This window comes from Nonomuraea sp. GTA35 (genome assembly GCF_041950525.1).
GTDB lineage: Bacteria > Actinomycetota > Actinomycetes > Streptosporangiales > Streptosporangiaceae > Nonomuraea.
The window spans coordinates 1-222550 of sequence record NZ_JBGNUV010000002.1; the positions used below are offsets into that span (position 1 = coordinate 1).

The following is a 222550-nucleotide window of genomic DNA, read 5'->3' on the forward strand; positions in this document are numbered from 1 at the left end:
CAGCAGATTCTCACCCTCATAACCAGCACCGGCCAGCCCACACGAGCGCGCGACCTCTGCCTGGCCCTGGACCTGCCTCTGGAACGTAAGAACATCGAGAACACCCGCGCCAAGCTCAAACGCCTGGTCACCCTCGGCATTCTCGTGGAGACCGAGCCGGGATTGTTCGCCCAGTCGCGTCCGTAGCCCGGCAACAAGCCCGTGACCAGCCCCCCTCATGCAGTGCAAGCGATCAAAGGGACATCAGCTCGCGAACCGCCCTCTCAGGGCCATCACGGTGTGGGCCCGCACCGACCTGCGGCCCTCCCCCGTCATGGTGTGGACACCGGCCCAGCTCGGCGCGTTCCTCGACCATGCCGTCACCGATCGGCTGTATGCACTGTTCCATCTGATCGCCTTTCGCGGGCTGCGCCGCGGCGAGGCGTGCGGCGCGCGCTGGACCGACCTCGACGCCGACGAAGGCACGCTGGCGGTGGCCACACAGCTCACGGTCGTCAACGGCCAGGTCGAGGAGGGCGACCCGAAGACCGCATCCTCCAACGACATGGTCGCCCTCGACACGACCACCCTCGACGTGCTGCGCATCCACCACGCACGACAGTTCGCCGACAAGCTGCACTGGGGCCCGGCCTGGCAGGACAGCGGGCGCATCTTCACCAAGGAAGACGGCTCGCGACTGCACCCCGACGTGATCAGTAAGCACTTCGAACGGCTCTGCTTCGGCGCCGGGCTGCCCTCGATCCGGCTGCACGACCTGCGCCACGGCGCGGCGACGCTGTCGCTCGCCGCGGGCAACGACATGAAGATCACCTCAGCGATGCTGCGGCACTCCAGCCTCGCCATGACCTCCGACCTCTACACCGCCGTGCTGCCCGAGGTGGCGCACACCGCAGCGGAGGCCAGCGCCGCCCTCGTGCCCCGGGCGGCCGGCCTGCGGGACCTGTCCGTGAACCGCGGTCTCCCTTCGGTCTCCCCCGTCCACCCCCGCATCCCCACCACCCCACCCGCCCCAGACACCAGAGGAAAAACAGGAGGTCAGCGACGTGGCCGGCACATGGTCAGCAGAACGCAGCCGCGGTATCGGGGGATCGGCGATCCCCCGATAACCGCTCTCTGCAACAGCACCGGCGGACACGCCAAGCTCGAAGCATGAACATCTCCGGAAACACCGTCTTCATCCCCGGCGCCACCAGCGGCATCGGTCTCGCGCTCGCCCTCGCCCTCCAGTCCAGGGGCAACACCGTCATCGTCGGTGGCCGGCGCACCGAGCTGCTCGAGCGGATCGCCGCCGAGAACCCCGGCATCGACACCGTACAGATCGACACGACGGACGCGGCGAGCATCGACGCCGCCGCAAAGCAGGTGCTGGCCCGGCACCCCGACCTGAACGTGCTGGTCACCATGGCCGGCATCATGCGCGTCGAGGACTGGCACCGGCCTGAGTCGTTCCTGGCCTCCGCCGAGGCCGTGGTGACGACGAACGTGCTCGGCCCGATCCGGCTCATCGCCGCTTTCGTCGAGCACCTGCAGGAACAGCCGGACGCCACGATCGTCACCGTCTCCTCGGGGCTGGCGTTCACGCCGCTCAAGGTCACGCCGAGTTACAACGCCTCCAAGGCGGCGATCCACATGCTCAGCGAGTCGATCCGGCTGCAGCTCGCCGACACCAGCGTGAAGGTCGTGGAGCTGGAGCCGCCGTCCGTCCGGACCTCGCTGCTGCCCGGGCAGGAGTCGAGCGAGTTCGCGATGCCGCTGGAGGAGTTCGTGGCGGAGGTCGTCGCGCTGCTGGAGTCCCGGCCGGACGCGAAGGAGATCCAGGTCGAGCGGGTGAAGTTCCTGCGGTACGGCGAGGCGCGCGGCGACTACGACCAGGTCGTCGCGACGCTCAACGCTGCCGACCCGCACGGGAAGCAGTAGCCGGGCCCGCGTCAAGCGGCGGGGTGAGCGTCATGCACGGAGCACGCCGACCTGCGGACGAACGCCACAATCCGAGCATACCGACCTGCGGACAGGCGCCCACGACCCGAACACGCACGCCTGCGGACGGGCGTCATGATCCGAACCACGTCGAGCTGGGGAGCGGGCACCGCGTGCGGGAGCACGGCAAGCGGGCGGCCGGGCGTAGCAAGCGGCCCTCCGAGAAGGGTGGCCGGCGCGACGACCCCTACGGATTGACGTCCGACCAAACTGTAACTAGCCTCGTTACAGTTCAGGAAGCGAGAGGTGTCGAAGTGAGTCTCAGCAGCAGGACCGCGGTCGCGATCCACGCCCTCACCCTGCTGGGGCGCTGGGCCGAGAAGACGCTGACGTCGGCGGAGATCGCCGACAGCCTGGAGAGCAACCCGGTCCTGGTCCGGCGCATCCTCGGCAGCCTGCGCGACGCCGGCCTCGTGTGGTCGACCGAGGGTCGGGGCGGCGGCTGGTCGCTGGCCCGCGCCCCGCGCGAGATCACCCTGTACGACGCGTTCGCCGCCGTCGAGCCGGGCCCGATCCTGTCGCGCCACCCGCACCCGCCGAGCGCGAGCTGCGAGGTGGGCCGCAACATCCAGGCCCTGCTGGAGGTGGAGTTCCGGGACGCGGAGCGGGCCATGGAGGAGCGGCTCGCCCGCACCACCATCGCCCACCTGCTCCGGCAGGTCACCGACATCGAACGCGAGCTCGGGCTGACGAATCGCTAGCCGAGCGACGGCGGAGGCACCCCCTCCGCCTTTCTTTTCCCCAAACTGTAACTACAACGGTGGCAGTAAGCCACTCCCGAGGACGTGCCTCATGACTTCCACCACCGAAGGAACCCGCTCAGCTCCGGCCCTGCTGGCCGTGCTCATGCCGGCGATGCTGGCCACGGTCATCGCCAGCGACATGGTCAACCTCGTGCTCCCGGCGATCGGCGCGGAGTTCGGGGCGTCCGAGGCGGAGCTGGCGTGGGTCGTCACCGGCTTCCTGCTGATGTTCTCGGTCGGCATCCCCTTCTACGGCCGCGTCTCCGATCGGGTGAGCCTGCGCCGCCTGTTCGTCTTCGCCCTGCTGACGTACGCCGCGGGAAGCCTGGTCTGCGCCCTCGCCCCGGACCTCCTCGCCCTCGTGGCCGGGCGGATCGTGATGGGGGTGGGCGCGGCCGCCATCCCCGTGCTGTCGATCATCGCCGTCACCAGGCTGATGCCGGAGAACAGGCGCGGAACGGGCATCGGCGTGCTCTCCGCGGCCTCCGGCGTCGGCACCGCCGCCGGGCCGGCCGTCGGCGGCGGGATCGGCCAGTTCCTCGGCTGGCCCGCGCTGTTCTGGCTCATGTTCGCGGTCGCGCTGGCGCTGCTTCCCGCGGCGCTGCGCGTGCTGCCGGGCGAGCCGCCTGCGGGCGAGGCGCGGTTCGACCTGCCCGGCGGCGTGCTGCTGGGGCTCGGGGCCGGGCTGGCGCTGTTCGGCATCACGCAGGCGCAGGTCGCCGGCCTGGCGGCGCCCTCGTCCTGGGGCAGCCTGGTGGTGGCGGTCGTGGCCGCCGCGCTGTTCGGGTGGCGCACGGTACGCGTCGCGCACCCGTTCGTGCCGCCCGCGCTGTTCGCCAACCCGGTCTACCGGAACGCCGTCGCCGTCGCGTTCCTGGCCATGGTCGTCAACCTCGGCGGCCTGGTGTTCGTGCCGCTGCTGGTGGTGGACGTCAACGGCCTCACCCCGGGGGCGGGCGCCCTGGTCATGATCCCGGCCGGGATCGCCGTCGCCGTCGTCTCGCCGCTGATCGGCCGGCTGGCCGACCGCATCGGCACCCGGCCCCTGGTGCTCGCGGGCCTGGCGGTCATCGGGCTGTTCTCGCTGTTCCTGTCCACCTTCACGGGTGGCGCGTCGGTGGTCCCGGCGGGGGTGGGAATCTTCGGATTGAGCGTGGGCTTCATCTTCGTCCTGACCCCGCTGATCAGTGCCGCGGCGGGAGCGCTGCCGGCCGGCCAGGTCGGTGCCGGGCTCGGGATCCTTCAGGGAGCGCAGTTCCTCGGCGCCGGCACCGGGCCCGCCCTGTTCGGCGTGCTGGTGACCGCGCGGCAGCAGGGCGGCAACGGCGCCGTGAATCCCCTGTACGGCGGCAGCGAAGGCGCCGCCTACTCGGACGTCTTCCTGACCATGGCCGTGGTCGTCGTGCTGGCGCTGGCCGTCGCGTACCGGATGCGACCCCGCGAGGCAGGCCACGCGAGGCCCACCCCGCGAGTGTAGGATCGCGGGATCGGGTCGCGACCGCGCCGGCGGGGGCTTGGCGCGCCCGCCGGTGTCAGAGGGCCAGGGCGGCCATGAACGCCATGGTGGCCGCCATTCCGGCCGAGCACGCGTCCCGGCCGAGCGTCCCGCGATCCCCGCCCCGCCCTGGCAGGACGCTGATGAGCCGGGCGCAGGTCCAGCCCAGCCCGATGATCAGGGCCACCGTGGCCAGCGACCCGCCTCCGTGCGAGTGCCCGGCGGGAGCGCCGCCGAGCGCCACGAGCACCGCCGGAGTGCCGCCGAGCGCCGCCAGCACCAGGAGGATGGACATGATCACGAAGTCCTGGAGGTGATGACCGATCTCCGCCCGGCGGGCGGGCGAGCCGCAGAGCCAGCCGGCGGCCAGCAGCGTGGGCACCGCGACGGCGAGGAACGCGCCGCCCAGATGCCCGGCCGCCATGCCGAACGCCATGACGACGTACGGCCACCTCTGGCCGGCCCGCCCGGAGGGCAGCAGGGCGGGGGCGAGCGCCAGCGCGCAGCCGGCCCCCGCCGCCACCGCATGCAGGAGGGCCTGCATGCGGCGGCCGGGCCGCGACCGGGGTCGCGGCCTGCTCCGCGAGCGTTCACGATGCGCTCCTTGCCGTCACCGGTGTCACACCCATGGGACAGGACAGCACGGCGCGCCGTGACAGGGAACGAAGGTGACGTCCGCCGCTGGATCCTACTGGCGATCCGGGACGCCGTTCCCATGATGCTCGCGCATCGCGTCGGCGGCGTGCTGCGCGTCGGGATGGATGTGCAGGGCCAGCCACACCCCCGTGATCTGCAGCACGCGCGCGGGCACGTCGTGCACGGCGGCCAGGCGCAGGAGGCCGCCCTGCTCGCGTACGGCGGCGTTCAGCCGCAGCAGCACGTGCAGGCCGCGGCTGTCCATGAAGGTCAGCCCGGTGAGGTCGAGGACCATGCCGGGGCCGGGCCGGCGGTGCCGCTCGGCGTAGGACTCCAGCTGGTCGGCGTTGGTGGAGTCGAGCTCGCCCGCCACGGCGATCAGCACTCCGCCGGGCAGGTGCCGGCAGCTCAGGCTCAGGGGCGACATGGCGCCTTGCCGGCTCGCGGTCGCCGTGCGGGGACCCCCAGCCTGGGCGCGGTCGCGTACTTCTCTTCCAGAGTGGACCCCATCCTGCCGATCGTTTCGGCCTTCACTCTTGGTCCTGCGGCCGTGCCCGGTCAGCACGCCGGGCGAAGGATTCTTCCCGCTGCTGTCCAGGGAGCGAAACCGGCCCTGCGGAGGCCTGCAAGGTGTCGCTGGGCGGGCGCCCGTAGGCGGCCTTGTAGGCCAGGGCGAACCGCCCGGGGTGGAAGAACCCCCAGCGGGCCGCGATCGCGGCCACCGTGGTCGCGGCCGGATCGCCGGCCTCCAGCTCGGCGTGCGCGCGGGCCAGGCGGGCCTGGCGCAGGTAGCTCAGCGGGGTGGTGTCCAGGTGCCGGCGGAAGGCGTACTGCAGGGCGCGGGGGGTGACCCTGGCCGCGGTGGCGATGTCGTCGACGCCGATGGGGGTGCCGGCGTGCTCGTCGATGTAGGCGAGGGCGCGGCGCACCGTACGGGGATGGGCGTCGTGGCGGTCCGGGCCGGTGGCGTCGGCTGCGGCGGTGGCGGCGTTGCTGGGCAGGGCCGTCAGGACGCTGGCGGCCAGGAGCTGCCCGGCGGTGGAGACCACGAGGGGTTCGCCGGCCAGGTCCGGGTCGGCCAGGACGTCGTCGCGCAGGTAGGCGATCGTGCGCCGGAGGTGCCGGCCGGCGGCGGCGGAGACGGGCCGGTGGCCCAGCAGCCGTACCGGCCCCGGCCCGCGGCCCGGGCAGGTGCCGGCCACCTCCTGCAGCAGCGCGTCGCCGAACATGACGATGGTGTACCTCGCATGGCTGACCTCGCCGGAGTAGGGCCGGTCGGGCGGCGCCAGCGACACCGCGTCCCCCGGCCCGAACACCTCCTCCTCGTAGCCGGCGACCTGCTGGGCGATGCGCCCGGACTCCACCACGCACAGGCACACCTTGCCGAGCGGATGCACCTCGTAGCTCAGGCCGAACTCCAGCCGCAGCCGATCGACGCTGACCGGCCCCATGACCTGGCGCGAGATCCTGGTCCGCGGGCTGTCCGCCTCGGCCCGGATGCTCATCCTGGCGTAGGCCTTGCTGAGGAACTCCTCGGTCTGCCCGAGGTCGCGGCTGTCGAAGGTCAGCGGCTCCATGGCACGCTCCACCCCTGGTATGCGCGATCCTCGCCCGCGGGCGCCGGGGCGAGGTCGGTCGGACAACCGGCCACACCGTGATGGTAGTCCGCCGCCCCGTCAGGCGAGCCAGGAAAGCTCGATCCGGCCGGCGCGGGGTGCCGCCGCTCATCCCGTCGAGCGGCGTTCGAGGTGTCCGCCCTGCTGTGCCTGCTCTCGGCGGCCGGCACCCGGTTCATCGGGGAACCCGCCCGCCCGCGCCGTCCCTCACGGGGGACGGGTGAGGCGTCACCGCTTTGACAGGTGACGGAAGCCCGTGCGAGGATCATCACCTGTTGAACCGGTGACTCCTTGAAGGAACTCCCATGACAGTCGTGCGCTTCGATCTGCTCTCCTCCCTCACCCCCGCGGCGGCCATGCGGGTGCTGACCGACTTCGGCCCCGCACGCGCGCGGAGCTGGCCGAGCATCGACGCCGGGCACTTCACCGTCCACCAGCTCGGCGACACCTGGGCCGAGGTGACCGAAGGAACCGCCGCGGCCTGGGAACGCGCCCGCTACGAGTGGGACGCGGAGAAGGGGCGGGTGCTCATCACCACCCTCGACTCCAAGCTCTTCGGCCCGGGCGGCGGCTGGGACATCCGGCTCACCCCCGAAGGCGACGGCACGCGGGTCACCGTCGAGCTCACCCGGCAGCCCCGCACGCTCAAGGGCAAGATCCTCGCCGCCCTCCTTCCCCTGGCCGCCCCCTCCTCGCTCCGCAAGTCCTTCGGCGAGCCGCTGAAAGCGAGGTGAACCCGCCGGCGCCGGCCCCCGCCGAGCGACGAGATGAAAGTTTCATGGTTCGTTGACACGGGGAAAGCGCTTTCCTACGGTGACGCTGTCCGCCCGCACGGATGTGCCCGCTCGCGTACGCCGAGAAAGATCCGGAGCGCAGGAGGGTCGTGGTGGCGCGGCCGTGCGGAGCAGAACGCCATCGTTGTTCGAAGGAGCAGGTGAACCAGGGATGAGACGAGCAGTCGCGTCGCGACTCCACGCGGTGCTGGCGGCGGTGGCGACCGCGGCCGCGGTCGGCGCGGTCGCCGTGGCCTTGCCGCTGACGCAGGCGTCGGCGGCGGCCGGCGGCGCCACCGGCTACGCGACCGCCAACGGCGGGACGACCGGCGGTGCGGGCGGGCAGACGGTGCGGGCCACCACGGGGACCGCGATCCACGCGGCCCTGTGCGGCCGGGCCAGCAGCAGCACCCCGATCACCATCGAGGTCGAGGGGACCATCAACCACGGCAACACCACCAAGGTGTCAGGTGAGAGCTGCAACACCGCAGCCGGCGTGATCGAGCTCAAGCAGATCAGCAACGTCACGATCATCGGGGTCGGCAGCGGGGCCGTCTTCGACCAGCTGGGCATCCACATCCGCGAGGCCAGCAACATCATCATCCGCAACGTGACCGTCCGCAACGTCAAGAAGTCGGGCTCGCCCACGTCCAACGGCGGCGACGCCATCGGCATGGAGAGCGGCGTGCGCAACGTGTGGGTCGACCACGTCACCCTGGAGGCCTCGGGCGGGGAGTCGGAGGGCTTCGACGGCCTCTTCGACATGAAGGACGACACCCAGTACGTGACCCTGTCCTACAGCATTCTGCGCAACTCCGGCCGGGGCGGGCTCATCGGGTCCAGCGAGAGCGACCGCTCCAACGGTTACGTCACCTTCCACCACAACCTGTACGAGAACATCGACTCCCGCACGCCCCTGCTGCGCGGCGGCATCGCGCACATCTACAACAACTCCTACGTGAGCCTCCACGAATCGGGCATCAACTCCCGGGCCGGGGGCCGCGCCAAGGTGGAGAACAACTACTTCAAGGACTCCAAGGACGTCCTGGGCACCTTCTACACCAGCGAGGCCGGCTACTGGCAGGTCGCCGGCAACATCTTCGACAACGTGACGTGGTCCGCCCCGGGCAGCGACAACAACCCCGCCGGCCCCGACCCGCAGTCCAACACCTCCGTCAGCGTCCCGTACTCCTACACCCTCGACGGGGCGAGCTGCGTGCCGGCCATCGTCCGCCAGACGGCCGGCGCCAACAAGGGGCTGCAGGAGTCGAACGGCAACTGCACGCCGCAGACGCCGACGGTCACCCCCACAGTCACGCCCACGGTCACGCCCACGGTCACGCCGACGGTGACGCCGACCGTCACCCCCACGCCCGGCGGGCCCAACCTCAGCATCGGAGCCGGCTCCGACGGCTCCAGCAAGGCCGACGGGACGAGCTACGGCAACGTGCGGGACGGCAACCTGAGCACCTACTGGTCACCGTCGGGCTCGACCGGTGACATCTCGATCAAGTGGGGCTCCGCCACGACGGTCTCCAGGGTCGTCATCCGCGAGGCGGCGGGCTCCGAGGGCGGCATCGGCGCCTGGCAGCTCCTCAACGCCGGCACCGGCGCCGTGCTGAAGTCGGGCAGCGGGGCGGGCGCCATCACCTTCACCCCGACCTCGCTCAGCAAGATCACTTTCAGGATCACCGGCTCGGCGGGCACGCCGAGGGTCGCCGAGTTCGAGACCTACGCCGGATAGCGGGCACCGGGGCGGGGGTGGTCACGCCGACGACCCCCGCCCCGGCTCCTCGCCCAGACGCAGGCCGAGCGGCCTCCGGCGCAGGAGGTCTCCGCGGGCCGCCGTCACGCGTCGCTCCCGGAGGAGGTCAGGAAGTCCTGGAGCTCACGGTGGCGGAACTGGTACGTGGCGCCGCTGACCCGCAGCAGCCGGGCCTCGCACGCCCAGTCGAGAAAGCTCCACAGCCGTAGCGGGAGCAGCCCGCGCGTGGCCGCCACGATCAGGCCGATCATGGTGCGGGTCCAGGCGACGGCGCCGAAGGCCAGGCCGAAGGTGACGCCGCCGATGAGCGCGCACACCAGCGACTCGACGAGACCCTGGCTCATCAGGAACACCAGGAAGGCCGCCACACCGCCGGTGAGGCCGAAGGCCAGCCCGATCGTCGGGTTGCGGTGCAGGGCCTCGCGCGGATGGGCGAGCTCGGCGTCCATGCTCCACCCCCCGGTGGTGATCCTGAAAACGACCCCGAGCGCGAACGCCAGGACGAAGGCGCCGCTCACGCCCGTGACCAGCGCCACGGGGCCCGCCTGGGCCAGCCGCAGCGGCGCCAGCCCGGTGAGCGCGCCGCACAGCCCGAAGCCCGCCAGCGTGACGGGCTCGGCGCGGATCGCCTCGGAGACGGTCATCCGCTCGGCCCCGCGCCGGCCGGCGGCGGTCAGCCCGATGACCGTGCCGAGCGTCAGCCCTCCGGTGCCGCCCGCGACGACGGCGAAGGCGGCGCCGAAGATCTTCCCGCCGGTCAGGAGGAGCCCGGCCAAGCCGCCGAGCACGCCGACGGGCAGGCCCGCCAGGGCGCCGAGCAGGGCGCCCATCACGCGCCGCCGCCGGGGGACGTCGCTCCGCCCGCCCGCCGCGGCCGGCCACGACGACAGCGACAGGCCGGTCACGATGCCCACCCACGACGTCATGAGCGCCAGCGTGAGTGCCTGCTCCGCGCCCGTGCCCAGGTCGCCGGCCGCGGAGCCCGTCCAGAAGGCGAGCATGGCGATGATCGCGAGGAGCACGGCGCACAGGCAGTGCAGCGCCCGGACCAGCCGCCAGCCGCCGATCGGCCACAGCAGGTGGGGGACGAGGTCGATCGCCGTCAGGCCGGGTGGCGGCCGATCCGCCCCGGCGGTGCGGGCGGCCTGCCACCGCAGGTGGGCCGCCAGGTTCACCAGCCATGATCGCACCTGGTCCGGCTGGTACGCGGTGCCGTGCGCGGTCCTGGGCGTGAGGCGGGTCGCGGCCGGGACGTAGGCCGCCAGCAGCCGCCGGGCGATCACCTCCGCGCCCTCACGGGGGCCGGCGTGCGGGTCGGCGCGCAGCAGTTCGTGCGGGTCGGCGCCGGACTCCACGGCGGTGACGGTCAGCAGGAGCCGCCACGGTGTGGCGAGAGCGGCGTGGACGGCCCCGGCCACCGGCCCTGACAGGGCCGCCTGGATGCCGTCGCGATGGCGGGCGCAGGGATGGCCGTCCGGCCAGCGAGCCGCCAGGTACACGGCGATCTGCTCGACGCCGAGGTCGTGGAGCCGGATCAGGACCGCGTTGTCCAGCCACACCCCGGCGGCGCGCAGTTCGGCGTGGCGGTCGGCGCGGCAGGTCACGACCACCGCGCCGGGGCGCCGTCCGGACAGGTCGCTGTAGCGGTTGAGCTCGGCCAGCAGGCCCATCGCCCGGCGGGGCGTTCCGGTCGGCGGGTCGGGGTCCAGCTCGTCCAGGCCGTCCACCACGGGCAGCACCCTGCGGTCCCGCACCAGCCGGTGCGCGTCGCCGGTCGCGAGCCCGAAGTCCTGCACGAGTTGCTCGGCCAGCCAGGTCTCGAACGGCCTGCCCAGGGTCCAGCGGGCCGCGTTCAGGCGGACCGGGACCGTGCCCGGGGGGTCGCCGGTGGTCACCACGGACTCCAGCAGTTGCAGCACCAGCTCGATGGCGAGCACCGTCTTGCCCGCTCCCGACTCGCCCACGACCAGCAGGCGCTGGGGGTGCAAGGCGGTGAAGAAGCGGCCGATCGTGTGCAGGTCGTCCGGTCCCTCACCGGAAGCATCGTGGGCGTCGCTGTGGGGGAAGCCGGTGCGGGGGCCGAAGGAGACGGGCGCGATGTCGTAGCCGCCGAGCAGCCCCTTGCGTGCCCGGTCCTCCTCGCGGAGCACGCGCCGGACCAGCAGCTCGACCGCTCGGTCCCTGTTCCCCGCCCGGGGCGGCACCTCGACGGTCTCCCCGGCGGCGGGTGGTGGCGGCTGTGGAGGGGCGGCCTCCTCCTCGACGACGGGCGGAGGCGGCGACGGGGCGGCCGGTTCGGTCAGCGCCGCTCTGGCCGCCCGCCAGCGTTCGAGCTCCCCGGCGATCAGCTCGTCCGGATAGTCGCAGGACCGGAAGCAGGCGGTGACGAACGCCCGGACGAACTCCCACCGCGGCAACCGGTCACTCTGCCGCAGCACGTGCGAGGTCGTGCTCTTCGGCAGCGCGTCCACCATGGCGCCGTCCGAGGCCGCCGTGCGGCCGCCGAGCGAGCGCAGCCTGCTCAGCGACGGTTCGCCCGCCCACTGCCTGAGCCGGGCCAGCGCCCCGACGAACTCCGCCACGCTGGCGGCCCGCGCCGGATCGGGCGGACGGGGACGATCCGCGCTCATCAGCCCTCCGCCCTCACCAGCGCCCACGCGAACCTCGCCCGGCCGCGCCGGGGCCACCGCCCCGGCACGCACACCCCTTCCAGCGTCTGGACGTGGCGCGACTCCATCAGGAAGTTGCGCGCCTCGTCGGCCTCCACCAGCTCCCGGCCCACCGCGATGGGCACGAACCCGTGCCGGGGGATGTAGACCCAGCGCCCCCGGTCCCAGTCGTAGGGGTCGAACCAGCGGTGGCGCACCGTGCCCGACACCCGCACCTCCTGCCCCTGCCTGGTCAGGACGAACGAGCCCTGCGAGCGCAGCAGGCTCATCCTGCTCACGTAGAACAGCTCGGTGCCGATGAAGGCGTTGATCCGCGCGTCCCAGTGGTCGTGCAGCCAGGCCGAGGCGTGCTCGTCCAGCAGCCCGGCCTGCCGGAGGAGCTGGCGTTCGAACCGGCGCTGGTTCTTGCGCTCGGCCTTCTTGATCACCTTGAACGAGCGCAGCCAGCGCGGTGACATCGCCCTGGACGCGCCCGCGCCGTCCATGAAGTGTTGCAGGAAGTCCGAGGCGATCGGATGGAAGTCGCGGCCACCGTCGATGATCGACCGGAACAGCCCGACCAGCTCGGGAACCGGTCTGCCCGTCCGCCGCCGCAGCCCTCGCAGGAACATGCCGGCCTTCTCCCTGGTGCGATCGAGGATCACGAACACGTCGGGCGGTACTCCTCCTGCGAGATGAGAGTCTTCCATTCCCCGCGGCCCAGGGCGCGCCCCGCGTTGGCGCAGGCCGCGGCCACCAGGTCGGCGGGCGTTCCGGTGTGCCACAGCCGCGCGGTGCCGTCACCGGCCACGCTGGCCACGGCCGTCCCGCCGGGGGCGTAGTCGAGCGCGACCACGCCCCTGGTGTGGCCGGTCATCGGGTTGCCGAGCGGCCGGTGGGTCCGCAGGTCCCACAGCAGCACGGCGCCGCTCCGGAGGCCGGTGGCCAGGGCCTCGCCGTCCGGGCTGAACGCGAGCGTGTTGGGCGGGTCGTCCTCGGGGATCAGCGCGACGCCGGTCGTGCGGCGGAGCTGGAGGTCCCACAGCCGCACGGCGTCGTCGGCCGCCGTGAACGCCAGCGTCCGGCCGTCCGGGCTGAAGGCCAGGTCGTTGACCAGCCCGCCGGCGACCGCGGGGGGCGTGCCCTCGAGCTGGCGGCGGGTGGCCACGTCGAAGAGCCGCACCCGCGAGTCGAAGCCGGCGCTGGCGAGGGTCCTGCCGTCGGGGCTGATGGCCATCCCCGTGATCACGTCGGTGTGGTCGGGGACGCGGATGCGCGGCCCGAGCTCGCGGCGGCTCGCGACGTCCCAGATCGCGATGGCGCTCTCGTGCTGGACGGCGGCGAACCTGCCGTCGGGGCTGAACTCGGCCAGGCCGTCGAACGTGGCGTCATGGACGATCAGGCGGCGGCCCGCGAGGTCCCACAGCCGCAGGCCGTCCATGGCGGACGTCAGGAGCGTGCGCCCGTCGGGGCTGAAAGCGATCTCGGTCACGGAGCCGCGGGCGCCTCGGGAACGCAACGGGGGGCCGAGGGAGCGCTGGGTGGCGGCGTCCCACAAGTGGACGTCGGGGCTCTTGATGCCGGGGTCACCGGTGGCCACGGTGCGTCCGTCGGGGCTCAGCGCGACGGCTCCCCCCGCGGGCATCGGCCTGCCGATCTGCAGGTGGACCTGCGGGTCCGCGAGCCGCACCAGGCCGTCGCCGCTCGCGGCGGCCAGCAGCTTCCCGTCCGGGCTGAAGGCGACCCGCTCGACGCTCATGTTGTTGTCCTGCAGCGCGACCAGTCGCTGCCGGCTGGCCGTGTCCCACAGCACGGTCCGGCCCGTGCGCCCGCCGGTGGCGATGCGGGTGCCGTCGGGGCTGAAGGCGATCGAGTCGAAGCCGGCGGTGCGATCCATGATCACGGCTGTCTGCCTGCCCGACGCCACGTTCCACAGCCGGGCGGCGTTGTCGTAGCTCACGGTCGCGAGCGCCTTCGCGTCCGGGCTGAACGCGAGGTCGAGGATGGGCTCGCGCTGCCTGGCGATCGCGCCGCCCAGCGGCCGGGACGTGGCGGTGTCCCAGAGCCGTACGGCCTTGCCGGCCGCGACGGCCAGGCGTGCGCCGTCCCTGGTGAACGCCACCCTGCGCACGATGTTCGCCCGCTCCTGCCCGTGGTCGGGGCGGCCGAGGTCAGGGCCGCGCGGGCGGTGCGTGGCCGCGTCCCACTGCCGCACGACGCCGGTGAAGTCACCGGTCACGAGGGTCTTGCCGTCCGGGCTGTACGCGAGCGCCGACACGACGTCGTCGTGCTTCAGCGGCGGGCCCAGCTCGCGGCGGGTGGCCACGTCGTAGAACCGGACGGTGGAGATGCACGCGGTGGCCAGCGTCCGGCCGTCGGGGCTCAAGGCCAGCTCGACGCCGGAGCAGTCGAACCTCGCGCGGGTGATCGGGGCGCCGAGCTGCCGCCGCGTCGCGGTGTCCCAGAGCCGCGCGGTGCCGTCGTCGCTGCCCGTCGCGACGACGGCACCGCTGGCGCTGAACGCCAGGGACGTGATGCCTTTCGTGTGCCCGGTGAGCTTCCCCCTGCCGGTGCCGATCGCCGCGGACAGCAGGCGGTTGCGGGCCTCGTCGGTCTGGGCGATGTCCCACGCCGCCACGGCCAGCAGCGAGGACAGGGCGACGTCGCCGGTGACCTCGCTCTGCGCGGCGAGCTGGCGGGAGAGCGCCACCCTGCGCTGCCGGTCGGCCTCGCCCGCCGCAGTGACGGCGGTGGCGGCGGCGATGAGGGCGAGCACCGACAGCACGGCGAGAGCGGCCACGGCGAGCCGGCGGCGGCGGCTCGCCCGCCGCTCCTCCCGCGTGGACGCCGCGACGAAGCCCTCCACGACGGGGCCAGGCGGTGGGTAGCTGTCGGGGTCGCGATCCCAGCGGGGCCGGCTGTCCTGCACGGCCAGCAGCCGGGCGCCCCGGTAGAGGAACGCGGGATCGCGGTGGTTGCCGGCCCACAGGGCGGCGGCCTCCAGCAGCCGGTCGTAGACGCCCTGCGCGGCGAGGTCGGGTTCGAGCCACTGCCGCAGGGTGGGCCAGGCCGTCAGGAGGGCGTCGTGGGAGATCTCGACGGTGTCCTCGTGCAAGGTGAGCAGGCGCCGGTCGGCGAACGCTGACAGCAGCGCCCCGACCTGCTCCCGCCGCTGCGCCGTGTGCGCGGCGGCGGCGGCGTGCAGCTCGGCCAGCCGCGCGCTGCGCCGCGCCACCTGGCCGCCCGCCGTGATCAGGGTCAGCCGGCGGAAGATCCGCAGCGCGGCCTTGCGATCCTCCGGCGGCAGCCGCCCGAGCACCTCGTCGGCGGTGCGGCGCACGGAGTCGCGGACCCGGCCGGACTCCTCGTACCCGTGCAGGGTCAGGGTGCCGTTCGTCCGCCGTTCCCAGGTGTTGCGCAGCGCCTGGGACAGCAGGGGCAGCGCGCCGGGCAGGGGACGGTCGCCCGCGGCCAGGCCGGCCCGCAGCTCGGCCAGGATGGTCTCCACCAGGCCGGGCTCGAGGTCGAGGCCGGCGGTGGCCGCGGGGCCGGTGATGGCCAGCCGCAGGTCCGCCTCCGTCATCGGCTCGACGATGACCTGGCCGTCCTGGATGGCCTCGGCGAACTGCGGGTAGGCGGCGCAGCGGTCCCAGTGGTCCGCGCGCACCCCTATGATCACTCCGGCTCCGTGCGGGACGCCAGCCAGGGCCTGCAGGACCGCCACGAACGCCTGGCGCTCGTGCTCGTCCGTCACGAGGGTGAACAGCTCCTCGAACTGGTCGACCACCAGCAGGAGGCGGCCGTCCCCTTCGGGCAGGAGCCGCAGGGGGTCGTGGCGCAGCCGCTCGGCCACCGTTCCCGCGTCCCCGCCGAACGTCCTGGCCCAGGCTTCGGCGAGCGCGCGCAACGGGGCCGCGGTGGGCGTGGTGAGCAGGCACCGCCACCGCCCTACCCCGGCGACCGGCAGCTCGCCCTTCGCCACCGCCGGGATCAGGCCCGCCCGTAACAGCGACGACTTGCCGACACCCGAGGCGCCCGAGACCAGCAGGATGGAGCCGCGGCCGGTCAGCCTCCGCCCCAGGCGTCGCAGGAGATCGCGGGTGGCTCGCCTGCGGCCGAAGAACAGCTCGGCCTCGCCCGCCTCGAACGGGGCAAGACCCTGGTAGGGGCAGACCTCGTTGCGATGATCAACCCGCTCGCCCATGGCGGTCATTCTGACAAACCGCGGCCACGGGCATCAAACGCTGTCGTCCGATTTCGTCCAATGTCGTCCCATCAGTGGCTTGAACGGCTCGAACGCGGTTCTGATGGACGCGCTGCCAGTTGATCGAGAGGCCCGGCTCTTGCCGAGGCCCTCCATGGGGGATGGCGGGAGACACCTTGTACTCGGCACGATGGCCTCTGCCCGACATCGCGCGGGAACCCGGCGGCGGGCATTCCGCGGGAAGGCTGCTGCGGGGATGGCGCAAGCGGGCGTTGATGACCCAGGAGCAACTCGCCGAGCAGGCGGGGCTCAATGTCAGGACCGTGCGCCGGCTGGAGAACGGCGAGCTGTGGCAGCCGCGCAGCAGATCCGTGCTGCTGCTGGCGCAGGCGCTGGAGCTGGACGGGGCGGAGCGGGCGCTGCTGTCGGCCGTCACCCGGGGCTCGCCGGACGCCGAGCGCGACGAGCCCGCCGGGAACGGCCCGCCGGCCGCGGCGGCGATCGTCCCCCGGCAGTTGCCCGCCGACATCGCGGCGCTGATCGGCCGGGAACGCGAGCTCGCGACCCTGACCGGCTCGGAACCCGAGCTCGCGGCCCTGGAGGGCTGGGGGCGCGAGGCGGCAGCCTTCGAGGGCCGGGGGCGCGAGCTCGCGGCTTTGAAGGGCTGGGGGCTTGAGGCGGCGGCTTTCGAGAGCCGGGGGCGCGAGCTCGCGACCCTGACCGGCTCGGGACCCGAGCTCGCGGCCTTCGAGGGCCGGGGGCGCGAGGCCGTGGCCTTGGAGAGCCGGGGGCGCGAGCTCGCGCTTCTGGAGGGCGGCCGGCGCGCGGGCGCGATGCCGGTCGTCTCCCTCGACGGCATGGCGGGAACGGGCAAGACGGCGCTGGCGGTGCATGCCGCCCACCGGCTCGCGTCCGGCTTCCCCGACGGGCAGCTCTTCGTGGACCTGCACGGGCACGCCCGCGACGCGGCCCCGGTCGAGCCCGGCGAGGCGCTGGCCCGCATGCTTCGCGCGCTCGGCGTACCGGGCGAGGGCATCCCCGGGCACCTCGACGACCGCGCCGCGCTGTACCGCAGCGTGCTGGCGGATCGCAGGGTCCTGGTCGTGCTCGACGACGCCGCCGACGAGCACCAGATCCATCCGCTGCTGCCCGCCGGCGCGGGCTGCCGCGTGATCGTCACCGGCCGCCGGCGCCTGAGCGGGCTGGGGGACGCCCTCTCCCTGGACGTCCTGTCCCAGGCGGAGGCGGTCGCGTTGTTCGTCGCGGTGGCCGGGCCGGAGCGGGTCGCGGGCGTGCCCCGCGACGACCTGCACGTGGTCGTCGCGCGCTGCGGGCTGCTCCCGCTGGCCGTCCGCATCGCCGCCGACCGGCTCCGGGCGCATCCCACGTGGAGCGTGCGGCACCTGCTCGACCGGCTCGCCGGCGACCGGCTGACCGAGCTGCGGGCGGGACGGCACGACGTCGCCGCGGCCCTGGACGTGTCCTACGACAGGCTCCCTCCCGACCAGCGGCGCGCATACCGGCTGCTCGGGTCGCACGCCGGCACGGACTCCAGAAACGGCACGGACGCCATCCCCGGCACGGACTCGGGAAGCGGCACGAACCCCGGAAACGGCACAAACGCCATCTCCGGCACGGATGTCGGCGCCGGCACGGATGCCGGAAACGGCGCGGGCTTCGGTGCCGGCACGGCCGCCGCCCTGCTGGAGACGACCGCGGCCGAGGCGGAACGGCTGCTGGAGCGGCTGCTGGACGTGCACCTCCTGCGGGAGGCCTCGCCCGGCCGCTACCAGCTCAACGACCTGGTCCGCGATCACGCCGCCCGGACGCGACCGTGCTCCGGCGACTGACCCGCCACCGGGCCGCACTCACAACGCCGTGTCCACCGGGCTCCAGCCCGAGCCACGCCGGACGCGGCCTGGAACGGTCCGGAGCTCGGCGTGAACGATCCGTCCGGCTCGCCGAGCCGAGCTGCACGGCAGAGCGAGCGGCGCGACAGGGACAGCCGCGCGGTGGCCAGGGTGGCACGGTAGTCAGGACGGCGCGACAGGCAGAGCTGCACGGCGGCCGGGGCAGCGCGGCACGACGGGCAGCGCGGCACGGGGCTGCACGAGGCGGGGCGGCACGGCGGGACGGCGCAGGGCACGGGGCGCAGCACGGCGCAGGGCACAGGGCGCGGCGCAGGGCACGGGACGGGGCGCGGGGCGGGGCGCGGGGCGGCGCGGCGGGGCGCGTGGGCCCGCTCGCGCCGGCCAGCCGGCCGTGGCCCGTCAGCGGGCCGGTACCGGCGTCCGCTTCCTGGAGGCGTAGATGTCGTCGATCAGCCGGTAGGTTCGCGCCTGCTCGGCCGTGAGGATGCGATCCCGCTCGATGTCCTTCCTGATCTCCAGCAGTCCCCTGCCGGTGTGCCGGGACAGGATCTCCTCCTGCTGGTCGCGCATCCGCAGGATCTCCCTCGCGTGGATCTCCAGGTCGCTGCCCTGGCCGCGCCCGCCCTCGGTGTGCGGCTGGTGCAGGAGCACCCGCGCGTGCGGCAGGGCGGCGCGCTTGCCGGGCGCGCCGGCCGCCAGCAGGACCGCCGCCGCCGAGGCCGCCTCACCGATGCAGACCGTGTGGATCTCCGGGCGGACGAACTGCATCGTGTCGTAGATGGCCGTCATCGCGGTGAACGACCCGCCCGGCGAGTTGATGTAGAGGTTGATGTCCTGCTCGGTATCGAGCGACTCCAGCGTCAGGAGCTGCGCCATCACGTCGTTGGCGACGGTGTCGTCGATCGGCGCCGCCAGGAACACCACGCGGTCCTCGAACAGCTTGTTGTAGGGGTTCATCTCCCTCACGCCGTACGAGGTGCGTTCGGTGAAGGAGGGCAGCACGTAACGGCCGCTCATGTCAGTTCATCCCCTCTGCGATGTGGTCGACGATCCCGTACTCGAGGGCCTCCTGCGCCGTGAACCAGCGGTCACGGTCGGAGTCGGCCTGGATACGCTCCAGCGGCTGGCCCGTGTGGGCGGCGATGATCTCGGCCATCCGCCGCTTGGTGTAGAGCATGTTCTCTGCCTGGATCTGGATGTCGGTGGCCGAGCCTCCGATGCCGCCCAGCGGCTGGTGCATCACGATGCGGGCGTTGGGCAGGGCGTAACGCTTGCCCTTCGTCCCGGCCGTCAGCAGCACCTGGCCCATCGACGCGGCGAAGCCCATCGCCACCGTCTGCACGTCGCACGGAATGAACTGCATCATGTCGTAGAGCGCCATCCCGGCCTGCACGGAACCGCCCGGTGAATTGATGTAAAGCGTTATGTCGCGCTGCGGATCCTCGGCCGCCAGCAAAAGCAGCTCCCCGCAGAGCCGGTTGCAAATCTCGTCGTCGACCTCCTGGCCGAGAACGACGATCCGCTCCTTGAGCAGGCGCTGGCTGAGCTGGTCGGACCAGGCTGCGCGCTGGGTCTCCGTCATGACAGGCGCTCCTTTCCATTCGTGCCTTTCTGCGAAAACGCTAGACCGGAACGCGCGGCAACCCCGAAAGTTTTCGCTGGCGGCACATTTCTCTTGAAGCGCATTACTCCGGCAGCGAATTTTTGTCGACATACAATCACGGATGTGAGAAGGACCCTCCCCCGTCGCTGGGCGTGCCTCGTCCTGGGCGGGGCGCTGCTGATGCCGTACATGATGGTCGGCGTGCTGGTCGCCGGGCTGGTGCGCGGCGAGTCGGCCAACCTGCTGCTGCCCGCCCAGGTCGGGGTGTTCGCCGCGGTGCTGCCCGTGGTGGCCGTGACCGGGCTGTTCCTGCCGGTGCGCGGGCTGTCGGTGAACGCGGCGCAGGGCCTGCTCGGAGCGCGGGTGGAGACGCCGCCGCGGCAGGCCGGGCGGTCCTGGCAGGAGCGGCGGCGCACGGCCGCCTGGTTCACGCTGCACCTGGCCGTCGGCGGCGTCGTCAGCGGGTGCACGCTGGCGATCGTGCCGTTCACGCTGTTCACGCTCGCGCTGCCGATCGTCGGGCATTCCACGCCGGTGCTCGGCTTCCTCGCCACCCCCGGATGGAACGCCGTGGGGTGGGCGGCGGCCGGGCTCGCGCTGCTGGCGGCGCTGGTCGCCATGGCCGCCGGCGCGGGCGAGCTGCTGGCACGGCTGGCCCCCGTCCTGCTCGGCCCCACCCCCGCCGAACGGCTGGCCGCCGCCGAGGAGCACGCCCGTACGCTGGCCGAACGCAACCGGCTGGCCCGCGAGCTGCACGACTCGGTCGGCCACGCGCTCAGCGTCGTCACCCTGCAGGCCGCCGCGGCCGGCCGGGTCCTCGACCGCGACCCCGCCACGGCCAGGACCGCACTGGCCGCGATCGAGCAGTCGGCCCGCACCGCCCTGGAGGACCTCGACCACGTCCTGGGCATCCTTCGCGAGGGCCGCCAGGGTCGCGAGACCAGTAGCAGCGCCAGTGGCCGCGCCGACGGTGGCAGTGGCGGTGGCGACGGCGACGGCGGCCGCGGTGGGCGTAGCGGTCACGGCCACGCCTGCCCCGATGACGACGACCGCACCGCCCTCGCCCCGCAGGCGACGCTGGCCGACCTCGATCAGCTGGTCGCCACCTCCGGCGCGCGGGTACGGCAGGAGGTGGGCGACCTGTCCCGGGTGCCCGCCCTGGTCTCCCGCGAGGCGTACCGCCTCCTGCAGGAGGCCCTCACCAACGCGATCAAGCACGGCGAGGGCCCCGTCCACCTGACCGCCGCCGTCAAGGGGGGCGACCTGCGCCTGGAGGTCACCAACGGGCGCACGGCCGGAACCCGCGACCGCACGAGGGACGGCGGCGGGGCGCGAGCACGCGGACGAGAGCGCGCCCGCACGGGCGGCAGGGGTGTGGCCGGGATGCACGAGCGCGTCCGGCTGCTGCGCGGCGATCTGGAGGCCGGCCCCACCGAGACCGGATGGCGGGTCTCGGCCCGCCTGCCGCTACGGTCGTCCCCATGACACTCAAGGTCGTGATCGCCGACGACGAGGACCTCATCCGCACCGGCCTGCGCATCATCCTCGACAGCGAGCCGGACCTGGAAGTGGTCGGCGAGGCGGCCGACGGCGCCGCCGTGCTGCCGGTCGTGCGCCGGGAGCGGCCCGACGTGGTGCTCATGGACGTCCGCATGCCCGCCCTCGACGGCATCCGCGCCACCGAGCGCCTGCTCGCCCTGGACGACCCGCCCAAGGTCCTGGTGGTGACCACGTTCGAGAACGACGACCACGTCTACGACGCCCTGCGGGCAGGCGCGAGCGGCTTCCTGCTCAAGCGCACCAGGCCGGACGACCTGGTGAAGGCCGTCCGGCTGGTCGCAACGGGAGAGTCGCTGCTGTTCCCCGCCGCGATCCGCGCCCTGGCGGGCCGCCGGAGCCCCTCCCCCGCGCACGTGCCCGGCATCGACCGGCTGACCGGCCGCGAGGGCGACGTGCTGCGGCTGATGACCAGGGGCCTGTCCAACCACGAGATCGCCGCCGAGCTGGTCGTCAGCCCCGAGACGGTCAAGACGCACGTGGGCAACGTGCTGGCCAAGCTGGGCGCGCGCGACCGCACCCAGGCCGTGATCGCCGCCTACGAGTCGGGCTTCGTCTCCCCCGCAGGCTAGATGCGCACGCCTCCTCTCCGCAGCAGCTCGGCGGCGGGCAGCAGGGTCGCCTCGGCGGCGGTCAGCCCCGCCCCGGCCAGGGCGCGGTCGACCAGGTCCAGCCCCACCGCGTATCCCGCCATGTCGGGAATGCCGCGCGGCTCCTGGCCGAACCTCTTCATGGCGGTGTCCCCCAGCACGTACGCGGACGTGTGCTGCATCCCCTCCAGCCAGAAGTCGGCCGTGATCGCCGCGTAGGCCCGCTCGTACGCCTCACCGGTCGCCATCTTCGACCACGGCCCCATGGCCTCCGGCCCGGACAGCTCCCGTACGAACGCCTCGGCCAGCCCTTCGGCGATCACGTGCTCGCCCACGGTCACGGTCACCGGGTTCCACTCGACGTTGGTGAAGCGGATCTTGTGGTGGAACTCGTGCACCGCGAGGTGCCCGATCCGCCCGATCACCTCATCCGTCGGCCAGGCCAGCAGGTACAGCCACTCGGAGCCGCCCCCCATGCCGTAGTAGCCGCCGGCCGTCGTCATCAGGTGCTCGTTGTCGGGGTTGCCCATCGCGAACATGACCTTCAGCAGGTCCGGCTGCGCGGCTCCCACCTCGGCCAGCCGCTCCGAGGCCCGCTCCAGCTCGCGCCGCACCTGCCCGAGCACGTCCTGCTCGATCATGCGGCGCACGGCGGGCAGGTAACGCGGGTCCTCGGCGTCCACGCGGAAGCCGCCGCCGCCGTGGTGGATGTCGACGATGTCGCCCGGCATCGGGATGATCTCGCGCGTCGGCGCCATCATCTCCCGCAGCGCGTCGGGCCGCTTCTCCAGAGGCCCCTCAAGCAGGTCGGCCATCTCGGCAAGGGTGTCGTGAATGATGAATTCCATGCCGAGGACGCTAAAGCCTCACGCTACGTCAGGCTCAAGCGGTTAACGGCTCACAGCGGCGACTCGTCGCCGGGATCCTCCCCGGGCGAGCGCCCCGGCGTGCTCTGCCCGCTCTCCGACGGCGACGGCGACTGCGAGGGCGACGGCTGCGGCACCGGCGTCTCCGGCGTCGGCGGCGGCGTCGGCACGAACACCGTCGGCGGCAACTGCCGCGGCTGCTGCTCGCTGTCCTGCCGCCCGAGCAGCAGCAACAGCAGGATCGCCGTCACCAGCACCAGCAGCAGCACCAGCGCCAGCGCCGCCAGCAGCACCCGCTTGCGCGTCTCGGTCGGCGGCAGCCGCTTCCGGGTCGGCCCCGGCAGCGCCGGCGCCCGATCGGTCAGCCAGTACGGCACGAAGTCCGGCCCGTGCGCCTCCCCGATGAACGTCCCGCCCACCATGACGGGCTCCAGGAACCGCTCAGCCCCCGGCCGCCCCGGCGCGTACGGCACCGCCACCCACGGCGCCCGCCCCCCGTCGAAGGCCAGCACCTCGGGCATACCCTCCAGCACCGCACCCCGGGGCCGCCCGGAACGCCCCAGCCACCCCCGCCTGCCGGCCCGCTCCCGGCCGCCCGCCTCCCGCACCGCCGTGACGAACCGGTCCCGCGCCGCGGCGTCGTAGGCCGCGCCCCGGGTGAGCACCGCCAGCGACACGGCACGCCCGTCGGGCGCCTGGCCCAGGTACACGAACCCGGCCGGCGCCGTGTGCAGGCGCGCCTGCACCACGTAGGGCCCCAGCCGGGGAGGATCACCGTACTGCAGGGGACTTGCCACGTTTGCCATGAAAGCACAGACGTGGCGTCGTGCACGTTTGCGGCGCGTTTGGTGGAATGGCGTCATGAGCGTCGCCGAAGAGTTGCCAGGCGGAACCGACGCGGCACTGCTGCGTCAGAGTCTCGACGAGGTCCGGCGTGTCATCGTCGGGCAGGACCACATGGTCGAAAGACTGCTCGTGGCCCTGCTGGCGCGCGGGCACTGCCTGCTCGAAGGGGTCCCAGGCGTCGCCAAGACCCTCGCCGCCTCCACCCTGGCCACCGTCGTGGGCGGCACGTTCGCCCGGATCCAGTTCACCCCCGACCTCGTGCCGAGCGACATCGTCGGCACCCGCGTCTACCACCCCTCCAACGAGAAGTTCGACGTCGAGCTCGGCCCCGTCTTCGTCAACTTCCTGCTGGCCGACGAGATCAACCGCGCCCCCGCCAAGGTCCAGTCCGCGCTGCTGGAGGTGATGGCCGAGCGCCAGGTCACCCTCGCCGGCGTCACCCACCCCCTGCCCAGGCCGTTCATCGTGCTGGCCACCCAGAACCCCATCGAGTCCGAAGGCGTCTACCCCCTGCCCGAGGTGCAGCGCGACCGCTTCCTGTTCCGGGTGCGGGTGCCGCACCCCAGCGCCCACGAGGAACTGGAGATCCTGCACCGCATGAGCGTCAAGCCGCCCGTCCCCGAGCGGGTGCTCGACCCCGACAAGCTGCTGGCCCTGCAGGAGGCGGCCGAACAGGTCTCGGTGCACCAGCTCGTCGCCGACTACGTCGTACGGCTCGTCATGTCCACCCGCGCCCCCGCCGAGTACGGCCTGACCGACCTCACCGAGACCATCGAGATCGGCGTCAGCCCCCGCGCCACCCTCGGCCTCGTCTCCGCGGGCCGGGCCCTGGCCCTGCTGCGCGGCCGCGACTACCTGCTGCCCGACGACGTACGCGACGTCGCCGTGGACGTCATGGCCCACCGCCTGATGCTCACCTTCGACGCCCTGGCCGACGGCGTCGACCCCGAGAGCGTCGTCAAGCAGATCCTCCAAGCCGTGCCTCCGCCCCTCGTCGTCTGGAACCAGAACCGTTGAGCCCCACCACAGCAGAGCAGGCCCTGCGCCGCCTGGAGCTGACCGTCACCCGCCGCCTCGACGGCCTGCTGCACGGCGCCCACCGGGGACTGCTGCCCGGCACCGGCAGCGAGGCCGGCGACAGCCGCGTCTACGTGCCCGGCGAGGACGACGTGCGCCGCATGGACTGGAACGTCACCGCCCGCACGACCATCCCGCACGTGCGCGACCTCATCGCCGACCGCGAGCTGGAGACCTGGGCCCTGGCCGACCTGTCGCCCAGCATGGATTTCGGCACCGCCGACAGCGACAAGCGCGACCTGGTCGTGGCCGCCGTCGGCGCGATCGGGTTCCTGTCCAGCCGGATGGGCGACCGGTTCGGCGCGCTGGTCATCCACGACGAGTTCGTGCACCGCATGCCCGCCCGCACCGGCCGCCCCGCCCTCTACGGCCTGCTGCACTCCCTCATGGACGCCCCGCGCGGCAGCGTCGTGCCCGACCCGCCTGACCTCGCGGAGGGCATCGACATCCTCGCGGCCACCCGCAGGCGGCGCGGCATGCGGCTGGTCGTCTCCGACTTCCTCGACGCACACCCCGACCTCGACCCCGACGCCGAACGCCCCTGGGAGCGCCCCATCAGGCGGCTGGCGGCCCGCCACCAGGTGCTGGCCGTCGAGGTCATCGACCCCCGCGAGCTCGAACTCCCCGACGTGGGCCGCGTCGCGTTCGCCGACCCCGAGACCGGGAACGTACGCGAAGTGCACCTTTCGCCCAAGATTCGGCGCGCCTACGCGGAGGCAGCCGCCCTGCAGCGCGAGGGCACCCGCCTGGCCCTGCGCCGCGCCGGCATCGCCCACCTCGTGCTGCGCACCGACCGCGACTGGGTCTTCGACGTCGCGCAGTTCGTCCTGCGCCAGCGCCGCATGAGCCACCTCGCCCACCGGAGGCCGACCCCATGACGTTCCTCGCCCCCGGCTGGTTGTGGCTGTTCGTGCTGGTGCTGCTGCTCGTGGCCGGCTACATCCTGGCGATGTTCGCCCGCCGCCGCTACACCGTGCGCTTCACCAACCTGGCCCTGCTCAACCTCGTCGCCCCCGCCGGCCCCGGCTGGCGCCGCCACGTCGCCCCCGCGCTCTTCCTCGTCATGATGTCCCTCCTCGTCATCGGCGCCGCCAAACCCGCCGACCAGGTACGCGTGCCCCGCGACCGCGCCACCATCATGATCGCCCTGGACGTCTCCCTCTCCATGGACGCCGACGACGTCCAGCCCAACCGCATCAGCGCCGCCAAGGCCGCCGCCCAGGCCTTCGCCAGGGAGCTGCCCGACCGCTTCAACGTCGGCGTCGTCTCCTTCGCCCGCTCGGCCAACGTCGTCATCTCCCCCACCACCGACCACCAGGCCGTCGTCACCGCCATCGGCAACCTCACCACCCGCCCCGGCACCGCCATCGGCGAGGCCGTCTTCAACGCCCTGGAGTCGGTGCGCTCCTTCGACCAGCAGGCCGCCACCGACCCGCCCCCGGCCGCCATCGTGCTGCTCTCCGACGGCGACAACACCTCCGGCCGCTCGGTGAACGAGGCCATCGAGGCCGCCCAGCAGGCCCGCGTACCGGTCTCCACCATCGCGTACGGCACCCAGGAAGGCACGGTCAGCATCGACGGGCGGCCCGTGAACGTCCCGGTCAACAAGCAGACCCTGCAGTCGCTGTCCGACGGCACCAGCGGCCGCGCCTACGCCGCCGAGTCCGGCAGCGAGCTGCGCGAGGTCTACGAGCAGATCGGCACCTCGCTCGGCTACAAGCTGGTCAACCAGGAGATCACCCAGTGGTTCATCGTGGCCGCCATCCTGGCCGGGCTGCTGGTGGCGGGCGCCGCGGTCCTGTTCGGCTCGCGGATCCCGTAACGTTTGGCGACGTGGCCCACTATTTCTCCGAGCAGCCGAGCACCGCGAGCAGGCCGGGCTCCGTCGATCTCGTCCTGCCCGATCTGCACCTGCGGCTGGAGACCGACAGCGGCGTGTTCTCCCCCGAGCGGGTGGACGTCGGCACGCGCGTGCTGCTGGAGAGCGTCCCGCCGCCGCCGCAGGAGGGCGACCTGCTCGACCTGGGCTGCGGCTACGGGCCGATCGCGCTGACCATGGCCAAGCGGGCGCCGGCCGCGACCGTGTGGGCCGTCGATGTCAACCGGCGCAGCCTGGAGCTCACCGAGCGGAACGCCCGAGCCGCCGCCCTTGACAAAGTAAGGTCAGTACATATCGATGAAGTGCCAGATGAAGTGAAATTTCGGGCCATCTGGTCTAATCCTGCGATCCGAATTGGGAAGCAGGCGTTGCACGAGATGCTCACCAGGTGGCTCACCCGGCTGACGCCCGACGGCGTGGCCTACCTGGTCGTCCAGAAACACCTCGGCTCGGACTCCCTGCAGCGCTGGCTCGGCGAGCAGGGCTGGCAGGCCTCCCGCGAGGCCAGCCGGGCCGCCTACCGCATCCTGAAGGTGACCCGATGAGAAGGCAGCTGCGCCCCACCGACGTCAAGCGGCTCAACCGCACCTGGCGCAGGAACACTCAGAAACGTCTCGGCCTGATCATCGAGTCGGTCACCGGCCCGTTCAACATCGGCTCGATCTTCCGCAGCGCCGCCGCGTTCGGCGTGGACGAGATCTGGCTGGCCGGCAACGCCACCCCGCCCACCAACCCCAAGGCGGGCAAGACCGCGCTGGGCACCGAGCGCCTGGTCACCTGGCACGAGGCGGTGCCGGCCGTCGAGGCGGTCAAGGCGGCCAGGGAGAGCGGCTACGCGGTGCTGGCCATCGAGCTGACCGCCGAGGCGAGGCCGCTGCACAGGGCCGACCTGGCCCGCGACGTGTGCCTGGTGGTCGGCAGCGAGGACCACGGCTGCTCCCCCGCCCTGCTCGACGCGGTCGACGGGGCCTGCTACATCCCGCAGGTGGGGCGGGTCGGCTCGTTCAACGTGGCGGTGGCCGCGGCCATCGCGCTTTCCGAGGCGCGCCGCCAGGAGTGGCAGAATCTCCCTGATTCGTAACCGAACCGTTCACTCGAAAAGGGCATACTTCTGGACGTGCTGAGCCGTCGATTCCCCTTCCTCGACCATCCGGGCCCGCTGGCCTTCGCCCACCGCGGAGGAGCGGCAGAGGGCGCGGAGAACTCCGCGGCCGCGTTCGAACGGGCGGTCGCGCTCGGCTACACCTACCTGGAGACCGACGCGCACGCCACCTCCGACGGCGTGCTGCTGGCCTTCCACGACCACACGCTCGACCGCGTGACCGACCGGCGCGGCCGCATCTCGGAGCTGCCCTACCGGGCGGTCAAGCGGGCCCGCATCGGCGGCGTGCACGAGATCCCGCTGCTGGAGGACCTGCTCGGCACCTGGCCGGAGATCCGCTTCAACATCGACGTCAAGGAGGCGGCCGCCATCGCCCCGCTGGCCGAGGCGATCAGGCGCACCAACGCCTACGACCGGATCTGCCTGACCTCGTTCTCCGACGAGCGGCTGGTGCTGGCCAGGGCCGCGCTCGGCAGGGAGGTGTGCTCGGCGCTCGGGCCGCGCGCCGTGGCCGCGCTGCGGGCCGCGGCGACCACCTCGGGCTACGGCCGCCTGCTGGCCCGGCTGTCGCGCGCCGGGGTGCCGTGCGCGCAGGTGCCGGTCGGTTTCCGCGGCCTGCGGGTCACCACCCGCCGCCTCGTCCGTACGGCGCACGCGATCGGCATGCAGGTGCACGTGTGGACGATCAACGACCCCGCCCGCATGGAGCACCTGCTCGACCTGGGCGTGGACGGCATCATGACCGACAACGTCACCGGCCTGCGTGACGTGCTGGAGCGCCGGGGGCTGTGGCACCCCGGCCGGCTGGCCGCCTGACAGCAGCATCCCCCCGTACGCCGCAAGAGGAGCGACCCGACACCATGCCCGTACCCGCACCCCCCGCGGCACTCGACGACTCCCCAGGCGCGCGCCGGCGCGAGCAGCGCGGCTGGTACTTCTACGACTGGGCCAACTCCGCCTTCTACACGGTGGTCATCTCGGTCTTCCTCGGCCCGTACCTCATCCCCGTCGCCAAGACCGCGGCCTGCGCCAAGGACTTCCCGTCCGTGGAGCCCGGCAGGTGCGTCGACACCTTCGACCAGCTCGCCGCCGCCGGCCCCGGGCTCGGGTACGTGGACGTGCTGGGCGCCGACATCAGGCCGGCCGCGTACTTCGGGCTGGTCACCACGGTGGCGGTGTTCCTGCAGATCGTGATCCTGCCGGTCGTGGGCGCGCTGGCCGACCACACCGGCCGCAAGAAGGAGATGCTCGGCATCTTCGCCTACGCCGGGGCGCTGGCCGCGATGGGCCTGTTCTTCGTCGAGGGCGACCGCTACCTGCTGGGCGGCGTGCTGTTCATCCTGGCGAACCTGGCCTACGGCGCCTCCATCGTGGTCTACGACTCGTTCCTGCCGCAGATCTCCACGCCCGAGGAGCGCGACGGGGTGTCCTCGCGCGGCTGGGCCATCGGTTACCTCGGCGGCGGCCTGCTGCTGGCCCTCAACCTGGTGCTGTACCTGCAGTACGAGAGCCTGGGGCTGACCCAGGGCATGGCGGTGCGCATCTGCATGATGTCGGCGGGCCTGTGGTGGGCCACGTTCACGATCGTCCCGCTGCTGCGGCTGCGCAACCGGCCCGTGCCGGCGCACGAGACGACGGCGCTGCGCTCGGTCCGCGGCAGCTTCCGCCAGCTCGGCCGCACCCTGTCCGAGCTGCGCCGCTACCCGCTGACGCTGCTGTTCCTGGTGGCCTACCTGGTCTACAACGACGGCGTGCAGACGGTCATCGGCAACAGCGCGGCCTTCGCCTCGGAGGCGCTCAAGCTGCCCCAGGAGGTGCAGATCACGGCGATCCTGATGGTGCAGTTCGTGGCGTTCTTCGGGGCGCTGCTGCTCGGGTGGCTGGCACGCGGTTTCGGCACGAAGCGTACGGTGCTGGCGAGCCTGGTGCTGTGGACGGCGATCGTGGCGATGGCCATGTTCGTGGCCGAGGGGCAGGCGCTGCAGTTCTACCTGATGGCGTTCGCGATCGCGATCGTGCTGGGCGGCACGCAGGCGCTGTCGCGCTCGCTGTTCTCGCAGGTGATCCCGAAGGGGCGGGAGGCCGAGTACTTCAGCCTGCTGCAGATCAGCGACAAGGGCTCGGCGTTCATCGGCTCGCTGACGATCACGCTCGCCCTGCAGTTCACCAACAGCTACCGCATCGCGATCCTGTCGATGGTCGTCTTCTTCGTGATCGGCTTCATCCTGCTGGCCATGACGAACCTGCCCAAGGCCATCCGCGCGGCCGGCAACGAGGTGCCCGCCCGCGTCTGACCCCCGCGCCTGACCCCGGCGGCGTGCCTAGACCCCCGCCGCCAGCACCATCGTGCCGGGCCCCTGGGCCGCTCCGGGCCCGGCCACGGCCGTCACCGTGTCCGCCGTGGCCTCGCCGCCGCAGTGCGGGCACGTGACGACGGGCGTGAACCGCTCGCCGCACGAGTGCACCAGCAGCGCGGGCGGCCCCCCGGGCGGCGTGGCCCAGCGGTCGCCCCAGGCCATCAGCGTCATCAGGGCGGGCACGATGTCGCGCCCCGCCTGCGTCAGCACGTACTCGTGGCGCGGCGGCCGCTCCTGGTAGCGCCGCTTCTCCACCACCCCGGCCGCGACCAGGTGCTCCAGCCTGCGGGTCAGCAGGTTGCGCGAGATTCCCAGGTCCTGCGCCAGGTCGTCGAACCTGCGCAGGCCCAGGAACAGGTCCCGCAGGATCAGCGGCGTCCAGGGCTCGCCGATGACGCCCACAGCCTGGGCGATGGAGCAGTGCATCTCACCGAACCTGTTCATGGACCCAGGATAGTGGGTTGATAAAGTGAACCCATGACAGTTCACATTCAGGACTCACCCGCGGCCGCGTACCGCCGGGCCGGCGAGGCGCACGACCTCGACGCGCTCGCCGCCACCCTGTCCGAGGACGTCGTCTTCCACTCGCCGCTGTCCGCCACGGCCGAGTTCCGCGGCAAGGAGCAGGCGCTCGAACTGTTCTCCGTCGTCTTCGGCGTCCTGTCGGACCTGCGTTACCACACCGACGTGGGCGACGACCGGACGCGCGCGCTCACCTCGACCGCGCGGCTGGGCGGCAGGGAGATCCACGAGGCCGCCGTCGCCGAGTTCGGCGAGGACGGGCTCATCAGGGACCTCACCCTGTGGATCCGGCCCCTGCCGGCGCTGACCGCGATGATGGCCGCGCTCGGCCCCGGGCTGGCCAGGGCCGCGGGCAGGCCGGCCGTGTCCCTGCTGGTCGCGGCGGCGGTCAAGCCGCTGGCCGCGATGACCGCGCTGGGCGACAGGACCCTCGTCCCGCTCGTGACCCGCTCCCGCCGGGAGGGCGCCCGGCCGAAGAGGGGGCACCGCTCCTGACACCGGGCTCCCGCGCCGGCCGGCCACCGTCAGTGCGCCGTGTCACCGGCTCCTGAGGGCTCCCGTGCGGGCCGGCGCCACACGCGCCGGGCCGCCACGGCCAGCATGGCCGCTCCTGCCAGGGCGAGCAGGGTGGTGAACAGCCACTCCCCCGAGCCGTCCGGACCGTAGACGCGGCTCGCCCGCCCCGTGTCCACGGCGTGGATGCTCCGCCCGGCGGCGAGCGTGCCGCGGTCGCTGCCGTACAGCTCGACGTCGCGCCGCAGCACCCGCCCGTCGTCGGAGGTGAAGTCCCCCGCCCAGACGCAGGACTCGTGCCCGGGATGCCGGATGCACCGCAGCTCCCCGGCGGTGAACACGCCGCTCACCCCGTCGGCCCGCGCGGCCTTGATGGTGGGGCCCAGCTCCGGGACCGACCAGAACAGCAGCAGCAGCCCCAGCGCGGCCAGCGCCACCGTGAACGCGCTCAAGCGCCGCTCGACCCGCATGGCCTAGTGCGCGACCGCGCAGGTGCAGGTGGCCCCGGCGTGCGACCCGGCGCGGCGGTGCAGCAGCATCGCCACCACCATCGGCGCGAAGACGATCGCGTTGTAGAACAGGTGCAGCTCCATCCTGGGCCAGATCAGCTGCAGGACGCTCGTCGGCACCGGACGGCCCATCAGGTACAGGCCGCTGAGCTTCTGCAGGAGCAGCAGCAGATGCTCCATGTGGTGCCACACCTGGATGCCGAGGGAGATGTTCCACCACGTGCGCGAGCTGCCGGTGAAGCCCTTGCGCAGCAGGACGAGGCCGATGAGCATGAGCAGCGCGTAGCCGTAGTGCATCCACTCGGAGGTCACCAGCCACGGGAACGGCATGCCGAGCACGCCCCGGGCCTCGGCCAGCGGCCACCCCCACGCGTAGACCTGCACGGCCTGGACCAGGTGCTCCGCCCAGTGCGCCACCACGATGATCATGAAGATCGTGAGCGCGGCCCTGTGGTGGCGCCCGTTGAGCGTGGAAACGCTGATCGCCGTCGTCGTCGCCATTCGTCACCTCCTGTTTCTCGTCGCGATGACGCTGCCGTCCGGGGCCATCGTGACTCCGGTGCACATCGCGGGCAAATGATCTCCATTCGCACTGGGAACCCGCTTGCAAACGGCTTAACGGCGGCACCGGCACGGACTCCGGGGAACAGGTCGCCGCCCACGAAGTTGATCGTTACGCTGCTGACTCCGGCGACGAAGAGGGGCAGCCCGCATGGGTCTGGAGATCAGATACCTCGGTCCGTGGGAGATCGCGACGGACGATCACGCGATCAAGCTGGCGGGGCAGCGGCGGATCGGGGTCCTGGCCAGGCTCGCCGTGGACGCGGGCAAGGCCGTGCACACCGACCGCATCCTCGCCGACGTGTGGGCGCACAGCTCGGCGGCGACCGCGGCCAAGCAGCTGCACATCGTGATCTCCAAGCTGCGCGAGGCGCTGGCCGCCCACTGCGGCGAGGACCTCATCGAGACCCTGCCCGGCGCCTACCGTCTCGCGCTCGACCGCGACCGCGTCGACGCGCACCTGTTCACCGGGCTGGCCCTGCGGGCGCGCGCCGCCCGCGCGCAGGACGCGGCTGCGACCGCCGACGCGCTGTTCCGCCAGGCGCTCGCGCTGTGGCGGGGGCCTGTGCTGGCAGAGGTGGACGCGCCGTGGGCCAGGATCGAGGCCGGCAGGCTGGCGGAGGAGCGGCTGTCCGTCCTGGAGGAGCACATCGACCTGCGGCTCGCCGCCGGGGATCATCACGCCGTGGCCCGCGAGCTCGCCGCGCACGTCAAGGCGCACCCGCTGCGCGAGCGGCCCGCCATCCAGCTCATGCTCGCCCTGCACCGCGACGCGCGATCCGCCGAGGCGCTGGCCGTCTACCAGGACACCCGCCGCGCCATGGTGACGGAGCTGGGCATCGAGCCCGGCAACGAGCTGCGCCGCCTCCACCAGGCCATCCTCGCCCGCGACCCGGCGCTCGACCTCGGCACCCCCGCCCAGCGCGGCACGCTGGCCGAGCCGGTCGTGCCCGCCGAGCTGCCCGCCGGCACGCAGGCGTTCACCGCCAGGGCCGCCGAGGTCGAGCGGCTGGGGGCCGCCCTCGTCACCGGCGACGGTCCCACGATCACGGTCATCGACGGCCCCGGCGGCATCGGCAAGTCGACGCTCGCCGTCCACGTCGCGCACGCGGTCAGCGGCCGCTTCGCCGACGGCGTCGTCTACGTCAACCTGCACGGGGCCACCGCCGGGCTCGCCCCGCTGACGCCCGCCGAAGCGCTGCGCCACCTGCTGCGCTCGCTGGGCCTCGACGGCACCGCCGTGCCCGCCGACCCGGGTGAGGCCGCCGCCCGCTACCGCTCGCTCACCGCGGCCGGCAACCTCCTGGTGATCCTCGACAACGCCCGCGACGTGCGCCAGGTCCGCCCGCTCATCCCGGGCGGGGCGGGCTGCCGGGTCCTCATCACCAGCCGCGACCCGCTCTCCGTCCTGGACAACGCCCACCACCTGCACCTGGGCACGCTCGCCGACGAGGACGCGACGGCGCTGCTCACCCGCGTCGTCGGCGCCGGCCGGGTAGCCGCGGAGCCGGAGGCGACGGCGGAGATCGTCCGGCTCTGCGGCGGCTTCCCGCTCGCGCTCCGGATCGCGGGCGCCCGGCTGGCGGCCCACCCCGGCCGGGCGATCTGCGACCTGGCCGTCCGGCTCGCCGACGCCACCCGCCGCCTGGACCTGCTGGAGTACGCCGACCTGGCCGTACGCGCCGGCATCGCCGTCAGCCACCAGCACCTGCGCGAGGAGCCGGCCGGGCGGGACGCCGCGCGCCTGCTGGCCCTGCTCGGCCTGCTCGAACTGCCCACGCACACCCCCGCCGCCACCGCCGCCCTGGCGGGCTGGCCGGAACACCGCGCCGAGGCCGCGCTGGAACGCCTCCTGGACGCCCGGCTCCTCGAACCCGCCGGGTCCCACGGGTACCAGCTCCACGACCTGGTCCGCCTCTACGCCCGGGAACAGGAACTCGCCGCGCCGGAGCGGGCGGCCGCGATCCGGCGTGCGCTGCACCACTACCTGGCCACGGCCGTGCAGGCCGAAGAGCTGGTGGGCAGCACCAAGGGAAGCTTCGACCGCTACCTCGCCGAGCAGCCCGGGGAGGAGCTCACCACCGTGGCGGCCGCCAACGAGTGGGTCGAGCGTGAACGGGACAACCTGCTGGCGGCGGTCCGCCAGGCGGCCGGCGACTCCGCCGACGGCACGGCGGCCGTGCTCGCGAACGTCACCCAGTGGCTGTTCGACCGGCGGGGCTGGTTCTCCGAGCTGATCGAGGTGAGCGAGCTGGCCTTGCGCGGCGCCGAGAAGATGGCGGACTGGCAGGGCAAGGCCTACCTGCACCAGGGGCTCGCCTCCGTCCACGCTCAGCTCGGCCGCTTCCCGGAGGCCCTGCGCGAGCTGGAGGCGGGGCTGGCCTGCTGGGACCTGGCCGGACAGCCGGACCGCAAGGCGGGGATGCTCAACGACCTCGGGACCGTCCACACCATGATGGGCTGCCACGACGACGCCCTGGCCGCGCTGGAGCGCGCGCTCGCGATCACCTTTCGCACCGGCCGCAGGGCCCACGAGTCCTTCGTCCGCAACAACCTGGTCCACGTCTACTACCGTCAGGCGAGATTCGAGGAAGCCGTCGAGGAGGCCCGGCACGTCCTGGCCATGACGGAGGAGCTGGACGACGCCGGGAGCCTCGGCATCGCCCACGACACCCTGGGCGACGCCTACCGGGCCGGCGGCATGCTCGAGGAGGCCGTGGAGCACTACCGCCACGCCGTCAGGCTCCAGCGGGAGACGGGCTACACGCTCTACACCGCCGTCTCCTCCTGGTGGCTCGGCCGCGCCCTGCACGACCTCGGGCGGCCGGAGGAGGCCCGGGCCTCCTGGCGGGAGTCGCTCGGCCTGCTCCGCGAGGCCCGCCTGCTGACCCCCGCCGAGGTGGCGGCCTACCTCGCGCAGCCCGTCCCGGACACGCCGGAGCCCATCAGGAACCAGCTCTGAGCCCTCACCGGTAGGCGGAGGCCTGCAGATCGTACAGGTGGGCGTAACGGCCGCCGAGGGCGACGAGCTCGGCGTGCGTGCCGCACTCGATGATCCGGCCGCCGTCCAGGACGACGATCAGGTCGGCCATCCTGATGGTGGCGAACCGGTGCGAGACCAGCAGCGTGATCCCGCCGGTGGCCTCCTGCCACTCCCGGGCCGCCTGCGCGTACCGCTGGTAGATCTCGTACTCACTGGCGGCGTCCAGCGCGGCGGTCGGCTCGTCGAGCACGGCGAGCAGCGGCGTGGCCCGCATGAACGCCCGCGACAGGGCGATCTTCTGCCACTGCCCGCCGGACAGCTCGACGCCGTCGCCGAGCGCCTTGCCGAGGCGGGTCTCGCCGCCCTCCGGCAGGCGGGCGAAGACCTGGGCGGCGCCGCCCTTCTCGGCGGCCCGCTCGATCTCGCCGATCCTGGGCAGGTCCCCCACGCCGACGGCCTCGCGGGCCAGGAACGGAAACCGGCTGAAGTCCTGGAACGCCGAGGTCACGCGTTCCCGCCAGGCCTCGGGGTCGAGCTCGCCGAGAGGTGTGCCGTCCACGGTGAGGGTGCCGGCGGCCGGCCGGTGGAACCCGCACAGCAGCTTGACCAGCGTCGTCTTCCCGCTGCCGTGGTCGCCGACGAGCGCCACCGTGGACCCGGCAGGCAGGCGCAGGTCGATGCCGCGCAGCACGGGCGGGCCGCCGTAGGAGAAGTCCACGCCGGCCAGGGTGATGCCGTCGCTCAGCCGGTCGGGCGGGCGGAGCGTGCCGCCGCCGCTCGCGGCGTGCAGGTCGCGCAGCCACAGGTAGTGGCCGGTCATCGCCAGGCCGCGGCCGGCGCGGGTGAGCGCGTGGGTGAGCAGGTCGAGCTGGCCCCTGATCTGGCCGCCGAGCGTGGCCACCAGCAGCAGCGCGCCGGGGCTGACCGTGCCGGCCAGCGCCAGCCGGGAGGTGAGCAGCAGCGCGCCGAGGAAGGCGGCCACGAAGACGAGCGAGCCGACCAGGGTGAGGCCGCCGACGGCGAGCGTGGCGCGCCCGAGGATCGCGGCGCGCTCCTCGCGCAGGCGGCGCGCGATGCCGGCGGCGTACCCGCCGGAGGTGCCCAGCCGCAGCTCCTTGGCCGAGTTCGCCTCGGTGATCAGCGTGAACAGGTGCTGCTCGGCCCGGTTGTGCTCGGTGGTCCGCGCCCTGGCCGCCTCGATCCTGCGCGAGGTGGTACGGGTGAGCAGGATCGACGGCACGGCGAACAGCGGCAGCGCGAGCAGCACCGGATGCACCCCGGCCAGCAGGACCGTGGTGATGACCAGCCAGAGCCCGCTCTGCACCACGCTCAGGCAGGCCAGCCCGAAGCTGACGGTGCGCGGGCCGAGGCCGCGGATCTGCTCGATGCGCCGCAGCGACTCGGTGTGCTCCAGGTGCGCGGTGGTCGGCAGGGTCGCGCACCATCGCGTGGTCCGCCGGCTCAGCACCGTGCCGACCTCGTTCGCCACCAGGCCGGTCTGCACCTGGATGACGCGGCTGCCCGCCAGGACGAACGCGCCCGCCGTCGCCGCGCAGATCGCCCCGCCGACGATGGCCGGCCGGTCCCCGGCGAGCACGCCGTCCACGATCCACTGCAGGCCGAGCGCGGTCAGCCCGGGCGTGATCGCGCCCAGCGGGGTCAGGACGAGCAGCAGCCAGGTGCGGCCTCGCTGGTGGCGCAGGCACTCGCCCAGCAGGGTACGGATCTCGGCGAACCTCATGTGCTCTCCTTGAACTGCCGGGCCTGCAGGTCGAACATCCGCGCGTACTCGCCACCGGCGGCGAGCAGGTCGTCGTGCGTGCCCTCCTCGGTGATCCGGCCGCCGGACAGCACGACGATCCGGTCCGCCTGGCGCACGGTGGAGAACCGGTGGGAGATCAGGACGACGGCCGCCCGGCCGCGCACCTGGCGGATGCGGGTGAAGGCGTCCAGCTCGGCCTCGATGTCGAGGTTGGCGGTCGGCTCGTCCAGGACGAGCAGCCGCGCCCCGCACGCGGCCGCCAGCGCCGCCCTGGCCAGCGCGATCTTCTGCCACTGGCCGCCGGACAGGTCGCCGCCGCCGTCGTACCTGGGCGAGAGCACCGTCTCCCAGCCCCTGGGCAGCCGCTCGATCAGCCCGGTCGCGTCCACCGCGGCGGCGGCCGCCTCGACCTGCTCCCGCGTCGCCTCCGGCGCGGCGATCCTGACGTTGTCGTAGGCGCTCAGCTCGTACCGGTTGAAGTCCTGGTAGACCGCGTACGCCGTGGGCTCGGTGACGACGGTGCCGCTGTCCGGGCGGTACTGGCCGGTGAGGAGCTTGGCCAGGGTCGTCTTGCCCGCGCCGTTCACGCCCACGACCGCGATCACCTCGCCTGGCCGGAGGTCCAGCGTGACGCCCTTCAGCACGGGCGCCTCCCCGTACCCGAAGCGCACGTCCCGCAGAGCGATCTCTCCCGTGCCGTCAGGTGCGGGCGGCGGTTCCAGGTCCGGGGCGAGCGCGCGGATCCTGGTGACCGCCTCCACGGCGGGCGCCGCGACCTCGACCATGTCCTCGTCCTGGGTCGACATGGAGATGACGAACATGGCCGAGACCGCGCCGATCGTGGCGGCGATCCGGCCGACCGACACCTCTCCGGAGGCGGCGACCGCCACGTACACCACCGACGCGGTCACCGCCCAGCCGAGGAAGACCGACAGCTCCCGCCGGAGCAGGGCCACTCGCGCCTCGGTGACCCGGCGGACGGCGCCGGCGATGTTCTCCTCCGCGTGCCGCTCCAGCCAGCCGGTCAGCCCGAAGATGCGGACCTCCTTGGCGTCCCGGCTGTCGGACAGCATCTCCGACCACACGCGCCCGCGCAGGGCGGCCGGCATGGTGCCCGACACCACGGCGAAGAACCCCCGCCACCTGCGGGCCCGGAAGCGGCCCAGCAGCAGCGCCGCCGCGGCCGTCGCCGGGCCCCACCACCACACGACGGAGGAGAGCACCAGCATCGCCGTCACCAGCCCCACCATGGTCAGCCCGGCCCTGAACCGGCCCACCGCCGCCGCGCCGATGCCCTCGTCGGTCCAGGTCAGCAGCGGCGAGCGCATGGTGGTCAGCTCGTCCTGGAGCGCGGCGTCCTCCACCCGGTCCAGGGTCGGCAGCGCGAGCACGCGGGCGGTCAGCTCCTCGCGGACCGCCGCGTCGATCCGCCGCCCCGCCCGCTCGGCGAGCGGCCGGCTCGTCGCCCGCAGCACGTTGCCGGTGACCAGCAGCGCGCCGAGCAGCGCCAGCATGGGGCCGACGCCACCCAGCCCGCCACCCAGCCCGCCACCCAGCCCGCCACCCAGCCCGCCGCCCGGCCCGCCGTCCTGCCGGGCCGGGCCCGCGGTGACGCCGTGCGCCAGGCGGCCCACCAGCTCGCCGGTCACCAGGGCCACCGCGGTGGGCTCGATCAGGAGGAACAGTTCGAGCAGCGACAGGGCCGCCAGCCACGGCCCGCCGGCCAGCAAAAGGAAGCCCAGGAAGCGTCGTCGGGAGGGTGAGCGCACGGGAACGCACCCTACCGGGCAAGATCATGCCGCCTAGCCGTAGACGCCGAACTCCCAGAGCGAGTAGCCGTAGGCGGTGCCGCGCTGGGTGAGGTTCAGGCGGACGTAGCGGGCGGAGGTGTCCAGGGCGATCTCGTCGAAGCCGCCGTCACCCGTGGTGGTGGTGTGGGCGGAGGTCCAGTCCGTGCCGTTCAGCGACGTCTGCACCTGGTACGCCCTGGCGTACGCGGCCTCCCACCCGAGCTGCACGTGCCTGATCGCGGTGGCCTGGCCGAGATCGACCTGCAGCCACTGCGGGTCGGCCCACTCGCTGGCCCAGCGGGAGGTGAAGCTGCCGTCGGTGGCGCGGCCGGGGGTGAACGGGCCGCCGTCGCCGGTCGCCTGGTGGGTGGAGGCGGTGGTCGGCCTGCCGCGCGCCACGTTCGTGCCCGCGACGACCGGCGGCACCACGCGGAACGAGCGCTGCTCGATGCCGACGTTGCCGTGGCCGTCGTAGGCGTAGACGTACACCTTCCACACGCCCAGCCGCTGCGGCGCCGTCACCGAGAACGTGCCCGGCCCCGTCCGGGTGAAGGTGGCGTGGGACAGGCCGCGGTTGCCGGTGACGTGCTTGTCGCTGTACATCAGGTTGTAGCGGACCAGGTCCCCGTCCCGGTCGGCGGCGGCCACCGCGACGCCGAACGCCGAGCCCGCCGGTACGGCGGTGCGCGAGTCCACCGTCATGGAGGTGATCTCCGGGGGCGTGTTCGGGGAGTCCTGCCCGGTGTAGGCCTTCCTCAGCGCGTGGTAGCCGTGCCGCCGCCAGCCTCCCGGCGTGGTGTTGAGCCAGACGCCGCCGAAGTCGTTCTCCAGCCCGTAGTGGAACTCGGTGGCGCCGAGCGCCACGCCCGCGTGGCCGCGCACGGCGTTCCAGCTCGCGGTGTACATGTCCCTCTTGGCCAGGTCGCCCGGCTCGTCGGGGACGCCGTTGACGTCGTCCGGCACCTCCCACTCGCCGTCCGGGCCCGCCTCGGTGACGATGTACGGCCTGGTGTGGCCGCCCCTGATCCAGTCGTCCCTGACGGTGTCGATGGCGCCGTAGGAGTTGACGGCCAGCAGGTCGAGCGCCGGAGAGTGGGCCTGGTAGTAGGTCCAGGCGTGGGTGTAGGCGTCGGTGGAGGTGACCGGGTGGTTCGGGTCGGCGGCGTGGACGGCCCGCGCCACCTCCTCGACGAACCTCGCGTACGCCACCCGCCGCTGCTCCACCACGCCGGCGGGCAGCCCGTGGTCCTGCATGGTGAGGATGACCTCGTTGCCGATGTCCCACAGGAGCACGCCCTGCCGGTTCTTGAGCGCGTTGACGCGGGCCACGATCTCGTTCTTCACGCCGGCCTTGTACGCGGTGTCGTTCACGTAGTCCGCGCCCTGGTTGAGCCAGTGGCCCACGATGACCTTGATGCCGTGCCTGGCGGCGGTGTCGAGCAGGGCCGGCGTGTGCGTGTCGTCCACGCCCCAGATGCGGATGGTGTTGACGCCCATGGCCGCCAGGTCGCGCATGTAGCCGTCGGCCGCGTTCTGCGGCGGCCCGTACGTCACGCCCCTGACCTCGTACGGCGCGCCGTTGACCGCCAGCCGCCAGTCACCCTGCGTGCCGGCCACGCGCACGACGCTCGGCCCGGCGGGGACGGACGGGTCGGTCATGGCGGCGGGGACGGTGCCGGCCTGCCGGGAGACCTTCACCCAGTCCACGCTGAGCACGCCGCCCGACGTGGTGCCGGGGACGGGGGTGGCGAATCCGGCGACGGCGTCGGACAGCGAGCCGCCGATGGCCAGGTCGAGCCGGAGGTAGAAGCCGTGGTGCACGGCGGCCTTCCAGGCGGCCACGCCGACCTGGCTCTGGCGCACCACCCAGGTCTGCCTGCCGTCGAGGTAGAAGCGGATCTCCTCGTCGGTCCTGGTGCGGTCGATGATCTGCGTGTACTCGTGGTACCCGCTCTGGCAGCCGGCGCAGGTGGCCAGGCCGCTGCCGCGGCCGTCGTACTCGTTGCACACGCCGCCGGGGGCGGTGCCGCAGTGCAGGGTGGCGGAGTACTGGTCGCGGCCGTTGACGGCGGTCATGATGTCGGTCTCGCCGACGCCCGGCCAGTTGGTGTGGTCGCCGCGGTAGGCGGCGCCGGTGGCACGGAAGCCGGGCCAGTAGCCGAGGGGGCCCGGGACGTCGGGCTGCTTGAGCCGGGCGCTGAACCTGAGCAGCTCCCCGGGGCGGGGCTCGAAGTCGGTGCGCCGGGTCTCGATGCGGGCGGAGGTCCAGTTGCCCGCGCCGTCCTTGATCGCCTTGATGGCGAGGTGGCCCGCGCCGTCCAGGGAGAGGTTGGCGGTGGCGGCGGTCATGGTCTCGACCTCGCCGGTGCCCCAGCTGGCGGGGCCGCCCAGGTAGGAGGTGCCGGTGCGCGGGACCCAGTTCGCGGAGGACGGGGAGGTGCCGGCAGGGCCGGTGAAGTCGTCGGACCACACCTCGGTCCAGGAGTCGCCGGCGTGTCCGTACACCTGGAACTCCCACAGGGAGTAGCCGTAGCCGGTGGCGCGGGCGGTGGACCCCATCGTCTACCCCGGCCTGCCCGGCGCCTCACACCTGCACACCTTCATCGGCAACCGCACCACGAACGCGCACAGCACGACCGCCTCGCTGCTCGCCGGCGGCACCTCGTGCACGAACCCGCACGACAGGTCCGCCTACTGGTTCCCGAGCTTCCACAAGGGTGACCGGCTCGTCGAGCCGACCGGCGACCAGGTCGTCTACTACAAGTCCGGCATCCTGGAGTACTGGCGGGTGCAGCCGTTCCCGCAGGGCCTGCGCTTCGTCGCCGGCAGCCCGGGCGCGACCCTGGAGCAGTTCCGCGACTCCCCCGGCGCCGTCGAGGGCTTCGAGTGCGGCGACCTGTCCCGGAGCTGGGACATCCCGGCCTCGTGCGCGGCTGGCACCCAGGTGAACGTCCGCTACCAGGCGCCGAGCTGCTGGGACGGCGTCCGCCTCGACAGCGCCGACCACAGGAGCCACATGTCCTACCCCACCGGCGGCTACTGCCCCGCCAGCCACCCGGTGGCGGTGCCGATGCTCGAGTTCAAGATCGCCTTCCCCGCGGACGGCGACCTGTCGCAGGCGCGACTGTCCAGCGGCCGGGGCTACTCCTGGCACTACGACTTCTTCAACGCCTGGGACGATCCCGCGATCCTGGACGCGCTGGTGACCCACTGCATCAACGGCGGCCTCCAGTGCGACCCCCGCGGCTACGACCAGTACAAACCGCATCGCGGTGCCGCGCTCACCCCCGACTTCGAGCTCCCCTCCGGATCCTGAGGGACGGAGAGCGCTCTCCGAGCGGTGTGCCATAAAGGCGCCATGAGGCAAGATCCCCCGCCGCCGTCCCCCACGCTGGAGGACGTCGCCAGGGCGGCGGGGGTCTCCCGGGCCACCGTCTCCCGGGTGATCAACGGCATCCGCAACGTCGACTCCGCGATCCAGGAGGCGGTCAGGCAGGCCATCGCCGCCACCGAATACGTGCCCAACCGGGCGGCCCGCTCTCTCGTCACCCGCCGTACGGGCAGCGTCGCCCTGGTCGTCTCCGGTGCGGGCGGCCAGAGCGACTCCTTTCCCGTCCAGGTGTTCACCGACCCGTTCTTCGGCCGGGTCGCCGGCGGCATCGTCGGCTTCCTGCGGCCACGGGGCATCCATCCGGTCCTGATGTTCGCCGAGACCGCCGAGGCCCGCGCGCAGGTGCTCGCCTCCCTGCGGCAGGGCGACGCCGACGGGGCCGTCCTCGTCTCCACCCACGCCGAGGACCCGCTGCCGCGCCTGCTGGCCGAGGCGAGGCTGACCGCCGTGCTCTTCGCCAGGCCCGCCGAGCCCGTGCCGATCAGCTACGTCGACGTCGACCACCGGGGCGGGGCGAAACTCGCCGCCGACCACCTGGTCGCCCGCGGCAGGAAGCGGATCGTGACGGTCTCGGGGCCGCTGGACGTGCCGGCGAGCCAGGCCCGCCTGGCCGGCTTCCGCGACGCGATGGCCGCCCACGGCCACCCGTTCGTGCCCTGCGCCGAAGGCGGCTTCACCTACCACAGCGGCGAGCAGGCCATGGAACGCCTGCTGGCCGACCACCCCGGCCTCGACGGCGTCTTCGTGGCCAACGACCTGATGGCGCAGGGGGCCCTGCTGGTGCTGCGGCAACACGGCCGCGCGGTGCCGGACGACGTGGCGGTGGTCGGCTTCGACGACAGCAGCGCGGCTACCGCGTGCCGGCCCGCGCTGACGACCGTACGCCATCCGGTGGAGGACATGGCGGCGGAGCTGGCCCGGCTGCTGCTGGAGCACATCGGGCAGCCGGAGCACCGCCCCACCTCGATCATCTTCGAGCCGTCCCTGGTGATCCGCGACTCCTCATGACGGCTCGGCCGCGGGCGCCGAACGCCGAACCGCCACACTCCTCCACCCGAACGCCGAACCGCCGCGCGCTCTCCACCCGAGCGCCGGATCACCGCGCTCCCCTTACCCGGACGCCGCCGACCTTGCGTTCTCCTCCCGAGGGTGCCCGGCCGGAGGCGTGATCAGGGGCGGGTGCGATCAGGGGCGGGGCGATGGTGCGGTGACGCGGCGGCGCAGCCGGGCCAGGGCCAGCCCGCCGACGGCCACGGCGCCCAGCCCCACCACCAGGGCGAGGTAGCCGCCGACGATGCCGTACCCGGTGCCGGGACCACCTTCGGCGGCGGCCACGACCCACCCGCCGATGACCGCACCGACCGCGCCCGTCACCAGGGCCGTGACGGCCCCCTTGCGCGCGGCGCCACCGCCCGCACGACCCGCGCCGGAACGGACCAGGGCGAACCCACCGGCGACCACGCCGACGAGCCCCACCAGCGCGGCCACCACGGACCACAGGCGCCCGGTGGTCAGGCTGTAGGCGCTGACGGGATCCGGCTGGGCCAGGACATGCGCGGCGAGCAGATGTCGAACTGACATGGGGTGTTCCTCCTCCGACTGGACGTGACCCCGATCATGTCCGCTGGACCGGCCGCCGGTCGTCCGGCCCAGGAAGGCATTCCGCGCTGCCATGGGAGCAGCAGTGGCCTACCACGAACGCGGCAGAACCGGCCCCGGTACCCCGGCCGCGGTAGCGAGCCGCTCGTCATCACACAGGAACAACACCCTCACCACGGCCGCGAAGGCGAGCCGGCCACCTTCGTGCAGGAGCGACACCGATACCGCGGTCGCGAAGGCGAGCCGGCCACCTTCGTGCAGGAGCGACACCGATACCGCGGTCGCGGTAGCGGGCCGATCGTCCCCTCGCAGGATTCGTCCCGCGCGGGTATCCCGCTAGGGTGCGCGCATGAGTGCAGGACGGTCCGGGGTGCGGGCCGATGTCTTCGACTGGGCGATCGCCGCCTGCGTGGCGGCGGCGCTGCTGGTCACCGGGCTGTCCGGGCCGCCTTCCACGACGGGCCTCGGCCTGCTCGGGTACGCGTTGCTGGCCGGCGGCGGCCTGGCGCTCGCCGTGCGGCGGCGGGCTCCGGTGGTCGTCCTGGCCGTCACCGGGCTGTGCGCGGTGGGTTACCAGGCGGCCGGTTTCGACGTGCCCGCGGTGGCGTACCTGTTCGCGGTGTACGCCGCCGTACGGGCGGGACACCGCGCGGCCACGGTGGCGGCGAGCGTGATCGTGCTGGCCGCTCTCCCCCTGGCGGCCATGGCCGCCGGCCTGCACGACACGGGAGAGGCCTTCGCGCAGGCCAGGGGTGCCCTGGAGCTGGCCTGGCTGGTGGCGGCCGGCGCCGCGGGAGAGGCGCTGCGGCAGGCGGAGCGGCGGGCGGAGGAGGCCGAGCGCACGAAGGAGGAGACGGCCCGGCGCCGCGCGGACGAGGAGCGGCTGCGCATCGCGCGGGAGCTGCACGACTCGCTCACCCACCAGATCTCGATCATCAAGGTGCAGGCCGAGGTCGCCGTGCACGTGGCCCGCAGGCGCGGCGAACAGGTTCCGGAGGCCCTGCTGGCGATCCAGGAGGCGGGACGGGAGGCGACCCGGGAGCTGCGCGCCACCCTGGAGGCCCTGCGCGAGGACGACACGAGCCCGCCACGCGGGCTGGACCACGTCGCGGAGCTGGTGGAACGCGCCCGCACGACCGGCCTGGACGCGACGCTGACGTTCGAAGGGCAACGGCAGCCGGTGCCGTCCGCGGTGAGCCGCACCGTCTACCGGATCGTCCAGGAGTCGCTCACCAACGTCGCCCGGCATGCCGCCGCCGCGACCGTGTCGGTGCGGATCGACTGCCGCCCGGACGTGCTGGCGATCCGCATCGACGACGACGGCCAGGCCACCCCGGACACCGTCCCTGCGCCGGGCGTCGGGCTGACCGGGATGCGCGAGCGCGTCACCGCGCTCGGCGGCCGGCTGCGCGCGGAGCCGCGGGGCGAGGGCGGCTTCACCGTCCAGGCCGAGCTGCCGATGAACCAGGCGTCATGATCCGTGTCCTGCTGGTGGACGACCAGCCGCTCCTGCGCAGCGGGTTCCGCGCGCTGCTCGACCTCGAGGACGACATCGAGGTGGTGGCCGAGGCCGGCGACGGGCTGGAGGGCCTGGCCCTGGCCAGGCTGCACCTGCCCGACATCGCGCTCATCGACATCCAGATGCCGGTGGTCGACGGCATCGAGGCGACCCGGCGTATCGCCGCGGACCCGGCCCTGGCCGGGGTGCACGTCGTCATCCTGACCAACTACGGCTTCGACGAGTACGTCTTCGACGCGCTGCGCGCCGGCGCGGCGGGGTTCCTCGTCAAGGACATCGTGCCCGAGGATTTCCTGCACGCGGTGCGCGTCGCCGCCCGCGGGGACGCGCTGCTCGCCCCGTCGATCACCCGCAGGCTCATCGACAGGTACGTCACCCAGCCGCGCCGGACCGCCACCGGGCCGGGCCTGGAGGAGCTGACCAACCGTGAGAGAGAGGCCGTGGTCCTCGTGGCGCGCGGCCTGTCCAACGACGAGATCGCCGACCACATGGTGATCAGCCCGCTGACCGCGAAGACCCACGTCAACCGGGCCATGGCCAAGCTCCACGCCCGGGACCGCGCTCAGCTCGTCATCCTGGCCTACGAGTCCGGCCTCGTATCCCCCGGCGGCTCCTGACCCTGATACATCAAATCCGTTTGATGTATCATCGGGCTCATGGTGAGCTCACCTCCAGCCACCCCGGCCTTCCTCCAGCTGGCCGCCCACCCCCTGCGGTGGCGGCTGCTGAGCGAGCTGGCCTCGAGCGACTACCGGGTCCGGGAGCTCGTCGAGCTGGTCGGCCAGCCGCAGAACCTGGTCTCCTATCACCTGCGGCTGCTGCGCGACGGCGGGCTGGTCACCGCCCGGCGCAGCACCTACGACGCCCGCGACAGCTACTACCACCTCGACCTGGAACGCTGCGCCCACGCCCTGGCCACCACCGGCACCGCCCTCCACCCCGCGCTGCGCCTTCCCCCGGCCCCGCCCCCGCCCGCGCACGCACCGCACCCCGTCCCGGCCTCACCACCGTCCGTGCGCCGTCCCCGCGTGCTGTTCGCCTGTACGGGCAACAGCGCCCGCTCACCGATCGCCGAAGCCCTGCTGCGCCACCGCACCGGCGGCAACGTGGAGGCGATCAGCGCCGGCAGCCATCCCAGGCAGCGGCTGCACCCCGACGCCGTCGCCGTCCTGCAGGAGCACTACGGCATCGACGTGCCGGACCAGCGCCCCCGGCACCTGGACACCGTGTCCGGCTGCCGGTTCGACTACGTGATCAGCCTCTGCGACAGGGTCCGCGAGGTCATCCCCGACTTCCCCGGCAGCCCTCGCCACGTCCACTGGAGCATCCCCGACCCCGCCACGGCCGGCACCGCCGCACACTCCGGCTCCGGCGGCACCGCCGGTCTCGCCGGTACCGCCGCGGAGATCGACACCCGCGTCCACTACCTGCTGCCCGTCCTGATGCCACAGGAGGCCCAGTCATGACCGCACCCGACCAGTTCGCCAGCGTGCGTTACCTCGTCGACGACGTGGCCGCCGCCGTCGACTTCTACACCACCCACCTCGGCTTCACCCTGCGCCTGGACGCCGCGCCCGCCTTCGCCGACGTCGTACGCGGCCCGCTGCGGCTGCTGCTGTCAGGCCCGGCCAGCTCCGGCGCCCGCGCCACGCCCGACGGCACCGCCGCCGGCCGCAACCGTATCCATCTCGTCGTCGACGACCTCGACGCCGAGATCGACCGGCTCCGCGGCGCCGGGCTGTCCTTCCTCGGCGACGCGATCTCCGGCCCCGGTGGCCGTCAGATCCTGCTCACCGACCCGGCCGGCAATCTCGTCGAGCTGTTCCAACCCGCCCGAACCCCCGCCACGACCTGACAACGCATACGACAATTTGCCCGAAATCTGGGTCCAGGGATGCGCGCCGACGCCAGAACCAGCGCATCACCGCAGGCTGAGCGCCTGAACGCCGATCTTGTGAATACCCGAGGCCTCAAGCGCGATTGGATCACCCCGAGGGTGGGAATCCCATCACGGTACCAAGCGTTAGACACCGTGGGAGACAGACCCCCCACGCAAGGGGGCCCTGTAGGAGGCATTTAAACATGGGCGAGCGCGCGCTTCGTGGCACCCGGCTCGGGGCAACCAGCTACGAGAACGACCGTAACACGGATCTGGCCCCACGCCAGGAGGTGTCTTACACCTGTCCTAAGGGCCATCGCTTCGAGGTTCCGCTTGCCGCCGAGGCTGAGATCCCCGCGACTTGGGAGTGCCGCATGTGCGGCGCGACCGCGGTGCGGGTGGACGGCGAGCAGCCGGAGTCCAAGAAGACCAAGCCCCCACGGACACACTGGGACATGCTTCTGGAGCGGCGGTCCATCGAAGATCTTGAGGAGGTGCTCAACGAGCGGCTCGCGGTATTGCGGGCACAGCGTCGTAAGAGCGCCTGACCTTCTCTCACGGTGAAACCCCCGGGCCCGGCCCGGGGGTTTTTCTTTCCGCCGGCTCTCTGACCAAGGGCTGGGCGGCCTCTGACCAGAGACCGGGTGACCGCTCCAGGCAGCCGCGCGTCAGCCCGGCGGAGCCGGCTCTCAACGTCAGGGCATCAGGGGCCGGGCGGAGCCGGCGCAACGTCAGGAGCGGGCTGCGCAGCACAGCGCAAGCACATCCCCCCGACGCGCAGGGCGAGCGCGGTCGAGTCCACGCGCCTGGCGGTCTGAGCGGCCCGTACAGTGTGCGTGTCCCTTACCGGCTCGGCGACCCCGCCCACGTGCGGCGTATTGCCACGTACGTCCCATTAGGGCCGTCAGACCGGGCCGCCCGGAGGGCCAGGGGTGTGCGCGTTCCTGGCGCTACCGGCCGCGCGGGCCCCGGCCGGGATCAGGGACGCGTGCCCCAGGGCGCCGGGCCCATCCGTCCCGTCGCGCGGGAGAGGGCTACGAGTCGCGGTCCTCGCGGATGACCTCGCCGTGCACCACCCGGCCACTGCCCTGCGACGCGTCCGCGCCGGGGAAGCCGGAGGACGGCGGGAAGAGGTTCGCGTACGGCGACGCGGCGGCCATCTTCTTGATCCGGCGCTCGAAGAACCACGAGCCCAGCCGGCGCATCATCGGCCGGGTGAACGGGATCAGGCACAGGAACCCGAAGACGTCGGTGAAGAAACCCGGCGTCAGCAGCAGCGTGCCACCCACCAGGATGATGCCGCCGTCGGCCAGCTCCTTGTCGGGCATGCGGCCCGATTCCAGCGCCGTCTGCAGCGCCCGCCAGGCCCGGCGGCCCTCGCGGCGTACCAGCCAGGCGCCCAGGAGGCTGTCGGCGATGAGCAGGGCGACGGTCGCGGGCGCGCCGATCACCGACCCGACCTGGATCAGCAGCCAGATCTCCAGGACGGGCACGACCAGGAAGGCCAGGAAGAGCAGGAACCGCATCGTTTCCTCGATTCGCACGCGCGTTACAGCAGGGACAACGCTGGGAGGCCGCCGGGCGTTCCAGCGCCGGCGGCAAATCAGGGATCCCCCGGATGGGACCCTGGCCGCACGGCCGCGGCGGCCACTCCAGACCCAGCAGAACCCCTGGACCGCGAGCGGAGACGACCGCTCCAGATCCAACAGAAGCCCTGGGCCGCGGGCGGAGACGGCCGCTCCAGTCCCGACAGGACCCCTGACGGAGGGCCGGATGGCCGCTCTAGTCGCGGCCCGGGCCCTTGAGCCGCTTGGGCAGCCCGGCGACGCCCCACATGCCGATCCGCCACAGCGCCTCGGACATGACCTTGCCGCTCATCTTGCTCTTGCCGACCGTACGCTCCACGAACGTGATCGGCACCTCCACCACCCGCAGCCCGTGCCGGGACGTGCGCAGCGTCAGGTCGACCTGGAAGCAGTAACCCTGCGACTCCACCCCGGACAGGCCGACCTTCTCCAGCGTGGCCGCCCGGTAGGCGCGGAAGCCGGCGGTCGCGTCGCGTACGGGGAGGCCGAGCATCACCCGGGTGTAGATGTTGGCGCCCTTCGACAGCAGCTCGCGCCGCTGGGGCCAGTTGACGACCTTGCCGCCCGGCACGTACCGCGAGCCGATCGCCAGGTCGGCGCCGTCGGCCAGCGCCGCCAGCAGCTTCGGCAGTTCCTCGGGCTGGTGGGAGCCGTCGGCGTCCATCTCGACCAGGACGTCGTACCCCTCCTCCAGGCCCCAGCGGAACCCGGCGATGTACGCGGCGCCGAGCCCCTGCTTGCCGGGCCGGTGCAGGACGTGCACATGGTCGTCCTCGGCGGCGAGCCCGTCGGCGACCTTCCCGGTGCCGTCGGGGCTGTTGTCGTCGGCCACCAGCACGTGGGCGTCGGGGACGGCGGCCCGCACGCGATCGACGATCGCCGGCAGGTTGTCGCGCTCGTTGTAGGTGGGCACGACGACGAGCACCCTGCCGAGAGTCTCCATCATCCGTCGTTCCTCATCCGATCGCCCATCCGATCGCCTCGCCGCCTGCCACGCCACGCGGCGGCTGCGGCCGCCGCGGCTCCCATCACCATCAATGCCCACTCGGGAAGCGCGCCCACCCTGGTGGCAAGCGTTTGCTCCGTGCGTACGGGCACTTGGACCACGTTCATGTCAGCGACACGCTCGCGGGTCTGCCAGGAGACCTTACCGTCAGGTGTGACATATGCCGAGATCCCGGTGGTCGCGGCGGTCACGACGGCACGGTTGTGCTCGACGGCGCGTAGCTGGGACATGGCGAGCTGCTGGGGCGGCAGGTTGGACAGGGCGTAGGAGGCGTTGTTGGTCTGCACGACGAGCGGCGTGCCCCCGGCCCGTACGGTCTCGCGCACCGTGTCGTCGTAGGCGACCTCGTAGCAGTTGACCGCGCCGACGGTGACCGGGCCGAGCTTGAGGTCGCCCGGCTTGTCGCCGGGGACCGACTGCCTGCCGACGAGACCGGCCCGCTCCCACAGCGCCAGCACGATGTCCTTGAACGGGGTGTACTCCCCGAACGGCACCAGCCGCTGCTTGTCGTAGTAGTCGCCGGGCCCGGTCACCGGGTCCCACACGAGGCTGCGGGTGGCGCGGTGCTCGGTGCCGATCGCCACGACGGCCCCGACGAGCGTGGGCACGCCGACGTCCCGGACCGAGTCGTGGATGGTCCGGCGGGCGTACTCGTCGCGGTAGGGGTCGATGTCGGTGGAGTTCTCCGGCAGGACGACCAGGTCGGGCTTGGGGAGCTTGCCCTCGCGTACGGCCTGGGCCAGGCGTTTGGTCTCGTTGGCGTGGTTGCGCAGCACGACGGCGGGCTCGTCGCCGAGCGCGTACATGCCCTGGCCGGGGACGTTGCCCTGCACGATGCCGATGTTGACGGTGCGGCCCTCGTCGCCGGGCCTGGGCACGGCGAGGCCCAGCAACGGCACGGCCAGCGCCAGCGCGAGAGGCGCCGCCCTGCGCACGAGCGCGGCGCGCCCGCCGGGCGCCGTACGCCTGCCGAGGACCGCCTGGGCCAGCAGCGCGCCGGACAGCGCGACGGCGAACGACACCAGCGGGACGCCGCCGAGCGCCGCGTACGGGGTGAACAGCGACTCACCCTGGCTGAAGGCGGCCCGCGCCCACGGGAACCCGCCGATCGGCACGAGGCTGCGGGCCCATTCCATGAGCACCCACAACCCGCCGAACCACAACGGCCATGCGGGCAGCCTGAACACCAGCGCGGCCATCGCGGCCATCGCCGCGTAGAACAGGCTTTCCGTGCCGACCAGCATGAACCAGACGTCGTCGCCGATGCTGCGTACCCAGGCGAGCGCCGGCAGCAGGAACACCAGGGCGGCCAGGTAGCCGATCCAGGCGGCCCGTCTGGGCCGGGAGCCGTGGAGCGAGCCGGCGATGAGCCCGATGCCGAGCGGGGCGCACAGCCACCAGCCGAGCGGCGGGAACGCGGCGAACAGCGCCAGCCCACCGGCGACGGCCGCCACGACCCTGCCCAGCAGCGTCCACCGCGACTCCGGCTTCGCCACCGCCCCGGCCACCCGCCCCTTGACCTTCCCGCCCTGCCCGGCCCCTCCCTCGGCCGTCCGCGCGGCCTCGGCTACGCCCTCCGAGCCACGCCTGGCCTGCAGGTCACCCTCCGCCTCGGGCTGCTCGTCAGCACGCCCGGCCACCGGCACGGACCCCTCACCGATGCGCCCGGCCTCGGACGCAGGCTCGGGCTCGGGCTCCACCGCAGGTTGATCGGCCGTTGCGGGTGCGACGCTGGACGGGGACGCATCCGCCGCCTCCACGCCTGTCGCCCCCTCCGGAGCGCCTTCGCCAACAGGCGTCTGACCGGTCAGCGGGGTGGCGACCACCGTGGTGCCGGCCTCCGGCACGCTGACAGCGGACGACGTCCCGGCTTCCGGTGCGCTGGCGACAGACGACGTGCCAGTTTCCGGCGCGCTGGCAGCAGACAACGTCCCGGTTTCCGACGCCCCGGCGGAAGACGACGTCCCGGTTTCCGGCGTGCCGTCGCCAGGCGACGCCGGCACACCCGCACGGCCGGGTTCGTGTCCGGCCGCGGGCGGTAGGCCCGTTCTGTCCTGAACCACTCCGGGGTCTCCTCGCCACCTCACAAACGGCTTGCTTGCGAAAACGCTACCGCTCCCAGGCCGCGCTCAGACCGGCGAGGCGCGCGGAAGATCGGAACATCGCCGGGAAAAAGGAGGGGCGGCAGGGTGATCCCGCGGCTGAACGGGACCACCCCGGCGCGATGGCGGTCCGATGGCACGAGAGCGGGAAGAGGGCCCGGAAACCCTTCGGACCGGACCCGTCTCGTCGGCGGCGAGCTCGGAATTCCGTTGTCTACTGGGCTCCCGGACCCGTCCCGGGTCCAACCCCCCGCCCGGTTGGGGTGCCCCGACTCGACGGACCGACGGCCCTGCACCTGGCTGTGTGGACGGAGTCACGCTCCGTCACGGACGCAGGATCCGACGATGTCAGAGACGGCCAACCGGCCAAGTCCCGTGCTGGACTGCGCAGCAAACTACCGACTCCACCTCAGATGTCAACCGTGTCCCGATCAGCAGAAACATCAAGTTTCCGCAGGTGGGACATGTTCGGCCGGTGGTCGCATAGCCGGTCAAAGCCCATTTGCGGGTGCCGGAGAGCGGCTTGGCAAGTCCCGCAGCGCCTGCGACAGCGGCCGCTCGTGGACGACCCCGAGCCGCTGTGTCGCACGCGTGAGAGCAACATACAGGTCGCTGGGCCCTCGTGGCGACTGGGCGGCGATGAGGTCGGGCTCGGCGACGATGACGGAGTCGAACTCGAGCCCCTTGGCGTCCGTCACCCCCATCACGGCGACGGGCGCGTCCAGGGCCTCCGCCCCGCGGGCACGGCCGGCGCCCGGCGTGACGACGACGGTGCCCGGCACGTAGGCGGCGATGTCCGTACCGAGCCCGGACAGCAGCGAGTCGGGCACCACCACGGCGACCTTGCCGCCCTCGCCCGCCTCCTCCTTGGCCAGCTCCGGCAGGGCCGACAGCGGCGCCGCCCACGGGCGCGCGCCGGCCTCGCGCACGGAGGTGGGCGCCTCCAGGGCCGGGTCGATGGTGGCCAGGACGCGGGCGGCCACCTCCATCAGCTCGACGGGGGTGCGGTAGTTGACGGTCAGCCGCTCCTGGCGCCAGCGCCCGGCCACGTACGGGTCGAGCACCTCCTCCCACGAGCGGGCCCCGGCCGCCGAACCGGTCTGGGCGATGTCGCCGACGATGGTCATCGACCGGGTCGGGCACCGCCGCATGACGGCCCGCCAGGCCATCGGCGACAGCTCCTGCGCCTCGTCCACGATCACGTGCCCGTAGGCCCAGGTACGGTCGGCGGCGGCGCGTTCCGCGGTGGTGAGGTAGGGGCCCTCGCCGCGCTGGCGCTCGGCCAGCCGCTCGGCCTCCATGACGTCCGACAGCCCGGTCAGCTCCAGCACCTCGCGGGCGTAGGCCAGCTCGGCCTCGCGCTGGCTCTCCTCGGCCTGCCGGGCGGCGGCCAGCTCCTCCTCCGCCTGCAGCGCGCTGGCGCGCAGCACCTGCTCGTCGATGTCGCCGAGCAGCTCGGCGGCCTCGTCGAGCAGCGGCACGTCGGACTCGGTCCACTCGCCGCCGGAGCGGCGCAGCAGCGCCTGTTCCTGCGGGGTCAGGGCGGAGGCGGCGTAGCCGAGGCGCTCGGGGGAGCCGTACAGGCCGAGCAGCAGCCGCTGCGGCGTCAGGTACGGCCACAGCCGGTTCAGCGCGGACTTGACCACCGGCTCGGTACGCAGCTCCTCCCGCAGGTCGGCCAGGTCCTCCTCGTCGATGAGCCCCTTGCCGATCTTGCGTGCCTGCTGCCTGGCCAGGGCGGTGAGCAGCGACCGGACGAACACGGCGCGGGCCTGGTTGTGCGGGCGGCGGGAGCGGGTGGCCTTGTTCCTGGCGGCCTCCAGCATGTTGCGGTCGATGGTGAGCGTGATGCGGCCGATGGTCAGCTCGATGGGCTGGCGCGGCACCCGCTGCCGGTCGCGTACGGCCTTGGCGATCACCTCGGCCATCCGCAGGTCGCCCTTGAGTGCGGCCACCTCGGGCCGCTCCCGCGCGGCGGCGTTCACGCCGGGGTAGAGCTCGCCGACCGTGGACAGCAGCACGTCGGTCTCGCCGAGCGAGGGCAGCACCTGCTCGATGTAGCGCAGGAACGTGAGGTTGGGCCCGAGGATGAGCACGCCGCGGCGCTCCAGCCGCTCGCGGTGGGTGTAGAGCAGGTACGCGGCCCGGTGCAGGGCCACGACGGTCTTGCCGGTGCCGGGGCCGCCCTGCACCACGAGCACGCCGTTGAGGTCGCTGCGGATGACGCGGTCCTGCTCGGACTGGATGGTGGCGACGATGTCGCGCATGCGCCCCGTGCGCCGCTCGTCGAGCGCGGCCAGCAGCGCGGCCTCGCCGTTGAGCGTGGCGCGGTCGTCGTCGGTGAGCGAGTCGAGGTCGAGCAGGTCGTCGTCCACGCCGATCACGGCGCGGCCCTTGGTCTGCAGGTGGCGGCGCCTGGTGACCCCCATGGGGGCGGCCGGGGTCGCGCGGTAGAACGGCTGTGCCACCGGCGCGCGCCAGTCGATGAGCAGGCGTTGCTGCTCGTCGTCGGTCAGGCCGAGCTTGCCGATGTACAGCCGGCCTTCGTCGAGGTGATCCAGCCGTCCGAAAACCAGGCCGCGTTCGACCGCCCAGAGCCGCGCGAGGCGGGTGGCGTACATCTCGGCGAACGTGTCACGCTCGGACCTGTTCTGCATCGTGCCGACGGCGCCCGCGGCCAGTACCTCCTTGAGCTGCCGCTGGGTGCGCTCGCGCAGCGTGTCGAGGCGGTCGTACAGGCGCGTGACGTACGCCTGCTCCTTCGCGAGCTCGGTTTGACGAGTTGCCGCCTGACCATTAATGTGGTTAATGGGACACTCCGGGCCATTCTGCTTGTTGTTACGACAAACGACGACATTAGCATGCCTGTAGAGGCACTCTCATCACTTTCCCGCTTCCCTCGCCGGGTCACGTCTCGGTGTCACCTCTTGACCGTCACCTTCAGACGTCATATAAGTTAGTAAACTTTACTAACTCTGGCTGGCGGGAGGCTGCGGTGAGCGATCCGGTTCCTGGGACCCCCAGTCTGCTACGCGCCATCAATGATCGCGCCGCCCTGCGCGTCCTGCTAGAGCGGGGCCCGCTGACGCGCCCCCAGATCGGCACGCTCACCGGGCTGTCCAAGCCCACGGCCTCGCAGCTGCTGTCGCGGCTGCAGCAGGCCGGCCTGGTGGTGCTGGACGGCATCAGGGAGGGCCTGCCCGGCCGCACCGCGGAGGTCTACCGGATCAACCCGGCCGCGGCGTACGTGGGCGCGCTCGACGTCACCCCGCACCGCATCGAGGCCAGGGTGGCCGACATCACCGGCACCATCGTGGGCGAGCACACCCTGCCCACCCCGCGCCGCCCCCACGGCGAGCTCGCCGACCGGCTCAACACCGCCCTGCTAGGCGCGCGGCCGCCCGGCAAGCTGCGCCGCGTCGTCATCGGCGTGCAGGCCGCGATCGACCCGTCCACCGGCAGGCTCGGGTACGCCGCCGCGAAGGACGTGCCCGGCTGGCACATCCCCGACCTGGTCCCGACGCTCAGCGCCGCGCTCGGCGTGCCCGTGGACGTGGAGAACAACGTCAACCTGGTCGCCGTCGCCGAGCAGGCGCACGGCGCGGCCCGCGGCCACCGCGACTTCGTGCTGCTGTGGGCCGACGCGGGCATCGGCTCGGCCATCGTGCTGGGCGGGCGCGTGCACCGCGGCGCCACCGGCGGGGCCGGCGAGGTGGGCTACATGCCCGCGCCCGGCGCGCCGACGGCCCGCGAGTCCGGCCGCTACGCCGACCACGGCTACCAGGCGCTGACGGGCGGGCAGGCGGTGCTGAAGCTGCTGCGCTCGTACGGCGTGCGCGGCACCGACTTCCGCCACGCCGTCGCGGCCGCCGTGCGCGCGGCGGCGGGCACCGGCCAGAAGGCCGAGGACGCCAGGGCAGGCCTGCGGGACGTCGCCGCCCGCCTGGCCGTGGGGATGGCCGCCATCACGGCGGTCGTCGATCCGGAGCTCATCGTGCTGACCGGCGGCGCCGTGCTGCCGGGCGGCGAGATGCTGCGCGAGCTGGTCGAGCACGAGCTGCACGCGCTGACCATCCCCCGGCCGCCCGTCCGGCTGTCCACCGTCGAGGGCAACCCGGTCCTGGCCGGCGCCCTCGATCTCGCCCTCGCCACCGCGCGCGAGGAGGTGTTCGGCTCGACCGTTCCGTCATGACCGGGGGCGGTGCTCTCTTGCAGCAGCCCCCTCACATGACGGATTCGCCGGGGTAAAGTGCCGCGAATGACCTGGCTTGATGAGCGCCGAGGACGCGCGGCGGGACTGGAAGATGCTCTGCGACATCCTCCTGGACGAGGCGGAGCTGGCGCCGGACTGGTGGGACGGGCACCTGATCCCGTTCGCGGCGGCCAACGACGGCGGCAACCTGTTCATCGACACCCGCACCGGCAGGACCGGCGAGTACTACAACGAGACCGGCCTGGACCGCCGCCCCGAGGTGGTGTGGCCGTCGTATCTCGCGCTGCTGGAGGACACCGCCCGCGCCCTGGAGACCGGCAGGCCGATCAGGGGCTGGCGGCCCGCGGTCAGGCAGGGCCGCCTGGACTGGCGAACGACTCGCTGACCGCGGTCAGGCGGGGCCGCCTGGACCGGCGGTCAGGCAGGGGCGTCCGGGCTGGTGGCGGGCTCGCCGGCCGCGTCGGGCTCGACGTCGGGGGCGCGGTGCTCGTACGGGGTGCTCAGCACGACCGTGGTACGGGTCGAGACGTTGGCCGAGGCCCTGATCTGCTGCAGGAGGTCCTCCAGCGCGGCCGGTGAGGCCACCCGCACCTTGAGGATGTAGCTCTCGTCGCCGGCCACGCTGTGGCAGGCCTCGATGGCGGCCAGGTGAGCCAGCCGCTCGGGCGCGTCGTCGGGCGCCGCGGGGTCGATCGGCTTGATCGACACGAACGCGGTCAGCGGCAGCCCCACCGCGTCGTGGTCGATGATCGCGGCGTAGCCGCGTACCACGCCGCGCTTCTCCAGGCGGCGTACGCGCTGGTGCACCGCCGAGACGGAGAGCCCCGTCTCCCTGGCCAGGTCGGTGAAGCTCATGCGCCCGTCGCGGGCCAGCAGCGTGACGATTCGGCGGTCGATCTCCTCCATCGCATCAAAGGTAGCCGGTCATGGTCACGACATGGTCCCGACCGGGGAGGCTCCCCTGCGCATCGCGTGCTCGACCAGGGTGATGAGCACCTCCCTGCCGGAGTCGCGGCGGCGGGCGTCGCAGCGCACGATGGGGATGTCCGGCTCCAGGCCGATCGCCGAGCGCACCTCGCCGACGGTGAAGGGCGAGACGCCGTCGAAGCAGTTCAGCGCCACGATGAACGGCTGGCCGCGCTTCTCGAAGTAGTCGACGGACGGGAAGCAGTCGTCCAGGCGGCGGGTGTCGGCCAGCACGACGGCGCCCAGCGCGCCCATGGCAAGCTCGTCCCACACGAAGAAGAACCGCTCCTGGCCCGGGGTGCCGAACAGGTAGAGCATGTAGTCGTTGCGGATCGTGATGCGCCCGAAGTCCATGGCGACGGTCGTGGTGAGCTTGCGCTCGACGCCCGACAGGTCGTCGATGTGGGTGCCCGCCTGGGTGAGCGCCTCCTCGGTGCGAAGAGGCCTGGTCTCGGACACGGCGCCGACCATCGTGGTCTTGCCCGCGCCGAATCCTCCGGCGACCAAGATCTTGATCGCCGTCGGCAGCCGCCAACGGTCTGAGCGACCGAATTCCATCCAGCACCGCCCGTACATATCCCGCGCATGCGCGACCCCGCCCCTGAGGTGCCGGTCAGTGGTACCTGTCAAGGTTCGCCTGAGAGGGTCGATCCACATGCCTGGCATCGAGACACCCTAGCAACGCCACATTTTCCACTCAAGCCGCAATAATTTACAAGAAACAAAATGTCACGGTTTGTCGTCCCAAGCCACGTTTTTCGCGAATCTAACAGGGTTGGTGTCAAGTTTGTCTGTCATGGAATCAGACGCGTCCTTTACACGGCCCGCTGATAGTCCGTAATCCCGGTGACGCCGGCCTGGAAGCCGAGCTGTCTTCGCAGGTAGGAGGCCGTGCGCGGGCTGTGCTCGCACACCGGCCCGATCAGGTGCTCGGCCTCGCGCGCCAGGCCCGCGATCGCGGCCGCCACCTCGGCGCCGTCCACGCCCAGCGCGAGCGCGTTGAGGTCGCCCCAGCTCAGGTCCCTGCGGTAGGAGGCGACGTCGCCGAGCAGGTGCAGGTACCGCTGGACCTGCCGGCTGACGGCCCGCAGGTCCTCCAGGTGGGCCCTGGCCCAGTCGTCGGCGGTGTAGATCCAGTGCGACAGGTCGACGAAGCAGGAGCCGCGGCTGTCGGCGTTGTCGACGTACCGGGCCAGCGTGGGCACGGTGTGGGTGTCGCGCCACACCCAGGTCCTGGCCATGCCCGCCAGCATCCGGGCGAGCTGGTCGCGCCAGATGCCCTGCAGGTCGTCGAAGTCGGCGACGGTGGCCAGCTCGTCGCGCAGGTCGGCCAGGAACCGGGTGACCGCCGAGCGCGGCACCGCCCCCTCCGCGACCGACAGGCACTCCCGCGTCAGGCGGTTCACCTGCTCGCGGGAGGTCACGGCGCGGCCGACGAGCCGGTCCACCGCCGTCACCCATAGGGCGGCCCTGTTGACGGCCTTCAGCCGGTCCGCGCGGGCCCAGGGGGCGCTGAAGGCCGTGGCCAGGGTGAGCGAGCTGAAGAAGTCGGCGCCGAAGGCCGCATCGGGAAACAGGTCGGCGTACATCTGGGCGCACCGCCGCAGGTCCCTGCCGCACTCCGCGGCCAGCGCGCACGTCCTGCCGAGCTCGAACGCCACGTCCAGCTCGTCGTCCCGCATCCTAGGGCCGCTCGATCGGCTCGCGGACCATGGGCGACGTCCCCCCATACCCGGAGATACACCAATGGAGTCATTGTTTCATGATCATGATCTGCCGATCAAGGCATCAGCCGGGTGGCCGATCAGCCTGCTTCGCCCGCCGGGAACGATACCTCCGGGCCGTACGCGGCGAGCCTGGCGGCCAGCGCCACCCGGGAGCCGATGCCGAGCTTCGTGTAGATCTTGCCGATGTGGTACTCGACGGTCTTGACGCTGATGAGCAGCTCCCTGGCGATCTGCCGGTTCGTCAGGCCTCCGGCGACCAGCGTGGCCGTGCTGAGCTCCTGCGGCGTCAAGCCTAGCCTGACGGTCGCGGGCGGCTCCAGGCCGCACGCCTCCAGCTCCTGGGCGCAGCGCTCGGCCAGCGGGCGAGCGCCCAGCCGGTCGAAGATCGCGCGTGCCGCCCCGAGCCGCTCGGCCGCCGCCCTGCGCCTGCCGGTGCGGCGCAGCAGCCTGCCCAGATCCAGCAGCGTCCGCGCCTCCTCCAGCGGGCACCCGCACGCCTCGACCAGTCCGAGCGCCCGCCCGAACGCCTCCTCGGCCCTGGTTGGAACGTTCCTGGCGGCCAGGAGCAGCCCTGCGAGCCTGATCCGCTCGGCCTGCCTGCGCCGCCCGCCGCCCGGCCCGTCCCGGTCGTACGCGTCCAGCGCCCGCTCGGCCTCCTCCAGCCGCCCATCGGCGACCAGCGCCTCGATGCGCGCGGGCCGCGGGTCCGGCACCAGGCCGCCGGCACCCGCGCACAGCCGCACGGCCGGAAGATCGCCCGCGCCCGGCTGCGGGGCCGGGACGTCGCCCGCGCCGAGCAGTGCCATGGCCAGGTCCGCCTGGTGCTCCCCCGCCGCGTGCCGCATCCTGCGGGCGGCCGCCCCGGCGGCGGTGGCGTGGGCGAGGGCCCGTTCGTGCTCGCCCCTGGCGGCCAGCGGCGCCACGCAGGCGGCCTCCAGCCACGGCAGCAGCCAGCGCTGCCCCAGGGCGGACGCCTCGGCCAGGGCGGCCTCCGCATGGGCCACGGCCTCGTCCCAGCGCGCCAGGCCGTGCTCGGCGACGGACAGCAGCGCGGTGGCCAGCAGCCGGTGGTGCGGCAGCCCCGCCGCGCCCGCGGCGGTCACGGCCCGCTTCAGCACGGCGCACGCCTGGCCCGCCTCGTCGCGTGCCAGGTGCGCCACGGCCTCGGCGAGGCTGCCGGGTGGCGCGCCGGCGCCGGGTGCCCCTCCCAGCGCCAGCACGTCGTACGGCCTGGCGACCGGCCCCGCGATGGGCTGCTCGATCGACAGGCGGGCCCAGCCCGCCGCCTCCGCGCGGTTCCCCGTGACCAGGTGCAGCCAGGACAGCTGCTCCGCCACGTCGGCGGCGAAGGCGGGCTCCGCGTGCGGCCACGCCTCCGCCAGCAGCTCGGACGCCTCGTCGAAGCGCCCGGCGGCCAGCGCGAGGCGGCCCAGCACGTACCGGCGCACCGGTCGCGGGTCGGCGTTGCGCACGGCGGCGAGCTCAGCCGCACGGATCACGTCGCCCCCGATGAGGACGTGTTCCAGAACGGCCGTGCGCAGCTCGTCGCGGCGCGCCGGCGACTCCGAGAGACCGGCGGCCAGATCCAGGTGGGCGGCGGCCTCCTGCCACAGCCCGTGTTGTGCGGCCTTGGCAGCGAACCTCGCCAGCTCCTCCGCCAGCGCCTCGTCCGGCCCGTCCGCCGCCGCGGCCCGGTGCCGCAGCGCCGCGCCGTCGTCGTCGGCCAGCCGGGCGGCGGCCAGGTGCAGCCGCGCCCGCGCGCCCGCGCCGATCCCGTCGTAGGCGGCGGCCCTGGCCAGCGGCTCGGGGAAGTCGATCAGGCGGCCGGGCAGCTCCCGCAGCAGCCCGGCCGTGACGGCCTCCTCCAGCGTGTTCAGCGGCTCGTCGATCCCGGTGGCCACGGCCGCCGCCACGTGCAGCGGGCAGCTCCCGCCCAGCACGGCGCAGGCCGCGATCAGCCGCCGGGTGGCGGGGGCGCAGGCGTGCAGGCGGCGGGCGAAGGGGCGCCGGTAGGTCTCCGGCGCCGGCAGCCGCACGCCGGGGTCGGCGAGGGCCGCGGGGGTCAGGACGGCCAGCAGGGCGCGGGCGTGCAGCGGGTTGCCCCGCGTGTGCTCCCGCAACCGCCGCGCCGCCGAGGTCACCCCCTGCCGCCACTCCTCCAGCCGCCGCACGTCGGGCCGCCGCACGTCGGGCCGAAGGACGTCCGGTGCGAGCACGTCCGGTGGAAGAACGTCCGGCCAAGACGCATCCGGCCGCAGCCCGTTCCAGCGCAGCGCCGCCAGTGCTCCCCTCGCCGCGTCCGCCGGGGACCCGTACGCGCCGCGTTCCCGGCGGGCGGCCGTCAGCGCGGGATCGGTGGCCAGCTCGGCCAGGTCGCCCGTGCTCAGCCCGTCGAGCGTGATGAGCAGCGTGCCGTCACCGGCGAGCAGCCGCCTCAGGCCGTCCGGCAGCCAGGGGTCGGCCAGATCGCGGCAGGCGACCAGGAGGAGCACGCGCCCCGCCCGCACGTGCCGCAACACGTAGCTCAGGGCCCGCAGCGACGCCCTGTCCACCCACTGCGCGTCATCGACGACCACCGCCAGCGTCCCCAGCGCCGACAGCCGGGCGAGCAGGTCGCACACGGCCTGCCCCGCCACGCAGGGATCCGCCTCGTCCGCCGCACCGGTCCCGTCGCCCGCCGCGCCGGACCCGCCGCCCGCAGGCTCGTCCGTCCCGAGATCCAGCAGGGCCGCCTCGTCCATGAGCTGCCGCACGACGCCGAGCCGGAGCTCCCGCTCGCTCTCCTCGCCGCTGACGGCCAGCACCCGCACGCCCGCCTCCCCGTCGAGCGCGTGGTGGATGAGCGCGGTCTTGCCGATGCCCTCGGGCCCCTCGACCACCGCTCTCCTGGCGGATCCGCCGCCTGCCGCGCGCAGCTCCGCGCGCAGTGAGGCGAGCTCCGCCGTCCTGCCGACGAACATGCGCCCTCCCTCCGCCGCCCTCGAAATCCCAGAGCGGCGCAGGCCGCGCCTGATACACCTCAGCGAGCGCCTCGGCCCGGCATCGGGCGATTCACCGCAGCAGCCGGCCCCAGGCGGCCGTGGCGTCGTCGTGCCGCTTGCCCCGTACCGGCCCCCGGGCCGCCTCCAGCTCCCGCACGGCCCCGATCACCGCTTCTGGGCCGCGGCCCGCCAGCAGGGAGAGCACGGCCTCCCAGCTCCACCCGTACCAGTCGCACAGCCGCGTCACCCCGTCGGTGAACACCCCGACGCCGGACACCTCCCCGGCGTCCACCTCGCCGGTCACGCTCTGCCTGGCCGCCTCGGGCCTGGCGCCCGCCACCCAGAACCCGCCGGGCGCGTTCCGCATCCGCCGCACCAGCTCCAGGCTGTACGGCCGCCCGCCCGGCAGCCGCTCCAGCCGGTCGTCGCCGACCACCCGGGCCGCTCCGCCCGGCCCGGAGAACACCACCGCCGAGTCCCCCAGCACCAGGTACTCCACCCGCCCGCCGGCGCGCACCACGGCCACCGTCGCCGACGGCGAGTCGGGATTGCCGAGGTCGCAGGCGCCCGAGTGGGCGGCTGCCGTCTCCTCGATGGCCGACTCCAGGACGTCCGCCAGCGGCGCCCCGTCACCGGCTGCCAGCCGGGCGGCCAGCGCTCCCCCGAGCCGTCCCACCAGCCATGCGACGTCGTGCACGCAGCCGCTGTCCACCCCGGCCGCGGCCGTGGCCCCGTCGAGGACGACGATCCAGGAGGGGCCGGCGATCACCAGGTCCTCGTTCGGCCGCCGCGAGCCGGGCCTGGTGGCGTACGTGATCTCCGCGAACATGACAGCGACTGTGTCACAGCCGCACGCCCTATCGTGGCAGCGTGTCCCCTCTCAAGCGCGCGCTGGCCGACCCGCCCCTGCGCCGCCTGCCCGGCGCGGCCGACGCGCTGCTGCGCTCCCTGGACGCGCCGCCGCGCCTGGCGGCCCACCTGCGCGCGGTCCACGACGTGGCCGCCGGCGTCCTGGGCCGGCTGGCCGACCGCCATCCGGCGGTGGAGGTGGACGCGGAGGCCGTCCTGTACGGCGCCGCCACCCACGACATCGGCAAGGTCCTGCACCCGCAGGAGCTGTCGGGCCCGGGCCCGGCGCACGAGCCGGCCGGCCACCGGCTCCTGCTGGCCCACGGCGTGCCGGAACGCCTGGCCCGCTTCGCCCGCACCCACGGCTGTCGCCACAGCGACGTCGGTCCCTTGCCGCCGCCCTTGCCGTACGCCGCGACGTAGGGGCCCTCGTGCCATTCGCCGTGGCGGAACCCTGCGACGCGGCCGCGGTGCTGGGGATGCTCAGGCTGGGCGACGCGGACGCCGCCGAGCTCGAACCAGCGGTGCCGCAGCACCGCCAGCTCGGGGAACATGGCGCCGCACAGCATCAGGTCCCGCCTGATGAGCCGCTGCTGCCGCGTGATCCTCGGGTCGGTGAACCTCGTGGAGATCCGCCAGGACAGCTCGTCACCGTGGGCAGTGCCGGGCGGCTTTCACTGGCTGGTCACGGACGCCAAGCCAGCCGTTGAGCCGATGCCTGCCGTTGGAGCGCTGGGTCTACGGCCGGCTCCGGACGAGAAGGGGGCGTGGATGGCGGCCTTGTCGTTGGCCTCTACCTTCGACGCGCCTTGGGCAGCAACCACTCACCCTATCGACACTGCCACTCTATGTAGTTGAATAACTACTCTGAGTTATGAAGAGCTGATCGATGCGTGCCGCTGGACTACACGAGCCGGCGCCGCATCCCGCGAGAAGGAGTGCCCAACCATGGACCTCAACCTCCCTGCTCGTCTACTCGCCACAGCCGCAATCGGTGTCGCCGTCCTGACGGCTGCCGCCCCAGCATCGGCCGCCCCTGCCGTCCAGCAGAGGGAGGTCTATTGGTACACCGTCAACAGCAACTACTTCACCTGGGCGCAGTGCGCACTGGACGGCCACGGATACGTCAGCAGGGGCGAGGCCACGGACTGGAAGTGCGAGCTCAACGGCACCTGGCATCCCGGCCAGACCTACACCCTGTCCATCGTAGGAGCCTGACCTGGCGCCAGCCATAAGAATCGATGCCACTCAGGCGTTCGCCCTGGTCGGGCGGGCATACCCGACCAGAGCGAGCGCCCAGGCGGCACCGGACCCGCCGAAGGAACAGACACACATCGGCGCGGGATTCAAATGATGCACCCGTGCACGCCGGATGCTGCTCACGTACTCGAACGACACGACACCGAGACGGCGGGTCGAGCGTCTGCGCATGCATCCATTGACGCTTGGAGCGGGTGCCGAGCTTCTTCTGGCCCTGGATCATCCGCCAGCGCGGCGACCCGCTCCGGTAGGCGATCAGCGCCGGACGACTGGACACCGACCGGTGGCGGAACCCTGCTCGTACAGCCGTGCCCCTCCACTCGGAGAACCGGACGCCGATCCCGAGCCCCTGACAGTCCGGCAGAACCACCAGCCGGTACTCCATCTTCAGGTTCCGCGTCGCGGGGTGCTGGAAGTGGCGGTAGGCCACGAACGCGACCGGCTCGCCGTCGATGAACCCGGCGAACCTGAATAGGCACCTCGGGCGAACCGATTACTTCAGGAGGCCATTCCCCCATGCGCACCCATCGCCCTGTCCGCCTGCTTGCCGCAACGATGATCAGCTCCGCCACGCTGGCGTTGAGCGCCACGCCGGCATCCGCCGCCGCCCACCACCTGAGCGGCAGGCAGGCGCTCGCAGCTCCTAACCCCGTGTGCCTGGACGCCACCAACAACCGCGCCAACGGCACCAACCCGCACCTGTACCGGTGCGCCAACCACCCCAACCAGCAGTGGGTCATCCACAACGGCCAGATCAAGGTCGAAGACACCCTGTCCTGACATCCGCCCCAACCGCGGGAGGCTTGCATGGCATCTCATCTCAGGGCCACCGCCGCCGCTCTCGCCGTCACTGCAATGACCGCCGTGCTGCTCGGTACCGCCGGCCCCGCACAGGCGGCCACCGGACAGGTTGTGTACGGCGACCCGTTCTGCCTCGCTCCGGGCCTGACCATCCACCCCGGGTACGGCGCGCACGTCATGCCCGGCTCCGGCTCGTTCAGCGCCTGACGCAACGCCGCGCCGCCCGGCCGTCGCCGACACGATGGCCGGGCGGCAGCGTTCTCCCTGGCTTGCCGGAGCCACTTAGCCTCGGGCTTTCGCGGTGAATTTCGCGAGGGTTGATCGACTACACACCCCAATGAGCGTCGCACGTGGCCCACTTTCCGCCTAAATGATCACCAGCTCGCGCGGCGTGTCGTTCATCCGCTCGCCGCCGCTCTCGGCGCACACCACGATGTCCTCGATCCTGGCGCCGTGGCGGCCCGGCAGGTAGATGCCCGGCTCCACCGAGAACGCGAACCCGGGCTCCAGCGGCTCGCCGTTGCCGGAGACGATGTACGGCTCCTCGTGCGTCTCGATGCCGATGCCGTGCCCGGTGCGGTGGACGAAGTACTCGCCGTAGCCGGCCTCGGCGATGATCTCGCGGGCGGCCGCGTCGATCGACTCGCACGACACCCCCGGCCGCACCGCCGCGCAGGCCGCCTCCTGCGCCCGCCGCAGCACCTCGTAGTACGCGGCGAACTCGGCCGGCGGCTCCCCCACGCTGTACGTGCGCGTGGAGTCGGAGCAGTAGCCGTTGTGGAGCTGCCCGCCGATGTCCACCACGACCGGCTCGCCCGCCTGGATGACCCGGTCGGACACGTCGTGGTGGGGGCTGGCGCCGTTGGGCCCGGAGGCGACGATCACGAAGTCGACCGTCTGGTGCCCGGAGGCCAGGATCGCCTCGGCGATGTCCCTGGCCACCTCGCGCTCGGTGCGCCCGGCCCGCAGCAGCTCCGGCACCTGCCGGTGCACGGCGTCGATGGCCTGCCCGGCCTCGCGCAGCGCCGCCGTCTCCGCGGGCGACTTGCGCATCCGCAGCTCCCGCAGCACGCTGCCGGCCAGCACCTGCTCGGTCTCCGGCAGCACCTCGCGGAAGCGCAGCGACGACATGGCCCACATCCGGTCGGCCAGCCCCACCGTGGCCACCCGGCCCAGCCGCGCCGCCGCGATCGCGTACGGGTCGTCGGTCTCGTCCCACGCCACGAACTCCAGCCCCAGCCGGGAGGCGGGCGAGGCCTGCGCGGCGGGCAGCTCCAGGCGGGGCACCATCATGTACGCCTCGCCGGACGCGGGCACCACGAGGCACGTCAGCCGCTCCAGCGGCTTGGCGTCGTAGCCGCTGACGTAACGCAGGTCGGGGCCGGGCGTGAGCAGCAGGGCGTCGAGGCCGGCCTTGGCGGTGGCCTCCTGGACGGCGGCGAGACGGGACACGGGATACAGGTCTGAGGACGTCACAGGCACAATCTACTCCGGGTCGCCCCGCCGAAAATCCGCTCCTAAAATCCACGGAAAGGTCTCACCACGCACCAAGCTTCCCCTACACACCGTTCACGATCGATCACATAGTGTGGGGCCAATTGTCGGATTCCAACCCCGCGTCGAGAGTGAGACACATGGTCGACGTCATAGGCGCGGCCGAGCTGCTCGGGCACGAGAGCGACGCCGAGATGCTCGCCGTACGGCTGGCGCACGCCCAGCGGCTCGGCAACATGGGCTGGGCCGAATGGCACCTGCACACGGGGGAGACGATCTGGTCGGAGCAGGTGTACGTGATCTTCGGCCGCGACCCGGACGAGGGCCCCATCGCCCTGCCCGACCTGGCCGAGCACGTCGAGCCCGGCGACGTGGCCACGCTCGACCGCCTGCTGTGGTCGGTCATGCAGGGCGTCGAGCCGGTGCAGGCCGAGTTCCGCATCCGCCGCGGCGTCGGCTCCAGCGACCTGCGCGACCTGCGCGTCGTGCTGGAGCCGCTGGCCGGGCCGGGCGGCACGATCGGCATGCACGGCGTCATCCAGGACATCACCGGCCGCCGCCGCGCCGAGCGCATGGTCTCGGAGTCGCGCCGCCAGCTGCTGGAGGCCCGGGAGCGTGCCGCCGAGGACCGCCACGTCATGCTCGCGCTGCGCGAGGCGATCCTGCCCGAGCCTGACGGCTGCCTCGACCTGCCGCAGACCAGGATCGCGGTCCGGTACGTACCGGCCGAGAAGACCGCGAACCTGGGCGGCGACTGGTTCGAGGCGGCGCCCGCACCCGACGGCCGCCAGCTCCTGGCCATCGGGGACGTCTCAGGCCACGGGCTGCCCGCGATCTCCCGCATGGCCCAGCTCCGCCACGCCCTCGTCGGCCTGGCCATGACGGGGCAGGCCGCCAACCGGCTGCTCGACTGGCTGAACGAGCTCGTCCTGCACCAGCTCAAGGACACCACCGCCACCGCGATCATCGGCCACTTCGACCCGCAGACCCGGGTGTTCGCCTGGGGCCAGGCGGGGAACCTGGCGCCCATCCTGGTGCGCGAGGGCGCGGCCAGCCAGCTTCCGCAGCCCAGGGGCGTGCTGCTGGGGGCCGCGACCGGCAGCCCGTACGAGCTGGCCACCACCCGGCTGCAGCCGGGCGACCTGCTGCTGATGTTCACCGACGGGCTGGTCGAGCGGCGCACCCGTGACATCGACGTCGGCCTCGACCTGGCCATGGCGGCCGCGCGCAAGCTGGAGGGCCACGACCTGGACGCGGGGCTCGACCGCCTGCTCGCCGACATCGGCGGCCCCAACCCGGAGGACGACGCCTGCCTGCTGGCGGTGGGCGTGCTGGGGCCGGAGTGACGGGAGCCCGCGTCCCGGGGCGCGGGCCTCCCCGAACCGGCACGACGAGGACCTGCGAGGATCGCGGCGGAGTGCGACCATGGACGGGTGCTGATGCTTCTGGACACCCCTTCCCTCTACTTCCGCGCCTTCTACGGCATCCCGGAGTCGATCAAGGCTCCCGACGGCTCGCCGGTCAACGCGGTACGCGGGCTCATCGACATGATCGCCACCCTCGTGCGCCAGCACTCCCCCACGGCGCTCGCGGCCACCATGGACGCCGACTGGCGGCCCGCGTTCCGGGTGGCGGCGATCCCGACGTACAAGGCGCACCGCGTCGCCCACGGCAACACCGAAGAGGTGCCGGAGGCGCTCGTGCCGCAGATCGCCGTCATCCAGGACGTGCTCGACGCCGTCGGCATCGCCCGCCTGGAGTCGCCCGGCTACGAGGCCGACGACGTCATCGGCACCCTCACCCACCAGGCCGGCGACGGCGCCGTGGACATCGTGACCGGCGACCGCGACCTGTTCCAGCTCGTCGACGACGCCCGTCCGGTACGCGTGCTCTACACCGCGCGCGGCATCCGCAACCTGCAGATCGTGGACGAGGCGTTCGTCACCGCCAAGTACGGCGTGCCGGGCCGCTCCTACGCCGACTTCGCCACCCTGCGCGGCGACCCCAGCGACGGGCTGCCGGGCGTGCCGGGGGTCGGCGAGAAGACCGCCGCCGCGCTGATCACCCGCTTCGGGTCGCTGCCCGCCCTCCTGGAGGCCCTCGACGCGGGTGTCACGGACGGCTTCCCGGCAGGCAGCCGTACCCGCCTCGCCGCCGCCCGCGACTACCTGGAGGCCGCCCCCGCCGTGGTCAAGGTGGCGCCTGACGCGCCGCTCCCGGCCGCCGACCTGGCGCTCCCCGCCAAGCCCCGCGACCCGGAGGCGCTGGTCCAGCTCGCCGACCGCTACGGCCTGGACAGCCCGCTCAACCGGCTCCTGGACGTCCTGGGCCGCTGAGCCGCGCCCCGGCGGCGAGGCGTGGTGCGGCGGGCCCGGCGCACCACGCCCCCGTTCCCCCGTTCCCCCGTTCAGCCCGCGAGGTAGGCGCGTACGGCGTCCTGGGCCGCGTCGCGCAGCCGCGCGTGCACCAGGACGTTCTCCTCCCGGTCCGTACGCACCTCGACCACCCGCGGCCCTTCCCCGCGCAACGCCTTGGGCAGCTCCCCGACATCCCCCACCAGCGTGTACGGCGTCCCCGTGGCCGCGGCCACGTACCCCAGGTCCACCCCGTGCGGCGTCCCGAAGACCCGCTCGAACGGATCCCGCACGGCCGACTGCGGCAGCAGCGAGAAGATCCCGCCCCCGTCGTTGTTGACGACCACGAAGCACAGGTCGGGCCGCGGCTCGCGGGGCCCGAGGATGAGCCCGTTCTGGTCGTGCAGGAACGACAGGTCCCCCAGCAGCGCGTACGACGGCCCGTTGTGCGCCAGCGCCGCCCCCATGGCCGTGGAGACGAGCCCGTCGATGCCCGAAGCCCCCCGGTTCGCCATCAGCCTGATGCCCCGCCGCGGCCGCATCGCCTGGTCGAGGTCGCGGATCGGCATCGAGGAGCCGCAGAACAGCAGCGCTCCGTTCGGCAGCGCGTCCACCAGGTCCCTGGCCAGGCGCGGCTCGCTGGTGCCCGACTGGTCGAGGACCTCGTCCATGGCCGCGCGGGCCGCCAGGTCGGCCTGGCGCCAGGCGTGCAGCCAGGAGTCGTCGCCGGAGGCGACCGGGATCTCCACCGCCTGGGCCACCTGCGTGGCCGACCGGGTGGGGTCGGGCCAGCGGTCGAGGTCGGGGGACACCACGATGTGCTCGCCGGCCCGCCGCAGCCACGACAGCAGCGGCCGCGACAGCCCCGGGCGGCCCAGCGTGACGACCACGTCGGGCCGGTGCGCGTCGGCGAACTCCGGCGTGCCCAGCAGGTAGTGGTAGGCCGAGATGGCGTGGTCGCCGTAGCGTGCGCCGCCGTTCGGCTCGGACAGCACGGGCCAGCCGGCCATGCCCGCCGCCGCCACGTAGCGGCGCACGTTCGCGGCGCCGTCGCCGACCACGAGCACGCCGCGCCTGGTGGGCGGGATGTGCAGGGCGATCGGCGGGGGCGCGACGCGGGCGCGCACCCACGGGCTGCCCGCCCCGGTGTCGAGCGGCTCGCACCAGTTCGTGTCGCCGTCGGGGATCAGCGGCTCCCTGAAGGCCAGGTTGAGGTGCACGGGGCCGGGGTTGCCCGCGCCGGCGGCGCGCTGGTAGGCGCGGCAGGCCAGGGAACGCCAGTAGGCCACCTGGCCCGGCCGGTCCTCGGGCACGCCGACCTCGGCGAACCAGCGGGTGGCGGTGCCGTACAGCTTCATCTGGTCGATCGTCTGGTTGGCGCCGGTGCCGCGCAGCTCGGGCGGGCGGTCGGCGGTGAGCACGAGCAGCGGCACGCCGGACTCGCTCGCCTCGATGACGGCCGGGTGGAAGTTCGCGGTGGCGGTGCCGGACGAGCAGATCAGCGCGACGGGCCGCTCGGAGCGCTTGGCGAGGCCGAGCGCGAGGTACGACGCCGAGCGCTCGTCCACGCGCACGTGCAGGCGCACCCGCGACTCGGCGTGCAGGGCGAGCGCGAGCGGGGCGGAGCGGGAGCCGGGGGCCAGCACCACGTCGGTCAGGCCGCAGCGCACCAGTTCGTCGACCAGTACGGTGGCCAGCGCGGTAGCGGGGTTCAACGGGAGGCCTCCTGCATCCGGCGAAGCCACTGGGGAGATTCAATCTCAAAAGCCGACAAATGCTGAAAATCTACCGCTGGCCGCCGGACCGCCGGCCGGCCGCCCACCGGCACCAGCGGGTCCGCCACGACATCGCCCGACAGCAGGGGCGCCGTGCCGAGCCCGCACGCGTACGGCAACGCCGGCAGCGCCGCCGCCGGTGCTAACCCGGCCGCCAGCCCCACCGACGTCTCCACGGCGCTGGACACCACGGCCGGCAGCCCGCACGCCTCCACCACGCGCGGCGCGGCCCGCACCCCGCCCAGCGGCTGCACCTTGACCACCGCCACGTCGGCCGCCTCTGCCGCGCGCACCCGCAGCGGGTCCTCGGCCCGGCGGATCGACTCGTCGGCGGCGATCGGCACGTCGCCGGCCCGCCGCACCGCCGCCGGCTCCTCGATCGTGGCGCACGGCCGCCCCGGCTCGGCCACCTTGACCTTCGCCGTGGCGCAGCCCGAGCTCCGCACGAGCTCGTGGGCCTGCTCCGGGTCCACGGCGGGCACGGTCGCGTTGACCGGCACGCTGTCGCGCACCGGCTCCGGCCAGCCTTCGAAGGCCGCCTCGCGCGCGCACGCCGGCCACCGAGGGCTCTCGCGCGGGCCGTACTCGGGGAACGGCGAGAACTCGCCCCACCCCGCCGGGCCGTGCAGCAGCACCCCTTCCCTGACGGTCTGCCCCCGAAAGCGCGTGCGCATCGGGATCCTGAAGACCACGGGAGCCACCGGAACCTCGGGAGCCATGGGAGAACGCGTCACGACCCTCCCCTGCGCCGCTGTCCGACCTGTCGCCATTAACCTTACGAGCATGTGGAGGAACCCGTCGCATCCGGACCGTCCGCTGCATGCCATTGTGCAGCCTCCGGGACCTGCCCTGTTCACGGCGGTGCGCGACGCCCTGTCCGGCGACGGGCCGGCCGTCCTCCCGCTGTCCCCCGGGCACGCGGAGCCCGCGCTGGCCTCCCTGCGTCCCACGCATCTCGGCGGCGTCCCGCGCGGCGACGGCGAGGGCGTGCCCGGCGACGTGGCGGTGGTGATCGCCACCAGCGGCAGCACCGGCGCGCCCAAGGGCGTGATGCTCTCCGCCGCAGCCCTGCGTGCCAGTGCGGCGGCCTCGCTGCGGCGCGTGGAGGCCGCCAAGGGCGAGCGCTGGCTGTGCTGCCTGCCCGTCTCCCACGTCTCCGGCCTGCAGGTCCTGGTGCGCGCCCTGCTGTCGGACAGCGAGCCCGTCATCCACCCGGCGTTCGGCCCCCGCGCGGTCCTCGGCTCGGGCGCCGACCACGTCTCCCTCGTGCCCACCCAGCTCCACCGGCTGGTCGAGACGGGGGCGGACCTGTCGGTGTTCAGGACGATCGTGCTCGGCGGCGCCGCGGCCCCTCCCGGCCTGCTGGAGCGTGCCAGGCAGCGCGGCGCGCGGATCGTGACGACGTACGGGTCGAGCGAGACGAGCGGCGGCTGCGTGTACGACGGGCGGCCCCTGGACGGCGTGGACGTCAAGATCGGCGAGGACGGCCTGATCAGGATCGCGGGCCCGGTGCTGTTCTCCGGCTACCGTTTCGGCGTGCCGCCCGCCCCGCTCGACGGCGGCTGGTTCGTCACCTCCGACCTGGGCGAGCTGCGCGGGGGCCGGCTGCGCGTGCTGGGCAGGGCCGACGACGTGATCAACACCGGCGGCGAGAAGGTCGTGGCCGGCGCCGTGACCGACGTGTTGTGCGCCCATCCGGAGATAGCCGACGCGGCCGTGATCGGCACGCCGGACCCCGAATGGGGCGAGCTGGTCACCGCCATCGTGGTCTCTGCCAACCCCGACACACCCCTCACACTTGAGCAATTGAGGGCGTACTGCCGCGATAGGCTTCCCCCTCACGCCGCCCCGCGCGAGCTGCGGTTCGTCTCCCGGCTGCCGCTGCTGCCGAACGGCAAGACCGATCTGGTACGCCTGAGAGCAGGAACCTGACGAGTTGCGGCTGCGTCAAATCGGGGAGAAGGAGGGAGCCTTCATGGACCAGACCCGCAAGATGTGGGCATCCGCGGCCGTCGTCGGCGTCATCGTCGTCGGGGGCGCCTCAGTCGCGGCGGCCGCCTCGGCGGGCAAGCTCGACCAGGTCGCGAGGGAGACCCGAGCCGTGGTGGAGAAGGCGTCACCGTCCGGCCAGCCGCAGGAGGGGCAGGTTCCGGCCCCCGGGGCCACGACCGACGACGGCATCGTGGTCTCCACCGAGGTCAACCCCGATCCCCGCAAGGTCATCGAGTACTGGACGGACGAGCGGCTGGAAGACGCCGAGCCCATGCCGATGCCCGAGGTGACGCCCGGCCAGTTCGAGGTCGGCCCAGGCCAGGTCGAGGTCGGCCCTGGCCAGACAGAGCAGGGCCAGGCGGCGCCGACGGAATAGACCTGCCATCGGGGCGGTTTCGCATATGGGGCGATCCGCCCCTTTTCCATCCCGCAGGGGCGTACGGGAACAAATGACGGCGATTGGCGTTATTGATACTGGTGCGCCGTGCGGACGTGAAACCGCCCCACCACAACCTGCCTGATCGCTTCCACTCCGTACGGAGGAGGTGTCCTCATGCCCAGAACCGCCGTGGCGACCCCACCCGCAACTCTCGACCAGCTGATTGAACGAGGGCGAGCCCAGGGTCACCTTTCTCTGGCGGAGCTGCGCGACGCATTCGCCGAGGCCGGTATCAGCCCCTCTGAAGGCCGCACGATACTGCGGGAACTGTCAGAGGCCGGCGTGAGCCTGGCCGCCGAGGGCGAGCCGTCGCTCAGCACCACCGCCTCGAAGAAGACCCAGAAGAAGCCGGCCACCGCCAAGAAGACGACCTCGCGGGCAAAGACTACCGGCCGCAAGGCCGACGAGGCAAAAACCTCCGCAGCCGCCGCGGCCAGGGCCGTGACACCGGCCGAGGCCAAGCCGGAGCACGAGGAGGACGTCCCCGACGACCTGCTGCTGAGCCAGGAGGCCGAGCTGGACAACGAGCCGCTCGACCTGGACGACACGCAGTCCGTCATGGGCGACTCGGTGCACACCTACCTCAAGTCCATCGGCCGCCGCACCCTGCTCACCGCCGCCCAGGAGGTCGAGCTGGCCAGGCGGATCGAGGCCGGACTGTACGCCGAGTACAAGCTGGAGACCCAGCCCGACCTGCCCCCGTCCGTCCAGGAGGACCTCCACCTGGTGATCGAGGACGGCAGGCGGGCCAAGGACCACATGCTGGAGGCCAACCTGCGGCTCGTGGTCTCGGTGGCCAAGAAGTACACCGACCGCGGGATGTCGCTGCTGGACGTCGTCCAGGAGGGCAACCTGGGGCTGATCAGGGCCGTGGAGAAGTTCGACTACACCAAGGGCTTCAAGTTCTCCACGTACGCCATGTGGTGGATCAGGCAGGCCATCCAGCGCGGCTTCGCCGACTCGGCCCGGACGATCCGGCTGCCCGTGCACGTGCTGGAGATGCTCTCCAAGCTGTCGCGGGTCGAGCGTGACATGCACCAGCGCCTGGGCCGCGAGCCCACGCCCGAGGAGCTGGCCGTCGAGCTCGACAAGACGCCGGACCAGATCGAGGAGCTGCTGCGCACCAGCCGCCAGCCGATCTCGCTGAACGCGACGATCGGCGAGGACGGGGAGACCACGATCGGCGACCTCATCGAGGACGTCGACTCCCCCGAGGCGTCGGAGATCGTCGACCGCCAGCTCCTGGGCGACCAGCTCCGGGGCGTGCTGGACAACCTGTCACCGCGCGAGTCGAAGATCATGGCGCTGCGCTTCGGCCTGGTGGACGGCAAGCCGCACACGCTGGACGAGATCGGCAAGCACCTGGGGCTGACCCGGGAGCGGATCCGCCAGCTGGAGAAGGAGTCGCTGTCCAAGCTGCGCCACCCGAGCAACACCCGCCCGCTGCTCGACTGGGCGAGCTGAACCGAAAGCCCCGGCACACGATGGTGCCGGGGCTCGTCGCGTGGAGGGGGCGGCTCAGGCCGTGGCGGGCAGCGGGCGCGGGACCCGCGGGATGCCCCACAGCCGGTTGTCCTCGCGCAGCGTGCGCAGGCGCTCCACCTCGGACGTCCACATGGCCCCCGCGGGCGTGGCCTTGGCCTTGCGCCGCGCGATCCGATCGTCGTAGGCCTTCACGCCGAACGTGGCCCGCTGCCCCGCCTCGGCGGCCCTCAGCGCCTCCGTCAGCGCCTTGTCGAACGCGCGCCCCGCCGCGAGCAGCTCGAGCTCGTCGGCCGCGCCGGCACGCAGCTCGCGCAGCGTCTGCTCGGCCTGCCTGGCCTTGTCGAGCAACTCGGGGAAGCTCTTGGAGATCTCCTGGTCCGCGTGGTAGCGGACCTCTGCCTCCCGGCTCACCCGCGGACGGAAAAACGCCATCGACCCGGCCCCTTCACAAGCTGTCGGTACTCGTTCAACCGCCAAGCGTACGCCGTCCGGCGACACGGGCGGAAATCGCCCCGGAGCGAGCGCCTTTACATAGTAAGATGATCACATGCCCGCCAAGAGACCGCCCGTGCCCCTGTCCCGCGAGCGCATCATCGAGGCCGCGCTGCACATCGCCGACAGCCAGGGGCTGCGCCGCCTGACCATGCGCCGGCTGGGCGATGCCCTGCAGGTCGAGGCCATGGCCATCTACCACCATCTGCCCCGCGGCAAGGAGGCGCTGATGGACGCCCTGGCCGAGTACGTCACGGCCGTGCAGGTGGAGCAGGGCCCCACCTGGCAGGAGACGGCCAAGGCGTGGTGCCGGGCCAGCCGGGAGCTGCTGCGCGAGCACCCTGGCGTGCTGGCGCTGGCGCTGACCAAGCCGCCCAAGGGCGCCACGGCCCTGGCCATCAGGGAGCAGGTCGAGCAGCTCTCCGACGGGGGCCTGGAGGGCGCCGCCGAGGCCGTGCGCGCGCTGCGGGCCTTCGTGTTCGGCAGCGTGGCGGTCGAGGTACAGCAATCAGGGTGGGCCGACCCGGAAGTCGATGAATGGGTCAGGCGGGACGAAAGGGCGGATGTGGACTTCGAGCGCGGACTCGACGCTCTTCTCAAGGGATTGCAAACGTGATGCGCGTGTCGCGCTTGGACCGTTATCCTGCATAAGGCACGCTGTGTCGAAGGTCACACGGTCCAGGGATCCTCCTGTAACAGTCCGAACGGGCTATGTCGGAACGAGTGACATAGGTCGCACACTTGCCAGCACAACTACCCGAGCCGGCTCCCGCCCCTCCACAACGGGAGCATCCCACGAGATATCGGAGGCACGCCGATGTGCCCGCACGACCCGGCCTGTCCGGATGCCGAGGCGCCAGACCGCGAGGCGGCACGCACCCTCGCCTGCCACCCCGAGCAGGGGTGGAGTTTGCTCTGCAACGGAGTCGTCCTGTTCGAGGACACCGGCGAGCTCCTGCCCAGCGGCACCGTCATCGCACCGCACCGGCCCGTGGTCGGCGCCGCCTGACCGCTACGGCGAGCATCCTCGCCCGCGCGCGAAGCGACGTCCCGGCTACGCGTAGCGCATGATCCATTCGGCGACGACCTCGCCCACTCTGGCGGGGTCGCGCTTGAGGTCGTGGTTCTCCCCCGGCAGGACCACCAGCCTCGCGGCGTCCGCAGCGTCGGGGATCCCGAACGGGTCCCGATCCCCGTTGACCACCAGCACGTCCACCCCGGCCCCGCGCAGCTCCTCGGCCCTGGAACGCTCCGGCCGCCCCGGCGGGTGCAGCGGGAAGGCCAGCGCCACCACGGCCGCCGCGCCGACCGCCTTGGCCGTACGGCACGCCACCCGCGCCCCGTTGCTCCGCCCGCCCTGCACGAGGGGCAGCCCGGACCTGCCCGCGCGCAGCTCGCGCAGGACGATCTCCCACGCCTCGTCCTGCTTGACCGCCGAGCCGGGCGCCCGCGCCCCCGCCACCCTGAACGCCTGCGTCACCCGCGCCACGCTGGCCCCGGCCGCGAGCGCGGCGTCGCGCACCGCCAGCAGGTCGGGAGCGTCCACTCCCCCGGCCGATCCGTGGGTCAGCACCAGCAGCAGCCGCGGCTCCGCGACCTCGTCGAGCTCCACCAGCGCCGGCCCCCGCGGCGTCATCACCTGCATGGCAGCACCGTACCTGGGGAGGATCGGGGCCTAGCCCTCAGGGCGGATGACGGCGCGCCGCGGGGCAGGGATGATTTTCCCCATGCCAGACAAACGCCTCCGGGATGATCTGCAGGCCACGCTCGAAGCGCGCCGCGATCTGGGCCCGGAGTACGAGACCGCGCTCATCGACTCGTTCGTGGAGCGGCTCGACGCCACGATCGCCGCGCGCGTGCGGGCCGAGCTGGATCATCAGGATCCCGTGCGGGCCGGGCGCCGCAACCAGAGCTCGCCGATGGTCCCGATCGTGCTGGGCTCGCTGGGCATCGGCGTGCCGCTGACGGCGATCGCGGCGAGCGCCGGCGGAGCGGGGCTGCTGGTGGCGTGGCTGTCGATCGTGCTGATCAACGTGGCCGCCGCCGCCGCGACCATGCGGCGCCCTTGAGGCGCCCCTGAGGCGCCCCCCGGGATTCTCAGGCGTCGCGGTGGTAGCGCAGGCGCACCTCGGCGGCCAGCGTCTCGTCCTCGTGCTCCAGCCCGTAGGACCAGACCCGGCCGGCGTCCTCGGCCCGCCCGCGCAGCGGCAGCGTGCGGGCGAGCAGCTCGATCGCCAGCGCGCCGGTCTGCGCGTCGGCCCCGCCCTCGACGCTCTCGGCGAACTCGGCGCAGGCCAGCTCCAGGTGCGCGATGCCGAGCTGGACCCGCAGCCCGGGCACCTCGTCCCCGGGGGCGAACTCCAGGGCGTCCAGGAGCACCTCGGCCGCCGCGCCGGGCTCGGCGTGCTCCATCATCAGCTCGGCGAGCTGGGCCGCGGCCTGCGCCCCGATCCGCTCCTCACCGGCCTGCGCGCCGGTCTCCATGGCGGCGCGGAACTCCTTCTCCGCCTCCTCCAGCTGCTCCGCCCGGGTGGCCAGCCGGGCCAGCGCGAGGTGGGCCAGCGGCACGTACGCGGCCGTGCCGACCCCCAGGACGGCCTGCCAGGCGGCCCTGGCCTGCTCGTCGCGGCCCTCCCGCTCGAACCCCTGGGCGAGGTGACAGGCGGCCTGGGCGGCGTACTCGGGGTGGCCGGTGGCCAGCGCGGTCCTGGCGGCGGCCCTGGCCCCCTCGACGTCGCCGCGTTGTTCGAGCACCACGGCGAGGCCGACCGCGGCCTGCGCCCTGTCGGGCCCGTCGGGGTCGGCGGCCAGCTCGCCGAGTATGCGGGCGGCGGCGTCGAGGTCACCGCGCTCGGCCAGCAGGCGGGCGGTGTCGAGGGGCGGGGTCTCCAGCTCTGAGGACGTCAAGAGAGCTCCTTGGGGCGGCAGTCGCACCGAGCCTAACGACTATCGGCGATCATGTCTGCTCACTTGACACCGAAGGACTGGCACGAGCCATGCCCCCGATCGGCGGGCGCACCCGGACCTGCCCGGACGCGTTCCGGGACAAGCCCGGCACGCGCGGGGCGCGGAGCCGCGCCCCGCGCGTGTCGGGCGTGCGGGCAGGCGGGCAGGCCGGGAGGTCAGTCCTCGTAGGCCTCGAGGGGCGGGCACGAGCACACCAGGTTGCGGTCGCCGTAGGCCTGGTCGATGCGGCGCACCGGCACCCAGTACTTGCCGTCGCGCAGCGACGGCAGCGGGTAGGCGGCCTCCGAACGGGTGTACGGGTGCGGCCACTCGTCGGCGCTGACGGACTCGGCCGTGTGCGGCGCGTTGCGCAGCGGGTTGTCCGTCTTGTCGTAGTCGCCGGAGGCCACCTTGGCGATCTCGCCGCGGATGGCGATCATGGCGTCGACGAACCGGTCGAGCTCGTTCAGGTCCTCGCTCTCGGTCGGCTCGATCATCAGGGTGCCGGCCACGGGGAACGACATGGTCGGCGCGTGGAAGCCGTAGTCGATGAGGCGCTTGGCCACGTCGTCCACGGTGACGCCGGTCTCCTTGGTGATCTGCCGCAGGTCGACGATGCACTCGTGCGCCACCAGGCCGCCGCGGCCGGTGTAGAGCACGGGGTAGTGCGGGGCCAGGCGCCTGGCCAGGTAGTTGGCCGACAGGATGGCCTGCTCGGTGGCCGCCGTGAGGCCGTCGGCGCCCATCATCCTGACGTAGGCCCACGAGATCGGCAGGATGCCCGCCGAGCCGTACGGGGCCGCCGAGACGGGGCCGACGGGGGTGCCGTTGTGCAGCGGGTGGCCGGGCAGGTAGGCGGCCAGGTGGCCGCGGACCGCGACCGGGCCGACGCCGGGGCCGCCGCCGCCGTGCGGGATGCAGAACGTCTTGTGCAGGTTCAGGTGGGACACGTCGGCGCCGAACTCGCCCGGCTTGGCCAGCCCGACCAGGGCGTTGAGGTTGGCGCCGTCCACGTACACCTGGCCGCCGGCGTCGTGCACCTTGGCGCACACCTCGGTGATCGTCTCCTCGTACACGCCGTGCGTGGACGGGTACGTCACCATGATCGCCGCCAGCGCGTCGCGGTGCTTGTCGATCTTGGCGTCGAGGTCGGCCAGGTCGACGTTGCCGTCGCTGTCGCAGGCCACGACCACGACGCGCATGCCGGCCATGATGGCGCTGGCGGCGTTCGTGCCGTGGGCGGAGGACGGGATGAGGCACACGTCGCGCTCGCCGTGGCCGTTGGCGCGGTGGTAGGCGCGGATGGCCAGCAGCCCGGCGAACTCGCCCTGCGAGCCGGCGTTCGGCTGGATGGAGACGGCGTCGTAGCCGGTCACCTCGGCCAGCCAGCCCTCCAGCGTGCCGATCAGCTCCCGGTAACCCTCGGCCTGGTCGTCGGGCGCGTACGGGTGGACGGCGGCGAACTCCGGCCAGGTGATCGGCTCCATCTCGGTGGTCGCGTTCAGCTTCATCGTGCAGGAGCCGAGCGGGATCATCGAGCGGTCCAGCGCGATGTCCTTGTCCTGCAGCTTGCGCAGGTAACGCAGCATCGCGGTCTCGGAGCGGTGGCTGTGGAAGACCGGGTGCGTCAGGTACGGGCTCTCGCGCAGCAGGTCGGCGGGCAGCGCGTCGGGGGCGTCCGCCGGGGCCACCTCGGCGCTCACGCCGAACGCCGCCCACACCTTGGCGAGCTCGGCGGCGCCCGTCTTCTCGTCGCAGGCCACGGAGACGTGGTCGTCGTCCACCTGCCAGAGGTTGACGCCCCGCTCGGCGGCGGCGGCCACGACGGCGGCGGCCCTGCCGGGCACGCGGGCCAGCACCGTGTCGAAGAACTCGCCGTGCACGACCTCCACGCCGGCGCCGCGCAGCCCCTCGGCCAGGGCGGTGGCGTGGCGGTGCACCCGGTGCCCGATGCCGCGCAGGCCCTCAGGGCCGTGGTAGACGGCGTACATGCTCGCGATGACGGCGAGCAGCACCTGGGCGGTGCAGATGTTGCTGGTGGCCTTCTCGCGGCGGATGTGCTGCTCGCGGGTCTGCAGGGCCAGGCGGTAGGCGGGGTCGCCGTCGGCGTCCACGGACACGCCGACGAGACGCCCCGGCAGCTGCCGCTGCAGGCCCTCCCGCACGGACATGTACGCGGCGTGCGGCCCGCCGAACCCGAACGGCACCCCGAACCGCTGCGAGGAGCCGATCGCGATGTCGGCGCCCAGCTCGCCGGGGGCGGCGACCAGCGTCAGCGCCAGCAGGTCGGCGGCGGCCACGACGAGCGCGCCGGCCTCGTGCGCGGCGGCGGCCACGGCGCGGAAGTCGCGCAGCCGCCCGGAAGCGCCGGGGTACTGCACGAGCAGCCCGAAACACTCGGGCAGGTCACCGTCCAGATCGTGCTCCACCAGCGTGATGCCGAGCGGCTCCGCCCTGGTGGCCAGCACGGCCTTGGTCTGGGGCAGCGCGTCGGCGTCCACCACGAACACGTCGCTCTTCGACTTGCCCGCCCTGCGGGCCAGCGTCATGGCCTCGGCCGCGGCCGTGGCCTCGTCCAGCAGCGACGCGCCCGCGACGGGCAGGCCGGTGAGGTCGGAGACGACCGTCTGGAAGTTCAGCAGCGCCTCCAGGCGGCCCTGCGAGATCTCCGGCTGGTACGGGGTGTAGGCGGTGTACCAGCCCGGGTTCTCCAGCAGGTTGCGGCGGATGACGCCGGGCGTGACGGTGTCGTAGTAGCCCAGGCCGATCATGGAGGTGAGCACCCGGTTGCGCCCGGCCAGCGCGCGCAGCTCGGCGATGGCCTCGGCCTCGCCGATCGCGGCGGGCAGCTTGAGCTTGTCCTTGGCCCTGATGGCCTCGGGGACGGCCACCGCCACCAGGTCCGCGACGGATTCGAAGCCCACGGCCTCGAGCATGCGCTGCTGCTCGGACTCCGACGGGCCGATGTGCCTGGACGAGAACGGCGGAGCTGACAGATCGGTCATGGGGTTGTGCCTCCCGAGGCTTTCATGGAGACCGGCGCCAGGGCGCGGACGAGTGCCGGGTCTCCCCCTCTGTCAGCGCGGCCCCGCGATGTGCGTCGGCGCCACGACCTGAGAGCTTCACCCCCGGTGGGGCTTGCACCGTCGGTGAGGCGCGCCTGGCGGGTGCGCCTGCTTTCCAGAGTTGCCTCACCCGAGCGGTACTGGATGCCTGAGAGATTCCGGGGAGGGTTGCTCCTTCGGCGCCCCGGGACCAGGTGCCCGGGGACTCTCCCGCACGGGGTCGTCAGCCTTACTGTCCTAGATTACTACGGTAGGCCCCGGTAACCGCTCACCGGACCACTTCCGGCCACCGGCGCGCCCTGTACGGATGCCGGTGGCGGCCCGTGAAAGGGCGTCCAGGCACGTCAGGTCGGGCACGTCAAGCCGGGCACGGGAGCGCCTGGGAGTGCGGTGCGTGGGTGCGCGGGCACGACGGCCGGCGTGCGACGCCGGCCCGATCGGCCGGTGCGGCGGGCGCGGGAGCCCCGAGCTGATCGGCCTGGCGCGGAAGCCCGAGGGGGGTCGGCCGGCGCGGTGGGCGCGGGCCCGATCTGCCGGGCACGGGGGCCAGAGCGGGTCGGCCGGGCGCAGGGGCCCGGGGCCGGTCGGCCGGCGCGGCGCGGGCCCGATCTGCCGGGCGTGAAGGCCAGGGGCGGGTCAGCCGGTGCGGCGGGCGCGGCGCCTGCGGGCCAGTTCGTCAGCGGGATGGTCGGCCGGGACGGTGTCCTCGACCGCCGCGCGTTCCCCCGGCAGCTCCGCGAGGGAGCCCTCGACCTCCCGCCAGACCCGCCCGAGCGCGATGCCGAACACGCCCTGGCCGCCCTGGAGCAGGTCGATCACCTCGTCGGCCGAGGTGCACTCGTAGACGCTGACACCGTCGCTCATGAGCGTGATCTGCGCGAGGTCGGCGACCCCGCGGTCACGCAGGTGCTGCACCGCCGTGCGGATCTGCTGCAGTGACACCCCGGTGTCGAGGAGCCGCTTGACGACCTTGAGCACCAGGATGTCGCGGAAGCTGTAGAGCCGCTGGGAGCCCGAGCCGTGCGCCGCCCTTATCGTGGGCTCGACCAGGCCCGTGCGCGCCCAGTAGTCGAGCTGCCTGTAGGTGATGCCGGCCGCGGCGCAGGCCGTCGGCCCGCGGTATCCGATGTCGCCCGGCAGCGTCGTCGGCTGCTCGTCGAAGAGCAGGCCCTGCTCCCCGGCACGCTGCCGCGCGCTCTCGCGCCGCACCGGATCTTCCTGGCCGGCCGTCTTTCCCTCGCCGCTGCTGACCGCCACGCGGACCTCCGGCTTTCTCTCATCCCGTGGCCTGATCTGGGGGTTCATGAAGGGCGACCACGGGTTTCACTTGCACCGTAGGACCGTGACCATGCTCAGTCAACGATCCGGCTCGGCGCGTCGTGAAGCGTAAATGCACTGAAATACCTACCCCGCCCTGCCGAAGTCCTCGGGAGTGATCGTGTCAAGGAACTCCCTGAACTTCTCCACCTCGTCCTCCTGGTCGTCCGGGATGATCACCCCGGCCTCCTGGACGACCTCCTCGCTGGCGAAGATGCGGGCCCCGGTACGCAAGGCGAGCGCGATCGAGTCGGACGGCCGCGCGCTCACCTCCACGCCGTTGGAGAAGACCAGATCGGCGAAGAAGATGCCGTCGCGCAGCGCGACGATGTTGACCGCCCGCAGGCCGACGCCCAGGGCGCTCAGCACGTCGCGGAAGAGGTCATGGGTGAGCGGCCGCGGCGGGGGCTCCTCCGCCTGGGCCAGCGCGATGGCCGTGGCTTCGGGCATGCCAATCCATATAGGAAGGAACCGCTCCCCGTGTGCCTCCTTGAGCAAGACGATCGGCTGATTTGTGGGCATTTCAACTCGAACGCCCACGACCTCCATCTGCAACACGGGCTGCTCCGTATTCCTGACCGGTCACCCGGCACAGCTCTTCGATCATCGCTTCTGCTGACTTGGCTTCGCAATTCAACGTAACACCCAGCGGGCCTGGAATGTGCCCCCGCCTCCCAGCTCGCTACGGTCTCAACGACCCAGGACCGATCGGACACCCGTGCGCACAAGGGACGCGTGCAGGTCGAGCAGCAGCGTGGAAAGTTCCCTGGCGACCTCGTCGGCCTCGCCGATGGCTCCCGGCCGGCGCCGCTTGAGTATGGGGGCGACCGTCTGCTCGACCAGACCGGCCTCCCGCTCGGCCGCCGCCTTGACCGCCCGCAGGTGGCGGGCGTGCAGGCCGAACCGGGCCAGGGCGCCCACGGTGCGGGCCACCTTGAGCGCCTCCTCGTCGTAGCGCCTGGCCACGGGGGCCAGCAGGCCGTAGTCCTCGAGCTCGGTGAGGGTCTCCTCGTCGATGCCGGCGGCCTCGAGCAGCTCGGCCCGGCTGAGCCTGGTCTCCTGCGGCTGCTGCAGGGCGCGCGGGCGGCCGAAGCTCTCGGCCATCCTGTCCTTGATCACTCGCAGCGGCAGGTAGTGGTCACGCTGCTCGGTGAGGATGAAGCGCAGCTGCTCCACGTGCAGGTGGGTGAACTTACGGTAGCCGGACGGGCTGCGCTCGGGCTCGATCAGCCCCTCGCCCTCCAGAAACCTGATCTTGGAAATCGTCACGTCGGGGAACTCGCCCTGCAGGAGCGCGAGCACCTCCCCGATGCTCATGTGCGAGCGTGCCGCCTGGGAGCTCATCCGGCCTCCCGCGAACGGCCGCCCGTCACCTTGAGTCGCTCACTGCGCCCGCTCATGCGCCGGAGTTGCCCCGCATCAGGAAGAGAAGGCGGAACTTGCCGATCTGCACCTCGTCTCCGGAGTGCAGGGGAACCTCCTCGATCCGCTCCCGGTTGACGTAGGTGCCGTTGAGGCTGCCCACGTCGCGCACGGAGAACTGGCCGCCGCGGTGGCGGTAGAACTCGACGTGGCGGCGGGAGACCGTGATGTCGTCGAGGAAGATGTCGCTCTCCGGATGGCGCCCGGTCGTGGTCAGGTCCTTGTCGAGCCGGAAACGGCTCCCCTGGTTGGGCCCCCGGGTCACCGTGAGCAACGCCGTGCCGGGCGGCAACTGGTCGACCAGCGCCCGCTCGGCCAGGAGCATGTCGCCTGTCTCAGCCTCGTACGCCTCGATTCCCGCGACGGAGATCGTCGATGTGGTGTCCCCGGAGACCTCGGGTCTGGTCAGCGGTGACCCACAGCGGGAACAGAAACGGGCATCCTCGGGGTTGGCGTGCCCGCACTGCGTGCAGTAGACGCTCGGCATTGATCGGCTCGGCCTCCTACCGCGAAGACGCGGCGACGGTGCTCAGGGCGCGCCTCGCTTCGCTTTTTCAAGTTTGCGAATGCCGCAACTTACGCTGATCAGCGGCAAAGGTCAAGGCGGGGCGCTGCACGTTGGTTTGGACGCAGACAAAGTTACCGCCGCCGCCGCCCCGTGGTCCATGCCGCCGCGCGTTTCTACATTACGATCTTGCGGCACTCCCCGGGCACATCTTCGGCAAACCCTTTCCGATCACAGCGTGTGACGCTATCACCCCGCGGCCTGTTCCACGATCCGGGCCCAGCGTTCGATGAGCGCCTGGGCGCCGTCCACGTCCCCGGCCTCGGCCCACAGATCGGTGACGGGCTCGGCGGCGGCGGGCAGCACCAGCACCCAGCTCCCGTCGTCGCGGATCACGCGCACGCCGTCCGTGGTGTCGATGCGGTGCCCCCCTGTCTCGGCCTCGGCCGCCTCGATGACCGAGCGCATGACGGCGCCCTTGGCCGCCCACGGCGTGGGCACGGTGCGCTTGAGCAGCTTGACCTCGGGGATCCTGGCGTCGATCTGGCTGAGCGACAGCCGGGTGCGGGCGACCAGGCCGAGCAGGCGGATGAACGCGGCCAGCCCGTCGATCGCGGGGCTGAACTCCGGCACGACGAAGCCGCCGCGCCCGTCGGCCGCGAAGATCATGTCGGGGCCGGCGGCGGCCGAGGTGAGGGCGTCCTGCGCGGTGGAGGTCCACTGCACCTGCACGCCGTGGAAGCGGCACACCTGCTCGGCGACGCGGGTCGTGGTGACCGGCAGCGCCACCTGCCCGCCCCTGCGCTCGGCGGCGACGAGGTCGAGCACGACGAGCAGCGCCCGCTCCTCGCTGATGAGCTGCCCCTTCTCGTCCACCAGGCCGATGCGCTCGCCGACCGGGTCGAACCGCACGCCGAACGCCGCCCGCGAGCTGCTGACCAGCTCCGACAGGCGTTGCAGGTCGCGGCGGCGCTCGGCGAGCGTCTCGGTGGGCGAGACCTCGTCGAGGCGGGCGTTGACGGTGAGCACCTCGACGCCGACCCGGCCGAGCAGGGTGGGCAGCACCAGCGAGGAGGTGCCGCCCGCGCAGTCGACGACGACCTTCATGTCCCGCACGCCGCCGACGCCGACGTTGCGCAGCAGCTCGTGGGTGTAGTCCTCGAAGGCCCTGGCCGGGTAGGCGAGCCCGGCGATCTCGCCGGGGAACGCGCGGCGGAACTCCTGCCGGGAGAAGACCCGCTCCAGCTTGCGCTGAGCGGCCGGCGGCAGGTCGGCGCCGCGGTCGTCCATGATGACGATGTCCACGCTCTGCGGGTCCCCCGGCGTGGTGCGCAGCGCGATGCCGCCGGCGGCCGATTCGCGGGCGGTGTGGAAGCGGGTGACGGGCAGCGGGGCGGCCTCGAGGTCGAGCACGTTGATGGCGCCCGCGGTGAGCGCGCCGATGACGGCCCGCTTCAGCGCCCTGGCGGCCAGCGAGCAGTCGCGGGAGGTGACGACGTACTCGCCCTTCCTGAGGGTGGTGGCGTACGCGCTGGCCAGGCGCACGCACAGCTCGGCCGTGATCTCGACGTTGACCAGGCCGCTGACGCCGCGCGGGCCGAACAGGTTGCGCTGGCCGCGCGACTCCCAGATGACGCTGGTGTTGACGACCGCGCCGGCCTCGATGGTCTTGAACGGGTAGACCCTGACGCCGCTGGAGACGTAGGCCTCGGCCTCGATGACGCATTCGTCGCCGATGACGGCGTTCTCCTCGATGCGGGCGCCGGCCATCACGTCGGTGCTCTTGCCGATGACGCAGCCGCGCAGGTGGGCGCCGGGGCCGAGGTAGACGTTGTCGTGGACGACCGCGCGGTGCAGGAACGCGCCCTCGCGGACGACCACGTTGTTGCCGAGCACGGTGTACTCGCGCAGCTCGGCGCCCGCCTCCACCTTGGCGTACTCGCCGATGAGCAGCGGGCCCTTGAGCACGGCGTCGGGGTCCACCGAGGCCGAGTCGGCCACCCAGACGCCCGGGGAGACCTCGAAACCGCCGATGTCCAGCTCGACCTTGCCCGACAGGGCGTCCGCCTGGGCCTTGAGGTAGCTGTCGTGGGTGCCGACGTCCTCCCAGTAGCCGTCGGCGACGTATCCGTAGATGGCGGCGCCGCGCTCCAGGAGGGCGGGGAACACGTCGGAGGACCAGTCGACGGGCTCGCCGGGCGCGACGGCGTCGAGGACCTCGGGTTCCATGACGTAGATGCCGGTGTTGACGGTGTCGGAGAAGACCTGGCCCCAGGTGGGCTTCTCCAGGAAGCGCTGCACGCGGCCCTCTTCGTCCACGATGATGATCCCGAATTCGAGGGGATTCGGGACGCGTTTGAGGCCGATCGTGACAAGGGCCCCATTTTCCCGGTGAAAACGGATCATGTCGGATAAATCGATATCCGTCAGGGCGTCTCCGGAGATCACCAGGAATCGATCGTCGCGCAGGCGGTCGGCGGCGTTCTTGACGCTGCCGGCCGTGCCGAGCGGGATGTCCTCGGTGGCGTACTGGAGGCTCATGCCCAGCTCGTCACCGTCGCCGAAGTAGTTGCGCACGAGCACGGCCAGGAACTGGAGCGTCACCACCGTCTCGGTGATGCCGTGCCGCTTGAGCAGGCGCAGCACGTGCTCCATGATCGGGCGGTTGGCCACCGGGAGCAGGGGTTTGGGCTGGTTGGCGGTCATGGGACGCAGCCGAGTGCCCTCCCCGCCCGCCATGACGACCGCCTTCACCCGATCACCCCTTCTTGGCCGCGGTTACGAGTTGGCGCACCTGTACCACATACAGCACCCCCGCCCACCAGTACAGGCCCGTTCCCCAGAGCGCGAAGGCCCACCCGACAATCCGGGCTATTTCGGCATACCACCCAGAGTGGGAGGCAAGGAAGAGGAGAGGGAAGGCGTACATGAGGTTGAACATGGCGGCCTTGCCCAGGAAATGCACTTGAAGTGCCTTATACCCGTATTTGCGAAGTACGGGGAAGAAACTCGCGACCAAGAGTTCACGCCCGAGGATGACCACGACCAGCCACCACGGGATGACCTCGCGCAGCAGGAGGGCGAAGATGGTGGCGAAGACGTAGAGCTTGTCCGCCGCCGGGTCGATGAGCCGGCCGAGCCTGCTGATCTGGTTGAACGCCCGGGCGATCTTTCCGTCGAGCCAGTCCGTGAAACCGGCCACCGCCAGGACCCCGATGGCCCAGCCGTCAGCCTGGGGCACGAGAACCAGCCAGAGGAACACGGGGACGCCCAGGAGGCGCAGGAAGCTCAGCAGGTTAGGAACCGTCCAGATCCGGTCCTCGGCGGAAGTTTCGCTCACGCAGCAGACCCTACTGCGTGAACTGCGACGCGGCGCTCGCCTCCCGCCCCCGCTTCTCCAGGCCATACGCCCGAGGCGCGGCACGCGCCCGGGGCGGGCGCGCCGCGCGGGCACGCCGAAGGAGGCCACCGCGAGGCGGCCCCGGGGACAGGCCGCCCGGAGGCGGGATCAGGTGCGGAGGAAGGAGTGGGTGCGGCCGATCTCCTCGAAGCCGAGCCGCCCGTAGAAGTGGCGCGGCCAGTCGCCCGCGTCGGCCACCAGGAAGATCAGCTCGGCCTCGGCGGCCTCGGCCAGCAGCGCGCTCATCAGGGCTCGGGCGTACCCCTTGCCCCGGTGCTCCTCGCCGGTGAAGACGCTCTCGATCTGGGCGACCCCGCCGTGCACGTACAGGTCGGCGCGGGCGGCGAGCTCGCCGGACGGGGCGCGCACGCCGCGGAAGCCCACCGTGCCGGCGCCGCGCAGCCGGGACTCCACCCGCCTGGCGAGCCCGTCGATCACCTCGTCGGGAGCCTGGGGCAGCGTACGGCGCCAGTCGCGCCGCAGCACCGGCTCCAGCTCCGCGAGCGTGAGCCGCTCGGCCGGCGGCGGATCGGCCGGGATCCTCCCGCGGAAGGCCATGACCAGGTTCGTCTCGTGCTCGTAGCCCGCGGCGGTGAACGCGGGCGCGCACGCCGTGCCGAGCCGGTCGTCGTCCACGCACACGAGCCGGTGGTCGCGCCCGGCCAGCACCTCGTCGGCCGCCGCCATCAACCGCCCGGCCGGCTCCTGGACGCCGGCCGCCGTGACGATCAGCTTGTTGTCGTCGTACGAGCCGGGGAAACGCTCGTCGAGCACCCCGAACCCGCCCTCCACCGGCACCACCACGGGCGCCCTGCGACGGGCGAAGCCCTGCAGGAAGGCCAGGGCCCGCGCCAGGTCCGCCGCCGCGCCGCCGCGCTCCAGCGCCGGCCCGCGGGCCGCCTCATCCACGGACGCTCCGCAGGAACTCCTCGATCAGGCGAGAGTCCTTCACCCCCGGCGAGCTCTCCACGCCGCTGGAGACGTCGACCCCCCACGGGCCGGCGGCCTCGATCGCCTCGCGCACGTTGCCGGGGGCCAGGCCGCCCGCCAGCATCCACCGCCCGGACGCCCGGCCGCGCACCGCGGACCAGTCCCACTGCCGGCCGGAGCCCGCGTGGGGCGCGTCCACCAGGAGCAGGTCCTCGTCGAAGGCGCCGCACCGCAGGTCGGCCTGGGCGTCGACGGCTCTGATGAGGGTGACGCCGAGGTCCTTCAGCGCGGTGAAGTCGCCGTGCGGGTGCCTGCCGTGGAGCTGGACGGCGCGCACGCCGGAGGCCAGCGCCGCCGCGCGGACCGTCTGCGGGTCCTCGCCGCGGAAGACGCCGACGGTGAGCACGTGATCGGGCACCCGCGCGGCCAGCTCGGCGGCCCGCTCGGAGGTGATCCGGCGCGGGCTGCTGGTCATGACGAACCCGATCGCGTCGGCCCCCGCCTCGACGGCGGTGGCCACGTGCCCGGGCTCGCTCAGCCCGCAGATCTTCACATACACGTCTCCGACCTTAGCGGCGGCGGGCGGCTGCCGGTGACCACGCCCACACCAGCACGGCGGTGATCAGCCCGAACAGGGTCACCCCGGCCGGCAGGTGCGCCCCGAGCCACAGCCAGGTGACGTGCTGGAGCCCGCCGACCAGGAACAGCGCGAGGCTGGCCAGCGCGGGCCAGCCGGCGCCGCGTCCCGGCCGCCAGACCAGGACGGCCAGCACGATCTGGACGAGGGCGACGAGGTGCACGGCCATGCCGGCCAGCAGGTGCGCCTCGATCATCGGCTCCGACTCCGCCGCCTGGCCGGCGAAGGAGGCGGCCACGAGCAGCGCCGCCGCCTGGGCGGTGACGGCCAGGCGCAGGCTGTAGAGGAGACCGGAGGAGACCCGGCCCGCCGGCCGGGGCATGGTGACGGTGTCGCGCACGGCCATGAAGGGGTCCTTTCGCCGAAGGTGAGGGACCACATGGTCGCGGCGGGCCCCGCCGGAGGTCGTCAGCCTGCCGGATGACTCGCCGGTACGCCCGGCGGCGGACCTCAGCCGCCGCGCGGCTGGCGTACGGGCCGGAAGGAGGCGTCCACGAGGCCGGTGCGGTGGGCGACGACGGCGGCCTGGATGCGGTTGCGCAGGCCCAGCTTCTCCATCGCGGCGGCGATGTGCGTCTTGACCGTCGTGACGCCGACGTGCAGTTCCTCGGCGATCTCGGCGTTGGACAGGCCGGTGCCGACCAGGGCCAGCACCTCCAGCTCGCGCTCGGTCAGCCCCGGCGGGGCGGCGGGGGCGGCCTGCTCCTCGGCGGCCAGGAAGCGCTCGACGACCCGGCGCAGCACGGAGGGAGCCAGGAGCTGCTCGCCGGCCGCGGCCCTGCGCACGGCGTCGACCATGCGCTCCGGCTCGTCGTCCTTGACCAGGAACCCGACGGCGCCGGCGCGCAGGGCGGCGTAGACGTTGCCGTCCTCGGCGAACGTGGTCAGCACCACGATCCTGGTGCCGGGCCGGGCGGCCAGCACGCGCTTGATCGCCTCCAGGCCGTCGACCCTGGGCATGCGCAGGTCCATGAGGATCACGTCGGGCAGGTGGCGCTCGGCCAGCCGGACGGCCTCGGCGCCGTCCTCCGCCTCGCCCACGACCTCCATGTCGCCCGTGGCCTGCAGCAGCATGCGCACGCCCGCGCGGACGAGCGCCTGGTCGTCGGCCACCAGCACGCGGATCATGCGGCGCTGCCCGGGGAGAGGCGGGTGTGGGTGGGCAGGTGGGCGGCCAGCAGCCAGCCGCCCTCGCCGTCGGGCCCGGCGCTGAGGGTGCCGCCGAGGGTGCGTACGCGCTCGCGCATGCCGGCCAGGCCGCGCCCGGAGGAGGGCAGCCGCTCGATGGCGGTGGGCGGGCGGCCGTTGCGGATCTCGACGTCCAGACCCTCCTCGGAGGGCGTCACGGATACGCGGACCCGGGTGCCGGGGCCTGCGTGTTTGAGCACGTTCGTCAGTCCTTCCTGGACGATGCGGGCGGCTGAGGTGCGGGCGATGAGGGGCGCCTGGTCGGTGGCCGGGTCGAGGTCGAGGTCGACGACGAGGCCGGCGGCGGCCATGCGCTCGGCGGACTCGCGTACGACGTCGGCGGGGTTGGCCAGCAGGTCGGGCTGGCGGTCGGGGTCGCGCAGCAGGTCGAGCAGGTCGCGCAGGTCCTGCAGCACCTGGTGGCCGGTCTCCCGGATGTCGTTGAGCGCGTCGGCGACGGGCCCGTCGGGGGCGGCGTAGCGGGCGGCGCTGGCCCGCAGCACCATGGCGCCGACGTGGTGGGCGACGATGTCGTGCACGTCGCGGGCGATGCGCTCGCGCTCGGCGAGCTGGTCGGCGCGCACCTGGGCGACGGCGGCGCGGGCGGCCTCCTCGGCGACCAGCTTCTCGGTGGCCGCGGCCTCCCTGCGCACGCCCAGGTAGCGGCCGATCGCGATGGGCGTGGCGACCAGCGTCATGAGCACCCCCACGCGGAACGGCGTGATCTCGGTGTCGTCGCCGACGACGGCGATCGCGGTGAGCAGGCAGCCGGTCACGTACGCGGCCACCGTCCACGCCCAGGACACCACTCTCATGGCGAAGACGCCAATGGCGATGAGGGTGAGGATCACGCACGTGTTGACGGCGTCGTTCAGGTAGGTGTCGGCGGAGACCAGCAGCACGCCCTGCAGGAGGAAGACCAGGCCGGGCAGCCGCCTGGCGACGCCCAGCGACAGGCCGCCCACCACGGCGAGCAGGCCGACCACCCAGACGGGCTGGGCGCCGGAGTGCCAGGTGGTCCACGTGCTCAGCACGGTGATCGCCACGCCGCCCGCCGCGAGCAGCGCGTCGGGGGTGACCTCGCGCTCCTCGAGGCGCTCGGCCGAGCTGCGCAGGTACGAGCCCAGCACGGCGGGGAAGACGGGCAGCAGGATGGAGTACATCCACATGTTGCCGGTGAGCGCGACCCCCGGGTCGGCGATGTTGAACGCGGTCGCGAAGATCGACGCGGCCACGGCGACCGCGGTGGCGCGCACCTTCGAGCTGTATCCGGCCACGCCCAGCGACACGCAGACGAGGATCTGGGCGGTGTTGGAGGTGAACGAGCCGAGCTGGTCGGTGACGAACAGGGCGGTCGCGAGGTAGAGGCTGACGAGGACCGGCCAGCGGCGCACCAGCCCCATGGGCAGGCCGACCAGCAGGGCCATGGGGATGTTCATCTCGGCGGGCAGGTACTCTGTGTCTCCCGCGTGCGCCGTGGTGAGCAGGTCGAGACCCACTCCAGAGGCCGCGAGCAGGACATCAAGCGGCACACCACGCCAACGCATGCACACACCGTATCCGCCCCGCCGGACGAGCCCGGTCCTCCTGGCGGAGGAGCGCGCCTCCTCCAAGTGGCCGGAGGTCCGCCCGGACGGCGGAGCGATCACACGCGATCACGGCCTAGGTTCGGTTCATGCCCAACGACACCGCACTGTTCCTCGGACAGTTCCTGCGCAACCCCGCGGCGATCGGCGCGCTCGCGCCGAGCTCGCGGCACCTGGCCGCGGCCGTCTGCGCGCCGGTCCCGGAGAAGGGCGAGCCGATCGTCGTCGAGCTCGGGCCGGGTACCGGCCCGTTCACCGCGGAGATCCAGCAGCGGCTGGGCGGGCGCGGTCACCATCTGGCCGTCGAACTGAACGAGCCGATGGCCCGGCTGCTGGCCGAGCGGTTCCCCAAGGTGGACGTGGCGAACGAGGACGCCACGCGCCTGAGCAAGCTGCTGGCCGACCGCGGGCTGAGAATGGCGGACGTGGTCGTGAGCGGGCTGCCGTGGGCGGCGTTCCCCGACCAGTTGCAGCGCGAGCTGCTCGATGCCGTGACGGGGGCGATGAACCCGGGAGCGGCGTTCACCACGTTCTCCTACATCCACGCCATCCCGCTCAGCTCGGCACGGCGCTTCCGTGCGCTGCTGGCGGAGCGGTTCGAGGAAGTGGTGCCGGGGCGTACGGTGTGGCGGAACACTCCGCCGGCCTTCGTGTTCCACGCCCGCCGTCCCCGGTAGGTCCGGGTCCGGAGAGGGGCGGGGAGCCCGGCCGCCCGATTGGCGCCGAAATCGGGCGGGCCACGCCTGTAAGCGGGGAGCTGGTTGCTCAACCCCTCGCGGCGCGGGCACTCGGACCGCCCCGCGGCTTTCCCGCGACGGTAGCCGCGCTGGATGACCTCCTCCCCCCGTCGTCGTCCTCCGTGAAGCCCGACTACCCGAGGCCGGGGGAAGCATTCGTCCCGCGCGCGGATCCTGGCCCGGCCGAAGTCCCAGGGCCGGTTTCACGCGGCACGCGGGCCCGGATCAGCCGAAGGCCGGGGGGCGTTTCTCGCGCAGGGCGCGCACGCCCTCGGCCGCGTCGGGGCCGGTGAAGCCGAGGAACTCCATGGCGAGCGAGGCGTCGAAGGCGGGGCCGGCCAGGCGCAGCCAGTTGTTGAGCGAGTACTTGGTGAGCCTGATCGCCTCCTGGGCGCCGGCGGCGAGCCGGACGGCGATCTCCATGGCCTTGTCGTGCACCTGGTCGTCGTCCACGCACAGGCTGACCAGCCCCATCCGCTCGGCCTCCGCACCGGTGACGGGCTCGCACAGCAGCAGGTGGTACTTGGCCTTGGCCATGCCGCACAGCAGCGGCCAGATGATCGCGGCGTGGTCGCCGGCCGCGACGCCGAGCCTGGTGTGGCCGTCGATGATCCTGGCGGTACGGCCCGCCACGGAGATGTCGGCCAGCAGCGCGACCGCCAGCCCCGCGCCGACGGCCGGGCCCTGGATGGCGGAGACGACCGGCTTGGAGCAGTTGAGCACGTTGTAGACGATGTCGCGGGCCTCGGCGAACACGCGCAGCCGCGTGGCGTGGTCGCGCATCATCTCCTCGATCATGGACAGGTCGCCGCCCGCCGAGAACGCCCGGCCCTCTCCCCTGACCACGATCGCGCGCACGCTCTCGTCGCGGTCGGCGTCGCGCCAGACCTCGCCCAGCTCGCGGTGGGCGGTCGCGTCCACGGCGTTGAGCCGGGCCGGCTCGCTGATCGTGATCCGCAGCACCCCCTCGGCCGGGGTGTCGAGCTTGAGCTTGGTGTAGGCGTCCATCACAGGTGCTCCCGCAGCCGCTCCGCGACGTACTCGCGGGCCTCGATCGCCTGGTCGAACAGGCCGGGCAGGACGTAGAAGGCGTGCACCGCGCCCTCGAACCTGCGCAGGTCGACCGGCACGCCCGCCTCGGCCAGGCGGGCGGCGTAGCGCTCGCCCTCGTCCCTGAGCACGTCGCAGCCGGCCGTCACGACGGTGGCGGAGGCCAGGCCGGACACGTCGGGCAGGCGCAGCGGGGACAGCCTCGGGTCGGCCGGGTCGGCGCCGGGCGCGTACTGGCGGGCGAACCAGGCCATCTCCTCGGCGTCCAGGCCGAAGCCCTTGGCGAACTCGGCGTAGCTGGGGGTGTCCATGGCCACGTCGAGCACCGGGTAGACGAGCACCTGGTGAGCCAGCCGCAGGCCGGCGTCGCGGGCCTGCCAGGCGGCCACGGCGGCGAGGTTGCCGCCGGCGCTGTCGCCGCTCACCGCGACGCTGCCGTTGCACTGGTAGAAGGCGGGCCTGGCGAAGATGTCGCGCACGACCGTCCAGGCGTCGTCGGCGGCGGCCGGGAACGGATGCTCGGGCGCCAGCCGGTAGTCGACCGAGACCACCACCGCGCCCGTGCGGATGGCCAGGTCGCGGGCGGCCGCGTCGTTGCGCTTGACGCTGCCGAGCACCCAGCCGCCGCCGTGGAAGTAGACCACGACCGGCAGCGGGTCGTCGCCGGGGTCGGCGCGGTAGATGCGGATGGGGACGCCCTCCGCCTCCTCGTCGCGCACGAACGGCAGCTTCGTCTGCGGCCCGCGAAAGGCCGCGAAGGCGTCCTGCGCGCGCATCTGCCTGATCGCGTCCAGGTCGAGCGCGGCCAGGTCGGCGTTCAGATCCGATGGGTACCGGGCGAGGTACTCCCGCGCCTGGGGGTGCAGCGGCATGATCGCAGCCTAGCGGGCCGCCTCGATGAACGCATCGAAGAGCCGGTTGTCGGCGCTCCTTTCCGGGTGCCACTGGACGCCGACGCCGAACCGGTGTCCCTGCAGCTCGATGCCCTCCACGATCTGGTCCTCGGCCCAGGCCACGGCCAGCAGGCCCGAGCCCAGGCGGCGTACGGACTGGTGGTGCGGGGCGCTGGTCTCGACGCGATCGCCGACCGCCTTGCCGAGCTTGCTGGAGACGCTGACCTGGATCGTGTGGCCGCCGTCCGGCTCGGCGTGCCGGTCGCTGTCGAGCACGTCGGGCAGCCACGGGATCAGCGTGCCGCCCTGGGCGACGTTGAGCACGTGCATGCCCCTGGCGATGGCCAGGATGGGCACGTCGGCGCGCACCGCCGCCCTGGCCAGGGCCAGCTCGAACCGGTCGCGCTGCGCCTGCGGCTCGTGGACCCGCTCGTCCTGCTCGCCGCTGTAGGTGTCGGCCCCCACCTCGACGCCGCCGGCCAGGACGACGCCCTTCAGGCCGCGCACGTAGTCGTCCACGGCGCTGGGGGCCAGGGGCGGCAGCACCACCGGCGCGCCCCCCGCCCGCCCGACCGCCTTGGCGTAGGAGGGCGGCGCGAGCACGGCCTCGCGCACCCAGTCGCCCCAGCGGGCTGCTTCGAAGTAGGCGGTGATGCCGATCAGCGGTCGGGACATGCGATCTCCAGGGGGCATGGTGGAGTCGGGCGGCCGCCGGCTTCGGACTTCCGGTGACGGCCCCATGCCCCATCATGGCGCACTCCCTTTCCGATATGTCACCCCTCCCGAAGATCCCTTGCCTCCCCGCGCACGGGCTTTCCGCGATTCGCCCCGTTCCGTCTCCGGCGGCGAGGCGCGCCGCGCCGGGGGGACGCCCCACCGCGGTCGCCGGCGCGCCCGCCAACCGCGCCCGACCGCCGCGCGCGCTCGACCCGCAGAATACGAATATTATTTATCTTCGCCTTTCTCGACCGAAACTGCGCGAAATTGGTGGGAATCGGTTGTGACGCGTCATCAGTGGTGTAAGACTCAATTTTGAGCGCACGGGAATGGCCGGGGAGGGCCCCGCGCTCGCGACCCGGACTGTCAGGGAGGTGCAGGTCGAGACCGGAATGCGTTTCCGGTCAAAGGTGGGGCTGGATAGATGTCGTTGAATCCGCGTCTGGTCAAGGAGAGTTTCTCCGTCGTCGAACCCATGGCCGACAAGGCGACGGCCTACTTCTACGGCCGCTTGTTCGCCGAGAATCCACAGTTACGAGGCATGTTCCCGCCCGCCATGGACGTCCAGCGGGACCGGTTGTTCGGAGCGCTGACCCGGATCGTGTGGAGCCTGGACAGCCCGGACAGCCTGGCGGCCTTCCTCGGGCAGCTCGGCAGGGACCACCGCAAGTACGGCGTGATCGCGGAGCACTACACGGCCGTGGGCAACGCCCTGCTGGCCACGATCCGCCGGTTCGCGGCCGACGTCTGGAACCACGAGATCGAGGCGGCGTGGGTGTCGGCGTACACGGCGGCCGCCAACCTCATGATCGAGTCGGCCGAGTCGGACTCGGGGGTCTCCCCCGCCTGGTGGCTGGCGGAGGTCATCGACCACGAGATGCGTCACCGGGACATCGCGGTGCTCACGCTGCGGCCCACGCAGCGCCTGCCGTTCACGCCTGGCCAGTACGTCAACGTGCAGACGGCGCGCTGGCCGCGCGTGTGGCGGACGTTCTCCATCGCGAACGCGCCGCGCCCGGACAACACGATCAGGCTGCACGTGCGCTCGGTGCCCGGCGGCTGGGTCTCGACCACGCTGGCCGGCCACACCCGGGTCGGCGACACGCTCATGCTGGGCCCGCCGATGGGCACGATGGCGCCGCGCGAGCACAGCGTGCGCGACATGCTGTGCGTGGCCGGCGGCACCGGCCTGGCGCCGCTGAAGGCGATCATCGAGTCCGTCATCGCCTCCGGCCGCCGCCCCAACATCCACCTGCTGTACGGCGCCCGCACGGCCGCCGAGCTGTACGACCTGCCGGACCTGATCAGGATGGAGGCGTCCTTCCCCTGGCTGAGGGTGCTGCCGGTGGTGTCGGACCAGCCCTCCTACGACGGCATGCGCGGCAGCCTGCCCGAGGTGACGCGGCGCTTCCACTCGTGGGCCGAGCACGACGTGTACGTGTGCGGCCCGTCCTCCATGGTCAACGAGACCGTGCGCAACCTGCAGATCGACGGCGTGCCGCTGGCGCGGATCCACCGGGACATCATCCACGGCGAACACTGACCTGCCCGCCGCGAGAAGGGGCGGGTTGCGGATCGGGAGGTTGACAGCGGGCGCTGGACGGTGCCAAGTGGATGTTGACACGCCATGTGAGGTGAAACGTGCCATCGCCCGCCCGGCGCCGAGTAATCGGCGGACTCGTCACCGTCGTCACCGCGACCCTGCTGTTATCCCCGCCCCCCACCGCGGCGGCGGGCACGGCCTCGGAGGCCGTGCCGCTGACCGAGCTGGCGTCGGACGCGTACGCCAACAGCACCGCCCAGTACGGCACCTCGGCCGGGCCCGACACCTACCAGTGGGACTCGACGATCGTGACCGCCCAGCAGGCGGGCCGCTTCCACGACGGAGGGGCGTCCGGCATCGCGTTCGCGACGTCCACCGACAACGGCGGCACCTGGACGAAGGGCACGCTGCCCGCGATCACGGCGTTCGGCGGCGGCCCGTACGGGCGGGTCAGCGACCCGTCGGTGGCCTTCGACGCCGAGCACGGCGCCTGGCTGATCACCTCGCTCGCGCTCACCGACGCGGGCGGGCTCACCGGGGCGGCGGTGCTGACCAGCCGCTCCACCGACGGCGGCCTGACCTGGAGCACGCCGGTCACCACCGCCACCGGCGGCGACCTGGACAAGAGCTGGGCCGTCTGCGACAACGGCGCGGACAGCGCGTTCCGCGGCACCTGCTACGCGGTGTTCGACGACCACGCCGCGGGCAACGCGATCAAGGTCGCCCGCTCGGCGGACGGCGGCCTGACCTGGGCCGTGACCGGCACCTCCGCCAACGGCCTGGGCGGGCAGCCGGTGGTGCGGCCGGACGGCGCCGTGGTGGTGCCGTACCTGAGCGAGGGCGGCGAGATCCGCTCCTTCCGCTCCCGTGACGGCGGCGCGAGCTGGGGCGAGAGCGTGCTGGTCTCGCGGGTGCAGCGGCACACGGTCGCGGGCGGGCTGCGGGCCGCGCCGCTGCCGTCGGCCGAGGTGGACGCGGCCGGCACCGTGTACGTCGTCTGGCAGGACTGCCGCTTCCAGGTGCGGTGCGCGGGCAACGACATCGTGCTGAGCACGTCGGCCAACGGCACCCGGTGGGGCGAGGCGCTCCGGGTCACCGAGGACGGCGGCGACCACTTCATCCCCGGCCTCGGCGTGGACCGCGAGAGCTCCGGCGGCGACTCGGGCAAGGGGGCGCGGCTCGCGCTGGCCTACTACCGCTACCCCGACGCCGCCTGCGCGCCCGCCACCTGCCGCCTCACGGTCGCCTACACCTCCTCCACGAACGGCGGCGCGAGCTGGTCGCCGCCGCTGGAGCTGCACGCGGGCATGGCGCTGGACTGGCTGGCGAACAGCACGCAGGGCCGCACGGTGGGCGACTACATCTCCACCTCGGTGGTGCCGGGAGGCGGCGCCTTCCCGGCGTTCGCGGTGGCGGGGGCGCCGGCGGGCGGGGCGTTCAACGTACGGACGCACACGGTCACGGGCGGCTTACCGATCACGGGCGGGGAGCCGCCCACCATCGCCATCGAGGCGGCCGTCGCCAGCGGCGAGCCCCCTGCGGGCGCGTCCGTGACCGCCCGCTGACGGCCCTCCCCCCGGCGGAGCGCGTCCCGGCCTCCCGGCGTGCGCCACCCCTGGCGGCCCGCCACCGGGCTCCGGTCTAACCGGTTTTGCGGAACGCGGCGGCGGTCTCCTCGTCGCTCGGCCAGAACGTCTCGATGGCCAGCTCGGAGACCGTCACGTCCACCGGCGTGCCGAACGTCGCGATCGTGGTGAACATCGACAGCACCCGGTCCCCGGCCGCGATCCGCAGCGGCACCAGGATGTCGGCGGGCCCGGGCACGTGCGCCACGTTGAGGTCCACCCCCGGATAGGTGTAGGAGGCCAGCTCGTCGTGCAGCTCGGCGAGCTGCCCGTTCCCGGACATCTCGGCCTGCCTGCGGAGCTGGTGCAGCAGGTGGGCCCGCACCTCGGCCAGGTTCAGCAGCCGCCCGCCCATCGCCTGCGGGTGCAGCGACAGCCGCATCACGTTGATCGGCTCCCGCAGCAGCTCGGCGGGCACCCCCTCCATGAACATCGCCGCCGCCGCGTTCGCCGCCACCAGGTTCCACGTCGCGTCCACCACGACCGCCGGGTACGGCTCGTGCCCGGCCAGGATCTTGTCCAGCGCCTGCCGGACCACCTCCATCTCGGGGGCGCGTACCTCCCGCTCGGGGTAGACGGGCGCGAACCCGGCCGCCACCAGCAACCTGTTGCGGTGCCGCAGCGGCACCTCCAGCTCCTCGGCCAGCTTCATCACCATCTCGCGGCTCGGTCGGGCGCGGCCCGTCTCCAGAAAACTGATGTGCCGCGCCGACACCTCGGCCTCGATGGCCAGGTCGAGCTGGCTCACCCGCCTGCGCTGGCGCCACGACCGCAGCAACTCACCAAAGGAATCCTCATGTACGGCAACAGCTCCCATGCCGGACACGGTAGCGGGAGGAGGGAAGGGCCTCGATTACCCGCCAGGTAATGCGCGAGGCCCACGCCCTGCTTGCGCGGGGAATCTCCCAGTCCTCGGTAACTGTCGGTCCCGCGTGGCACGATGGCCGCAAGCCAACATGGGAGCGATGCTATGAGTGACGCAGTGGTCGCGATCGGCACCCGCAAGGGCCTGTTCCTCGCCCGCTCGATCGGCGGCGGCCCCTTCCAGATCGAGCCGATCCAGTTCTCCACGGTCGCGATCCCCTCGGTCGCGATCGACACGCGCGGCGCCACACCCCGGCTGCTGGCCGGCATCGAGTACGGCCACTTCGGCCCGTCCGTCATGTACTCCGACGACCTCGGCGCGACGTGGCAGGAGGCCGAGCGGCCGCCGATCGCGTTCCCCGAGAAGACCGGGGCGACGCTGACCAGGGTCTGGCAGCTCGCGCCGTCGCCGTCGGAGCCCGGCGTGGTGTGGGCGGGGGTCGAGCCGGCCGCGCTGTTCCGTTCCGAGGATCGCGGGGCCACCTACCAGCTCGTCGAGGGGCTCTGGGAGCACCCGCACCGCGAGCAGTGGCAGCCGGGCGGCGGCGGCCTGTGCCTGCACACGATCGTCAACCACCCCACCGATCCCGAGCTGGTGGCGGTCGCGGTGTCGGCCGCCGGCTTCTATCGCAGCACCGACGGCGGGCTGTCGTGGGAGGCGGCCAACAAGAACATCCGGGCCCCGTTCATGCCGGAGGGGCAGCAGTACCCGGAGTTCGGGCAGTGCGTGCACAAGGTGTGCATGCACCCGTCCCGGCCGGAGCGGCTCTACCTGCAGCACCATTTCGGCGTCTACCGCAGTGACGACTTCGGCGGGAGCTGGCACGACATCGGCTCGTCGCTGCCGTCGGACTTCGGGTTCCCGATCGTGGTGCACCCGTCGCGGCCCGACACGATCTACGTGCTCCCGCTGACGGCCGACATCGACCGCACGCCGGTCGGCCACCGCTACCAGCCGCACCGCAGCGACGACGCGGGCAGGACCTGGCAGGCGTTCTCGAAGGGGCTGCCCGAGGGGCCGGTGCACGCGACCGTGCTGCGTGACGCGATGACCGCCTCGGAGGCGGGGGTGTTCTTCGGCACCCGCGACGGCGAGGTCTACGGCTCGCGCGACGACGGCGAGACCTGGTCACTGGTCGCCGCCCACCTGCCCGACGTGCTGACCGTGCGTGCGGCGGTGCTCTAGCGCATGGTGTCGACACCGGTGACGATGGTGGTGTTCGTGCTGCCCAGCTCGCTGCGGAGGTGGGTGAGCGGGCGCACGGAGGTCAAGGTCTTCGCCGTCGGCGCCGACCGCGACTCGCCGCCCACCCTGGGCTCGGCACTGGACATGCTGCGGCGTACGCATCCGATGCTGGAGGAGCGGCTGCGCGACGAGTACGGGCGCATCCGCAGGCACATCAGCATGATCGTGTGCGGGGAGAACGCCCACGGGCTCGGCGGGCTCGACTGTGCCCTGCCCCCGGGCGCCGAGGTGTACGTGCTCCCCGCGCTGGCCTGACTGCTCGCCCGAGCGCGGGGTCGCGGCGCTCGGGCGGGCGCTCAGACCTTGCGCCAGCCGGGGATCCAGGCCCCGTCCTCGACGACGTAGTCGCTGAAGAGGGCGGGGGCCTCCTCGCGCATCAGCTCGCCGATGCGCTGGAACAGCAGGCGGATCTCCTCCTCCGCGCCGGCGGCGGTGCGGGCCTCGATCGTGTGCCGCAGCGTGCGCACGTTCGCGGTCCACACCAGCCCGGTCGCCAGGCCCTCGGGGGCGAACCTGCGCATGAACGAGGTGCGGTGCTTCTTCTCGGAGAACGGCACGCCCTCCTCGTCGAGCCCGAAGTGCCCGGCCATCCAGAGCTGGAACTGCTCGAGCTGCTCCAGCACGGCCGTGGCCCGCTTCATCAGCTCCTCGTCGGCCTGCGCCCACTCGGGGAACCAGAACGGCAGCTCGTCGAGCCGGACGAAGCGCAGCGACTCCTGCGAGATGGCCACGCCCGGACGGTGCCGGACCAGCTCGTGCGTCAGGACCCGGCTGACGTTGTGCAGCACGAAGCTGAAGCTGACGTGCTCGAGGACCGACCCGTGCGCGCTGGCCAGGATGTTGCGCAGGTAGTCGTCCTGGTTCTCCCTGATCCTGACCACGTTGGGGTTGAGGCCGGGCTCGAAGGAGCGGTAGCAGAGCCGGCCGGCGAACTCGGCGAGGTTCTGGGCGTCGAGGTCGCCGCGGTCGAGCCGCTCCAGCCAGCTCTCGCCACCGACCTCGCGCAGGTAGCGGGCCAGCTCGTCGTAGTCCAGGGACGGACGGGCGACGATGAAGACCTCGGGTTCGACTGTGCGCATGGGGAGCCCCCGCTCGGATCGGCAGTGTGACGGCCCAAGCAAACCAGGTCACGGCCCCGCGCGCGAGTCGGCGCCCGCCGCCCCCTCTCCATGGTCCGGCGGGCGCCTCACCAGGTCAGCGGCCTGGCGTGCCTCGCGTCAGCAGCGGACGGCGGGCCTGTCGCGGGCCACCAGGTCGGTGTTCCCGTCCGTGCCGTCGAGCCAGACGATCGTGCCGCTGTCCCCCACGGAGAAGTAGTCCTGCAGACCTCTGTTGCAGGAGTGGCGCTGCAGCGACCCGCCGGTGAGCGGCATCTGGAAGATCTTGGCCAGGGTGGCGTTCTCCAGCGTGTCGCCGTCGGGCCACGCGCCGATGGCGACTCTCGTGTCACCGGCGTGGAACCAGACGGGAGACGGAGCGGCCGGACCGTCGGGTACGAGGGCGGTCGTGCCGGTGCCGTCGGCGGCGGCGCGCATGACGGCGTAGCGGCCGTCGGCGTTGGTGTCGACCGTCCAGACGACGTGCCGGCTGAGCATGACCGGCAGGACGCTGTCCGAGGGCAGGCCTCCGGTGCCGGGCACCTCGGGGACGACGGTCTCGGTGCCGGTCGCCAGGTCGTAGATCGCGGGCGTGCTGTGGAAGGCGCCGCCTTCCTCCCAGACGCGGAGGTAGGCCAGCCTGCCGCCCTTGACGGACGGCATGTACCCGCTGACGCCGGCCGCCGCGGTGACCTTGACCGGCGCGGCGTCGCCCCGCTTGATCCAGATCTCCACCTCGCCGCTCGCCGGGTCGAGGCCTTCCCAGGCGATGGCCTCGCCGTCCACGTCCAGCTCGGTGACCAGGTCGGGCGCCTGGTGGACCAGGCGCGGCGGGCTGCTCGCGTCCAGCGGGCGGGCGTGGATCCGGAAGGTGGTCATCGCGGTGTCGTACGACGCCCAGACGGCCTGCTCGCCGTCGGTGGCCGGGTAGTAGTTCCACCGGTCGTCCTCCGACAGCGTCACGGGCTTCCCGCCGCGCACGCGCCCGGTGAGGATCCGGGACGGGGCCGCGCCGTCGGGCGAGGAGTTGGAGATCACGTAGCGGTCTCCGGCCACGTCGGGGATGGCGTTGAAGTCGGTGATGCCGTCGATGAGCACGCGGCTGTCGGTGCGGATGGCCCGCTCCCAGCCCGGCCTGATGCCGTGCCGCTCGAACGCCCGCGCGACCGTCAGCCGGTCGCGGGCGGACCAGCCGAGGTCGCGGGCGGCCGACTCGACGGCGCGGCGGCCGTCCGTGAAGTCGTCGAGCGGCGTCATGTACTCGGTCAGCGCCTTGTAGGCGAGCTTGTCGGCCTTCCGGCCGCCGAGCTGCTCCCTGACGTCCCACAGGGCGCCGGAGAAGATGGTGGAGTTGTAGTGCACGCCGCCGTTGTCGAAGGCGACGGTCAGGCCGAGGTAGTCCTCGGCGGCCACCCGGGCGTCGTCGAGGTCGCGGCCCGCGCACTCGGCGGGCGGCAGGGTCTTGCACAGGCCCTCGCCCAGCAGGCTCGCGTCGGGGTCGGTCATCGGGATGCCGAGCGCGTCCACCTGGATGGCGTTGCCGAAGTAGTCGGCCAGGCCCTCGTTGATGGCGCCGGACTGGCCGAGGTAGACCAGGTTCGCGCTGTGCTCGATGACGCCGTGGGTCATCTCGTGGCCGACGACGTCGAGGCTTGCGGCGAAGGAGTGGAAGTCGGGGCCGCCCCCGCCGTAGACCATCTTGGTGCCGTCCCAGAAGGCGTTGGCGAACGGCTCGCCCTGCACGGTGACGTTGACGACGGAGTACATGGTGCCGCCCCGGCCGTCGAGGCCGTCACGGCCGAGCCCGCGGTAGTACTCGTACACCTGGCCGGCGCCCCAGTGGGCGTCCACGGCGCCGCTCCCGGTGTGCTCGGGGCCGAAGACGGGGGTCGCCGAGCGGGCCAGTTCCGTGCCGGGCGGGATGCCGGGTTCGAAGAAGTCGAAGACGTCGCGGCCCTGGGCGTCGTAAGTGAGGATCTCGCCGGTGGTGCCGTTCCACATCGGGCGGGAGCGGTCGCGCAGCTCGTAGGCGCTGTCGGCGCGCTGGTAGGCCTCGAGCACGACGTCGCGGCCGTGCGCGGTCCGGCCGCTGCCCTCCACGGGGCCTTCCCTGCGCAGCCGGTCCACGGTGAACAGGGGGCGGCCGGAGTGGGCGTCCACGTACGCGTCGAGCAGCAGCGGCCGCCCGGCGGGCTGTCCAGCGGGCTGCCCAGCGGTCTGCCCGGTGGCGCGCCCGCTGAGCACGACGTGCCAGGCCAGCACGCCCTGGCCGCGCGGCACCACGACCAGCTCGCCGGCCTTCGCCGCGATCCGGGCCCGGGCGTCGCGCCGGCGCGGCATCAGGTTGCGGGCGATCTCGGCGGCGGTCTCCGCGGTCACGGCCGGGGTGGGGTCGACGTTCAGCTCGGTGAGGAAACGGCCGCCCGCGCCGACCACCTCGCGCCGGCCGCCTTCGGTGCGGAAGCGCACGAGGTAGTGCGCGCCGAAGACGGGCAGGCCGCGGTGGCGCTGGGCGAACCTGACCGTCTCGTCCCGGCCGTCCACGACGGTCTGGAGCGGGGCGAGGTCGGCGGGGTCGAGGTGGTAGCGCGGGTCGGCCAGGTGCGCCCTGGCCGCCGCGACGGGGTCGCCCGCCTGGGCGGGCTCGGACAGGCCGGACACCTCCGCGGGCGCCTGCGTGCCCGCCCGGCTCTCCACCTCGGGCGGCGGATCATCGGCCGCGGCCACCCCCGGTACGGATAAAGCCATGCATAAGGCAGCGACAAGGGTAACAGGACGCCAGGACACGACACCTCCAGGTGTGCGATGGTTTTCTGGCGCCCCGATCATCACCGGGAAATTGACAAAGAGACAAATCACAATTCGATCAATCCGAATTGGAATGATGGATTATCCGGCGATTTCGCATGCGGAGTTCACAATCGGTAGATCCGCCGGGCGTTGCCCGAGCCGATCATGTGAGCGATGCGCGCCGCGTCGGACGTGCTCCACTCCCCCGCCGCGATCCTCGCCTCCAGCGCCCCGCCCAGCGCCCGCCGGTAGGTCAGCGCGCCCAGGTAGCCGGTCTCGGCCAGGCCGCGGCAGCCCGAGCTGAACAGCTGCTTGTGGAAGGGCGCCAGCTCCAGCAGCTCGTCCATGACGCGGGCCGCTGCGGCGGCGCCGTGCGGCAGGGCCAGGCCGACGTCCACGTACACGTGCGGGAAGATCCCCGCCAGATGGGCGGCCTGGCGGTGGAACGGGTAGCAGTGCAGCAGGATCATCGGCACGCCGAGCGGTTGCAGCGCCCCGGCGAACGCGCTCAGCCTGGCCGGGTCGGCGCGGTGCGGCTCGCCCGCCTGCCCGCCGAACCCGGTGTGGAACTGGACCGGCAGCCCCCGCTCCCTGGCCACGTCCACCGCGCTCCAGAGCAGGAACCGCAGCAGCACGTGGTCGGTCAGCGGCTGCTTGGGGTCGGCCAGGCGCCGGTTGGCCGCCGCGATCACCGCCCCCCTGGCGGGGCGGGCGGGGTCGAAGTCGAGGCCGCACAGGGCGCCGATGACGGTCTTGAGCCCGACCGCCCTGGCGGCCCTGGCCGCCAGCTCCTCGCCCAGGTTGTCCAGGTAGTCCACGGCGAGCTCCGCGGTGGCGGCCACGTCGCGCTCGATGCGCTCGATGCGTACGAGCTCGTCGGCGGCGGCGCCGCCGTGCCGGCCCATCTCGGCGGCGGTCAGCACCTCCAGATCCTCGTGGGAGGCGTCCACCAGGAACGCCACCACGCCGGCGCCGGCCAGCAGCCGCCGGTTCACCTCGGCCGCCCCCAGCTCGGCGCGGCGGGCCAGGTAGACGGCCGGCGGCGCGTGCGGCTCCAGGTCGAGCAGCGGCGCGCACCAGCGGCGCACGGCCACGCCGAACGGCGTGTCGAAGTGGGTGGTGCCGGGCGGCGCGGGGCTGCCGCCCTCGCCGCTGAGCAGCTCGAACTGCGCTCTGCTCAGGTCGTCCCGCCGCACCCCGTGACAGTGATGGTCGACGAGCGGGGCGAGCAGCGCGTCACGCACCGTGCCGGGCAGGTCTACGGGGAGCATGCGGGAACTCTAGGGGAGCCCCGCACGCCCCCGCCCGGGTTTTGCCTACCTGCGGGACAGACGTAGCACGTTCGCGATGATCTTCGCGCCCGCGCCGCCCTCCTGGGTCAGGATCGACTCGGGGTGGAACTGCACGGCGAAGCGCCGCCGTGCGGGGTCCTCGATCGCCATGACGTTGCCGTCGGGCGTCAGCGCGGTCGGGGTGAATCCGACCACGCCGGGCCGCTTGGCGTGCAGCGAGTGGTAGCGGGCCGCGGTGAACTCCTCGGGCAGCCCCTCCAGCAGCGCGCTGTCGCCGAGCCTGCCGACCTGGCCACGCTTGCCGTGCTCGGGGTAGTCGAGCAGCTCCAGCGTGCCGCCGGCGTGCTCGACCATGGCCTGCAGGCCCAGGCAGACGCCGAAGACGGGCAGGTCGCGGGCGTAGACCTGGTCGAGCAGGGCGGAGATGCCGAAGTCGGTCGGCCAGCCGGGGCCGGGCGAGAGCACGACCAGGTCGGGCGCGATCTCGTCGAGCATGGCGACCGGGAAGCCGTGGCGCAGCGTCACGACGTCGGCGCCCTCCTGGCGGAAGTAGTCGGCCAGCGTGTTGACGAAGGAGTCCTCGTGGTCGACGAGCAGCACCTTCATGCCCAGGCCGGGCTGCTCCCTGGGCTCGGGCCCCTTCACGGCCTCGGGCTGGTTGACCGTGGCCAGGGCGCCGAGCAGGGCGCTGGCCTTGAGCTCGGTCTCGCGCTCCTCGGCCTCGGGGTCGCTGTCGAACAGCAGCGTGGCGCCGGCCCTGACGGTGGCGACGCCGTTCTTGATCTGCGCGGTACGCAGGGTCAGGCCGGTGTTCATGGAGCCGTCGAAGCCGATGAAGCCGATGGCGCCGCCGTACCAGCGGCGGGTGGTGGCCTCGTGGTCCTCGATGAACTGCATGGCCCAGGTCTTGGGCGCGCCGGTGACCGTGACGGCCCACATGTGGGTGAGGAAGGCGTCGAGCGCGTCGAACTCGGGGCGCAGCCGGCCCTCGATGTGGTCGACGGTGTGGATCAGGCGGGAGTACAGCTCGATCTGGCGGCGGCCGATGACCTTGACGGTGCCGGGGACGCAGATGCGCGACTTGTCGTTGCGGTCGACGTCGGTGCACATGGTCAGCTCCGACTCCTCCTTCACGCTCGAAAGGAGGGTACGGATGGCCTCGGCGTCCTCGACCGGGTTGCTGCCCCGGGCGATCGTGCCCGAGATGGGGCAGGTCTCGACACGGTCGCCGGTGACGCGGACGTACATCTCGGGTGAGGCGCCGACGAGGTGCTCGCCCTCGCCGAGGCTGATGATGAACTCGTACGGGGCGGGGTTGCTGTGGCGCAGGCCGCGGTAGAAGGCGGACGGGTCGGTGCAGGTGGCGTGGAAGACCTGGCCGGGCACGACCTCGAACAGGTCGCCGCGCTTGAACTTCTCCTTGGCGGCCGCCACGACCTTGGCGTACTCGCCCTTCTCCGGGTTCTTCGGCAGCTCGGCGGGCGTGACCGGCGGGGCGGAGGTGCCGGTGCGCTCCAGGCCGCGGGTGGTGGCGCCGTCGACGGTGAACTCGTAGCGGTATTCGAAGCTGGTCTCCCGCTGCCGGTCGATCACGACCAGCCGGTCGGGCAGGTGCAGCACGAGGTCGCGCTGGTCGTCGGGGCGGACGAGCTCCTGCCTGATGGGCTCGAACTGGAAGGCCAGGTCGTAGCCGAAGGCGCCGTAGAGCCCGAGGTGCGGGTCGTCGCCGGCGAAGGCGGCGATGACCTCGCGGATCGCGGTGAACACGGTGGGCCTGCGGCTGCGCATCTCCTCCGGCAGCAGGTCCGCGGGGTCCTTGCCCGGCTCCGCCACGAACACCTCGACGCGGTCGGCGGTGGGCTCGGTGACCGGCTTGCCCGCGGCCAGCAGGCAGGAGGTGACGGCGGGCAGCACGACCCTGCCCCGCTCGTTGAGCGCGGTGGCCGAGATGTTGCGGCCCTTGGCGACCAGTTCCAGGCACGGATCGACGTAGCCGAACGCCCATCGGCTGTAGCGGCCCGGGTAGTCCATGCCGGAGGAGAAGGCGCCGCCGCGCCGCTCCGACAGGGCCGTCACGATCTCTTCGAGGGCGGCCTCGTCCACCTCGCGTGTCTCGCGCTCGACACCGATGCCCCCGGCGGTGGTATATCCGCTCGTCTCCACTTGCTGCCCCTTTACCACATCAAATGATCGAGCCCCGGGGCGGACACGAGAAAGGCCGCCTATCCGGGGCGGCCGTCCGTTGAAGGAATGCGAAACACGCGCCGCCTAGGAGCGGCGCCACCACTGGAGCTGAGCGTGAGTTCGCATGCCGTCCAGACTAACCGGCCGACCATGATCGCGCAACGCGACGCGCCCACCCGGTTGCGAGGGTTTCAATACAGCGCTGTACTGTATTCGTACGAGGCCGAAAGGAGCCCCCCATGACGCCGACCGAGGCGATCGTGCTGCCCACCGGGCGGCCCACGCCGTTCGATCCGCCCGCCGAGCTGGGCGAGCTGCGCGAGAGCCGGCCGATCACCCGGCTGGCCTACCCCGACGGGCACCAGGGCTGGCTGGTGACCAGCCACGCGCTGGTCCGCGAGGTGCTGGCCGACCGCCGCTTCAGCGCGCGGTCCGAGCTGCGGCACCTGCCCATGGACTCCGGCGGGCAGGCCGGCCGGCCGGCGCCGCCCGGGATGTTCATCTCGACCGACCCGCCCGTGCACACCCGCTACCGGCACCTGCTCACCGGCGAGTTCACCGTGCGCAGGATGCGGCAGCTCGCCGAGCGGATCGAGGAGATCACCCGCATCCACCTCGACGCCATGGAGCGGCAGGGTCCCCCCGCCGACCTGGTGGCGGCGTTCACGGCGCCGGTCCCCGCCGTGGTGATCTGCGAGCTGCTCGGCGTGCCGGAGCAGGACCGCGAGCGGTTCATGGCGCAGAGCACCACCCTCATGCGCGCGGACGTCCCGCACGAGGAGAAGATCGCGGCCTACCTCGCGATGCAGGCGCACATGAAGGAGCTGGTGCTCGCCAAGCGGGCCGCACCCACCGACGACATGCTCAGCGGGCTGACCACGAGCGACCTGACCGACGAGGAGCTGGCCAACATCGGCTTCATGCTGCTCGGCGCGGGCCTGGACACCACGGCCAACATGCTCGCCCTGGGCACCTTCGCCCTGCTGCGGCACCCCGGGCAGCTCGCCGTGCTGCGCTCGGAGCCGGGCAGGGCGGACCAGGTGGTGGAGGAGCTGCTGCGCTATCTCAGCGTCGTGCCCTTCCTCGTCCGCACCGCGCTGGAGGACGTGGAGCTGGGCGGCGAGCTGGTCAGTGCCGGGGAGTCGGTCACGATCTCGATCGCGGCGGGCAACCGCGACCCCGGCCGCTTCGCCGACCCCGACCGCCTGGAGCTGCTCAGGGCGAGCGGCGGGCACGTGGCGTTCGGCCACGGCGTGCACCAGTGCCTGGGCCAGCAGCTCGCGCGGGTGGAGATGCGGGCGGGCTTCACGGCGCTGTTCGAGCGGTTCCCGTCGCTGCGGCTGGCCGTCGAGCCCGGGGAGGTGCCGCTCCGTACCGACATGCTCATCTACGGCGTGCACCGCCTGCCCGTGACCTGGGACGCGGGTCAATAGACTCCTGCCTGACCGCACGACGAGATGGTGACGCGAGGGGCATGACCGAGCAGCAGGACCTGACGACCGGCGGCACGCGATCCGCGCGCCCACCGGGCCGTCCGCGCAGCCAGGAGGCCGATCAGGCCATCCTGTCGGCCGCGCTCGACCTGCTGGTCGAGCAGGGTGCGGCGCTGACCAGCATCGAGCAGGTGGCCAGGCGGGCCGGGGTGACGCGGGCGACGGTCTACCGCCGCTTCGCCGACAAGACCGCGCTGCTGGTGCGGGCGCTGGAATGGGCCAACCACGACCACGACCCCGGCTTCACCGGCTGGCCCGACCTGGAGCACATGTTCGGCGACTGGGCGGCCTACCTGGCGGTGCCGCGCCACCGCCGCCTGCTGCGCCGCCTGTACGGCAGCGTCGACGACTACCCGGAGCTGGTGAGCACGTACCGGATGGTCAACGGCGGGCGGCGGGCGGCCGTGGTGCGCGAGACGCTCTGCCGGGCGCGCGACCTCGGGCAGCTCCCCCGGGACGTGGACGTGGACGTGGTGCAGCGGATGCTGACCGGCGCGGTGCTCCACGAGATCGGCGTCCAGCCCGACCGGGAGGACGCCGAGGCGATCGCGGCACACTTCCTGGAGATCATGAAGCAGGTCGGTTACCGTCCGGCAGGAACCACCAAACCCTGATATTTCAGCTGACCAGATTACATTTCAGCCCGCAAAGTAACTTTTCACGACACCTCTTGCTTTCCGAACAAGATCTCTTCACCCTTCTCGACAGAGGCGTAAAGATCACCTCTCCCCGTGTCGTGAAGGAGAGACAGTGCCCCACACCCCCCGCTTACGCGCGGTCCTCACCGGGATCGCGACCGTCGCCGGCCTGCTGGTCCCGCAGGCCGCGGCACAGGCGGCGCCGGATCCCGGCAAGATCGACGCAACGGTCCAGGCCCGCCTGGACCAGAACGGCAAGGCCACCTTCTGGGTGCGGATGAAGGGCGAGGCCGACCTGAGCGGCGCCCGCCGCGCCCTGACCAAGGAGGCGAAGGCCGAGCTGGTCTTCGAGGCCAAGTCCGAGCAGGCGGAGTCCTCCCAGCAGGGCCTGCGCAAGCTGCTCGACTCCCACCACGCCGACTACACCCCGTTCTGGATCGTCAACGCGGTCCAGGTGACCGCCGGCGAGAAGCTGGCCGCCGAGATCGCGAACCTGCCCGAGGTCGAGCGGATCGACCCGGTCCGCACGCTCACCCTGCCCAAGCCCGTCGCGGGTCCCGCCCAGGCCAGGGTGAAGGTCGTGGACGCGGCGACCTCGGACGGCGCGGTGGAATGGAACATCGACCGCGTCGGCGCCCCGCGCGTCTGGGACGAGCTGGGCAACCGCGGCGAGGGCATCGTGGTCGCCAACATCGACTCGGGCGTCCAGTTCGACCATCCTGACCTGGCCGCGAGCTACCGGGGCAGGAACCCCGACGGCACCTACACCCACGACTACAACTGGTACGACCCGGCGGGCATCTGCCCGGCGGCGGCACCCTGCGACAACAACGACCACGGCACGCACGTCATGGGCACCATGGTCGGCGCGAACGGCATCGGCGTGGCGCCCGGCGCCAAGTGGGTCGCCGTCAAGGGCTGCGAGGTCAACACCTGCACCGACTCCTCCCTGCTGAAGGCCGGTGAGTGGGTGGTGCGGCCGACCGACCTCAACGGGCGGAACCCGCGGCCCGACCTGGCGCCGGACATCGTCAACAACTCCTGGGGCGGCGACGGGTTCGACCCGTTCTACAAGGAGGTCGTGGACTCCTGGCTCGCCGCCGGCATCTTCCCCGCCTTCTCCAACGGCAACGAGGGTCCCGCCTGCGACACCAGCGGCTCGCCCGGCCAGTACCAGAGCGCGTACAGCTCCGGCGCCTTCGACGTCAACAACGCGCTCTACGCGCGCTCCAGCAAGGGCGAGGGCGAGAACGGCGAGATCAAGCCGAACATCGCCGCCCCCGGCGTCAACGTGCGCTCCTCGATCCCCGGCGGACACGACAGCTTCACCGGCACGTCGATGGCCTCCCCGCACGTGGCGGCCACGGTGGCGCTGATCTGGTCGGGCTCGCCGGGGCTGCAGGGCGACGTGGCGGCCACCCGGCCGCTGCTGGACGGCACCGCCGTGGACGTCGGCGACACCAGTTGCGGCGGCACCGCGGCCGACAACAACATCTGGGGCGAGGGCAGGCTGGACACCTACGCCGCCGTGCTGGCCGCGCCCGACGAGGGGCTGGGCGACGTGTCCGGCACGGTGACGGCGGGCGGCGAGCCGGTGTCCGGCGTGACGGTCACGGTCGCCGGCCCGATGACCCGCACCATGGTCACCGGCGCCGACGGCCGGTACGCCATCCCGCGCCTGCTGGCCGGCGAGTACGAGCTCAGCGCGGCGAAGTTCGGCTACGCCACCGCCACCGCCGCCGTCACGATCACCGCCGAGCAGGCCGCGACCGCGGACGTGCCGATGACGCTGCTGCCCACGGGCGTGGTGTCGGGCACGGTCACCACGGCCGGCACGCCGGAGCGCGACGCGACGGTCCAGGCCGCCGGCACGCCGGTGAGCGCGGTGACCGACGCGTCGGGACGGTACTCGATGACGCTGCCGCACGGCTCGTACGAGCTGGCGGTCACGCCCGCCTCCCGCTGCTCCAGCGCCGCGACGGCGCCGGTGACGGTGGCCGGTGACGTGTCCAGGGACATCGAGCTGCCGCTGCGCGGCGACAACTTCGGCTACACGTGCGGGAGCGGCGCCCAGGAGTACGTGGCCGGCACCGAGAAGCTGGCGCTGACCGGCGACGACGAGGCGCAGCAGGTGACGCTGCCGTTCCCGGTCCCGTTCTACGGCACGGGGTACACCAAGGCGTGGATCGGCACGAACGGGTTCGTCACGTTCGCCGCCGACCGGGTCACGACCGGCAGCAACAGCCGCCTGCCGGCCCCGGGCACGCCCAACAACGCCGTCTACCCCTTCTGGGACGACCTCATCGTGGACGCCCAGGCCGGGATCCACACGGCCGTGGCGGGCACGGCGCCGCACCGCACGTTCGTGGTGGAGTGGCGCAACGTCACCTTCTACAACGAGGGCGCGCAGCGGGTGTCGTTCTCGGCGCTGCTGGGCGAGGACGGCTCGATCGGCTTCCGGTACAAGGACGTCGAGAGCGAGCGCGACCGGGGCGGCAGCGCCACGATCGGCGTCGAGAACGCGGCCGGCAACGACGCGCTGCTGTACTCCCACGAGGAGCCGGTCCTGGCGACCGGGCAGGGCCTGGCGTTCACGGCCAGCAGGCACGGCCTGGTCACCGGCAAGGTCACCGACGCCAACGACGGCGACCCGATCGGCGGGGCGACGGTGAAGGTGGGCGACGTGGCCACGTTGACGACCGCCGCGGACGGCACGTTCTACGGGCAGGTGCTGGCCGGCGACTACGAGGTCGTGGTGTCCAAGGAGCATTACGGCACGTTCACCCAGCAGGTCACGGTGGCCGCGACGGCGGTGACGCGGATCGACACGGCGCTGGTCACGGGCCGGGTGAGCGCGTCGACGGCCGAGCTGACCGTGGTGATGCCGGCCGAGTCGAGCCGGACGCGGACGGTGGAGCTGACGAACCTTGGCTCGCCGACGCCGTACACGGTGACCGGCGAGCCGTGGTTCACGGTGACGCCGGCGGCCGGCGAGCTGACCAAGGGACAGGCGGTGAGCCTGAAGGTGGCGCTGTCCAGCGCCGGGGTCGCGCCGGGCACGTTCCGCGAGGGCAAGCTGCTGATCAAGTCGGCCAGCGGCAGGCAGCCCACGATCGAGGTGAAGGTGACGGTCGTGGTGCCCAAGCACCAGGTGGCCATCGACACGGCGTCCACGAGGAACTTCGTGGACGCCGCCGGTGACACCTGGACGCCGGACAAGCGGTACGTCCAAGGCGGCTACGGCTACCTGACCAGCCAGAACCGCACGCAGAGCACGTCCAGGACGATCGCCGGCACGGCGGACCAGGCGCTGTTCAGGACGGCCAGGGAGTCGATGCTGGAGTACCGGTTCGACAACGTGCCGGCCGGGACGTACACGGTCGAGCTGAACTTCGCCGAGATCAGGAACATGCGGATGGGCCAGCGCGTGTTCGACGTCCTGGTCGAGGGGCAGCTCGCGATCCCGGCGCTCGACCTGGCGCTGGAGTCGGGCACGTACACGGCGGTGACCAGGCAGTACACGGTGAAGGTGACCGACGGGCAGCTCAACGTGCGCTTCGCGACCCGGCAGGGCGCGACGATCGTGAACGGGCTGCGCATCTCGGAGCGCCCTGACAAGGCGACCTCCTAGGACGGATGGCGGGCCCGCCTCGCGATCGTACGTGGGGCGGGCCCGCGACATCCATGGACGGCGCTCGCACGAAGAAGGGAGGCAGGCAACACCCTTCGAAGGAGAGATCTGATGCGTAAGCAACTGGCGCTCGCCGTAGCGGTGCTCGGCGCGGGCGCGGTGGTGGCGGCCTCGCCCGCGCAGGCTCACAACCGCGCCGACGGGCCGCGCGTCGCCGGCCTGACCACGGCCGGCGAGCTGGTGACGTTCGACGCCGGCAACCCGAAGAGCGTGAACCGGGTGGGCAGGATCAGCGGGCTCAAGGACGACATGAAGGTCGTCGGCATCGACTACCGGGTGCAGAACGGCAAGCTGTACGCGGTGGGCGACAGGGGCGGTGTCTACACGGTGGACAGCAGGGCCAAGGCGAGCAAGGTGTCCCAGCTCACCGTGGCGCTGGACGGCCGGTCCTTCGGCGTCGACTTCAACCCGGCCGCCAACCGGCTGCGCGTGATCAGCGACACCGGCCAGAACCTGCGGCACAACCTGGACGACCCGAACGGCGCGCCCGCCGCGGGCCAGACCGCCACCGACGGCCCGCTCACCAACCCGCCCGTGCCGCCCGCGACCGCCGGGGCGACCGCGCTCGGCGTGACCGGCGCCGGCTACACCAACAACGACCTCGACGCGGCCACCGCGACCACGCTGTTCGACGTGGACACGACGGCCGACCAGGTCTCCGCGCAGTCGCCGGCCAACGCGGGCAACCTGGCGCCGACCGGCAAGCTGGGCGTGGACGCCGCGACGGACGCGGGGTTCGACGTCCACAGTCAGCGCAAGAAGGGCGTGACGGTGTCGAACACCGGCTACGCCACGCTCAAGGTGGACGGCGCGTACCGCTTCTTCACGGTGGACGTGCTGACCGGTGCCGCCACGGTGGTTGGAACGTTCCCGGCCGGCCGCCAGGTCAGCGACATCGCGGTCCAGCTCGGCTGACGGCGCAGTGGCCCAAGCAGTGGCCCAAGCAGTGGCCCCAGCGGTGGCCCAGTGGTGGCCCAGCAGTGGCCCTGCCTGGGCTACCGCACCTCGGGCGGCTTATGTTACTGGTTGGTATATGAGACGCGTACGGCTCCAGCGTGATCTACCGGTGCCGATGCCCGACGGCGTGAGGCTGCTGGCCGACCACTACGCCCCCGCGGGCGGGGAGCGGGCCCCCGTCATCCTGGTGCGCTCCCCGTACGGCCGGCGCGGCCTGTTCGGCTGGTTCTACGGCCGCGGGTTCGCCCGGCAGGGCTTCCACGTCGTCATCCAGAGCTGCCGGGGCGGTTTCGGCTCCGGCGGCCTGCTGGACCCGCTCGGCGACGAGCACGAGGACGGCCTGGCCACCGTGGCGTGGCTGCGCGAGCAGTCCTGGTACGGTGGCTCGTTCGCGATGTTCGGCCCCTCCTATCTCGGCTACACGCAGTGGGCCGTCGCGCCCTACGCCGGATCGGAGCTCAAGGCCATGGCCCTGCAGATCACCGCCTCCCAGTTCAGGGACGCGGCGTACGTGGGCGGCGCGTTCGCGCTGGAGTCGGCGCTGAGCTGGACCACGCTCACCGACGGCATGTCGCGCCGCTTCGGCGGCGCCTCGGTGCTGACCGCGCCCCGGCTCACCCGCCGGGCGGTGCTGTCGGGCCGTCCCGTGGCGGAGCTCGACCTGGCCTCGGCGGGGCGGCCGCTGCCGTTCTACCGGGACCTCCTCACGCATCACGGCGACCCGGCCGCGCCGTACTGGGACAAGCGCGACTTCTCCGCCAAGGTGGGCGAGGTGGAAGCCGCGGTCACCATGCTGGGCGGCTGGTACGACGTGTTCCTGCCCTGGCAGCTCAAGGACTACGCGGCGCTGCGGGCGGCGGGCCGGCGGCCGTACCTGACGATCGGGCCCTGGTACCACATCGACGCCCGGCACGGCCGGCCGACGATGACCGAGGCGTCGGCCTGGTTCCGCGCGCACCTGCTCGGCGACCGCTCGCTGCTGCGCCCCGACCCGGTGCGGATCTACGTGACGGGGGCCGAGGAGTGGCGCGACCACCCCGACTGGCCGGTGCCCGGCATGCGGGAGCAGCGCTGGCACCTGCAGCACGGGTTCGGGCTCGGCGTCGAGGGGCCGCTGGAGGCGGAGCCGGACCGCTTCCGCTACCACCCGTCCCATCCGACGCCGTCGATCGGCGGCCCCGTCCTGCTGGGCGACTCCAGGCCGCGCGACCAGCGGCGGCTGGAGCAGCGCCGCGACGTGCTGGTCTACAGCTCGCCGGCGCTGGAGTCGGACGTGGAGATGGTCGGCCCGGTACGCGCGGAGCTGTTCGTGCGCTCCAGCACCCCGTCCGCGGACGTGGTCGTGCGGGTGTGCGACGTGCACCCGGACGGGCGCTCCATGAACGTGTGCGAGGGCGTGCGCCGCCTCGGCGGCGGTCAGAACGGCGTGCGCCGGGTGGACGTGGACCTGTGGCCGATGGCGCACCGGTTCCGCCGCGGCCACCGGATCAGGGTGCACGTGGCGGCGGGGGCGTACCCGGCGATCGCCCGCAACCACGGCACCGGCGACCTCCTCGGCGCGGGCGGCACGATGGCGCCCGCCGACGTCGAGGTCTTCCACTCCCCCGACCGCCCCTCCGCCGTGGTGCTGCCGCTGTGCGCGCCTCACGCTTGATGTCGCTGGTCCTGCTGCTGCAGGGCCGGGGCGGGATGACGGCGGCCGAGCTGGCCAGGGAGCTGGAGGTCTCCGAGCGCACGGTGCACCGCGACGTGCTGGCGCTGTCGGAGGCGGGCGTGCCGGTCTACGCCGACCGGGGGCGGGGCGGCGGCTACCGCCTGCTCGACGGGTACCGCACCCGGCTGACCGGGCTGGACAGGGCCGAGGCGGAGGCGCTGTTCCTGTCGGGGGTGCCGGCGGCGCTGCGCGAGATGGGGCTGCAGGACGTGGCGGCCACGGCCAGGCTGAAGGCGGCCGCCGCGCTGTCGCCCGCGCTGCGGGACGCGCCGGCGACCGCGGCGCAGCGCTTCCACCTGGACGCGCCCGGCTGGTTCGCGGGCGGCGACCCGCCGCCGGCCGCGCTGGCGGCGCTGGCCAGGGCCGTGTGGCGGGACCGGCGCGTCTCGGCCGTCTACAAGGACAACCCGCGGGTGCTGGAGCCGTACGGGCTGGTGCTCAAGGCGGGGGTCTGGTACCTGGCGGCGCGGCACCGGACCCGCTTCCTGATCTTCCGGGTGCACCGGTTCGGCGAGATCTCGGTGCTGGAGGAGCAGTTCGACCGGGATCCGGGCTTCGACCTGGCGGCCTTCTGGGCCGAGCAGGCGGCGGAGTTCACCCGCTCGCTGCTGCGGGAGGTGGTCACGCTGCGGCTCAGCGAGCGGGGGCGGCGGATGTTGCGGCACGTCGCCGACCCGGCCGCGCTGGAGGACGCGCTGGCCTCGCTCCAGCCCGACGGGACCGTGCGGCTGGCGGTGGAGTCGGTGCCGGTGGCGTTCTCGCAGGTGCTGCGGTTCGGGCCGGAGGCGGAGGTGCTGGACCCGCCGGAGCTGCGGGCGATGGTCGCCGAGGCCGCCGCCCGCATGGCCCGGCTCTACCGGTAGTCCTTCCAGGTGCTCTCGCCGTTCCGCTCGCGGACCTCGGTGATGTAGCTCCACACGCGCGGGCGGCTGCCGTCCACGTCGGTCACGCCGTACGCCTGCGCCAGCTCCTCGCTCGTGACCGATCTGCCGGACCAGCGCTGCCTGTCCGGGTCCCGGGCCAGGGCCGCCACGCCCCTGCCCAGGTAGGCGGGGGTCTCGGAGACCATCCACGTCGGGTCCGCCTCGGCCTCGCGCCAGTTGTCCTCGGTGACGCCGAAGTTGTCCAGCATGGCCTCCGAGCGCAGGAAGCCCGGCGTCACGGCCAGCCCGGTGCCCCCGTACGGGCGCAGCTCGTTCGACCAGGCGAAGCCCAGCCGGTTGACCGACATCTTGGCCAGGTCGTAGTAGACGTTCTCGCGGTAGCGGGTCTGGTTGAACTCCCAGGTGCCGTCGGTGACCTCGACCACCAGGCCGCCCTCGTGCTCGATGAGCAGCGGCAGCAGGTGGCGGGCGCTGATGAGGTGGGTCTCGACGGCCAGCCGCAGCAGCCGCAGCCCCTTGTCCTGGTCGTGCCGCCAGACCGGGGTGTTCCACGACCACAAATGGTCGCTGCCCCACACGTCGTTGACCAGCACGTCGAGCCGGCCCTGCTCGCCGCGTACGCGCTCGGCCAAGGCCGCGACCTGGTCCGGTTCCAGGAAGTCGGTACGGGCCGGGATGCCGGTGCCGCCGGCCGCGGTGACCAGCTCGGCCGTCTCCTCGATGGTCTCCGGCCGGTTCATCTCCGAGCGCCCCTCCCGGGTGCTGCGGCCGGTGCAGTAGACGGTCGCGCCGGCCGCGCCGAGCGCCACCGCGATGCCCCGTCCCGTTCCGCGGGTCGCGCCCGCCACCAATGCGATCATGCGGCCCATCGTGCCCGGGAAAGCCGACACCTCATGTCATGTTTTTCGGTGACCCCTTGTGATAAGTAGGGAATTACTATGAACGGCGAATTCGAGCTCCGCGGGGTCAACCACGTCGCGCTGGTCTGCTCGGACATGAAGCAGACCGTCGGCTTCTACTCCGGCGTGCTGGGCATGCCGCTGATCAAGACCATCGAGCTGCCGATGGGCTGGGGGCAGCACTTCTTCTTCGACTGCGGGGGCGGCAACGCGCTGGCCTTCTTCTGGTTCCCCGACGCGCCCGACGGCGTGCCCGGCGTGTCGGCGCCGAAGAACCTGCCCGACCGCGGCGAGCTGCTGTCGGCCGTCGGCTCGATGAACCACATCGCCTTCGACGTGCCGCCGGAGAAGATCGAGGAGTACCGCGACCGGCTCGTCGCCAAGGGCATCGACGTGGGCGTGCTGCTCAACCACGACGACAGCGAGTTCGGCGTGGCGCCCGAGCCGCACGACGGCGTGTTCGTCAGGTCGATCTACTTCAAGGACCCCGACGGGATCCTGGTCGAGTTCGCCGGCTGGACCCGGCGGGTGGGGCGGCCCGGCGACGTACGGCACGAGCCCAGGACCGCGGCGGACCGGACCGTGTGATGGCGCGCCTGCGCCGGGTGCCGCGCGAGGAGATGACCGACCCGGTGGTCCAGTTCTTCCACGACCGGCTGATCCTGCCCGGCGGCGGGGGCACCGCCACCGGCTCGCCGGGCGACTGGTGGGAGGTGTTCGCGCTCGACCCGAAGATCTTCCGGCACTGCGTCAAGGGCTTCGAGCTCTACCGGGGCACCGCGCTGGACCCGGTGCTGCGCGAGCTGGGGCAGGTCAGGGCCGGGTGGGCGCGGCAGAGCCAGTTCGTCTACTCCCAGCACTGCAAGCAGCTGCGGGCGCTCGGCGTGCCGGAGGAGAAGGTACGGGCGGTCGCGCACTGGGCGGTCAGCGACCTGTTCGACGAGCTGGAGCGGGCGGTGCTGGCCTACACCGACGCCCTGGTGCTGGACGGCGGGCGGGTGCACGACGAGGTGTTCGGCGTGCTCATGCGGCACCTGCCCGACGAGCAGATCCTGGAGCTGACGTACGTGACGTGCCTGTACGAGATGCACGCCACGATGGCGCGGGCGCTGCGGCTGGAGTTCGACGACCGGCCCGATCCGATCGTGGAGGTACCGGCGCCCGACGGGTACGGCGCCCGGGACATCGCCGAGGACCTGACCATTCGTCGCGAGTAATCGACCGCCTGCCGATCGGCGATGCCGTTCACCGGTGCCTCTCGTTAGGGTTTCGGCTGGTCCGCGCGGTGCGCCCGTCTCAGATACCGAGATTTCATCTCGACATTTAGGCCAAACCGTAACATGACGGACATTGGGTTTAATATCCCCGAAAAGCTAACCTCCCTCCATTGACATACACGTCAGGGCCGGGTCAACAGCCAGGTCCTGATCCGTTCATCGGAGGGACGATGACTACCGGGGAACCCGGGCAGCCACGCACCGACCGCAGCCCGTGGAACTGGCTGCTGGTCGTACCGATCGTGCTGCCGTTGCTGACGTTCCTGTTCAACGCCGACGAGCCGCGCCTGCTGGGCTTCCCGCTCTTCTACTGGCTGCAGATGGCGTTCATCGTGGTGGGCGTCGTGACCACGACCATCGTCTACAGGATGACCAAGTGAGCGGGCACACGACCGAACTGGTCGTCTTCATCGTGCTGTTCCTGATCGTCAGCGGCATGGGCTTCGTCGCCTCGCGCTGGCGGCGGCCCACCGACCTGGCCAGCCTGAACGAGTGGGGCCTGGGCGGGCGCAGCTTCGGCTCCTGGATCACCTGGTTCCTGATCGGCGGCGACCTGTACACCGCCTACACCTTCGTGGCGGTGCCCGCGCTGGTGTTCAGCTCCGGGGCGCTCGGGTTCTACGCGCTGCCGTACACCGTCGTGGTGTACCCGCTGGTGTTCCTGGTGCTGGCGCGGATGTGGTCGGTCTCGCACGTGCACGGGTTCGTCACGCCGGCCGACTTCGTCAGGGCCCGGTTCGGGTCGCCGACGCTGGCGCTGGTGATCGCGATCACCGGGCTCGTCGCGACGATGCCGTACATCGCGCTGCAGCTCGTCGGCATCGAGGCCGTGCTCAAGGCGATGGGCATCACCGGGCACCTGCCGATCATCATCGCGTTCGCGATCCTGGCCGCCTACACCTACCAGTCCGGCCTGCGCGCGCCCGCGCTGATCGCGTTCGTCAAGGACGCGCTGATCTACATCGTGATCCTGGCCGCGGTGATCTACATCCCGTCCAGGCTGGGCGGCTGGGACTCGATCTTCGACGCGGCCAAGGCCAAGTTCGACGCGAGCCCGGCGCCGGGCGACGGCCACATCCTCAACGCCAACAACCAGCTCCAGTACATCACGCTGGCGTTCGGCTCGGCGCTGGCGCTGTTCCTGTACCCGCACAGCCTCACCGGCGTGCTCGCCTCCAAGAACCGCAACGTCATCAAGCGGAACATGTCGGCGCTGCCCGCCTACAGCCTCGTGCTGGGCCTGATCGCGCTGCTCGGCTTCATGGCCATCGCGGCGGGCACCAAGCCGGTCACGGCCAACGGCAAGACCGACACGAACACGATCGTGCCGGTGCTGTTCGACCAGATGTTCCCCGACTGGTTCACCGGCGTGGCGTACGCGGCCATCGGCATCGGCGCGCTCGTCCCGGCGGCGATCATGTCGATCGCGGCGGCGAACCTGTTCACCCGCAACATCTACCGCGAGTACCTCAACAAGAACGCCACCGACGCCCAGGAGGCCAACGTCTCCAAGCTGGTGTCGCTGGTGGTCAAGGTGGGCGCGGTGCTGTGCATCCTGCTGCTCGACCCGCAGTTCTCGATCGACCTGCAGCTCATCGGCGGCGTGATCATCCTGCAGACGCTGCCGTCGGTGGGGCTGGGCCTCTACACGCGCTGGTTCCACAAGGGCGGCCTGATCGCGGGCTGGGCGGCCGGCCTCTCGGCGGGCATGTGGATGCTGTACCTCATCCCGAACCCGGCCAACGGCAAGGCGCACTTCGGCGGCTCGGCGTTCCCGCTGTCGAACTTCGGCTTCGACACCAAGATGACGATCTACGCCGGGTTCCTGGCGCTGGCCGTCAACCTGGTGGTGGCCGTCCTGGGCACGGTGATCTTCAAGGCCGTGAAGGTGGCCGACGGCGAGGACGCCACCGCGCGGGACGACTACTTCGTCGACGAGGGCGACCCGAAGGTCAAGGACCTGGACCTCACCGGATCGCACTGACCCTGTCCTGCCCCGCGGCCCGTCCCCTTCCCGGGGGCGGGCCGCGCGGTCATTCCTGGGCGAGATAGCCGGGGTTGGCCACCTCCAGCTTCGCGCGTACCGCCTGCTCCAGGGCCGCCACGAGGGTGTCGTCGTCGGCCAGCCGGCCCTCGCGGACGGCGGCGGCCAGCTCGGCGTCGTCCGCCACGCCGAGCGCGGCCAGGCTCGCCGCGTGCCGCTCGGCCTGGGCGGGGCCGAGCTGGATCTCCCGCTCGACCATGCCGAGCACGTTGATGGCCACGCGGGTGTGGTAGCGGACCCGGCCCTCGACGGCCGGGAGCACGTCGGTCTCGAGGAAGTCGCGGACGGCGGCCACCAGCTCGGCCGCGGCGGGGACGTCGTGCGGAGCGTTCACAGCTCCTCCTTAGCAGAGCGGGAGCCCGCTCCCAAGGGGGCGAGCGCCTCGCCCCCCGGCGTCACAGCGGCCGGCGTGCCCGCCCGCCCTGGCCTCGACTACGACCGGCTATCGCGGCATATGTCGCCTTTATCGGCATCCGATCATGTACCGGCTAGTCTGCGCACATGCACACTCAGTCCCCCCTCGAACCGGCTCACGTGCTCGAACCCCGGCTCATCAAGGCCGAGATCTTCGTCGTGATGTCGGTCTCGCTCGGCGCCAGCGCCCTGGTGGCGCTCGTGCGGCTGATCGGGTCGCTGACGGCGCCGCGCGAGCTCAAGGGCCAGCAGGCGGTGCTCGTCGGGTCCATGGCGCCCGGCCGGCCCTGGCTGGACCTGGCGTTGCAGCTCGTGCAGATCGCGATCGCGGTGGCGCCGGTGGGGCTGGTGGCGTACCTGATGGTGCGCTCGGGCGAGTCGCTGCGGACGATCGGCGCGGACTTCCGCCGCCCGGGCGGTGACCTGGCGCGCGGCGCGCTGCTCGCCGCCGCGATCGGCGGCTCCGGACTGGCGTTCTACCTGGCGGTGTGGGCGGCGGGCGTGAACCTGACCGTGGTGCCGGGAGCGCTGCCCGGGGAGTGGTGGCAGGTGCCGGTGCTGCTGCTGGCCGCCGCGCAGAACGGGGTGCTGGAGGAGGTCATCGTCGCCGGGTACCTGCTGCACCGGCTGGGGCAGGCCGGGTGGACGCCGTGGAAGGCGGTGGTGGTGTCGTCGCTGCTGCGCGGGTCGTACCACCTGTATCAGGGCTTCGGCGGGTTCGTCGGGAACGTGGTGATGGGGCTGGTGTTCGGGCGGGCGTACCAGAAGTGGGGGCGCTCCATGCCGCTGATCATGGCGCACACGCTCATCGACGCCGTCGCCTTCGTCGGGTACGCCTTCCTGCGCGACAGGGTGAGCTGGCTGCCCTGAGCCGTTGACCGGTGCCCGGGTTTCGGGTTGGGTGCCAATCATGAGCTTCGCGGTCCCTGACAGCGTCCGGCCGGTGCGCGATGCCGTGCACGCGTTCATGATCGAGCGGGTCGAGCCCGCCGAGCCCGTGCTGCACGCGGGCGGGCCCGCGGCCGCGGCGGCCCTGGACGAGCTGCGCGCGCAGGCCAGGAAGGAGGGCCTGTGGGCCCTCGGCCATCCGCGCGAGCTGGGCGGCGGCGGCCTGCCGTTCCTCGACTACGTCTACGTCAACGAGGTGCAGGGGCGCAGCGAGTACGGGCAGCTCGCGCTGGGCACGTACACGCTCCAGGACTCGCTGATGCTGCACGAGCACGCCTCGCCCGAGCAGCGCGAGCGGTTCCTGGAGCCGCTGGTGCGCGGCGACATCTCGCCCAGCTTCGCGATGACCGAGCCGGGCGTCTCCAGCAGCGACCCCACGCAGATCAGCACGCGCGCCGTGCTCGACGGCGGCGAATGGGTGATCAACGGGCACAAGTGGTTCACGACCGGGGCGTCGCGGGCGGCGTACACGACCGTGATGTGCAGGACCGAGCAGGACGCCCCGCCGCATCGCGCCTTCTCCATGATCGTGGTGCCGACCGACACGCCGGGGTACACGATCGTCCGGGAGACGCCGGTGCTGGGCCTGGACGGGGCGCACTGCGAGGTGCGCTACGACGACGTCCGCGTCCCGGCGTCGAGCCTGCTCGGGGAGCGCGGGCAGGGCTTCGTCATCGCGCAGCGGCGGCTCGGCCCCGGGCGCATCTTCCACTGCATGCGCTGGCTGGGGCAGGCGCAGCGGGCCTTCGACCTGATGTGCCTGCGGCTGCACGAGCGCACGGCGTTCGGGCAGCCGCTGGCGGCCAAGCAGCTCATGCGGCAGCACGTGTTCGACTCCTACACCGAGATCCAGTCCGCGCGGCTGCTCACGCTGCACGCCGCCGAGGCGATCGACCGGGGCTCGCAGGCCCGGGTGGAGATCGGGGCGATCAAGGTGGTCGGCGCGCGCATGCTGCACAACGTGATCGACCGGGCCATCCAGGTGTACGGCGCCGCGGGGCTGACGCCCGACACGCCGCTGGAGCGCATGTACCGGCACGCGCGGGCCGGGCGCATCTACGACGGCCCCGACGAGGTGCACATCGACTCCGTGGGGCGGCGGATCCTGGGCGAGTACGCGGCGGGCGGCTCCTGGGAGTTCGGCCTGCGATGACCGCCCGGCACGCGACCATCCGCGAGGCGGCCCGATGAGCGATCGGCATGCGATCGTCCGCGAGGCGTTCGGGGAGCAGGCGACGATCGAGGCCGGCGCCCGGCTGCCCGGCGGGGCCTCGCGGGAGACGTGGGCGCTCGACGTGGCCACGCCCGGCGGCGGCAGGCACGAGCTGATCCTGCGGCTCGACTCCCCGGGCGCCGCGCCGGAGGCCGGTGCGGGCCTGGCCGCGGAGGCGAGGCTGATGCGGGCCGCGGCCGGGGCCGGGGTGCCGGTGCCGCGGATCATCGCCTGCGGGGAGTCGTACATCCTCATGACCCGCGTCCCCGGCGAGACGATCCCGCGCAAGATCCTGCGTGACGACGCCTACGCGGCCGCCAGGCCGCGGCTGGCGCGGCAGTGCGGTCAGGCGCTGGCCGCCATCCACCGCATGCCGCTGTCGGCCCTGCCGCCGGAGGAACGGCGGGCCGGGCCGCAGGACCCGCTGCTGCGCTGGCGGGAGGTGCTCGACCAGCTCGGCGAGCCGCACCCGGTGTTCGAGCTGGCGCTGCGGCGGCTGGCGGCCACGCGCCCGCGCGGCCGGCGGCACACGGTCGTGCACGGCGACTTCCGCAACGGCAACCTCATCGTCGGGCCGGAGGGCATCAGGGCGGTGCTCGACTGGGAGCTCGCGCACGCCGGCGACCCCCTGGAGGATCTCGGGTGGCTGTGCGTGAAGGCGTGGCGGTTCGGCTCGCCGCTGCCGGTGGGCGGGTTCGGCGGCTACAGCGACCTCGTGCACGCCTACGAGGAGGCCGGCGGGCAGGCCGTCGATCGTGACGCGCTGCGCTGGTGGGAGACGTTCGGCGTGCTCAAGTGGGGCGTCATCTGCGTCATGCAGACCATGCGGCACCTGCGCGGCGGCGCCCGCTCCGTGGAGCTGGCCGCGATCGGGCGGCGGGTGTGCGAGAACGAGTGGGACCTGCTGCGGCTGCTGCGCGAGCGGCCGGAGAACCCGCGCCCCGTCACCCGCTGGTGAACGCGCGCTGGTGAACGCGCGCTGTCCGGGTCGGGCTCAGCCGTGCCCGGCGGCGTGGGCGGCTCTCGCGTCCAGGGGAGCGAGCGCGCCGGCGATCACGTCCACCAGGCCCTCCACCACCTGGTCGCGGTCCACCTCCGGGTGGTCGAGCCACCAGTCGCCGGTCGTCTGCACCATGCCGACGAAGGCGTGGCCGAGGACCTGGGCGCGCGTCGGGTCGGGCACCACCCGCTCGGCGGCCAGCACCCCGCCGAGCTCCTCCCCCAGGCTGCGCACCAGCGAGGTCATGTGGGAGCGGACCCTGCTGTCCTCGGCACCTGCCCGGTGGAACAGGAACCGGTAGAGGTTGCGGTTGGCGGAGATCACGTCGAGGTAGACGCCGATGGCCGCCCTGGCCCTGCCGCGCAGGTCGGCCCCCGTCGCGGCGAACCCGGGGCGGAGCTGGGCGATGACGGTGCGCACGTGGCGGTCGGCCAGGGCCTGGTAGAGGCCGTGCTTGTCGCCGAAGTGGCGGTAGAGGATGGGCTTGGTGATGCCCGCCTCGGCGGCGATGGCCGCCATCGACACGCCGGGGCCCTCGTTCGTGATGACCCGGTCGGCCGCGTCGAGCAGCGCCCTGCGCCGATCCGGATCCCGCCCGCTCACACGTCCAGGATAGATCGCCGGCGAGCCCGGGACAGCGCCGAGAGCACGAGGAGGCCGCCGATGAGCGCGTACAGGCCGCTGATGCCGGCCAGGGTGCCGGGCGGCTCGGCGAGTTCGGCCCACGGCGCGCCGCCCGGCGGGGACCACGGCAGGCCGCCGGTACGCGCCCAGGGCAGGGTGGCCGCCAGGCCCATCGCGGCGTCCAGGTCGAGGGCGAACAGGACGCCGGCCGCCATCAGCGGCACCCCGCAGCCCAGCGCGGCGGCAGGCCGGGCGGTGAGGAGCGTGACGATGACGGCCACGGCCGCCAGGAAGGCCAGGCCGGTGGGGGCCGGGGTGAAGGCGGTGTGGCCGGCGCGCAGGCAGCGGGCGGCGGCTTCGGTGAGGTAGTAGACGGGGGCGAGGGCGGCCAGGCCCGCCGCGGCTGCCAGGAGGGAGCGGGGGCGGCGGTCGCGCTTCACATCGGCACACCTTACGCCGGATGCGGGCAGGTCCGGGCCGATATCCGATCTTCCACGGGCGCGGCTCCCCGGGGAAGCCGGGTGAGTCCTGGCCGTACCCGGACAAGTGGTTCGGCGAGCCCGGCCACCCGCCCCGACGGGCGGGAGCGGCGCCGGGCGCGGCGGCCCAGCGAGGGCCCGGCGAGGGCCCGGCGACGGCCCGGCGACGGCCCGGCGACGGCAGCGAGGTCGCCTGTCACCTCTACGACTGAGCCAGGCGCAGCAGCAGGTCCTTCACCTCCGTGGCCGCGTAGTGCGGCGGGGCAGGCTTACCCGCCGGGTCCGGGCCCGAGCAGAGCAGGACGGGCGCGTCGGCGGGGTCGGCGGGCAGCAGGCCGTGGGAGCCGCGCACGGCGCGGGCGCCCGCGTCGAGGCCGACGACGCTCATCACGTAGCGCAGGCCCGCCTTCTTGCGCAGCAGCGCCAGCCCGGCCCGCCGCTTGGCCGCGCCCGGGGCGGCCGGGTCGAAGAAGAGCTCGGCCGGGTCGTAGCCGGGCTTGCGGTGGATCTCGACGACGCGGGCGAAGTCGGGGGCGCGCGCGTCGTCGAGCCAGTAGTAGTAGGTGAACCAGGAGTCCGGCTCGGCGAGCAGGACCAGCTCGCCCGAGCGCGGGTGGTCCAGGCCGTGCGCGGCCTTGCCGTCCTGGTCGAGCACGGTGGCGACGCCCTCGATGGAGGCGCACAGCTTGGCCACGGCCGGCACGTCGGCGGGGTCGCGGACGTAGACGTGCGCGATCTGGTGGTCGGCGACGGCGAACGCGCGTGACGTCCACGGGTCCAGGTACTCCATGCCGTCCTGGGTGTGCACGCGCAGCAGCCCCTCGGCGCGCAGGGCGCGGTTGACGTCCACCGGCCGGGAGACGTCGGTGATGCCGTACTCCGACAGCACCACCGTGGTCCGGCCCGCCGCCGCGTCCAGCAGCGGGGCCAGCACGGTGTCGAGCTCGGCCGCCGCGGCGGCGGCGCGCGGGTCGGAGGGTCCGTGGCGCTGCAGGTCGTAGTCGAGGTGCGGCACGTAGACGAGCGTCAGGTCGGGGTCGTGGACGGCCATGACGTGCTCGGCGGCCCGGCAGATCCAGGCCGACGACGCGATGCCCGCGCCCGGCCCCCAGTAGCTGAACAGCGGGAACGTGCCGAGCTTCGCGGTCAGCTCGTCGTGCAGCCCAGGCGGGTCGGTGTAGCAGTCGGGGTCCTTGCGGCCGTCGGCGCGGTAGATCGGGCGGGGCGTGACGGTCCAGTCGACGTCGGCGCCCATGGCGTACCACCAGCACACGTTGGCCACCGTGTAGCCGGGCCGGTCGCGGCGCGCGGCCTGCCACAGCTTCTCGCCGCCGACCAGCGCGTGGTGCTGCCGCCAGAGCAGCACCTCGCCGAGGTCGCGGAAGTACCAGCCGTTGCCCACGATCCCGTGCCCGGACGGCGGCAGGCCCGTCAGGAACGTGGACTGCGCCGAGCAGGTGACCGCCGGCAGCACGGTGCCGAGCCCGGCCTGGAAACCGTCCGCGGCCAGCGCGCGCAGCCGCGGCATGTGGGCCAGCAGTCTCGGGGTCAGCCCCACCACGTCAAGGACCAGCAGCTTGGTCATGCCGTCACTCCGAGGTCGCGCAGTTGCGTGCGGGCGAAGTCCAGCTCGTCGGCGATGCCCTCGGCGAGCTGTCGCGGGGTCTGCGGGCGCAGCGCGGGCGGCAGCACGCCCCAGGTGTAGGTCTCCACGTCGTAGTGGTCGCACAGCGGCTCGGGCCCGCCGGCCAGCTCCTTGAGCGCCTCGCGCAGCACCGGCGTGGTGGTGGCCAGGGGCGGGGCGGGGTCGGCGTGCAGCGGCACGTGGTAGTGGACCCGCCACGGCCCCGGCAGGTCGCGGGCGAACGCCTCGTCCAGGTCGTCGGCCGCGCCGCCGTGCGGGTTGCGGGTCTGGTGCAGGAAGCGCGGCTCGGCGTACTCGCGCAGCGCCCGCGGGTCGGCGCTCTCCACAGCCGCGGAGACCTGGACCTTGACGATCGGCAGGCCGCCGGCCCGCAGGGCCTTCAGCGCGGCGGCCGGCTCCTCCCACGCGCAGGCCAGGTGGGCCAGGTCCAGGCAGATGCCGAGCCGCCCGGTGTCGGCGCGGGCCAGGTGGGCGATCGCCTGCCCGGTCGTCTCCACGACGCAGCCCGGCTCGGGTTCGAACGCCACCCGCACCACCCTCCCGGTCGCCGACTCGACGGCGGCCAGCCCGGCGGCGAGCTGGTCGAGGCGGCGGGCCGCCTGGTCCGCCATGGTGGCGTTCCAGGGCTCGCGCCAGGCGAGCGGCAGGGTCGAGACCGACCCCCTGGCGGCGTCGTCGGGGAGCAGGTCTGCCAGGATGCGGGCCAGGTGGACCGTGTACGACAGCCGCTCCCCGCTGGTCCAGTCGGGGTGGTAGACGGCGTGCTTGACGACCGGGTCGTGGAAGGACCGGTACGGGAACCCGTTCAGCGTCACGACCTCCAGGCCCCGCGCGGTCAGCTCCCGGCGCAGCCTGGCGCGCGGGCCGGGGTCGGCGGCCAGGACCTCGGCCACGGGCGCGGCCAGCCACAGCCCCAGCCCCAGGACGTCGCCGCCGAGCCGCTCCCTGATCGGGACCGCGTAGGTGTCGAACTGGGCGATGATGCCGTCGAGGTCCTCGGCCGGGTGCACGTTCGTGCAGTAGCCGAGGTGCAGCGTCGTGCCCGAGCGGTGCCGCAGCCGCATCACTCGCCGCCGCGCTTGATGGAGCTGCCGGCGAACGTGGGCTCGGCCGCCCCGGTGACGCCGGTCAGGTCGAGGCGGCCCGACTGGGCGTAGAACTCCACGGGGTTGCGCCACATGACCCGGTCCACGTCGTCCTCGCCGAACCCGGCGGCCAGCATCGCCTCGGCGGTCGCCAGGGTGAGCAGCGGGTCGGAGACGCCCCAGTCGGCGGCCGAGTTGACCAGCACGCGCTCCGTGCCGTACTTGCGCAGCAGCTCGACCATGCGCGGCGGCGACATCTTGGTCTCGGGATAGATGGAGAAGCCCATCCAGCAGCCGGAGCCGTGCACGAGGTCGATGGTGACCTCGTTGAGGTGGTCGACGGCGACGCGGCCCGGCTCGATGCCGGAGGCCTTGACGAGGTCGAGCGTGCGGCGGGTGCCGGCGGCCTTGTCGCGGTGCGGGGTGTGCACCAGCGCGGGCAGCTCGTGCTCGACGGCCAGGGCGAGCTGGCGCTCGAAGGCGTCGTCCTCCTCCGGGGTCATGGAGTCGTAGCCGATCTCGCCGACCGCCACCACGCGGTCCTTGTCCAGGTAGCGGGGCAGCAGGTCGAGGACGGGGCGGCAGCGCGGGTCGTTGGCCTCCTTGGGGTTGAGCGCGATCGTGGCGTGGTGGACCACGCCGAACTGGGCGGCCCGGTACGGCTCCCAGCCGAGGAGCGAGTCGAAGTAGTCGGCGAACGAGCCGGGGCCGGTGCGCGGCTGGCCCAGCCAGAAGGACGGCTCCACGACGGCCACGATCCCGGCGGCGGCCATGCGCGCGTAGTCGTCGGTGGTGCGCGAGGTCATGTGGATGTGCGGGTCGAAGATGCGCATCAGGTCTCCTCGATGGTGAGGTCACTGGTGAGACGGCTGAGCAGGGCGGCGGCGTCGCCGGGCATGGGGCGGCCGGCCGCCTCCCGCTCCTCGGCGAACGCGGCCAGCATCGCGGCCAGCTCGGCGTCGGCCCGCTCGTCCAGCCGGTCCACCTCGGCCAGCGGGACCCCCATGAACACGCACTTGAGCACCGCCTGCCGCCAGGTGGCCTGGTCGAGATGGGCGGCGTACGGGCCGAGGGCGGCGGCCAGCAGGCGGGCGTCGTTCGTGCGGATGGCGTCGCGCAGGAGGGGCACCGCGTCCGTGCCGATGGGGAGCAGGGGGAGGGCCTTGAGGACGGCGCGTTTCTCGTCGGCGTCGCCGTGGTGGTAGAGGTCGTGGGCCTCCGCGGCGACGCGGCCGGGCGGCAGGGCCGCCAGCAGCAGGGCTCTGGCGGCCTCGTCGGCGGTCCAGCCGGGCACGCCCGGCAGCGGGGCCCGGCCGGTGCGCCTTCCCGCGGCGGCGAACGAGCGGGTGAGCGTGCCGGGGCTGGCCAGCGCCTCGTCCAGCCAGGCGCCGTTCGGGGTGTCGCGGAGTGCGGCGTGCAGCCGCTCGGGTGGCATCACGTTCTGCCTCCTTCGGATTCCTGCCCGTCCTGGCGGGCGGATGCTCGCTCGGCGTCGCGGAGGAAGGCGAGGGAGCGGGCGGCGACGTCCGGGGCGGCGTGCGAGTGGCGCGGCAGCTCGACGGCGACCAGGCCGCGGTAGCCGGTGCCGGCGAGCGCGCGCAGCACCGGCGGGAAGTCGATCTCCCCCTCGCCGAACTCCAGGTGCTCGTGCGTGCCCCGGCGCATGTCGTCGATCTGGACGTTGACCAGGTACGGGCCCACCGCCGTCACGCAGTCGGGCACGGGGTCGGGCTCGTTGCAGCGGCAGTGGCCGATGTCCAGGGTGAGGCCGAAGCCGTCCGGCCCGCCGAGCTGCCGGCGCAGCGCGTGCCAGCCGGCGATCGTGTCGACGAGCATCCCCGGCTCCGGCTCGAACCCCAGCGGCACCCCGCGGGCCTCCTCCAGCACCCGCGCGCACCCGTCCACCAGCCGGTCCCAGGCCAGGTCCGGCGGCACGTGCGCCGGCCGGACCCCCGACCAGAACGACACCGCCTCCGCGCCCAGGTCGGCGCCGATGGCCACGGCCGTGCGCAGGAAGCCGACGCGCTGGTCGCGGTCGTCGTCCAGCAGCGTGGGGGCGTGCTTGCGGCGGGGGTCGAGCAGGTAGCGGGCGCCGGTCTCGACGACCACCCCGAGGCCGAGTGTCCGCAGGCGGTCGGCGACCTCGGCCACGCGCCGCGCGAGCCCGCCGGCGTAGGGGTCGAGGTGGTGGTGGTCGAGGGTGAGCGCCACGCCGGTGTAGCCGAGGCCGGCGATGACGTCGAGGGCGTCGGGGAGGCGGTGGTTGGCGAAGCCGTTGGTGCCGTAACCGAATCTGATCATGTCGGGGACAACTTCCTGGCCAGCCGGCGGGCCAGCGGGACCATCGCGGCGAGCGCCAGCCCGAGGCGGGGCGCTCCTGCCCGCGCGACCAGGGCGCCCTGGAGGGCGGGCAGGCTGACGATGCCGGCCGTGACGGCGTCCCGCACCCGCTGCGGCGACGGGTCCGCGACGGCTCGGGCTTGGGTGGTGCCGAACTGGGAGGCGTACCAGCTCGCGAGGACGGCCCGCGCGGCGGCGGCCTCGAGGTCGCGTTCGGTGCGCCGGAAGCCGGTGGCGGCCTCGGGGTCGCGTTCGGTGCGCCGGAAGGCGGCGACCTCGGGATCGTGCTCGGTGCGCCGGAAGGCGGTGGTGGCGGCCAGGGCGACGGTGCCCGCCAGGGTGGCGGCGGGGCGGTGGCGGGTGGTGCCGGAGGTCTCGCCCAGCGACAGGCCGGTGAGGAGGTAGGTGTGGGCGGCGACGGTGAGGGCGGCGGGCAGCGCGGCGGCCACGGAGCTGCCGCAGGCCGGGCGGGTGGGCGCAGGACCGCCGCCGCCCGCGAGGTCCCGGGGCCGCGTGCTTCCGCGGGCCCGGTGCCCGGGAGGTGTGCGCCCCTGGGGCGAGAGCCCTGGGGCCGCGCCCAGCAGCACGTCGAGGCCGCGGCACACCGCCATCACCAGGGGGCCGGCGCGCGTGTTCTTGGCGGCCAGATCGTACGCCCAGATCGCGCCCGCCAGCGGCACCGCGACCGCCAGGGCCCTGCGGCCGCCGGTGAGGCCGGCGATGGTGAGGCCCGCGGCGGTGAGCCCGGCGGCCACGCCGAGGGCCGTACCCGGGCGTACCCGGCCGGAGGGGATCGGGCGTTCGGGGCGTTCGGCGGCGTCGAGGTGGCGGTCGGCCCAGTCGTTGGCGGCCATCCCGGCCCAGTACAGGCAGACGGAGGAGCAGGCCAGGCCGAGCGTCCGCGGGCCGAGCGCGTGCCCGGCGGCGGCGCCCGCGGCCACGTCGCCGGGGACGGACAGGGCGGCCGGCGCCCGGACGAGCTCGGCCAGGTCCCGCAGCGCGGTCATCGACGTGCCTCTCTCACCCCGGGTCGGCCAGCGGCACTATACCGCGCACCGATCTCGGCGTCCCTCGCCCGCAGCCGTGTCGCACCCGCGCCGTCCCAGGTGACAGGCCATCTCACGCTCCTCGGGCGCGGCACGGCCGGAGGGCGTAAGTCGTTCCGCCCGATCGCGACCCACGGGCGCGACGTGGCCGGAGGGCGTAAGGCGTGCCGCCCGATCGCAACCCACGGGCGCGACGTGGCCGGAGGCTGTGAGGCGTGCGGCCCCGTCACGTCACTCGGGCGCGACGTGGCCCGTGGGCGTAAGGCGTGGCGCGCGGGGGACGGGGTCACGGGGTGTGCTCCGGGCCGAGGGCGGTGACGAGGTCGCACAGCGTCCGCCACTGGCCGGCCAGCCCGTGCGGCACCTCGCCCAGCGGGTCCTTGAAGAAGAACGCCAGCTCGGGCAGCGGCCCGGCGCGTCCCGCGCGGTGGGCGGCGGCCGTCAGCCGGGCCAGGTCCAGGACGAGGGGCGCCGCGAGCGCGGAGTCGCAGCCGTGCCAGGTGAACTCCATCCGCATGCCGGTCCCCAGGAAGCCCTCGAACGTGACCAGGTCCCACGCGGTCTTGAAGTCCCCCAGGTCCTCCAGGTAGTCGATGCGGGTCTCGCCCTGCGGCAGGTAGCCGAGCGTCTCGGGCAGCACGCGCTGCTTGCTGGCGGACTTGGCGGCGTTCGCGCCCGGCCGGGCCAGGTTGGCGCCGTCGCCGCCGCCCAGCAGGTTGATGCCCGACCAGGTGCGCACCTTGAGGTTGCGCTGGGCGAACATGGGCGCGAGCACCGACTTGACCAGCGTCTCCCCCGTCTTGCCGTCGTGCCCGGCGTACGGCAGGCCCCGCTCGCGGGCGAGCTCGTCGAGCGCGGGCAGGCGGGCGCCCGTCGAGGGGGTGAAGTCGACGTACGGGCAGCCGGCGGACAGGGCGGCGTAGGCGGCCAGCGAGCTGGGCGGCAGCACCGGCTCGGCGGCGGGGGGCGGGCCGGACAGGGCGGCGCGGAGCTCTCGCAGTGAGGCGTGGGCGGGGTGCGGGGGCGGGACGGGTTCGGTGGTCGAGACGTTGATGACGACGACGCGGTCCAGGTCGTGGTGGCGGCGGAAGCGGTCGAGGTCGGCGGCGATGGCGCGGGCGGTCTCCGCCTGGGTGGCGGCGGCGGGCAGCGGCCGTACCTGCTGCTCGACGGCGGCCAGGTCGTCCTTCACGGCCAGCGCGAGCGCGGCCGGCACCACCCCCGAGCCCGCCAGCTCGGCGGCCTTCTTCTCCAGCGGGACGGAGGTGACGTCGTGCCCGCCGAAGACGAGGTCGCCGATGCCGGGGTGGATGCGTTCGCGCAGGGCGGGCGTCTCCAGGACGCAACCGGTCGGCGCGGCCAGGCCCGCGCGGATGGCGAGGGCTCCGATCACGCTCGTGACGGCGACCGATCCGCGTGCGCCGATCAGCCAGGTTCCCGTTCTCATGTGGTCTCCTTCGCGGCCGGGACGCGCCCCGTCCCGGGGGGTGTTCAGCGTCGAAGGCCGAGGAGGGCGGGGCGGCCCGCCAGCCGGTGAACCGCGTGATCGGCCTGTGTCACGCGTCCTCCATAAGGGTCGGGCGGCTGCGGGGAGCCGCACACGTCATGATCGGACTTGTGACCAGGATCCGCTCGAAAGGGCCGTCGTTCAAGCGGGGCCGGGGCTCGTTCTGGCTCTGAGGGTCGAAAAGCCGGTGCCGGTGCGGCACGCGCCGGTGGAGTCAGCCCTTCAGGCCGCCGCTGAGCAGGTCCAGGCGCCAGAAGCGCTGCAGGAACAGCAGCAGTGCGATGAGCGGGATCACCGACACGGCCGCGCCCACGATGGCGATGCTGTAGAGCGCGGGCTCCGAGGAGCCCTTGGCCAGGAGGGTGTAGAGGCCGACGGTGATGGGGAACCTCGACTCGTCCGACAGCATGATGTACGGCAGCAGGAAGTTGTTCCACGTCCCCACGAACTGCAGCATGAAGATCGTCACCATGCCGGGGAGCATCATGGGCAGCCCGATGGTGCCGAGGATGCGGTACTCGCTGGCCCCGTCGATCCTGGCCGCCTCCAGCGTGGCGTCCGGGACGGAGGACAGGGCGTACACGCGGGCCAGGTAGATGCCGAACGGCGAGATGAGGCTGGGCAGCAGGACGGACCAGTAGCTGCCGACCAGGTTCGTCTCCGACATGATCAGGTACTGCGGGATGGCCAGCGTCATGCCGGGCACGAGCACCCCGGCCAGGATGGCGTAGAACAGCACGGTGCGGCCGCGGAAGTCGTACTTGGCCATGGCGTAGCCGGCGAGGGTGGAGATGAGGGTCGAGGCGGCGGAGCCGGCCACGGCGTACAGGGCGCTGTTGGCCGCCCAGAGGAGGAAGCGGCCGTCGCCGTAGGCGAACAGGTCGCGCAGGTTGTCCAGCAGGCCGGTGCCGGGGGCGAAGGTGAAGGTGGAGAAGAGCTCGCCGCTGGCCTTGGTGGCGGCGACGATCACCCAGGCGACCGGCACCAGGCAGTAGAGGGCGCCGACGAGCAGGACGAGGGTGGGCAGGAGCTTGGCGCGCTGGTGCGGGAGCAGATGCGTGCGCGTGGTCATGACAGGCCTCCGGAGGCGCGCTTCTGGGTGACCTTCAGGAGCACGACCGAGACGACGAGGGTGCCGGCGGCCAGGATGACGGAGGCGGCCGAGGCCAGGGGGAGGTCGTCGCGGATGAAGGCGTCGCGGTAGATGTGCATCAGCGGGACCCAGGTCTGGGAGATCTCGGTGGTCATCGGGGCGAGCGTGGTCGGCTCGCCGTACACCTGGAGGGTGCCGATGAGCGCGAACAGGCCGGTGAGCACGAGCGCGGGCGACACCAGCGGGATCTTGACGTGCCAGGCGATGCGCCACTCGGAGGCGCCGTCGATGCGGGCGGCGTCCGACAGCTCGGCCGGGATGCCGCGCAGCGACGTGAAGATGATGATCATGTTGAAGCCGACGCCGCCCCACACCGCGATGTTGGCCAGCGACGGGTAGATGCCGTCCCCGGCCAGGAACGGGATCTCGCCCAGCCCCAGCTCCCTGGTGAGGTAGCTGAAGGGGCTGGTGGAGGGCAGGTACATGAAGCCCCACAGGAGCGAGGCCGTCACGCTGGGGATGGCGTACGGCAGGAAGATCGCCGTACGCGCGAACCGGCGGCCGCGCGCGCCCGCGTAGTCGAGCAGCAGCGCGAACAGCAGCGCCAGCCCGAGCGTGAGCGGCACGCTGATCAGCCCGTAGAGCGTGAGCCTGCCGAAGCCGGCCCAGAACTCGGAGTCGGTGAGGATCCTGGCGTAGTTGTCGAGGCCGACGAAGACCTCCTGGCGGGTGCCGAAGATGCCCTTGCCGGTCAGCCGCAGGCCGCGGGCGCTGAGGTAGATCGCGTACCCGATGGGCACGGCCAGGAAGGCCAGGAACAGCAGCACGGCGGGGGCGATGAACAGGTACGGCGCCCGCGACCCGCGGCGGGCGCCGTTGACGTCCGTCATGGGCCGGCGACCTTGAAGCCGGTGGCCTTCATGTCGTCCACGACGACCTGCTGCGTCTTCTGCAGCGCCTGGAGGAGGGGCGTCTTGTCGCGGACGGCGGCGGCCATGGCGTCCTGGAAGGCGCTCTGCGCGGTGCCGACGTTCGGGCCCCAGCTGATGTGCGGGATCGTGCGCTGCGCGGCCTTGGTGGCGACCTGCCAGTAGTCCTTCTGGTTCGCCACCAGCTTGGGCGGCTCGCTGGCGGCGGTGGCCTGCTGGCCTGCCAGCGACGCCGGGTACTCGCCGGCGGCGATCTGGATGTCGTAGGCGGTCTTGTCGGTGTTCATCCACTTGGCGAACGTGGCGGCGGCCTGGGTGTGCTTGGAGTTCTTGGTGACGGCGATGGCGCTGCCGCCCTGGAAGGCCACCCGGTCGTCGCCCTCGGTCCACTGGGGCAGCGGCGCGATGGCCCAGTCGCCCGCCTGCTTCTCGGCGATGCCGTACAGCACGCCGGGGGCCCACAGGGCGCTCGGCCAGCTCAGGATGTTGCCCTTGTTGAGCTGGTTGTTCCATTCGGGGGTGAGCAGCGGCTGGGCCTTGACCAGGTCCTTGTCGATGAGGCCCTGCCAGTAGGCGGCCACCTCGGTCGAGGCGGTGTCGGCGATGCCCACCGTCCAGGTCTGGTCCTGGACCTTCCACCAGGTGGCGCCGGCCTGCTGGGCGAGCCCGGCGAAGTTGCCGAACTCGGCGGGGGCGAACGTGGCCAGGTAGGCGTCGGGGTCCTTCTTGCGGACGTCGGCGGCCACGGTGGCGAACTCCTGCCAGGTCTTCGGCACGGAGATCTTCAGCTCGTCGAAGCGTTTCTTGTTGTAGACCATGACCATCGGCCCGACGTCCTGCGGCACGCCGTAGACGGCGCCGTCGAAGCTGGTCAGCGACCACACCTCGGGCGTGAAGGCGTCCTTGACGTCGGCGGTGTGGGCGGAGATGTCGGCCAGCGCCCCGGCGACGATCATGGCGGGGATCGTCTGGTACTCCAGGCAGGTGGCGTCGGGGGCGTTGCCCGCCCGGCTCGCCGTGAGCAGCTTGGTCGCGGTGTCCGTGCCGCCGCCGGCGTCGGTGTGCTTGACCTGGATGTCCGGATGGGCCTTGTTGAACGCCGCGACCTTGTCCTTCTGGCCCATGCCCCAGCACCAGAAATTCAGCGTGACCGGCCCCGTCTGCGCCGCCTGCGTCGCGGCGGCCCCATCGCCCGCGCCCGTGCCCGTGCCCGACGAGCAGGCGGCCAGGACGACGGCCAGTCCGAGCGCCGTGATCGAGCCGGAGACCCCACTGATACGCATCCGCGTCTCCTTCCGTGCAAAGTTCCAGAGATGGCTTTGCAGGGAAGCCAACTTAGAGAAGAAGTGAGGTGGATGTCACTACTTGTGCACAAATTTCGTGGGTGTTATGTGATCGGCAGCGCGTGTTAGCTTTGCAGCGAAGCTAACGAGAGGGAGGCTGGCGCTGATGGTGGTGGGGCCCCGAAGATGGGGCGGCATGTGGGACGCCTTGCCCGACGCCGCGCGCTCCATCGTCAAGGAGCTGATCATCCACGGCCCCCAGTCCAGGACCGCGCTGGCCAAGACCCTGCACCTGTCCACCGGCAGCCTGACCCGGCTGACCAAGCCCCTGATCGACGCCGGGCTCCTGGTCGAGGGCGAGGTGGTGCACGACCCGGTCAACGGCCGCCCGACCCGGCCGCTGGACGTGGCCGCCGCCGAGCACCGCTTCCTGGGCCTCAAGCTGACCGCGGACCGCGTGCACGCGGTCGTCACCGACCTGCGCGCCGAGGTGATCGCGGGCCGCGACGAGCCGATCACCGACCACAGCCCCGAGGCCGTGTGCCGCCAGGCGCGCGGGCTGCTGGACGAGCTGGCCGGCGGCCGGCCGGTGGCGGCCGGGATCACGCTCGGGGGCAACAACCGCGCCTCGGCCGGGGTCGGCGGCGAGCGGCTGGTGGACGCGCCGTACCTGGGCTGGGAGCAGGTGGAGCTGAAACCGCTGATGGAGCGGGCGCTGGGCGTGCCGTGCGTGGTGGAGAACGACGTCGCGGCGCTGGCGCACCAGCACCACTGGTTCGGGCCGGGACGCGGGCTGCGCGACTTCGCGCTGGTCACGATCGGGGCCGGCATCGGGTACGCGCTCATCGTGCACGACCACCTGGTGGCCGCCTCGGAGGCGGACCTGGGCATGTTCGCGCACCTGGTGCTGCGCTCCGGCGGGCCGATGTGCCCGGAGGGACATCGCGGGTGCGCGGCGGCGTACCTGTCGAGCGGGTCGATCGAGGCCGCCGCCGGGCTGGCGCTGCGGCGGGAGGTCGGCTACGACGAGGTCATGCGGCTGGCCGCGGCCGGCGACCGGGTGTGCCGCGCCCTCGTCCGCGAGGCCGCGCACGCCCTGGGCAGGCTCATCGCGCTGGTCGCGACGGTCTCCATGGTCAAGACCGTGGTCCTGGCGGGCGAGGGCGTCGAGCTGGCCCGCCTCGCCAAGGACGACTTCGCCCAGGCCCTGGCCGCCCACCGGCGCGACGTGCCCGGCTCGGTGAACGTGGTCGTCGAGGCCGACGACTTCCGCGAGTGGGCGCGCGGCGGCGCCGTCGTGGCCATCCAGAGTTTCGTCACCGGCAGCGACTGAGGAGGACATCACAGGTGAAGCGGCACTCGGCCAGGCTCGACGACCTCTGGGTCGGCGTGAACTTCTGGTCCAGGGCGGGCGGGCCGCGCATGTGGCGCGACTACGACCCCGACGTCGTCTCCGCGGAGCTGGCGGTCATGCGCGAGCACGGCATGACCGTCACCCGGAGCTTCTTCTACTGGCCCGACTTCATGCCCACCCCCGACACCCTCGACGAGCGGCTCGTCGCCCGCTACGCCGACTTCCTCGACCGGCACCAGGCGCTCGGCATGCGCACGATCCCGACGTTCATCGTCGGCCACATGTCCGGGCAGAACTGGGACCCCGCCTGGCGGCAGGGCCGCGACCTGTTCGGCGACGTGTGGTTCGTGGCCCGCCAGGCCTGGTACGTCCGCGAGCTGACGGCCCGCTTCAAGGACCACCCGGCCGTGGCCGCCTGGCTGCTGACCAACGAGGTCCCCATCTACGGCGACTGGCGCTCGCGCGGCATCGGCACCCTCGACCACGAGCAGGTGACGAGCTGGGCGCAGATCCTCATCGACGCCGTCCGCGCCGGCGGCGGCACCCAGCCCGTCTCGATCGGCGACGGCGCCTGGGGCGTGGAGGTCACCGGCAACGACAACGGCTTCCGGGTGCGCGAGCTGGCCGGGCTGGTCGACTTCCTCGGCCCGCACGTCTACCGCATGGAGACCGACCCCGTACGCCAGCACCTCGGCGCCGCGTTCGTGTGCGAGCTGCTCGACCTCGGCGGCAAACCGGTGATCATGGAGGAGTTCGGCCTCACCAGCGACTACACCAGCGAGACGAACGCGGCCCACTACTACCGGCAGGTCCTGCACAACACCCTGCTGGCGGGCGCGACGGGCTGGCTGGCCTGGAACAACACCGACTACGACGACCTGTGGGAGGCCGAGCCGTACAGCCACCACCCGTTCGAGATGCACTTCGGGCTGGTGGACTCCTCCGGGCGGCCGAAGGCGCAGGCCCGGGAGGTGCGCGACTTCGCGGCCCTGATCGAGCGGGTGGACCTGCGGCGCTGCGCCCGCCCCGACGCGCAGGCGGCGCTGGTCGTCTCGTCGTACCTGGAGAGCCGTTACCCGTTCACGCAGCCCGGGGACGCCACGGTCGTCTTCGACGTCTGCCGGCAGGCGTACGTGGCGGCCCGCGAGGCCGACCTGGCGGTCGGCGTGGCCAGGGAGAAGGACGGCATCCCCGACGACTGCCGGCTGTACCTGCTGCCGTCGGCCAAGCAGCTCACGGCGCCCGGCTGGCGCGCGCTGCTGGAGCGGGCCCGCGCCGGCGCCACCGTGTACGCCTCCTGGTTCGCCGGCGAGCACGCCAACCAGCGCGGATCCTGGTGGCCGGGCCTGGACGAGCTGTTCGGGGTGCGCAAGCAGTCGCGGTACGGCCTGGTCGAGCCCATCCCCGGGGACCGGCTCACGCTCACCATGACCGCGGCGCTGGGCGACCTCCAGGCCGGCGACGAGCTGGTCTTCCCGGTGGCGGGGAACGCGAACTCCCGCTCGTACCTGCCGGTCGAGCCGGACGGGGCGCAGGTGCTGGCCCGCGACGCCGAGGGCCGGCCGGCGCTGCTGCGGCACGCCGTCGGGGCCGGGTGGATGGTGCTGGCGACGTACCCGCTGGAGTACATGGCCGCGATCACGCCGCACGCCAACCCCGAGCCCACCTGGCGCCTGTACCGGGCGCTGGCCGCCGAGGCGGGGGTGGAGACGGCCGTCTCGTTCGAGACGCCGCTGGTCAGCGCCGCGCTCATGCGGCACGAGGACGGCCGCGTGTTCGTGTGGTGCGTCAGCCAGTCCGACGCGGAGATCAAGGCCGCGCCGTCCGTGCGCGGCGGGGTGCTGCGCGACGAGGACGGCGCCCCGGTCAGCGTCGTGGAGCTGCCGCCGTACGGGGTGCGCGTGCTGGAGCTGGCATGAGGATCACCGACGTCGAGGTGCTGGTCACCTGTCCGGGACGCAACTTCGTGACGCTGCGCGTCCACACCGACGAGGGCGTGTACGGGCTCGGCGACGCCACCCTCAACGGCCGCGAGCTGGCCGTCGCCGCCTACCTGCGCGACCACGTGGCGCCCTGCCTGATCGGCCGCAACCCGTTCCAGATCGAGGACATCTGGCAGTTCCTCTACCGCGGCGCCTACTGGCGGCGCGGCCCCGTCACGATGACCGCGATCGGCGCGGTGGACATGGCGCTGTGGGACATCAAGGGCAAGGCGCTGAACGTCCCCGTCTACGAGCTGCTGGGCGGCGCGAGCAGGACCGGCGTCCTGGTGTACGGGCACGCCAGCGGCCACAGCGCCGGCGAGGCCGTGGAGGCGGTCGGGCGTTACCTGGACCTGGGGTACAAGGCGGTCCGCGTGCAGGCCGGGGTGCCGGGGTTGTCCGGCACGTACGGCGTGGGCAGGGGCGAGCTGTTCTACGAGCCCGCCGAGGCCGGGCTGCCCGCCGAGGACGTCTGGAGCACCGAGAAGTACCTGGCCATGGTGCCGTCGCTGTTCGAGCGCGTGCGCGCGGAGTACGGCGACGAGGTGCACCTGCTGCACGACGCCCACCACCGGCTCACCCCGATCCAGGCGGGCCGGCTGGGGCGCGACCTGGAGCCGTACCGGCTGTTCTGGCTGGAGGACGTGGCGCCCGCCGAGCAGCAGGAGGCCTTCCGGCTGATCCGGGGGCACACCACGACGCCGCTCGCGGTCGGGGAGATCTTCAGCACCATCCACGACGCGACGCTGCTGCTGCGCGAGTACCTCATCGACTACCTGCGGATGACGGTGGTGCACGGCGGCGGGATCACCCATCTGCGCACGGCCGCGGCGTACGCGGACGTGCACCAGGTGCGGACCGGCTGCCACGGCGCCACCGACCTGTCGCCCGTCGCGATGGCCGCCGCGCTGCACTTCGACCTGTCCATCCCGAACTTCGGCATTCAGGAGTACATGCGGCACACCGCCGAGACCGACGAGGTCTTCCCGCACGCCTACACCTTCTCCGGCGGTTACCTGCATCCGGGGGACGCGCCGGGGCTGGGCGTGGACTACCGGGACGACCTGGCGGAGCGGTTCCCGTACCAGCGGGCCTACCTGCCGGTCAGCCGGCTGGAGGACGGCACCATGACCAACTGGTGAGCCTCACGCGCGGGTGCGCGCCATGAGCAGGGCGACGTCGTCCTCGGCGGGGCCGTCGCCCACGACGGCGCCGATCACGGCGGCGCACAGGCTCTCCAGCGTCGGCAGCGTCGCCGCGCCGGCCAGGGCCGTGCCCAGCCTGGCCATCCCCGCGTCGAGGTCGGCCTGGCGCGTCTCGATCAGGCCGTCGGTGTAGAGGGCGAGCACGGTCCCGGCGGCCAGGTGGAGGTCGTGCGACTCGAACGAGCCCAGCCCGAGGCCGATCGGGGTGCCGCTGGGCAGCGGCGGGAACGTCACCTCGCCCGCCGGGGTCACCACCGCGGGCGGCGGGTGCCCGGCGGCGGCCATGGTGCAGCGCCGGGTCGCGGCGTCGTAGACCGCGTACAGGCAGGTGGCGCCCGTGACGTCGAGATCGCCGCAGGCGTCGTCGGCCACCAGCCGGTCGAGGTGCGCGAGCAGCTCGTCCGGGGGCAGCTCCAGGTACGACAGCGTGCGCACGGCGGTGCGCAGCCGGCCCATGGTGGCGGCGGCGTGGATGCCGTGGCCGGTCACGTCGCCGACGACCAGGGCGATCCGGGCGCCGGGCAGGCGGATGGCGTCGTACCAGTCGCCGCCGACGCCCTCGTGCACGCCGGAGGGCAGGTAACGGGAGGCCACCTCGACGGCGGCGCCGCCGCACAGGGCCCGCGGCAGCAGGTCGCGCTGCAGCGCCAGCGCGGTGGTGCGCTCGCGCGTGTACTGGCGCGCGTTGTCCAGGCTCAGCGCGGCCCGGGCGACCAGCTCCTCGGCCAGGACCAGGTCGTCCCTGGTGAACGGGGCCGGGTTGGCGTTGCGGACGAACACGGCCACGCCCAGGATGTCGCCGCGCGCCTCCAGCGGGACGATGATCAGGGTGTGCATGCCGGTGCCGTGGATGATCCGCGCCCGGTCCGGGTCCCGGGCGAGCCAGGTGCCGGGCGAGGTGTCCAGCACGGCCTCGAAGTGCGGCCGCCGCGTGGCCAGCACCTCCGTGAACGGGGAGCCGGGCGGCACGAACACGGCCTCCCCGAGCGCCCACAGCGACTCGGGGATCCCGTCGTGGACGGAGGCGACGCCGGCCCGCCGGAAGACAGGGATGCTGGCTTCCGTGGCGGCCAGGCGCTGCAGCGGCTCGGCGTCGGGGAGCGTCGCATCGGACAGGTCGACGGTCACGTAGTCGGCCAGGACCGGCACGGCCAGGTCGGCCAGCTCCTGCGCGGTCTTCCTGATGTCGAGCGTGCTGCCGATGCGCACGCTGGCCTCGCGCAGCAGGGCCAGGCGGTCTCTCGCCCTGCTGCGGCTGATGTCCAGGGCCAGCGAGCACACGCCCAGCGGCTGCCCGTCCAGGCCCTCCAGGCGGAACAGCGAGGTGGACAGCGTACGTTCCTCGCGCCTGTCGGGTGAGGCCCAGCGGGCCTCGCGGTCGATCATGGGGGTGCCGTCGGCGAGCACCTTGCGCATCGCCTCCTGCGCGGCCTCGGTGTCCGTGCCCGGGATGGGGTCCGTCAGGGAGCGGCCGACGCGGTAGTGGGGGAAGACGCTTTCCAGGTGCTCGGCCGCCGCGTTCAGCCAGACGCAGCGCAGCTCCCCGTCCCAGATGGCCATGGCGACGGGGAAGTGGCTGATGAGCGCCTCCAGCAGGGAGCCCGTGCCGCCGGACAGGTCGTCGGCGACGGGGACGGCCGAGACGAGCCAGGACTCCCCCGCCCGCGCGGTGGCCAGCGGGGCGATCTCGGCGCGCACGACGATCCGTTCGCCGTCCCGCCGCCGCACCTCCACCAGCCCGGCCTTCGTCTCCCGCGTACCGGGCCACTCGCCGCCGGACGGCCGGACGGGCGGCCCTCGGTCCGGGGCCGCGCGGGTGCCCGGCTGCTCGGGGCCGGCGGGCAGGAGGAGGGTCGTCACCGGGCGGCCGAGGATGTCGGCGGCGGGGTAGCCGGTGAGCTCCTCGGCGGCCCGCGTCCAGCCGATCATGACGCCCTCGCCGTCGATCACGGCGACCGCCGGAAACGCGTCTCTTGTGTCGCTGCCGGGTGCGCCCATGTCATCACCCATCCGTGCTCGTGAGCGAGCCTCACCGAGCCCCAGAATAGCCGCGCCCACCTGCGACAACCCTCCCTTGACCAAGCCTTGTCCCGACATGTGTGGATAGGTCGGCGCGGTTTCGCCGCCGCCCCACCTGTCGCGCAGGGGGTCAGCCTGAGTTCGCCGCGCACCGCCAGGCCGCGTCGCGCAGGGCGTCAGCCGGAGCTGGCCGCGCGCCGCCACGCCGCGTCGCGCAGGAGGCGCAGGCCGTTGAGGCCGACCAGGACCGTGGAACCCTCGTGGCCGGCCACGCCCAGGGGCAGCGGCAGGTCGCCGAACAGGTCCCAGGCGACCAGGACGCCGATGAACGTGGCGGCGATGACGAGGTTGGCCACGACCAGGCGGCGGGCCCTGCGGGCCAGGGCGAGCACGGCGGGCACGGCGGCCGGCTCGTCGCGGGTGAGCACGGCGTCGGCGGTGTCCAGGGCCAGGTCCGAGCCGGTGCCGCCCATGGCCAGGCCGATGTGGGCGGCGGCCATGGCGGGCGCGTCGTTGACGCCGTCGCCGATGAGGGCCAGGCGGCCGCCGTTCGCCTGGAGGTCGTGCACCGCGGCCACCTTGTCCTCGGGCAGCAGCCCCGCGCGGACGTCGCCGATGCCGACCTCGGCGGCGACCCTGCGGGCGGCCGGGGCGTTGTCCCCGGTGAGCAGCACCGGCGGGGCCGCGGTCAGGTCCCGCAGGCGCGCGACGGCTCCGGCGGCTCCCGGCCGCACGCGGTCGGACAGGGCGAGCACGCCCGCCGGCACCCCGTCCACCAGCACCACGACCGCGCTGAGACCATCGTTCTCGAGCTCGGCGACGACGCCCTCCACCTCGCTGGCGACCGGGCCCCGCACCGCGCCGCCGGCCTCGCCGGCCCGGCCGGGACCCCCGCCCTCGGCACCTGAGACCGGAGCCGGGCTCGCGGCCGGGCCCGTCAGCAGCCGGGCGGGGCTGCCGACCTCGACCAGGCGTCCGCCGACCAGGGCGCGGACGCCTCGCCCTGGCGCCGAGCCGAACTCCTCGGCCTCCGGGATCGCCAGCCCCGCCTCCCGCGCGGCCCGCACCACCGCACGGCCGAGCGGATGTTGCGAGCCGACCTCCGCCGCAGCCGCCAGGGCGAGCAGCTCGTCCTCCCCCATGCCCGCACCTGCCAGCCCGCGGACGGCACCGAGCTGCGGCCGCCCCTCGGTCAGCGTGCCGGTCTTGTCGAAGGCCGTCCGGTCGACGGTGCCGAGCCGTTCCATGACCACGGCGGACTTGACCAGGACCCCGTGCCGGCCGGCGGTGGCGATCGCGGCCAGCAGCGGCGGCATGGTGGCCAGCACCACCGCGCACGGCGAGGCCACGATCATGAACGTCATCGCGCGCAGCAGGCTGTCCTGCGGCGGCACGCCCCACAGCAGCGGGACCGCGAACAGCGCGACGGTCGCCGCGACCATGACCACGGAGTAGCGCTGCTCCACCTTCTCGATGAACAGCTGCGTCCTGGCCTTGGTCGCGCTCGCCCGCGCCACCAGGGACACGATCCGCGCGATCACGGTGTCCGACGCGGGCCGGGTGACCCGTACGCGCAGGGCGCCGGTGCCGTTCAGGGTGCCCGCGAAGACCTCGTCGCCCGGCCCCTTGTCCACGGGCAGCCCCTCGCCGGTGATGCCGGCCTGGTCCACCTCGCTGACGCCGCCGACCACCTGCCCGTCGGCGCCGATCCGCTCGCCGGGGCGTACCAGGATCAGGTCGCCGACCTCGAGAGCCGACGCCTCCACCGGCTCCTCCCCCGCGCCGGTGAGCCGGGTGGCGCGGTCGGGGGCCAGGTCGAGGAGGCCGCGTACGGAGTCCTCGGTGCGCTTGGTGGCGACGGCCTCCAGCGCGCCGGAGGTGGCGAAGATGACGATGAGCAGCGCCCCGTCGAAGACCTGCCCGATGGCCGCGGCGCCGATCGCCGCGACGACCATGAGCAGGTCCACGTCCAGCGTCCGCTCGCGCAGGGCGCGCAGCCCCGACCAGCCGGGCTCCCAGCCGCCGGCGGCGTAGCAGGCCAGGTAGAGCCCCCACCACAGCCAGGGCGGCGCGCCCGCCAGCTGGGCGGCCCCGCCGAGCGCGAACAACGCGGTCGCCGCCGCGGCCCAGCGCACCTCGGGCAGCGTCCACGCGCCCCGCCACCACGACGGTGCGGCGCGGCCCGGGGCCGAAGGTCGGCCGGGGCTGCCGGGGCGCGGTCGCGAGGCGACTCTCAGATCAGTATCCACGCGTGGCATCGTATATGCGCATACACGCAGATACGCAAGCAGGGAGGCTTGGAGCTATGCTGGCGGCATGCACACGTCGCTGCCGGACTTCGACATGCCCACCGAGGAGCAGGTGCATCTGGCCGCGGAGTCGTTCCGGCTCCTGTCCGACCCCACCCGGATCAAGATCCTCTGGGCCCTGCTGCAGGGCGAGTCCTCCGTGGCCTGCCTGGCCGAGCTGGCCGACGCCGCCCCCGCCGCGGTCAGCCAGCACCTGGCCAAGCTGCGCCTGGCGGGGCTGGTCAAGGGGCGGCGGGAGGGCACGTTCGTCTACTACACCGCGGCCGACGAGCACGTGCGCCGGCTCCTCACCCAGGGCCTGTACCACGCCGACCACATCGACCGGGAAGAGCCCGCCGGGCACGCCCCCGCCACCCGCCACGCCTGACCGCCCCGGTCGAGCGCGATGGCGCCACGTTCTCCGAAGAACGGCCCGCGGGATCCAGGAGGCGATGCGGCAGCCCGCTACCGGCCGGCCCAGGACGGGAGCCGGAGAGGACGCCGACGTTTGCCGATCTCCAGGGGGGAAAGCTGGAACAGGGCCCGCGGACTTCTCCCCGGCCCTCGGCGGGCAGAATGGTCATGGTTTTCGAGTTCGAACTACGGTGTCCCATCACGGCCGACCTCGGCCTGATCAGGGATCTGGTGCGCCTGCACGGCCGCCACAGCGGCCTACCGGACCGGCGGCTCGAGGATCTGGTGCTGGCCGTGAACGAGGCGGTCACCAACGTGCTGGACCACGGCGGCAAGGCGGGCATCGTCACCGCGCGCGCCACCGACGGCCAGGTCGTCGTGGACGTCCTCGACTTCGCCGGCCTGCTGACCCACGACCACCTCGCCGCGGCCGAGCTCGACCACACGGCCTCCAGCGGCTACGGCCTGTGGGTGATCCAGCACCTGTGCGACGAGGTCGTGCTGGAACGCGGCGAGCGGGGCTCGCTGCTGAGCCTGCGGGTACGCGACCGGAGCCCGGCGCAGGGCCCGGCGAACGCCCCCGTGAACAGCCCGGCGCACGGCAGGGACCGGGACGGAGGCCGCAGCCTGCAGACGGCCAGGAGCTGATCGCCCGCCGCGTCGATCCGGAGCTAGGTTCGACGTATGCGGAACACAGGAACGGGCCCCGGCCCGATCACCCCTGACGGATCCCCCGTCGAGTTCTACAGCAGGCTCAGGGCCGGCGCCGAGCCCGAGATCGTCGCGCAGGTGACCCCGCCCGCCGGCTCCGTGCTGGAGCTGGGCTGCGGCGTCGGCAGGGTCACGCACCCGCTGATCGACCTGGGCTTCGACGTGGTGGCCGTGGACGAGTCCCCCGAGATGCTGGCGCGGGTGCGCGGCGCGCGCACGGTGGCCGCCCGGGTGCAGGAGCTGCGGCTCGGCGAGCGCTTCGACACGGTGATGCTGGCCTCCCAGCTGGTGAACACGGCCGACGACGCCTCCCGGCACGCGCTGCTGGCGGCCTGCACGCGGCACGTCAAGCCGGGCGGCGCGGTGCTGATCCAGTGGATGCCGGCCGAGGCGCACGACCGCTGGCACGTGGGCATGGGCCGCCAGGACGGCGACGTCTCGATCACGATGGCGGCCGTCCAGGAGGTGTCGCCCGGCGTCTTCCACGCGACCATGCGGTACACGTACGGCGAGGACGGCGAGGAGCAGGTGTGGACCCAGTCGTTCTCCTCCAGGCGGCTCACCGACGGGGAGCTGGCCGCCGCGCTGGAGGCCGAGGGGCTGCGGCTGGACCGCTTCCTCACCGAGGACCGCACGTGGGTGGTGGCCGTCCCCGCGTGATCACCGGACCGAACGCCTTTACGATGTAGATCCAATTATTCCAGAAATACTGGAAAATGCTGGGACGGCTGGTACAGTCGCGCCATGAGTGACCGGCTGGACGATCTCGAACGGCGGATCGACGAGCTGCGGGCCGGCGTGCGCAAGGCGATGCGGGTCAGGGACGGCGCGACCGCCCGCCTCCTGCGGGCCGAGCTGCGCAGCGCGGAGCGCGCCTGGGACGCCCTGGTCAGCGGCCGGCAGCCGCAGGCCAAGGAGGAGCCGCCGACACTGGTCACCGTGCGCGAGCAGGTGCATCAGGGGCTGCGGCTGCTGGGGGCGGCCGCCCAGCCCCGGCTGATCGTGGCCGTCAGCGACGCGTTCTTCGGCGGCACCATCCGCAGCAGCCAGCTCACCAGCGTGCGCAGGGACGAGGAGCGCTCGTTCCGGTCCTCACCGTTCGGGCGGCCGTACTACCTGTGCGCCGCGCTCACCGACCGCCTCTCCCCCGCCCGCGGCCTGCTCACGCTCAGCACCTGGCCGCTGGAACGGCGCGTGGTCGGCCCGCTCAGCCCCCGCGTCGACTTCCTGACCTGCGCCATCGCCGTGGCGGAACAGGACTCCGACGACGAGCGGGCGCAACGCTTACTGGTCAGGATGGCCAGGAACATCCCGGGCGCCGGCGACGGCACGCTCGGCCCGCCGGACCCCGCGCGGGTGGCCGAGGCGGCCCGCGCCGAGCTGCGCGTGCACGCGGATCGCGACACGCGGGATCGCGCCGAGCTGGCAGAACGCGCCACAGCGCAGCTCGGTGACGCCGCGCGGCTGTTCGGCGCCGCTACGCTGAGCACGATCAAGAAGGAGAAGGCCAAGTGAGCGGCTTGAAGCGCGAAGGCGACCACGTGTACCGGCTGGAGGCGTTGCGGGGCACCACGCCGCAGCAGCCACACGACGCGCGCGCCATCGCGGCCCTGGCCGCGAACCCCGGCTGCACCCGCCGCGCCCTCATGGACGGCGCCGGCATCGCCAAGGACGCCGCCGCCCGGCACCTCGGGTTCCCGGCGCCGTTCGGCCAGTCGCCGTTCGCGATCACGCGCGGCAACATGTTCGAGGCGCTGGTCAAGGCCGACGGCTGCGCGGAGCTGCTGCGCATGCTGCGCGAGGTGCTCGGCCTGCCCGTCGCCGAGGTGTCCTACCACGACGTGGAGAACGTCGGCGCCCACCTGCGCCATGCGCACACCAGGGCGCTGTTCGACCGGGCGGCGCGCGAGGGCCAGGACGCGGGCACCCTGTACGACCACCCGCTGCTCAGCCTGCAGATCGCCGGCCACACCGCCTACCTGGAGCCGGACGTGGTGGCCTTCCAGCTCGGCGGGCGCTTCCACATCGTGGAGATCAAGTCGTTCGCGGTCATCGACGGGCAGGCCGACCCGTCGGCGGTGGCCGCGGCCGCGCGGCAGGCGGCGGTGTACGTGCTGGCGCTGCGCAACCTGCTGGAGGAGCTGGGCCACGACCCGCTGCAGGTCTCCCACGATGTGGTGCTGGTCTGCCCGGAGAACTTCGCCAACCGGCCGGTCGCGACCCTGGTCGACGTGCGCAAGCAGCTCGCGGTGCTGCGCCGCCAGCTCGCCCGGATGACCTCGCTCGACCGGCTGCTCGACGGGCTGCCCGACGATCTCACCTTCGACCTGCGGCCCGACGAGGACGGCCGGCCGACCAGGCCGGTGGCCGAGCTGGCCGACGCGCTGCACAGGACCACCGCCCGTTACGCGCCCGACTGCCTGTCCACGTGCGACCTGTGCTTCTTCTGCCGCGACGAGGCCCGGCAGGAGGGCGCGTCCGACCTGCTGGGCCGGCAGGTGCGCGACGAGCTGGGCGGGGTCGCCTCGGTGGCCGAGGCGCTGGGCCTGGCCGACGGGTCCCGCGACCCGGCCGAGGGGCAGGAGGAGATCGCCCGGCTGCTCCGCAACGCCGAACGCCTGCGCAGGGAGTGCCTGAATTGAGCCCGCCGCCGAAGCCGCCGACCGCCCGCCCGTCGCGGAGACGCCCGACATGAGCCTGCTGACCTCGCTAGCCCGGCTGCGCGCCCTGGACGAGGGCATCGCGCAGCCCGTCGCGACCGTCAGGCACTGCCACCTGTCCGAGCGTCCCATGGTGTTCATCCCGCTCAAGCTGTCGGGCGAGGCCGCCGCGCCGCTGGCCGCGATGCTCGGCACCGACCGGGACCGGCCGCGGCTGCTCGTGGTCACCCAGCCGCGCAACCGCGACCTGCGCTTCGCCTGGGCCGCCGAGCTGGCCGGGGTGCTGCTGCCCTACATCGAGGGCTTCATGAACGACACCGAGACGGTGGAGCGCAAGAACGCCGACCCGTACGAGCGGGCGATCGAGGCGCCGCAGCTCATCGTCCCGAACCAGGGGGGCGTGGCCTTCACCCGGCTGCTCGGCCGCTCGACCCGCTTCCGCCGCACCGACGGGCCCTACCCGGTGCCCGAGTCGGTGCCGCTGCTCGGGCGGTGGCTGACGTATCTCGGGGAGCGGGCGGCGTACCCGGGCTCGTCGCTGATGCTGGCCGCCACCGAGGAGCTGGGCCGCCACTGGGCCAGCGGGCAGAGCTCGCTGGAGGACGCGAACCTGGCCGCGCTGCTGGCCTGGATCACCACGGGGCCGAGCGACGAGGCCGAGGACCCGCTGGTCTGGCCGCCCGCCGGCCCGGCCACCGACCCGGGGTTCGACGCCGAGGTGCTCGCCCCGGCGATGGACAGCGAGTCGCCGGAACTCCTCACCGGGCGCATCACCGAGGCGCTGCGTACCCAGCTGGAGCCCACGTGGCGGCTCATGTGGCAGGCGATCGACCTGCTGGCCGCGCTGCCCGAGGGCGCGAGCGTGGCGCAGCGGTGGGAGCAGGACCGCGGCTCGTTCAGCGGCATGGCGGTGCACATCGCCGAGGGCGCGCCGCCGCAGGCACGGCGCGACGGCGCGGTGGCCGCCGCGGCCAGGCTGGCCCGCATGGAACGCGCCCAGGCCGCCTACGACGTGCAGCGCGCCTACGACGACCCCCTGGTGATGGCCGAGTACCGGCTCACCGGCGAGGCGTTCGCGGGCGAGGTGATCGAGACGGTGCCCGACAACACCGAGGGCGAGGGCCGCTCGCGCAAGCTCCGCCCGCTGGTGGTGATCAAGACCGACGATCCCGTACGCCTGCCGCCCGGCACGTCGCTGGGCACCCCGCAGCGCCGCAGCCAGGGCGCGGAGCTGGTCGAGGCCGCCGAGGGCCTGGTCACCCTGAAGATCACCAAGGGGATGGGCCGGGGCAAGACGGCGGCGCCCGGCGCGGTGCCCGACGTGGGCGAGCGGGTCTGCTACACCTCGCTGACCGACGACTTCCAGGGCTCGCCCGCCCTGCCCGAGCCCGAGGCCACGCCGTGGACGCACGGCGGCCCGCCGCAGGAGTACGTGCCCGACGACGAGGACGCCCAGGAGGAGTGGTCGTGACCGCCGAGCAGCCGACGATCGGCCCCGAGCAGGTCATCAGGAACGTGCTGGCCGACCTGCCCCGCCATCGCGGCGTGGTGGTCGACTCGCCGCCGGGTGCGGGCAAGTCCACGCTGGTGGTGCGGGCGGCGGCGCACATCGCGGCCACCGGCGAGCCGCTGATGATCGTGGCGCAGACCAACGAGCAGGTCGACGACCTGGTGGCCAGGATCTGCGACAAGCACCCGCATCTGACCGTGGGCCGGCTGTCGGCCGGCGGGTACGTGCCGCCGCTGCGCATGCTGGAGCTGCCCGGCGTCCGGGTCGGCACCCGCATCCAGGACCTGGGCGATCCGGACATCGTCATCGCCACGGCCGACAAATGGGCGTGGATCGGCGACCGGGTGTGGCCGTGGGCGATCGTGGACGAGGCGTACCAGATGCGCTCGGACAAGCTGCTGCGGATCGCGGGACTGTTCGAGCGGGCGCTGTTCGTGGGGGACCCCGGGCAGCTCGACCCGTTCTCGATCGTGGACGGCGACCGCTGGTCGGGGCTGTCGTGGGACCCGCTGCAGAGCGCCGTGTCGGTGCTGCTGCGGCACAACCCCGACCTGCCGGTGCACCGGCTGCCGGTCTCGTGGCGGCTGCCCGCGTCGGCGGCGCCGGTGGTGTCGCAGGCGTTCTACCCGTTCACCGGGTTCCGCTCCGGCACCGATCACGGCGACCGGTGGCTGGAGCTGTCGACCGGCGGACTGGGCGGCGTGCACGACCGGGCGCTGGAGGAGGCGGCCCGCTCGGGATGGGCGCTGCTGGAGCTGCCGAACCGGCACACCGTGCGGACCGACGGCGAGGCCGTTCAGGCGGTGGCGAAGCTTGCCGAGCGGCTGCTGCAGCGGGGCGCCGTGGCCGGCTCCGAGCAGGGCGAGCGGCCGGTGACGGCGGACCGGATCGCGGTCGGGGCGGCGCACCGGGACCAGGTGGCCGCCATCCGGGCGGCGGGCCTGCCGGCGGAGATCACCGTGGACACGGCCAACCGGCTGCAGGGCCGCGAGTACGACGTGACGATCGTGCTGCACCCGCTGTCGGGCCGCAGGGACGCCACGGCCTTCCACCTGGAGTCCGGGCGGCTGTGCGTGCTGGCGTCACGGCACCGGCACGCGTGCGTGGTGGTGGCCAGGGCGGGCATCGCCGAGCTGCTGGACGCGCACCCGTCGGCGGAGCCGGTGCAGCTCGGCGTGCCGGTGAAGTTCCCCGACGGGTGGGAGGCCAACCAGTCGGTGCTGGAACACCTGGCCAGGCACCGCGTCTGACCGGCCGTGTCCAGGGCAGGCGCGGCTAGGGCAGGCGGCGCTGCCAGACGTCGATGGCCATGACCAGGCGCATGCCCGCCGACTCGTACAGGCCGAGCGCCGGGGTGGTGTTGTTGGAGTCGACGTGCAGGATCGTGCCCTTGCGGCCGCGAGCGGCGTCGGCGGCGAAGGCGTGCCGCAGCAGGAACCGCCCCAGCCCTCTGCCCCGGTGCTCGGGCAGCACGGCGAGCGTGGCCACGTACCCGCATTCCTCGTCGGACAGGAACTGGTTGTTGCCGATGAGCACCGCCGCGGGCCGCCCGCCCAGGCGGGCCAGCGTGAGCTGGCTCCAGTCGGTGGCGCTGGAGGCCTGCCTGCGCTCGTACCACTGCTCGTAGCTGACGGGGACGAAGCCGAAGTGCTCGGCGAACCCCTCCTGGTGCACGCGGTACGCCTCGCGCCGCACCTCCTCGTCCTCCCCCGGGTGCAGGGTGAGGCCCGGGAGCGCGGCGGGCGGCTCGACGGGGCCGTGGTGGTCGATGCGCATGCGGTGGTAGCTCGTGCCCGGCCCGAAGCCCAGCGCCTGCACCCGCGCCCGCTTGGCCTCGTCGCTGCGGTAGACGCCCACGTGCAGGGTGACGGCGTCGTGGCCGCGCTCCTCGCCCAGCTCGGCCGCACGGGTCAGCACGGTGGGCCACAGCTCGCCGTCCAGCCCGCTCACGCCGGGCCTGACGATGACCTCCACGTCCACGAGGTCGCTGTCGCCGTTGCGGCACGCCCAGGCCCACCCGTCGAGCCGGCCTCCGGCGTCGTGGGCCAGCCAGGCGTCCCTGTCGCGGTCGAAGCCCGGCTCGACCAGCTCGTCGGCGATGTCCTCCAGCGTCGAGTCCGGGGCGCCGATGACGGCCGTGTCGCACGCGGCGACGAGCTCGTGGATGGCCGCGGCGTCGTCCACGCGGGGCCGGCGGATGGTGTGCATGGGGAGGATTGTCCTGGAGGCGCCCTCCCTGCGCCTCCCATTTTTCAGCCGGCCGCCTGGGTGGCCGGCTTCTCCGCGGAAGGGCCGGCGCCGCGCAGCGGGATCTCCTTGACGAACACGGCCGCCACCGGCACGACCACGGCGAACGCGATGGCCCACCAGAACACGCCGGAGATGGAGGACGCCAGCGACTCCAGCAGCCCGGTGCGCGTCGCGGCGGGAAGCTGGGCGACCGCCGCCGGGTCCATCCTGGCGCCGTTCCCGGCCATGCCCGCCGCCGCCCGGTCGCCGAACCGGGCGGTCAGCTCCGACAGCAGGTGGTTGTTGAAGATCGCGCCGAACAGGGAGACGCCGAACGAGCCGCCGATGGAGCGGAAGAACGTGCTGGCGCTGCTGGCGACGCCGAGGTCCCGCTGCTCGACGCTGTTCTGCGCGATGAGCATCGTGGTCTGCATGAGGAAGCCCATGCCGAGGCCGAGCACCGCGATGTAGAGGCCGGTCTCCCAGGACGGCGTGGCGACGTGCATGGTGGACAGCAGCCACATGCCGGCGACCATGCCGGCGCCGCCGATCACCGGGTAGATCCTGTACTTGCCGGTGCTGGTGATGGCCCGGCCCACGAAGATCGACACGACCATGGCGGCGCCCATCATGGGCAGCATCAGCAGGCCGGAGTTGGTGGCGGTGGCGCCCTGCACGAGCTGCTGGAACAGCGGCAGGAAGTTGATCGCGCCGAACATGGCGAAGCCGAGCAGGAAGCCGATGACGGAGATCAGCGTGAAGTTGCGGTTGCGGAAGAGCTGCAGCGGCATGATCGGCTCGGCGGTGCGCCGCTCGACCAGGATGAACGCCGCCAGCGTGAGCAGGGCGAGCGCGGCCAGGGCGAGGATCTGCCACGAGCCCCAGGCGTAGTCGTTGCCGCCCCAGGTCGTGATGAGCACCATCGCGGTGATGCTGATCGACAGCAGGGCCGCGCCCGCCCAGTCGATGCGCACGTCCGTCCTGTCGACGGGCGGCAGGTGCAGCTTGGCGATGATCAGCACCAGCGCGACGGCGCCGACGGGCAGGTTCACGTAGAAGGCCCAGCGCCAGTCGAGGTGGTCGGTGATGAAGCCGCCGACCAGCGGCCCGGCGATCATGGCCAGCGACATGACGCCGGCCGTGATGCCCTGGTACTGGCCGCGCTCGCGGGGCGGCACCAGGTCGCCGATGATGGCCATGACGTTCACCATGAGGCCGCCCGCGCCCAGGCCCTGCACCGCCCGGAAGGCGATCAGCTCGGCCATGCCGCCCTCGGGGCCGCCGAACATCGCGGAGCCGGCCATGCCGCAGAGCACCGAGCCGGCCATGAAGACGACGATCGAGATGATGAAGATGTTCTTGCGCCCGTACAGGTCGCCGATCTTGCCCCAGATCGGGGTGGAGACGGTCGTGCCCAGCACGTACGCCGTCACGACCCAGGACAGGTAGGTCAGCCCGCCGAGCTCCCCCACGATGCGCGGCATGGCCGTGCCCACGATCATGTTGTCCAGCATGGCCAGCACCATCGCGAGCATGAGGCCTGGCAGGACGACCATGACCTCACGGCGGCGTCCGACGCTCTCCGCCACCCTTTACCCCCACAAGATTGAATATTTGCTTACTTGCCGACCGGCAAGCGTAGAATAAGGTAGATACTTACTTGCCGGCCGTCAAGTAGAAAAGGTGCGAAGTGCGGGAAGACACGCGAACCCGGATTCAGGAGATCGCGCTGAGGCTGTTCACGGAGCAGGGCTACGAGGCGACCTCCCTGCGGGAGATCGCCGAGGAGCTCGGCGTGACGAAGGCCGCTCTTTACTACCACTTCAAGACCAAGGACGACATCGTGGCGAGCCTGGTCGAGCAGCGCCTGACCGAGCTGGACGAGCTGCTCGCCTGGGTCAGGAGCCGGCCCAGGACCCCCGAGACGCGGCGCGAGCTGGTCGATCGCTACGCCGACAACGTCCGGGCGACCCGGCATCTCGGCATCGCCAGGTTCCTGGAGCGCAACCAGACGGCGCTGCGCGACCACCCGACGCTGATCAGGATCCGCGAGCGCATGGTGCAGCTCACGTCGGAGATCAGCGAGCCGGGCGCCCCGCCCGCCGAGCGTCTCAGCCACTCGCTCGCGCTGTTCGCCCTGCACGCGGGCAAGTGGCTGATGAAGGAGGGCGAGCTCTCCGACGAGGAGATCCACAAGGCCTGCCTGGAGGTCGCCCACCGCTTGCTGGAGCGGTAGCGGTTTTCGGCCCCATCCCGTCCGAAAGGTGCGATTGGGACACGGATTCGAGGGCAGAGGTCTCGCACGCATCCAGACGGGAGGAGGCGCAGTGGAGGCTACGATGGCGCTCCGACTGCCCAGGGATGCGGCGAGCGTCCCGCTGATCAGGCAGATGCTGGACGGCACGCTGCGGTCGCTCGGCGTCGAGCCGCAGGTCCGAGATGACATCGAGCTGATGCTCACCGAGGCGTGCTCGAATGTGATCAAGCATGCGGGGCCCAGCGACGACTACACGGTCAGCGCGTCCGTCCACGACCACCTGTGCGTGATCAAGGTGGTCGACAACGGCGACGGATTCAACCCTCGTGACGTGGCCGAGCCCGAGCCGGGCTCCGAGCACGGGCGCGGGCTGCAGATCATGCGAGCGCTCGCCGACGACATCCGATTCACCAACCGGCAGGAGCACGGATCGGTGGTCTGCCTGGAGAAGCGCCTGCGCTACGCGCCGGGCGCGGCCGGGCAGCACCTCATGGCCACCTGAGGCCTCATGGCGGAACCGCTGCCGGATTTCAGGGCCGCACCGGGACCTCCGGGTCCCGGTGCGGCGCCGTACCAGGGGTCCTGAACCCCGGTTCGGCACCTGCCGCGGGCTCCCGCACCCTGGTGCGGCGCCTGCCGCGGATGGCTCCACTACTCCGGTGCGGCACCTGCCGCGGGCCTCCTACACCCCGGTACGGCGCTCGGCCGGCTGCCGGTGCAGGCGGTAGCCGCGCAGGGCGCCGCCGCCCCGCCTCGGCTCCCTGGGCCGCGCGCCGCCGAGCAGGAAGCGGCGGCGCACCCGGGACTCGCCACCGCTCAGCTCCGCCCGCCGCCGCTCGGGCACCGTCTCCCCGCTGAGCTTCAGCTCCAGCCTGGGCCCCCGCCGGGTCAGCCGCCTCCAGAGGCTCCTCCAGTGGGTGGTCGAGGCGGCCATCGCCAGCAGCGTCACCATCGCGACGGCCGAGACGAGCAGCACGGCCAGGACGATGAGGAGGAGGACGACTGCCAGGGATCCGATCGCGCCGAGCACTGTCATCATTCGGCGGAAAATGCCCGCCCACCAGCGCTTTATGCCAATGGATGGGGATATATCGACCTTACTCTGACCCGTTGAGCTGATCCAGCCGCCCCGGCAGGAGGTCGAGCCGGCGCAGTATCACTCCCTCGCGCAGCGCCCACGGGCACACCTCCAGCCGGTCCACCTCGAACAGGTCCATGGCCGCGTCGGCGACCAGCGCCCCCGCCGCGAGCTGCGCCGCCCGCCCCTCGGACACGCCGGAGAGCTGCGCCCGCTCGGCCGACTTCATGGAGGTGAGCTTGGCGGCCCAGTCGGCCATGTCCTGGCGCGACAGCGAGCGCGAGACGTACGGGCCCTCGCTGGAGGGCGCCGCCCCGGCGATCCTGGCGAGCTGCTTGAACGTCTTGGACGTGGCCACGGCCCGGTTGGCCTGGCCGTACCTGACGACGTCGCCGACCGTGCGGGCGATCTCGGCGCGTACGTGCTTGCGCAGCTTGCGCACCTCGTCCGCCGCCGGCGGGTCACCGGTGAACCAGTCGCGCGTCAGCCGCCCCGCGCCCAGCGGCAGCGACACGGCCACGTCGGGCTCCTCGTCCACCCCGGCGGCGATCTCCAGCGAGCCGCCCCCGATGTCGAAGGCCAGCAGCCGCCCCGACGACCAGCCGAACCACCGCCGCACGGCCAGGAACGTCAGCCTGGCCTCGTCGCGGCCGGACAGGACCGCGATGTGCACGCCGCAGCGCTTGTCGATCTCGGCGAGCACCTGCTCGCCGTTGGCGGCCTCGCGCACGGCCGAGGTGGCGAAGGCCAGCAGGTCCTCCACCCCCTTGTCCTCGGCGAGGTGCACGGCCTCCTCGACGAAGCTGCCGAGCCGCTCGATGCCGTCCCTGCCGAGCTTCTGGTCCTTGTCGAGGTGCTCGGTGAGGCGTAGGTCGACCTTGTGGGAGTAGGCAGGCATGGGCCGGGCGCCGCGATGGGCGTCGACGACCAGTAAATGGACGGTGTTCGAGCCGATGTCCAGCACGCCGAGTCGCATGACAGAAAGCTACCGGTCTGCGGCTTTTACGGCGAAACTGAGTCGAAAGTGGTCGAGCGCGACGGGCACGGGATCCTCCAACGTGACGGACGGGGTGACTGAGCACTCACGCAGGAGCGCGCCCAGCAGGGTGGCCGAGGCGGACAGCGGCAGGTCCGCCCCCGCGCGGCCGGCCCAGCAGCCCGATCGCGTGACGGCCGGCGCCCGCGAGCGCCGCCGGGCGCACCCCGGGCGGCCGGGGCATGACGGCGCCCCGCACCAGGGCGGGCAGGGCGCGCGTGGGGGCCACGGCCGGCGCCCCGGCGGGTGTCGACCGGGCCGGGCGCGTGATCGTGGGCATGTTGGAGGGACTACCCTTCCTTGGTGTCGTGACACGTTGGGGGGATTGTTGAGCGCTTGTTGTGGCCCGAGCCGCGACCCCGCCGCCGGGCAGGTCAAGGAGGCCGTGGAGATCGTCGCGCGGCGTCCCTCAACCGGCGGGCCGCCGCGGGGGATGGTGCGGCCCGGCGGGCCGCCGCGAGGGATGGTGCGCGTCCCCGGGGGGACGTTCCTCATGGGCGGCGACGACCCCGACGGGCGCCCCGAGGACGGCGAGGGGCCGGTGCGCGAGGTGCGGGTCGACCCGTTCTGGATCGACCCCGCGTGCGTGACGAACGCGCAGTTCGCCACGTTCGTCAAGGAGACCGGGTACGTCACCGAGGCCGAGCGGATCGGCTGGTCGTTCGTGTTCCGCCAGTTCGCCACGGCCGGGGTGATGGAGGCCACGGTGCCGGGCGCCCCCTGGTGGGCGGGCGTCGAGGGGGCCGCCTGGCGCTCCCCCGAGGGCCCCGGCTCGACGGTCGGCGACCGGCAGAACCATCCCGTGGTGCACGTCTCGTGGAACGACGCCACCGCGTACGCCGCGTGGGCCGGCAAGCGGCTGCCCACCGAGGCGGAGTGGGAGATGGCGGCCAGGGGCGGGCTGGAGCGCAGGCGTTACCCGTGGGGCGACGAGCTGGCGCCCAAGGGGCGGCAGCGGTGCAACATCTGGCAGGGCCGCTTCCCGACGGCGCCGAGCAAGGGGACGATGCCGGTCAAGTCGTTCCAGCCGAACGGCTACGGCCTCTACAACGTCTCGGGCAACGTGTGGGAGTGGACCGCCGACTGGTGGGGCGTGGAGTGGGAGCCGTTCGCCGACAACCCGGCCGGTCCGGCCGAGGGCACGGCCAAGGTGATTCGTGGCGGGTCGTACCTGTGCCACGACTCCTACTGCAACCGCTACCGGGTGGCCGCGCGCACCTCTAACACGCCCGACTCCTCGACCGGGCACACCGGGTTCCGCTGCGCGGCCCTAATCTGATCGCATGTCACGAACCCTGCGACTGTTGATCACCGGCGGCGGCACCGGTGGTCACACCTATCCGGCTCTGACGACCCTGTCGGCCGTCCAGCGACGCCAGGTGCCGCACGACGTGCTCTGGGTGGGCACCGCCAACGGCCTGGAGGCGCGGATCACCGCCGAGCACGGCATCCCGTTCAAGGCGATCACCACGGGCAAGCTGCGCCGCCGTCCGAACCTCAAGGAGCTGGGCACCAACATCGCCGACGTGTTCCGCATCCCGGTCGGGGTGCTGCAGGCGATCGGGCACGCGGCGCGCTACCTGCCCGACGTGGTGCTGTCGACGGGGGGTTACGTGGCGGTGCCCATCGGCGTGGCGGCCAAGATCATCCGCCGGCCGCTGGTGATGCACGAGCAGACGACGGTCGTGGGCCTGGCCAACCGCATCCTGGCCAGGCTGGCGACCAGGATCGCGCTCTCGCACGAGTCGTCGCTGCAGTACCTGCCCGCCTCGGCCCGCTCGAAGGCCGTGGTGACGGGCAACCCGATCAGGCCCGAGCTGCTGCAGGGCAACCGGGCGGCGGCCTACGACCTGTTCGGGCTGACGTTCGAGGTGCCGCTGATCTACGTGACCGGCGGCGCGCAGGGCAGCAAGCAGATCAACACGCTGATCGCGGAGATCCTGCCGCGGCTGCTGCCGCACGCGCAGATCGTGCACCAGTGCGGGCCCGCGTGGATCGACCAGATGCGGGCCGTGGCGCTGCCGCCGGGGCTGGCCGACCGCTACCACCCGGTGCCGTACGTGGGCGGTGAGCTGGCCGACCTGTTCGCCGCGGCGGACGTGGTGATCTCGCGCAGCGGGGCGGGCACGGTGTCGGAGCTGACCGCCATCGGCAAGCCGTCGGTGCTGATCCCGCTCATCCCGACCGGCGGTGACGAGCAGCGCAAGAACGCCGGCTACCTGGCCTCGGCGGGCGCGGCGCGGGCGCTGCTGGAGCCGCACCCCACGGCCGAGATGTTGCTGGCCGAGCTGATGCCGCTGCTGGCCGACCCGGGGCTGCGGCAGGCGATGGGCCACGCGGCGGCCAAGCTGGGCCGCGTGGACGCCGCCGACGCCCTGTGCGACGTGCTGCTGCAGGCCGCCCACCACGCCTGACCGCCCTCCGCCACCTGAGGTCCGTCAGGGCTCCAGGTGGCGGAAGGCCTCCTGTGCCGAGCTGACGCTGCGCCGCAGCGCCTGCTCCAGGCGGTCGGCGTCGGCGGCCAGGCGCTCCAGCTCCGGCACGGCGAACCCGTCGGCCCCTGTCTCGGCCACCAGCTCCTCGTACTGGTGCACGCGGCTGCGCAGCTCCTCGATCTGGTGGTGGGCCACGTACGCGCGCTCGGCGTCGGCGACGTTGGCCGCGTACCGTTCCAGCGCCTCGACCCGGGCCAGCACGGCCTCCTCGCTGCTGTCCAGCGCCCGCGCCAGCGGCCGGGCCACGGCCTCCACCTCGGGGGTGAGCCCCTGCGAGACGGTCTCCCTGTGCTTGGTACGCAGCGCGGACAGCTTGGCCAGCAGGCGGGCGATCTCCCATTCCTGGGCGGGCAGCATCACGCCGTTGCGCACGTCGTCGAGCAGGCCCTCGGCGTTGACCCGGGAGCCGGTGACGGTGGCGATGGCGTGCTGGGCGCGGGCCAGGAGCCGGGCCGAGGACTCGTCGAGGTCGTCGGTGAGCACGTAGCGGCCCTCGTACCAGCGCAGTTGCTCGTAGACCTCGCGCTCGTAGGCGTCGTCGTCCTCCTCGGGGAGGTCGTTGCGCACGAACAGCACGATCATCAGCGGGATGCCGAACAGCACCAGCATCAGCAGCCCGAGACCGCTGGTGAACGAGCCGAAGCCCAGCAGCAGCCCGAAGAGGACCGCTCCGCCGAACCCCGCCATCATGCGATGGTGGGCGCTGGAGACCGACCGTCGTGGCTGGGGTGTCCAGCCCTGGCGCATCTTGATCAGGACCTGACGGCTCTCCCTGAGAAGCCGGGCGTCGTCGGGTGGTACTTCGGGGTCTACTACCACATCCGCCACGAATCCGGATCCTAAGCGAAGTCAGCCATCAAGGTGGCGAAAAGCCTCGTGCGCCGAGCTGACGCTCTCGCGCAGCGCCTGCTCGAGGCGGTCGGCGTCGTCGGACAGCCGGCTCAGCTCCGGCACCGCCGAGCCGTCCGCGCCCGACTCCGCGAGCAGCTCCTCGTAGCGGGGCAGCTTGGCGCTGAGGCGTTCGATCTGGTTCCTGGCGCGGTAGGCGCGCTCGGCGTCGGCCACGTGCCCCGCGTACCGTTCCAGGGCCTCGACGCGGGCCAGCACCGCCTCCTGGCTGCTGTCGAGGGCGTGGGCGAGGGGCGCGGCCACGGCGGCCACCTCGGGGATGACGCCCTCGGAGACGACCTCCTGGTGCTCGGCGCGCAGCTCCGACAGCTTGGCCAGCAGGCGGGCGATCTCCCACTCCTGGGCGGGCAGCATCACCGCGTTGCGGGCGTCGTCGAGCAGGCCCTCGGCGTTGACGCTGGAGTCCATCACCTGGTCGATGGCGGCCTGGGCGCGGGCCATGAGCCCCCTGGCGGGATCGTCGAGCCGGTCGCGCACGACGTAGCGGCCCTCGTGACGGCGGGCGGCCTCGTACACCTCGCGCTCCCTGGCGCGCCGCCGCGCCACCTCGGCGTCGGGCCGGGGCCGCAGCAGGACGCTGACCATCAGCAGCGCCGAGCCGGTCATGATCACCACGAAGGGCGGGTAGCGTTCGGCGACGAACAGCGCCAGCCCGTACACCGCCGCCGCCAGGGCCGTCACGGCGGCCACCAGCCTGGCCGCGGCGCTCACCACGGGAGAGCGCCCTCCGCGCGGGGGCGCCCAGCCCGACTGGACGCGCAGGAGAAGTTTGCGGTTGTCACGCAGCAGGGCCGCGGCCTCTTCGGGCACCGCCGGATCGATTATCACCTTCGCATGACGTCCGGGCACCTTATCGATCCTCTGTCACGTTCTTTCCGGGTGGTCAGCTCTCCAGGTATCGGAACGCCTCGTGGGCGGACTCGACGCTGCGGCGTAAGGTGCGCTCCAGCACGTCGGCGTCCTCGGCCAGCCGCTCGATCTCGGCCACGCCGAGCCGGTCGGCGCCCGCCTCGGCGAGCAGCTCCTCGTAGCGCGGCAGGCGGGCGCGCAGCTCCTCGATCTGGCCGCGGGCGTGGTAGGCGCGCTCGGCCTCGGCGACGTGGCCGGCGTAACGTTCCAGCGCCTCGACGCGGGCGACCACGGCGGCCTCGCTGTTGACCAGGGCCCGTTCGAGCGGCTCGATCACCGCGGCCACCTCGGGCGCGATGCCTCTGGCCAGCAGCTCGCGGTGCTCCAGGCGCAGCTCCGACAGCTTGGCCAGCAGGCGGGCGATCTCCCACTCCTGGGCGGGCAGCATCACCGCGTTGCGGGCGTCGTCGAGCAGGCCCTCGGCGTTGACGTGCGAGCGCAGCACCGACCCGATGGCGCGCTGCGCCCTGGCCAGGACGAGCCTGGCGTCGTGGTCGAAGTCCTCGGGGAGCAGGTAGCGGCCGTCGTACCAGCGGGCCTGCTCGTAGACGCCGCGATCCTGCGGCCGCTCGTCCTCGGGGGTCTCGCTCATGGACGCGATCTTCACCAGGACGATGAAGACGTACGTGCCGAGCAGGACGAACCCGGCCGCCGTGGCCTGCGAGGCCAGCAGGACGGCCATCAGCGCGATCACCAGAGGGGTGGCGGCCAGCAGCAGCGCGCTGGAAGGGTTGCCGCGGCGGGCCGGCGAGGCGGACGCGGGGGGCCGCCATCCGGCTCTCACCCTGGACAGTAAGGGGGCGTTGGCGCGTAACAGACCGGCCACCTCGCGTGGCACCTGCGGATCTACTACCACACCCACGTTCTGTCCTGGCACCCTGGCGCCCCCAACGCTCGTGATGTCTGGATATTACGTACGATTACGCCTCGGTGTCAGCCTCCGGAAGGTCAGTTCAGGGAACCACCAGTTGCGTTCACCGATCACCTCCATGGCGGCGGGCACCAGAACCAGGCGTACCACCGTGGCGTCCACCAGCACCGCGACCGCCAGCCCGACGCCCATGACCCGCAGCGCGCGATCGTCGAACGCGCCGAACGCGGCGAACACGCAGAACATGATCGTGGCCGCGGCGGTGATGACCCTCGCCGTCTTGGCGAGCCCGGCGGCGACGGCGCGGGTGTTGTCACGGTCCCTCAGGTACTCCTCCCTGACGCGGGACAGCAGGAACACCTCGTAGTCCATCGACAGTCCGAACGTGATCGTGAACAGCATCATCGGCACCCACGCGTCGATCGGCCCGCCGGTGCCCAGGCCCAGCACGTCGAGCTGGAAGACGGCCACGACCACGCCGTAGGCGGCGCCGACGGACAGCAGGTTCACCACGATCGCCTTGATCGGGATGACCAGGCTCCTGAACACGGGCACGAGCAGCGCGAAGGCGGCCAGCAGCACCAGGCCCACCACCCAGGGGAGGCGGCCGGCGGTGTGCCGGGCGTAGTCGAGGGCGGCGGCGGTGGAGCCGGTCACGAGCACCGCCTCGGGAAGGCCGGCGCGGAGGCGGTGGATGAGGTCGTCCGTGCGCTCGTCCTGGGGGCCGGTACGCGGGACGACCACGGCCGTGCGCCCGCCGGCGGGGAAGGCCTGGGCGACGCCCGGCGTGCGGGCCGCCTGCTCGATCGCCTCGCTCAGCTCCTCGCTCGCGGGGTGGGCCACCAGGATCAGAGGGCCCGTCACTCCGGGGCCGAACCCCTGGGCGAGCAGGTCGTGGGCGCGGCGCGTGGTGTCGGTCACCGGCCGGTTGCTCGCGTCGGACCAGCCGACCCGCAACTGCGTCGCGGGCAGGGCCAGCGCCACCAGCGCGATCAGCGCCGCCACCCCCGCCTGCCAGGGCCTGCGCTGCACGACACGGCTCCACCGGTACGACAGCGGCACCCCGCCGGCCCGCCTCGGCAACGCGAACCTGTCGATCCTCCTGCCGATCAACCGCAGCAGGGCGGGCAGGAGGGTGAGGGCGGCGAGCATCACCATCAGCACCCCGCACCCGGCGGCCAGCGCCACCCCGCCGCCCAGCGACGGGCCGAGGAGCAGGATCCCGGCGCCGGTGACGATCACGATGAGGCCGGCGAACAGCACGGACCTCCCGGCGGTGCGCATCGCCTCCTCGACGGCCTCCTCGACTCCCTCCGCCGCTCCCCTCGCCGCTCCCCTCGGATCCGCGCCCATCGCGGTCGCGCCCTTCGATCCCTCCTCCAGCGCGGTGCGGAAGCGGGTGACGATCAGCAGGGCGTAGTCGATGCCGACGCCGAGGCCGAGCATGATCGTCAGGTAGACGGCGAACCCGGGGCTGCTGACGGCGTGCCCGAGCAGGGTGAACAGCGCGACCCCGCACGCCACCCCGACCACCCCGACGACCAGCGGCACCGCCGCCGCGATCAGCGACCGGAACGCGAACAGCAGCACCACCGCCGCGGCCAGCAGCCCGACGAGCTCCGTGACCCCTCCGGGGGTGAAGTCGGCGAAGTCGTCGCCCGACAGCTCGACGGTCACGCCGGCGGGCGGGCGGAAATCATCGCGGAGCTTCCTGAGCTCCGTCGCGGCCTCCTGGCCGGGGTGGTCGATCGGGATGGAGGCGATGGTGCCGTCCGGGGAGACGCGGCGCGCGTCGGTGGCCGCGTGGACGCCGGGGACGGTGTTCATCCTGGCGATCAGGCCGATGACGGGGTCTGGCGCCGATGTGCCACCTTCCGCGGTGGCGGGGTCACGGGCGGGGTCGCGGAGGGGGTCGCGGGCGGGATCGCGGGCGAGGGCGGGGGTGAGGCCGGAGGGGGCGGAGACGACCAGCGCGCCCGACGGCTCCGGGGCCGCGCCGGCCAGGAGCTCGGCGGCGAGCTGGCTCTCGGAGCCCGGCAGCGAGAAGTCGTCGTCGGCGGGGCCCGGCCAGGTGGCGGCGGCCGCGATGAGCGCGGCGGTGAGGGCCAGCCAGAGCACGACGACGAGCCGGCTGTGGCGGATGCAGAAGCGAATCATGCGCCGACGCTAGGAAGGCGGGAGGCACGCGGTCGTCGTCCCGGCGCGGGCCTTCGGCTACCCCGCTCGCGGTACGGTCCCGCCCCGGACGCACGCCCCGTCACCCGGACCCGAGACGACCACGCCAGGCTCACCGCGCCCGCCCGGCCCCGACGTCCGAGAGGCCGGCGCCGGGACGGGGTCAGGTGGGGTCGCCCGGGCGGACGAGGCCGGTTTCGTAGGCGATGACGACGAGCTGGGCGCGGTCGTGCGCCGACAGCTTGGCCATCATCCGGTTGACGTGCGTCTTGACCGTGAGCGGGCTCATGAAGAGCTCCTCCGCGATCCGCGCGTTCGTCTGCCCCCTGGCGACCCTGGCCAGCACCTCGCGCTCGCGCGAGGTCAACGGCCTCAGCCGGTCGTCGTCCAGGACGGCGGGACGGGCGGTGAACTCCTCGATGAGCCGCCGGGTGACCCCCGGCGACAGCAGCGCGTCCCCCCGGGCGGCCACGCGGACGGCGTGCCGGATCTCGGCCGGCTCCGCGTCCTTGACCAGGAAGCCGCCGGCGCCGGAGCGCAGCGCCTCGTACACGTACTCGTCCAGGTCGAACGTGGTGACCACGACGACCCGCACGCCGGTCCCCGCCAGCGCGCGGGTGGCCTGGAGGCCGTCGAGCTCCGGCATGCGGATGTCCATCAGCACGACGTCGGGCCGCAGCTCGCGCGCCAGCCGTACCGCTTGGGCGCCGTCCGCGGCCTCGCCGATCACGGTGAGGTCGTCCTCGGTGTCCAGGAGGGCCCGCAGGCCGGCCCGGACGAGGGGCTGGTCGTCGGCGAGCAGGATCGTGATCACGCGGGCAGCCGGGCGGTGACGCGGAAGCCGCCCTGCGGGGCGTTCCCCGTGGTGAGCCGGCCGCCCACGGCGGCGACGCGCTCGGCCATGCCGGTGAGCCCGTGCCCGCGCGGCACCTGCCCGCCCCGCCCCCCGTCGTCCCGCCGCCCGTCGTCCTCCAGCCCGTCGTCCCCCCGCCCGTCGTCGTCCACGCGTACGGTCACCGCTCCCGCCTCGTACGTCAGCGTCACGCGCGCCGAGGTGGCGCCGGCGTGGCGCATGGTGTTGGTCAGCGCCTCCTGCACGACACGGTAGACGGTCAGGTCGGCGGCGGGAGGCAGGGGACGGCGCTCGCCCTCGACGTCGAGCGTCACCGGCAGCCCCGCGTTCCGGAGGAGGCGGGGAAGCTGCGCGGAGCCGGGCTGCGGGACGTGGGCGCCCTCGCCGGGGCTGGGCGTCCTGCCCCGGGCGGTCTCCCCGCCGTCGCGCAGGACGCCGAGGACGGCCTTCATCTCCGACAGGGCCTGCCGGCTGGAGGTGCGGATGACCTGGAGCGCCGCCGCGGCCTCCGGCGGCCCGCCGGCGCGTTCGACGGCCTCGGCGGCGACGGCGGCGTGCAGGGCGATCACGGAGACCGTGTGCGAGGTGACGTCGTGCAGCTCCCTGGCCACCCGCAGCCGCTCCTCCTGGGCCCGCCGCAGCGCCTCCTCCTCGCGCGTCCGCTCAGCGTCGGCGGCCCGCCGCTCCACCTCGGCCGTGTACGCCCGCCGCGCCCGCGACACCTCCGCCGCCTGCGCCACCGCCAGCAGGACCAGCGTCCACACCACCACGGCGAGCACGACGTCGGCCTCGCCGCGCACGACCGCCACCGCCCCGGGCACCGCGACGAGGAACGCCGCGCCCGCCCACCCGGCCGCCCTGCGCCCGTCGGCGACGGTGGCGAACAGGGCGGCCAGCGCGGGCAGCGGCCACAGCGCGAGCGCGTACCCGAGGGTGAGGACGACCGCCGCCGCGCCCGCGCACACCGCCAGCGCCGCCTCCGGCCGCCGCCGCTGCCAGGCGAGCCCGAGCACCGTGACGGCCAGCAGCGCGCAGCCGGGAGCGTCGAGCGGCCGGGCGTCGGGCTGGTTGCCGAACGCCATGGCGGTGGAGGAGAAGACGGTCACGCCCATGCCGCACACCAGGGCAATCGTCCGCATGGTGGCACGGTAGTGCACGCTTCGCGCGGCGGGCGATACCGCCGGCGCGGTATCCGGGGTACCCCTGCCGCCGTACCCATGACGTTCGTCATGCCGGCCCGGCTGACGTACGGCACTACACCCGCCACGACGCGTTCCCGCACGCTGGTCGCATGACTGGAAGCGCACTGGAGATGAGGGCCGTGACGAAGGACTACGGCCCGGTCACCGCGCTGGCCGGCGTCGATCTGGAGGTCGGCGAGGGCGAGACGGTGGCGGTGCTCGGCCCGAACGGGGCGGGCAAGAGCACGTTGTTGTCCATCGCGCTCGGCCTGCGCGCCCCCGGCTCGGGCACCGTCAGCGTGCTCGGCCGGGCGCCGCTGGAGGCGTTGCGGGCGGGGCGGGTCGGGGTGCTGCTGCAGGAGTCCGGGCTGCTGGAGGACGTACGGGTGGGCGAGCTCGTGGGGGCGGTCGCCGGGATGTACCCGAAGCCGATGCCGGCCGGGCGGGCGATGCGGGCGGCGGGCGTCGAGGACCTCGCCGGGCAGCACGTCGGGCGGCTGTCGGGCGGGCAGCGGCAGCGGGTGCGGTTCGCGCTGTGCGTGGTGGGCGATCCGGACCTGCTGGTGCTGGACGAGCCGACGGTCGGCCTGGACGTGGAGGGGCGCCGCGCCCTGTGGCAGGAGGTGCGGGCCATGACCGGGCAGGGCCGTACCGCCGTCTTCGCCACCCACTACCTGGCGGAGGCCGACGACTACGCCGACCGGGTCGTCCTGCTGGCCGGCGGCAGGGTCGTCGCCGACGGCTCCGTGGCCACGGTGAAGTCGCTGGTCGGCGGCAACGAGGTGCGCTGCACCCTCCACGACGCGGACCTGTCCGATCTGGAGATCCTGCCGGGGGTGCTGCAGGTGAGCGTGGAGGGCCGGTCCGTGTCGCTGCGCACGAAGGACTCGGACGCGACGCTGCGCGGGCTGTTCGCGATGTTCGACGACGTCAGGGACGTGCGGGTGGAGAGCACGGACCTGGAGAGCGCGTTCGTGAGCCTGACGGGAGGGCGGGCCTGATGGGGGCGTACCTGAGGCTGGAGCTGATGCGCGGCTTCCGCAACCCGGTGGGGCTGATCATGACGACGTTCTTCCCGCTCGGGCTCTACCTGGTGTTCACGCGGGTGCTCAACGTGGCGCCGCGGGGGATCGGCGACTTCGCGGCGTACACGATGGTGTCGATGGCGACGTACGGCGCGATGGGCAGCGCGCTGTTCATCGGGGGCGCCATCGCGCTGGAGCGCTCGAAGGGGTGGCTGGCGCAGCTCGCGATCACGCCGCTGCCCGCGCACGGCTACGTGACGGCCAAGCTGGTCAGCGGCGCGGTCGCGGTGCTGCCGAGCATCCTCGTGGTGCTGGCCGGCGGGGCGCTGCTGTCGGGCGTGCGGCTGCCGCTCGGCACCTGGCCGCTGCTGGTCGTGCTGATCTGGGTGGGCGTGCTGCCGTTCGCGGCGCTCGGCACGGCCTTCGGCTACTCGATCAAGGGGCAGGCCGCGACCCTCGCCATGACGATCGTCTTCTTCCTGCTGGCGGTCCTGGGCGGGCTGTGGCTGCCGGTGGAGGCCATGCCGGCGGGGATGCGCGCGGTGGCCGAGCTCAGCCCGGCCTACGCGGCCGGGTCGCTGGGCTGGCGGGCGCTGGACGGCCTGGCGCCGGCGGGCTCGTCGCTGGCCGTGCTGGCGGCGTGGACGCTGCTGTTCGCCGCGCTGGCCCTGTGGCGTTACCGTCGGGCACTATGACGGTGGCGGAGTTCGATGCCGGCAGGGGCCGGACGGCGGCCCGGGTGGGCTCCGGCGCCTGGTTGCTGCTGGCCGGCTGGCCACTCTGGTCGTTCCTGGCCACAGGGCCGGGGCCGCTCGCGGTGGTGGCGGCGCTGGGGCTGGTGGCGGTGTTCGCGGCCTGCTGGCTGGTGATCATGTGGCGGATGCTGGGCCCGCGGGCGGGCACGCCGCGGCCGTGGGCGCTGGCGGGGCTGACGGGGTCGGGGCTGGCGCTGCTGCCGCTGCTCGGGGCGCCGTGGGCGTACGTGTCGTTCGTGTTCGCGATCAGCGCGCTCGCCGCGTCGCTGCGCACCCCGGTCTTCGCCGCGGCGGCGGCCGTGACGGCGGCGGTGGAGGTGCTGGCGCTGCTGGCGTCCGGCGCGCCGCCGGCGCAGGTGTGGTGGGTGCCGCTGGTCATCGCGGCGCAGGCCATGGCCGTGTGGGCGATGAAGCACATGGGCCTGCTCGTGGCCCGCCTGAACACCGCGCGCGTCGAGGTGGCGCAGCTCGCCGTGGAGAACGAGCGGCTGCGCTTCGCCAGGGACCTGCACGACACCCTGGGGCACACGCTCACCTCGATCACGATCAGGAGCCAGCTCGCCGCCCGCCTGGCCCCGGCCGACCCCGGGCGGGCGGCCCGCGAGATGACCGAGGTGGAGCAGGCCGCGCGGCGGGCGCTGGACGAGGTGCGGCACGCCATCGCCGGGTATCGCGCGCCGTCGTTGTCGCAGGAGCTGGAGACCGCCACCCGCAACCTGGGGGTGGCGGGGATCGAGGTGGCGGTCTCCCCCGCCGACGGGCCCATCCCCGCCGCCGCCGAGGCCGAGCTCGCCTGGGCCGTACGAGAGGCCGCCACGAACGTGCTGCGCCACAGCCGCGCCCGCCGCTGCCACATCCGCCTGCGGGTGAACGGCACCTCGGCGGCGGTGGAGGTCCGCGACGACGGCCGCCCCGCCGGTGACACCGGGGAAAGGGGCGACGGGCAGGCCGGGCAGGCCGGGCAGGCCGGGCAGGCCGGGCAGGCCGGGCAGGCCGGTGGAAGGAGCAAGGAGCTGAGCGGGCAGGCCGGTGGAAGGGGCAACGGGCTGACCGGGCTGGCCGAGCGGATCGGCGCCGCGGGCGGGCGCCTGGAGGTCGGCACGCTGCCCGGGGGCGGGTACCGCCTGTACGCGCAGGTCCCGGTGGAGACCTCGTGATCAGGGTGCTCATCGCCGACGACCAGGACCTCGTCAGGGGCGGGCTGGCCGCGCTGCTCGGCCTGGAGGACGACATCGAGGTGGTGGCGGAGGTCGGCCGCGGCGACGAGGTGCCCGCGGCGACGCGCGCGCACGACCCCGACGTGATCCTGCTCGACATCGAGATGCCCGGCCTGTCGGGCCTGGAGGTCGCCGAGCGGCTGCGCGACCGCAAGGTGATCATCGTGACCACGTTCGGCCGGCCCGGCTACCTCAGCAGGGCGCTGGAGGCGGGCGTGGCCGGGTTCGTGGTCAAGGACGCCCCGGCCGCCGAGCTGGCCGCGGCCGTGCGCCGGGTGATGGCCGGCGAGCAGGTCATCGATCCCAAGCTGGCCGTGACGGCGCTGACCACCGGCCCGAGCCCGCTCACCCAGCGGGAGGCCGAGGTGCTGCGCGTGGCCGCCGGCGAGCCGACCGTGGCGGCGATCGCCAGGCGGCTGTTCCTGACGGAGGGCACGGTGCGCAACTACCTGTCGTCGGCCATCGGCAAGACGGGGGCGCGCAACCGCGCGGAGGCCGTACGGGTGGCGGAGGAGCGCGGCTGGCTCTGACGCGAACACCGCTAGCCTGCCGGATGAGGTGGTTATGCCGGCGTTATGCCGGTCCCACCACACTGAACGGCATTTGAAGATCTTGGGGGGCGCGGTGCGTGTTCTGATCGCCGAGGACGAGCGCATGCTCGCCGACTCGATCGCCGAGGGTCTGCGCGGAGAGGCGCTGGCCGTGGACGTCGCCTACGACGGGGAGTCGGCGCTGGAGCGGCTCGGGGTGCACGACTACGACGTGCTGGTCCTCGACCGGGACCTGCCGGGCACGCACGGCGACGAGGTGTGCAGGGCCGTGGTGGAGCACGGCTGGCTGGTGCGGGTGCTCATGCTGACGGCGGCGTCCGACGTGCGGGCCAGGGTGGCGGGGCTGTCGCTGGGGGCCGACGACTACCTGCCCAAGCCGTTCGCGTTCGAGGAGCTGGTGGCGCGCGTGCACGCGCTGGGGCGGCGGGCGCGCAAGGCGGATCCGCCGATGCTGGAGCGGGCGGGGGTGCGGCTGGACCGGGCCCACCGGCAGGTGTTCCGCGACGGCCGGTACGTGCCGCTGGCCCGCAAGGAGTTCGGCGTGCTGGCCGAGCTGCTGCGGGCCCAGGGCGCGGTGGTGTCGGCGGAGACGCTGCTGGAGAAGGTGTGGGACGAGCACATCGACCCGTTCACGAACACGGTGCGCACGACGATGATGAAGCTGCGCAAGAAGCTCGGCGAACCCCAGGTCATCGAGACCGTGCCCGGCTCGGGGTACCGCATCCCATGAGCGTGCGCATGCGTTTCGCCCTGGCCTGCGCCGGCGTGTTCCTGGTGCTCGGCGTGGCCGTTCTGGCCGTGGTCTCATTCGTGGTGCGGCAGAGCCTCGAGTACCGCAACGGCCTGCTCACGCCGGCGCACATCCAGGTGGACGTGCCGGCGCAATACGGCCCCGGCTGGTTCGAGCGCTTCTCCCAGCAGTACGAGGTCGCCAGGAAGCGGGCCGACCAGGTGCGCGCCGTCTACCAGGCCGACACGCTGGACAACGTCCGCGTCTGGGGCGCCGCCGGCGTGCTGGGCGGGGCCGGGCTCGCCTTCGGGCTGGGCTGGCGGTCGGCCGGATGGGTGGTGCGCCCGCTCAGGTCGGTCAACGACACGGCGCAGCGTGTCCTGCTGAGTCAGGACCTGAAGCAGCGGATCGGGTTCGAGGGGCCGCGCGACGAGATCAAGGAGCTGGCCGACACCTTCGACACGATGCACACCCGGCTGGCCCGCTCGTTCGACGGCCAGCGCAGGTTCGTCGCCAACGCCGCCCACGAGCTGCGCACCCCGCTGACGATCAACCGCACGCTGGTGGACGTGGCCGTGCGGCGGCCCGACGCGACCGACGACGTCAAGCGGCTCGGCGAGTCGCTGCTGCTGGTCAACGCCCGGCACGAGCGGCTCATCGACGGCCTGCTCGCGCTGGCCGAGGGCGAGCAGGCGGTGCTGGACCGGCGGCCGTTCGACCTGACGGACGTGGCCGAGCACGTGCTCGACCAGGCGGCGGGCGAGGCGGCCGATCGGGAGGTGACCATCCACCGGCTGCTGGACTCCGCGCCCACGGCGGGCGAGGCGGTGCTGGTGGAGCGGCTCGTGCAGAACCTGGTGGAGAACGCCGTCCGGCACAACCACCCGAAGGGCGAGGTGTGGGTGACGACGCGCGGGCGGGCCGACCGGGTGGAGCTGGTCGTGGCCAACACCGGGTTGCAGGTGCCGCCGTACGAGATCGAGACGATCTTCGAGCCGTTCCGGCGGCTGCACGGGGACCGGCTGCGGTCGGATCGGGGCAGCGGGCTCGGGCTGTCGATCGTCCGGGTGATCGCGGAGGCGCACGGCGGCACGGTGCTGGCCAGGCCGCGCGACGAGGGCGGGCTGACGATCACGGTGGAGCTGCCCGCCGACGGGTCCGCGTCCTGACCTGCCCGGATGCGGGACGTCCCGGCGGATCAGGCTCCGGGGCCCGACCCGCCCGGATGCAGGACGTCCTGATGGATCTCCCACAGGGCCGACTCCGGGACGCCGGACTTGACGAGCAGCTCCCACGTCGCCATCCGGCCGGCCGGGTCGGCGAGCATCGTGCGCAGCAGCGACCGCAGCGCGGCCCGGTCGGCGCCCTCCTCGTGCCACATCGCGCCCAGCGCCCGGTGCATGGCGGGCGAACGCACCGCCACCGTGCGCAGCAGCTCCTCCAGGATGCCCACGCGGTCGCGGAACGGCAGCGCCTCCCCCTCCCCCAGCGCCCGCAGCAGCAGGTCGAGCAGCCTGCGGTGGCGGGGCGCGTGCCCGGTGGCGACCGCGACGACCACGTCGCCCATCCCGCTGGGCTCCGTGCCGCCGAGCACGACGTCCTCCACGCCGTCCACGACCACCCGGTGCGCGGACAGGGCGGTGACGAGCCCGGTCCAGCCCTCCGCGCCGAGCTGCCCCTTCCACAGGTGGGTGAGGGCCGACCAGCGCTCCAGGTGGTCGGGCCCGGGCAGGATCGACGAGACCGCGACGGGCTCCTCGGAGGCCGTGACGATGAGCAGGGTGAGGTTGGCCGAGTAGGCGGCCAGGCGGCGGGTCATCGTGTGCCGCACCGGGCGGAAGCCGGTGAAGTGGCGGCGCGGCCGCTCGTACAGGGCCCGCCGCAGCAGCCCTGCCAGCAGCTCGGCGCAGCGCGCCCGCACCGCCGACGGGACCTCCTCCAGCAGCTCCAGGACGAAACCGACCGTCGGGCCCCGCTCGGCCAGGCACGAGTGGGACGTCACCGCGTACAGCAGGTCGTCGTCCACGGCCTGCACCACGGCCAGCGGCTCGTCGCCGGCCAGGCGGCGGCGCCGGTCGAGGTCGCGCAGCGCGTACAGGGTCAGCCAGGCCACCAGGAACTCGCCGAACGTCGAGTGCAGGAACGCGTGGCCCTTCCTGCGCACGAAGAAGAAGCGCTCGGTGGCCTTGCGGGCCCAGTCGACGCGCTCCTCCTCGTCGTCCGGGTCGTCCTCGCCGCCGTGGCACAGGGCGGGCAGGTCGCGGTCGAGCTGCTCGTCGGTGATGACCTGGCTGCCGCGGGCCAGCATGGACAGCGCCACCGCGCCGAGCAGGACCAGCTCCTGGTCGATGGCCACCCGGCGGGCGCCGCCGGTCTCGCGTTCGGTGTAGTCGCGCAGCAGCACCTCGTACAGGCGGGCCCTGCTGAGGGGGCCGTGGTCGTGCTGCAGCGCGTTGCCGCCGGCGTCGTAGAGCGCGAGCAGCAACAGGAGCAGCGGCTGCCTGGCCATCTCGCCGTGGACCAGCGCCGCCTCGGCGGGCAGCGGCTTCAGGTCGCGCCTGGCCAGCAGGGCGCGGTTGGCCTGGTCCCAGATGTCGAGCCACTGGCGTACCTGGTCGTCGTCGAACGGCAGGAGCTGCAGCGCCAGCAGCCCGTCCGGGAAGCGGACGCGGTCGGCCACCACCGTGCGGCTGGTCACGATCACCGCGACCGGCCGCCCGAGCCCGGCTTGCCTGGCCTGGAACTCGCGCACGCGCTCCAGGTAGTCGTAGCGGCTGAGCCCGCCCTGCACCAGCTCGTCGAAGCCGTCCAGCAGGATCACCGGCATCGCGCCGCCGCCCGCCGCCACCAGGTCGGCGTAGGGCACCTCCTCGCCCAGCACCTCGCCGACGGCCTGCTCGACCTGCCCGGTCACGTCCGCGCGGGCCCGCACGGCGCGCAGCTCCACCCTGAACGGCAGGAACTCCGACCTGGCCAGCCGGGCGGCCAGCACCTCGGTCAGCTTGGTCTTGCCCGAGCCGGGCTCGCCCAGCACCAGCAGCGGCGCCCGCGTGGCCCGCAGCGAGGTGAGGTGCCCCACGAGGAACGCCTCAGGGTCGGGCAGCAGCCGCTGCCTGTTCCACCAGCTCCGCTCCGCGGGCGAGGACTCGCGGGTCAGCTCCGCCACCCGGCAGCGCGGGGTGAGGTAACCCTCGCCGAGCAGCGGCAGGTAGACGTCCTCCGGCAGCTTGCCGGCCAGCAGGAGCGGCTGGTCGAGGGCGTTCGCGGCCATCCTGACCCGGTGGATCATCGGGCGGTCGCCGACCCGGGGCGGGGCCAGCTCGGCCAGCAGCCACGCCACCCGCGACAGCGCCGTGGCCGGCTGCGGCCGCTCGGTGACCAGGCTGCGCACCCCGAACTCGTGGCTGTCGAGCGCCAGCGACCGGTAGTCCTCGTCGTAGATGCGCAGCGCGTGCGCGGTCGGCCCCTCCGACAGCAGGCGGGGCAGCAGGAGCTGGTCCTCCACGGCCAGCTCGTCCCAGACGGACAGGCCGCCGACGTAGCCGGTCATGGCCTCGGACATGCGCACGTAGGCACGTTCCACGGCGGCGCGGGTCTCGCCGTAGGGCACGTGCGGCTCGGGCGTGGGCAGCCGCTCCAGCAGCAGCCCCGCCACCAGCCTGGCGTACCGCTCGGCCGTCGGCACGCCGTGGGAGATCCGCTCGCCGCGGTCGAGCTGGTCCAGCGTGAACGGCAGCTTCGCCTCGCCGAGCGCCTCGAACCAGGCCGCCACGACGATCGCGGCGTGCGCCGCCGCCAGCCGCTGGGTGCGGGTGAAGCGGTCCACGCCGCCCTTCAGCTCCGGCATGCGGCGCACGACGTCCTCGCCGTAGGCGATGATGCCGTCGCGCATGTCGCGCAGGCTCGAGGTGAGGCGGGTGCCGCCGGCCAGCGCCCAGCCGGTGCGCTCCGCCTCCGCGGCGAACCCGATCACCTTGACGAGCCTGCCGTCCTTGCATCCGAGAATCCTCAGGGCGTCGGCGTAGCTCGGGGTGTCGATCATGGCCTTCTCCCGGGGACTGGGATGTCCCATCATGCGCTGTACGCCGCGATCCGCGCAGGCTTGTTCGCCAGGACGACCGAGACGTCACCCGCGCGTCACGTTCCTTTCAGGGCCTGTGCGATCTCCGGCAGCGCGGCCGGGTCCTCGATGGTGGACGGGATGTCGTACGGGTCCCCGTCGGCGATGTTCCGCATCGTGGCGCGCAGGATCTTGCCCGAGCGGGTCTTCGGCAGCCTGCTCACCACGACGGCGCGGCGGAAGGCGGCGACGGGGCCGATGCGCTCGCGCACCAGCGCGGCCAGCTCCCGCTCGATCTCCTGCGGGTCGCGCCCGGCGCCGGCCTTCAGCACCACGAACCCCATCGGGAGCTGGCCCTTCAGCTCGTCGGCCACGCCGATCACCGCGCACTCGGCCACGTCGGGGTGGGCGGCGATGACCTCCTCCATGGCGCCGGTGGACAGGCGGTGGCCGGCCACGTTGATCACGTCGTCGATGCGGCCCATGACGTAGAGGTAGCCGTCCGCGTCCAGGTGGCCGCCGTCGCCCGTCAGGTAGTGACCGGGGTAGCGCTCCAGGTAGGAGCGGCTGAAGCGGGCCTCGTCGCGAAAGAGGGTGGGCAGCGCGCCGGGCGGGAGCGGCAGCTTCACGGTGACCGCGCCCTCGACGCCGGGCGGGCAGTCGTCGCCGTCGCCGTCGAGCACGTGCACGTCCCAGCCCGGCACGGGCCTGGTCGGGGAGCCGGGCTTGATGGGCAGCGGCTCGATGCCGACGCAGTTGGCGGCGATCGGCCAGCCGGTCTCGGTCTGCCACCAGTGGTCGATGACGGGGATGCCGAGCAGGTCCGAGGCCCAGTGGTAGGTGTCGGGGTCGAGCCGTTCGCCGGCGAGGAAGAGGTACCGCAGCCCCGACAGGTCCCACTTTTTCGCGAAATTGCCGGAGGGGTCCTCTTTCTTGATGGCGCGGATCGCGGTCGGCGCGGTGAACAGCGTCCGCACCCCGTGCGTGGCCACCACCCGCCAGAACGCGCCCGGGTCCGGGGTGCCGACGGGCTTGCCCTCGTACAGGACCGTGGTGCAGCCCGCCAGCAGCGGCGCGTACACGATGTAGGAGTGGCCGACCACCCAGCCCACGTCGGAGGCGGCCCAGTAGACCTCGCCGGGGGCGGCGCCGTACACGTGGGACATGCTCCAGTGCAGCGCCACCGCGTGGCCGCCGTTGTCGCGCACGACGCCCTTGGGCGAGCCGGTCGTGCCGGAGGTGTAGAGGATGTAGAGCGGGTCGGTCGCGGCCACGCTCACGCACGGGGCCCTGTCCGCGTCCGCCACGGCCCGCGCCCAGTCGAGGTCCCGCCCCTCGAGCAGCTCCGCCACGCACTGGGGCCGCTGCAGGATCACGCACCGCTCCGGGCGGTGCTCCGCCTGCTCCAGCGCGTCGTCCAGCAGCGGCTTGTACGCCACCACGCGCGCCGGCTCGATCCCGCACGACGCCGACAGCACCACCTTGGGCCTGGCGTGGTCGATCCGCACCGCCAGCTCCCTGGCCGCGAACCCGCCGAACACCACCGAGTGCACTGCCCCGAGCCGGGCGCAGGCCAGCATCGCGACCACCGCCTCGGGCACCATCGGCATGTAGATCACCACGGTGTCGCCCGCCGTCACGCCGAGGCCGCGCAGCATGCCGGCCGTCCTGGCCACCTCGTCCAGCAGCTCGGCGTAGGTGTACACGCGGGTGGCGCCGGTGACCGGGCTGTCGTGGATCAGCGCGGGCTGCTCGCCGCGGCCCCGCTCGACGTGCCGGTCCACGGCGTTGTGGCAGGTGTTGAGCCGGCCGTCGGGGAACCAGCGGCCCTCGCCGTACACGGTCGCGGGCGCCACGTCCCAGTCGATCCCGCGGGCCGCCTCGCCCCAGAACTGCTCGGGCTGCTCGATACTGCGCCGGTAGACCTCGTCAAAACCGCTCACCCGTCGATCAGAACAGCCTGCGGCCCCATGGCGCAAGATATCCACGTGAGCGATGACGTGATCCTTTCCGTGGTGGTGGGGTCGAGGGCGTACGGGCTGGACACCGACGCCTCCGACACCGACCGGCGCGGCGTGTTCGTGGCGCCTACCTCGGCGTTCTGGCGGCTGGACAAACCGGCCACGCACCGGGACGGGCCGCTGCCCGAGCAGTTCTCGTGGGAGGTGGAGCGCTTCTGCGTGCTGGCCCTGGACGCGAACCCGACCGTGCTGGAGTGCCTGTGGTCCCCTCTCGTGGAGGTGATCACGCCCACCGGGCAGCGGCTGCGGGACCTGCGGGAGGCGTTCCTGTCCGAACGGGCGCATCGCTCGTTCGCCGGGTACGCCGAGGCGCAGCTCCGGCGGCTCGACCCGGAGCGACCCAACTGGAAGCAGGCCATGCACATGATCCGGCTGCTGCTCAGCGGGCTGCACCTGGTGCGGCACGGCGAGCCGCTCGTCGGGATGCAGGAGCACCGGGAGCGGCTGCTGGCGGTGCGGCGCGGCGAGGTGCCCTGGGACTCGCTGATCGCCTGGCGGGCCGCGCTGTCCGCCGAGCTGGCGGCCGAACCGGGTGTGCTGCCCGAGCGGCCGGATCGGGAGCGGGTGGAGGAGTTCCTGGTGGGGGTGCGGGAGGAGAACCTGCCGGGGCGGGGATGTCGTCCGTGACGTTGGTGGGCCGTGAGGATGCGCTGGCGGCCGTCTCGGAGGTGCTGCTGGGCGGGGCGGCCGGATGCGTGGTGGTCGAAGGGCCGGCGGGGATCGGCAAGAGCCGGCTGCTGGAGGAGGCGGCCGCGGTGGGGCGGTCCGGGGGGCTGGCGGTGGCGCTGGGGCGGGCCACGGAGCTGGATCGGGTGGCTCCGCTGTCCACGCTGTCGCGGGCGGTGGGGGTGCTGGGCGGCAGACCGGTGGGCGGGTCGGGGGACTCGCCCGGGCACGGGGCGTTCCTGGCGATCGAGCGGGCCGGTGAGGCGATCGAGCGGTTCAGCCGCGTGCGGCCGCTGGCGATCGTCCTCGACGACGTGCAGTGGGCGGACGAGCTGACGTGCCTGGCGTTGCGGCAGCTCGTGCCGGAGCTGGCGGGGTCGCCGGTGGTGTGGCTGCTGGCGCGGCGGCCGCTCCCGGAGCAGGAGGCGGTGGACCGGCTGATCGCGGAGGGCGCGCGCCGCGTCCCGCTGCCGCCGCTCGGCCCGGAGGAGGCGGCCGAGCTGTGCGCGCGGCTGCTGGGGGCCGCGCCCGGGGCGTCGGTGCTGGAGCTGGCGCGGGCCGCCGGCGGGAACCCGTTCCTGCTGGAGGAGGTGCTGACCGGGCTGCGCGAGGAGGGCCGGATCGCGGTGAGCGACGGCGGCGTGGCGTCCGTGAGCGCGTGGGGCGGGAGACTGGACCTGCCGGCGGGGTTCGTTGCGGCCGTCGAGCGGCGGTTGCGCGATCTGTCCGGTGAGGCGCGCCGGGTGCTGGAGGCCGGGGCGGTGCTGCGGCGGCCGTTCACCGTGCACGAGGCCGCCGGGCTGCTCGGGGCCGCGCCCGGGGCGCTGGTCGGGCACGTCGAGGCGGCCGTACGGGCGGGTGCGCTGGTCGGCGAGGGCGACCGGCTGGCGTTCCGGCACGACCTCATCAGGGAGGCGGTGTACGGCGGGCTGGCGCCCGCGATCAGGACGGCGCTGCACCGGGAGGCGGCGGCCGTCCTCCGGCGCGAGGGCCGCCCGCCGGCGGAGCTGGCCGAACACCTGCGCCATGGGGCCCGCGTCGGGGACGTGGCGGCCGTCCGCGAGCTCCGGGCCGCCGCCGAGGAGATGACCGCCGTGGCCCCCTCGGCCGCCGCCGACCTGATGCTGCGGGCGCTCGAACTGTCGGGCGGGCACCACCTGACGGGCCAGCACCGCCTTCCCGGCCAGCACCGCCTTCCCGGCCAGGACCACCTGCCGGGCCGGCACCGCCTGTCGGGCGGGCACCGCGGAGGCCCCGACCCCACGTTCGTCGCGGACGAGCCGCCGGCCGTCGCCGGTGAGCTTGCGGCCGGAGCCGCTGGGCTGCGAGCCGAAGGGCTGGCGGCCGGGGTGGTGCGGTTGCTGGCCTCGGCGGGGCGGCTGGGTGAGGCGCGGGAGATCGCGGACGCGCACGGCGCTCCGCGTGGTGCGGCCGAGGCGGCCGGGATCGCGTTCGGGCTGGCGGAGGCGCTCAAGCACGCCGGTGACGACCGGGCCGTCATCGCCCGTACCGGCCGGGTGCTGGAGCTGCCCGGCGTGCCGGTGCGGGAGCGGGCGCGGCTGCTCGCCGTCCGGGCGCACGCGTTGATGATGACGGGCCGGATCGACGCGGCCGACGACGCGGCACGCGAGGCCATCGCGAACGGAGAGGCGGTCACGGGCGGCGGGACGGTCACAGGCGGCGCGACGGTCTCGGCCGGCGAGGCAGCCACAGGCGGCGAGGCGATCGCGGAGAGGGAGGCGGTTCCCGGTGGGGAGGCGTTCGCTCAGGTCGTAGGGTTGCAGGCGCGGTCCACGGTGGCGATCCTCCGCGGCGACCTGGGCCGCGCGCTGCGGTACGCCGAGCGTTCGGTGAGGCTGGCGGACGCGGCGGGCGGGGAGACGGGGCACCGGCATCCGCGGTTGTGGCTGGGGGCCGCGCTGACGGCGCTGGACAGGTTCGAGGAGGCGCAGGAGGTCTATGCGGCGGTCGAGCGGGAGTGCGGCAGGCTCGGGACGGCGTGGGCGCTGCCGTTGCTGCACCGGTTCAGGGCCGAGCTGTTGCTGGCCTGGGGGCGGCTCGACGACGCGTACGCCGAGGCCGAGACGGGGCTGCGGGTGGCGGAGCAGCTCTCGGCGATGGCGCTGGCACCCGCGTTGCTGGGCGTGCTCGGGCACGTGGCGCTGCTGCGGGGCGAATCGGAGGTGGCGCGCGAGCACCTGGACCGGGGACGGGATCTGGCGGGGGACGGTCCGGGTCTGGTGGCCGAGGAGCTGCGGTGGCGGCGCGGTCACATCCCGTCGGCCGCGGTGCTGCCGTACCTGGTGGTGCAGGAGCCGTGGATGGCGGCGCGGTTGCGGGCGGCGGTGCCCGGCGTGGTGGAGTGTGTGCGGGACCTCGCGCGGCGCAACCCGGGCCACGGGTCCCTGGCGGCGGGGGCCGCGCATGCCGAAGGGCGGCTGGAGGAAGCGATCGAGCTGTATCGGGCCGGTCCGCGACCGCTCGGGCTGGCGGCGGCGCTGGAGGAGGCGGGGCGGCGGGACGAGGCCCTGGAGGTGTACCGGACGTGCGGCGCCATCCAGGCCGCCACGCCCGCGGACGCCGCGCCTTCAAGCACCACACCTCCGGACGCCGCGTCTTCGGGCGGGGGTTCGGGCAGGGGTTCGGGCGGGGGTTCGGGCAGGGGTTCGGGCGGGGGGTGGGCGGCGTTGACGGCGGCCGAGTTGCGGGTGGTGCGGCTCGTCGCGCAGGGCATGACGAACAGGGAGGCCGCCGCCGCCCTGTTCCTGTCCCCGCACACCATCGACACCCACCTCCGCCACGCCTTCGCCAAGCTGGGCGTCAACAGCCGGGTGGAGCTGACCCGCCAGGCGCTCATCCACGAGCCGCCCATCCCCTGACACCGCCCGCGCGGACGCACCCTCCCAGGGACGGCGCCACCACGGGCCGCGGCGCCGTTGCAGCACCGCTCCGGGCCGGAGGTGGTCAGTGCGGGAGCATGGGGAGCAGGGCTCGCGCGTCGGATTCCGTGATCTCGATGCCGAGCTCGGCCCGCAGCCACTCCGCCAGCTCCCCCGCCGTCGCGAAGCTCTGCCCCTCCAGCCGCACCCGCGCGCCGGCGGTCGTCCGCTGGGCGAGCACGTGCCGGGTGAACGGTGACTGCGGGGAGGCGGACACGTAGAAGTTCGCCACCTCGAAGTCGCTCGGGAACTGCGGCTCACCGGGCCGGAACGCGTACAGCTCCGTCTCCCCCGCGTGCAGCACCCAGAAGTCCTCCTCCCGCACCAGCCGCCACCGCCACGGCCCCGACTCCAGCGACGCCCCCTCCTCGAACGGCATCGGCTCCACCAGCCCCTCACCGCCGAACCCGACGTCCGCCAGCCACGTGCGCCCCTCCGCCACGACGGTGAGCATGGCGTGGGAGCGGGGCAGGTGGTAACGGCCCAGGCGGATCCTGGCCAGGTGGCGGGTCACGGTGAAGCCGAGGCGTTCCAGGGCGGCGGCGAACAGCAGGTTGTGCTCGTGGCAGTAGCCGCCGCGCCCGCCCGTCACCATCTTGTCCTGCAGGCTGCCCAGGTCGAGCGAGATGCCCCGGCCGAGCAGCACGTCCAGGTTCTCGAAGGGGATGGCGCGCACGTGCGCCAGGTGGACGGCGCGCAGGGTGCCCGCCGTCGGGGCGCGCGGCCCGTCGTACCCGATCCGCCCCAGGTAGGCGTCCAGGTCGAGCTTCTCGATGTCCCATGTCATGTGATCAACAATGGCGGGTACGGGGGCCGCCGCGCATCACGTGTTCACGGGATTCGCCGACAGGACCAGCCTTGTCGCGAAATTTCGGTACCCGGCCCGTTCGAACACCCGCGCCATCGGCCCGTTGCCCGCGTCCGTGTCGGCCACGATCCGCTGCACCCCGCGCCCGGCGTGGCAGCGGGTGATCTCGGCGAGCAGGTCGTCGACGACGCAGCCGAGCAGGCGGTCTAGATCGTCCTCGACGGCAGGGCGGAAACGCATGGATTCTCCGGGAAGCAGAGGCGGGCGCGCTGAGCGCCCGGGAACAGGCCGAACATCTCGCTGCGCCTCCTTTCTGCTGATTTTCGGCGTCAGCGGGCACTGTAGCGGAAATCTCGCGACAGGATGGGCGGGTGAGCTCCTACGACGACACGCTGCCCCTCCAGCCCCCGATCCGGCTGCCCGGCAAGGCCACGCTGGCGGCCGCCGTACGCGCCGCTCCCCTGGCCGAAGAGCTGAAGCCGGAAGGCGACGACGCGGAGGTGCTGGCCCTGTGGGCCGAGCACTGCAGGCAGCGGCTGGCCGAGGACGAGGGGCTGCTGCTGGAGCTGGTCCGGCTGTTCCTGTCCAGGGAGCCGCTCAGGGGCGAGACGTCCGGGACGCTGACGGGGCTCGGGCTGGTGCGGCAGGCGGAGCCGTACACGCTGAGCTGGCTGGGGCTGTGGGTAGCGCGGCAGATCATCGCCGAGACCACCGGGCAGGACATCCCGGTCATGGGGTCGCTGGCCGACGCCGACGCGGCGACGCTGCTGCACGGGCTGCGCTCCTACCCGGAGAGCGAGCGCGGCGAGGAACTGGCCGGGTGGCTGAAGGGCCGCGACGAGCAGGCGGCGGTGGACGAGATCGCATCGGTGCTGGCCGGCGTGAGCCCGCTGAGCCGGGCGGTCGGCGTGGAGCTGCTGTCGACGGCGTTCGGCGAGGAGGGGCGGCAGTCCCTGGCCCGGCTGCTGGAGGAGCCCAAGCTCGGGGCGGTGATCGCGGCCAGGCTCGGGCGGGAGGAGCGGCAGCCTTCACCGGAGGAGATCGCCTGGGTGCTGGTGGACATGGCGGCGGCGCTGCTGGAGTTCGGCGGCGAGACCGGCGAGGTGATCGAGTCGATCGCGATGGGGATGAAGGCGGAGGAGCAGGCGGGGACGATCGCGATCCTGGCGTTCGGGGATCATCCGTGGACGGGGCAGGTGCTGCGGGTGTTCATCGAGCATCATCCGGACGAGCGGGTGGTGGCGGCGGCCCGCAAGGCGTTGCGCCGGTTGCGCGGGCTGGCGGACCTGCGAGGTTGAGCCGGCGTACGGGCGCGGCGACGTACGGGTAGAGTCGGCTTGGTGAGTGAGCATGCGATCTCCCCTCAGACCGGCATCCTGGGTGACGCGTACGCCTGTGGCTGCGGCGTGATCCTCGGCGGCCGGATGGCGGCCGAGCTGCACGCCGCCGAGAACGGGCTGTGCTCGGCCTGCCTCGGCTCGGCCGAGGAGGAGCCGGCGCCCGGCCTGCGACGCCCCTGCACCTCCTGCGCGGGCACCGGCCGGCGCGGGGAACAGGTCACCTGGCAGCTCGCGCACGCCGAGGCCGAGCATCTGATCACGATGACGGTGGTGCGCGGGGTCGTGGCGGGGTTCGACGGGCCGTTCCACCTGTCGGAGGTCGCCGACACGGTGCGCAACGGGCTGGGGCTGCCCGCGGGGCGGCTGCCGGTCGGGCCGCGGGTGCGCGACCTGCTGCTGCAATTGCAGGCGGCGGGCGAGATCACCATGCTGTCGGCGCCCGACGAGATGGTGGGCACCGACATGGTCCTCTACCGCGACCCGCAGTGGCAGCGCGTCCGCACCCTCGGCCTCTGACCGCACCCCCGAAACGCCTCTGACCGCACCCCCGAAACGCCGCTGACCGCCCTCCCGCAGTACCTCGCCACCCCGCCCCGCAAGCACCTCTGACCGCGCTGCACCTCTGACCGCGTTCCCGCGGTGCCCCTGAGCGTGCTCGCGAGGCCGTGGGGAGGTCAGGCGGTGTCGGGGACGCGGCAGAGGATCTCGCCGTGCAGGACGGACAGCCAGCCGTCCCCGGCCGCCGCCCATTCCAGCCACCCGTCCGAGATGCGCCGCAGGTCCGCCTCCGTGGCGGCGCCGGTGGCCAGGGCCTGCTGGGCCATGGCCGAGCTCAGGATGCGGTCGGCCCACATGCCGCCCCACCAGGCCCGGTCGTCCGGGTCGGCGAAGCACCAGGTGGAGGAGGTGGCGGTGACGTCCTCGAAGCCCGCGGCGCGGGCCCAGGACAGCAGCCGCCGCCCCGCGTCCGGCTCGCCCCCGTTGCCGCGGGCCAGCCGCTGGTAGAGCGCCATCCACTCGTCCAGCGCCGGCACCCGCGGCCACCAGGTGAACGCGGAGTAGTCGCTGTCGCGCGCCGCCACGAAACCGCCGGGCCTGGTGACCCGCCCCATCTCCCGCAGCGCCCGCACCGGGTCGCCCACGTGCTGGAGCACCTGGTGGGCGTGCACCACGCAGAACGTGTCGTCCGGGTAGTCGAGCGCGTGCACGTCCGCCACGGCGAAGCCGACGTTCGCCACCCCTCTGGCCGCCACCTCGGCCCGCGCCAGCTCCAGCGCGTCCGCGGTGACCTCGGAGGCCGTCACGTGGCCGTCGGGCACCCGGGCGGCCAGGTCGGCGGTGATCGTGCCGGGGCCGCTGCCGACGTCCAGCACCTTCATGTGCGGCTTGAGGTGGGGCAGCAGGTACGCGGCCGAGTTCTCGGCGGTGCGCCAGCGGTGCGAGCGCAGCACGGACTCGTGGTGACCATGCGTGTAGACGGCGGCCATCGGAAAACCCCTTCGTTTCGACGACGATGCCGCCACCCTAGCGCCAGTCTCACCATTCAAGAGAAAATGTCTTATATTTCGAGACATAGCGGTACGTGCATACACTTTGTCGCGAACCGTTTCGAGGAAGGGGGCATGGTCAGTGGGAGAGGTCCGGCCGATCGTGACCGTGGGAGACCCGGTGCTGCATCACCCGTGCGAGCCGGTCACCCGGTTCGACGGCGAGCTGGCGGCACTCGTGGACGACATGTTCGCCAGCATGTACGCGGCCGAGGGCGTGGGCCTGGCCGCCAACCAGATCGGCGTGCCGCTGCGCGTGTTCGTCTACGACTGCCCCGACGACGACGGCGTGCGCCACAAGGGCGTCGTGGTGAACCCGCGGCTGGAGGTGCCCGGCCTCGGCGAGCGGCACCTGGACGCCGGCGACGAGGGCTGCCTGTCGGTGCCCGGCCAGTACGCGCCGCTCCCCCGTTCCGACCGCGCCACCGTGCGCGGCTTCGACGCCGCCGGCGAGCCCGTCACGGTCGAGGGCACCGGCCTGCTGGCCCGCTGCCTGCAGCACGAGTGCGACCACCTCGACGGCTACCTCTACATCGACCGCCTGCCGGCCAAGCGCCGCAAGCAGGTGCTGGCGGCGTACCAGGAATCCACTAAAGCGGATAAAGCACCGCTATAGTGGAGGAATGGAAGGCGAAGGCGTCCTGTCCAGCGGCCTGTCCATGGCCGAGCTGGGGCAGCGCATCCGCGGCGAGCGGCAGTCGCGCGGGTTGTCCATCGAGCGGCTGGCCGAGCTGAGCGGCATCAGCAGGAGCATGGTCTCCGAGGTCGAGCGGGGCACGAAGACGCCGACCGTGCTGGTGCTCGACCGGCTGGCCACGGCGCTGGGCACGTCGATCGCGCGGCTGCTCGACGAGCCCGCGCACAGCGCGATGCGGGTGCTGCGCCACACCGAGCAGCGGGTGCTGCGCGACCCGTCCGGGTGGGAGCGGCGGGTGCTGTCGCCCGTGCTGGGCGAGGTGGAGTTCGAGTTCATGCGCACGACCATCGGCCCCGGCGTGGACGCCGGCGAGTTCGCGCCGCACGCTCCGGGCTCGCGCGAGTACCTCGCCGTCGAGCACGGCAGCCTGCGGCTGACGATCAACGGCAGGCCGTACGAGCTGGCGGCCGGCGACTCGGCCTACTACCCCGGCGACTGCCGCCACGCCTACGCCAACGACGGCACCACCGACTGCGTCTTCTACCTCGCCATGGAGGTGAGTGGAGTCGGGCACCACGAACCACGGAGGGAATCCCCCGATGCATGACCTGCGTCAGGCCGGCGCCAAGGCGGCCCGGATCATGGCCGACCACCTGGAGGGCGTCGCGGAGCGGCCGGTGTGGCGGCCGGTGCCGGACGGCGAGCTGGCCTGGCTCACCGGCCAGGACCTGCCCGAGACGGGCCGCGCGCTGGACGAGCTGCTGGAGGACGCGCGCGAGCACGTGCTGCCGTACCCGATGGGCAACGGGCACCCGCGCTTCTTCGGCTGGGTGAACTCGCCGCCCAACCCGGCGGGCGTCCTCGTCGAGCCGCTGGCCGCGGCGCTGAACCCGAGCTGCGCGGGCGGCGACCACGCGGGCCCGCACCTGGAGCGCACGGTGGTGCGCTGGCTGGCCGGGCTGGTCGGCTTCCCGCACCCGCCCGGCGGCGGGCTGCTGACCAGCGGCGCCTCCATGGCCACCGTGATCTGCCTGGCCACCGCCCGCCAGCAGGCGGCGCTCGCCGACGGCTGGGACGCCCGCGAGGAAGGGCTGTGGGGGCGGCCTCCCCTGGTCATGTACGTCACCGAGGAGGGCCACAGCTGCCTGCACAAGGCGGCCCAGCTCCTCGGCCTCGGCGCGCGCAACGTCCGGCTCGTGCCCGTGGACGCCGCCTACCGGATGGACGTGCGCGCGCTGCGCGCGATGATCGCCGAGGACCTGGACGCGGGGCTGCGGCCGTTCTGCGTGGCGGGCAGCGCGGGCACGGTGAACTCCGGCGCGGTGGACCCGCTGGACGAGATCGCGGACGTGGCGGCCGCGTACGGGCTCTGGTTCCACGTGGACGGCGCGTACGGCGCGCTCGGCATCCTGGCCGACGGCGCGGCGGCGCACTACGCGGGGCTGGAGCGGGCCGACTCGCTGGCCCTCGACCCGCACAAGTGGCTGGGCGTGCCGGTGGGCTGCGGCTGCGCGCTGCTGCGCGACCCGGGCGCCGCGCGGGCGGCGTTCAGCCTGGTGCCGTCGTACCTGGTGGACGAGAACGCCGGCGACCTGGGCTGGTTCGCCGAGTACGGGCCCGAGCAGACCCGGCCGTTCCGGGCGCTGAAGACGTGGGCGACCCTGTCGTACCTGGGCAGGTCGGGCGTCAAGCGCCTGGTGGAGCACACGACCGGGCTGGCCCGCACGCTCGGCGCGATGGTCGAGGCGGCCCCGGACTTCGAGCTGCTCGCCCCGGTCACCACCTCGATCACCGCGTTCCGCCACACGCCGCGGGCCGAAGGGCTGGACGAGCTCAACCGCGCCATCCCGGTCGCCGTCCAGGCGCGCGGCAACGCGTTCCTCACCGGCACCCGGCTGGGCGGGCGCGACGCGCTGCGGACCTGCATCCTGCACCCGGACACCACCGAGCAGGACCTGGCGGTGCTCCTGGACGAGATCCGCCTGGCGGCCAAGGCGCTGTAGCCACCGCCGCCGGGCCGGGGCCCGGCGGCGTCCTCGCCCACGGACGATCCACCCTGGACGGCTCTCCCAGGGCGGGTCGCCGGGCTCCGGTGACGGCTTCCGGCACGCCGGCGCGTCACCTCCCGGGAAACCGGCGACGTCCTGTGAGATGCGCATTCGCCCGGGTAGGGGGTCGGCTGGACCGATCTACAGGAGGATCCCATGGCGAAGACCGTGGCAGATGTGATGACTTCTCACCCGGCGACGGTTGAGGCCGACCAGCCGGTGTCCGTCGCGGCGTCGCTCATGCGCGACAACGACACCGGAGCGGTCATCGTCAACGACAACGGCCGCATGAAGGGCATCGTCACCGACCGCGACATCACGGTGCGCGTGGTCGCCGACGACCGCGGCCCCGACACGCCGGTACGCGAGGCGTGCAGCGCGTCCGTCGAGGCCGTCGGCCCCGACACCAGCATCGACCAGGCCGTCCAGCTCATGCGCACGCACGCCGTACGCCGCCTGCCGGTGGTCGAGGACGGCCGCGCGGTCGGCGTCGTCAGCCTCGGCGACCTGGCCGTCGAGCGTGACCCGAACTCCGCGCTCGCGGACATCTCGGCGGCGGAGGGCAACCGGTAGTACCGTCTGCCGTGTGGTCACGGTCGATGACGTAAGGCAGTTCGCGCGCACGCTCCCGCGCTCCTCGGAGCACCTCATCAGGGACCGCGTGAAGTTCCGCGTAGGCAGGATCGTCTACGTGGCGTTCTCGCGCGACGAGACCCTGATGGGATTCGGGTTCCCGAAGGAGGAACGCGCGGCCCTGGTGGCCGCCGAGCCGGAGAAGTTCCTGCTTCCCCGGGAGTCCGACCTGCGTTTCCACTGGGTGGAGGCGCGGACTGCCGCCATCGACGTGGCGGAGATGCGGGAGCTGGTGCTGGAGGCCTGGCGGATGTGCGTGCCCAGGAAGGTGCGGCTGGAGCAGGAACTCGCCGCCGGGCGGCGCTGACCCCTTGATCGCTCCGCCGTCCTGCACGAGGATCATGATCATGACGCAGCAGGACTGGGTGCGCTGGCATGACGCGTACGACGAGCCGGGCTCGTCGCTGAAGGATCGCCTCGACATCGTGCGCACGTGGGTCGGGACGGCGCTCGACGAGGGGGCGGCTCGGGTCGTGAGCCTGTGCGCAGGGCAGGGGCGCGACCTGCTGCCGGTGCTGGCAGGGCATCCCCGCCGCGGGCGGGTGCGGGCGCGGCTCGTCGAGCTGGACGAGCGCAACGTCGCCGCCGCCAGGAGCGCGGCCCCCGAGGGGGTCGAGGTGGTGTGCGGGGACGCGGCGGTGACGGGGTCGTACGCGGGCGCCGTGCCGGCGGACCTCGTGCTGGCGTGCGGGATCTTCGGGAACATCACGGACGACGACATCCGGCGCACGGTCGCCACCCTGCCGCAGCTCTGCGCGCCCGGCGCGATGGTGATCTGGACGAGGGGGCGGCACGAGCCCGACCTGGTGCCGGCGATCTGCGCGTGGTTCGAGGGCTGCGGGTTCGAGCGGGTCGCGGTCGAGGGCGAGGGGACGAAGTACGGGGTCGGGGTGCATCGCTACGCCGGGCCGCAGGTGGCGCTGGAGCCCGCCCAACGGATGTTCACCTTCATCCGCTAGCCACGCGCCCGCGGTCAGGGGGCCTGCGCATCGGCGACGGCAGCACGCCGCGGTCGCCGGCCGCGCGCGCCGCCAGGCACCGCAGGCGGCGGTGGCGCGGCCGCTCGGCCACGCGCGGCGGTGGCGAGGCCGTGTCCGGCCCGCCTCGTGGTCGCGGCGCGGCCCGGGCGGCGGAGCAGGGCGTCAGCGGGCGACGCTGCGGTAGAGGTCGCGGGTGAGCGTGGTGATGCGCTTGACCGAGGAGCTCCAGGTGCCCCCCACCGGATGCGCGGTCAGCACGGCCATGACGAAGCGGTCGCCCTGCCCGGCCAGACCGGTCGTGTGCAGGACGGGCCGGCCGTAGTCGGGCACGCCCGAGCCGGTGGCCCGCTGGGCGACCCACGAGATGGGCGCCCCGACCGCCGCGGCGTCACTGGTGTACGAGACGGCCGCCGTCCTGGAGTCGCACCTGACCGGGGGCGTCGTGCCGAAGCCCGACCAGCCCTGCTTGACCGCCCACGGGCGCGGCACGCCGTCGGGGATGCCGAAGGTCTGGTCGAAGCCGTCGGTGCCGCACGGCGTGGACCGGCGCAGGTGGCCGAGGATGGTGTCCCTGACCCGGGGCTCGGCCCTGTCGAGCAGGTAACGGTAGGTGCGCACGATGTCGTACGCGCTCAGCGACGTGTAACCCCAGAACCCGGGCTTGGACGCGGGCGGCGGCGTCGTGTCGGACAGCCCCAGCCTGCGTGCCTGCCTGACGATGATCTGCCCCTTGCCGAGGCGGTCCCAGAAGGCGGAGGCCGCGTCGTCGTCGCTGGAGCGCAGCATCACCTTCAGCAGCTTGGCGTCGGCCGCGGGCACGCTCTGGCGCCGCTCCAGGTAGTCGATCGCGATGAGGATCTTCACGACGGAGGCCGAGCGGTACTTCCTGTGCGCGTTCCGCGTGGCGACGATCTTGCCGGCCTGCCGGTCGAACACCACCCAGGCCGCCGTCGTCCCGGCCGGGACCCGGGGCGGCCCGACCGCCTCGGCGGCGTGGGCGGGGCTCAGGAGCGAGGCGGCGGCAGCGACGGCGACGACGGGGGCCACGGCCAGGGGCTTGATTCGCACCTGCCTATAACTACCAGATTCCGCCTGCCCACCCTTGACCGACCAACGAAAGCGGGTATAAACACAGGGGAAACCAACTCGAAACGGCGGTGAATCAACATCATGTACGCCGAGGAGCGGCAGCAGGAGATCCTGCGGAGGGCGCGGGCCGCGGGCCGCGTCGACGTGGTGACGCTGGCCGCCGAGCTCGACGTGACCACGGAGACGATCCGCCGCGACCTGACGTCGCTGGAACGGGCGGGGGTGCTGCGCCGCGTGCACGGGGGCGCGATCCCCGTGGAGCGGCTGGGGTTCGAGCCCGCGCTGGCCACCCGCGACGAGGTCATGACGGCCGAGAAGGAGCGCATCGCCAAGGCGGCGCTGGCCGAGCTGCCCGAGGACGGGTCCGTGATCATCGACGCGGGCACCACCACGGGCCGCCTGGTGCAGGTGCTGCCCGCCGACCGGGAGCTGACCGTCGTGGTCAACTCCCCGCCGCTGGCCACCGTGCTGGCCGCCCGCGCCAACCTGCACGTGATCATGCTGGGCGGCCGGGTCCGCGGCAAGACCCTCGCGACGGTGGACGACTGGGCGCTGCGCCCACTGGCCTACCTCAACGTGGACGTGGCGTTCATGGCCACCAACGGCTGCTCGCTGAGCCGGGGCCTGACCACGCCCGACCCGGCGGAGGCGGCGATCAAGCGGGCCATGGTCAAGGCCGCGCAGCGCAGCGTGCTGCTGGCCGACCACACGAAGTTCGGCAACACGTACCTGTCCACGTTCGCCGAGCTGGGCGAGATCGACGTGGTGATCACCGACACCGGGCTGGACGTGTCGCTCGCCGCCGACCTGGCGGGGGCGGGCCCGGAGGTGATCAGGGCATGATCCTCACCCTGACCCTGAACCCCAGCCTCGACCGCACCATCGAGATCGCCTCGCTCGACCGGGGCGCGGTCATCCGCGCCGCCGCCGCCCACCTCGACCCCGGCGGCAAGGGCGTGAACGTCTCGCGCGCCCTGCTGGCCAACGCCGTCGCCAGCCGCGCGGTGATCCCGTACGGCGGCGACGAGGGCAGGCAGCTCGTCCGCCTGCTGGCCGCCGAGGGGCTCGACATGGTGACGGTCCCCGTGACGGGCCCGACCCGGTCGAACGTGACGCTCGCCGAGCCCGACGGCACCGTCACCAAGATCAACGAGCCGGGCACCGCGCTGTCGCCCGCCGAGCTCGACACGATCGCCGACGCCGTGCTCGCCGCCGCCCACTCGGACGGGCAGGGGGCCGACTGGGTGGTGGCGTCCGGGAGCCTGCCGCCCGAGGTGCCCGCCGACGTGTACGCCCGGCTGTGCCGCAGGTTCGCCGGCGCGGGCATCCACGTGGCGGTCGACACCAGCGGCCCCGCGCTCTCCTGCGCCCTCGCCGCCGCTCCTGCCCTGGTCAAGCCGAACCTGGAGGAGCTGTCGGCGGCCACCGGCATGCCGATCCGCAACCTGGGCGACGTGGCCGAGGCCGCGGGCAAGCTGCGGGCCGCCGGAGCGCGTACGGTGCTGGCCAGCCTGGGCGCCGACGGCGCCGTGCTCGTCGAGGAGGGCGGCACCTGGTACGGCGAGGCCGCCGTGACCGAGCCGCGCAGCTCCGTCGGCGCCGGCGACGCCATGCTGGCCGGCTTCCTCGCCGCGGGAGGCTCCGGGCCCGAGGCGCTGAAACAAGCCCTGGCCTGGGGCGCGGCCGCCGTACGCCTGCCCGGCAGCCGCATGCCGGGCCCCGCCGACATCGACCGGGTCATCGGCCGGGCCGCCGTCGCCATCCGCCCGACCGACCCCGGCCGCCCCCTCACCACGGCATCCCCCCGATAAGGAAGCGGCTGCTCAACCCCCCGAAGGAGCACGTCCATGGCCGACACCTACACCCCTCCGGTCACCGGGACCGGAGTCAAGGCCACCATCCAGCGCATCGGCGGCCATCTGGCCGGCATGATCATGCCGAACATCGGCGCGTTCATCGCCTGGGGCCTGATCACCGCGCTGTTCATCCCGACCGGCTGGCTGCCCAACGAGGACCTCGCGAAGCTGGTCGGCCCGATCATCGGCACCCTGCTCCCGGTCCTCATCGCCTATACCGGCGGCCGAATGGTGCACGGGCAGCGCGGGGCGGTCGTCGGCGCCGTGGCGGTGATGGGCGTCGTGGTGGGCACGGAGTCCCCGATGTTCCTCGGCGCCATGATCATCGGCCCGCTCACCGCCTTGATCCTGAAATATGTGGACAAGTTCACGGAGGAGCGCACCAAGGCCGGCTTCGAGATGCTGGTGGACAACTTCACCGCCGGCATCGTGGGCGGCGCGATGGCCGTGGTCGGCTTCTACGGCATCGGCCCGGTCGTCCAGGCGGTCACCACCGCGGCGGGCAACGCGGTCGAGTGGCTGATCACCAACAACCTGCTGCCGATCGCCTCCGTGCTGATCGAGCCGGCCAAGGTGCTGTTCCTGAACAACGCCATCAACCACGGCGTGCTGAGCCCGCTGGGCGTGGCCGAGGCCGCGGAGACGGGCAAGTCGATCCTGTTCATGCTGGAGTCGAACCCCGGGCCCGGGCTCGGCCTGCTGCTGGCGTTCCTGCTGTTCGGCCCGCGCGCGATGCGGCCGACCACGCCCGCAGCGATGATCATCCACTTCTTCGGCGGCATCCACGAGATCTACTTCCCGTACGTCCTCATGAAGCCCCGCCTCATCCTGGCCGTCATCGCGGGCGGCGCCGCCGGGGTGTTCACGTTCATGGTCACCGGCGCCGGCCTGGTCGCCACGCCCTCACCCGGCAGCATCTTCGCCTACCTCGCGGTCACCCCGAAGGGCGGCTGGCTCGGCTCCAGCCTGGGAATCCTCGTGGCGACCGGCGTGACGTTCGCCGTCGCCGCCGTCCTGATGGGCTTCGGCAGGGGCGAGAAGGCCGAGCCCGAAGAGGCCGGAACCGCAGCAACCACCCAGAAGGAGAGCTGAGCCATGGCAGGCATCGACAGCAAGGACATCCGCAAGATCATCGTGGCCTGCGACGCGGGCATGGGCAGCAGCGTCATGCTCGCCTCCCAGCTCAAGAAGCAGCTCAAGGAGACCGGCGTGATCGTGGAGCACACCCCGGTCAACTCCATCCCCGACGACGCCGACGTGGTCCTGTGCCACGCGGGCCTGGCCGCGCGTGCGAAGGCGGCCGCACCGGGGAAGGTATTGGTGTCGTTCCAGATCTTCCTCGGCGACCCGGCGGTGACCCGGCTGGTGAACACCATCAAGAACGGCGGCACGGTCGATGCGTGACGACCTGCTCGACCCGCGGGCCGTGCTGCTGCACGAGAGCGTCCCCGACCGCGCCGCGGCCATCCGGCGGTGCGGGCGGGCGCTGGTCGACGTGGGCGCGGTCGCGGAGCCGTACATCGAGGCGATGCTGGAGCGCGAACGGTCGATCTCCACCTACGTCGGCGAGGGCGTGGCCATCCCGCATGGCACGAACGCCTCCAAGGGGGACGTCGTCCGCGACGCGATCTGCGTCGTGCGCTTCCCCGGCGGCGTCGACTGGGACGGCGAGCACGTCACGCTCTGCGTCGGCATCGCCGCCAAGGACAACGGTCACGTGCCGCTGCTGGCGACGCTGGCCGAGATCCTGCTCGACCCCGACCGGGCGCGGGCACTGCGCGAGGCCACCGAGGTCTCCGACGTCATCAAGGAGCTGACAGCATGAAGGTCGCGCGCTTCCACGCGCCCGGCGACATCAGGATCGAGGACGCGCCGGAGCCGGTCGCCGGTCCCGGCGAGCTGAAGATCCGGGTACGCAACTGCTCGACCTGCGGCACCGACGCCAAGATCTTCAAGTACGGCCACCACCACATCGTGCCGCCGCGCGTGATGGGCCACGAGATCGCCGGCGAGGTGGTGGACACGGGCGCGCGGGTGCAGGTGATCGCCGCGATCCCGTGCGGCACGTGCCCGGACTGCGTGGCGGGCCGCCGTACGGTGTGCCCGAACCAGGAGTCGATGGGTTACCACTACGACGGCGGGTTCGCCGAATACCTCATCGTCCCGGCGAAGGTGCTGGCCGTGGACGGCGTCAACGCCATCCCCGACGGGGTCGGCTTCGCCGAGGCGTCGGTGGCCGAGCCGCTCGCGTGCGTGCTGAACGGCCAGGAGCTGGCCCGCGTGGGGCCGGGTGACGACGTGGTCGTGATGGGCGCGGGCCCGATCGGCTGCCTGCACGTGCGGCTGGCGCGGGCGCGCGGGGCGAACCGGGTGTTCCTCGTGGACGTCAACGCCGAGCGCCTGGCGATGGCCGCCGAGCTCGTCCGCCCCGACGCGGCCATCGACGCCGACCCCGCCGAGCAGGTGCTGAAGCTGACCGGCGGCCGGGGCGCCGACGTGGTGATCACGGCGGCGGCCTCCGGCGCGGCGCAGGAGCAGGCCGTGCGGATGGCGGCCCGGCAGGGGCGGATCAGCTTCTTCGGCGGGCTGCCCAAGGACAACCCGATCATCGCGCTCGACTCGAACCTCGTGCACTACCGGGAGCTGACCGTCGTCGGCGCGAACGGCTCCAGCCCTGCCCACAACGCCCAGGCGCTGCGGCTGGTGGCCGAGGGCGCCGTGACGGTGTCGGACCTGATCACCCACCGGCTGCCGCTGCCGCGCGTGCTGGACGGGATCGACCTGGTCAGCCGTGGCGCGGCCATCAAGGTCACCATAGAACCCTGGAGGAGGTCGTGATGGCGCGGCGAACGGTGGTCGTGGCCTCTGCCAGCGGCCTGCACGCCCGTCCCGCGAAGCTGTTCGTGCAGGCGGCGGTGAAGTCGGGGGTGCCGGTGACGATCCGGGCCGGGGAGAAGGCGGTGCCGGCCAAGAGCATGCTGGGGGTGCTGTCGCTCGGCGTCGTGCAGGGCACGGAGGTCACGCTGGAGGCCGAGGGGCCTGGGGCGGAGGAGGCGCTGGACGCGCTGGCCGCGCTGCTGGCCCGCGACCTGGACGCGGACGAGGCCCCCGATGCCTGACAGCGGCGGCCCGTGGGAGGGCGCCGCCGGGCGGCTCACCGGGCTGGGGGTCAGCCAGGGACGGGCGGCCGGGCCGATGATCCGGCTGGCCGACCCGCCGGAGCTGCCCGCGCCCAGGATCGTCACCGACCCGGGCGCCGAGGCGGCCACCGTGGCCAAGGCTCTGGAGGCGGTCGCCGCCGAGCTGAACCGGCGCGCCCTGGCCGCCGGCGGCGAGGCGGCCGAGATCCTGGAGGCCCTCGCCATGATCGCCGAGGATCCGGTGCTGCTGGAGGAGGCCGAGCGGCTCACCGGCGACGGCGCCGACGCCGCCCACGCCCTGGACGCGGCCTTCGCCAGGCACCGGGAGGCCCTGGCCCAGCTCGGCGGCTACCTGGCCGAGCGGGCCGCCGACCTCGACGACCTCAGGCACCGCGCGGTGGCCGCCGCGCTGGGCCTGCCGATGCCCGGCCTGCCCTCCCCCGGCCACCCGTACGTGCTGGTCGCCACGGACCTCTCCCCCGCCGACACCGCGGGCCTGGGCCCCGACGTGCTGGCGCTGGTCACCGAGCACGGCGGGCCGACGAGCCACACCGCGATCCTGGCCAGGGCCAGGGGCCTGCCCGCCGTCGTGGCCTGCGAGGGCGTCTGCGGCCTCGCCGACGGCACGGTGATCGGCGTGGACGGCGGCACCGGCGAGGTCGCGATCGGCCTCACCCAGCGGGAGACCGCCGAGGTCGCCCGGACCGAGACCGCCCGCAGGGACCGCCTCCGGACGAGCCGGGGCCCGGGCGTGACCGCCGACGGGCATGCGGTCAAGCTCCTGCTCAACATCGGCTCGGCCGCCGACCTGGCACCGCGCGGCGCGGGAGCGGGCGCCGCGGAGGCCGGCGCCGGGCGGACGGGCGGCGCTGAAGGGGTGGACGCCGGGGGGACGGGTGCTGAAGGGGTGGGGCTCTTCAGGACGGAGTTCCTGTTCCTCGACCGCAGGCAGCCGCCGTCGTTCGAGGAGCAGGTGGCCGCGTACGCGGAGGTGTTCGACCGGACGGAGCACGTGATCGTGCGCACGCTCGACGCCGGCACCGACAAGCCGCTGCCCTTCCTCGGCCTGCCGCGGGAGCAGAACCCGGCGCTGGGCGTGCGCGGCCTGCGCGTGGACCGGCTGCTGCCGGACGTCCTGGACACCCAGCTCGACGCGATCGCCGCGGCGGCGCGCCAGGCGGGGGCCGAACCGTGGGTGATGGCGCCCATGGTCACCACGGTCGGGGAGGCGAGCGACTTCGCCCGCCGGGCCCGCGCCAAGGGCATCGCGCAGGTGGGCGTGATGGTCGAGGTGCCGGCGGCGGCGCTGCGCGCGGGCAGGCTGCTGCAGGAGGTCGACTTCCTCAGCATCGGCACCAACGACCTGGCGCAGTACACCTTCGCCGCCGACCGCCAGCACTTCGGCCTGGCCGACCTCCTGGACCCCCGCCAGCCGGCGCTGCTGGAGCTGATCGCGCTGTGCGCGGAGGCGGGCAGGCGGGCGGGCAAGCCGGTCGGGGTGTGCGGCGAGGCGGCGGGCGACCCGCTGCTCGCGCCCCTGCTGGTGGGCCTGGGCGTGACGAGCCTGTCCATGGCGCCCGTGTGCGTCCCGGCGGTGCGGGAGGCGCTCGCCGCCCTCACCCTGGAGGAGTGCCGCGAACGGGCCCGCGCCGCGCTCGACTGACCTCCCGCGCCGCGTCCGCCCAGCGGCCGGCCCATCAGGCGGCCGGCCCGTCAGACGAGCTGACCCGTCAGGTGGCCGGCTCCGGGTTGTGCGCCTGCAGCCGGAGCTGGTCGTCCGCCACGTCCACCGTCACCTTGCCGTGCTCCACCACCTCTCCGGTGAGCAGCATCGTCGACAGCCGGTTGTCCAGCTCCCGCTGCACCGTGCGGCGCAGCGGCCGGGCGCCGAACTCCGGCTGGTAGCCGCGCTCCGCCAGCCAGTCCTTGGCCGCGTCCGTGACCTCCAGCGTGACGTCCTGGCCGCGCAGCCGCTGGCGGGTGCGCTCCAGCAGCAGGTCCACGATCTGGCGGAGCTGCTCGCGCTCCAGCCGCTCGAAGACGATCGTCTCGTCGATGCGGTTGAGCAGCTCGGGCCGCAGCGAGCGGCGCAGCAGGTCCATGAGCTGCTCTTCGACGTCTCCGGTGGCCTCCAGGATGATCTGGGCGCCGATGTTGCTGGTCATGATGACGATCGTGTTGGTGAAGTCGACCGTGCGGCCCTGGCCGTCGGTCAGGCGGCCGTCGTCGAGCATCTGCAGCAGGATGTTCATGACGTCGGGGTGGGCCTTCTCGATCTCGTCGAGCAGGATCACGCCGTGCGGGCGGCGGCGGACGGCCTCGGTGAGCTGCCCCGCCTCCTCGTAGCCGACGTATCCGGGCGGCGCGCCGATCAGCCGCGAGACCGTGTGCCGCTCCTGGAACTCGCTCATGTCGATGCGCACCATGTGGTCCTCGCCGCCGAACAGCGCCGCCGCCAGGGCCCTGGCCAGCTCCGTCTTGCCGACGCCGGTGGGGCCGAGGAACAGGAAGCTGCCGATCGGGCGGTTCGGGTCCGACAGCCCGGCCCTGGCCCTGCGTACCGCCTCGGCGATGGCGACGACGGCCTGGTCCTGGCCGATGACGCGCTCGTGCAGGTGCTCCTCCAGGCGCATGAGGCGGTCGCGCTCCTGCTCGGTGAGCTGGGTGACGGGGATGCCGGTGCGGCGGGAGACGACCTCGGCGATGTCCTCGACCATCACCTGCGGCACGGCATCGGTGCCGTGCCTGGCCCGCTCCAGCTCGGGGCGGAGCTTGTCGATCTGCGTGGTCAGCTCCTTGGCGCGGTCGAAGTCGTCGCCGGCGACGGCCTGGTCCTTGTCGCGGCGCAGCGCGTCGAGTCGCTCCTCCAGCTCCCGCACGTCGCTGCCGGGCGTGCGCGAGCGCAGCCGCACCCGGGCCGAGGCCTGGTCGACCAGGTCGATGGCCTTGTCGGGCAGGAACCGGTCGGGGATGTAGCGGGCCGACAGGCTCGCCGCCGCGTGCAGCGCCTCGTCGGTGAGGCGGACCTGGTGGTGCGCCTCGTACGTGTCGCGCAGCCCGGCCAGGATCTCGACCGTCTGCTCCACGGTCGGCTCGGGGACCAGGATCGGCTGGAAGCGGCGCTCAAGCGCGGCGTCCTTCTCGATGTTCTTGCGGTACTCGTCGATGGTGGTGGCGGCGACGACGTGCAGCTCGCCGCGGGCCAGGGCGGGCTTGAGGATGTTCGCCGCGTCCATGCCGCCCTCGGCGGAGCCGGCGCCGACCAGCGTGTGCACCTCGTCGATGAAGACGACGGTCTCGTCGGCGTGCGCCCGCACCTCGTCGATGACCTTCTTGATGCGCTCCTCGAACTCGCCCCGGTACTTCGTCCCGGCCACCATCCCGGTCAGGTCGAGCGCGACGACGCGGCGGTCCTTGAGCGTGTCGGGCACGCTGCCGTTCACGATGCGCTGGGCGATGCCCTCGACGATGGCGGTCTTGCCCACGCCGGGCTCGCCGATCAGGCACGGGTTGTTCTTGGTGCGCCGCGACAGCACCTCGATGCACTGCTCGATCTCGTCCTCGCGGCCCACGACCGGGTCGATGCGGCCCTGCCTGGCCTCCTCGGTGAGGTCGCGGCCGTACTCGTCGAGCGAGGGGGTGTCGCCGGTCCGGCGGCCGTCGCCGCCTCCGTACTGCCTGGCGTGCCGGCCGGCCGCCCCGGACACCATGGCCTGCTGCAGCTCGTTCGCCGAGACGCCCTGCTCCTGCAGGAGGCGGGCGGCGGTGGAGTCGGGGTTGGCGGCCAGCGCGAGCAGCAGGTGCTCGGGCCCGATGTACGACGACCGCAGGGCGCGGGAGATGCGCTGGGCGTCGAGGATGGCCCGCTTGGTGGCCGGGGACAGCGTGGTGGGCGGTTCGGCGGCCTCGCCGGGGCCGGCGGCGGCGTCGATGCGGTCGCGCAGCCGTCCCGCGTCCACCCCTGCCGTGCGCAGCAGCGCCTGCCCGGAGTCGGTGTCGATCAGCGCGTCGAGCAGGTCCAGCACGTCGAGGTCGGCCGCGCCACGCCGGCCCGCGCCCTCCACCGCCCGGCTCAGCACCTGCCTGGCCTCGGCGCTGAGCAGCCGGCCCACGTCCACCCGCTGGACGCCGGGCCGGGACGGCGGCCAGCCCTCCATGCCGCCGAACACCCGGCCGGTGAGCTCCTCGAACCCGCGGAACGGGTCTCCGCCGAAGAACGATCTGAACGGCATGTCGGACATCACTGGTTCCCCCTCGCGCTCAGGGGACATCTAGCCGCACATGCCGCATGTCATTGCCAGCAATCGGCAAAGCATTCAGCTCGCGGACGTCACTCGTTCGACGCGACGAGGTCGATGATCGGCGTGTCGCCGGAGACGAGCTCCAGCGTCCGCCCGGCCGTGCCGGGGTTGTCCAGCAGCGCCACGATGACGGCGGCCACGTCGTCGCGCGGCACCGCGCCCGGCGGCACCTCGGGGGCCAGCCGCACCAGCCCCGTGCCGGGCTCGTCGGTCAGGCGGCCCGGCCGCAGGATGGTCCAGGCGAGGTCGCGGGCGCGCAGGTCCTGCTCGGCCTCGGTCTTGGCCTTGATGTAGGCGGCCCACACCTCGTCACGGCCGGGCGCGGGCGGCTTGCCCGCGCCCATCGAGGAGATCTGGATGAACCGCCGCACGCCCGCCCGCTCGGCCGCCTCGGCGAGCAGCACGGACGCGCCGCGGTCCACGGTGTCCTTGCGCGGCGCGCCGCTGCCGGGGCCCGCGCCGGCCGCGAACACGACGGCGTCGGCGCCCTCGACGATCCGCGTGACCTCCTCGACGCTCGCCCGCTCCAGGTCGCACACCACCGCCTCGGCCCCGGTCGCCTCGACGTCGGCGACGTGCGCCGGATCGCGTACGAGCCCCACCGCTCCCGACGCGAGCCGGGCGGCCAGCCGCAGCGCGATCTTCCCGTGTCCCCCCGCGATGATGATCCGCATGTCGCCCATGGTGTCATGGACGCATGTACGACTTCCCGGAGGCACCCACGCCCGCGTTCCTGTTCGACCTGGACGGCACCCTGATCGACAGTGTCTACCAGCACGTGGTGGCCTGGCGGCAGGCGCTGTCCGGGATGGGCATCGACCTGTCGGTGTGGCGGATCCACCGCCGCATCGGCATGAGCGGCGGGCTGTTCGTCAGCGCGCTGCTGCGCGAGACCGGCCTCAAGCTGACCCGGGAGCAGATCGACGAGTTGCAGAGCACCCACGCCGACGCGTACGAGCAGCAGGTCCACTCGGTCAAGCCGCTGCCCGGCGCGAGCGAGCTGCTGGCCGAGCTGACCGCGCGCGGCGTGCCGTGGGCGATCTGCACCAGCGGCTACGCCCGCACGGCCCGCCTCGCGCTGGGCATGCTGGGGCTGCCGGAGGACACGCCGATGGTCACGCGTGACCTGGTGCGGCGCGCCAAGCCGGACCCCGACCTGTTCCTGGCCGGTGCGGCGCTGGCCGGGGTGGATCCGGCGCATGCCATGGTGGTGGGCGACAGCGTCTGGGACCTGCTCGCCGCCCGCCGGGCCGGCGCGCTGGGCATCGGGCTGCTGTCGGGCGGTTACGGCAGGGACGAGCTGGAGCGCGCGGGCGCGTTCATGGTGTACGCCGACCCGGCGGACATGCTGGACCGCCTCGACGAGCTCGGCGTCCGGCAGAGCGATTGAGCGGGTGAACGGCGTGGGAATATCCCTGCGAACCCGTGAGCTGGATCATGCGTATTCCCCGAAGAGGAGCTGAGATGGACTTGGCAGACATCGGCGTCACCGGTCTGGCGACCATGGGGCGCAACCTGGCCCGCAACCTGGCCAGGCACGGGTACGCGGTGGCCGTGCACAACCGGTCGCACAGCCGTACCGAGCAACTGGTGAAGGAGTTCGGCGGGGAGGGCACCTTCATCCCGTCGGAGGACCTCGCCGCCTTCGTGGCCTCGCTGAAGCGGCCACGGCGCGCGATCATCATGGTGAAGGCGGGCGCCGGCACCGACGCGGTGATCGACCAGCTCGCCGACCTGATGGAGCCGGGCGACATGATCGTCGACGGCGGCAACGCGCACTTCGAGGACACCCGGCGGCGCGAGGCGGCGCTGCGCGAGCGCGGCCTGCACTTCGTCGGCACCGGCATCTCCGGCGGCGAGGAGGGCGCGCTGAACGGCCCGAGCATCATGCCGGGCGGCTCGAAGGAGTCGTGGGAGGCGCTGGGCCCGATCCTGCAGGACATCTCGGCCAAGGTGGACGGCGTGCCGTGTTCGGTGCACGTGGGCCCCGACGGCGCCGGGCACTTCGTGAAGATGGTGCACAACGGCATCGAGTATTCGGACATGCAGCTCATCGCCGAGTCGTACGACCTGCTGCGGCAGGCCCTGGGCGCGACGCCGGCGGAGCTGGCCGAGGTGTTCAGGGAGTGGAACCGGGGTGAGCTCGACTCGTACCTGATCGAGATCACCGCCGAGGTGCTCGACCAGGTGGACGCCGAGACGGGCAAGGCGTTCGTGGACGTCGTGGTGGACCAGGCCGAGCAGAAGGGCACCGGCCGGTGGACCGTGCAGAGCGCGCTCGACCTGGGCGTGCCGGTGACGGGCATCGCGGAGGCCACGTTCGCGCGGGCCCTGTCGGGCCACCCGGAACAGCGCTCGGCGGCGCAGCCGCTGGCCGGGCCGAAGCTGTCCGGGGTCGGCGGGCGCGAGCTGATCGAGGACGTGCGGCAGGCCCTGTACGCCTCCAAGATCGTGGCCTACGCCCAGGGCTTCGACCAGATGGCGGCGGCCTCGAAGGAGTACGGCTGGGACCTCGACCTGGGCGCCATGGCCACGATCTGGCGGGGCGGGTGCATCATCCGGGCCAAGTTCCTGGACCGGATCCGGGAGGCGTACGACGCGAACCCGAACCTGCCGACGCTGCTGGCCGACCCGACGTTCGCGGGCGCGCTGGAGGCGGCGCAGGAGTCGTGGCGGCGCGTGGTCACCACGGCGGTGCAGATCGGCGTGCCGACGCCCGGCTTCTCCTCGGCCCTGGCCTACTACGACGGGCTGCGCCGCGACCGCCTTCCCGCGGCGCTGGTGCAGGGGCTGCGCGACTTCTTCGGCGCGCACACCTACCGCCGGGTGGACAAGGAGGGCGCCTTCCACACCGACTGGTCCGGCGACCGCGCGGAGCGGCCGGCGTAGCCCTCGTCCGTCCGTTCAGCGCCCGCCGATCACCGGGTTGGCGAGCGCCGTCACCACGCAGAAGCCGATGGGCCCGGCGGTGTCGTGCATGGTCACCTGACCTGTGGCGACGCCGCCGGCGCTGACGTGCCCGGTGGACTCGACCCCGACCAGGTCGCCCTCGGGGAGCCTGGCCAGCGTCAGCGTGTAGTCGGCGTTGATGAACCGCAGCCCGTCGCGCTGGGCGTTGGCGAGCGGGCTGGCGAAGTCGGCGGCCAGCGCGGTCCGTACGAACGGGGTCAGCGGCTCGTCGTCCACCAGCGGGTGCTTCTCGCGCATCCAGGCCCGGCCCGGCTCGCCGAAGGGCGTCACCCACCACAGGTCGAACGGCGGCCGCCAGCCGTCGCCCTGCGCCGGCGGCGCGGCGGGCGGCGGCTCGTCCCAGGCGGGGGTGACCAGCGCCCGCTCGCCGTCGGGCTGCTCGCTCTCGCGCAGCAGCACGGCGCCGGCCCGCGCGATCACGCCCTGCTCGGTGGAGATCACGGCGTCGGCCACGCGGATCCTGCGCCCGTCCCTGATCAGCGTGGTCTCCACGGTGACGGGCAACATCGGGCTGTTGCGGAACAAATCGACGGTCAGCCTGGCGAAGCGCAGGCCGGGCTCGGCGTAGCGCTCCTCCAGGGCGCGGGCGGCCAGCCCGCCGAGCAGGCGGCCGTGGAGCATGTCGGGGGACCAGGGGCCGCGGGCGTGGGGCGCGGGGACGAGCTCGTCCCGCTTGCGCGTGAAGAACGCTGACGTCACAGAACGATATTCTAGACAGAGATCGGGCGGCTGCCGGGCGCGCGCAGCCGTTCCTCGGGCTCGACCGGCTCCAGCACCTCGAAGTCCACGTCGAGGAAGGCCAGGCGCCCGACCCCGCTCGCCGAGGACGTGCGGGCGTTCCTCGCCGGGCTGGCCCGGGGCCCGGTGGATCCGTATGCTCCGGTGGATGCGCGATCAAGGTGAGGACCCCCGGCCGGTCCGGGGTGCGGTACGCGAGATCCACTCCCTGCGGGAGGCGGTCACCCTGGCCTACTCCCCCGACCTCGACGGCCTGGCCGACCCGGGCGAGATCGTCTGGGCGTGGGTGCCGTACGAGGAGGACCCGGCCCGGGGCAAGGACCGGCCGCTACTGGTGGTGGGGCGTACGGGCCGGAGGCTGCTGGGCATGATGCTCTCCAGCAAGGGCGACGACGGGCCCGACTGGCTGGAGGTGGGGGCGTGGGGGCGTGACGGCCGGGTGTCGTACCTGCGGCTGGACCGGGTGTTCGTGCTGGACGAGGACGACATCAGGCGCGAGGGCGCGGTGCTCGACGGCCGGCGGTTCGCCCGGGTCGCGGCCCGGCTCATGAAGAGCCACGGCTGGGGGGCCTGACCGGCGGGACCGGGCCGGTGGCGGGCGCCGCCGGCCCCGCCGAGGTGTGATCATGGTGACCGTGAACACCGACCACGCGAGCCCCGACGACCTCGCCGCACTGCGGGCGGCCTTCCCCGGCGGCGGGCCGCCCCTGGGATGGGACGCCGTCCGCGCCTTCGAGGCCGAGCACGGGATCGTCCTGCCCGAGCCGTACCGCACGTTCGTGGCCGAGATCTGCGACGGCTCCCACACCGGCCCGCCGGACTTCGGGCTGGAGCCGCTGGCCGAGCTGCCCGACGACTGGGGCGACGGCCGGCCCCGGCGGCTGCCGGCCGAGCCGTTCCCGCTGACGCGGCCGTGGGTGTGGGAGGACGACCCGCGCCCGGAGGAGGAGATCGAGGCGCTGCTCGGGCCGGTCTACGACCACGGCTCGATCGTGCTGGGCACGGACGGCTGCGGCATGTACTGGCACCTGATCGTCACCGGCCCCCACCGCGGTCACGTCTGGCAGATCACCGGCGAGGGCGCCGCCCCCTTCGGCGCCGAGTTCGGCCACACCACGGGCGAGCCGGGCTTCGCCGGCTGGGTGCGGCACTGGGCGGACGGCAAGCCCTGGTACGACAAGTGATCCCGGCGGCCCGCACCCCCGGGAAACGTCCCGCGCGCGCCGGTGCCAGGCCGGACCGGCTCACCCGGCTCGCGGCGCGCCGGGCGGAGCTGCCGACGGATCCGGCGAAGAGTCCGATGACGGAGCCGGTGAAGGAGCCGGTGAAGGAGCCGGTGAAGGGGCCGGGCGCCTGAAGAGCGCGGCGGTGCGCAGGCCGAGCCAGAGCAGCAGCGCCAGCACGCCGACCAGGACGTACTCGATCGCGGGGATCCTGACCGCCTCGCCCGCCGCGGCCCCGAGCTCACCGCGCAGCCCGTACACGAGCATGGCGGCGGCCACGTAGCAGGCGGCCAGCGCCCACCGGACGGCGGCGGAGAGCCCCAGCCCGTGCATCTGGGTGAGCACGAACACCCCGAGGAAGCCGAACAGGAACATCGGCCACGCCCCGCCGGGGCCGGAGGTCATGACGGCCACCAGCGTGCCGTGCACGGCGACCATGGCCTCCAGGGTGAAGGTCCACCATCGGTTGGTGTGCGCCCTGGTGAGGAAGAGCGAGCCCTGCAGGAGCAGCAGGAACATGTAGAAGAAGCCGATCAGGTGCCCGGAGGTGGCCTCGGCCGGGTGGTACCAGAAGGTGTACACCGCGGCCCAGCTGAACAGGTAGCCGTGGTAGCGGCGGGCGAAGTCGACGACGGCCCGGCCGAGCGGGGCGGGCCTGCCGAGCAAGAGGCCGCGCCGCCGGTTCTCCATGAGCAGCACGGCCACCAGCAGCAGGATCACCGAGCCCTGCGAGCTGAAGATCGACACGTCCTGCGCCAGCCCGTCGTAGAACAGGTGGGTCTGCAGGACGTGCAGGGCGATGAACGCGGTGTTGACGGCCAGCGCGACGACGTTGACCGGGTGCAGGCCGCCGGTGTAGCGGCGGACCCTGGTCCGGGCGTGGTGGATCAGCCACCAGAACGCGATCTGGTGGGCCGCGTAGCCGAGCCAGGCCGACAGCCGGGTCCAGAGCGTGGGGTCGGGCAGCTTCCAGTAGTACCAGGAGGCGCCCTGGTCGGGCAGCAGCTCGATGCCCTGCAACCGCCCGCCGAGCAGCCAGATCAGCCCGGTCATGGCGGCACTGGCCGCCACGCCGATGAGCAGGGCGCGGCCCGCGCTGACGTTCCGCAGCGCCGTCATGGGAGGACTCCGTTCAAGTATTTCCATCATGGAAACTTTCCATCATGGAATGATAGTGGGCATGACAGCGAACGGGGGCGCGCCTGACGCGTACGAGCTGATGGTGCTGATGAGGGCGCTGAACGTGGAGAGCGACCGGTTCGCCGAACGCTTCGCCGCGCAGCACCGGCTGCACCGTACGGACCTCAACGCCCTCGTCGTCATCCTCGACGCGGCCCGCGCCGGCACCCCGCTCACCCCGGGCGGCCTGGGCGCGGCGCTCAACCTCAGCCCGCCCGCCACCACCGCGCTGATCGACCGCCTGGAGCACGCCGGGCACGTCGAGCGACGGCGCAGCGCCACCGACCGGCGCAAGGTCGAGGTCACGCTCAACGAGCAGGCCGCCGCGCTCGCCCGCCGCTTCTTCGCCCCGCTCGGACGGCATCTGACGGAGGCGATCGAGGCGTTCACCGCCGAGGAGCGGCAGGTCATCGGGCGCTTCCTGGAGAGCGGCATCAAGGCCACGGCGGCGGCCAGGCTGGAGGCGGGCGGATGAGCACCATCGTGATCACGGGGTCCCGCACGTCCGCGAGCCCGCATGGCGGCGCAGGGCGGCGGGCACGTGTGGAACATGGAGGGTCTCGGCACCGACCGCCGTGGCCGGCGGACCGGGTGGTGAGCCGGGCGCGCAACGGGGCCCGGGTGCGCTGGCTGACACCGGGCAGGATCGCCTGGCGCTTCGCCACGGCCCGCTTCACCCGCCGTGCCCCCCTCACCCCCTCCTGAGCGGGCCGGTCAGGAGGGGAAGACGGCCGCGAGCTCGGGGACGCGGGCGCGGTAGCCGTCCAGCAGCCGCTGGGCCGTCGTCACCGAGTCCACCAGCGGGTGCAGCGCGAACGCCGCCACCGCCAGCCGCGACGACCCGGTCAGCGCCGCCTCGATGGCCGTCTGCTCCACCGCCTTGACCTGCTGCATCAGCCCCAGGAAGCGCCCGGGCAGCGGCCCGGTGACCAGCGGGCGGACGCCGGCGGCGTCCACCGCGCAGGGGACCTCCACGACGGCCTCCTCCGGCAGCCCCGGCACCGCCGTGCCGTTGCGGACGTTGAGGATCATGGTGGCGGGCTCGCCGCGGGCGAGGGCGGCCATGAGGGCGAGCGCGATGCCCTCGTACCCGCCCGCCTCCAGGTCGGCGGCCGAGCGCTCGCCGGCGCCCGTGGTGTCGCGGGCCTCGGCCATGTACGTGCTGTCGCGCTCCCTGCGCGCCCGCGCCCACTCGGCCGGCGCCTCCCCCGGGCGGGCCAGCGCGGCGGCGTAGAAGCGGTCCTGCTGCTCCAGCAGCGACTCCCCGCGGGTACGCCCCGAGCCGGCCGCCACCGCCTCCCGGGTGAGGTAGTAGTAGTACAGGTACTCGTTCGGCAGCGCCCCCAGCACCCGCACCCAGTCGGGTCCGAGCAGCCGTGCCTCCTCGACCTGCCGCAGCAGGTCGTCGTCGGCGAGCAGCCGGGGCAGCACGTCCCGCCCCTCGAACGTCAGGCCGCGCAGCCAGCCGAGGTGGTTGAGCCCCACGTAGCCGGGCGAGACGCGCGCGGGGTCGAGGCCGAGGGCGGCGGCGGCCCGCCGGACCAGCCCGACGGGCGAGTCGCAGATGCCGATCACGCGGTCGCCGAGCACCCGGCGCATCGCCTCGGTGATCATCCCGGCGGGGTTGGTGAAGTTGATCACCCACGCGTCCGGCGCGAGCGCGGCCACCCGTTCCGCCACCCGGACCGCGACCGGCACCGTACGCAGCCCGAACGCGACCCCGCCCGCCCCGGTCGTCTCCTGCCCGACCAGGCCCAGCTCCAGCGCCACGCGCTCGTCGGCGGTGCGGCCGGCCAGCCCGCCCACCCGGATGGCGGAGAAGACGAAGCTCGCCTCGCGCAGCGCCGTGTCGAGGTCGGTCGTGGTACGCACGGCCGGTGGGTCGTCATGGCCCGCGGCCAGGCCGCGCAGCACGTGCGAGATGGCCTCCAGCCGCTCGGGCGACACGTCGTACAGCACCACCTCCTCCACCCGCGCTTTGGTGGCATCGCGCAGCAGCGCACCGTACACCAGCGGGACCCGGAACCCCCCGCCGCCGAGAACGGCCAGCCTCATCCTCACCCCTTCACGCCAGCAGGATCTCGGCGCCCGCGGCCGCGCAGACGCGCAGCGTGGCCTCGTCGGCGCCGTCGTTGGTGACGATCATGTCGATGTCCTCGGGCCCGCACACCCGTAGCGCGCCCGTGCCGGGGAACTTGTGCCGGTCCACCAGCAGCACCACCTGCCCCGCCGCCGCGATCATGGCCCGCTTGAGCGGCACCTCGGCCAGCGTGGTGTCCACGAGCTGCCCGTCGGGGCGCACCCCGCTGGCGCCCAGGAACACCCGGTCGGCCACCACCTGGCTCAGCGCGCCCTCGGTCAGCACCCCGACCAGCGAGTGGTACGCCCTGCGCACCATGCCGCCGAGCAGCAGCAGCTCCACCTCGGGGTCGGAGCGCAGCACGTCGAGGACGGCGAGGCTGGAGGTGACGACGGTGACCCGGCGCCCGCGCAGCCGCCTGGCCAGCCGCATCGTCGTCGTGCCGATGTCGAGCAGGACCACGTCGCCGTCGGCGACGAGCCGCGCGGCGCGGGCGGCCACCGCCTCCTTGTCCTGCCCGTCCGCGCCGGCCACCTCGGCGAACGGCCGGTGGGCGTCGGCGTCGGCGCAGGGCAGCTCCGGGCAGGGCAGCGCGCCGCCCCTGACCCGGCGCAGGGTGCCGTCGCGGTCGAGCACCTCGAGGTCCCTGCGGATGGTGGACGGGCTCACGCCGAGCTGGCTGGCGAGATCGCGCACGCTCGTGGCGCCTGACGTGCGGACGCGGCGCATGATCTCGGCATGCCGGAGGCGCTGGAGCACAGCGGGATCCTATCAGTCAAATTCGCGCAGAAGTAAGCATCATGCACTTGAAGTGTTCGAGCAAACGTGCAAGATTGCGCACAACCGACGGTGTGTCGAGGAGGACCTATTCCCGTGTCTGTCCAGGCGTACGACCCTCTCGCCGGCGAGCGCACCCCGGAGGGTCCGCAGTTCGACGTCTTCCTGGCCGGCACCGTCTTCCTGGACATCATCTTCACCGGCCTGCCGGCCATGCCCGCCGCCGGCACGGAGATCTGGGCCGAGGGCATGGGCTCGTGCCCCGGCGGCATCGCCAACCTGGCCATCGCGACCAGCCGGCTGGGGCTGCGCACGTCGCTGGCCGCCGCGTTCGGCGACGACGACTACGGCGACTTCTGCTGGCGCACGCTGGAGCAGCAGGAGGCGGTGGACCTGTCCAGGTCCAGGCGGTTCGAGCACTGGCACTCGCCGGTGACGGTCTCCATGGCGGTCGACCGCGACCGCAGCATGGTCACGCACGGCCATCCCGCCCCCATGCCGGCCTCCGAGATGATCGGCTCCCCGCCGCGCTCCCGCGCGGTGATCGTGAGCCTGTCGGCCGAGGAGCCGCTGGGCGAGCCCGGCAGCGCGCGCAACTGGGCGGAGCTGGCGCGCCGCGAGGGCTCGCTCGTCTTCGCCGACGTGGGCTGGGACCCGTCGGGCGCCTGGTCGCGCTCGGTGCTCGACCAGCTCGACGTCTGCCACGCGTTCATGCCGAACGCGACCGAGGCCATGGCCTACACCGGCACGGACACGCCCAGGGACGCGCTGTACGCGATCGCCGACAAGGTGCCGCTGGCCGTGGTGACCGACGGGCCCAACGGCGCCATGGCGATCGACTCGACGACGGGCGAGGAGGCGTTCGTGCCCGCGCCCCGGGTGACGGCGCTGGACCCGACGGGCGCGGGCGACGTGTTCGGCGCCGGGATCGTGCTCGGCACGCTGTGCCACTGGCCGCTGGCCGACCGGCTGGCGTTCGCCGGGGTGTGCGCGGCGCTGGCGGTGCAGCAGTTCGGCGGCTCGCTGGCCGCGCCCGGGTGGGGCGACATCGCCGACTGGTGGCACGAGGTGCGGGCCGCCGCCGACCACAGCGGCGCGTACGGCAACGCGCTGGCCCGCCGCTACGCCTTCCTCGAACGGCTGGTGCCGTCCGTCCCGGTGGGGGCCGTGCGCCGCGCCGCCGCCACCATCGCCCGGTACGCCGACGTCGGCATGGTGCCGGCCGTACCGGGGAAGCGGGCGGACCAGACCGTGACCCACCCCGCCGGCGAGAACCCCTCCGGCGACGGGGACCCGGATGCGCCTCGCGCGCCCGCGCAGAAGGAGTAAGCCGTTGACCCCCCACAAGCGACAGCCGCACGAGGCCGGAGCGCCGGCCCGGACCCCGCAGCAGGGCGTCAGGGCACCGGCCCGGACCCCGCGAGGGCGCGTCAGGGCGCTGGCCGTGGTCGCCGCGGGCGTGGTGGCCGTGTGCTCGGCCGCGTGCGCGCCCGGCTCCTCCGCCCCTCCGCCCTCCTCGCCCCGGGTGACCGCCACGGCCGTCCGCACCGACGCCGCCGCGCTCGGGAACGTCACCCTGACCGTCTGGGACCAGGAGGTCCGCGGCGGTCAGGCCGCCCAGATGGAGAAGCTCAACGCCGCCTTCCAGGCCAAGTACCCCAACATCAAGCTGAACAGGGTCTCCCGCTCCTTCGACGACCTGAACACCACGCTGCGCCTGGCGCTGGGCGGCAACGAGCCGCCCGACGTGGTGGAGGCCAACAACGGCCGCTCCTCCATGGGGGCGTTCGTCAAGGCGGGCCAGCTCCGCCCGCTGGACGCCTACGCCGAGGCGTACGGCTGGAAGCGGCGCTACCCGGAGTCGGTGCTGCGCTACTCGCGCTACAGCGCCGACGGCAAGCTCTTCGGCGAGGGCAACCTGTACGGCCTGCCGCAGGTCGGCGAGGTCGTCGGCGTCTTCTACAACGCCGCCAAGCTGAAGGGGCTCGGGCTGGAGCCGCCGAGGACGTGGGCCGAGTTCGAGACGGCCCTGGACAGGGCGAAGACGGCCGGCGAGGTGCCCCTGCAGTTCGGCAACCTCGACAAGTGGCCGGCCGTGCACGTGTTCGGCACCGTGCAGGGCCGCACCGTGCCGCCCGACCAGATCGGCACGCTCGCCTTCGGCCGCAAGGGCGCCTCCTGGAACACGCCCGGGAACGTCAAGGCCGCCGAGCAGCTCGTGAGCTGGGTAGACAAGGGGTACTTCGCCAAGGGCTTCAACGGGCAGGGGTACGACGCGGCGTGGCAGGCGTTCGGCAAGGGGCAGGGCGTCTTCCTGATCGCGGGCACCTGGCTGCTGGCCGACCTGCAGAAGGCGCTCGGCGCGGACCTCGGGTTCATGCTGCCGCCCGGCGCCACGGCCGACGCCGCCCCGGTGGCGACCGGAGGGACGGGGCTGCCGTTCGCGATCACGGCCAAGAGCCCGCACCCGGACGCGGCGGCGGCGTACATCGACTTCATCACCGACGCCGAGGCGATGAAGGTGCTCGCCGAGACCGGCAACCTGCCGGTCGCCGACACCTCCGCGCAGACGGTGGCGGAGGGGCCGCAGAAGGACGTGTTCACCGCGTTCGGGACGGTGAGCGGGAAGGACGGGCTGGTGCCGTACCTCGACTACGCCACCCCCACCTTCGCCGACACCCTCGGCGCGGCCCTGCAGGACCTGCTCGCCAAGAAGGCGGCGCCGCAGGAGTTCCTCGCCACCCTGGAGAAGGACTACAAGACCTTCGCCGAGAGCAACGGCTGAACATGGCGGCACCCCCCGGCGAGCCCCGTCGCGTCGCCTACCTGTACCTGCTGCCCGCCTTCGCCGTCTACGCGCTGTTCCTGCTGTATCCGATCGGCCGGGCCGTGCAGATCTCCCTGTACGACTGGGACGGCCTGTCGCTCGGCACCTGGGCCGGGCTGGACAACTACGTGGCCATCGTCGCGGACGAGGGGCTGCGGGCGGCGTTCGCGCACGCCCTGGTGCTGATCGTGTTCTACGCCGCCGGGCCGCTGGTCATCGGGCTGGCGCTGGCCGCGATACTCAACCACGCCAAGGTGCGCGGGCTGGGGTTCTTCCGCACCGTCGTGTTCCTGCCGCAGGTGATCGCCATGGTGGTGGTGGCGGTGGCGTGGCGGCGCGTGTACGCGCCCGACGGCTCGCTCAACTCGCTGCTCGGCGCGCTCGGGCTGGACTCGCTGACGCGCGGCTGGCTGGGCGACTACACGTTCGCGCTGCCCGCGGTGGGGGTGGTCGGCACGTGGTTCGAGACGGGGCTGGTGACGGTGCTGCTGCTGGCCGGGATGAGCCGCATCCCCCTGTCGCTGTACGAGGCGGCGCGGCTGGACGGGGCCGGGGCGTGGCGGGAGTTCCTCGCGGTGACGCTGCCGTCGGTGCGCGCGGAGATCGCGGTGGCGCTGACGCTGACGGTGATCGCCGCGCTGCGCACGTTCGACCTGGTGTACGTCACCACGCGCGGCGGGCCGGGCGACTCGACCTCGGTGCCGTCGTACGAGGTCTACCACCGGGCCTTCGGGCTGGGACAGGTCGGCTCGGCGGCGGCGATCGGGGTCACGCTCACTGTGGTGATCTTCGTGATCTCGTTCGGCATCAACCGCTTCGCGGACAGGAGGATCACGTGAACCCGCGTCGACGTACGTACGGGAGCGCGCGTCGCACTCGCGGGAGGGCGGATCGCATGCTTGAGAGGCCCGGTCGCTGGCACGGGAGGGCTTCGTGATCTCGCGTGGGGAGCGGGTGGCCAACTACGTCATCCTGTCGGTGTTCGCCGCCTTCGCCCTCTACCCGATCGTCGTGATCCTGTCGGCGGCGCTCGGCCCGGCCGACAGCGGCGGCACGGCGGGCCTCGCGAACTTCGCGGCCGCCTGGGAGATCGGCCGGTTCGGTTCCTACCTGCGCACCAGCCTGGCCGTGTCGGTGTTCGTCGTGGTCGTCAGCGTGGTGCTGTCCATCATGAGCGGGTACGCGTTCGGCACGATGCGCTTCCGCGGCAGGTCCCTGCTGTTCTACCTGTTCATGCTCGGGATCATGATGCCGAGCGAGGCCGTGGCGGTGCCGCTCTACTTCGACCTGCGCTCGCTCGGGCTGATCGACACGTTCTGGTCGATCTCGCTGCCGCAGGTGGCGCTGTCGGTGGCGTTCGGCACGTTCTGGATGCGGGCGTACTTCCTGGCCTCGAACCGGGCGATCGTCGAGGCGGCCCGCATCGACGGCGCGTCGAGCTGGCGCATCCTGTGGCAGGTGCTGCTCCCCTCCGCGCGGCCCGCGGTGGTCACGCTGACCGTGCTCGTGTTCATGTGGACGTGGAACGAGTTCCTCATCCCGCTGATCATGGTGACCAGCGAGTCGTTGCGTACGGCGCCGCTGGGGCTGGCCTTCTTCCAGGGGCAGTACACCTCCGGCTTCACCCTGCTGGCGGCCGGTTCGGTCATCGTGGCCACGCCTGTCGTGATCTTCTACCTGTTCCTCCAGCGCCACTTCGTCCGCGGGCTGCTCCAGGGGGCGGTCCGCGAGTAACCGGGAGGTTCCGATGCACACCAGCACTCCCACCGGACCCGCGCCCCGCACCCGTGCCCGGCGCGGCCCGGCGGCGCTGGCCGTCGCGGCCGCGCTCACCCTCACGCTCACCCCTGCCGTCCCGGCCGCCGCCCTCACACCCGCCGTCCCGGCCGCGCTCACGGCCGGAGTCTCCGCCGCCGGGGCCGCGTCGCCCGTGGACCTCGACGCGTTGTTCATCGGCGCTCACCCCGACGACGAGGCGTTCACCCTGTCCACCCTCGGCCAGTGGAACGAGGACCACGACGTGCGCACCGGCGTCGTCACCGTCACCAGGGGCGAGGGCGGCGGGAACGCCGTCGGTCCCGAGGAGGGCCCGGCGCTCGGGCTGCTGCGCGAGGCCGAGGAACGGACGGCGGTCGGGAAGGCGGGCGTGAGCGAGGTGTTCAACCTCGACGACGTCGACTTCTACTACACGGTCAGCGCCCCGCTGACCGACCAGGTGTGGGGCGGCGACACCCTGGAGAAGGTGGTGCGGCTCGTCCGCCTGACCCGTCCGGAGATCCTGCTCACCATGGACCCGGCACCCACCCCGGGCAATCACGGCAACCACCAGGAGGCCGCCCGGCTGGCCGTCGAGGCGTTCTACGCGGCGGCCGACCCCAAGGCGTTCCCCGAGCAGATCGGCGAGGAGGGCCTGCGTCCCTTCGCGCCGTCGCGCCTGCTCACCGGCGGCGCGCGCGGCACCTCGCGAACCGGCCCCGACTGCGCCTCGACGTTCCGTCCCGCGAACGCGGCGCAGAACGTGTTCGGCGTGTGGAGCGGGCGCGCCTCGCCGAGCCGGGGCAGAACCTGGGCCGCCGTGGAACGGGAGGCGCAGCGTGTCTACGCCTCCCAGGGCTGGGCCGGCTTCCCCGACGTGCCGTCCGATCCCGCCCAGCTCGGCTGCGACTTCTTCACGCAGGTGGACGCGCGGGTGCCGTTCCCGGAGCCGGGCAGCCCCGCCGCCGCGGCCCCGACGGCCATCCTCGACGGCGCGCTGACCAGGCCGAGCGGCACGGCGCCGCTCGGCACCCTCCTCGGCCTGCGTACCAGCGCGTTGGACGTGCGCCCTGGCACGCCGTTCACGGTCGAGGTCTCGGTGAAGGCGCCGCCCCGCGAGCCGCTCGGCCGCTCGTCGGTGGCGCTGCGCGTCCCGGAGGGCTGGCAGGTCACCGCCGGCACCGCCGCCACGGACAGCGCCTCCCCCACCACCCGGGGCGCGGACGTGGACAGCACGGACGCCGGCAGCGCGGACGCCGGCAGCGCGGACGCCGGCAGCGCGGACGCCGGCAGCGCGGACGCCGGCAGCGCGAACCTGGGCCGGTTGGCCGCCGGGCGGAGTGGCTCGGCGATGTTCAAGGTGACCCCGCCGTCGCAGGCCGCCCTCGGCCGGGCGCGCATCGCGGCCACGCTCACCACCGAGCGGGGCGGCGGCTACACCGACCGGCAGGTCGAGGTCGTCCGCTCCGTACGGGCCGCGCAGCAGCCGCTCCCCCAGGTGGCGCAGTACGAGGAGTGGACCACCGGGACGGGCGTGCCGCAGCTGCGTGGCCTGGTCACCCCCGTCCTCACCCTCCCGTCGGGCGGCACCAGGCAGGTCGGCGTCGTGGTCACGAACGTCAGCGACGCGCCCGTCTCCGGCACCGTACGCGTGGACCTGCCGCCGGGCTTCACGGCCGACCGCGCGCAGGCGTCCTACACCAGCCTGGCGGCGGGAGCGGCGACCACGCTGCCGTTCACCGTCACCAACTCCGACCCCACTCTGAAGACCTCCAACGAGGGCGGCGACTACGCCTACACCATCACCACCACCAGCGCGGACGGCACCACCACCAGCCGCCCCGCCCTGGAGCTGGTCCCGGCCGCCACCGTGCCCCAGGCGTCCGGCGCTCCCGCCGTGGACGGCGCCGAGGCGGGCGGCGAGTACGGCGGCCCCGCCCTGGACATCTCCCGCCTCTGGGAGGGCACCGCGTGCTCCTCGGCGGCCGACTGCTCCGGCACGGCCAAGCTGACCTGGCACGACGACACGCTGTACGTGCTGGTGCACGTGCAGGACGACGTGCCCGGCACGCGGCTGGCCGCCTCCGACTGCAAGCGGCACTGGCGTACCGACTCCGTGGAGGTCACCCTCGACCCGCGCGGCGCCTCCGAGAACACCTCCACCACCTTCAAGACCGCGGTGCTGCCGGCGACCGCCGAGGGCCCGCCCTGCCATCTCCGCGACGCCGACAACCGCCAGGGGCCCGGCGACGAGACGGCCCCGGGGATGCGGGTGGCCTCGAAGGTCTCCGCCGGGGAGTACACGGTGGAGATGTCCATCCCCCTCGCGGTCCTGCCCGGCGCCGTCGACCCGGCGCACCTGGGGCTGAACATCCTGGCCTACGACTCCGACACCCAGGACAGGACCGGCCAGACCCGCATCGGCTGGTCGACGTGGGGCGGCGTGCAGGGCGACCCGTACCGGTGGGGCGTGGCCACCCTGCCCGGGTACCGGCCCCCGCCCGACCGCCCGACCACCCCGCCGGACCCGGTCATCCCGGACACGGCCCTGTCGAGCCTGGACTCGCCGCAGTCGCTGGAGCAGTCCGTACGGGTGCACGTCCCGCCCTCGGGCGCCGCGGCCCCGCCCGCGCAGACCGGCCGCGCCGTGTCCGCCTCCGCCACCGGCGGGCGCGACGCGGTGAAGGTGACCCTGCGGGCCGCCTCGCGCGGTGAGGCCCACCTGTTCGTCCGGGACGGGCGGGGCACCGCGGGCAGCCGCGTCGTCACGATCTCCGCCAAGGGCACCACGACCGTCACCGTCCCCTTGACCCGTGCTCTGGACACGCGCCCGACGGTGGTGGCCGGCTGGCAGGCCCCTGACGGCGGGACGGCGGCCTCCCTGGTGCCCGTGCGGTGAGCTAGGGGTAGGCACGTAAGCAGCCACCCCCGCCCGGCGCACCTGTCCGGGCGGGGCTGCCCCGCCGCCCACCCTGCGCGAGCACCTGCCACATTCCCACCGGGACGGCTGGCGGGTGTTGCGAGTGGCGGCGGCACGGGGTGGCGGCCCGCGCGGTGGCGGCGCGCCGTCGTGACAGCGCGCCGTCGTGACAGCGCGCCGTCGTGACAGCGCGCCGTCGTGACAGCGCGCCGTCGTGACAGCGCGTTCCCGGACGCGAGCAGTGCAGCGTGTTCCCCACACAAGCGGTGGAGGCGCATTCCCGAACGCGGATGGTGGGTGCGCCGCGTTCACCAACACGAGCAGCGCCGCGGCGCGTCCACGATTCCCGAGCAGCGCCGCGGTGACGGGAACGCGCCGGACGCGGCGCTACCGCTGGCAGCGTCCGAAGTCCACCACGAACGTGCCCCCGCCGCCGGCCCCCGCGCCGGCCGGGTCCGCCGCGCCCGCCGCCGCGCCGGCACCGACGTCCACCAGGGTCGGGCTCAGGACGATCTGGCGGTGCCCGTACGTGCTGACGTGCACCCACCAGTGCACGGCGGCCCTCGGCGTGCCGGAGCCGCCCCACCCGGTGTACGTGGTCTCCGCGTACGCCCACGACAGCGGGTTCGGGCAGTAGCCGGCGGCCGTGATGCGGCTTCCCGGGGTGGAGCCGGTCTGCGGGTTGGTGTGCGAGTTCGCGCCCGGCCGCCACCACTTCAGCCGGGCGGCGGCGTCGGCGTGCGAGGCCGCGGCGGCGTCCAGGGCGCTGTTGCGGGTGAGCGGGCGGAGCCCGGCCCTGGCCCGCTCGGCGTCGATGAGGCAGAGCACCGCCTGGCGCACCATGGCGATGTTGCCGCTCTGCGGAGCCGTGTCGTAGTACGCCGCCGCGACGTCGCATCCGATCCCTGCCGTGGCCGAAGTCCGTGCCTCGCCGCTGAGCGCCGGAACGCCCAACGCGACACCGCCCGCGCCGGCCGTAACCGTGCCACTGAGCGCCGCAACACCCGACCCGGCACCACCCGCGGCGGCCGAAGCCGTGCCGCCGAGCGCCGGAGCGCCCGACGCGACGGCGACCGCGGTGGCCGCCGCTGCGAGAAGGCGCAGGGTGCGTCGTCGGGCCCGGGTCTTGACGAATGGCGAAAGGTCACTCATGAGGACCCCTTCTCCTTGGGTCCTCCAGTGATAAGACCGGCCCCGGGATGCGGGCATGAGTAGCCCTTACTCAGAAGGCGGAGCCGGCCGAAGGCGAGCAGCCATCCTCATGCGCCCGCCGTCAGGAGATCCGGCACCCGTTCCCTGACAGGGTGCCGTTCCACGGGAAGATGTGGCCGCACACGTAGGTGCCCGCCGCGGGGCCGAACCGGATGATGACGGTCACGTCCACGTACCCTGCCCCGCCGCACCCCCAGCCGGTCAGCGTGTACGCGTCCCCCGCCGGGCTGCGTTCCCCGGAGAAACACTCGTGGGAGCCGTCCGCCCGAGCGGGGGCGGCGAGCACGGACAGGGCCAGAACGGCGATTCCCGCCGCACAGGCGGCACGTCGTCGGAAGGTCATGTCCCGACCGTAGAAGCCGCCGCCACAGGCACCTAGATGCGATTCATCACCTCCGCATGTGCATTTCTCATCCGCGCTCACTCCCGGTTGTTGAGCCGGTACGAGCAGATCAAGGCGACCAGGATGACGGCGCACATCGCGATGCTGAACGCCTTCATCGAGATCGTCGCCGCGGCCAGGCACACCGCCCCCGCGGCGATGGACAGCACGACCACCAGAGCGTTCCTGCTGATGCGGGGCCTGTCCGGCTCGGGTGGCGGGTACACCGCCGTCATCGGGAGCGGCTCCCAAGAGGTGCCGCATTCCGGGCATTGCCACGGCCTGTAGCTCATGGAGTCGGGGCGCATGCACTGGTGGCTCACTCGGCACTTCCTCCGCGGTCTCGTCACTGCCGGGGCTGTGCCGCGCGTTCGCGGCGCCCACGGCCGTACGGTAGAGCATCGGAGCGACATGACGATCATCGCCGGGCCTCGGCCGGGGCCGGTCAGGGAAGCGGGACGAGGTCCAGCTCGCGCATGACGAACGCCAGCCAGTAGGCCTGCTGCTCGACGATCGTGGTCCAGGCCGTCCCGCCGTGCCCCGCCCCCGGCCACACCCGCAGCAGCACCGGATGCGGGGACGTCGTGGCGGCCTGGGCGCGGGCGGCGAACTTGCGGGAGTGCCAGGCGGGGCAGCGCGGGTCGTTGGCGCCCGCGTCGAGGAGGATCGCCGGGTACGGGGTGCCGGGCCGCACGTGGTGGTACGGCGAGTAGGCCATGAGCACGGGGGCGTCGGCGGGGTCGTTCGGGTTGCCGTACTCGGACAGGGTCGCGGCCGTGCCGACCGGGTCGCGGGCGACGCGCATCAGGTCCAGCTTCGGCGCGCCGCACACCACCGCCCGCCACAGGGCCGGCCGTTGCGTCACCGCCACGCCGGCGAGCAGGCCGCCGTTGGAGGCGCCCTGCACGGCCAGCCGGTCGGGGGCGGTGATCCCGTCGGCGATGAGCCGCTCGGCGATGGCGTACAGGTCGTCGAAGCTGTTCTGCTTGGCGTGCAGCCGCCCGCCCTCCCACCACTGCAGCCCGAACTCGCCGCCGCCGCGCACGTGGGCGTGCGCGTACACGCCGCCCGCCTCGACGAACGCCGCCACCGGCCCCAGGTAGGAGGCCAGCTCGGCGACGTTGAAGCCGCCGTACCCGTGGATGAGCGCGGGCTGCGGGCGCGAGCGGTCGAGGTCGGCGCGGTGGACGAGGGTGCAGGGCACGCGGGTGCCGTCGGCCGAGGTGGCCCAGATCCGGGTGGTGACCAGGCCCGGCAGGGTGTGGCCCGCTCCTTGCAGCCTGGTCAGCACGCCGGTGTCGAGGGCGTAGTGGTAGACCGCCGGGGACTGCGTGTAGGAGGTGTAGCCGAAGGTGATGGCGTCCTCGCAGCCGATGACCTGGTCCATCACGCCGAGGGCGATGACGCCCTGGGCGACGGAGCTGACCGAGCCGGGGCCGGGGAGCGGCACCTCGCCGAGCTCCTTGCCGTCGAGGTCCAGGATGCGGACACGGGAGACGGTGTCGACCAGCTCGCCGAGGACCAGCCGGTCGCCTGCCAGCGTGACGCCGGTGAGCACGGTGTCGCCTCCGGGGATCAGCTCGGTCCAGGAGGCGGGGTCGCCCGGGCTGTCCAGCGGGATGCGGACCAGCCGGCCGCGCGGGGCGCCCGCCGTGGTGACGGCCACGTAGGAGTCGCCGGCGAGCACACCCTTGTAGAGGTGCCCGGTGTCGGTGATGAACTCCCGCCACTGCCAGGACGGCGGCCCGCTCCCGCCCGCGGGTTCCTCGATGCGGGCGAGGAAGTGCGGCCGGGGGCGCAGGTGGTCGACCTGGATGAGGGCCCACCGGCCGTCGCGGGAGATCTTGGGGATGGCGAACATGTGCGGGATGTCCAGCGGCTCGGGCTCGGTGGGCGGGGGCTGCCCGAGGCGGTGGAAGAACAGCCGCCAGCGCAGCGGCATCCGGGCCGCCGCCGGACCGGCCCCGGCCGCGCGGTCCGGCTCGGTCGCCTGGCCGGAGGCCGTCCTGGGCGCGGGGTCCGGGTCGGCGTTGGCCATGTAGAAGAACCCGGTGCTGTCCGGCAGCCAGGCCACCAGGCCGGGGCGCTGCTGCGGCACGCCGTCCAGCAGCACCTTGCCCGTGTCGATGTCGATCACCTTGAGCTCGGGCAGCTCCCGGCCGGACGCGTCGAGCGAGTACGCCAGCAGCCGCCCGTCGGGCGAGGGCTGCGGGCTCATCCGCAGCGGGATGCCGCCGGTGGACAGCTCGTTGAGGTCGATCACCGTGCGCCAGGGGCCGGTGACGTCGTCGGCGGCCTCCAGCACCATGAGGTCGCGCCCGTCCGGGACGCGCCCGCGAAACCACCGCGGCCCGTACCGGACGGGCACCACGAGGTTGCGCGCGTCCATCTGCTCGACCAGCTCGCCGACGCGGGCGGCGAGGCGGTCGTAGTGCGGCCAGGCATGCACGTGGGAGCGGGCCAGCTCGTCCTGGGCCCGCTGCCATGCGGCCACGCCGTCGCCGTCGTCGTCCTCCAGCCACTGGTACGGGTCGTCGAACACCAGCCCGCCGACCTCGTTCCGCTCCGGCCGCGCGGGCGCGACGGGATAGGACATGCTCATGTGAATCTCCTTGCCGATGGTCGAAGCCTGAGGAAGGGACGCGCTGTCAGCCGTCCTGCCGCACGTTTCTCGCACGCTGGAAGTACTCCATGACGGCGGGGAGGTCGTCGGCCTCCAGCCAGTCGATCTGGCGGCTGATCTCCGCGCTGAGCTGGGCGCCCGCCCTGCGCCACAGCGCCAGGCCGGCGCCCTTGAGCTGCTCGGCCACCTCCCGGTCGCCCACCTGGAGGCCGGCCGCCATGGCCTCCCAGCGCCTGGTCACCTCCTGCACCTGCGGGTCCTCGACGGGGGTGCCGGCCAGCATGAGCCGGCGGCCCTCGCGCAGCAGGGCGAGCCACTCGGCGCGGTAGCCGGACATCCGGGCCTCGCCCAGCTCCGCCCTGCGCCGTGCCAGGTGGTCGCGCAGCTCCTGGTCGAAGTGCGACTCGTACACCGAGTGCAGCTCCAGCGCCGCCATGACCCGCTCGGGGTCGGGCATGACCGCCCGGTCGAGCAGCGCCACCAGGCCGCCGATCCGCTCTCTGAGCTGGCCGATGCGGGCCGCCTGGAGGTCGAGCTCGGCGAGCTGGGCGCCGAGCAGCGCGCGCAGCGCCGTGAGGTCGTCGGACGGGCGGTCGAGGATACGGCCGATCTCCTCCAGGGTCAGGCCGAGGCCGCGCAGCGCCCGCACGCGGTAGAGCCGCCGCAGGTCGGCCTCGGTGTAGCGGCGGTGGCCCGACGGGGTGCGCTCGCTCGCCGGGACCAGGCCGATCTCCTCGTAGTGGTAGAGCGTGCGGATGGTCACGCCGGTGGCCTTGGCCAGCTCACCGATGCTCCATCGACGCTCACCGTCGTCGTTGCCGGTCACGGGTACGACGGTAGGACCTACCGTGGCGGGAGGTTCAACTCCTCACTCTATGTGATTGAACGACTACACAGCGGGTAGGGGTGCAGAAAGCCAACATCCCCAAGCGGGGTGGTCGGCGTCCCCCGATCCCTCCGGCGTACGCCCCCCGCGGCCATGGAAAGGGAGCCCCCGTGCCCAGTAACGACCGCTGCGCGACCATGCCCGTGCACCACCAGCTCATCGCCACGTCCCCGCGCTACGCGGTGGCGCTGGCCGCCATCGAGAACGAGACGTTCGCCAGGAAGAACGCCAGGGCCGCGGCCCGGGAGGAGGTGGTGACGATCCCGGTCGTGGTCCACGTCGTCCACCACACCCCCGAGCAGAACATCGGCCAGGAGCAGATCGACAGCCAGCTCAAGGTGCTCAACGAGGACTTCAGGCGGGCCAACCCGGACGTGGACAAGGTGCCGGAGGTGTGGAAGGACCTCGTGGCCGACGCTCGGCTGGAGTTCAAGCTGGCCGACACCGACCCCGACGGCAACCCCACCTCCGGCGTCGTACGCAAGGAGACCAGCGTCGAGGCGTTCGAGCCCGACCACGGCGTCAAGTTCGGCGACCGGGGCGGATCCGACGCCTGGCCCGCCGACCGTTATCTCAACGTGTGGGTGTGCGAGCTGAAGTCCGCGCTCGGGTACGCCACGTTCCCCGGCGGGCCCGCCGAGATCGACGGGGTCGTGATCCTGCACCGCGCGTTCGGCACGACCGGCACGGCCGAGGCCCCGTACGACGGCGGCCGCACCGCCACCCACGAGATCGGGCACTGGTTCAACCTCCGGCACATCTGGGGTGACGACGGCGACGGCTGCTCGGGCACCGACTTCGTGGACGACACGCCCAACCAGGGCGGCCACAACCGCGGCACGCCCACCTTCCCCAAGCTGAGCTGCGACAACGGCCCCAACGGCGACATGTTCATGAACTACATGGACTACGTGGAGGACGCCTCCATGTACATGTTCACGAAGGGTCAGGCGGAGCGGATGGACGCGGCGCTGGCCGGGCCGCGGTCGTCGTTCCTGTCGCCGCAGGCCAGGCAGAGCACGCAGCCCGGCGCCCGCGCCTGAGCGGCGGCGAGCACCCGCGCCCGGCCCGGCGCGCCCGGCCCGGCCGGTGCTGCCGGAAGCGTCCCGTACGCTCCCCGCGGCCCGCCGGACGGCCGCCACGGCCCCGCAGGCGTACCCCCACCGCGGCCCGCCGGACGGCCGCCACGGCCCAGTAGGCGTACGTTCCCCGCGGCCCGCGTACTCCCGCGGGGCGGTATCCCGGGTGCCGCCGCTACGGCGCGCGGCGTAGCGCAGCGAGCGCCGAGCGGCGGATGCCCCGATCCGGCCCGCCGCGCGACAGTGGACGCATGGACGGAGCAGGTCTGAGCATCGCGTTACTCGGGCCGCTGGAGGTGCGGCTGGGCGGGAGGCCGGTCCGGCTCACCACCAGCAGGCTGCGGGCGCTGCTGGCCGTGCTGGCGGTGTCCGCGGGGGACGCGGTGAGCGTGGAGCGGCTGGCGCGGGCCCTGTGGGGAGAGAAGCTGCCGGCCAACGCGCGGCGCAGCATCCAGACGTACGTCACCCGCCTGCGCCGGGCGATCGGCCGGACGGCGATCCGCACGACCCCGGACGGTTACCTGCTGGACGTCGATCCCGGCCAGGTGGACGTGCTGCGTTTGCGCGCGCTGGTGGCCGAGGCGGGCAGGTCGCGCGGCACGGCGGCGGAGCGGGCCCTGGTGGAGGAGGCGAGCCGCCTGTGGCGCGGCCAGCCGTTCGAGGGCATCGACTCGGACTGGCTGCGCGCGGCCGTCTCGCCGTCGCTGCAGGAGCTGCACCTGAGCACCGTGGAGCGGCGGATCGACCTGCTGCTGGCCGAGGGCCGCCACGGCGAGCTGGTCGCGGAGCTGATCGGCCTGGCCGCCGGGCACCCGCTGCGGGAGTCGCTGTGGGGGCGCCTGCTCGTGGTGCTGGGGGCGTGCGGGCGGCAGGCCGAGGCGCTGGTGGTGTACGAGCGGCTGCGCCGCCGCCTGGCCGACGAGCTGGGCACCGACCCCTCGGCCGAGCTGCGCCGCATCCACGCCTCCCTGCTGCGACCCGGCCCGCCGCCGGACGTGGCGGTGTTCTCCTGCGTCGTGGAGCCGTGC

At 73.1% G+C, this 222550-nt stretch carries 206 protein-coding genes, 1 pseudogene and 1 riboswitch (1 of these 208 cut by a window edge); of the genes and pseudogenes, 110 read left to right on the forward strand and 97 right to left on the reverse strand.

The window, feature by feature from the left end; all coding sequences use genetic code 11:
- The 5 genes from ACBJ32_RS06785 to ACBJ32_RS06805 form a co-directional block, all read left to right on the forward strand.
- Positions 1-186: hypothetical protein (locus ACBJ32_RS06785; RefSeq protein ID WP_375125984.1), on the forward strand; the 186-nt coding region annotated here is incomplete at its 5' end.
- Between the two features lie 91 nt (positions 187-277).
- Entirely contained in the window at positions 278-1153 is an 876-nt protein-coding gene (locus ACBJ32_RS06790; protein WP_375125985.1) for a tyrosine-type recombinase/integrase, read from the forward strand.
- Positions 1150-1917, forward strand: a complete 768-nt coding sequence (locus tag ACBJ32_RS06795) for an SDR family oxidoreductase (protein WP_375125986.1) — start codon at positions 1150-1152, stop codon at positions 1915-1917. The genes ACBJ32_RS06790 and ACBJ32_RS06795 overlap by 4 nt, the downstream gene beginning before the upstream one ends.
- A gap of 314 nt (positions 1918-2231) precedes the next feature.
- Positions 2232-2678 carry an Rrf2 family transcriptional regulator gene (locus tag ACBJ32_RS06800; RefSeq protein WP_357884387.1) on the forward strand — a complete coding sequence of 149 codons (447 nt, stop codon included), beginning with the start codon at positions 2232-2234 and terminating at the stop codon, positions 2676-2678.
- A gap of 91 nt (positions 2679-2769) precedes the next feature.
- Positions 2770-4197: an MFS transporter gene (locus ACBJ32_RS06805; protein WP_375125987.1), complete on the forward strand. Its 1428-nt coding sequence runs from the start codon at positions 2770-2772 to the stop codon at positions 4195-4197.
- A gap of 55 nt (positions 4198-4252) precedes the next feature.
- Here ACBJ32_RS06805 and ACBJ32_RS06810 read toward each other — a convergent pair whose 3' ends face one another.
- From ACBJ32_RS06810 to ACBJ32_RS06820, 3 genes are all read right to left on the reverse strand, one after another.
- Positions 4253-4759 carry a hypothetical protein gene (locus ACBJ32_RS06810; protein ID WP_375125988.1) on the reverse strand — a complete coding sequence of 169 codons (507 nt, stop codon included), beginning with the start codon at positions 4757-4759 and terminating at the stop codon, positions 4253-4255.
- Between the two features lie 144 nt (positions 4760-4903).
- Positions 4904-5278, reverse strand: a complete 375-nt coding sequence (locus tag ACBJ32_RS06815; RefSeq protein ID WP_375125989.1) for an STAS domain-containing protein — start codon at positions 5276-5278, stop codon at positions 4904-4906.
- 103 nt (positions 5279-5381) lie between these two features.
- Entirely contained in the window at positions 5382-6428 is a 1047-nt protein-coding gene (locus ACBJ32_RS06820; RefSeq protein WP_375125990.1) for a helix-turn-helix transcriptional regulator, read from the reverse strand.
- A gap of 344 nt (positions 6429-6772) precedes the next feature.
- Between ACBJ32_RS06820 and ACBJ32_RS06825 the strand changes: the two genes are divergently transcribed.
- Both ACBJ32_RS06825 and ACBJ32_RS06830 read left to right on the forward strand, forming a co-directional pair.
- Positions 6773-7201, forward strand: a complete 429-nt coding sequence (locus ACBJ32_RS06825) for a hypothetical protein (protein WP_375125991.1) — start codon at positions 6773-6775, stop codon at positions 7199-7201.
- A 211-nt stretch (positions 7202-7412) separates the two neighbouring features.
- Complete coding sequence (locus ACBJ32_RS06830) at positions 7413-8984, forward strand: polysaccharide lyase family 1 protein (protein ID WP_375125992.1); 1572 nt, start codon at positions 7413-7415, stop codon at positions 8982-8984.
- Positions 8985-9088: 104 nt separating this feature from the next.
- Here ACBJ32_RS06830 and ACBJ32_RS06835 read toward each other — a convergent pair whose 3' ends face one another.
- Genes ACBJ32_RS06835 through ACBJ32_RS06845 form a run of 3 tightly spaced genes read right to left on the reverse strand, consistent with a single transcriptional unit; the run spans position 9089 to position 15857 of the window.
- Positions 9089-11635, reverse strand: a complete 2547-nt coding sequence (locus ACBJ32_RS06835) for an NACHT domain-containing protein (RefSeq protein WP_375125993.1) — start codon at positions 11633-11635, stop codon at positions 9089-9091.
- Positions 11635-12324 carry a hypothetical protein gene (locus ACBJ32_RS06840; RefSeq protein ID WP_357884369.1) on the reverse strand — a complete coding sequence of 230 codons (690 nt, stop codon included), beginning with the start codon at positions 12322-12324 and terminating at the stop codon, positions 11635-11637. The genes ACBJ32_RS06835 and ACBJ32_RS06840 overlap by 1 nt, the downstream gene beginning before the upstream one ends.
- Positions 12315-15857, reverse strand: coding sequence for an AAA family ATPase (locus ACBJ32_RS06845; protein ID WP_375125994.1), 3543 nt, complete (start codon positions 15855-15857; stop codon positions 12315-12317). Before ACBJ32_RS06845 ends, ACBJ32_RS06840 begins: the two co-directional genes overlap by 10 nt.
- A gap of 161 nt (positions 15858-16018) precedes the next feature.
- Between ACBJ32_RS06845 and ACBJ32_RS06850 the strand changes: the two genes are divergently transcribed.
- A complete protein-coding gene (locus tag ACBJ32_RS06850; protein WP_375125995.1) occupies positions 16019-17707 on the forward strand; it encodes an NB-ARC domain-containing protein in 1689 nt (562 codons plus the stop codon).
- Positions 17708-18127: 420 nt separating this feature from the next.
- Here ACBJ32_RS06850 and ACBJ32_RS06855 read toward each other — a convergent pair whose 3' ends face one another.
- Both ACBJ32_RS06855 and ACBJ32_RS06860 read right to left on the reverse strand, forming a co-directional pair.
- Positions 18128-18745: an ATP-dependent Clp protease proteolytic subunit gene (locus ACBJ32_RS06855; RefSeq protein ID WP_375125996.1), complete on the reverse strand. Its 618-nt coding sequence runs from the start codon at positions 18743-18745 to the stop codon at positions 18128-18130.
- A gap of 1 nt (position 18746) precedes the next feature.
- Positions 18747-19310: a ClpP family protease gene (locus ACBJ32_RS06860; RefSeq protein WP_375125997.1), complete on the reverse strand. Its 564-nt coding sequence runs from the start codon at positions 19308-19310 to the stop codon at positions 18747-18749.
- Positions 19311-19454: 144 nt separating this feature from the next.
- On the opposite strand from ACBJ32_RS06860, the gene ACBJ32_RS06865 reads away from it, so the two are divergent.
- Both ACBJ32_RS06865 and ACBJ32_RS06870 read left to right on the forward strand, forming a co-directional pair.
- Positions 19455-20816: a sensor histidine kinase gene (locus ACBJ32_RS06865; protein WP_375125998.1), complete on the forward strand. Its 1362-nt coding sequence runs from the start codon at positions 19455-19457 to the stop codon at positions 20814-20816.
- Positions 20813-21460, forward strand: coding sequence for a response regulator transcription factor (locus tag ACBJ32_RS06870; protein ID WP_357884357.1), 648 nt, complete (start codon positions 20813-20815; stop codon positions 21458-21460). Before ACBJ32_RS06865 ends, ACBJ32_RS06870 begins: the two co-directional genes overlap by 4 nt.
- Here the strand turns inward: ACBJ32_RS06870 and ACBJ32_RS06875 are convergent.
- Both ACBJ32_RS06875 and ACBJ32_RS06880 read right to left on the reverse strand, forming a co-directional pair.
- Entirely contained in the window at positions 21457-22326 is an 870-nt protein-coding gene (locus ACBJ32_RS06875; protein WP_375125999.1) for a DUF2268 domain-containing protein, read from the reverse strand. The two genes, ACBJ32_RS06870 and ACBJ32_RS06875, sit on opposite strands and share 4 nt — an antisense overlap.
- 50 nt (positions 22327-22376) lie before the next feature.
- Positions 22377-23150, reverse strand: coding sequence for a hypothetical protein (locus ACBJ32_RS06880; RefSeq protein WP_357884353.1), 774 nt, complete (start codon positions 23148-23150; stop codon positions 22377-22379).
- 55 nt (positions 23151-23205) lie between these two features.
- On the opposite strand from ACBJ32_RS06880, the gene ACBJ32_RS06885 reads away from it, so the two are divergent.
- Genes ACBJ32_RS06885 through ACBJ32_RS06915 form a run of 7 tightly spaced genes read left to right on the forward strand, consistent with a single transcriptional unit; the run spans position 23206 to position 29542 of the window.
- Positions 23206-24207 (forward strand): AAA family ATPase, encoded by a 1002-nt coding sequence (locus ACBJ32_RS06885; protein WP_357884351.1) that lies wholly within the window; start codon positions 23206-23208, stop codon positions 24205-24207.
- Positions 24204-25145, forward strand: a complete 942-nt coding sequence (locus ACBJ32_RS06890) for a DUF58 domain-containing protein (protein ID WP_357884350.1) — start codon at positions 24204-24206, stop codon at positions 25143-25145. Before ACBJ32_RS06885 ends, ACBJ32_RS06890 begins: the two co-directional genes overlap by 4 nt.
- Positions 25142-26089 (forward strand): VWA domain-containing protein, encoded by a 948-nt coding sequence (locus ACBJ32_RS06895; RefSeq protein ID WP_357884348.1) that lies wholly within the window; start codon positions 25142-25144, stop codon positions 26087-26089. The genes ACBJ32_RS06890 and ACBJ32_RS06895 overlap by 4 nt, the downstream gene beginning before the upstream one ends.
- An 11-nt stretch (positions 26090-26100) precedes the next feature.
- The gene (locus ACBJ32_RS06900; protein ID WP_375126000.1) at positions 26101-26691 is read left to right on the forward strand and encodes a class I SAM-dependent methyltransferase; all 591 of its coding nucleotides are present in this window, start codon (positions 26101-26103) and stop codon (positions 26689-26691) included.
- Positions 26688-27227: a TrmH family RNA methyltransferase gene (locus ACBJ32_RS06905; protein WP_357884344.1), complete on the forward strand. Its 540-nt coding sequence runs from the start codon at positions 26688-26690 to the stop codon at positions 27225-27227. The genes ACBJ32_RS06900 and ACBJ32_RS06905 overlap by 4 nt, the downstream gene beginning before the upstream one ends.
- 39 nt (positions 27228-27266) lie before the next feature.
- Positions 27267-28064: a glycerophosphodiester phosphodiesterase family protein gene (locus ACBJ32_RS06910; RefSeq protein WP_375126932.1), complete on the forward strand. Its 798-nt coding sequence runs from the start codon at positions 27267-27269 to the stop codon at positions 28062-28064.
- A 44-nt stretch (positions 28065-28108) separates the two neighbouring features.
- The gene (locus ACBJ32_RS06915; protein ID WP_375126001.1) at positions 28109-29542 is read left to right on the forward strand and encodes an MFS transporter; all 1434 of its coding nucleotides are present in this window, start codon (positions 28109-28111) and stop codon (positions 29540-29542) included.
- Positions 29543-29569: 27 nt separating this feature from the next.
- Here ACBJ32_RS06915 and ACBJ32_RS06920 read toward each other — a convergent pair whose 3' ends face one another.
- Entirely contained in the window at positions 29570-30049 is a 480-nt protein-coding gene (locus ACBJ32_RS06920) for a winged helix-turn-helix transcriptional regulator (RefSeq protein WP_375126002.1), read from the reverse strand.
- 33 nt (positions 30050-30082) lie between these two features.
- On the opposite strand from ACBJ32_RS06920, the gene ACBJ32_RS06925 reads away from it, so the two are divergent.
- Positions 30083-30622 carry a nuclear transport factor 2 family protein gene (locus tag ACBJ32_RS06925; protein WP_375126003.1) on the forward strand — a complete coding sequence of 180 codons (540 nt, stop codon included), beginning with the start codon at positions 30083-30085 and terminating at the stop codon, positions 30620-30622.
- Between the two features lie 29 nt (positions 30623-30651).
- Here ACBJ32_RS06925 and ACBJ32_RS06930 read toward each other — a convergent pair whose 3' ends face one another.
- On the reverse strand, positions 30652-31092 hold the full coding sequence (locus ACBJ32_RS06930; protein ID WP_375126004.1) for a hypothetical protein: 441 nt from the start codon (positions 31090-31092) through the stop codon (positions 30652-30654).
- 21 nt (positions 31093-31113) lie between these two features.
- Positions 31114-31578 (reverse strand): hypothetical protein, encoded by a 465-nt coding sequence (locus tag ACBJ32_RS06935; protein WP_375126005.1) that lies wholly within the window; start codon positions 31576-31578, stop codon positions 31114-31116.
- Between ACBJ32_RS06935 and ACBJ32_RS06940 the strand changes: the two genes are divergently transcribed.
- Positions 31577-31729 carry a hypothetical protein gene (locus tag ACBJ32_RS06940; RefSeq protein ID WP_375126006.1) on the forward strand — a complete coding sequence of 51 codons (153 nt, stop codon included), beginning with the start codon at positions 31577-31579 and terminating at the stop codon, positions 31727-31729. The genes ACBJ32_RS06935 and ACBJ32_RS06940 overlap by 2 nt on opposite strands.
- A gap of 132 nt (positions 31730-31861) precedes the next feature.
- A complete protein-coding gene (locus ACBJ32_RS06945) occupies positions 31862-34672 on the forward strand; it encodes a BTAD domain-containing putative transcriptional regulator (protein WP_375126007.1) in 2811 nt (936 codons plus the stop codon).
- Positions 34673-34676: 4 nt separating this feature from the next.
- Here ACBJ32_RS06945 and ACBJ32_RS06950 read toward each other — a convergent pair whose 3' ends face one another.
- From ACBJ32_RS06950 to ACBJ32_RS06960, 3 genes are read right to left on the reverse strand one after another with little or no spacing between them, the layout of a single operon-like run.
- Complete coding sequence (locus ACBJ32_RS06950) at positions 34677-36434, reverse strand: ABC transporter ATP-binding protein (protein WP_375126008.1); 1758 nt, start codon at positions 36432-36434, stop codon at positions 34677-34679.
- Positions 36431-38224 carry an ATP-binding cassette domain-containing protein gene (locus ACBJ32_RS06955; protein ID WP_375126009.1) on the reverse strand — a complete coding sequence of 598 codons (1794 nt, stop codon included), beginning with the start codon at positions 38222-38224 and terminating at the stop codon, positions 36431-36433. The genes ACBJ32_RS06950 and ACBJ32_RS06955 overlap by 4 nt, the downstream gene beginning before the upstream one ends.
- 33 nt (positions 38225-38257) lie before the next feature.
- Positions 38258-40804 carry a discoidin domain-containing protein gene (locus ACBJ32_RS06960; protein ID WP_375126010.1) on the reverse strand — a complete coding sequence of 849 codons (2547 nt, stop codon included), beginning with the start codon at positions 40802-40804 and terminating at the stop codon, positions 38258-38260.
- Here ACBJ32_RS06960 and ACBJ32_RS06965 point away from each other — a divergent pair.
- Together ACBJ32_RS06965 and ACBJ32_RS06970 are read left to right on the forward strand one after the other, a co-directional pair.
- On the forward strand, positions 40782-41561 hold the full coding sequence (locus ACBJ32_RS06965) for a DUF1996 domain-containing protein (RefSeq protein WP_375126011.1): 780 nt from the start codon (positions 40782-40784) through the stop codon (positions 41559-41561). The two genes, ACBJ32_RS06960 and ACBJ32_RS06965, sit on opposite strands and share 23 nt — an antisense overlap.
- Positions 41562-41603: 42 nt before the next feature.
- Positions 41604-42644, forward strand: coding sequence for a LacI family DNA-binding transcriptional regulator (locus ACBJ32_RS06970; RefSeq protein WP_375126012.1), 1041 nt, complete (start codon positions 41604-41606; stop codon positions 42642-42644).
- Between the two features lie 177 nt (positions 42645-42821).
- On the opposite strand, the gene ACBJ32_RS06975 is transcribed toward ACBJ32_RS06970, so the two are convergent.
- Entirely contained in the window at positions 42822-43217 is a 396-nt protein-coding gene (locus tag ACBJ32_RS06975; RefSeq protein WP_357884324.1) for a DUF6223 family protein, read from the reverse strand.
- 367 nt (positions 43218-43584) lie between these two features.
- Between ACBJ32_RS06975 and ACBJ32_RS06980 the strand changes: the two genes are divergently transcribed.
- The 5 genes from ACBJ32_RS06980 (at position 43585) to ACBJ32_RS07000 (ending at position 47181) form a co-directional block, all read left to right on the forward strand.
- Positions 43585-44712 (forward strand): sensor histidine kinase, encoded by a 1128-nt coding sequence (locus ACBJ32_RS06980; RefSeq protein WP_375126013.1) that lies wholly within the window; start codon positions 43585-43587, stop codon positions 44710-44712.
- Positions 44709-45371, forward strand: a complete 663-nt coding sequence (locus ACBJ32_RS06985; RefSeq protein ID WP_357884320.1) for a response regulator transcription factor — start codon at positions 44709-44711, stop codon at positions 45369-45371. Before ACBJ32_RS06980 ends, ACBJ32_RS06985 begins: the two co-directional genes overlap by 4 nt.
- Before the next feature lie 39 nt (positions 45372-45410).
- The gene (locus ACBJ32_RS06990; protein WP_375126014.1) at positions 45411-46220 is read left to right on the forward strand and encodes an ArsR family transcriptional regulator; all 810 of its coding nucleotides are present in this window, start codon (positions 45411-45413) and stop codon (positions 46218-46220) included.
- Positions 46217-46609: a VOC family protein gene (locus tag ACBJ32_RS06995; RefSeq protein WP_375126015.1), complete on the forward strand. Its 393-nt coding sequence runs from the start codon at positions 46217-46219 to the stop codon at positions 46607-46609. Before ACBJ32_RS06990 ends, ACBJ32_RS06995 begins: the two co-directional genes overlap by 4 nt.
- Before the next feature lie 227 nt (positions 46610-46836).
- On the forward strand, positions 46837-47181 hold the full coding sequence (locus tag ACBJ32_RS07000; RefSeq protein WP_043625492.1) for an RNA polymerase-binding protein RbpA: 345 nt from the start codon (positions 46837-46839) through the stop codon (positions 47179-47181).
- A 486-nt stretch (positions 47182-47667) separates the two neighbouring features.
- Here ACBJ32_RS07000 and ACBJ32_RS07005 read toward each other — a convergent pair whose 3' ends face one another.
- From ACBJ32_RS07005 to ACBJ32_RS07020, 4 genes are all read right to left on the reverse strand, one after another.
- Complete coding sequence (locus ACBJ32_RS07005) at positions 47668-48177, reverse strand: FxsA family protein (RefSeq protein WP_375126016.1); 510 nt, start codon at positions 48175-48177, stop codon at positions 47668-47670.
- Positions 48178-48415: 238 nt separating this feature from the next.
- The gene (locus ACBJ32_RS07010; RefSeq protein ID WP_375126017.1) at positions 48416-49165 is read right to left on the reverse strand and encodes a polyprenol monophosphomannose synthase; all 750 of its coding nucleotides are present in this window, start codon (positions 49163-49165) and stop codon (positions 48416-48418) included.
- Positions 49162-50925, reverse strand: coding sequence for an apolipoprotein N-acyltransferase (lnt, locus tag ACBJ32_RS07015; protein WP_375126018.1), 1764 nt, complete (start codon positions 50923-50925; stop codon positions 49162-49164). Before lnt ends, ACBJ32_RS07010 begins: the two co-directional genes overlap by 4 nt.
- A gap of 893 nt (positions 50926-51818) precedes the next feature.
- Positions 51819-53984 carry a HelD family protein gene (locus tag ACBJ32_RS07020; protein WP_375126019.1) on the reverse strand — a complete coding sequence of 722 codons (2166 nt, stop codon included), beginning with the start codon at positions 53982-53984 and terminating at the stop codon, positions 51819-51821.
- A 338-nt stretch (positions 53985-54322) separates the two neighbouring features.
- On the opposite strand from ACBJ32_RS07020, the gene ACBJ32_RS07025 reads away from it, so the two are divergent.
- Positions 54323-55519, forward strand: coding sequence for an ROK family transcriptional regulator (locus ACBJ32_RS07025; RefSeq protein ID WP_357884309.1), 1197 nt, complete (start codon positions 54323-54325; stop codon positions 55517-55519).
- Positions 55520-55598: 79 nt separating this feature from the next.
- Positions 55599-55925 carry a hypothetical protein gene (locus ACBJ32_RS07030; RefSeq protein ID WP_375126020.1) on the forward strand — a complete coding sequence of 109 codons (327 nt, stop codon included), beginning with the start codon at positions 55599-55601 and terminating at the stop codon, positions 55923-55925.
- A gap of 32 nt (positions 55926-55957) precedes the next feature.
- Here the strand turns inward: ACBJ32_RS07030 and ACBJ32_RS07035 are convergent, their stop codons facing one another.
- The 5 genes from ACBJ32_RS07035 to ACBJ32_RS07055 all read right to left on the reverse strand — a co-directional run bounded on the left by ACBJ32_RS07035 (position 55958) and on the right by ACBJ32_RS07055 (position 62043).
- A complete protein-coding gene (locus ACBJ32_RS07035; protein ID WP_357884303.1) occupies positions 55958-56446 on the reverse strand; it encodes an Lrp/AsnC family transcriptional regulator in 489 nt (162 codons plus the stop codon).
- Positions 56447-56470: 24 nt separating this feature from the next.
- Positions 56471-57064, reverse strand: a complete 594-nt coding sequence (locus tag ACBJ32_RS07040) for an ATP/GTP-binding protein (RefSeq protein ID WP_357884301.1) — start codon at positions 57062-57064, stop codon at positions 56471-56473.
- A 257-nt stretch (positions 57065-57321) separates the two neighbouring features.
- Positions 57322-58188 carry a terpene synthase family protein gene (locus ACBJ32_RS07045; RefSeq protein ID WP_375126021.1) on the reverse strand — a complete coding sequence of 289 codons (867 nt, stop codon included), beginning with the start codon at positions 58186-58188 and terminating at the stop codon, positions 57322-57324.
- A gap of 122 nt (positions 58189-58310) precedes the next feature.
- Positions 58311-61193 carry an AAA family ATPase gene (locus ACBJ32_RS07050; RefSeq protein ID WP_375126022.1) on the reverse strand — a complete coding sequence of 961 codons (2883 nt, stop codon included), beginning with the start codon at positions 61191-61193 and terminating at the stop codon, positions 58311-58313.
- Positions 61194-61284: 91 nt separating this feature from the next.
- The gene (locus ACBJ32_RS07055; protein ID WP_375126023.1) at positions 61285-62043 is read right to left on the reverse strand and encodes a protein phosphatase 2C domain-containing protein; all 759 of its coding nucleotides are present in this window, start codon (positions 62041-62043) and stop codon (positions 61285-61287) included.
- 41 nt (positions 62044-62084) lie between these two features.
- Between ACBJ32_RS07055 and ACBJ32_RS07060 the strand changes: the two genes are divergently transcribed.
- The gene (locus ACBJ32_RS07060; protein ID WP_375126024.1) at positions 62085-62486 is read left to right on the forward strand and encodes an HD domain-containing protein; all 402 of its coding nucleotides are present in this window, start codon (positions 62085-62087) and stop codon (positions 62484-62486) included.
- Positions 62487-63011: 525 nt separating this feature from the next.
- The gene (locus tag ACBJ32_RS07065) at positions 63012-63281 is read left to right on the forward strand and encodes a hypothetical protein (RefSeq protein WP_375126025.1); all 270 of its coding nucleotides are present in this window, start codon (positions 63012-63014) and stop codon (positions 63279-63281) included.
- Here ACBJ32_RS07065 and ACBJ32_RS07070 read toward each other — a convergent pair.
- Positions 63226-63783 (reverse strand): annotated as a pseudogene (locus ACBJ32_RS07070) (hypothetical protein); the annotation flags it as partial. The gene ACBJ32_RS07065 and the pseudogene ACBJ32_RS07070 overlap by 56 nt on opposite strands.
- Before the next feature lie 56 nt (positions 63784-63839).
- Here ACBJ32_RS07070 and ACBJ32_RS07075 point away from each other — a divergent pair.
- Both ACBJ32_RS07075 and ACBJ32_RS07080 read left to right on the forward strand, forming a co-directional pair.
- Positions 63840-64103, forward strand: coding sequence for a hypothetical protein (locus ACBJ32_RS07075; protein WP_375126026.1), 264 nt, complete (start codon positions 63840-63842; stop codon positions 64101-64103).
- 27 nt (positions 64104-64130) lie between these two features.
- A complete protein-coding gene (locus ACBJ32_RS07080; protein WP_375126027.1) occupies positions 64131-64331 on the forward strand; it encodes a hypothetical protein in 201 nt (66 codons plus the stop codon).
- A 159-nt stretch (positions 64332-64490) separates the two neighbouring features.
- Here ACBJ32_RS07080 and ACBJ32_RS07085 read toward each other — a convergent pair whose 3' ends face one another.
- Positions 64491-65600 (reverse strand): M24 family metallopeptidase, encoded by a 1110-nt coding sequence (locus ACBJ32_RS07085; protein ID WP_375126028.1) that lies wholly within the window; start codon positions 65598-65600, stop codon positions 64491-64493.
- A 158-nt stretch (positions 65601-65758) separates the two neighbouring features.
- Here ACBJ32_RS07085 and ACBJ32_RS07090 point away from each other — a divergent pair, with 158 nt between their 5' ends.
- Both ACBJ32_RS07090 and ACBJ32_RS07095 read left to right on the forward strand, forming a co-directional pair.
- Positions 65759-66964: a SpoIIE family protein phosphatase gene (locus ACBJ32_RS07090; protein ID WP_357884289.1), complete on the forward strand. Its 1206-nt coding sequence runs from the start codon at positions 65759-65761 to the stop codon at positions 66962-66964.
- A gap of 93 nt (positions 66965-67057) precedes the next feature.
- On the forward strand, positions 67058-67954 hold the full coding sequence (locus tag ACBJ32_RS07095) for a 5'-3' exonuclease H3TH domain-containing protein (protein WP_375126933.1): 897 nt from the start codon (positions 67058-67060) through the stop codon (positions 67952-67954).
- A gap of 71 nt (positions 67955-68025) precedes the next feature.
- On the opposite strand, the gene menD is transcribed toward ACBJ32_RS07095, so the two are convergent.
- Both menD and ACBJ32_RS07105 read right to left on the reverse strand, forming a co-directional pair.
- Positions 68026-69687 carry a 2-succinyl-5-enolpyruvyl-6-hydroxy-3-cyclohexene-1-carboxylic-acid synthase gene (gene menD / locus ACBJ32_RS07100; RefSeq protein WP_375126029.1) on the reverse strand — a complete coding sequence of 554 codons (1662 nt, stop codon included), beginning with the start codon at positions 69685-69687 and terminating at the stop codon, positions 68026-68028.
- On the reverse strand, positions 69684-70466 hold the full coding sequence (locus ACBJ32_RS07105; protein ID WP_375126934.1) for an enolase C-terminal domain-like protein: 783 nt from the start codon (positions 70464-70466) through the stop codon (positions 69684-69686). The genes menD and ACBJ32_RS07105 overlap by 4 nt, the downstream gene beginning before the upstream one ends.
- A gap of 64 nt (positions 70467-70530) precedes the next feature.
- Between ACBJ32_RS07105 and ACBJ32_RS07110 the strand changes: the two genes are divergently transcribed.
- The 3 genes from ACBJ32_RS07110 to ACBJ32_RS07120 all read left to right on the forward strand — a co-directional run bounded on the left by ACBJ32_RS07110 (position 70531) and on the right by ACBJ32_RS07120 (position 73642).
- On the forward strand, positions 70531-71679 hold the full coding sequence (locus ACBJ32_RS07110) for an AMP-binding protein (RefSeq protein WP_375126030.1): 1149 nt from the start codon (positions 70531-70533) through the stop codon (positions 71677-71679).
- A gap of 43 nt (positions 71680-71722) precedes the next feature.
- A complete protein-coding gene (locus tag ACBJ32_RS07115) occupies positions 71723-72115 on the forward strand; it encodes a hypothetical protein (RefSeq protein ID WP_375126031.1) in 393 nt (130 codons plus the stop codon).
- Positions 72116-72292: 177 nt separating this feature from the next.
- A complete protein-coding gene (locus ACBJ32_RS07120) occupies positions 72293-73642 on the forward strand; it encodes an RNA polymerase sigma factor (protein ID WP_375126032.1) in 1350 nt (449 codons plus the stop codon).
- Positions 73643-73696: 54 nt separating this feature from the next.
- Here ACBJ32_RS07120 and ACBJ32_RS07125 read toward each other — a convergent pair whose 3' ends face one another.
- The gene (locus tag ACBJ32_RS07125) at positions 73697-74095 is read right to left on the reverse strand and encodes a hypothetical protein (protein WP_357884279.1); all 399 of its coding nucleotides are present in this window, start codon (positions 74093-74095) and stop codon (positions 73697-73699) included.
- 115 nt (positions 74096-74210) lie between these two features.
- Between ACBJ32_RS07125 and ACBJ32_RS07130 the strand changes: the two genes are divergently transcribed.
- Both ACBJ32_RS07130 and ACBJ32_RS07135 read left to right on the forward strand, forming a co-directional pair.
- On the forward strand, positions 74211-74771 hold the full coding sequence (locus ACBJ32_RS07130) for a TetR/AcrR family transcriptional regulator C-terminal domain-containing protein (RefSeq protein WP_375126033.1): 561 nt from the start codon (positions 74211-74213) through the stop codon (positions 74769-74771).
- Positions 74772-74972: 201 nt separating this feature from the next.
- On the forward strand, positions 74973-75164 hold the full coding sequence (locus ACBJ32_RS07135; RefSeq protein ID WP_090931239.1) for a DUF5999 family protein: 192 nt from the start codon (positions 74973-74975) through the stop codon (positions 75162-75164).
- 45 nt (positions 75165-75209) lie between these two features.
- Here the strand turns inward: ACBJ32_RS07135 and ACBJ32_RS07140 are convergent, their stop codons facing one another.
- Positions 75210-75800 (reverse strand): alpha/beta family hydrolase, encoded by a 591-nt coding sequence (locus ACBJ32_RS07140; RefSeq protein WP_375126034.1) that lies wholly within the window; start codon positions 75798-75800, stop codon positions 75210-75212.
- A gap of 82 nt (positions 75801-75882) precedes the next feature.
- On the opposite strand from ACBJ32_RS07140, the gene ACBJ32_RS07145 reads away from it, so the two are divergent.
- Complete coding sequence (locus tag ACBJ32_RS07145; RefSeq protein ID WP_357884273.1) at positions 75883-76224, forward strand: hypothetical protein; 342 nt, start codon at positions 75883-75885, stop codon at positions 76222-76224.
- A gap of 28 nt (positions 76225-76252) precedes the next feature.
- Here ACBJ32_RS07145 and ACBJ32_RS07150 read toward each other — a convergent pair whose 3' ends face one another.
- The 13 genes from ACBJ32_RS07150 to ACBJ32_RS07210 all read right to left on the reverse strand — a co-directional run bounded on the left by ACBJ32_RS07150 (position 76253) and on the right by ACBJ32_RS07210 (position 91112).
- Entirely contained in the window at positions 76253-77062 is an 810-nt protein-coding gene (locus ACBJ32_RS07150; RefSeq protein ID WP_375126035.1) for a hypothetical protein, read from the reverse strand.
- 215 nt (positions 77063-77277) lie between these two features.
- Positions 77278-80106 carry an aminomethyl-transferring glycine dehydrogenase gene (gcvP, locus tag ACBJ32_RS07155; RefSeq protein WP_375126036.1) on the reverse strand — a complete coding sequence of 943 codons (2829 nt, stop codon included), beginning with the start codon at positions 80104-80106 and terminating at the stop codon, positions 77278-77280.
- 185 nt (positions 80107-80291) lie between these two features.
- A riboswitch (glycine riboswitch) is annotated at positions 80292-80389 on the reverse strand.
- Between the two features lie 413 nt (positions 80390-80802).
- Positions 80803-81423 carry a MerR family transcriptional regulator gene (locus ACBJ32_RS07160; protein ID WP_155127945.1) on the reverse strand — a complete coding sequence of 207 codons (621 nt, stop codon included), beginning with the start codon at positions 81421-81423 and terminating at the stop codon, positions 80803-80805.
- A 147-nt stretch (positions 81424-81570) separates the two neighbouring features.
- On the reverse strand, positions 81571-82041 hold the full coding sequence (locus ACBJ32_RS07165) for a bifunctional nuclease family protein (RefSeq protein ID WP_185105941.1): 471 nt from the start codon (positions 82039-82041) through the stop codon (positions 81571-81573).
- Positions 82042-82173: 132 nt separating this feature from the next.
- Positions 82174-82827 (reverse strand): MerR family transcriptional regulator, encoded by a 654-nt coding sequence (locus ACBJ32_RS07170; RefSeq protein ID WP_357884266.1) that lies wholly within the window; start codon positions 82825-82827, stop codon positions 82174-82176.
- 52 nt (positions 82828-82879) lie between these two features.
- Positions 82880-83392, reverse strand: coding sequence for an FHA domain-containing protein (locus ACBJ32_RS07175; protein ID WP_357884264.1), 513 nt, complete (start codon positions 83390-83392; stop codon positions 82880-82882).
- Positions 83393-83659: 267 nt separating this feature from the next.
- Positions 83660-86164, reverse strand: coding sequence for a sugar phosphate nucleotidyltransferase (locus tag ACBJ32_RS07180; RefSeq protein WP_375126037.1), 2505 nt, complete (start codon positions 86162-86164; stop codon positions 83660-83662).
- 4 nt (positions 86165-86168) lie between these two features.
- A complete protein-coding gene (locus ACBJ32_RS07185; RefSeq protein ID WP_357884260.1) occupies positions 86169-86750 on the reverse strand; it encodes a CDP-alcohol phosphatidyltransferase family protein in 582 nt (193 codons plus the stop codon).
- Positions 86751-86918: 168 nt separating this feature from the next.
- Entirely contained in the window at positions 86919-87719 is an 801-nt protein-coding gene (locus ACBJ32_RS07190; protein ID WP_375126038.1) for a GNAT family N-acetyltransferase, read from the reverse strand.
- Positions 87712-88299, reverse strand: a complete 588-nt coding sequence (locus tag ACBJ32_RS07195) for a phosphoribosylanthranilate isomerase (RefSeq protein ID WP_375126039.1) — start codon at positions 88297-88299, stop codon at positions 87712-87714. The genes ACBJ32_RS07190 and ACBJ32_RS07195 overlap by 8 nt, the downstream gene beginning before the upstream one ends.
- Positions 88300-88309: 10 nt before the next feature.
- Complete coding sequence (locus ACBJ32_RS07200; RefSeq protein ID WP_375126040.1) at positions 88310-88723, reverse strand: hypothetical protein; 414 nt, start codon at positions 88721-88723, stop codon at positions 88310-88312.
- A gap of 104 nt (positions 88724-88827) precedes the next feature.
- Complete coding sequence (locus tag ACBJ32_RS07205; protein ID WP_080040284.1) at positions 88828-89505, reverse strand: response regulator transcription factor; 678 nt, start codon at positions 89503-89505, stop codon at positions 88828-88830.
- Positions 89502-91112 (reverse strand): histidine kinase, encoded by a 1611-nt coding sequence (locus ACBJ32_RS07210; RefSeq protein WP_357884252.1) that lies wholly within the window; start codon positions 91110-91112, stop codon positions 89502-89504. Before ACBJ32_RS07210 ends, ACBJ32_RS07205 begins: the two co-directional genes overlap by 4 nt.
- A 128-nt stretch (positions 91113-91240) precedes the next feature.
- On the opposite strand from ACBJ32_RS07210, the gene ACBJ32_RS07215 reads away from it, so the two are divergent.
- On the forward strand, positions 91241-91828 hold the full coding sequence (locus tag ACBJ32_RS07215; RefSeq protein WP_375126041.1) for a class I SAM-dependent methyltransferase: 588 nt from the start codon (positions 91241-91243) through the stop codon (positions 91826-91828).
- Positions 91829-92113: 285 nt separating this feature from the next.
- Here ACBJ32_RS07215 and ACBJ32_RS07220 read toward each other — a convergent pair whose 3' ends face one another.
- From ACBJ32_RS07220 to ACBJ32_RS07230, 3 genes are read right to left on the reverse strand one after another with little or no spacing between them, the layout of a single operon-like run.
- The gene (locus tag ACBJ32_RS07220; protein WP_375126042.1) at positions 92114-92896 is read right to left on the reverse strand and encodes an enoyl-CoA hydratase/isomerase family protein; all 783 of its coding nucleotides are present in this window, start codon (positions 92894-92896) and stop codon (positions 92114-92116) included.
- Positions 92896-93810, reverse strand: coding sequence for an alpha/beta hydrolase (locus ACBJ32_RS07225; RefSeq protein ID WP_357884246.1), 915 nt, complete (start codon positions 93808-93810; stop codon positions 92896-92898). The genes ACBJ32_RS07220 and ACBJ32_RS07225 overlap by 1 nt, the downstream gene beginning before the upstream one ends.
- A 9-nt stretch (positions 93811-93819) precedes the next feature.
- Positions 93820-94506: a gamma-glutamyl-gamma-aminobutyrate hydrolase family protein gene (locus tag ACBJ32_RS07230; RefSeq protein ID WP_375126043.1), complete on the reverse strand. Its 687-nt coding sequence runs from the start codon at positions 94504-94506 to the stop codon at positions 93820-93822.
- A 466-nt stretch (positions 94507-94972) separates the two neighbouring features.
- On the opposite strand from ACBJ32_RS07230, the gene ACBJ32_RS07235 reads away from it, so the two are divergent.
- Both ACBJ32_RS07235 and ACBJ32_RS07240 read left to right on the forward strand, forming a co-directional pair.
- The gene (locus ACBJ32_RS07235) at positions 94973-96091 is read left to right on the forward strand and encodes a globin domain-containing protein (RefSeq protein WP_375126044.1); all 1119 of its coding nucleotides are present in this window, start codon (positions 94973-94975) and stop codon (positions 96089-96091) included.
- 98 nt (positions 96092-96189) lie between these two features.
- Positions 96190-97656: a sialidase family protein gene (locus tag ACBJ32_RS07240; protein WP_375126045.1), complete on the forward strand. Its 1467-nt coding sequence runs from the start codon at positions 96190-96192 to the stop codon at positions 97654-97656.
- Positions 97657-97732: 76 nt separating this feature from the next.
- Here the strand turns inward: ACBJ32_RS07240 and ACBJ32_RS07245 are convergent, their stop codons facing one another.
- A complete protein-coding gene (locus tag ACBJ32_RS07245; RefSeq protein WP_375126046.1) occupies positions 97733-98494 on the reverse strand; it encodes a helix-turn-helix domain-containing protein in 762 nt (253 codons plus the stop codon).
- Positions 98495-98686: 192 nt separating this feature from the next.
- Here ACBJ32_RS07245 and ACBJ32_RS07250 point away from each other — a divergent pair, with 192 nt between their 5' ends.
- Positions 98687-99766, forward strand: a complete 1080-nt coding sequence (locus ACBJ32_RS07250; RefSeq protein ID WP_375126047.1) for a WD40/YVTN/BNR-like repeat-containing protein — start codon at positions 98687-98689, stop codon at positions 99764-99766.
- A gap of 3 nt (positions 99767-99769) precedes the next feature.
- The gene (locus ACBJ32_RS07255; protein ID WP_375126048.1) at positions 99770-100081 is read left to right on the forward strand and encodes a hypothetical protein; all 312 of its coding nucleotides are present in this window, start codon (positions 99770-99772) and stop codon (positions 100079-100081) included.
- A gap of 41 nt (positions 100082-100122) precedes the next feature.
- Here the strand turns inward: ACBJ32_RS07255 and thyX are convergent, their stop codons facing one another.
- The 4 genes from thyX to ACBJ32_RS07275 all read right to left on the reverse strand — a co-directional run bounded on the left by thyX (position 100123) and on the right by ACBJ32_RS07275 (position 107168).
- Positions 100123-100905, reverse strand: coding sequence for an FAD-dependent thymidylate synthase (gene thyX, locus ACBJ32_RS07260; RefSeq protein ID WP_357884232.1), 783 nt, complete (start codon positions 100903-100905; stop codon positions 100123-100125).
- 138 nt (positions 100906-101043) lie between these two features.
- Complete coding sequence (locus tag ACBJ32_RS07265; RefSeq protein WP_375126049.1) at positions 101044-103650, reverse strand: M4 family metallopeptidase; 2607 nt, start codon at positions 103648-103650, stop codon at positions 101044-101046.
- Positions 103651-103838: 188 nt separating this feature from the next.
- Positions 103839-104984: an amidohydrolase family protein gene (locus ACBJ32_RS07270; protein WP_357884228.1), complete on the reverse strand. Its 1146-nt coding sequence runs from the start codon at positions 104982-104984 to the stop codon at positions 103839-103841.
- A 45-nt stretch (positions 104985-105029) separates the two neighbouring features.
- A complete protein-coding gene (locus ACBJ32_RS07275; RefSeq protein ID WP_375126050.1) occupies positions 105030-107168 on the reverse strand; it encodes an anthranilate synthase component I in 2139 nt (712 codons plus the stop codon).
- 260 nt (positions 107169-107428) lie between these two features.
- On the opposite strand from ACBJ32_RS07275, the gene ACBJ32_RS07280 reads away from it, so the two are divergent.
- The 6 genes from ACBJ32_RS07280 (at position 107429) to ACBJ32_RS07305 (ending at position 116545) form a co-directional block, all read left to right on the forward strand.
- Positions 107429-108622 (forward strand): cytochrome P450, encoded by a 1194-nt coding sequence (locus tag ACBJ32_RS07280; protein WP_357884224.1) that lies wholly within the window; start codon positions 107429-107431, stop codon positions 108620-108622.
- Positions 108623-108663: 41 nt separating this feature from the next.
- Positions 108664-109296, forward strand: a complete 633-nt coding sequence (locus ACBJ32_RS07285; protein ID WP_375126051.1) for a TetR/AcrR family transcriptional regulator — start codon at positions 108664-108666, stop codon at positions 109294-109296.
- Between the two features lie 136 nt (positions 109297-109432).
- On the forward strand, positions 109433-112951 hold the full coding sequence (locus ACBJ32_RS07290) for a S8 family serine peptidase (RefSeq protein ID WP_375126052.1): 3519 nt from the start codon (positions 109433-109435) through the stop codon (positions 112949-112951).
- 111 nt (positions 112952-113062) lie between these two features.
- Positions 113063-113926 (forward strand): DUF4394 domain-containing protein, encoded by an 864-nt coding sequence (locus tag ACBJ32_RS07295; RefSeq protein WP_375126053.1) that lies wholly within the window; start codon positions 113063-113065, stop codon positions 113924-113926.
- A 118-nt stretch (positions 113927-114044) separates the two neighbouring features.
- Positions 114045-115622: a CocE/NonD family hydrolase gene (locus ACBJ32_RS07300; RefSeq protein ID WP_375126054.1), complete on the forward strand. Its 1578-nt coding sequence runs from the start codon at positions 114045-114047 to the stop codon at positions 115620-115622.
- Entirely contained in the window at positions 115604-116545 is a 942-nt protein-coding gene (locus tag ACBJ32_RS07305; protein WP_375126055.1) for a helix-turn-helix transcriptional regulator, read from the forward strand. Before ACBJ32_RS07300 ends, ACBJ32_RS07305 begins: the two co-directional genes overlap by 19 nt.
- On the opposite strand, the gene ACBJ32_RS07310 is transcribed toward ACBJ32_RS07305, so the two are convergent.
- Complete coding sequence (locus ACBJ32_RS07310; protein ID WP_357884212.1) at positions 116536-117426, reverse strand: SDR family oxidoreductase; 891 nt, start codon at positions 117424-117426, stop codon at positions 116536-116538. The two genes, ACBJ32_RS07305 and ACBJ32_RS07310, sit on opposite strands and share 10 nt — an antisense overlap.
- A 78-nt stretch (positions 117427-117504) precedes the next feature.
- Here ACBJ32_RS07310 and ACBJ32_RS07315 point away from each other — a divergent pair, with 78 nt between their 5' ends.
- The 4 genes from ACBJ32_RS07315 to mctP all read left to right on the forward strand — a co-directional run bounded on the left by ACBJ32_RS07315 (position 117505) and on the right by mctP (position 120726).
- Positions 117505-118053, forward strand: a complete 549-nt coding sequence (locus ACBJ32_RS07315) for a VOC family protein (protein WP_375126056.1) — start codon at positions 117505-117507, stop codon at positions 118051-118053.
- Positions 118053-118682, forward strand: a complete 630-nt coding sequence (locus ACBJ32_RS07320) for a carboxymuconolactone decarboxylase family protein (protein WP_357884208.1) — start codon at positions 118053-118055, stop codon at positions 118680-118682. The genes ACBJ32_RS07315 and ACBJ32_RS07320 overlap by 1 nt, the downstream gene beginning before the upstream one ends.
- Before the next feature lie 230 nt (positions 118683-118912).
- Positions 118913-119122 carry a DUF3311 domain-containing protein gene (locus ACBJ32_RS07325; protein ID WP_185105968.1) on the forward strand — a complete coding sequence of 70 codons (210 nt, stop codon included), beginning with the start codon at positions 118913-118915 and terminating at the stop codon, positions 119120-119122.
- Complete coding sequence (mctP, locus tag ACBJ32_RS07330) at positions 119119-120726, forward strand: monocarboxylate uptake permease MctP (protein WP_357884206.1); 1608 nt, start codon at positions 119119-119121, stop codon at positions 120724-120726. Before ACBJ32_RS07325 ends, mctP begins: the two co-directional genes overlap by 4 nt.
- 49 nt (positions 120727-120775) lie before the next feature.
- On the opposite strand, the gene ACBJ32_RS07335 is transcribed toward mctP, so the two are convergent.
- Positions 120776-121120 (reverse strand): DUF6285 domain-containing protein, encoded by a 345-nt coding sequence (locus tag ACBJ32_RS07335; RefSeq protein WP_375126057.1) that lies wholly within the window; start codon positions 121118-121120, stop codon positions 120776-120778.
- 167 nt (positions 121121-121287) lie between these two features.
- Here ACBJ32_RS07335 and ACBJ32_RS07340 point away from each other — a divergent pair, with 167 nt between their 5' ends.
- The 3 genes from ACBJ32_RS07340 to ACBJ32_RS07350 are packed head-to-tail and all read left to right on the forward strand — an operon-like array spanning position 121288 to position 124319.
- Positions 121288-122070 (forward strand): CPBP family intramembrane glutamic endopeptidase, encoded by a 783-nt coding sequence (locus tag ACBJ32_RS07340; RefSeq protein ID WP_357884202.1) that lies wholly within the window; start codon positions 121288-121290, stop codon positions 122068-122070.
- Positions 122071-122110: 40 nt separating this feature from the next.
- Positions 122111-123301 carry an acyl-CoA dehydrogenase family protein gene (locus tag ACBJ32_RS07345; RefSeq protein ID WP_375126058.1) on the forward strand — a complete coding sequence of 397 codons (1191 nt, stop codon included), beginning with the start codon at positions 122111-122113 and terminating at the stop codon, positions 123299-123301.
- A gap of 34 nt (positions 123302-123335) precedes the next feature.
- Positions 123336-124319, forward strand: coding sequence for a phosphotransferase family protein (locus ACBJ32_RS07350; RefSeq protein ID WP_375126059.1), 984 nt, complete (start codon positions 123336-123338; stop codon positions 124317-124319).
- Between the two features lie 36 nt (positions 124320-124355).
- Here the strand turns inward: ACBJ32_RS07350 and ACBJ32_RS07355 are convergent, their stop codons facing one another.
- Together ACBJ32_RS07355 and ACBJ32_RS07360 are read right to left on the reverse strand one after the other, a co-directional pair.
- Positions 124356-124964, reverse strand: a complete 609-nt coding sequence (locus ACBJ32_RS07355) for a TetR/AcrR family transcriptional regulator (RefSeq protein WP_357884196.1) — start codon at positions 124962-124964, stop codon at positions 124356-124358.
- Positions 124961-125425 (reverse strand): hypothetical protein, encoded by a 465-nt coding sequence (locus ACBJ32_RS07360; RefSeq protein WP_375126060.1) that lies wholly within the window; start codon positions 125423-125425, stop codon positions 124961-124963. Before ACBJ32_RS07360 ends, ACBJ32_RS07355 begins: the two co-directional genes overlap by 4 nt.
- 20 nt (positions 125426-125445) lie before the next feature.
- On the opposite strand from ACBJ32_RS07360, the gene ACBJ32_RS07365 reads away from it, so the two are divergent.
- Positions 125446-125676 carry a hypothetical protein gene (locus ACBJ32_RS07365; RefSeq protein ID WP_375126061.1) on the forward strand — a complete coding sequence of 77 codons (231 nt, stop codon included), beginning with the start codon at positions 125446-125448 and terminating at the stop codon, positions 125674-125676.
- Here ACBJ32_RS07365 and ACBJ32_RS07370 read toward each other — a convergent pair.
- From ACBJ32_RS07370 to ACBJ32_RS07415, 10 genes are all read right to left on the reverse strand, one after another.
- A complete protein-coding gene (locus ACBJ32_RS07370; RefSeq protein WP_375126062.1) occupies positions 125667-127049 on the reverse strand; it encodes a nucleotide pyrophosphatase/phosphodiesterase family protein in 1383 nt (460 codons plus the stop codon). The genes ACBJ32_RS07365 and ACBJ32_RS07370 overlap by 10 nt on opposite strands.
- Positions 127046-128173 (reverse strand): metabolite traffic protein EboE, encoded by a 1128-nt coding sequence (gene eboE / locus ACBJ32_RS07375; RefSeq protein ID WP_375126063.1) that lies wholly within the window; start codon positions 128171-128173, stop codon positions 127046-127048. Before eboE ends, ACBJ32_RS07370 begins: the two co-directional genes overlap by 4 nt.
- Positions 128173-129027 (reverse strand): TatD family hydrolase, encoded by an 855-nt coding sequence (locus ACBJ32_RS07380; RefSeq protein ID WP_375126064.1) that lies wholly within the window; start codon positions 129025-129027, stop codon positions 128173-128175. Before ACBJ32_RS07380 ends, eboE begins: the two co-directional genes overlap by 1 nt.
- Positions 129027-129629 carry an EboA domain-containing protein gene (locus ACBJ32_RS07385; protein WP_375126935.1) on the reverse strand — a complete coding sequence of 201 codons (603 nt, stop codon included), beginning with the start codon at positions 129627-129629 and terminating at the stop codon, positions 129027-129029. Before ACBJ32_RS07385 ends, ACBJ32_RS07380 begins: the two co-directional genes overlap by 1 nt.
- Positions 129629-130495: a sugar phosphate isomerase/epimerase family protein gene (locus ACBJ32_RS07390; protein WP_375126065.1), complete on the reverse strand. Its 867-nt coding sequence runs from the start codon at positions 130493-130495 to the stop codon at positions 129629-129631. The genes ACBJ32_RS07385 and ACBJ32_RS07390 overlap by 1 nt, the downstream gene beginning before the upstream one ends.
- Positions 130492-131541: an SCO3242 family prenyltransferase gene (locus tag ACBJ32_RS07395; RefSeq protein ID WP_375126066.1), complete on the reverse strand. Its 1050-nt coding sequence runs from the start codon at positions 131539-131541 to the stop codon at positions 130492-130494. The genes ACBJ32_RS07390 and ACBJ32_RS07395 overlap by 4 nt, the downstream gene beginning before the upstream one ends.
- A 325-nt stretch (positions 131542-131866) precedes the next feature.
- The gene (locus tag ACBJ32_RS07400; protein ID WP_375126067.1) at positions 131867-133027 is read right to left on the reverse strand and encodes an inositol-3-phosphate synthase; all 1161 of its coding nucleotides are present in this window, start codon (positions 133025-133027) and stop codon (positions 131867-131869) included.
- Positions 133028-133301: 274 nt separating this feature from the next.
- Entirely contained in the window at positions 133302-134159 is an 858-nt protein-coding gene (locus tag ACBJ32_RS07405; RefSeq protein WP_375126068.1) for a carbohydrate ABC transporter permease, read from the reverse strand.
- Entirely contained in the window at positions 134156-135070 is a 915-nt protein-coding gene (locus ACBJ32_RS07410; protein WP_357884176.1) for a sugar ABC transporter permease, read from the reverse strand. The genes ACBJ32_RS07405 and ACBJ32_RS07410 overlap by 4 nt, the downstream gene beginning before the upstream one ends.
- Complete coding sequence (locus ACBJ32_RS07415; protein WP_375126069.1) at positions 135067-136392, reverse strand: ABC transporter substrate-binding protein; 1326 nt, start codon at positions 136390-136392, stop codon at positions 135067-135069. The genes ACBJ32_RS07410 and ACBJ32_RS07415 overlap by 4 nt, the downstream gene beginning before the upstream one ends.
- A gap of 196 nt (positions 136393-136588) precedes the next feature.
- Here ACBJ32_RS07415 and ACBJ32_RS07420 point away from each other — a divergent pair, with 196 nt between their 5' ends.
- From ACBJ32_RS07420 to manD, 3 genes are read left to right on the forward strand one after another with little or no spacing between them, the layout of a single operon-like run.
- A complete protein-coding gene (locus ACBJ32_RS07420; protein WP_375126070.1) occupies positions 136589-137725 on the forward strand; it encodes an ROK family protein in 1137 nt (378 codons plus the stop codon).
- Between the two features lie 14 nt (positions 137726-137739).
- Positions 137740-139665 (forward strand): cellulase family glycosylhydrolase, encoded by a 1926-nt coding sequence (locus ACBJ32_RS07425; protein ID WP_375126071.1) that lies wholly within the window; start codon positions 137740-137742, stop codon positions 139663-139665.
- A complete protein-coding gene (manD, locus tag ACBJ32_RS07430; RefSeq protein WP_375126072.1) occupies positions 139662-140870 on the forward strand; it encodes a D-mannonate dehydratase ManD in 1209 nt (402 codons plus the stop codon). The genes ACBJ32_RS07425 and manD overlap by 4 nt, the downstream gene beginning before the upstream one ends.
- A gap of 3 nt (positions 140871-140873) precedes the next feature.
- On the opposite strand, the gene ACBJ32_RS07435 is transcribed toward manD, so the two are convergent.
- Together ACBJ32_RS07435 and ACBJ32_RS07440 are read right to left on the reverse strand one after the other, a co-directional pair.
- Positions 140874-142931 (reverse strand): SpoIIE family protein phosphatase, encoded by a 2058-nt coding sequence (locus tag ACBJ32_RS07435; protein WP_375126073.1) that lies wholly within the window; start codon positions 142929-142931, stop codon positions 140874-140876.
- Between the two features lie 197 nt (positions 142932-143128).
- The gene (locus ACBJ32_RS07440) at positions 143129-145210 is read right to left on the reverse strand and encodes a heavy metal translocating P-type ATPase (protein WP_375126074.1); all 2082 of its coding nucleotides are present in this window, start codon (positions 145208-145210) and stop codon (positions 143129-143131) included.
- Positions 145211-145268: 58 nt separating this feature from the next.
- On the opposite strand from ACBJ32_RS07440, the gene ACBJ32_RS07445 reads away from it, so the two are divergent.
- The 7 genes from ACBJ32_RS07445 to ACBJ32_RS07475 all read left to right on the forward strand — a co-directional run bounded on the left by ACBJ32_RS07445 (position 145269) and on the right by ACBJ32_RS07475 (position 151785).
- A complete protein-coding gene (locus ACBJ32_RS07445; RefSeq protein ID WP_357884164.1) occupies positions 145269-145628 on the forward strand; it encodes a metalloregulator ArsR/SmtB family transcription factor in 360 nt (119 codons plus the stop codon).
- 194 nt (positions 145629-145822) lie between these two features.
- A complete protein-coding gene (locus ACBJ32_RS07450; protein ID WP_375126075.1) occupies positions 145823-146302 on the forward strand; it encodes an ATP-binding protein in 480 nt (159 codons plus the stop codon).
- A 36-nt stretch (positions 146303-146338) separates the two neighbouring features.
- Entirely contained in the window at positions 146339-147025 is a 687-nt protein-coding gene (locus ACBJ32_RS07455; RefSeq protein WP_357884160.1) for a class I SAM-dependent methyltransferase, read from the forward strand.
- An 84-nt stretch (positions 147026-147109) separates the two neighbouring features.
- Positions 147110-147880: a hypothetical protein gene (locus ACBJ32_RS07460; RefSeq protein ID WP_375126076.1), complete on the forward strand. Its 771-nt coding sequence runs from the start codon at positions 147110-147112 to the stop codon at positions 147878-147880.
- The gene (locus ACBJ32_RS07465) at positions 147877-149007 is read left to right on the forward strand and encodes a hypothetical protein (protein WP_357884156.1); all 1131 of its coding nucleotides are present in this window, start codon (positions 147877-147879) and stop codon (positions 149005-149007) included. The genes ACBJ32_RS07460 and ACBJ32_RS07465 overlap by 4 nt, the downstream gene beginning before the upstream one ends.
- Positions 149008-149056: 49 nt before the next feature.
- Complete coding sequence (locus ACBJ32_RS07470; RefSeq protein ID WP_375126077.1) at positions 149057-150496, forward strand: hypothetical protein; 1440 nt, start codon at positions 149057-149059, stop codon at positions 150494-150496.
- On the forward strand, positions 150493-151785 hold the full coding sequence (locus ACBJ32_RS07475; RefSeq protein ID WP_375126078.1) for an AAA domain-containing protein: 1293 nt from the start codon (positions 150493-150495) through the stop codon (positions 151783-151785). The genes ACBJ32_RS07470 and ACBJ32_RS07475 overlap by 4 nt, the downstream gene beginning before the upstream one ends.
- A gap of 25 nt (positions 151786-151810) precedes the next feature.
- On the opposite strand, the gene ACBJ32_RS07480 is transcribed toward ACBJ32_RS07475, so the two are convergent.
- A complete protein-coding gene (locus ACBJ32_RS07480) occupies positions 151811-152743 on the reverse strand; it encodes a GNAT family N-acetyltransferase (protein WP_375126079.1) in 933 nt (310 codons plus the stop codon).
- A 44-nt stretch (positions 152744-152787) separates the two neighbouring features.
- Positions 152788-154353 (reverse strand): MDR family MFS transporter, encoded by a 1566-nt coding sequence (locus ACBJ32_RS07485; protein WP_375126080.1) that lies wholly within the window; start codon positions 154351-154353, stop codon positions 152788-152790.
- A gap of 101 nt (positions 154354-154454) precedes the next feature.
- Here ACBJ32_RS07485 and ACBJ32_RS07490 point away from each other — a divergent pair, with 101 nt between their 5' ends.
- Positions 154455-155000, forward strand: a complete 546-nt coding sequence (locus ACBJ32_RS07490) for a TetR/AcrR family transcriptional regulator (protein WP_375126081.1) — start codon at positions 154455-154457, stop codon at positions 154998-155000.
- A 103-nt stretch (positions 155001-155103) separates the two neighbouring features.
- Positions 155104-155523 carry an ATP-binding protein gene (locus tag ACBJ32_RS07495; protein WP_357884144.1) on the forward strand — a complete coding sequence of 140 codons (420 nt, stop codon included), beginning with the start codon at positions 155104-155106 and terminating at the stop codon, positions 155521-155523.
- Positions 155524-155703: 180 nt separating this feature from the next.
- Here the strand turns inward: ACBJ32_RS07495 and ACBJ32_RS07500 are convergent, their stop codons facing one another.
- The 3 genes from ACBJ32_RS07500 to ACBJ32_RS07510 form a co-directional block, all read right to left on the reverse strand.
- Positions 155704-156060 carry a hypothetical protein gene (locus tag ACBJ32_RS07500; protein WP_375126082.1) on the reverse strand — a complete coding sequence of 119 codons (357 nt, stop codon included), beginning with the start codon at positions 156058-156060 and terminating at the stop codon, positions 155704-155706.
- A 58-nt stretch (positions 156061-156118) separates the two neighbouring features.
- Positions 156119-157075: a Ppx/GppA family phosphatase gene (locus ACBJ32_RS07505; RefSeq protein WP_375126083.1), complete on the reverse strand. Its 957-nt coding sequence runs from the start codon at positions 157073-157075 to the stop codon at positions 156119-156121.
- A 106-nt stretch (positions 157076-157181) separates the two neighbouring features.
- Positions 157182-157415, reverse strand: a complete 234-nt coding sequence (locus tag ACBJ32_RS07510) for a hypothetical protein (RefSeq protein WP_375126084.1) — start codon at positions 157413-157415, stop codon at positions 157182-157184.
- 183 nt (positions 157416-157598) lie between these two features.
- On the opposite strand from ACBJ32_RS07510, the gene ACBJ32_RS07515 reads away from it, so the two are divergent.
- Positions 157599-158414: a formylglycine-generating enzyme family protein gene (locus ACBJ32_RS07515; protein WP_375126936.1), complete on the forward strand. Its 816-nt coding sequence runs from the start codon at positions 157599-157601 to the stop codon at positions 158412-158414.
- A gap of 4 nt (positions 158415-158418) precedes the next feature.
- Entirely contained in the window at positions 158419-159549 is a 1131-nt protein-coding gene (locus ACBJ32_RS07520) for a UDP-N-acetylglucosamine--N-acetylmuramyl-(pentapeptide) pyrophosphoryl-undecaprenol N-acetylglucosamine transferase (RefSeq protein ID WP_357884134.1), read from the forward strand.
- 24 nt (positions 159550-159573) lie between these two features.
- Here the strand turns inward: ACBJ32_RS07520 and ACBJ32_RS07525 are convergent, their stop codons facing one another.
- The 6 genes from ACBJ32_RS07525 to ACBJ32_RS07550 form a co-directional block, all read right to left on the reverse strand.
- A complete protein-coding gene (locus tag ACBJ32_RS07525; protein ID WP_357884132.1) occupies positions 159574-160458 on the reverse strand; it encodes a hypothetical protein in 885 nt (294 codons plus the stop codon).
- Between the two features lie 21 nt (positions 160459-160479).
- Positions 160480-161367 (reverse strand): hypothetical protein, encoded by an 888-nt coding sequence (locus ACBJ32_RS07530; RefSeq protein WP_375126085.1) that lies wholly within the window; start codon positions 161365-161367, stop codon positions 160480-160482.
- Positions 161368-161422: 55 nt separating this feature from the next.
- Positions 161423-162310, reverse strand: coding sequence for a hypothetical protein (locus ACBJ32_RS07535; protein ID WP_375126086.1), 888 nt, complete (start codon positions 162308-162310; stop codon positions 161423-161425).
- 48 nt (positions 162311-162358) lie between these two features.
- On the reverse strand, positions 162359-164476 hold the full coding sequence (locus tag ACBJ32_RS07540; protein WP_375126087.1) for an MMPL family transporter: 2118 nt from the start codon (positions 164474-164476) through the stop codon (positions 162359-162361).
- 181 nt (positions 164477-164657) lie between these two features.
- Entirely contained in the window at positions 164658-165308 is a 651-nt protein-coding gene (locus ACBJ32_RS07545) for a response regulator (protein WP_375126088.1), read from the reverse strand.
- A complete protein-coding gene (locus tag ACBJ32_RS07550; RefSeq protein WP_375126089.1) occupies positions 165305-166486 on the reverse strand; it encodes a sensor histidine kinase in 1182 nt (393 codons plus the stop codon). The genes ACBJ32_RS07545 and ACBJ32_RS07550 overlap by 4 nt, the downstream gene beginning before the upstream one ends.
- Before the next feature lie 152 nt (positions 166487-166638).
- Between ACBJ32_RS07550 and ACBJ32_RS07555 the strand changes: the two genes are divergently transcribed.
- From ACBJ32_RS07555 to ACBJ32_RS07580, 6 genes are all read left to right on the forward strand, one after another.
- Complete coding sequence (locus tag ACBJ32_RS07555) at positions 166639-167529, forward strand: ABC transporter ATP-binding protein (protein WP_375126090.1); 891 nt, start codon at positions 166639-166641, stop codon at positions 167527-167529.
- Positions 167529-168248 carry an ABC transporter permease gene (locus ACBJ32_RS07560; RefSeq protein ID WP_375126091.1) on the forward strand — a complete coding sequence of 240 codons (720 nt, stop codon included), beginning with the start codon at positions 167529-167531 and terminating at the stop codon, positions 168246-168248. Before ACBJ32_RS07555 ends, ACBJ32_RS07560 begins: the two co-directional genes overlap by 1 nt.
- Positions 168245-169465, forward strand: coding sequence for a sensor histidine kinase (locus ACBJ32_RS07565; RefSeq protein ID WP_375126092.1), 1221 nt, complete (start codon positions 168245-168247; stop codon positions 169463-169465). Before ACBJ32_RS07560 ends, ACBJ32_RS07565 begins: the two co-directional genes overlap by 4 nt.
- Positions 169462-170055, forward strand: coding sequence for a response regulator (locus tag ACBJ32_RS07570; RefSeq protein WP_375126093.1), 594 nt, complete (start codon positions 169462-169464; stop codon positions 170053-170055). Before ACBJ32_RS07565 ends, ACBJ32_RS07570 begins: the two co-directional genes overlap by 4 nt.
- 94 nt (positions 170056-170149) lie before the next feature.
- Positions 170150-170806: a response regulator transcription factor gene (locus tag ACBJ32_RS07575; RefSeq protein ID WP_357884118.1), complete on the forward strand. Its 657-nt coding sequence runs from the start codon at positions 170150-170152 to the stop codon at positions 170804-170806.
- 8 nt (positions 170807-170814) lie between these two features.
- Positions 170815-171975 carry a sensor histidine kinase gene (locus ACBJ32_RS07580; protein WP_375126937.1) on the forward strand — a complete coding sequence of 387 codons (1161 nt, stop codon included), beginning with the start codon at positions 170815-170817 and terminating at the stop codon, positions 171973-171975.
- Positions 171976-172004: 29 nt separating this feature from the next.
- Here the strand turns inward: ACBJ32_RS07580 and ACBJ32_RS07585 are convergent, their stop codons facing one another.
- Both ACBJ32_RS07585 and ACBJ32_RS07590 read right to left on the reverse strand, forming a co-directional pair.
- Positions 172005-174848, reverse strand: coding sequence for an NACHT domain-containing protein (locus tag ACBJ32_RS07585; protein ID WP_375126094.1), 2844 nt, complete (start codon positions 174846-174848; stop codon positions 172005-172007).
- Between the two features lie 95 nt (positions 174849-174943).
- On the reverse strand, positions 174944-176809 hold the full coding sequence (locus ACBJ32_RS07590; RefSeq protein WP_375126095.1) for a propionyl-CoA synthetase: 1866 nt from the start codon (positions 176807-176809) through the stop codon (positions 174944-174946).
- A 45-nt stretch (positions 176810-176854) separates the two neighbouring features.
- On the opposite strand from ACBJ32_RS07590, the gene ACBJ32_RS07595 reads away from it, so the two are divergent.
- Positions 176855-177514: a DNA polymerase beta superfamily protein gene (locus ACBJ32_RS07595; protein ID WP_375126096.1), complete on the forward strand. Its 660-nt coding sequence runs from the start codon at positions 176855-176857 to the stop codon at positions 177512-177514.
- On the forward strand, positions 177511-180432 hold the full coding sequence (locus tag ACBJ32_RS07600; protein ID WP_375126097.1) for an AAA family ATPase: 2922 nt from the start codon (positions 177511-177513) through the stop codon (positions 180430-180432). The genes ACBJ32_RS07595 and ACBJ32_RS07600 overlap by 4 nt, the downstream gene beginning before the upstream one ends.
- A gap of 85 nt (positions 180433-180517) precedes the next feature.
- On the opposite strand, the gene ACBJ32_RS07605 is transcribed toward ACBJ32_RS07600, so the two are convergent.
- Both ACBJ32_RS07605 and ACBJ32_RS07610 read right to left on the reverse strand, forming a co-directional pair.
- Positions 180518-181279, reverse strand: a complete 762-nt coding sequence (locus ACBJ32_RS07605) for an arylamine N-acetyltransferase (RefSeq protein WP_375126098.1) — start codon at positions 181277-181279, stop codon at positions 180518-180520.
- Between the two features lie 36 nt (positions 181280-181315).
- Positions 181316-181540, reverse strand: a complete 225-nt coding sequence (locus tag ACBJ32_RS07610; RefSeq protein WP_375126099.1) for a hypothetical protein — start codon at positions 181538-181540, stop codon at positions 181316-181318.
- Between the two features lie 131 nt (positions 181541-181671).
- Between ACBJ32_RS07610 and ACBJ32_RS07615 the strand changes: the two genes are divergently transcribed.
- Both ACBJ32_RS07615 and ACBJ32_RS07620 read left to right on the forward strand, forming a co-directional pair.
- On the forward strand, positions 181672-182598 hold the full coding sequence (locus ACBJ32_RS07615; protein ID WP_375126100.1) for a hypothetical protein: 927 nt from the start codon (positions 181672-181674) through the stop codon (positions 182596-182598).
- 42 nt (positions 182599-182640) lie between these two features.
- Entirely contained in the window at positions 182641-183156 is a 516-nt protein-coding gene (locus ACBJ32_RS07620; protein ID WP_375126101.1) for a hypothetical protein, read from the forward strand.
- Positions 183157-183314: 158 nt separating this feature from the next.
- Here the strand turns inward: ACBJ32_RS07620 and ACBJ32_RS07625 are convergent, their stop codons facing one another.
- Positions 183315-184127, reverse strand: coding sequence for a methyltransferase domain-containing protein (locus tag ACBJ32_RS07625; RefSeq protein ID WP_375126102.1), 813 nt, complete (start codon positions 184125-184127; stop codon positions 183315-183317).
- Positions 184128-184269: 142 nt separating this feature from the next.
- Between ACBJ32_RS07625 and def the strand changes: the two genes are divergently transcribed.
- From def to ACBJ32_RS07655, 6 genes are all read left to right on the forward strand, one after another.
- A complete protein-coding gene (def, locus tag ACBJ32_RS07630; protein ID WP_375126103.1) occupies positions 184270-184803 on the forward strand; it encodes a peptide deformylase in 534 nt (177 codons plus the stop codon).
- A 7-nt stretch (positions 184804-184810) separates the two neighbouring features.
- On the forward strand, positions 184811-185431 hold the full coding sequence (locus ACBJ32_RS07635) for a helix-turn-helix domain-containing protein (RefSeq protein WP_375126104.1): 621 nt from the start codon (positions 184811-184813) through the stop codon (positions 185429-185431).
- A complete protein-coding gene (locus ACBJ32_RS07640; RefSeq protein WP_375126105.1) occupies positions 185424-186827 on the forward strand; it encodes a pyridoxal phosphate-dependent decarboxylase family protein in 1404 nt (467 codons plus the stop codon). The genes ACBJ32_RS07635 and ACBJ32_RS07640 overlap by 8 nt, the downstream gene beginning before the upstream one ends.
- A 201-nt stretch (positions 186828-187028) precedes the next feature.
- Positions 187029-187445 carry a CBS domain-containing protein gene (locus ACBJ32_RS07645; RefSeq protein WP_375126106.1) on the forward strand — a complete coding sequence of 139 codons (417 nt, stop codon included), beginning with the start codon at positions 187029-187031 and terminating at the stop codon, positions 187443-187445.
- A 13-nt stretch (positions 187446-187458) separates the two neighbouring features.
- The gene (locus tag ACBJ32_RS07650) at positions 187459-187812 is read left to right on the forward strand and encodes an MmcQ/YjbR family DNA-binding protein (RefSeq protein WP_375126107.1); all 354 of its coding nucleotides are present in this window, start codon (positions 187459-187461) and stop codon (positions 187810-187812) included.
- Positions 187813-187852: 40 nt separating this feature from the next.
- Positions 187853-188464 carry a class I SAM-dependent methyltransferase gene (locus ACBJ32_RS07655; protein WP_375126108.1) on the forward strand — a complete coding sequence of 204 codons (612 nt, stop codon included), beginning with the start codon at positions 187853-187855 and terminating at the stop codon, positions 188462-188464.
- Between the two features lie 183 nt (positions 188465-188647).
- On the opposite strand, the gene ACBJ32_RS07660 is transcribed toward ACBJ32_RS07655, so the two are convergent.
- A complete protein-coding gene (locus ACBJ32_RS07660; RefSeq protein WP_375126109.1) occupies positions 188648-189553 on the reverse strand; it encodes a hypothetical protein in 906 nt (301 codons plus the stop codon).
- 102 nt (positions 189554-189655) lie between these two features.
- On the opposite strand from ACBJ32_RS07660, the gene ACBJ32_RS07665 reads away from it, so the two are divergent.
- The 8 genes from ACBJ32_RS07665 to ptsP are packed head-to-tail and all read left to right on the forward strand — an operon-like array spanning position 189656 to position 196233.
- Positions 189656-190417: a DeoR/GlpR family DNA-binding transcription regulator gene (locus ACBJ32_RS07665; protein WP_185106023.1), complete on the forward strand. Its 762-nt coding sequence runs from the start codon at positions 189656-189658 to the stop codon at positions 190415-190417.
- Positions 190414-191385 carry a 1-phosphofructokinase gene (gene pfkB / locus ACBJ32_RS07670; protein WP_375126110.1) on the forward strand — a complete coding sequence of 324 codons (972 nt, stop codon included), beginning with the start codon at positions 190414-190416 and terminating at the stop codon, positions 191383-191385. Before ACBJ32_RS07665 ends, pfkB begins: the two co-directional genes overlap by 4 nt.
- 36 nt (positions 191386-191421) lie before the next feature.
- A complete protein-coding gene (locus tag ACBJ32_RS07675; protein ID WP_357884081.1) occupies positions 191422-192522 on the forward strand; it encodes a PTS mannitol transporter subunit IICB in 1101 nt (366 codons plus the stop codon).
- Between the two features lie 3 nt (positions 192523-192525).
- Positions 192526-192834 (forward strand): PTS lactose transporter subunit IIB, encoded by a 309-nt coding sequence (locus tag ACBJ32_RS07680; RefSeq protein WP_375126111.1) that lies wholly within the window; start codon positions 192526-192528, stop codon positions 192832-192834.
- Positions 192827-193255, forward strand: a complete 429-nt coding sequence (locus tag ACBJ32_RS07685; protein ID WP_375126112.1) for a PTS sugar transporter subunit IIA — start codon at positions 192827-192829, stop codon at positions 193253-193255. Before ACBJ32_RS07680 ends, ACBJ32_RS07685 begins: the two co-directional genes overlap by 8 nt.
- Entirely contained in the window at positions 193252-194268 is a 1017-nt protein-coding gene (locus ACBJ32_RS07690; protein ID WP_375126113.1) for a zinc-dependent dehydrogenase, read from the forward strand. The genes ACBJ32_RS07685 and ACBJ32_RS07690 overlap by 4 nt, the downstream gene beginning before the upstream one ends.
- Positions 194268-194549, forward strand: a complete 282-nt coding sequence (locus ACBJ32_RS07695; RefSeq protein WP_375126114.1) for an HPr family phosphocarrier protein — start codon at positions 194268-194270, stop codon at positions 194547-194549. Before ACBJ32_RS07690 ends, ACBJ32_RS07695 begins: the two co-directional genes overlap by 1 nt.
- Entirely contained in the window at positions 194542-196233 is a 1692-nt protein-coding gene (ptsP, locus tag ACBJ32_RS07700; protein WP_375126115.1) for a phosphoenolpyruvate--protein phosphotransferase, read from the forward strand. The genes ACBJ32_RS07695 and ptsP overlap by 8 nt, the downstream gene beginning before the upstream one ends.
- A 67-nt stretch (positions 196234-196300) precedes the next feature.
- Here ptsP and ACBJ32_RS07705 read toward each other — a convergent pair whose 3' ends face one another.
- Together ACBJ32_RS07705 and ACBJ32_RS07710 are read right to left on the reverse strand one after the other, a co-directional pair.
- The gene (locus ACBJ32_RS07705; protein WP_375126116.1) at positions 196301-198811 is read right to left on the reverse strand and encodes an ATP-dependent Clp protease ATP-binding subunit; all 2511 of its coding nucleotides are present in this window, start codon (positions 198809-198811) and stop codon (positions 196301-196303) included.
- An 89-nt stretch (positions 198812-198900) separates the two neighbouring features.
- The gene (locus ACBJ32_RS07710) at positions 198901-199545 is read right to left on the reverse strand and encodes an SDR family oxidoreductase (protein ID WP_357884069.1); all 645 of its coding nucleotides are present in this window, start codon (positions 199543-199545) and stop codon (positions 198901-198903) included.
- 23 nt (positions 199546-199568) lie between these two features.
- On the opposite strand from ACBJ32_RS07710, the gene ACBJ32_RS07715 reads away from it, so the two are divergent.
- Entirely contained in the window at positions 199569-200261 is a 693-nt protein-coding gene (locus ACBJ32_RS07715) for an HAD family hydrolase (RefSeq protein ID WP_357884067.1), read from the forward strand.
- A 74-nt stretch (positions 200262-200335) separates the two neighbouring features.
- A complete protein-coding gene (gene gndA, locus ACBJ32_RS07720; protein WP_357884065.1) occupies positions 200336-201760 on the forward strand; it encodes an NADP-dependent phosphogluconate dehydrogenase in 1425 nt (474 codons plus the stop codon).
- Positions 201761-201775: 15 nt separating this feature from the next.
- Here gndA and ACBJ32_RS07725 read toward each other — a convergent pair whose 3' ends face one another.
- The gene (locus ACBJ32_RS07725; protein ID WP_375126117.1) at positions 201776-202540 is read right to left on the reverse strand and encodes an acyl-CoA thioesterase domain-containing protein; all 765 of its coding nucleotides are present in this window, start codon (positions 202538-202540) and stop codon (positions 201776-201778) included.
- 187 nt (positions 202541-202727) lie between these two features.
- On the opposite strand from ACBJ32_RS07725, the gene ACBJ32_RS07730 reads away from it, so the two are divergent.
- Together ACBJ32_RS07730 and ACBJ32_RS07735 are read left to right on the forward strand one after the other, a co-directional pair.
- Positions 202728-203153: a type II toxin-antitoxin system PemK/MazF family toxin gene (locus tag ACBJ32_RS07730; RefSeq protein WP_375126118.1), complete on the forward strand. Its 426-nt coding sequence runs from the start codon at positions 202728-202730 to the stop codon at positions 203151-203153.
- Positions 203154-203205: 52 nt separating this feature from the next.
- On the forward strand, positions 203206-203763 hold the full coding sequence (locus ACBJ32_RS07735) for an SMI1/KNR4 family protein (RefSeq protein ID WP_375126119.1): 558 nt from the start codon (positions 203206-203208) through the stop codon (positions 203761-203763).
- Between the two features lie 60 nt (positions 203764-203823).
- Here the strand turns inward: ACBJ32_RS07735 and ACBJ32_RS07740 are convergent, their stop codons facing one another.
- Complete coding sequence (locus tag ACBJ32_RS07740; protein WP_375126120.1) at positions 203824-204921, reverse strand: hypothetical protein; 1098 nt, start codon at positions 204919-204921, stop codon at positions 203824-203826.
- A gap of 61 nt (positions 204922-204982) precedes the next feature.
- Between ACBJ32_RS07740 and ACBJ32_RS07745 the strand changes: the two genes are divergently transcribed.
- Complete coding sequence (locus tag ACBJ32_RS07745) at positions 204983-205456, forward strand: MarR family transcriptional regulator (protein ID WP_357884055.1); 474 nt, start codon at positions 204983-204985, stop codon at positions 205454-205456.
- Between the two features lie 239 nt (positions 205457-205695).
- Here the strand turns inward: ACBJ32_RS07745 and ACBJ32_RS07750 are convergent, their stop codons facing one another.
- Together ACBJ32_RS07750 and ACBJ32_RS07755 are read right to left on the reverse strand one after the other, a co-directional pair.
- Positions 205696-207036: a 6-phospho-beta-glucosidase gene (locus ACBJ32_RS07750; RefSeq protein WP_375126121.1), complete on the reverse strand. Its 1341-nt coding sequence runs from the start codon at positions 207034-207036 to the stop codon at positions 205696-205698.
- A 10-nt stretch (positions 207037-207046) separates the two neighbouring features.
- Positions 207047-207820 carry a DeoR/GlpR family DNA-binding transcription regulator gene (locus tag ACBJ32_RS07755; protein ID WP_375126122.1) on the reverse strand — a complete coding sequence of 258 codons (774 nt, stop codon included), beginning with the start codon at positions 207818-207820 and terminating at the stop codon, positions 207047-207049.
- A 114-nt stretch (positions 207821-207934) separates the two neighbouring features.
- On the opposite strand from ACBJ32_RS07755, the gene ACBJ32_RS07760 reads away from it, so the two are divergent.
- The 5 genes from ACBJ32_RS07760 (at position 207935) to ACBJ32_RS07780 (ending at position 215319) form a co-directional block, all read left to right on the forward strand.
- Positions 207935-209167 (forward strand): PfkB family carbohydrate kinase, encoded by a 1233-nt coding sequence (locus ACBJ32_RS07760; RefSeq protein ID WP_357884047.1) that lies wholly within the window; start codon positions 207935-207937, stop codon positions 209165-209167.
- 4 nt (positions 209168-209171) lie between these two features.
- Positions 209172-210623, forward strand: a complete 1452-nt coding sequence (locus ACBJ32_RS07765) for an extracellular solute-binding protein (RefSeq protein ID WP_375126123.1) — start codon at positions 209172-209174, stop codon at positions 210621-210623.
- Positions 210624-210625: 2 nt separating this feature from the next.
- A complete protein-coding gene (locus ACBJ32_RS07770; RefSeq protein ID WP_357884043.1) occupies positions 210626-211504 on the forward strand; it encodes a sugar ABC transporter permease in 879 nt (292 codons plus the stop codon).
- Positions 211505-211598: 94 nt separating this feature from the next.
- The gene (locus tag ACBJ32_RS07775) at positions 211599-212399 is read left to right on the forward strand and encodes a carbohydrate ABC transporter permease (protein ID WP_375126124.1); all 801 of its coding nucleotides are present in this window, start codon (positions 211599-211601) and stop codon (positions 212397-212399) included.
- Between the two features lie 13 nt (positions 212400-212412).
- On the forward strand, positions 212413-215319 hold the full coding sequence (locus tag ACBJ32_RS07780; protein WP_375126125.1) for a sugar-binding protein: 2907 nt from the start codon (positions 212413-212415) through the stop codon (positions 215317-215319).
- 408 nt (positions 215320-215727) lie between these two features.
- Here the strand turns inward: ACBJ32_RS07780 and ACBJ32_RS07785 are convergent, their stop codons facing one another.
- The 5 genes from ACBJ32_RS07785 to ACBJ32_RS07805 form a co-directional block, all read right to left on the reverse strand.
- Complete coding sequence (locus ACBJ32_RS07785) at positions 215728-216492, reverse strand: CAP domain-containing protein (RefSeq protein WP_375126126.1); 765 nt, start codon at positions 216490-216492, stop codon at positions 215728-215730.
- A gap of 121 nt (positions 216493-216613) precedes the next feature.
- The gene (locus tag ACBJ32_RS07790) at positions 216614-216895 is read right to left on the reverse strand and encodes a hypothetical protein (RefSeq protein ID WP_375126127.1); all 282 of its coding nucleotides are present in this window, start codon (positions 216893-216895) and stop codon (positions 216614-216616) included.
- A 77-nt stretch (positions 216896-216972) separates the two neighbouring features.
- Positions 216973-217170, reverse strand: a complete 198-nt coding sequence (locus tag ACBJ32_RS07795) for a hypothetical protein (protein WP_375126128.1) — start codon at positions 217168-217170, stop codon at positions 216973-216975.
- Between the two features lie 209 nt (positions 217171-217379).
- Positions 217380-219536 carry a prolyl oligopeptidase family serine peptidase gene (locus ACBJ32_RS07800; protein ID WP_375126129.1) on the reverse strand — a complete coding sequence of 719 codons (2157 nt, stop codon included), beginning with the start codon at positions 219534-219536 and terminating at the stop codon, positions 217380-217382.
- Positions 219537-219582: 46 nt separating this feature from the next.
- Positions 219583-220383, reverse strand: coding sequence for a MerR family transcriptional regulator (locus ACBJ32_RS07805; protein WP_375126130.1), 801 nt, complete (start codon positions 220381-220383; stop codon positions 219583-219585).
- Between the two features lie 170 nt (positions 220384-220553).
- Between ACBJ32_RS07805 and ACBJ32_RS07810 the strand changes: the two genes are divergently transcribed.
- Positions 220554-221486 (forward strand): zinc metalloprotease, encoded by a 933-nt coding sequence (locus ACBJ32_RS07810; protein WP_375126131.1) that lies wholly within the window; start codon positions 220554-220556, stop codon positions 221484-221486.
- 287 nt (positions 221487-221773) lie between these two features.
- Positions 221774-222550, forward strand: partial view of a BTAD domain-containing putative transcriptional regulator gene (locus ACBJ32_RS07815; RefSeq protein ID WP_375126132.1) — the 5' portion only. It continues 75 nt past the right edge of the window; the window shows 777 of its 852 coding nt (coding positions 1-777); its start codon is at positions 221774-221776; its stop codon lies beyond the right edge, outside the window.

Excerpts from the sequence above, each read along its gene's own strand:
- ACBJ32_RS07520 (WP_357884134.1), top strand. The coding sequence starts at position 158,419 with ATGTCACGAACCCTGCGACTGTTGATCACCGGCGGCGGCACCGGTGGT.
- ACBJ32_RS07515 (WP_375126936.1), top strand. The coding sequence starts at position 157,599 with ATGGTGCGCGTCCCCGGGGGGACGTTCCTCATGGGCGGCGACGACCCC.
- ACBJ32_RS06855 (WP_375125996.1), bottom strand. The coding sequence starts at position 18,745 with ATGAGCGGCCGTTACGTGCTGCCCTCCTTCACCGAACGCACCTCGTAC.
- ACBJ32_RS07440 (WP_375126074.1), bottom strand. The coding sequence starts at position 145,210 with ATGCCACGCGTGGATACTGATCTGAGAGTCGCCTCGCGACCGCGCCCC.
- ACBJ32_RS07200 (WP_375126040.1), bottom strand. The coding sequence starts at position 88,723 with ATGGCCGTGCGCGACACCGTCACCATGCCCCGGCCGGCGGGCCGGGTC.
- ACBJ32_RS07715 (WP_357884067.1), top strand. The coding sequence starts at position 199,569 with ATGTACGACTTCCCGGAGGCACCCACGCCCGCGTTCCTGTTCGACCTG.
- pfkB (WP_375126110.1), top strand. The coding sequence starts at position 190,414 with ATGATCCTCACCCTGACCCTGAACCCCAGCCTCGACCGCACCATCGAG.
- manD (WP_375126072.1), top strand. The coding sequence starts at position 139,662 with ATGAGGATCACCGACGTCGAGGTGCTGGTCACCTGTCCGGGACGCAAC.
- ACBJ32_RS07325 (WP_185105968.1), top strand. The coding sequence starts at position 118,913 with ATGACTACCGGGGAACCCGGGCAGCCACGCACCGACCGCAGCCCGTGG.
- ACBJ32_RS06985 (WP_357884320.1), top strand. The coding sequence starts at position 44,709 with ATGATCCGTGTCCTGCTGGTGGACGACCAGCCGCTCCTGCGCAGCGGG.
- ACBJ32_RS07410 (WP_357884176.1), bottom strand. The coding sequence starts at position 135,070 with ATGACGGACGTCAACGGCGCCCGCCGCGGGTCGCGGGCGCCGTACCTG.
- ACBJ32_RS07135 (WP_090931239.1), top strand. The coding sequence starts at position 74,973 with ATGTGCCCGCACGACCCGGCCTGTCCGGATGCCGAGGCGCCAGACCGC.
- ACBJ32_RS06895 (WP_357884348.1), top strand. The coding sequence starts at position 25,142 with ATGACGTTCCTCGCCCCCGGCTGGTTGTGGCTGTTCGTGCTGGTGCTG.
- ACBJ32_RS07640 (WP_375126105.1), top strand. The coding sequence starts at position 185,424 with ATGCATGACCTGCGTCAGGCCGGCGCCAAGGCGGCCCGGATCATGGCC.
- ACBJ32_RS07675 (WP_357884081.1), top strand. The coding sequence starts at position 191,422 with ATGGCCGACACCTACACCCCTCCGGTCACCGGGACCGGAGTCAAGGCC.
- ACBJ32_RS07445 (WP_357884164.1), top strand. The coding sequence starts at position 145,269 with ATGCACACGTCGCTGCCGGACTTCGACATGCCCACCGAGGAGCAGGTG.
- ACBJ32_RS07390 (WP_375126065.1), bottom strand. The coding sequence starts at position 130,495 with ATGATCAGATTCGGTTACGGCACCAACGGCTTCGCCAACCACCGCCTC.
- ACBJ32_RS06845 (WP_375125994.1), bottom strand. The coding sequence starts at position 15,857 with ATGGGCGAGCGGGTTGATCATCGCAACGAGGTCTGCCCCTACCAGGGT.
- ACBJ32_RS07800 (WP_375126129.1), bottom strand. The coding sequence starts at position 219,536 with ATGAGCATGTCCTATCCCGTCGCGCCCGCGCGGCCGGAGCGGAACGAG.
- ACBJ32_RS07730 (WP_375126118.1), top strand. The coding sequence starts at position 202,728 with ATGCGCGATCAAGGTGAGGACCCCCGGCCGGTCCGGGGTGCGGTACGC.
- ACBJ32_RS07690 (WP_375126113.1), top strand. The coding sequence starts at position 193,252 with ATGAAGGTCGCGCGCTTCCACGCGCCCGGCGACATCAGGATCGAGGAC.
- ACBJ32_RS07785 (WP_375126126.1), bottom strand. The coding sequence starts at position 216,492 with ATGAGTGACCTTTCGCCATTCGTCAAGACCCGGGCCCGACGACGCACC.
- ACBJ32_RS07280 (WP_357884224.1), top strand. The coding sequence starts at position 107,429 with ATGACGCCGACCGAGGCGATCGTGCTGCCCACCGGGCGGCCCACGCCG.
- ACBJ32_RS07395 (WP_375126066.1), bottom strand. The coding sequence starts at position 131,541 with ATGACCGCGCTGCGGGACCTGGCCGAGCTCGTCCGGGCGCCGGCCGCC.
- ACBJ32_RS07080 (WP_375126027.1), top strand. The coding sequence starts at position 64,131 with ATGGCATCTCATCTCAGGGCCACCGCCGCCGCTCTCGCCGTCACTGCA.
- ACBJ32_RS07635 (WP_375126104.1), top strand. The coding sequence starts at position 184,811 with ATGGAAGGCGAAGGCGTCCTGTCCAGCGGCCTGTCCATGGCCGAGCTG.
- ACBJ32_RS07655 (WP_375126108.1), top strand. The coding sequence starts at position 187,853 with ATGACGCAGCAGGACTGGGTGCGCTGGCATGACGCGTACGACGAGCCG.
- ACBJ32_RS07120 (WP_375126032.1), top strand. The coding sequence starts at position 72,293 with ATGCCCAGAACCGCCGTGGCGACCCCACCCGCAACTCTCGACCAGCTG.
- gndA (WP_357884065.1), top strand. The coding sequence starts at position 200,336 with ATGGACTTGGCAGACATCGGCGTCACCGGTCTGGCGACCATGGGGCGC.
- ACBJ32_RS07450 (WP_375126075.1), top strand. The coding sequence starts at position 145,823 with ATGGTTTTCGAGTTCGAACTACGGTGTCCCATCACGGCCGACCTCGGC.
- ACBJ32_RS07645 (WP_375126106.1), top strand. The coding sequence starts at position 187,029 with ATGGCGAAGACCGTGGCAGATGTGATGACTTCTCACCCGGCGACGGTT.
- ACBJ32_RS07415 (WP_375126069.1), bottom strand. The coding sequence starts at position 136,392 with ATGCGTATCAGTGGGGTCTCCGGCTCGATCACGGCGCTCGGACTGGCC.
- ACBJ32_RS06920 (WP_375126002.1), bottom strand. The coding sequence starts at position 30,049 with ATGAACAGGTTCGGTGAGATGCACTGCTCCATCGCCCAGGCTGTGGGC.
- ACBJ32_RS07235 (WP_375126044.1), top strand. The coding sequence starts at position 94,973 with ATGTCGTTGAATCCGCGTCTGGTCAAGGAGAGTTTCTCCGTCGTCGAA.
- ACBJ32_RS07110 (WP_375126030.1), top strand. The coding sequence starts at position 70,531 with ATGTGGAGGAACCCGTCGCATCCGGACCGTCCGCTGCATGCCATTGTG.
- ptsP (WP_375126115.1), top strand. The coding sequence starts at position 194,542 with ATGCCTGACAGCGGCGGCCCGTGGGAGGGCGCCGCCGGGCGGCTCACC.
- ACBJ32_RS06905 (WP_357884344.1), top strand. The coding sequence starts at position 26,688 with ATGAGAAGGCAGCTGCGCCCCACCGACGTCAAGCGGCTCAACCGCACC.
- ACBJ32_RS07125 (WP_357884279.1), bottom strand. The coding sequence starts at position 74,095 with ATGGCGTTTTTCCGTCCGCGGGTGAGCCGGGAGGCAGAGGTCCGCTAC.
- ACBJ32_RS07685 (WP_375126112.1), top strand. The coding sequence starts at position 192,827 with ATGCGTGACGACCTGCTCGACCCGCGGGCCGTGCTGCTGCACGAGAGC.
- ACBJ32_RS06970 (WP_375126012.1), top strand. The coding sequence starts at position 41,604 with ATGAGGCAAGATCCCCCGCCGCCGTCCCCCACGCTGGAGGACGTCGCC.
- ACBJ32_RS07205 (WP_080040284.1), bottom strand. The coding sequence starts at position 89,505 with ATGATCCGCGTGCTGGTGGCCGACGACCAGGCGCTCGTCCGCGCGGGC.
- ACBJ32_RS06950 (WP_375126008.1), bottom strand. The coding sequence starts at position 36,434 with ATGAGGTTCGCCGAGATCCGTACCCTGCTGGGCGAGTGCCTGCGCCAC.
- ACBJ32_RS07115 (WP_375126031.1), top strand. The coding sequence starts at position 71,723 with ATGGACCAGACCCGCAAGATGTGGGCATCCGCGGCCGTCGTCGGCGTC.
- ACBJ32_RS06885 (WP_357884351.1), top strand. The coding sequence starts at position 23,206 with ATGAGCGTCGCCGAAGAGTTGCCAGGCGGAACCGACGCGGCACTGCTG.
- ACBJ32_RS07750 (WP_375126121.1), bottom strand. The coding sequence starts at position 207,036 with ATGAGGCTGGCCGTTCTCGGCGGCGGGGGGTTCCGGGTCCCGCTGGTG.
- ACBJ32_RS07250 (WP_375126047.1), top strand. The coding sequence starts at position 98,687 with ATGAGTGACGCAGTGGTCGCGATCGGCACCCGCAAGGGCCTGTTCCTC.
- ACBJ32_RS07460 (WP_375126076.1), top strand. The coding sequence starts at position 147,110 with ATGAGTGACCGGCTGGACGATCTCGAACGGCGGATCGACGAGCTGCGG.
- ACBJ32_RS07770 (WP_357884043.1), top strand. The coding sequence starts at position 210,626 with ATGGCGGCACCCCCCGGCGAGCCCCGTCGCGTCGCCTACCTGTACCTG.
- ACBJ32_RS07555 (WP_375126090.1), top strand. The coding sequence starts at position 166,639 with ATGACTGGAAGCGCACTGGAGATGAGGGCCGTGACGAAGGACTACGGC.
- ACBJ32_RS07795 (WP_375126128.1), bottom strand. The coding sequence starts at position 217,170 with ATGACGGCGGTGTACCCGCCACCCGAGCCGGACAGGCCCCGCATCAGC.
- ACBJ32_RS07745 (WP_357884055.1), top strand. The coding sequence starts at position 204,983 with ATGACAGCGAACGGGGGCGCGCCTGACGCGTACGAGCTGATGGTGCTG.
- ACBJ32_RS07090 (WP_357884289.1), top strand. The coding sequence starts at position 65,759 with ATGGTCGACGTCATAGGCGCGGCCGAGCTGCTCGGGCACGAGAGCGAC.
- ACBJ32_RS06940 (WP_375126006.1), top strand. The coding sequence starts at position 31,577 with ATGAAGATCGTGAGCGCGGCCCTGTGGTGGCGCCCGTTGAGCGTGGAA.
- ACBJ32_RS06975 (WP_357884324.1), bottom strand. The coding sequence starts at position 43,217 with ATGTCAGTTCGACATCTGCTCGCCGCGCATGTCCTGGCCCAGCCGGAT.
- ACBJ32_RS07020 (WP_375126019.1), bottom strand. The coding sequence starts at position 53,984 with ATGCAGAACAGGTCCGAGCGTGACACGTTCGCCGAGATGTACGCCACC.
- ACBJ32_RS06935 (WP_375126005.1), bottom strand. The coding sequence starts at position 31,578 with ATGATCATCGTGGTGGCGCACTGGGCGGAGCACCTGGTCCAGGCCGTG.
- ACBJ32_RS06875 (WP_375125999.1), bottom strand. The coding sequence starts at position 22,326 with ATGGAATTCATCATTCACGACACCCTTGCCGAGATGGCCGACCTGCTT.
- ACBJ32_RS07130 (WP_375126033.1), top strand. The coding sequence starts at position 74,211 with ATGCCCGCCAAGAGACCGCCCGTGCCCCTGTCCCGCGAGCGCATCATC.
- ACBJ32_RS07315 (WP_375126056.1), top strand. The coding sequence starts at position 117,505 with ATGAACGGCGAATTCGAGCTCCGCGGGGTCAACCACGTCGCGCTGGTC.
- ACBJ32_RS07055 (WP_375126023.1), bottom strand. The coding sequence starts at position 62,043 with ATGTTCGCGGAGATCACGTACGCCACCAGGCCCGGCTCGCGGCGGCCG.
- ACBJ32_RS07385 (WP_375126935.1), bottom strand. The coding sequence starts at position 129,629 with ATGCCACCCGAGCGGCTGCACGCCGCACTCCGCGACACCCCGAACGGC.
- ACBJ32_RS07510 (WP_375126084.1), bottom strand. The coding sequence starts at position 157,415 with ATGCCCACGATCACGCGCCCGGCCCGGTCGACACCCGCCGGGGCGCCG.
- ACBJ32_RS07170 (WP_357884266.1), bottom strand. The coding sequence starts at position 82,827 with ATGAGCTCCCAGGCGGCACGCTCGCACATGAGCATCGGGGAGGTGCTC.
- ACBJ32_RS06925 (WP_375126003.1), top strand. The coding sequence starts at position 30,083 with ATGACAGTTCACATTCAGGACTCACCCGCGGCCGCGTACCGCCGGGCC.
- ACBJ32_RS07625 (WP_375126102.1), bottom strand. The coding sequence starts at position 184,127 with ATGGCCGCCGTCTACACGCATGGTCACCACGAGTCCGTGCTGCGCTCG.
- ACBJ32_RS07480 (WP_375126079.1), bottom strand. The coding sequence starts at position 152,743 with ATGCACACCATCCGCCGGCCCCGCGTGGACGACGCCGCGGCCATCCAC.
- ACBJ32_RS07695 (WP_375126114.1), top strand. The coding sequence starts at position 194,268 with ATGGCGCGGCGAACGGTGGTCGTGGCCTCTGCCAGCGGCCTGCACGCC.
- ACBJ32_RS07300 (WP_375126054.1), top strand. The coding sequence starts at position 114,045 with ATGAGACGCGTACGGCTCCAGCGTGATCTACCGGTGCCGATGCCCGAC.
- ACBJ32_RS07210 (WP_357884252.1), bottom strand. The coding sequence starts at position 91,112 with ATGCGTTGGCGTGGTGTGCCGCTTGATGTCCTGCTCGCGGCCTCTGGA.
- ACBJ32_RS07010 (WP_375126017.1), bottom strand. The coding sequence starts at position 49,165 with ATGATGGAGACTCTCGGCAGGGTGCTCGTCGTCGTGCCCACCTACAAC.
- ACBJ32_RS07500 (WP_375126082.1), bottom strand. The coding sequence starts at position 156,060 with ATGATGACAGTGCTCGGCGCGATCGGATCCCTGGCAGTCGTCCTCCTC.
- ACBJ32_RS07380 (WP_375126064.1), bottom strand. The coding sequence starts at position 129,027 with ATGCGCATCTTCGACCCGCACATCCACATGACCTCGCGCACCACCGAC.
- ACBJ32_RS07400 (WP_375126067.1), bottom strand. The coding sequence starts at position 133,027 with ATGAGAACGGGAACCTGGCTGATCGGCGCACGCGGATCGGTCGCCGTC.
- gcvP (WP_375126036.1), bottom strand. The coding sequence starts at position 80,106 with ATGACCGATCTGTCAGCTCCGCCGTTCTCGTCCAGGCACATCGGCCCG.
- ACBJ32_RS07350 (WP_375126059.1), top strand. The coding sequence starts at position 123,336 with ATGAGCGATCGGCATGCGATCGTCCGCGAGGCGTTCGGGGAGCAGGCG.
- ACBJ32_RS06830 (WP_375125992.1), top strand. The coding sequence starts at position 7,413 with ATGAGACGAGCAGTCGCGTCGCGACTCCACGCGGTGCTGGCGGCGGTG.
- ACBJ32_RS07030 (WP_375126020.1), top strand. The coding sequence starts at position 55,599 with ATGAGCGCCGAGGACGCGCGGCGGGACTGGAAGATGCTCTGCGACATC.
- ACBJ32_RS06995 (WP_375126015.1), top strand. The coding sequence starts at position 46,217 with ATGACCGCACCCGACCAGTTCGCCAGCGTGCGTTACCTCGTCGACGAC.
- ACBJ32_RS07145 (WP_357884273.1), top strand. The coding sequence starts at position 75,883 with ATGCCAGACAAACGCCTCCGGGATGATCTGCAGGCCACGCTCGAAGCG.
- thyX (WP_357884232.1), bottom strand. The coding sequence starts at position 100,905 with ATGCGCACAGTCGAACCCGAGGTCTTCATCGTCGCCCGTCCGTCCCTG.
- ACBJ32_RS07285 (WP_375126051.1), top strand. The coding sequence starts at position 108,664 with ATGACCGAGCAGCAGGACCTGACGACCGGCGGCACGCGATCCGCGCGC.
- ACBJ32_RS07495 (WP_357884144.1), top strand. The coding sequence starts at position 155,104 with ATGGCGCTCCGACTGCCCAGGGATGCGGCGAGCGTCCCGCTGATCAGG.
- ACBJ32_RS07470 (WP_375126077.1), top strand. The coding sequence starts at position 149,057 with ATGAGCCTGCTGACCTCGCTAGCCCGGCTGCGCGCCCTGGACGAGGGC.
- ACBJ32_RS06810 (WP_375125988.1), bottom strand. The coding sequence starts at position 4,759 with ATGCAGGCCCTCCTGCATGCGGTGGCGGCGGGGGCCGGCTGCGCGCTG.
- ACBJ32_RS07175 (WP_357884264.1), bottom strand. The coding sequence starts at position 83,392 with ATGCCGAGCGTCTACTGCACGCAGTGCGGGCACGCCAACCCCGAGGAT.
- ACBJ32_RS07225 (WP_357884246.1), bottom strand. The coding sequence starts at position 93,810 with ATGCCGCTGCACCCCCAGGCGCGGGAGTACCTCGCCCGGTACCCATCG.
- ACBJ32_RS07270 (WP_357884228.1), bottom strand. The coding sequence starts at position 104,984 with ATGCTCCCCGTAGACCTGCCCGGCACGGTGCGTGACGCGCTGCTCGCC.
- ACBJ32_RS07065 (WP_375126025.1), top strand. The coding sequence starts at position 63,012 with ATGGACCTCAACCTCCCTGCTCGTCTACTCGCCACAGCCGCAATCGGT.
- ACBJ32_RS07585 (WP_375126094.1), bottom strand. The coding sequence starts at position 174,848 with ATGATCGACACCCCGAGCTACGCCGACGCCCTGAGGATTCTCGGATGC.
- ACBJ32_RS07000 (WP_043625492.1), top strand. The coding sequence starts at position 46,837 with ATGGGCGAGCGCGCGCTTCGTGGCACCCGGCTCGGGGCAACCAGCTAC.
- ACBJ32_RS07405 (WP_375126068.1), bottom strand. The coding sequence starts at position 134,159 with ATGACCACGCGCACGCATCTGCTCCCGCACCAGCGCGCCAAGCTCCTG.
- ACBJ32_RS07045 (WP_375126021.1), bottom strand. The coding sequence starts at position 58,188 with ATGCGGGACGACGAGCTGGACGTGGCGTTCGAGCTCGGCAGGACGTGC.
- ACBJ32_RS07740 (WP_375126120.1), bottom strand. The coding sequence starts at position 204,921 with ATGACGGCGCTGCGGAACGTCAGCGCGGGCCGCGCCCTGCTCATCGGC.
- ACBJ32_RS06990 (WP_375126014.1), top strand. The coding sequence starts at position 45,411 with ATGGTGAGCTCACCTCCAGCCACCCCGGCCTTCCTCCAGCTGGCCGCC.
- ACBJ32_RS07605 (WP_375126098.1), bottom strand. The coding sequence starts at position 181,279 with ATGACATGGGACATCGAGAAGCTCGACCTGGACGCCTACCTGGGGCGG.
- ACBJ32_RS06825 (WP_375125991.1), top strand. The coding sequence starts at position 6,773 with ATGACAGTCGTGCGCTTCGATCTGCTCTCCTCCCTCACCCCCGCGGCG.
- ACBJ32_RS07580 (WP_375126937.1), top strand. The coding sequence starts at position 170,815 with ATGCGTTTCGCCCTGGCCTGCGCCGGCGTGTTCCTGGTGCTCGGCGTG.
- ACBJ32_RS07075 (WP_375126026.1), top strand. The coding sequence starts at position 63,840 with ATGCGCACCCATCGCCCTGTCCGCCTGCTTGCCGCAACGATGATCAGC.
- ACBJ32_RS07565 (WP_375126092.1), top strand. The coding sequence starts at position 168,245 with ATGACGGTGGCGGAGTTCGATGCCGGCAGGGGCCGGACGGCGGCCCGG.
- ACBJ32_RS06980 (WP_375126013.1), top strand. The coding sequence starts at position 43,585 with ATGAGTGCAGGACGGTCCGGGGTGCGGGCCGATGTCTTCGACTGGGCG.
- ACBJ32_RS07050 (WP_375126022.1), bottom strand. The coding sequence starts at position 61,193 with ATGTTCGTCGGCAGGACGGCGGAGCTCGCCTCACTGCGCGCGGAGCTG.
- ACBJ32_RS07610 (WP_375126099.1), bottom strand. The coding sequence starts at position 181,540 with ATGCGTTTCCGCCCTGCCGTCGAGGACGATCTAGACCGCCTGCTCGGC.
- ACBJ32_RS07105 (WP_375126934.1), bottom strand. The coding sequence starts at position 70,466 with ATGGCTCCCGAGGTTCCGGTGGCTCCCGTGGTCTTCAGGATCCCGATG.
- ACBJ32_RS07230 (WP_375126043.1), bottom strand. The coding sequence starts at position 94,506 with ATGTCCCGACCGCTGATCGGCATCACCGCCTACTTCGAAGCAGCCCGC.
- ACBJ32_RS06820 (WP_375125990.1), bottom strand. The coding sequence starts at position 6,428 with ATGGAGCCGCTGACCTTCGACAGCCGCGACCTCGGGCAGACCGAGGAG.
- ACBJ32_RS07345 (WP_375126058.1), top strand. The coding sequence starts at position 122,111 with ATGAGCTTCGCGGTCCCTGACAGCGTCCGGCCGGTGCGCGATGCCGTG.
- ACBJ32_RS07540 (WP_375126087.1), bottom strand. The coding sequence starts at position 164,476 with ATGATTCGCTTCTGCATCCGCCACAGCCGGCTCGTCGTCGTGCTCTGG.
- ACBJ32_RS07455 (WP_357884160.1), top strand. The coding sequence starts at position 146,339 with ATGCGGAACACAGGAACGGGCCCCGGCCCGATCACCCCTGACGGATCC.
- ACBJ32_RS07140 (WP_375126034.1), bottom strand. The coding sequence starts at position 75,800 with ATGCAGGTGATGACGCCGCGGGGGCCGGCGCTGGTGGAGCTCGACGAG.
- ACBJ32_RS06880 (WP_357884353.1), bottom strand. The coding sequence starts at position 23,150 with ATGGCAAACGTGGCAAGTCCCCTGCAGTACGGTGATCCTCCCCGGCTG.
- ACBJ32_RS06915 (WP_375126001.1), top strand. The coding sequence starts at position 28,109 with ATGCCCGTACCCGCACCCCCCGCGGCACTCGACGACTCCCCAGGCGCG.
- ACBJ32_RS07320 (WP_357884208.1), top strand. The coding sequence starts at position 118,053 with ATGGCGCGCCTGCGCCGGGTGCCGCGCGAGGAGATGACCGACCCGGTG.
- ACBJ32_RS07040 (WP_357884301.1), bottom strand. The coding sequence starts at position 57,064 with ATGGAATTCGGTCGCTCAGACCGTTGGCGGCTGCCGACGGCGATCAAG.
- ACBJ32_RS07220 (WP_375126042.1), bottom strand. The coding sequence starts at position 92,896 with ATGGACGCCTACACCAAGCTCAAGCTCGACACCCCGGCCGAGGGGGTG.
- ACBJ32_RS07295 (WP_375126053.1), top strand. The coding sequence starts at position 113,063 with ATGCGTAAGCAACTGGCGCTCGCCGTAGCGGTGCTCGGCGCGGGCGCG.
- ACBJ32_RS07705 (WP_375126116.1), bottom strand. The coding sequence starts at position 198,811 with ATGTCCGACATGCCGTTCAGATCGTTCTTCGGCGGAGACCCGTTCCGC.
- ACBJ32_RS07035 (WP_357884303.1), bottom strand. The coding sequence starts at position 56,446 with ATGGAGGAGATCGACCGCCGAATCGTCACGCTGCTGGCCCGCGACGGG.
- ACBJ32_RS07735 (WP_375126119.1), top strand. The coding sequence starts at position 203,206 with ATGGTGACCGTGAACACCGACCACGCGAGCCCCGACGACCTCGCCGCA.
- ACBJ32_RS07365 (WP_375126061.1), top strand. The coding sequence starts at position 125,446 with ATGCGGGCAGGTCCGGGCCGATATCCGATCTTCCACGGGCGCGGCTCC.
- ACBJ32_RS06815 (WP_375125989.1), bottom strand. The coding sequence starts at position 5,278 with ATGTCGCCCCTGAGCCTGAGCTGCCGGCACCTGCCCGGCGGAGTGCTG.
- ACBJ32_RS07790 (WP_375126127.1), bottom strand. The coding sequence starts at position 216,895 with ATGACCTTCCGACGACGTGCCGCCTGTGCGGCGGGAATCGCCGTTCTG.
- ACBJ32_RS06860 (WP_375125997.1), bottom strand. The coding sequence starts at position 19,310 with ATGACGGAGACCCAGCGCGCAGCCTGGTCCGACCAGCTCAGCCAGCGC.
- ACBJ32_RS07095 (WP_375126933.1), top strand. The coding sequence starts at position 67,058 with ATGCTTCTGGACACCCCTTCCCTCTACTTCCGCGCCTTCTACGGCATC.
- ACBJ32_RS06870 (WP_357884357.1), top strand. The coding sequence starts at position 20,813 with ATGACACTCAAGGTCGTGATCGCCGACGACGAGGACCTCATCCGCACC.
- ACBJ32_RS07340 (WP_357884202.1), top strand. The coding sequence starts at position 121,288 with ATGCACACTCAGTCCCCCCTCGAACCGGCTCACGTGCTCGAACCCCGG.
- ACBJ32_RS07310 (WP_357884212.1), bottom strand. The coding sequence starts at position 117,426 with ATGATCGCATTGGTGGCGGGCGCGACCCGCGGAACGGGACGGGGCATC.
- ACBJ32_RS07370 (WP_375126062.1), bottom strand. The coding sequence starts at position 127,049 with ATGACCAAGCTGCTGGTCCTTGACGTGGTGGGGCTGACCCCGAGACTG.
- ACBJ32_RS07710 (WP_357884069.1), bottom strand. The coding sequence starts at position 199,545 with ATGCGGATCATCATCGCGGGGGGACACGGGAAGATCGCGCTGCGGCTG.
- ACBJ32_RS07680 (WP_375126111.1), top strand. The coding sequence starts at position 192,526 with ATGGCAGGCATCGACAGCAAGGACATCCGCAAGATCATCGTGGCCTGC.
- ACBJ32_RS06850 (WP_375125995.1), top strand. The coding sequence starts at position 16,019 with ATGGCGGGAGACACCTTGTACTCGGCACGATGGCCTCTGCCCGACATC.
- ACBJ32_RS07215 (WP_375126041.1), top strand. The coding sequence starts at position 91,241 with ATGCCCAACGACACCGCACTGTTCCTCGGACAGTTCCTGCGCAACCCC.
- ACBJ32_RS06945 (WP_375126007.1), top strand. The coding sequence starts at position 31,862 with ATGGGTCTGGAGATCAGATACCTCGGTCCGTGGGAGATCGCGACGGAC.
- ACBJ32_RS06795 (WP_375125986.1), top strand. The coding sequence starts at position 1,150 with ATGAACATCTCCGGAAACACCGTCTTCATCCCCGGCGCCACCAGCGGC.
- ACBJ32_RS07780 (WP_375126125.1), top strand. The coding sequence starts at position 212,413 with ATGCACACCAGCACTCCCACCGGACCCGCGCCCCGCACCCGTGCCCGG.
- ACBJ32_RS07560 (WP_375126091.1), top strand. The coding sequence starts at position 167,529 with ATGGGGGCGTACCTGAGGCTGGAGCTGATGCGCGGCTTCCGCAACCCG.
- ACBJ32_RS07420 (WP_375126070.1), top strand. The coding sequence starts at position 136,589 with ATGTGGGACGCCTTGCCCGACGCCGCGCGCTCCATCGTCAAGGAGCTG.
- ACBJ32_RS07665 (WP_185106023.1), top strand. The coding sequence starts at position 189,656 with ATGTACGCCGAGGAGCGGCAGCAGGAGATCCTGCGGAGGGCGCGGGCC.
- ACBJ32_RS06835 (WP_375125993.1), bottom strand. The coding sequence starts at position 11,635 with ATGAGCGCGGATCGTCCCCGTCCGCCCGATCCGGCGCGGGCCGCCAGC.
- ACBJ32_RS07505 (WP_375126083.1), bottom strand. The coding sequence starts at position 157,075 with ATGCGACTCGGCGTGCTGGACATCGGCTCGAACACCGTCCATTTACTG.
- ACBJ32_RS07435 (WP_375126073.1), bottom strand. The coding sequence starts at position 142,931 with ATGGGCGCACCCGGCAGCGACACAAGAGACGCGTTTCCGGCGGTCGCC.
- ACBJ32_RS06805 (WP_375125987.1), top strand. The coding sequence starts at position 2,770 with ATGACTTCCACCACCGAAGGAACCCGCTCAGCTCCGGCCCTGCTGGCC.
- ACBJ32_RS06960 (WP_375126010.1), bottom strand. The coding sequence starts at position 40,804 with ATGGGGTCCACCGCCCGCGCCACCGGCTACGGCTACTCCCTGTGGGAG.
- ACBJ32_RS07550 (WP_375126089.1), bottom strand. The coding sequence starts at position 166,486 with ATGCGGACGATTGCCCTGGTGTGCGGCATGGGCGTGACCGTCTTCTCC.
- ACBJ32_RS07255 (WP_375126048.1), top strand. The coding sequence starts at position 99,770 with ATGGTGTCGACACCGGTGACGATGGTGGTGTTCGTGCTGCCCAGCTCG.
- eboE (WP_375126063.1), bottom strand. The coding sequence starts at position 128,173 with ATGCGGCTGCGGCACCGCTCGGGCACGACGCTGCACCTCGGCTACTGC.